The organism is Candidatus Hydrogenedentota bacterium (genome assembly GCA_035450225.1).
Lineage (GTDB): Bacteria > Hydrogenedentota > Hydrogenedentia > Hydrogenedentales > SLHB01 > DSVR01.
Window position 1 is genome coordinate 57,672 of sequence record DAOTMJ010000002.1, and the last position, 230,686, is coordinate 288,357.

Here is a 230,686-nt window from a genome sequence, read left to right on the forward strand (position 1 = left end):
CGGCGGCCTCGTTCCGACAAGGAACACCGCCCGCCGCGATTCAAACGTATTTTGCGCGCCACAGCCGAAGCAGAACCCTATCTTTCTAGCACGGCTCGCTACGCCCCAAAATAACGCTTTATTTTATCCTTTGTCCGTGTCCGAATTCAAACACGCGTTGGGGAAACCCCGGGAAAACGAGTGCCTTTGCCTGCTTGGCGGGCTGTCAGGATTTTCGCAAAACGTCTCCGGGATGGACGGGGAAGCCTTTGATTCCGCGGGAGCCGTCGAACTGATAGATGCGGCGCAACGGGCGGTTCGATTCCGGCAGGGCGAGGAAGTCGCCGTGGTGGAGCGCGCGGCCCGCGTTGGGATGGTCAAGCGCATGGATGGCCATCTGACGCATCCGTTCGACTCGGGCCGGTTCTTCCTTGGATCGCTCGTGGAGTTCATCCGGATCCGCTTGAAGGTTGAAGAGTTGTTGCTTCCCGCCGTTCGCCATGTAGATGTATTTCCAGTCGCCCTGCCGGACCATGATCTTGAACAAGGGCGAACCGGGCGAACCGTACATTCCGATGAAATGTTCGCGGGCGCGCTTTTTCCCCTGGGCGACGGCGAGGATGTCGGCGCCTTCGCGGAGTTCGCGCTTGCCGGCCGCCGACGTCGCGATACCGAACAGATCGGCCAGTCCCGCCAAGGCGGCATTGCGCTCGCCGGCCGGGAGGCATTCAGGCCAACTCAACAAAAACGGGACATGGCATGCCGCCTCGAAGTAGCTTTCCTTTTGCCATGCGCCATGGTCCCCCAGGTGATCGCCGTGATCGGAATAGAAGCAAATCAGCGTGTTTTCCGCGTCGCCGCGCGCCTCGACCGCGTCGAGAATGCGCCCGAGGCACTGGTCAATGTAAGAAATTTCGCCGTAGTAGCGCGCCTTGAGGACGCGCGCATGCGCGTCGTTGATGTCTTCGGCCCAGATGGCGTGGTTCATCCAACGTATTTGCTCGTCCATGAAGTCAACCGTCTTGTCGCCCCGCACCGGATTGGGCATGCGATCCGGGTCGTACATCCGGTTGAAGGGGATCGGCGGCGCAAGGGGCGGGTGCGGCCCGATAAACGACACATAACCGAAATAGGGGCGGTCGTCCTTCATGGCGATTTGTTCGACGGCCCGGTCCGCCGCCCATGCCTCGACGCCGAATTCGGCGGGAATCGGGCTCATCTGCGGCATGTAGTACATTTCGGTGCGTTCGCCCATCAGCCCTTCGATGAAGTCGTAGGCGGGATGTTCGGTTCGGATGAATGCCGCGTAACTGTCTCGCCGGCGCTGATCGGGCGACCCGTACAGTTCCTCGCTGTGGAGATGGACCTCGAAGCCCAGATCCGCGTCCCAGGGATGCGTGTGGAATTTGCCGATGCCGAACGTGCGGTATCCGAGGCGGGCCATCGTTCGGGGCAGATACGCGCCGCAGCGATCCTCCATGTCCGGGGGCTGGCCTTCGACGAGATCCGGGGCCGCATTGCCGTATAGGCCGGTTGTCGCTCCCGTGCAACCGGTATATACGGTCATGCGCGCGGGAACGCAAACCGGACATTCGGAATAGGCGTTTGTGAAGGTTACCCCGCGCGCGACGAGCCGGTCGAAGTTCGGCGTGTAAATATGCGGATTGCCGAGCGCCGCAATCGTGTCGGCCCGTTGTTGATCGGTCATTACAAACAGGACATTGGGCCGTCTTTTTTTTGTCATCGAGACGGTTCCTCCCTTGGGGGATGTTTTCGCTTCCGCTGCGAGGGCGGTTGCCGCCGCCGCGGCCGCGCCGAGAAACGCACGTCTTTGCATGGTTGCCATGGGCGATTCCTCCCTCCGGCTATAACCTGAAATTTTCGCCGAGATACGTCTTGCGGGCGAGGGGATTTTCCGCAATTTCCCCGGGCGTGCCCATGACGCTTATCCGGCCTTCACTGAGAATGAACGCATAATCAATAATTTGGAGGGTTTCGCGGACGTTGTGATCGGTGATGATGACCCCGATGCCTTTGTTTTTCAGTGTGGTGACGGTGGTTTGGAGGTCCGCGACGGCGATGGGGTCAATGCCCGCGAAGGGTTCATCCAGGAGGAAAATTTTGGGTTCTGTGACGAGTGCGCGGCAGATTTCGGTGCGCCGCCGTTCGCCGCCGGAAAGCGTGTAGGCGGGGTTGGCGGCCAGATGGGCGATGCCGAGTTCCTCCAACAAGGCGTCCGCGCGACGGTTGCGTTCCTCGGCCGTCAACGGCTGGTATTCGAGCACGGCCAAAAGATTCTGCCTCACGGTGAGTTGACGGAATATGGATGGTTCCTGGGGAAGATAGGCTATACCTTGCCGCGCGCGTTGGTACATGGGCATAGGGGTGATGTCGCGTCCGCGAAACCAGATCCGGCCCTGGTTTGGACGGAGCATCCCGACAATCATCCGGAACGTGGTGGTTTTGCCGGCGCCGTTGGGCCCCAGAAGACCCACAATGTGTCCTTCGCCGATTTCCAGCGACACATCATGCACGACGGTCCGCCGCTTGAACTGTTTAGTCAAATGCTCGGCCCGCAACAGGGGTTCGCTGGCGTCGTTCAATGTGTCAATTTCCACGGTTTGCCGATTGCATCCAGACCGGCTTAGGGTTGCTTCAATGGGGAAATCATGCCGGAGAAGGCCGCATCGATCAAGAGACGGTTCAACATCATTTGCTCCTGTGCCGGCCTTGATGTTTTTCCAAGCATTTCCACGACGGCCTTCGGGAGTTGAACGCCGGCCCACGCCTCTTCAGCATACATTTTGGGATTGGCCAGTATCCGATTCAACTGGTTTAGGATCGCCTCTTGATCCTCCGCCGAAGGCGTTGCCGCCGCCGAAGCAAGCATTTGTTGCGCCTTCCCGTCCATCAATTCGACGATACGTTTTCCGGGAGACGGTTTTTCCGCCTTTGCTTGTCCCTTCAAGGCGGCCGCCAAACCCGGCCAGTCCTGGATGTCCTCGGGGCGTAATTGGGGCGTGGGCTTGTTTGCCTTTTCCGATCCGCCCATGCCGGACAAGGGGTAATGGGTCATTTTACCGCCGAATACTTCAAAGCGATCTTCCTTGAAGTTCAAAACAATTTTATCGCCGCGCAATCCCTGCATTTGCGGGGAGTCTATGGTGGGGCTGCCGGTGAAGGTGAGAAGACCCTGATCAAAGTCCCATTCCGCTTTTTCGGCGCGGACGGTGGCGTCGGGATGTTCGATGACGACTCGGCCCTGCAATAAAATCCGCGAGGGCTGATTGGAGTTGGACTTGTCGGGCCAGACGAATCGCACTTCGGCGGCGGAAATGGGCACCGGCTTGCGTGCGGGATCGTTGGAGAGCAGGGTGATGCGCACGCCATCCCGCATAACCTCGAACCGGCCCGAAAGGGAACTCGAAACATAGCCGGCATCCACGGACATCGCGGTGTATCCGCTCAGATTGCCCGTGGGCGGCTTGTCCGCCGCCCAGCCGGTTGCCGCGGCAAGGAAAACGGCAAGTCCAATCCATTGTCTCATGGCTGGTTCCCCTCCAATTCAATGGTTCCCGTCACCCGGGTCATGCTAATTTCCTGTTTGTCAGGATACAGCCGGAGCGTCTCCGCATGCAATTGCATGTGCCGGGCCGTGATGCTGACCGGACGATCCGTCCGGAGTTCGCGTTCGTCATTCAACCACAGGACTTCTTCCATTTTGAGCCAGATGTCGCCGATCTGCGCGGTGACGCCATTGCGCAGGCTGGCCATTTTCGACTCCTCGAAACGGCCATGACGCGCCTCGATGCGAATGTCCGGCGCATCGCCGTCGCGCGCATAGATGACGGCCTTGGCGCTTTCCAAGGACCATGCATTGTCGTGCTCAAGCGTGAAGGCGTCTGCATGCACCCAGCAGGTGGGCTTTCGGTCCGCTCCGGCTGTGGGATCGGTGCCATACAGCCAAAGGTCCACGCCTTCCAGGCGGGCGGTGTTGTCCCGAATGGGGGAATTCGTGGCGCCGGGCAGGTCCGAGGCAGCGGCCTTGGGAGGAGGCGGCGTCATCATCGGTCCGCATCCCGGCAGGATCGCCGCCAGAGCGGCTATTGCCCAGCGTTTCACGCGGCGCCCTTTTCGTTCCTGCGGTACACGGCCTTGAGTCCCTTGAGCGTCAGCAGCGAATCCACATGCTGGATTCGCCGCGAAATCGCCGCAATTGTGTGGGCAAGGCCGCCCGTGGCCACGACCACCGGTTCGGCGCCCATTTCCGTTTCAAAACGATCCACCAGCCCGTCAATCATGTCCGCGTATCCGAAGGTAAGACCTGATCGGATGTGATCCTCGGTGTTGCGGCCGATAACGCAGCCCGGTACGGATATTTCAACACGGGGCAATTTGGCGCATTTTTCAGCCAAGGCGTCGGCGGAGGTCTGAACGCCGGGCAGAATGACCCCGCCGCGATATTCCGCCTTTGCGGTTATTGCGTCGAGGGTGGTGGCCGTGCCGAAATCTATGACAATGATGGCGCCCCGGTATTCCTCGATGGCGGCCACGGCGTTCACGATGCGGTCCGCGCCGACTTCCTTCGGGTTTTCGACTTGGATGATCAGCCCGGTCTTGGTTCCGGGACCGACCATGACGGCCTCGACGCCGAAGACCTGCTCGCTGACGCGCATCAGATCGAAATTCAATTGCGGTACGACGCTCGAAATGCAACAACCCTTGATGGATTGAAGGCTTACGCCCTCGTGATCGAGGAGCATTCCGAGCAGAAAGCGGAGTTCGTCCAGCGTGCGGTAATTGTCGGTGCAAACCCGCCAATGCCCCAGCAGATCATCCCCCTTGTAAAGGCCCATGACCGTGTTCGAGTTGCCTACGTCCATTACGAGCAGCATGGCATGTTTTCCTCAACAGAACAGGAGCGACAGATCCGCCGCGGGCGCCGAGTGCGTCAACGCGCCCACGGAAATGATGTGCACGCCGGTTTCCGCGATGGCGCGGATGTTTTCCAGCGACGCGTTGCCGCTGGCTTCGATCACGACATGATGATCCCGGGCGCGGCGGACCGCCTCGCGCATGTCGTTGAGGCTCATGTTGTCAAGCATGATTGCGTCGGCGCCGGCCCGGATCGCCTCGTCAAATTCGTCCAAGTTCGACACTTCCACCTCGATTTTCATGAGATGGTGCGCACCGCCGGAGGCGTTGTAAACGGCCGCCCCGATGCCTCCCGCCGCGCGAATATGGTTTTCCTTGATTAGAATGCCGTTGAACAGGTTGAACCGGTGATTTGATCCGCCGCCATGCACCACGGCCTCCTTTTCAAGCCGGCGCATCAATGGCGTCGTCTTGCGTGTGTCGCAAATGCGCACGTTGAGATCCTCGACCGCCGCGACGTAGCGGGCCGTCAGCGTGGCGATGCCGGAAAGCCGCTGGAGGAAATTGAGCGCTGTGCGCTCAGCCGTCAGCACCGCGCGGGCGTCACCCTTGAAAGAAGCCAATTCATCCCCCCGTGTAAAGCGCGCGCCGTCCGAAACCGCCTGCCAATCCTCGATGCGCGCTTTCATACAGTCGAACGCCAGGCGAAACACACCCATGCCGCTCAATACGCCGTCCTGCTTGGCCACCAGACGCGCCCGGCAGCGGGTATGCGCTGGAACCGTCCGGTTGGTCGTAATGTCCTCGTGGCCTATGTCTTCTTCGAGCGCCTCCATGACAAGGCGCTTCAAGGACTTGTTCATCCCGCGGAGTTCTCCCACGGAGCCTGTTTCTCATCCGCGCTGGACCGATCGGACAATCTGTTCCGTGACCAACGTTAACATGACCGAGGAAACAGACACCAACAAACGGGTGATCTTATCACAGGCGGAAAAGGATTGCGACTTTCACATCATCGGGATGTGGCGTGGCCGCGAAACCGGGCGAGACGCAAAAATTTGTGATGCGGGGAAAAAACGGCCTTGTCCTTGAAGCATCGCAAGATTCCCCTGTTTTGGTCATTTCGGAAGCCCAGGGGAAGAAGAAATAGGCCCAACTTGAATAGTTTATGCCTGAATCCGCCGGAGCCGAAGTGGGTGTATTTCTGCAAACATGGTCTCTTGAAAACCAAGGGGATGGAGTTCCCCAAAATCGCCAAGTGGCTAATGACTCCTTTCGCAAGGCAATTCAGAAAAAATCTTCCTCATCTTGACCTGCCCAAGCACGGCGATGTTCCCGACGCCACCGATCCGAAGCGTTTCCGAACAGGCGCTGACCTGTGGCGGCAGGTTCTGAAGATGCAACTCCTCGCAACGGGAAAGATGGACTCGGAAGCGTGGGTGCGGCTACACTGGAGGTGGTAAAGCCGGGGATCAGGCATGAAGTATGTTTTTTTGGGCAGTTTTATTGTAATGACATTGCTGTCCGTGGCGGCATGGATGTGGCGGCCGGGCGGCCGGGACGACGATCGTGTTGAAATCGTCTGGGTCTGCGACGACAATCCCGTGCGCCGCGAACAGATCGATCTTTTCAATAAACTGAATCCGAAATATTATCTCCGTCTCGATCCGCAGAACATGGGAATGGAAAAGACCATTGTGCAGTGTCTGGCCGGTGTCGGGCCGGATATTTTCGATTGTTACAGCGGTTTTCAGTTGACGGCTTTCGTGCGGTCCGGCATCGCGTACGACTGCACGGAGGCGTTCCGTGATCGCGGGATTGACATCAACAAAGTGTGGCCGTGCCTGCTGCCGCTGGTCCGATATGAAGATCGGGTGTATGGTCATCCCGGTAACGGGGGCGGCCCGGCGCTTTGGTTCAACAAGGCGCTGTTCGACGCGGCGGGCGAGCCGTATCCCCGAAGCGATTGGACATGGCAGGAGTTCCTTCCGATTGCGAAACGGCTTACCCGATTCGATGCAAGAGGGCGGCCTATCCAGTTTGGTCTCATGATGGGTACATGGGACTGGATTGGCGTGTTTCTCGGCCAATGGAATGCGACGATCTATACGCCCGAAGGCACGCGCTGCGTCCTTGATTCGCCCGAGGCGTGCGCGGCGGCGCAGTTTTACCAGGATCTTATCCATGTGCATCGCGTGCTGCCTTCGCCGACCGAGGAACTGGCCATGGCCACGGCGGGGGGCTGGGGTTCCGGCACGATTTCGCTGTTCGGCGCGGGACGCGGCGCGATGGCCGTCGGGGGCCGTTGGTGGCTTTGCATGCTGCGGGGGAAGGATTATGCGCATTTGCGTCTTGGCGCGGTCGAAATGCCCGCAGGGCCGTCACGCCGCCTGTTCGGCTACGGGCGCGCTTCATTGATCAACGCCAAAAGCCCAAACCGCGAAGGAGCGCTCGCGTTCCTCGAATATCTTCACGGTCCCGACTGGAACAATCTCATCAACCGGCAGGCGGACGCACTTGCGCCTGTGATGCAATACAATTATACCGATGAATTTCTGCACAACCCGGAATATCCCGAAGAAGACTACAACGCGGTATGGCGCGCGGCCCTGGAGGATGCCGTGCCTTTCGAAGTGTCGCCGTATGTCAACGGGCAGTTCGTGGACCGCGTTTTCCTCAAGCAGGGCGATTTCCTGCGCGAGCGCATCAAGACGGGCGCGGAGGCGATGCGCGACGCGGCGCGCGCCATCAATGAAGCCATCATTGAACAACTTCGAAGCGATCCTGAATTGAAGGAGCGTTACTTTCAAGCGGTTGCGGGGGGGGCGCGGCCGGCATGGGATCGCCCGGAGGATGCGCCATGATGCGGCGCAACCGTCTTGTGCTTGCGACGGCGCTGTGCTTTCTGCTGCCGAATTTTCTCGGCTTTCTCGTCTTTACGTTTTTCCCCGTGTTGTTTTCGCTCGGCGCGGCGTTCACCAACTGGAATCTGATGAAAACGGTTTCTTTCCAGTGGGTGGGCATGGGCAATTTCATGAAGCTCTTCACGGATCACGAGTTCTGGCTTTATTTCATCAATACGATTTATTTCATGCTCGGCATGCCCGTCGCCATCGCGGCCTCGTTGTTTCTCGCGATTATCCTGAGCCAACGCCTGCGCGGAATGGTCGCCTACCGCACCCTGTTCTATTTGCCCAGTTTCACGTCCGGCGTCGCGCTGCTGATCTTGTGGAAGGCGCTTTACAACCCGAATTTCGGTCCCATCAACGTCATCATCGAATCGGTCCTGCAATGGCTTCATCTGGGCCACATCGAGCCGCCGACATGGCTTTCCTCGACCAAGAACCTGCTGGCGCTCAGCGCGGAACGGGTCGGGATTGTCGCGAGCCAGTTCGGGCTCGGAGCGCGCGACGCCATCATTATCATGGGCATCTGGACGGCTGCGGGCGGCGGCAACATGCTGTTGTATCTGGCAGGGATATCGAACATCCCGCCGGAACTGTACGAGGCGGCGGCGATTGACGGCGCGGGACGCTGGGCGCAGTTTCGCCACGTGACATGGCCGCAACTGGCGCCCACGACATTCTTCATCGTAATCATGAGCGTAATCGGCGGATTACAGGGCGGATTCGAGCAAGCGCGGGTCATGACGCTCGGCGGTCCCGCCGGCACGACAACAACGTTGTCGTACTACATCTATACCAAGGCCTTCGAGGAATTTCAGATCGGTTACGCCTCCGCCGTGGCGTGGGTGCTGTTTACCATTGTGTTCGCCATTACCTTGGTCAACTGGCGATTCGGGAGTCGCTATGTCAACGAGTAATCGCACATTTTCCGAATGGTGGTTCCGGACGGGGCGCTACATCGCGTCGCATGCATTCCTGATCGTGGTGGCGCTTACGATGCTGCTTCCGTTTCTCTGGATGGTTTTCGCGAGTTTCAAGCCGCTGAGCGAGATCCAGCAGTTCAATCTCAATCCATGGCCGGAGACATGGCAGCCGTCGAATTATACGGATGTGCTCAACAACAAGGACATTTCGTTCAAGCGCTACTATTTCAACAGCATTTTCGTCGCGGGGTGGGTGACGCTGCTGACGTGTTTCACAAGTTCGCTCGCGGCGTTCGCGTTTGCGCGGCTGCGTTGGCCCGGCCGCGACCACGTGTTCAAATTGTATCTCGCGACGATGATGATCCCCGGCGTCGTCACGATGATCCCGAACTACACGCTGATGGTGAAGATGCACCTGCTCGATTCGTACATCGGACTGATCGTGCCCGCGGCCTTCAGCGCCTTTGGCACCTTCCTGTTGCGTCAATTCATGTTGACGATTCCGTCGTCGCTCGACGAGGCGGCCACCATTGACGGCGCGTCGGCATGGCAGGTCTATTGGGATGTGATTCTGCCGTTGGCAAGACCCGGACTGATCGTGTTGTCCATTTTCACGTTCATGGGGAATTACGGGAGTTTCTTCTGGCCGCTCGTGCTCATCAAGAGCGAACACCTGCGCACGCTGCCCATCGGCATGCTTTACTTCGACACGGTGTACGGCCGCCAAACCAACCTCATCATGGCCGCGTCCGTCATGAACATCCTGCCGCTTGTCGTCCTGTTCATCCTGATGCAGAAATACCTTGTCCAAGGCATTCAATTGGGCGCGGTGAAGGGGTAGCCTATCTCGCGCGCAAGGCAACCCGCGGCTGATGGCCGTGAGTGATATCCACCATCGCGCCGTCGTTGAGGATGGATAGCCGCGCGGCTTCCATGACGAGTTCGTTGACGCTGGAATTGGCGGGCGTGGCGATGATGCCTTTTTCATCCACTTCGCGAATGATCGCGCGGCGCCGGGCAATCGCATCCGATTCAGGCAAGCCATCGGTTTCGTTCTCGATGCGCCGGATTGTTTCAATGGTTGCCGCCACCGAAAGGAATCCATACCCGACGGGCTTGTATCCGGGCCCTTCCCAGGGAACCAACTGGTAGAAATCGGGACTGACGAAGTTGAATGTCGAGCCGGCGCAGCCGATGCCTTCGAGATAACTGTGCGACACGCCGCGGAACTGATCGTCGTGCTTGAGACAGCCCGTCTTGCCGTCGCCCTCGAAGAACATGCTCAGGCATTGCTCGTTGCTGCCCGCGCCGTCGTCGGGATAGCCGAGGCCGTCCGTGACGGAGAGGATCGCGCCGTTCTCGAAGATGACGCGGCCGTTTGCCCACAGGTAACCCTCGTTGCCGTTCGGAAAGCGGCCCTTGATGCCGTTGACGGAAACCGCGGCGGGTTTCAGGCCCGTAATAAAGCACACCAAATCAACATAATGGCAGCCGACGTATACGAACGGGTCGGTCTGGTCGCACGTAAACCAGTTCTGAAAATTCGAGTGCCGGTAGTAATACGGTTCGATCATCTTGGCTTCGCCCATGATGAACTGGCCGAAATGCCCCTGTTCGTAATGCCGTTTCGCCATCAACGCACGGGTATCGAAGCGCTTGTGGTATTCAACGCCGACGAAGAGGCCCTTTTCCTTGCCGATCCGCTCGATTTCGAGCGCATGTTTGTATTCAAGCACCAGCGGTTTGACGCACAGCACGTGCTGATTGTGCTTGAAGGCTTCCATGATGACCGGATAGTGCAGCGGATCGGGCATGGCGACCACGACGGCTTGGCGCGGTTTCATGCCGGCCAAGACCTGCTTGTAAAGGTCGGGAAACATTGTGCCCGGGTCGGTATCGAAGGCCGGATGCGGCGTGAAGGACTGTCCCGGAAAAGCGCCTTGAAGATCCTTGCTATCCCGCAATGCGCACAGCGGCGGACTGTTCAGCGCACACACGGCGATTTCCGCAACCACACCGGTGCGCTGCAGATGATAGATGGACGGCAGGAGCAAATCATGCGTAATCATTCCGCCGCCGACGATCGTCACGTCAATGGCCTTCATGGATCATCTCCCGGTTGTATATAACGAAGAGCCCGCCGGGGCGGGCTCTTCACGAACACCTATCGAAACTCGATTATACGCCGTCCGGCTTGTCTTGTGCAGTCGGCGCCTCGGGGACCTCGGGCGGAGGGGCGGCGTCCCCCGGCTTGTTTTCGCCATCCGGCGTCTCCGGCGTGGCTTCGGCCGGAGGCGTTTCGGCGGGTGGGGTTTCGCCATCGAGGAAAATTTCGATTTTCATGGTGGGCCGGGCGTCCGCCACAATCTGCTTTACGGCTTCGTAACGCTTTTTGCTGAGCATGTATTTTTGAAGGTCGTCCTTGATTTCTTCGAGGGCCACGGTGCCGGCTTCATGTTTGCCGGTAACCGTCAAAATATGCCATCCATAGGTGGTCTTGAATGGATCGCTGATTTCGCCGATGGGCGTGGACGCCATCTTTTCCTCGAACTCGGGGACCATTTTCCCCTTAGGGGTATTGGGATAGGCGCCTCCGCGATCTTTCGATCCGGGATCGTCCGAGACGTCTTTGGCGACCGCCGCGAAACTTTCCCCGCCCACGATTCGCGCTCGCGCGGCGTCAATTTTTTCTTTGCCGGCGGCCCATGCGGCTTCGTCCTTGCCGTCAACTTTTACCAGGATATGGGCAACATCGGTGGTTGCCTCGGGACGTTCCATCTGGCCGGCGGCCTTGTACTTTTCATATTCGGCCTTCAATTCTTCGTCGGATATCGTTAGATCCGCCGTCTTGGCCTCCATGAATTTCTGATTGTCGAGTTTATTTCGGATGAGGGCCAGCAAATCGTCTTCGGTCATGCCCTGGCTTTCAAGGTATTGCTTGTAAAAGTCTTCGGAGGGCATCTGGGCCTTGGCCTTTTCCAATTCGGCCTTGGCTTCCTCGTCCGACGTGGCGATGCCGGCCTGCTTCGCCAGTATCGAGAGCACTTTCTCGTCTATCACCGCGTTGAGCACTTCCCTGCGTTGATCCGCGCCGGGCTTGCCGGTCATGCCATGGGCGCCCATCATTTGCTCGTGGGCGGCCAACTGCCGGGCGAATTGCTTTCCCATGATGGGTTCGTCGTTCACCTTGGCGACGATTTCGGGCAGTTCCGGTTCCTTTTTGGCTTCTTCGGCCAGAGCGTCGCCGATGACCACGGGCGTGTTTTCGGCCTGTGAGCCGCTGTCTTGGGCTGCGTCGCCTTCGCCGGTCGTAACCGGCGCCGACGCCGTTGCGCCGCCCGCAGGGGATTGGGGCGCAGGCGGAGTGCTCTGGCCGCAACCGGCGGCTGCCATGGCCGCCAACAAAATGGCCGCGACTGTATACTTGGTATTCATCCGATATTCTCCTCGAAAGGTCGTTACACGAAAAACCGCCGTACCGTCATCGGTACGGCGGCAGATGCACAGCATATCCGAAAAGGGCCGGACCGCGCAAATATCCCTTGGCGCCGTTATGGGAAAAGCAATGTTTGGCGACCTGTGGCAAGCCGCAGGTTTGGCGGGGAAGATGCGTCACGAAACAACCGTGCTCTTGCGGCCCATTTCCCAGTAGGCTTGGCAGGCGGCGAGGCGCGCGCACGGCGGAAGATTGTTCGCCTCTTGGAGGATGAAGCGACCCCCGTCGCGTATGCCGGAATTCAGGATGCGTTCCGTTTCGCGAATCAGCGGCGCGAGGTCGTCCTGCAGAAAGAAGGAAATGGGCGCGCCGCCCGACACCAGGACATCCGGGCCAAGGTCTTTGCGCAACGCGCCGAAATCGATCGGGAAACCGGTGTCGAACGCGCTCACGCCGAGTTCGTCGCGGATTGTTTTGAAATGACGCTGTGCATTGCCGCACAGGTGCATGGCGCGGTTTTTGGGCGTCGCGAACTGATCGAACAGCCGACGGTGAAGCGGCAGTACGAACGTTTGGTATTGTTCTTCCGACAGCATTTCGATGGCGTCGTCCGCCGCGCCGAATCCGTCCGTTGGAATGGGGCTTCCAAAGTGTTCGCGCCAGGCCTTCATGCGATTGGCGACGGCGGCATGGATGAATTCGATCAATTCGGCCGCATAATCGGGATCGGTGAGCAGGTCGAGACAGATCGCCGTCGAACCGCGCAGCGACGTGGCTATCGTGAACAGGCCGTCGCATCCGCAGAACGGCGCCCATTTGTCCGCGATAACGGGCCGCCCCATGAACGTCCACCCTTGCGCGCTCTTGCGATGGAAATGATCGAGGAATTGCAGGCATCGTTCGGCCCATTCGCCCGCAAAGGGATCCGGCATGCCGCGATCGAACAGCATGCGCTTATTGTCATCATTTAGGATGGGCGTGGTGTCGGGCACTTGGCCGTCGCGATAATGCACCGGACATCCGAACCATGCCGCGTCGTAATGGTTCTCGAAATCCACCGACACATTCCATTGTTCCGGCAGGCCGCGTTCGGCGTCGCCGGGAAGATAATGCCGCAGCCAGTACCGGAATTCGAGGACGGCTTGTCCCATTACCTCCGGATCGTTCATATACTCCCTGTAGGTGATGCCGCGCACGTTGTACGAGGGATCAAGCATCAAGATGCGCGGATTGCAGGTGAAGCGCACCGGCGTACGCGACGGCCTTCGCGCTTCGAAGGCCGTCCACAAGGCCGCGACTTCCGCATTGTGTTCGGAATAATCTTCCCCGCGGCGATCCGTGAGATTGAACAACCGAATGTCGAAGCCATCGTCCATGATCGTTCCCTCCCAAATGTCCGAAGTTGTGTGTGTTCAGGCCGTCTTGAAGGATAATGTTCGGGATGGTAGGATAACAACATAAACGACGAGGCGCGCAGGAAATGCCCCAGGCAGCCGCAATGCAGGAAGCAGATCAACGGGATTCCGGATCGTTCATGCCGATCAAACTGGCCTCGCTCCGGCTCGACACCGTGACCAATTTCGACATTTATTTTCAGCCGGCGCCGGGTCAGCCGTTTGTTTTGTACAGCGAACGGAACGTTCGTTTTACCGACGCGGTCCGGCAGCGCCTGCTTGACAGCAACCTGGACACAGTCTATATCCGGTCCAGTCATCAGGGCGCCTATGGCCGCTACATTGAGGAAAATCTCGCGGCCATCCTGGAAGACGATGCCATTCCCGTCGAGGAGAAATCCGAGGCGCTTTATGCGGCGTCCAGCGGGTTGATTGAGGACATCCTGGAGGAACCCGAATCGGCGGACAATGTCAAGCGCAGCAAGGACATCATCAAGAGCACGGTGAATTTCATGCTGACCGAACGCGATTCGTTCGCGACGTTGCTCAAGCAGGTTTCACTCGATTACAAGATCTACACGCATAGCGTGAACGTGGTCACCTATTCGGTGTCCCTTGCGCAGCGCAGCGGCCACGCGTCCTCCGCCACCTTGCGCGAACTGGCCATCGGCGCATTGTTGCACGACGTGGGCAAGAGCCGCATCAGCCCGGAGATTCTCGCTTCCAATGCGGCCCTGTCCGAGCGCCAGTGGGAGGAAATGCGGCAACATCCCGTTTACGGACATGAAATTTTGTCTGCGACGGGCGCCGTGGGCGAGATTGCGCTGGACATCGTGCTTCACCACCACGAAAAGCGGCGCGGGGGAGGATACCCCGACAACTTGTCTGGCGACTCGATTTCCCCCTTCGTGCGAATCGTATCCATCGCGGATGTGTTCGACGCGCTTACCACGAACCGGCCGTTTCAGCAGGCGCAAAAAACATTCACTGCCCTGTCCATCATGCGGACAAGGCTTGCCGCCGACCTCGATCCCGAACTCTTCCGCGCGTTCGTGGATATGATGGGCCACCCGACCCGCTGATCGGCGCGATCAACTCGCCGGGGTCAGGGCGTCTTCCTTGGCCTGGAGCAACGGCTTGAAGGCATTCAATACGTTTACGATGAAGGTGATTTTCGTTTCCACGTCAACGGTGCCGGTGGTGCTTGCCATGCACGGTTTCTTTGAAATCATCGCCACGTGTTTCATTCCGCTGTAACCTCCGTTCACACCGCTCCCATGCGGTGAATATTGGCCTTGCCGCGCGAAGGCTCCCATAGCCTTCACTTCGTTTACTATACCATGCGCGCCATTCCATGTCACGCACAACATAATGTACTTGAACCGGCTACCCAATTCAAGTGGGAATGCCCGGAACCGAATTTTCCAGCGTGAAAGCGCCGCTAGTTCCCGCGTATACTTGCGCCGTTGGAGGAGCATTCCCCATGAAATCCAAAAAATGTTTTCGCGTGGCAATTCTCATGGCGGCAATCATGACAACAGTCTTTGCGCAGGCGGCAGACAGGCGCCCCGGGCATGTGGTTGTGGTCGGCATTGACGGAATGCGGGGCGATTCGGTCGAACAGGCGCAAACACCGAACATGCGCGCATTGATGGCCCGTGGCGTCTCCACGATGAAGGCCGCGGCGGTCCTGCCCACCGTGAGCAGCCCGAATTGGGCCTCCGTGCTGATGGGCGCCCTTCCCGACACGCACAAGGTCTTGTCCAACGACTGGCAGCCCGGACAAACGCCGCCGTTTCCGACCCTTTTCGATGTGCTCCGGAACCGATACAAGAAAGCGCACATGGCCGCGATCTACGAATGGGCCGGATTTGGCCGGCTTTTCAATCATGTCTCCGTTGACTTTTGCGCTTCGGCGATTATGGACGCCGTCAAGCCCGATCCAAATATTTCGCCCGCACTACGAATGACAACCAAGGCCGCGGAAGTCATCAAGATCAACAAGCCGCTTTTCACATTCCTGCACCTCGACCTCGTTGACCACGCCGGCCACGCCTCCGGATACGGATCGCCGGAATATCTCGCGGCCGTCTCCGAGGCCGACCGATTGCTGGGCCAAATCCTTCAGGCCGTCGCGGATGCCGGCATCACGGACAAGACGGCCGTATTCGTGCTCTCCGATCACGGAGGCAAAGACAAGAGACACGGCGGTTCGAGTCCCGAAGAAACGACCGTCCCGTGGATGGCCGCCGGCCCCGGACTTGCAGCCGGCAAGACGCTTGCCGAACCCATCTCCATTGCCCAGACTGCGCCCACCATCGCCCGGCTCCTGCGCGTCAAATGCCCGGCCGCATGGACCCAACAGCCGATCGTCGAGGCCTTTGCCAAACACTGATTTCCCTTCGTCTGAACGCATGGAGACCCTAGGGAATCCAATTCCGGGGGAAAACTTGCGCGGACATCGGATGGTCCAATGATCGCAGGAAAGACCGTGCTACCGGCCAAGCGACCGAAACGGAGGAAGACGGCACGATGGGACATCACGTCAACGTTGAACGCGAGTACCGGTTGCTGCGCCAACAAATGGACCGCAACGTCTGCCCCGTTCCGGATTCGCCGGCCATACTCGGCATTCTGCGGATTCTCTATTCGCCGGACGAGGCGGCCTTTGCAGCCAAACTACCCATCAAACCCACGCGCATCGGGAAACTTGTCCCGAAGTTCGCCATGCCGGAAGACGAATTGCGCGGGAAATTGACCGATCTGGCCGAACGCGGACTCGTGTTCGATTTCGAGCGCAAGGGTGAACGGTACTATTCGCTGCCGCCCGTGCTCGGCGGCATCTACGAATACGTCATGATGCGCGCGCGGGACGACCTCCCGATGGAAGAGTTGTCGCGCCTGTTCGACGAGTACATGAACGCCGATCGCAAGCATCTCGAGGCGGTGTATTCCGGGGAAACGCAATTCGCGCGGGCATTCGTCCGCGAAGAGGCGCTGCCGGAAGAGGACCACTCCGAGATCCTCGACTATGAGCGCGTAAGCCGGATGATCGAGTCGGCCTCCTTGCTTACCATCGCCTTGTGCCCTTGCCGGCACACGAAGAGTCATCTTGGCACGGCCTGCGACCGGCCGCAACGGACCTGCATCTCGCTCAACAAGGGCGCGGAGTCGGTCCTGCACAGCGGCATTTCGGAGCGCATTGACAAGCGGGAAGCCCTTCGCATCGTGGACGAATGCAAGACGGCGGGCCTGGTCCAGGTCGGGGACAATGTCCAGCGCAACAGTTCGTTCGTCTGCAATTGCTGTAGTTGCTGCTGCACCCTGTTCAACGGCGCGCGCACGCTCGGCATCGGCCATGCCATCGTGACCTCCAACTGGATGGCCGAACTCGACACCGAGAAATGCACCGGCTGTGGACGATGCGTAGCCTCGTGTCCCATGCACGCCTTGGCGACGCCCGAAAAGGGCGGGAAAACGACGCTGAACGCGGCGGCATGTCTCGGGTGCGGTGTGTGCTATACGATGTGCCGTTCAGACGCGCTCCGCATGAAAGCGCGCGACCGCCGCGTCTTCACGCCGGAAACGACCTTCGACATGATCGGCCACATGGCCATCGAGCGCGGCAAGGTCGCCGAGATGCTCTTCGACGATCCCGAACGCCTGAGCCACCGCGCACTGGGCCGGCTGCTGCGCCTACTCGAAACATCACCCCCGTGGAAGGCCGCCATGGCCGTCCGCCCGCTGCGCTCCACCTTCCTGAACACCATGCTCAAGCTCGCGCGCGAATCCAAAGAATAACGATCATAACGTGGACAGAATTCGCGCCATTCCTCCTGCCTCCTGCACTCTGCCTCGGAGATTGGGAACAGAACCCATGGAAACCCCGCGTTCGCAAAACGTTCCGCAACACGGGGCCAAGCAAACATCAGGCGTAAAGCAGGCGTCCCTTGGGCCGAGGCACTGTGCGGCCGAGCTTCTTCGCCGTTTCAATCCATTCCGCAATCACAATTTCAACATTTTCAAGCGCTTCCCGATACGATGCGCCATCGGCCATGCACCCCGGCAATTCGGGAACTTCCACAATAAACGCTTTATCCTCGTCGCTCCAATAGATGATAAGTTCATATTTTGGCACGGCGTTCACCGCCCAGGCGGTATTTCAGGATTAAATCTCTTACTTGCTTGACCTGATACGGTTTTGCTTTCGCTTGTAAAGTGATGATTTCGCTGATATCGGCGCTACAGTAAATGTGATGATCGCCTCGAAAAGGTTTGACGTTGGCCAGAGACTTCAAGTTTTACCACCCCTTGGTCCACATCTCCTCGTCCTCGTAGACTTTTTCGTCGGCGAGATCCGCCGCTTCGGCGTCGAGTTCGCTGGCGCGCGCCGGATTCGGGTCGTCGAGCACTTCGCGGTAGAACTCGTGCTGAATGAGCAGGCTCATGATTTCGTTCGTGCCCGTCCAGATTTGCGCAAGGCGCGCGTCGCGCACCATGCGCTCGATCGGAAAGATGTTCGTGTAGCCGATGCCGCCCACCACCTGCATCGCCAGATTGCACACGTCCCAACAGGCCTCCGTCGCGAATTTCTTGGCCTCGCTGACCATCCGTCGGGCGCTCGGAACGCGTTGGTCAACGGCCTTTCCCGCCGCGATGGTCAACGCGCGCGCGGCATCGAGTTTCGTGATGGCCTCGGCCACCTTGAAACTGACGCCCTGGAAGGTGCGAATTTTCTTGCCGAACGCATACCGGCGGTCGGTGTAATGCGTCGCGACCGTCAACGCCGCGCGGGCCAGACCCAACGCGCCGCCCGCCGAGGTCAGTCGTTCGGGCACCATCATCGTGTTGAAGATTTCCGCGCCTTGATTCAGTCCACCGATGAGGTTCGCTTCCGGCACCACGACATCCTTGAAGATAATGCGGCCGGTGCCTCCGCCCCGCGTGCCCATCAGACGATACAGGTATTTCGTTTCCACACCGGGGCGGTCTTTCTCGATAAGCAGGAGACTGATCCGCTCGTGCTGCCTGCCGGTCGGATTCGTGTTGCAGTAGACCAAGAAGAAATCCGCGCAAGCCGCGCCCACGACAAATCGTTTCTGCCCGCGCACCGTAAAATGGCCGTCTTTAAGTTCCGCCTTCGTCGTCGCGCCGAAGAAATCCGTACCGCCGCGCGGTTCCGTCAATGCCTCCGCCGAGATAATTTCCCCTTTCAGCAATGGCCGCAGATAGCGTTCCTTCTGTTCTTCGGTCCCAAAGGTATGCAGCGCCTCGCCCACGATGGACGGCATCGAAAACGCGCATCCCAGCGCCATGCCCAACACGCCGATTTCCTCGAGCGCCGCAATTTCCGCCGTCCAACCGAGGCCGCGACCTCCGTATTTCGGCGAAAACCGAAGGCCGAGCAGATTGCGCCTGCCTAAGGCCCGGACATAGTCCGCGGGATACTCGATTTCGTCGCGATCCATCTTTTTAAGCAGGTCCGGCGGCACCTCGTTCTTCACGAACTCCCGCACTTCCTGCTTCAGCGCCCGTTCTTCATTGGTCAAAAGCACATCCTGCAACATGGCGTCATCTCCTGTGCGACTTGCTTACATACAAACCACGGCCCTCCGAAAGCAGTATATAAAAGGCTTCCGCAAAATGCCTCATTTCAGCGAGGCCGGCATCCGGCCGTTTCCAAACGCCGAAAGCCGCAAACTTCACGGAACCGGCTTGGTGTCGTAGAGGATCGGCGCATCCCTCAGGGTTTCCCGCAGGGCGGCGATAACCCCGGGCGGGTCCGCCTTCGGTTCAAGCCCCATGTGTCGTTCGATGACCGACAGCAGCAATTCCGCAATGATGCGGTGTCCCTCGGATTTCGGGTGGCAGTTGTCGTAAAAGATCCGGCCATCGGGAATGCCGTCGGGCATCACATCCTGAAAGGCCGCTTCCGCATCGACCACAAACACATCCGAACGCTTGCCCAAATCCCGAACAAAGTCGTTGAAAGGCCCCGGAGCGCGCACGCTGAACGTGGCCAGATCGCGCGATGCCTTGTATGCCTCGCGCGCGGCGGCGAATTCACCCAACCCATCGTGCGCTTTGCCCTTCAAAAAATGAAGGTAGGATTTTTCCCAGATATCGTTCGTTTTCATGGCCAATTGCGCGTTTATTTCCCCGAGGGCTTTCCGAAATTCCAACGGATCCACGTGCCCCATTCCCCCGCCGCGACGGTTGAGGATCCTGTTCCAGGCGCCGAACCGGCGATCCCCAAAACCGGTGCACTCCACATCCGTATACCTCAGATTCGATCCTTCGACGACAAAGAGGAGAGGGATCCCCGCCTGCTGGCATGCTTCGGCCATTGTACGCATGTTGTTCCGGGATTCATCCAGCAATTTCCGCGCGTCCTCTTCCGTGATTGTAAAATCCGACGCGGCGGCGCCTTGCCAGTTTCCCGCCAAAGGACCGGTATTTGCACGAGTCATCTTGGCCAAATAGACCAGCGTCCGGAAACCCCGGAGCGCCCGCGAACGTTTCCAACGTTCGTACATCATTCCCTCAGCCACCTCGTTATTGCCGGCCTCTACGATCACATAGTCGGGCGCATGGCGCAGGCTCTCCCGGAGCAATGGTAATATGCGGTAACTTCCCCAACCCGGAACGCTGAAATTCATCACCTCGAATCGGCGGGATCGATCCCTTTCCGGAAGGGCTTTCTCAAGAACCTCCGAATAGGATTCCTCGACAAAGGGCGATTCTATGGCTTTTGTTTCATCCTGGCGCTTGCCGATAAGACCGGCCGCCGCCGATCCGCCAAACACGAAAATTCGGACCGTGTCCGCCGGCTTGGGATTCCTCAATTCCATGCTGGATTCCATCACCCATCCCGCGGGATGATGGATAACGACAACGTCCTCTTGCTCCTCGAAGACCGGCGCGCGGGGAAGGTAATCGTCGCTGCCGGATTCCTCGGTAAGCCGCAAGTACCCCTCGAAGGCCAGAAAGGGCGCCATGGCGGCAAACAGGATCAACGGAAAGAATTTTGCGCCTCGCAGTCCGCGGCACAATCCTGTTTTCATGTTTTCCCAACATCCCGCCACACGGGATCGTCGTTTCAAAAAAAGCCCAAGATACATCGAATAGGGCCCGCACCCGGGTTCTGGCTTGGCCAAAATATCAAATGGATCGTTATTTGGCTCCGGATTTGGCCTCTTCCGGCGCGACGGCATCCGAAACGATCCAGGTAATGCCTTTTGCCGCAAGAATTTGCTGGCGCAACTTGGCGGTCACATCCGGATTGGCCTTCAAATATTGCCGGGTGGCTTCGCGGCCTTGGCCCAGATTCTCGCCGTTGTACGAAAACCAGGATCCACTTTTCTGCACCAGTTTCTCCGCCACGGCCAAATCGAGAATATCGCCTTCTTTCGAAATGCCCTCGTCGAAGAGAATATCAAATTCCGAAACCTTGAAGGGCGGGCCCAGTTTGTTCTTCACCACCTTGGCTTTGACGCGGTTGCCGACGTCCTGCTCGTGCTCCTTGATGCTTGAAATGCGGCGCACGTCTATGCGCATGCTGGCGTAGAACTTCAATGCGCGGCCGCCGGTCGTCGTTTCGGGATTACCGAACATCACCCCGATTTTTTCGCGCAACTGGTTGATAAAGATGACGAGTGTCTTCGACCGGCTGATGGCCGCCGTCAATTTCCGCAGCGCCTGCGACATCAGCCGCGCCTGCAAACCGACATGCGCGTCACCCATTTCGCCCTCGACTTCCGCCTTCGGCACAAGGGCCGCCACCGAGTCTATCACGATCACGTCCACCGCATTGCTGCGCACCAGCGTTTCGCAAATTTCAAGCGCCTGTTCCGCCGTGTCCGGCTGCGAAACCAGGAGATTGTCTATGTCCACGCCGATCTTCGTCGCGAATGTCGGATCCAAGGCATGTTCGGCGTCTATGTAGCATGCAATGCCCCCTTCCCGCTGGGCGTTCGCCACCACATGCAGCGCCAGCGTCGTCTTGCCCGACGATTCCGGACCAAACACCTCGACCACCCGGCCCGTCGGCAATCCGCCCAGTCCCGTCGCGATGTCCAGCGAAAGACTGCCGGTCGAAATGGTCTTCCCGGCCTGCACAAAATGATCGTCGCCCAGACGAACCAGCGTTCCCCGCCCGAACTGCTTCTCCAACTGCGCTACCGCCACCGACAACGCCTTGCCGCGCTCATCGCCCTTTCGGGGTTCCATATCCACTCTCCTCTTTTTTGATTACTGAATATTTATTCACTATCCGCCCTATGTTCGCATAACCGGATACGATTGTCAAGCAAAAAAGATAACGGGCCCGACAGGAAACGGTCAGAGCAACCTCCCTTCGGAACATCTAGCATATCATAAGCATTGCCGTGTTTGTGCATGGAATGTTTCCATTGAATGCGATCGTCCCTGGTCGTTTCCGTGGCTTTACGCTTACGGGCCCTCCGCGTGCGGAAGCGATTTTTATCTACGAATCCGCATGTTGCCGCCCTTGATCAACGCTTCGGCCTCCTCTTTCGTGCTGTAGTTGAAATCGCCGGGAATCGAGTGGGCCAGCGCGCTGAAGGCATTGCCGAACCGCAGGCCGTATTCGACCCCTTCCGTCAGTATGCCGTAGAGAAAGCCGGCGCTGAAGGAATCGCCGCCGCCCACGCGATCCACGATTTCGACCTCGAACCGCGGCCCCTCGTAGATGCGACCGTCCGCATAGGCCACCGCGCCCCATGTGTTGCGCCAGACGCTGATGTCCTCGCGCAGCGTAATCGCCACCGCCTTGAACGCGAACCGTTCGGCCAGTTTTTTCGCAACCGCCGCATACGTCTCCGACGAGATCGCGCGAAACGAATCATCGTCCACCGATACGTCCCCCTGAATGCCGAAGACTTTCTTTGTGTCTTCCTCGGTCGAGATCAAGATATCCACGAACTCCATCATCGGTTCCTGCACGGCGCGAGCCTTTTCGGCGCTCCACAATTTGGCGCGATAGTTGAGATCGTAGGAGATTATGCATCCCGCCCGTTTCGCCGTCTGCAAGGCCTCAAGCGTGACGGCGGCGGCCAACTCGCCCAGCGCGGGCGTAATTCCGGAGCAATGGAACAGCCGCGCGCCCGCCAGCGCGGCATCCCAATCCACCATGCCCGGCGCGATCCGGCTGATGGCCGAACCCGCCCGGTCGTACAGAACCGAACTGGGCCGCGGCGACGCGCCGAACTCGACGAAATACAGCCCAACGCGATCGTCGGGCGTCCAAACGACATGTTGCGTGTCCACGCCGTGTTTGCGCGCCTCGTTGGCAATCATGCGGCCCAGCGGATTCCGCGTGAGCCGCGACACCCACCGCGTCTTCAATCCCAGGCGGCTCGCCGCGACGGCCACATTCAATTCGGCGCCGCCGATGCGCACATCGAGACGGTTCGTCTGTTCAAGCCGATGAAAGTCCGGCGGCGACAGCCGCACCATGGCCTCGCCGAATGTCACGATATCCATGAAACCTCTCCTCCCAGGCGATAGTTTCCCTGCTGCCTGTCCATTTTTTCAAGTGAAACCGATTCAAAACGAGCCTTTCGGATGTCACTCGTCTTGGTTCGTTGCTGATTGTGTATCGGTGAAAGGTCCATGCAACGCTTTCTTGCGAAACAACAGGAAACCGCAATCCACGTTGACGTGAAGCAGAAAAATGGACCTCGTCCGATCCCAAGACGCGGTGAATGCCTTGACCAGATCGTAGTCGGTGTCAATCCATGTCCTCGAGAGGTATTCGGTCAGATATTTGTATTCCTGTCCGCGCAAGAGGATGTAGTCCGGACGAAAATGTTCGAGCATGTCGTACAGGGTCTGGCGGCCCGGCGCGTCCCGCAAGTAGCAGGTGACACGGCGGTTGCAGAGTCCGGGCCAATCGTAGACGATCCGCCGCGAGTAATAGCCGACGTAACCGAGCGGTTCGCATCCGACGGTTTCGTCCGGCCGCATGACGCGCCCAAGGTAAAGTCCCGCCTGCTTGCGCACGGCATTTTCGATGTTTTCCTGAATCTGCTTTTCTGTCTTGAACGTCAACGGCAAGATACCCGCGATGCACGCCAGATAGGCCGCGGCCACAAGGCCCAGCACGGCGGTCCGCATGCGGCCTTCCAATGGGTAGGCAAGCCCGTGCAGGCCGCGAAGACTCAACAAGACCGCGACAGCGGAGAACGGCACAAGATACCACCCATGAATGAAGGGAACGAGGAAGGCATAGTACAACGTGTAGACGAAAACGAAGAACGCGGGAAGAAACATCGCCCACTGGCGGCGCCAGAAGGCAAAAAAGGTTCCGGCCAGCGCAAGGCACAGCATCAGACCCGACAGATAACCACGGTCCCAAAAGGGATGCCGGAGGTGCAGGCCGTGGCCGCCGAACGTGAGGCCGAGCGGTGAAAAAATCCAGTCGCGGATGCGTTCGACGATTTCCCGTTTCACGGTGGAACAGGTCATGTTGGATTCCTGCCACCAATGCGGCACGCCCAGCCACTTGGCCACCATCGTATGGGGAATCGGCGATCCGTAGTACCACCATGCGAACGCGAGCCAAGGCGCGTAGACGATCGCCGCCGCACCCACGATGCGCGGCAATTGCCGCCTGTCCCTGAAGAGGGCGTATACCCCCACGATGACGGTCCAGAAGGCCAAATCGGGCCGGGCCAGCATGCACAAACCAAGGCTCGCGCCCAAGGGAAGGGGCCGCCAAGTCACCGCATAGTACAGCGAGGCAAGAAGGATCAGCGTGGTCACCTGCGTCTCCATGCCGGCCATGCCCCAGAGGATCTGGTGGTGCTCGCAGGCCAGGTAGCCCATCCACATCGCCGCGAGCGGCCCCGGCAGGCGGATGCTTCGGTAAAGGGCGATCCCCAACGCATAAAAAACAGCGAGGATGGACGCGATCACGGAAACGGCTTTCAGGAACGGAATGCCCCAGCCCAAATGCAGGACATCCCCCACAAGCGGGATCAGCACGCTCAACGGACTGGTGAATCCGTGCAACGGGGGATCGCCGGGGCGATAATGCGTAAGGCCAAGCCCCTGCACGCAGTTTTCCGAATGAAGCGTCGTAATGAGCGCGTCTTCCCAGACCCGCCCCGTATACGCCCAGAAACACAAGCGCAGGCCGGCGGCAATCAGCGCGAAAAAACACGCCCATCGGAACATCGCCGCGCGATCGCCGCAATCCATCTCGCGAATGCCCGGAAGGGCGTTCAGGAATGCGGCGGGCGATCGCATGGCCGGCGCGCCCGCTACGGGACCGCCAGAAATCGCCGGGGCGGTTCGGGTTTGATGCCATTGGCCGAAATTTCGAACAACCGCCAGTACCCGTCAATGGCGGCAGGCGTCACGGTAAACGGCGTCGCGCCCCACGGCACCGCCTTTTCCCCCTCCTTGTTTTCGCGATGCCAATGGCCGAAAACGAGATGATCGAGCGGGCAATCCACAAACAGAGCCAGTTGCGCACGCATGCCCATCGAAACATCGTACCGGTGCGTCAGTCCGATGGACCAGCGCGCGGGCCGCATCGCACGCCGAAGCAATTCGAGTTCGCCGTTCTGGGCGCCCCATTCGTCCGCGATCACATAATCCTTGGTGTCGTAAGACAAATAGGCGTCCGGGCCGAAATTGAATGTATACACCGTTTCGCCGAACACGCGATCGTAATCGCCCGCCCCGCGGTCGTGATTGCCCGGACACAGGAAGGTCGGCAACGTGCACGTATCGAGGACTTCGATGAACGCGGCATACTGTTCCGGCGTGGCGTCGTGCGTGAGATCGCCCGTCAGCGCCGCGAACGCCGCGTTCGACGCATTGACCGTTTCGACGGCCTTTCGGAAAATATCTGCTCCGTTGCCCCACTCGCGTTGAGCGCCGATATGGATGTCCGTCAATAGCGCAAACCGGTAACTCTCGGGAAACGAGGCGTAAACGAACACGGACCGGACGTTTCGGTCCGTCTTGTCGCCGGCAACCGCCTCCAGTGTGTAACCTCCTTCGGCGACGCCATCGGGCAACCGGCAGCGGCCGTGCCAGATCCCGCGCATTTCGCGCCATTGGACGGCCAGCGGAACCGGGGAACCCCCGACCTCGATGCGGAGATCCGCTTTCTCGCGGAGCATAACGTCGAATTCGGATGTCTTGCCCACCAGCGCCGGCCGGCCGTTGTGCGGCGCGCGGATGAGTCCGAGCGTGCCGTCCGGTTCGCGCGCCCATGTTTCCGCGGCAAGCAGGATCATCACTCCCATCGCCGACAACCCGCACAAAAAACGAACTGCGGCGACGGGCGCCTTCCAATGGATTCGAATTCGCCTTCCCGCGACGATCAATGGCAATCCCTTCATTTCTTCTGTCCCTTTGGCCGCCACACGGGAGCGTAATCGGGTCCTAGGCGATCCGTAACGCGGATCAGGTCTTTACCGGACAGATTGCAAACGTGGATTTCCGGATCGCCGGTGCAGTTGGACACATAGGCAATCCATTTTCCATCGGGCGACCATGAAGGCGACCATGTGTCAAAATCGGGCGAAGCCACCACGGGCGCCACCCGCGCCGTGTCCACAAACACACAGTAAACGCCCCGCCGCCCTCCCCGAAACGATTCAAAGGCCAGCCAGCGGCTGTCGGGAGACCATACAGGATTCCAGTCGGCCGTCCGATGGTTCGACAGGTCCACCGCACGCTCATGCGTATAGCAGAAAAGTTCACGATCGCCACCGTCGTTCGACTCAAAGGCCAGACGGAGACCATTGGGACTGGGCGCGGCGAACCATTCCGCATATTCGCCGGTCGCGGACGGCAGTGTTTCCTGGGGAACGGGAACGACCGAATCCGACGTCATGAAAAACAGGCCCGTGCTCAATCCATGGGGCGTTTTTTCGACACCCGCGGCCACGAGGGCCGGGCCGGAACCGAGCCGATCGATTGCCGCCGTTCCGCTTTTGACATTGGGATCGGCGTTGATCGCATACAATAATTTGTGATTGGGCAGCCACACCGGCCGCATGAAACCTTCCGCACCTCCCCCCCAAACGGTTTCGTTCCCGCCTTCGATGTCGTAAACCACAATACGTTGCGTCAAGCCTTCCCCCGATTCATAGGCCAGCAGACGCCCGTCGGGCGACCATTGCGGAAACGCGTTCCACGCGGCGGTATGGGCAATCGCGCGTGTTTCGGAAGCGTCCGGCCTTGCCAGAACAATCCCCATTCCGTCGGTTCGTTTCGTGGCGAAGGCCAGCCAAGCGCCGTCCGGCGACCATGCCGGCGCGCCGTCGGATTGGCCGGGACCCACGGGTACCGCCGTCCGGCTTTCAAGATCGAGGACGTGCACGCGCAGGCTGCCGGAATCGGCGCCGGACAAATAGGCAATCTGCCCGGCCGGTGAAGCCGCCGCGATGAACGCCAACACCCATGAAGCCATGATCATGCCCGCCCGTCTCCCCGCGCGGCCATCAGGCGCGTCCGCCCGTGCGTCTTCTCAACGCAGCAACGCCTCATTGATGGTGATTTGAATATCGGCCGAGTTGACCCGTCCGTCGCGGTTGACATCCGCATCAACAACGGGGCTGGATTTTTGCAACACGGCGTTGATGACCAACTGGATGTCCACGGCGTTCACGAATCCGTCCAGATTCACATCCGCTTTTACAATGGCCACATCCGCCGGGACATAGGTAAATGCCTCGCGCGCTGTGCCCGAACCGAAGCGCGTCGTTACCCGGATGTCCTCGGCGATTCGCACGCCGCCCACTTCGGGGCTGGGCACATGTTCGGGTGTGACCAATTCAATTCGGTTTTCGTTGATCCCGCGCAACGACCGCGCCTCGATGCCGCCGACCGTTACTGACAGGGGTTGGCCGAGATTCTTGCCCAGCAGGACGATCTCGGTTCCACCCGCACTCGAACCCACCGCCAGCGGAAGGCCCGACAACGGCAGGCTCGAAGGCGACACAACGGCAGGCACGTCCGCGCGCAACGCCACCGTCTGCACCAACGGCAACGGCATCAGCGTCACCACCGGCGACATGCGCGGCATGCCCGGCAGGCCGTAGGCCGTCTTCGGCGTCACGACAAAGAACCAGCGATCTTCCGCCTTGAACGCTGTCGGCGGCACCGTCAACTGATTCGTAAGCCCGCCCGCATACACATTGTTTTTGTACCACATGACAAGGGAACTGCCCTCGCCGAAATTCAACGGGTCCGAAAGGGCCAGCGGATGCGTATAGGTGTACTCGGCGGTCAGCGGATATTCCATGCTGACGACGCGGCTGCGCGACGGATCCTCGACCGGATCGCCCGAATGCAGGCGAAGATCGATCGCATCGGGCAACGGAACATCCACCCCCACCATCAGCGTCACATCCTGATAGGCGCTCGCCGTGCCGAGCGTCGCGGTAACGCGGACCGTGAACATCTTGTTCATGTCTTCATAGGCGGTTTGCCAGCGGAACGCCCCCGTACCGTCATGGTTGTCCGCAAACGGGACGGCGCCGGCGCCATCCCATTCCGCCTGCAAGGCCGGTGTGTCCGTTGTGCCCACAGGCACGACAGTCCGCACGTCGAAATGTATCGATTCGCCCGGCTCGACCGATTGGGTCGCAATCGGCTCGATCGCCAATGCAGTCAAGGAACGCGGCAGTTCGGACAAGTCCGAACGCACATTCACGCTGCGGACATTCGGGAAGATCGTGGATGGGTCAACCGGCACGCCCATCCCGTCCGAAAGGCCGACCACCGCCGTGCGGGCGCCCACGTACAAATAGGACAGCCGCACATGGCCGCTGTGATAGAGTTCCGCCTGCACCGTATTGGGAAGATTGCCGCCCGGAGAGCCCACCGCATCCACGGAAATCATGTTCTCGAACGTGACCACCAGTCGATCGTCCAATTCGCGGACCCAAATCAGCCCGCCCGCCGTGGGCATGAAATGCGTGAACAGGAACGAAATCCGCGGCACGGCAAAATGGGAGGCCAGCGAAGGAACGCTGTTCTCAACGGTTCCCTGTTGCACCGGCGCGAAAGCGATGTAACCATTCGCGGCGATGTAAAGCGTGGAATACTTCTTTCCGAAGAACTGGAACGGGGACGAAAACGTATAGCCGTAAACCATGTCCGCGTTGAAGGGAACGGTCTGTGCCACGCCGTCCGCGTCCTGCCGCGCCACCGGCAATTCATAAAGATTCCGCCGGAGAGTCGCCGCATAGTTCGCATAGTCGGGAAGCGACGGCTCGCCGAGACCGCCCGTCGCCGCGCCCACCGGCCAGAACGTAATCTGGCTGTATGAAAGATCAAAAGGCGAGGGCGTTACCGAGGGACTGGCAGGCTGCGCCTCAAACGCCTGAGACAGGAAATCGGGCGGTTCCGCCCCGGCCGTCGCGCAACTGGTGGCGCGATCCGGAAAACCGTACGCCGTGTCGGAAAACAGACTGTAATAATATTTGGTCCCGCGCACGACTGCGACATCGAGGAATTTCTCCTCTGTGCCCTGGTAAAGTTGCATGCCGTCGGACGGATTCTGCGGGAATCCCGCCGTGCTCCTGACAAGGATTACCCGGCGGAAATTCTCGGAGGACGGATTGGTCCACGTGATCGCGATGACGGGACGGCCATACCTGTCCAATGCCGGAAGCGCGCGAAAACCACGGATCTTTTCTTCACTGGTCGCGGGCGCAATTTCGACCGCCTCCGCCGCGGCGCGCACATTCAACCGCTGGTTGAAATCCAACCCTTGATTGATGGTGGCCTGGCCAAGGAACATGTAAAAATCGCTGAATCCCGCCGCCATCGGCAGGGGCGCAATCTGTGTTTCATAGAACAGCCGCGCGACCGGCTCGATGCCCATGCCGGCCACGGTTTGTCCGTTGAACGTGTCCCCGTCGGTCAAAAGGTAACACAACTTGTTCAGGATGCCGCTGTTGTAATGAACGCCCCCATTGTCGCCGAAGCCGGTATAATACAACGGGCTGTTCAGGCGGTCCGGATCGCCGAACAACGTCGGATCTTTCATGCTTCGAATCGCGCCTATCGGCAAATCCTCGCCCATCAGCCAACGCACGGCCGCCGTGTCTGTGCCCTTGCCATTCGTCAGGTCCACAAACTCGCCCCAGATATCCGAAAACGATTCGTTCATGGCGCCCGACTGGCCCTGATAGATGAGATTCGATTCGGAATCGGTCACGCCATGGGTCAGTTCATGGGCCGTGACGTCGTCCACCGCATATCCTTCTCCGAAGATCATCCGATTCCACGGCTCACCCACCCAAAACGCATTGGGATACGGGCAATAGTAATTGCAGTAACGAACCGTCGCCGCCAAATCCATTCCTTTGTTGTCAATGCTGTCGCGGTTATGGACGCGATAGTAAAAATCGTAGGTGTCGCCCAGGAAATCATAGGCCAGATCCGCGTCGCGAATGCCGCACGGCGGATCGCCCTCGTTGCGTACGACGCGACCCAACGACGCCGTGCTGTCCGCATCGGAAATCACACGCACTTTCGCCTCGTGGGCCAGCGGGTAATGGAAAACCACTTTCCCGGTGAATCCGTCCACGAGGATGACCTCGGCGGCCAAGGGGTTCTCGGTGCTGGCGATGGTCAGTTTCCACGCGACAGTGACGGGCCCCTCCTGATCCACAATGGCCGGATCGAAGATGACGCGTTGCGGCGTTTCGATGGCGTACTCGCTGATCGCGCCCCCGTACTCCTTGATCATCCATTGCGTCGCGGCATCCTGCGCGGCGGTGTCGCCGAACGACGGCGTCAGGGAAAGCGTGCCGGTGTCGAGCGGGGTCAGATCGCGCAAGACATCGCTCATGACGCACGCCACGCCGGACGTCCCATTGGTCTGTACAACCATCTGGCCGGCGAAAACCGGTATGCCCTGATAAACCTGCTGCAATCGCACATAGGTCCGATCCGTAAACCGTGCATTGACCCGGTCGGTTTCAAAGGTCTGCCGGGAACTGCGTGTCGCGAATGCTCCGGTATGCGCCGAAACGAATGCATGAGCCAGCGATTCCGCCGTGGCGGCCTTCGCGCCCTGCGACACGGCAAAGAAAGTCCCGGGAGGCGCGCCCACGAACCGAAGGAAACCGTCGTCCGACTGCCACTTGCGCAACGGTTCCGATGACTGCCCGGCACGCAGCGCCTTGAAAAGACTGTCGAGATCCTCGGGATTCACCCCCGCGGCCTGCGCAAGGAAGGCGGTCATCAGACACACCGCCAACAACGCCGCGATTTTCAATCCCCGGCCCCGGCGATTCTCCGCATCAAAACCGTTAGCACCCATCAATGGCCTCCTGCGCCGCACTCGACACGAACGAATCGCATCCGGCGGTTGCCTGTCCGATAGCGCCGTCAGATACACACTTCCCACTCCCGCCGCGACCCACACACCCGCCACGACGAATCGTAAAACTGCACATATAACTACAACACCCGTTCACTGTGCGCACACGCACAATCCCGTGCAATGAATGCACATCCTTCCGTTTGAGCATTCCTCTCCTTACCCGTTCTACACCAACCACATAGGATATGTCAAGGGAAAATCTTCGACGAACAAGGAAAAATGTGGAAATTGTCCGAATTCGGCGCGGCTGGTCTGGCGGACCCTTGAAGACCAATCCTGCACCCATGCGAAACGTTTCAACCTGGAACCGTCGGCTAATCCCGGCTTTTTCGGACGGGCAGTGGACAAGATGGGCTTTTGGGGTTCAATGGACTTCATCACGATTGCGAGAATGATCACGAGCAGTGGCCGGCATGGGAAAACCCTTTTTCCGTACAACCGGAAGCCCATGGACGATCTCGGCAGTGACCGGTTTGACAATACGCGACGGGAATATGACAATACTTTTTATTGAACATTTTGACACTAACGGCATAACAGGGCGATTATCCGGGTTTTCCCGGTTATTCGGTTTCGTTCATGGCAATAGATATCGCGTATGGCTCGCGGACGCTTCATTTTATTCCGCCGGATGTGGTGACATGGCTTGGCACGCTGGACATCGCCGAAGCCCCTGAATTGAACCATCGCGACGAGGCCATCCGAGAAGCGCTTCGGCGGCCCATCGGATTGAAACACGGCCTTGACGGCATTGTAAAACCGGGCGAAACGGTCGCGGTGATTGTATCGGACGCATTCCGTCAAACCCGCGCCGATCAGGTGCTGCCCATCCTCATCGGCGAACTCGCCGACACGGGCATTCCGGACACGGATATCCAGATTTTGTTCGCGACGGGCATTCATCGCGCGCCCCGGCGGGATGAACAGGCGCGCATCCTTGGCCCCGCGATATTCCGGCGATTCAAGGATCGCGCCTTCCCGCACAATCCCCGCGATGAGTCGAATCTGGTCAGCGTCGGAACGACTTCACGCGGTACGCCGGTCATCGTGAACCGCCGCGCGGTCGAAGCGGACCGGCGCATCGTAATCGGCGCGGTCGTATTCCATTATTTCGGCGGGTTCGGCGGCGGGCGCAAGTCCATCCTGCCGGGACTGGCTTCCGTTGAAAGCATCGCACGCAATCACTCGATGAATCTCGATCCCGTCGAGGACCGCCTGAATCCCGATGTGCGCATTGGCATACTCGACGGCAATCCCGTCGCCGAAGACATGCTGGAAGCCGCGCGCCTCGTTGGCGTGGACTTTACAATCAACACCGTCTTGAACCGGCATGCGCAGATTGCCGCCGTGTTCGCGGGCGAACTTGACGCCGCCCACCGCGCCGCAGCCGATTACGCGCGGCGTCTCTTCGCGGCGCCCATCACCGAACGCGCCGATTTGGTCGTTGCCAATGCGGGACCGAGCCGGAATTTCGTGCAAAGCCACAAAGCCCTGTACAACGCCTATCAGGCCGTAAAACCCGACGGCCGAATCGTGTTTGTCGCGCGTTGTGAAGAGGGACTCGGCGGCGAGGCCTTTTCCAAATGGATTCGCCTGGGCGATCGCCAAGCCATCATCGCCGGCCTGCGCCGTCACTCCGAAATCAACGGCCAGACCGCCCTTTCGACCGTCGAAAAGGCGCCAATCGCCCTCTTCGTCACCGACATGACCGATGAAGATGTCCATACCCTCGGCGGGCGAAAATCGCCCACGCTCGAACAGGCCATCGCCACCGCCCTGTCCGAATTGGCCCCGCGTTCGCCCATTACCGGCTACATCATGCCGTCCGCCGCGTACACCGTCCCTCTTCTCTGCCAAGAATAGAAAATACCCACCCCCACCCTTCAACGTTGCCGGTATCGTTATCGGATCGGAGTGAACGCACAACAACGACAACGATTTTACGTCTTTTCCCGTTTGTCCAGTGCTTGTCGCAGGAACAGTCCAAGGGTTTCCTGCGAAAACGGCTTGCGCATAAACGCGCACGCCGACTCCTCGAACATCTCCCGCGCCGCCGCATCCACATCGTATCCCGTGCAAACGATGATTTTCATGTCCGGGCGCGCCTCGCGCAGAAAAGGGTATGCGTCGAACCCGCTCATGACGGGCATGCCCAAATCAAGGAACGCAACGTGGATGACTCCTTCATGGGTGCGTGCCGCCTGAACGGCCTCGAGTCCATTGCGCGCGACCAGAATACGGTAGCCCAGCCGTTCCAGCGTGCGCCGCATCAACTGGACCACCGCCTCCTCGTCGTCAACGACAAGGACGGTTTCCGTCCCGCGCCGATCTCCGGGCGATTCCACAACGTGTTCCCGCGCCGAAGGGTCGCAGGCCGGCAAATACACCCGAAATTCCGTGCCTTCGCCGGGTTTGCTTTGCACGGCGATGAATCCGTCGTGATTGGACACAATGCCATAAGCCGCCGACAAACCCAGTCCGCGGCCATGGAATTTGGTCGTAAAAAACGGCTCGAAAATTCGGGCAAGGACATCCGGCGGAATCCCGGCGCCCGTATCTTTCACGCCGAGCGTCACATATCGGCCCGGCGGAATCCGCACCGGCGGATCGTCCAACGGTTCCGTGATTTGCACGTTACGTGTCGCCACAATGATGCGGCCGCCCTCCGAAAGGGCTTCGGCGGCGTTGAGGCACAAATTGGCCGCGACTTGGTGCATCTGGGTGGGGTCTGCCTTGATGGGCCACAAACCGGGTTGGAGGCGTTCCTCGATGGACACATGAGAACGAAACGCATGCGCGTGCAGCCGCAACACTTCACGCACCACGTCGTTGAGCGCGACTTCCCGCACCTGGTTCTTGCCGCCCCGCGCATAAGCGAGCATGAGTTGGGCCAGTTCCCCCGCCCGCCGCGCGCTTTCGATGATGTCGGAAAGCATATCCGCGGCCTCCGGATCCCCCTTGAAGTCCATGCGCAGGAGATCCGCGTTGCCCAGCACGCCCACCATCAGATTGTTGAAATCGTGCGCGATGCCTCCCGCCAGCGTTGCCGTCGCCTCCATGCGCGACATGCGGATCAGGGCTTCCTCGGCGTGTTTGCGCGCCGTGATGTTTTGAAAAACCCCGACACCGCCATAAATGTGCCCCCGGTCGTTTCGCAGCGGGGCGCCCCGCAACAGAAACAAATGGTCCTTGTAGGGAATTTCACCGGATGTCGGGCGCCCCGCCAGCACGCTGCGCAGATGGGGTTCAATCCACGCCAACAACTCGCCCATTTCCGGCAAATCGGCAATCCGTTTGCCGGTCAATTCCTCCCGGTTGAAACCGTGCAGTTCCCATTCCGGCCCTTCCGCAAGCATGATTCGGGCCTCCGCGTCGAACATAATGACGGCGCAGCCGGGCAAATTTGCGGCCAGCGTGCGATAACGCGCTTCACTTTGCCGGAGCGCATCCCGGGTCTTCGTGCGCTGGAAAGATCCGCCGATGGCCGCCGCCATCGCGGCCAGCACCGCCTGCTCGCTTGCCATCCACGGCCGATCCGGCCGGCAAGATCCAAAGGCGATAAAGCCCGACAAACCCTCGGCAAAAATGGGTAGCGCCAAGACATTGCGCACCCCCAGCAGCGCCATTATCGGACTTTCGGTTTCGGGCAAGGTGACGTCGGAATCGGTCACCGGATTCCCCGATTCCAACATGTCCTGCCACCGGGCCAAAGCGGACTGGTAGGAAATGTTTTGAAGCGACGGGGTTTCAGGATCGAATACAACACCGGGATCAATCCAACTATATCGCAGACTCGTGAACCATTCGCCCGTTGAAACGTCGTGGTGATTTTCGAATACATAAACCCCATCCACGCCCGCAGCCTCCCCAATCTGCCGGAGGGCGGCGCGCATGGCCATGCACAAATCCGGCGTGGTGGCCAAGATGCGCGTGGCTTGCGCAATCCCTTCGCACAACCGGCCGCAATGTTGAACCGCATCATCCGATTCGGGCCATGAATCCTGACGGATTCCAGGATTCTTCCTGTCGGCGTCTCCTCCCGCTACGTCGCGTTTCATGGCCTTTTCCCCTTTGCTCCAATCCGGCCGAATATGGAACCGTACCTTTCCATCCTAGCAGGATCGCCTTATCCCGTCAATCCGAATTGCTTCCCACGATCCGCGCGCAAGAAGGGCCCCACGCTTGTCAACGCGCCGTAAAGCCCAAAAGGCGCCGCTTGGAGGAAGGCGACCGTCTGCACGTTGGGGCATGTCGCTCTTGATCGAACAAGGCAACGGAAAAGCGGCAAGACGCCGCTTCACCTTGAATGCGGCACCCATGCCGCATTCCTTGCGTGCGGATTTTGGGTCTTCAAGCAATCTCTTTTGCCCTGATTTCGTTCCCACTTGAATGTCAAAACTCTTTAGAAATGTCCCCTGTGTTAACTCAATGAAAATGTCCCCTGCCATTCCGTTCTGGGGCTGATACCATGGATGTGTCGTTCGGGAGGATAGGGCAACGCTGGAGAGCGCCCCGAACGCCTGAACGGCCAGGTAGACGGTAGGGCGGAGCGGCGATGTATTCCGCTCCGCCCGAATTGTCCATGTTGCCTCAAGGGGTCTTAATATATACCGGAACCTGTGCAAGGCGTTAAACTCCGGGGGTGTGGGGGCTGGCCCCCACAGATTTGGGATGAGCCCTATTATTTGGATTTCATGGTCCAAGCCCGGCGCCGCCAAGGATGGTCGCTCGGGGGTTTGTTTGGTTTTTTGGGGCTTTGGGCGGTGGGGGCGGCGCTGGTTTTTTGGGCGGGGGTTCAGGAAGAACGTCGAAGACCAGGAGGCGATCGCGATAGATGAGGTGAATTGAACCGTCGAGCCATGTGCGGACGGTAATTTTGGTTTTGGGCTTGGGCAGGGGAGTATTGAGTTTGAGCACTTGCAGGGTCATGCCGTTGTAGCGAATCGTCCAGTCGTTTCCAAGCACACGGGTTTGTTCATAGCAGAAGATGTCCCGCAGGTCTGTGTGTGGCGGCAGGGCGCGGTGGAAATCGCGTTTTGAGCGGGGCTCATGGGCGAATTTCTGATTTAAGTAGTCGTCGAATCCCTCCTGCAACAGGCGGTTTGTCTCTTCGATGGTGGTGATGTTTTGCAGGCGCAGTTCATGGCATAAGCGGTCCTGGTAAACCCCATGCTTGCGTTCAACCCGGCCCTTGGCTTGGGGGCTATTGGCCGCAATAATCAGGATGCCCAGCTTTTTGCACGCTTTGCCGAAGGCCGTCATGGGCTCTTCGCCCGCCAATTGTTCTTCCAAGGTGGCGGGCCGCTCAGGAAGATACACGTTCTTGCGGTCGGTATAGAGGGCCTTGGGAATGCCATAACGTTCAATCCAGCGATGCAAAATCGTCATGGCCGCTTCAGTGGTCTCTTGTTCAGCCATGTGTGCCATCGAACGGCCCGTGGCGTCATCCACCAAGTCCATCAGACACGTCTGGAGATGTTCTTGGCCATACCAGGCATGATGGCTGCCATCCAGTTGGAGCAATTCGCCAAAATGCTCCTTGGGCGGACGACGTTGCCGGTGCTGGCTGCGCTTGCGCCAGCGCTGCCACTGCCCGTCCGCAATAAGCCACCGCCGAAGCGTCTCATGGTCCACCACCAACCCTTCTTCGGCCAGCTTTTCCGCCGCCAATGTCGGGCCGATCCCTTGATACGCCTGCGCGTAACGGGAAAGCACCTGCGCGCGCATATCCGCCGGTTTCGACCGGCTGCAACGGCGCCCCCGGCCCCGATGGACCAATCCAGCGTCCCCTTCCAAGCGATACCGCCGGTAAATCCGCTTCATCTGGCGCGCGCTTATTCCCAAAAGCACCGCTGCCTCCGTCTGCAATAATTCACCTGAGGCTATCCTCTCTACCACCGATTTCCGCAACCGTTCTTTCTTGCTCATCAACAAATGTCCTTCTTCCACGGGACCTCCTTTCGGAGTGCCAGTGTAAGGGGACATTTCTAAAGAGTTTTACAGGGGACATTTCCATCGAGTTCGGTTCCGGGCGAATGGCAAATCGCGTGTTGCAGCAGGTACAATCTTTTATTCTGTCCATTTTGATTGAAACCAAACGAGAAACGGGAAAAGCGATGAACCAGACGGTTGTTATGAATGCTGTTATTCGCGTGATTGTTTTGGCGTTGGTTTTTTCAGCCATGTTCGGCGTGGTTTACGGGGCGGGCGTGTGGATTGTGCCGCTGATCGGCAATACCGACAAGGCGATTCTGGCCGCGATCAATCCGGATACGTATGCACCGGGATTCGATCAGTTTTTCCGGGCGGTGACGGACTATACGAACCTTCTTATTGCGTTGCCGCTGATTTCTTGGATGGTGGCTTATGCCGTCTACGCGCTGATACCGCGCTACAAATTCTACGTTGCGGGATTTCTGGCGGTTGAAGCGGTCTTTGCGCTCGTCCAAGGCAGGGTCGTACCGGAGAAGATCGGTATCGGTTCGGGACTGCTGATTCTGCTGTCCATTTGTGCCGTCATTGGGCTGGCGGCGCATCTCCTCCATGTGTCTGTGTTTCGGCGCATCATTCCCGGCTACAAGACCTACGTTACCGGACTGCTCGGAATCGAAGCCATTGTTGTGGTCGGTCTGGCGGCGACGGGGCGGCTATGGCCCAACAGCGTCTACATGGGCGCGAACGTCCTGCTCGTCGTGTCGTCCGCGTTCTTCCTGGGCTTGGCGGCGTATCTGTTCCACACGATGGACGACGATGCGATGCGGCGGTTCGCGCGCGTGTTCTGGCTCGTGCTGATCTCCATTTACTTGACGGACGCGTTCGGGACCAACCGCATCAAGGAGGCCATCGCGCGGCCCCGTCCGTTCAACGACGCGAACAAACCTTGGAACGAGAGTGTGCGGCGCATTCCGGATGAATACCTTCAGGGCCGCAACTCGTATCCTTCAGGCCACGTTTCCGGTACATTCGGATTGCTGACGCCGATCTTCTGGCATGTGCGCAACCGAAAAGTCCGCGCCGCCCTAGTAGGATGGGGTTGTTTGCAAGGGATCTCGCGCGTCTATACCGCCGCGCACTTCCCGTTCGACTGCCTGATGGGCGGGCTGCTGGGATTCGGCGTGGGCACGCTCGTCTTCTTCACGCTGTGGGGACGGACGACGTGGCCGCCACAGGAACCAGCAGCAGGGAAACAACCCTATCCCGTCACTTGAGGTTCGCCAAGTCATCGAGATCGCGTAGACGTCCGCTGGCCCGTTTGTTCTCCTTCAGGTCGTTATAGGAGATCAGATTGACCTGTTGTCCATCGAGATTGTCTTTCTGGCGCCTCGGATAACACTCTTCGAATTCAACACCCGATATCCCGGTATGAATTTCGATACGTAATGGGGGTACGCCGATGCGGACAATGCCATGGTCGGCCAGAAACAACTCTGCACTCAATTCCGGGACATCCACGCCAAAGCGTTTGAACACTCTTACGCACCGCGCGGCATTATCCGGGCTCGATTCGATCCAGATATCCATATCGCCGGTTGGACGCGGATAGCCGTGGCATCCCACCGCATAACCGCCGATCAACAGGTAGCGGACGCCTTCATCTTCGAGCAATTTCAAGAACTCTTTGAAGTCTCTCGGTAGTTGGATCATAGCCGTATGCAATCTGGCGCATGAGTTCGACTGCCTGCAGGCGTTCCGCAATGGACTTGCTCAGCCAGTAGTCGCGATCGTCTGTATCGTGCCCCGAGATGACGGAAAGCGCGGTTCGGTCAACGCGCAGCTTGTCAATTTCTCTTTCCATGACTCGATTATAGCATGGCGGCGCCGTAAACCGGAGCATGGAAACTACTTCGTCTTCGCCTTGCGCGCGCGCAGCTCGCGGATCAGCGCGTTGGCGTTCTCGACGGTGATGCCGCACGGTTCGCAGTATTTCTCCGGATGGAACGGTTTCTTGGCGTGGGCCAGGTAATGGTTATCGGTGGAAACGGTGAACTTGACGCCGGCATCGGCGAGGGGTTTCACGTCGGCGATGAGCGCCTCACGCATGGCGGGGATTTCCCAGCAGTCGCCCGATTCGAGCGCCATCTCGATGTAGAGCGGCGCATCCTTCATCAGCCGGACGACTTCTTCCTGTTCGCCGGGCTTGAAGAACCGGAAATCGGCCACCGTAAGCGACGCCGGATCTTTTCCCGCCTTTTTCGCGTCCTTCAGGATACGTTCGATTCGCATCGTGAACGGGTGAAAGAGAATCATCGGTATCGGATGGCGCTGCTGCACCTCCTTGATCTGCTTGATGCGTTTGATGAGCAACGCGCCGTCGGGCGGGCCTTCGTCGTGATTGGGCGAAATGTGCCAGCCGACCACGTCGGCCAGATCGATGGGCGGTTCTTCCAGTCCTTCCTCGAAATCGAATTCGGAGATTTCCCAGCCCTTGAAAATTGTGAGTTCCGGGTGCGCGGCGGCGGCCTTGTCGAAATCGGCCATGAGCGCCCGATGGCCCTCGGCGCCCATCGGATACAGCACTGTGCCGCCATGTTCGCGCGCCCACCGGGCCGCTTCCTTTTTGTTCATGCGGTACAGTTCCAGGTGGTCAAGGAGGAGGAACGCTTTCCGGCCATCCGCGACGGCCAGCGCGATCCATTCGTCCAGCGGCGCTTGGCGCTCCAGTCCCGCGTGCAGGTGCATGTCCATTTCGCGCAGCGCAAACACGGGCGGTTGCGCTTCCGCGCCAAACCCGCACAGAATGGCCAAATAAACGAGAGTTGTCATTTGCGAGACTCCTGTTTTTGGGGAGAAGGCCAATCCGTCCGATCGGACGGAGCCGACGGATTAGTCGGATCGATCCGATCGATCTCCCCCATCCAGCTTGATCACCTGCAACATGGATGGCGGCGGCAGTTCGCCGTCGCGCGGCCGGTCGCGATTTGCATCGAGCGTTTCCCATCGCAACACATAGCGAGCACTTGGTTCATCGCATGCGCCGAGATCGCCGGCAAACCGGACTTTGAGTCCGGGAAAACTACCCGAGGGCTTTCCCAATGCCGGCGGGATTGCCGGGGGTTCTTCCAGGTTGCCGAGCGGTTCCAGCGTTTCCGCGTCCAGTATCCATGCGCCCGATCCCTGTTTTATGTGATGGTAGGTTTGTTTCAACTGTCCTTTTTTGTGGGGATGAACGCCGGAAACATTTACCTCGAAAGGTATCGCGCCGCCGCCGCCGAATGCCCAGCGGTAATTCCAATCGCTGGCTTGCCGGCTCTTCCATGCGCCGTCCTCGAAGCGCGCGTTGAACGCCTGTGTATTTCCGTCGGCGTCGTACTTGATATAACTGACGATGGCCCGTTTTTTCGCGTCGAACCCAAGCCGGACGTTCCCGTTGATGATCCCGCCGCCCGGCGGAATGGGGTCAACGATCTCCGCCTTGTCAATGGTGATGGGCAACGCAAGCGGCTTGCCGTCGCTTGTTTCCCAATGGACGAGGTCCTTGCTGCGCGCATAACACGGGTCGTGATTCGTCGCGCAATCGGGTGTGTCCCGCCATACCCAGCACACATGGAAACGCCCGTCCGGTCCGCGGTGCGGTCCGTCGAAATACGCGTTCATCTTGCCCTTGCCGGACGTCAGGGGCCGGTCCAACAGACGGCGCCACGTCTTTGTCTTGACGTCGTAGGTGTTGAAAATTTGATCGCCGTTGCCGCTGCGTCCGTCTCGGTAGGTGAAGACAAACGAATGTTTCGGCCCCTCGATGAAACGGGGATACGTCACGCGCTGCTCCAATTCGCCCACCATCGGCGCGCGATCGAAGGTATCGGGCGCGAGCGGTTCGCGGGTGCGGAAATAGACCAGCGGCACGCAGTGCATGTTGCCGCTCAAATGGAGATAATCCGCCGGGTCAACTGCCATTGTAATGTAGTTGTGGCTATCCCAAACGACCTTTTCCGGCAGCGTCGTGAAATTCCAGTGCGCGTTGTCCAGTTTACGCCACGCGACGCGCATGTCGCGATCGGCGTCGTAATAGGCCACGAACTGTTTGCCCTTGTGGGTCAGCAGCGCAAAGCCCACCGGATGCCCGGCCCATACCCGGGCAACGTCAATGGTCTCGACCACGGCAGGCCCCTGCGCCAGCGCGCAGACCGCCAAGAAAATACCATGAATAAGCATTGCGATTTTTCCTGTTTTTGTTCGGTGAACCGCTCTGTCGGATCGGGCGGATCGGTCCTATTGTCTTTGCCGCATGGGTTTCCCGTCTTCGCCATAGACTTCCAGCGTGAATTCCCAGCGCTTTCCACCGGCATCCTCGACCTTCACAAGGATCGGATTCAGTCCCTTTTTCAAATCGGCATCGAAGGAAAAGGCCCCGGGCATGCCGTAATCGCCTTCGGCGCTCCAATGCGAAAAGGCGAGTTTTCCGTTTACCCAGACTTTTGGGCAATCGTTCGCGCCCATCTCGAAACGGGCCTTTTGCTCGTGTTTTGAGAACACAAGGCAGAACGCATACGCCACCTGCTTTCCCTTGGGAAACAGGCTCTTGAAATCAACCGTCCCCCGTTCGTTCGACTCCAGCGTCGTTCCTTTGACGGTTCGTGTCTGGCCGTGTGCATCCCGATACGTCACCGTTGTCGCCGGTGTGATGGCGGCTTCCGCTTCACCGCCGACGGCCGCGAGATAATCGGTATCGAATCCCGCGCGCGACGCATGGCCGGGCATGGGGGAGGGGACGTCCGGATTCGGGAACGGGCCGATGGCGGTCCACTTCCTGAGAAATCCCGGGTCGGGTTCGGCGGCATTCAGCCCTATTTCAACCCCTGCATTTTTGGGCGCGTGGTTGCGGATATGGACGCCGCAAGGCATCAGATTCGAGGAGATGACCGCCGACCGCGTGCGCGGTCCAAGCGCAACCGCGTATTGCCCGCGGCGACTGCCGTTGAACTCGCAACCGTTCACGAGCAGGCGCGCTCCATTGGCGTCAATGCACGCCGCGCCGTCGCCGTGTCCGTCCCATGGACCGAAATGGCACGACTCGAAGAAGACCGCGCCGCGCCCTTCGATCTTCGCGTGCGAAACGATGTCTTTCATGCCGTAGAACGCGCACGCGGTGAACTTGACCTGCCCGCGGTTCGTGGGCGCAACCTCGACGCCGGACATGAACATGCCGTTTACGAACGACACGCCGGCGTCGGGAGCGACAGCGTCCACCTTGATGGCGCACGGCGAAACGTCCATGTAGCAGTTCGTGTAGATGCCGCTGCCGGGCTGGTTCCGGACCTCCCCGCCCGGTCCGGCGGTGGGACCGGCGATGAAGTGCATGCCGACGCGGTAGAAGATGCTGAACAGGTTCACGGCCATCTCGCCGTCGGTGCGTCCGATGATGAACGCCGTGCCTTGCTCTTTCGTGAAAACCCACAGCGGACTCTTCGGATCGAGGTCCCAGAACGGCCAGAAATGGATGTTTTGAATGCGCCCCACGTCGTAGCACTGGTTGATGTACAGACCTTTCAACAAGGGATGCGCGTACAGGCCGTCAATAAAGTGCCGTCCCGTCACGTGCGTGCCGAAATCCACCGCCTGATACGGGTTGACGATCGTGACGTTGCGAATCGCGCAGTTGTCCGCGCCGTCCACGGATTGCACCGTCCACGGATACGCATGCGGTGGATTCGCGACGATCTGCTCCGGGTAGAAGATCGTCAAGCCGGACAACGCCGAGTTCGTGGACATCGAGATGAACGGCGTGCCATCCGCATTGCCCTGGCCTTCCGTCGCCAGCAACACCGAACCCGAATCGAACGGCCGCCCATTCACCGGCGCGCGCCAGATTCCTTCCAGCGTCACGTTCTCCGGAATCGTCAGATGGCCCTTGATGAGGTACTTGCCCGCAGGAAGTGAAACGATACCGCCACCGGCCGCGCAGGCTGCGTCTAGTAATTTCTGGAGTTCAACCGTCAGGTCGGCTTGTCCGACGTTGGTCGAAGAAGCTGAAGCGGTTGCCGTCGACAAATCCGCCGAACTTGCCCGCGCGCCAAATATCAAAGTGAGCGTGAGAGCCAATACGAATCCGAACGAATGGAACAGGCAGTGAGTGCGGGACCCGGCAAGAATATCCATTCCAAAATCACCTCCTGGCGTCGTCAGGTTCCGGCAGCTCCCGGGCCACCGCAAATCGGGGCTATTCGGTGATGCGATCTCGAACAAACGCGATCACCGCATTGACTTGCGATACAATCTTCTGGCGAGGTAATGGTTCGCTGAAGTCCGCGTCCTAGTCGTACCGAAACGTTATACCGAAAGCCGTGAGCGTGAGAACGTCATTTGCCTGCTCGGGGACTTCCACACCGCTGTTGGTGAGAAGCGCTACTAGTGCGCGGAGGTCGTGTGTTCTCGGATAATCGACGTCATGGAAAACGAGTAGCGCTTTCAATGCCTTTTCGGTGGCCGGTTGTGCGTGAAAACCGAATGCGCGCTCCGAAAAGTTCGGGTTTGGAAGCATTTGTTCGAGTGTACCGAGATCGTCACAGGCAAGGGCCAGCATGGACTTGGCGGAATCACGCTCGTTCATATAGCGTCCTGCCTTCTCTCAGGGCGATGCGCACGATGTGATTCGTGGTATCGCGCCACTTCTCTACCTCGTCTCGACTGAATACAAGAAGGTCGACGGGAACCGGCACGTCACGCAAGGCGTGCATCAGGCGTCCAATCTCTTTGTATCGGGAATGCTCGCGCCCGAAGGGGCGATCCTCAACGATAAGCAGGTCCACATCGGAATCCCTGCCAATCTTGCCCACCGCACAGGATCCGAAGAGAACGACTTTGTCGGGATCGGCTTGTTCGACAATCCGTGTCGTGATCTCGTGGATGATGTCCTCAGTGATCGTTACCATTACGGTCGCTTCCGTTGCCCGTGGGCGCGAACTCTAGCGATAATATACTTGTGCCGGACTTGTTGTCGCAAACCGATGACGGCCAGCGGATCGCCCTTCCGTTGCCAACTACACCGAACCCGAGTCGAACGGGTTGCCGTTCACCGGCGCGCGCCAGATCCCTTCCAACGTCACGTTCTCCGGAATCGTCAGATGGCCCTTGATAAGATACTTCCCCGCAGGCAGCGAGACGATGCCTCCGCCCGCCGCGGACGTGGTATCGAGCGCTTGCTGTAACGCGGCGGTGTCGTCTTCGATGCCGTTCCCCTTGGCCCCGCATGCCGAAGCGTTCTGTACACAGGGCTTGATTCTGTCCGCACCCGCCACCAGACTGCCCAGAAGGAGAATTGTCGCGGAGACAAATCCGACGACACTGTGAATTCGTTGCGAACCGATCATGCGAAAATCAAGATAACATTGTGAAGCCGGTAACATTCACCCGTCCTATCCATAGCGATTCCTGAAGTTGCCGGTCAGCGCCTTCGCGACACGAACTCCTCCAGGGTAAGTCCAATGTCTTTTGTAATCTCATGAAGCAAGATCGGCGAAATGTCGCGGTTTCCCTGAAATGGAATGGTAGTGCCGCGTTCGTCCGGATGACGGTATTGACAATGCGATCCACGCGGGCGAACCTGAACGAATCCGAGCGACTCGATGAGGCTTTCCACTTCGCGCGGCTTCAAGATGGGAGTCTTTGCCATGATTACGGTACGGTGATCGTCTGTAAACCGGCAAACTTGGTCTCGAGACTCGGTTCGCCATCCTCGACCAGCATTGCCACGACTTCTTCGAGATTGCGCCGTAGTTCGTCCAGCGTTTCGCCCTGGCTGTGTGCCCCCGGAAAACCAGGCACATGTCCCACGTACAGACCCGTGTCGAGGCATCGTTCGACAATCGCCGTGAATGTGTGCATCGCTTCTACCTTTTCCGGGCGGTTCATCGCCTTTGAACGTCCAGAATATAGCACGGCAGATACACAGATGACGAAGCCGCGCACGAAGAAAGTGTCCGCGTTGATGCACATCGTCAAGTTGAATTGGAAGCGGCGAGCCCATTCAGTAGAACGGACATGGCTTCTGTGAATATCTCCCAGTTCTCCTGACTCTCCAATTTCATCAACGGGATGCCGGGATACTTGTCTGTTGGCGTGAATTGAATGCCGTCAATGCGATTCAGCACACCGTACACTCGGTCCACAAGGTTCGGATCTTGAGCGCCATTGCGTATGTCTTCTGTGTAGAGGGAAAGGCGTGCCGATATCCCTCCCCATTGGTCAAGACACATAGGTCTGGTCGTGGAGACAAGTATGTGTAAGGTGGCCTGTTTTGCTCCCCGTCCCCCGCGAAATCTTAAGTTGTGTTTTCTGGCCCATTCCATGATCTTACCTGCGACCTGTGCGTTTCTCGGCTGCGTGTTCTGTAGCTGCATCATGAAGGAATCGGCGTCCCAGGGTTCTCGTTGAACCGATTGCGTCTTTTTACCTTGCGCTTCTGCCGTGAGGCCAAAAACCCTCGGAACCAGCGTCTGGATCTTCTCTCCCGCAAAGTGTTTGATTTCAACGGCCAGGACTTCAGCGGGATCAAGTTGTTCGTTCAGAAATTCGACGATTCTCCGCAATTCGGATGGGATCTCATCCGCTACAAAGATCATACGGATGCAGCCTGCTTGAAGGTTCTTCTTGACATTGCTCCAGTACACGTCTTCGTCGGTTTCCATGCCGAAACAGTCTTGGAGCTTCTGTGACGGGCTGGATCCTTCTTGGTCGCATTGTTCCTCAAACTTGGCCCGAATGGTTTCCATCGGCCAATGCACGACTACGTTTGCTGCATAATCGAGCATCTGTCCGACAACTTCACGCCTGATTCGCGAGTCGGTGCTCCGTTTGACTTCGACCAGTGTAGGAATCCCGTCCTGATCCAAGAAAAGGTGGTCCACCGACCACCGATCGGATTCGTTTTCCGCGGCGGGAATGCCCATTTCACGGGCAATCAACAGCCACTTGCGGGGGTTCTCAGGATCGACTTGTTCACCCGGCAGCAAATCCGGATACGATGCGAGCAGTTCCTGGAAAACATCCTCCGAGGGGAACCGCGCCTCCATCATCTTGACCAATTTGCCTCCATCTTGAATGAGGTAGATTCCGCCGCTCATCATTTCTCCCTTCGTTTCAGGCGGCCACACTCGCGGCGGCTCCTGAGACTGGCATTATTCGGGCAGTCCGCAACGGTCCCGAACAAGGGACATGAAATCTCCAATCTTCTTCACGACGCCGGCGCGATCCAGGTAGTCGTCAAAGGGTTCGTATGATTGGTAACGAAACACGGTGCCGAATGTGGACAATTCGAGCAGTCCTTCAAAATGTTCAGGAAGTTCCTCTCCCGATTCTCGCAACAAACGGGCAAGTGTGCGAAGATCATGAATCTTCGGGTACTGATGCTGAATCGAGATCAGCCAAGTCTTGAGCGCCTTTTCGACCGCTTCTTGTGCGTGGAAACCGAATACCTCATCAGCAAAGCCCGGCTTCTTCACCATGAGCTTCGGCGCGTCGTAATCCTTCTTTGCCATGATGAACATCGCGGCTGCGCGATCAGGATCGTTCATAGAGGATTTTTCCCTCGTGAAGCGCTTCCCGGACGACATGATTCACCGTGTCTTTCCATTTCTCGACTTCGTCGGAACTGAACACGAGGATATCCATGGGAACGGTGGCAACGTCGGTGGCGCGCCGCAAACGGTCCATTTCCCGATAGCGCGAACGCCCGGGGCCGAACGGCTCGTCCTCGATGACGAGGAAGTCGAGGTCCGAGTCGGGCCCTGCCTCTCCGCGCGTGTAGGAGCCGAACAAAATGATGCGTACAGGCGAGACCGCGCGGCGGATCGCATCGGCGATCTTGTCCACGACCTCAGGTGTGACTGTATCCATTGGATATCCAGTCTCCCAACGGGTTCACGACGATTATTCTACTTCACGACGAAACCTGCAAGTTTGCCGGGGACGAAGACTTCCTTGACGATGGTCTTGCCGGCGAGGTGTTGGGCGACTTTGGGGTCGGCCTTCGCGGCGGCAAGGATCGCGTCCTTGTCCGCGTCTTTGGGCACGGTAATGACGGCGCGGAGTTTGCCGTTGACTTGGATGGGCACTTCGATGGTGTCCTCAACGAGCAGTGCCTCGTCGTGGACCGGCCATGGTTCGTAGGCGAGCGTGTTTGCATGGCCGAACCGTTCCCAGAGTTCCTCGGCCATGTGCGGCGCGAAGGGGGAAAGGACAAGCACAAACGTTTCCATAACTGCGCGGTCAATGGACGGCGCCTTCAATGCCGCGTTGACAAATTCCATCATGCGGGCGATGGCGGTATTGAACAGCAGGCTTTCGATGTTCTGCGTGACTTCCTTGATCGTATGGTGCAACACGCGAATCATCGCCGGGTCGCCGCCCTGTTCGACGATGCGCGGATGGAGCGATCCGTCTTCGGTAACGAACAGCGACCAGACGCGCTTGAGGAAGCGGAATACGCCCTGGATGCCTTCGTCGGTCCACGGCTTTTCGCGATCGAGCGGTCCCATGAACATTTCGTACAGGCGCATCGCGTCCGCGCCGTATTCCTGCACGACCGTGTCGGGATTTACGACGTTGTACCGCGACTTGCTCATCTTCTCGACTTGGGCCTTGACGGGCACGCCGGTTTCCTTGACGAAATAGCCGTCGTCGCGTTTCTCGATTTGGTGCGGATAGTAGTACTTGCCGTTGTCGTCCTGATACGAGTAGGCCAGAATCATGCCCTGATTGAAGAGCTTGATGAACGGCTCCCTCGTCGAGACGTACCCGGCGTCGTAGAGCACCTTATGCCAAAACCGCGAGTAGAGGAGATGCAGCACCGCGTGTTCCGCGCCGCCGACGTAAAGGTCAACGGGCATCCAGTATGACTCAGCTTCTTTCGACCATGCCTCATTATCGTTTTGCGGATCGCAGAAACGCAGGAAATACCAGCAGGAACCGGCCCATTGCGGCATCGTGTTCGTCTCGCGGACAGCCGGTTTGCCGGTAACGGGATCGGTTGTGTTGACCCATTCCGTGGCTCGGGCGAGCGGCGGCTGGCCGTCGGGCGTCGGTTTGTAATCCGTAAGTTCCGGCAATACGAGCGGGAGGTCTTTCATCGGAATCGCGCGCACCGTTCCGTCTTCGAGCGTCACAAGCGGAAACGGCTCGCCCCAATAACGTTGCCGCGAGAAGAGCCAGTCGCGAAGCCGGTAGTTGATCGTGCCTTTGCCGAGTCCGCGTTCTTCGAGCCACGCCGTGATCTTCTTTTTCGCATCGGGCACGCGCAGCCCGTTGATGAGCGGCGAATTGACGAGCACGCCATCGCCCGTAAAGGCTTCCTTTTCGATATCGCCGCCCGAAATGACTTCGATGATCGGCAGATTGAATTTCTTCGCGAACTCATAGTCGCGTGTGTCGTGCGCCGGCACGGCCATGATTGCCCCGTAGCCGTATTCGGCGAGGACGTAGTCCGCGATCCAGATGGGGATGCGTGCATCGTTGACCGGGTCGATCGCGTAGCCGCCCGTGAACACGCCCGTCTTCTCGCGTTCGTCCTTCATACGGTCCTGCGCGCTGCGTTTCGACGCCGCCTCGACATACGCCTGCACCGCGGCGCGCTGTTCCGGCGTCGTCACTTCCATGACGAGCGGATGCTCCGGCGCGAACACGCAATATGTTGCGCCGAACAGCGTATCGGGGCGCGTCGTGAAGACGGTAAACGTCTTATCCGACCCGTCAATGCCAAAGACGACATCCGCGCCCTCGCTGCGGCCAATCCATTCGCGCTGCATGGCCTTGATGCCTTCCGGCCAATCGAGGTCTTCGAGGTCTTCGAGCAGGCGCTCCGCGTACGCGGTGATCCGGAGCATCCACTGCTTCATCATCCGCTTTTCGACCGGATCGCCTGTCTCGACGTACTTGCCGTCCTTGACCTCTTCATTGGCGAGCACCGTACCGAGGGCCGGGCACCAATTTACGGCGGCTTCCGTTTGGTAGGCGAGTCCGCGCTCGAAAAGCACCTCGAAAATCCACTGCGTCCACTTGTAGTACGCCGGGTCCGTTGTGTTGATTTCGCGGTCCCAGTCGTAGGAAAGGCCGAGCGCCTGAATCTGACGTTTGAATGTCTCGCAATTCTTGTTCGTGATGATGGCGGGATGCTCGCCGGTGCGCACGGCGTGGCGTTCCGCCGGCAGGCCAAAGGCATCCCAGCCCATCGGATGCAGCACATTGAATCCCCGCATGCGCTTGAATCGCGCGACGATGTCCGTCGCCGTATACCCTTCCGGATGACCGACGTGCAGTCCGTCTCCGCTCGGATACGGAAACATGTCCAGAACGTAGTACTTCGGTTTTGACCGGTCAACTTCCGATTTGAAAGTCTTGTTCTCCAACCAATACCGCTGCCATTTCGTTTCGATGGCGCGATGATCATACGCTCCGCTGGACATTCGATTGGCCTCCCAACTGCAATGCTTCCAAAGATGTAAAAAAGGGAATGGCCGAATATATCACAATCGTACGCCGGCATGCATATCCGGGCACCTTCCGGGCATGGAAGGAATAAAATACTCCTCATTTTGACCTATTTTTTGACGAATATGCGGACCTCTGCTACAATTGGGACATTCCGCAGGTAGCCTGCATCTCACTGGAGCAAGGAATTACCCCAATGACGGAGACGGCGTCTCAGCGTGTACCTGGGTTTGAAGGAACCAAGGTCGAGAATTGTTATCAGTGCGGGAAATGTACGGCAGGATGTCCGGTTGCCGACAAAATGGATGTCGTGCCGAACCAGATCCTGCGGCTTGTCCAGGCGAATCTGCTGGACAAAGCCCGGAACTGCCTCGCCATCTGGACCTGCCTTGCCTGCCAAACCTGCACGGCGAGGTGTCCGCAGGACGTGGATTGCGCAGGCGTGATTGACGCGGTGCGGCACCAGGCGGTGGCCAGGGGGATTGTCCCGGAGAAACAGCAGCGCATCTTCCTGTTCCAACGGGCGTTCCTCGACAATATCCGCAAGAATGGCCGCGTGAGCGAGGTCGAATTGATTGCGCAGTTCAAGCGGCAGGCGTTTTTCAAGGATTTCAACGTGCCGTTGGCGATGAAAGACGCGCTATTGGCGCCGAAACTCATGCAGCGGGGCAAGTTCCATTTGGTGGGCGAGAAGGTGCGCGACAGGGGCGTCGTCCAGCGTATTTTCGATCGGTGCGAAGCGGCCGCGAAGGCACATGCCGCTGGAGGAACGGCTTGATGGCGCAAGTTGGTTACTATCCCGGTTGTGCATTGCACGGCTCGTCGAACGACTACGAGAAATCGATCCGCGCGTGTCTGAACGTGCTGGACGTGCAACTCAAGGAATTGGACGACTGGATCTGTTGCGGGGCAACGGCGGCGCATTCGCTGAACCATACCTTGGCGGTGGCATTGCCCGCGCGAAACCTTGGCATCGCCGAGCGCGACGGGTTCGACGAAGTGTTCGCGCCGTGTCCGATGTGCTCGATGGAGTTGCTGAAGGCGCGGAAATGTCTCGGTGACGACGCGGCGTTGCGGAAAGAAATTTCGGATATCGTTGAAGTCAAGGTGGACGGCCGCGCTGAGGTCATCAATCTCATCCAGTTGTTGATGAGGGCCGGCGTGGAACGCATTGCGGAAGCGGTGAAGAACCCGCTCAAAGACCTGAGCGTGGCCTGTTATTACGGTTGCCTGTTGACGCGTCCGCCGAAGGTCGTGCAATTCGACGACTGCGAGCGTCCACGTTCGATGGAAACGATTGTCGAGGCGCTGGGCGCGAGGACGGTTGAATGGAATTATGCGACAGAATGCTGCGGCGCGGGCATGACGATGGCGGCGGAGGCAACCGTGCTCGATTTGTCGAACAAGATCCTGCGCAACGCCGCCGATCACGGCGCGAACTGCATCGCCGTGGCATGTCCGATGTGCCATGTGAACCTCGACATGAAACAGCCGGACATCGAGCGCGCGTTTGGCGTCGAGCACGGCATGATGATTTATTACCTTTCCGATTTGGTGGGCTTGGCGCTGGGGCTCGACAAGAGCGCGATCGGCATTGACCGCCATTTCGTTGTGTTGGAACCCAAACCGGTTCCGCAGCCAGTTGTGGCGGAAGACTGAACGGAGTGCGAAGTGCAACGTGGATGCGATAGACATGGTGTACGCAGTGGATCGTTCCCACTCGACTCTCGTCGTTCTGCTGTCGCCTTCGCGATTACTGGCTACTGGCTACTGACTGCCGACTACTCTCTTGAGGACATGCACGAATGGCACGAATAGGCGTTTTTGTTTGCTGGTGCGGCGAGAATATCGCGCGGACGGTTGACGTCGAGCGCGCCACGCGGGAGATTTCCGAAATCCCCGGCGTGCGCCGCGCGGTCAACTACAAGTACATGTGTTCGGATCCGGGACAGGGCATGATCCGCGACATGATCCGCGACGAAAAACTCGACGGACTTGTGGTGGCTTCCTGTTCGCCGCATATGCACATGAAGACCTTCCGCGCTGCCGCGAAGGCTGCCGGACTGAACCCGTATCTGGTCGAGATGGCCAACATTCGCGAGCACTGTTCATGGGTGCATCACGACCGGGAAGAAGCGACGGCGAAAGCCGTGGACCTGATCCGCATGTCCGTTGGGAAGGTGCTTCGCAACCGCGCGCTCGAACCGATCAAGGTGCCCTTGACCCGGCGCGTGCTGGTAATCGGCGCGGGCGTGGCCGGTATTCAGGCCTCGCTCGACATCGCGGACGCGGGCTTCGAGGTTGTGCTCGTCGAGCGCGAGCCTTCCGTCGGTGGCAAGATGGCCGGACTGTCCGAAACGTTTCCCACGCTCGATTGCTCGCAGTGCATCCTGACGCCGCGCATGGTCGAAGTCGGCCAGCATCCGAACATCAAACTGTACAGCTATTCCGAAGTCGAGTCGGTTGACGGGTATGTCGGCAACTTCAAGGTCAATATCCGCAAGAAGGCACGCTATGTAGACATGGACAAATGCACCGGTTGCGGCGACTGCTGGAACAGGTGTCCTTCCCGCAAATCGTTGAGCAGTTTCGACTATAACCTCTCGACGCGCAAGGCCATCTACATCCCGTTCCCGCAAGCGGTGCCGGCACGTCCGGTTATTGACCGCGACGCGTGTTTCCATTTCCTGCGCGACGCCTGCGGGACGTGCAAGCGGAAATGCGCCGCCGGAGCGATCAATTTTGAGGATCAGGATCAGATTGTCACGGAGGATGTCGGCGCGATCATTGTGGCAACGGGCTATCAACTCTATACGATTTCAAAAGATCAGCCAAACGAGAAACTCGCCGGCTATGGCGAGTACGGCTACGGTAAGTACAAGGATGTGATCGACGCGCTTCAGTTCGAGCGCCTCATTTCAGCATCCGGGCCGACCGGCGGCGAACTCAAGCGGCCTTCCGACGGCGAAACGCCGAAGAATGTCGTCTTCATTCAGTGTGTCGGTTCGCGCGATTGCGCGAAGGGCCTCTCGTATTGCTCGAAGATCTGCTGCATGTACACCGCGAAGCATACGATGCTCTTCAAGCACAAAGTCCACGAAGGCCAGGCGCACGTCTTTTACATGGACATCCGGGCGGGTGGAAAAAATTATGACGAATTCGTCCGGCGCGCCATCGAGCAGGACGGCGCGAACTATTATCGCGGGCGCGTCTCGAAGATTACGGAAGAAAACGGCAAACTGATCGTGCGCGGGGCGGACACGCTCGCGGGCACGCCGGTGACGATCGAGGCGGATATGGTCGTGCTCGCGGCGGCGATGCGCCCGGCCGACGGCATCCTCGATTTGGCCCAGAAACTCAAGATCGGATACGACGAGTTTGGATTCCTGTCCGAGTCACACCCCAAATTGCGCCCCGTTGAAACGAACACGGCGGGCGTGTATGTCGCGGGGGCGTGTCAGGCGCCGAAAGACATACCCGAATCGGTCGCACAAGCGTCCGCGGCGGCGGCCAAAGTGCTTGTGATGTTCGGCAAGGGCGAATTGACGCGTGAACCCGAAATCGCCCAAGTCAACGAAATTACATGCGCGGCCTGTTATGCCTGTGTCAGAACCTGTCCCTATCAGGCTATCGAGAAGGCCGAGATTCGTGATCGCAAGGGCAACCTGGTGAAGTATACCGCGCGCGTCAATCCCGGCCTTTGCATGGGATGCGGCACGTGTGTGGCGGTGTGTCCGTCCAAGAGCGTGGATTTGGACGGTTTCAGCGAACAGCAAATCTATGAAATGGTGAAGAACCTGATATGAGCGACACAAACGCATTTGAACCGAAAATCGTCGCCTACGTCTGCAACTGGTGCACGTATCTGGGCGCGGATCAGGCGGGCACGAACCGTCTCGAATATCCGAGCAACGTGCGGATCGTGCGCCTGCCATGCACGGGGCGGATTGACTTCAACCTGATCGTCAAGGCGCTCGAAATGGGCGCGGACGCCGTCCTTGTTTCAGGCTGCCATCCGGGCGACTGCCACTACACGGCGGGCAATTATCACGCGCGGCGGCGCTGGATCTTGTTCCGATCGCTGCTTGAAACGATGGGCATTGACCTCGAACGCATCCACTTTGCGTGGATTTCCGCCGCCGAGGCGAAGAAATTCCAGCAGACCATCACGGAGATTACCGAGAAGACGCGCCAGATGGGGCCTTATCAGGGCTACCGCCGCGTTTGCGAGGCCGGCGTATGATTGAACAACTGCGCGAGACGTGCAAACGCCTGCTTGAAGAAGGCACGGTTAACGTCGTCATCGGCTACGGACAGGACGCCCCGAAGGGACCGGTCCATCCGGTATTCGTGACACGTCCGGACCAGGTGAATCGGCTGGTCTGGAACGACCGGTGTTTCAACAATCTGGCCACGTACCTGACGCGGCGGGACATCAAGGCGCTCGGAAAACCCGCCATTGTCGTCAAGGGCTGCGATGAACGCGCCGTCGTCGTGCTCGAACAGGAATCGCAGTTCAAGCGTGAAGACATTTACGTCATCGGCATGGCGTGCGACGGCGTCGGCTCGCCACGCCTGGCGAAATGCGCCGCGTGCAGTGTCCATGTGCCCCGGTTTGCCGACGAGACGATTGGCGTGTCGAACGTTCAGGCCGATGGCGAGGGGCTGTTCGCCGAACTGGACGCTTTCCTTCAGAAACCACTTGCGGAACGGCTTGAATATTGGATGAACGAGCTGTCGCGGTGTGTCAAGTGTTACGCATGCCGCGAAGTCTGCCCCATGTGTTACTGCAATCGGTGCATCGTTGACAAGAACCGCCCGACGGTGCTCGACACGTCCGCGACGTTGAAAGGCAATTTTGCGTGGCAGATTACGCGGGCGTTCCATCAGGCCGGGCGGTGTGTGAGTTGCGGGGAATGCGCGCGGGTGTGCCCGGCGGGCATTGATCTATCGCTGTTGAACCTGTCGCTGGTTCGTGCCGCCGAAGAACATTTCGCCTACCGCGCCGGTATGGACAAGGACACGCCGCCGGTTATCGGTTCGTACGCCCTGGAAGACAAGGAGAACTTTATTCTGTGAGCCAGACGATTACACTCGACGCCCTGAAACGGCTTGTGAACGAATGGATTGCGCAGGGCAAGCGAGCCGTCGGCCCGGTCCGCGTAAAGGACGATCTCGTTCACTATGCGCCGCTGACGGATGTCGAGGCGCTTTTGTTCGGCGGTTTCGTGCATCCCGCTAATTCAATCAAGGAATTTTTCTTTCCGCGCACGGAGCCAATCTTTACCTACCGGTTCAAAGGTCAAGCCATCGAACTGGATGACTGCAAATCCGACCCCGTCGAACAGGTGATTATCGGGGCACGGCCGTGCGATGCCGCATCGGTCGCGATTCTCGACCACGTGTTCAACTGGGACTACAAAGACGAGTTCTACAACGTGCGCCGCGCGACGACGACGATTGTCGCGGTGGGCTGCATGGATTTCGACGACGAGTGTTTTTGCACGTCCGTGGGATTGGGACCCATTGCGGAGAAAGGCGCGGATGCGCTGTTAATTCCGATGGACGGCGGCTTCGAGGTGCGGTGTCTAACACCGAAGGGCGAAGCGATCTTCGCGGGCAAGACGCAGACTTCCGACAAGTTGGCGCCCGTACCGGCGGGTCCGGCGGTCAAATTCGACATTGCCGAAATTCGCGCACGGCTGGAGGGCAACTACGAAGACCCGGCGTGGCGTGAGATTGTGTTGCGCTGCCTCGGCTGCGGCGCCTGCGCGTACGTGTGCCCGACCTGCCATTGTTTCGACATCGTGGACGAAGGCACGGCATTGGGCGGGGTGCGCGTCAAGAACTGGGACAGTTGCCAGTTCGGCATGTTTACGATGCATGCGTCGGGCCACAATCCGCGCGCGACGCAGGGCCAACGCCAGCGCCAGCGCATCCAGCACAAGTTTCGCATCTATCCCGAAAAATTCAATGAAGTCTTATGCACCGGTTGCGGCAACTGCACGCGGAACTGCCCGGTCGGGCTGGGCGTGCTCAACACGATCGAGCAACTGCGCGCGTTCGTGCCGGTGGAAGGGTAGGTCATGGAAAATGTGTACAAACCCGAATTGATGGAAGTGCTCCAAGTCACCCAGCATACCGCCGATGTGAAGTCCGTACGCATCCGGTTCCGCGATCCGGCGGTCGCGGAGAAATTCACGTTTCGTGTGGGGCAGTTCGGCATGTTTTCCGCCTTTGGTACGGGCGAATCAACCTTTAACATCTGTTCGAGTTCGACCTGGAAAGATTTCATCGAGTTCTGCTTTCGCCGGACCGGCAAAGTGACGGATGTGCTGTGGCGCTTGGACGAGGGCGACACGATTGGGTTTCGCGGGCCTTACGGCAACAGTTATCCCGTCGAGCAATGGGAAGGCCGGAACCTGATCTTCATCGGCGGCGGCATTGCCATGCCGCCGATCCGCTGCGCAATCTGGTACGCGCTCGAAAACCGGGCCAAATATGGTAACATCACGATTGTCTACGGCGCGCGGACGGTCGGCGACATGGTGTTCGCAAACGAATTGGACGAGTGGGAGCAGCGCGAACGGACGCGCGTGATCCGGTGCGTGGATCCCGGCGGCGAAACGCCCGAATGGAAGCATGAAGTGGGTTTGATTCCGCACGTCATCGAACGGTCCGCAATTCCCGCCGACAACACCGTCGCGCTAGTCGTCGGTCCGCCGATTATGATCAAGTTCACGCTGCCCGTGCTGGACAAGATGGGCATCGGCCAAGAAGATATTTACACGAGCCTTGAAAACCGCATGAAATGCGGCATCGGCAAGTGCGGACGTTGCAACTGCGGCCCTGTCTATGTGTGCAAGGAAGGTCCGGTATTCTCGCTCGCGCAACTCGGCCGGTTGCCGAACGATTATTGAGGAGACGATCCGCAGATTCGGTTGCCGCGGAGCCGGTAAGTCTGCGCGCTACACGGTTCTTTCGCCTGAGAACATTGAATCCATGACCGAATTAGGAGATCATTCAATTTTTCCTGCCTCGAAAAAGCCGGGGACGCGGGGGGGCATGCGCCTGTTCCGGATTGTGATGCAGGCGCTGGCAATGCTGGCTTTGGCGGCCCTTTTGCTCGCCGGCATCGAGGTGATTCTTCGCCTAGCCGGACAGGGCCGTTCCATACGGGTGTTTACGCGGGAACATCTCGGCGGCACGGATTACCATGTGACGAACGGGGCCTTTTTTCAACAGTTCTTCGCGTTGCCGATCGATACCATGTGGCAGGATGCCGAAACCTACATTCCATGCAAAAAACCGGAAAATTCGATCCGGATAGTCATTTTGGGTGAATCGGCGGCGTTGGGTGTGCCGCCGGACTTTGCGTTCAGTTTCGGCCGTATTTTGGAGGCGATGCTCGAAGCACAATTTCCCAAGGCCCGTTTCGACCTGTACATCCTCGCGCAACCGGGCATCAATTCCTATGCATTGCGCGAAATTGCGCGGGATTGCCGCCGTATCCAACCGGATTTTCTGGCAGTCTACATGGGCAACAACGAAATCAACGGACCGTTTGGCGCGCTGGCCACGCCGCGTGATTCGTTCCTGTCGTCCCTGTATGCGATTCGGGTGCGTTTTTTCCTGCGGGACTTGCGGCTGGTTCAACTGCTGACCGCCCATGGCCGGGTTCCGTGGCATGCGCCCCCGGAGAACCCGGAACAGATCGCCTCGCCCGACGATCCGCGCATGGAGCGATCCAGCCGCCATTTTCGCTCCAATTTGCAAGACATTATCCGGGCGGGACGCGACGCGGGCGCCCATGTGTTGCTCTGCACCGTGGGATGCAACCAGCGCCAATGGCCGCCGCAAACCAGCACAAACCGGACGGACCTGCCCCCCGAACGGTTTCAGCAATGGCAAGATAATTATTCGGCGGGCATCGCCAGCCAATCGCGGGAGCAATGGGACGAGGCGGCAAGGGCGTACCGGGCCGCCGAGGCCATCGATTCAACGCACGCGGAATTGCAGTTCCGGCTTGGCCAGTGCCTCTTGGCGCTCGGACAAACCGGGGAGGCCGCCGTCCATTTTAAGTCCGCATGGAATCTCGACGGATTCCACTCCCGCGTAATGCCGCGCATGAATGAAATTGTGCGCGAGGAAGCGGCGGCTTGGGCATCGGAACGCGTGCATCTTCTCGACATGGCGCGCGTCCTTGCGAATGAAAGCCCCGGCGGAATTCCCGGCAGCGAGTTTTTTTACGATAATGTGCATCTGACCTTTCCCGGAAATTACGTCATTGCACGCGAGTTGTTCGTCCAGATAGCCGCATTGCTGCCGTCCTCCGCGCGGGGTGAAATCCAAGGCGGGCCGATTCCGCCGGCCATGAGCGAATGCGAACAACGTTTGGGGTTGTCGCCCGGCGTGTTGCTCAAGCATCTGCGCGGCGTTGTCATGGGATACCGGATGTGGTGGAAGAGACCCACGCCGGAACTGGATCAACAAATCACCGCCCTTGAAGCGGCATTGGGCCCGGATATCTTGCCGGGGATTACGGAAGGCTACCGGAAGGCCCTGGAATATCGGAAAAACGATCGCCTGCTGCGGACACGTTACGCCGAAACGCTTCTGGAGGGCGGCCGCACCGAGGAGGCGATACAGCAGGCGCGGGTGCTGGCTGAACAATACCCCTACCGCCCGGCCACGCACCGCCTGCTCGGAGCGGCGTTGACCCAGGCCGGCCAGACGGAGGAAGCCTTGCGGGAACTGGAAACCGCGCTGTCCCTGTGCGACGCCGACGCCAAGACCCAGTATGAACGCGGCCGGTTGCTGGAGAAACTGGAACGTTTTTCGGAGGCAAAAGATGCCTATATCGCAGCCATTTTGATCAATCCGCGCAACTTCGAGTCTTACGATCCATTGAATGCCCTTTTCGAAAAAGAGGGCGGCGCGGCCGCACGCGCCAAGGGCTGGGCCGCGTTGGTGAACCAAGTCCCGGATTCGGCAAGGGCGCATTTCCAATTGGGACTGGCCCTGGAAAGCGTGAACGATTTGCCGAACGCCATTGAACACTACCGGACGGCGTGCGGACTTGAGGGATTCGATCCGGCCATGCAGGGCGCACTGGGCCATGCGCTGTTGAAAAGCGGGAAATGGCTGGAGGCCGTTCCGCCGCTGCAACAGGCGCTTCAAATCAACCCTGACATTGCGCATTTCCGCCCGTTGCTTCTCCGCGCCCTGATCAAATGCGGCAAACTCGACGAGGCCCGCGCCGAGGCTGAACGGTGCCGCGATCGCGGCATTGCCCTTCCGCCGGAGGTACAGCAGGAATGGGATGCCGTTTCCGGAATTTCAAAATAAATGGTGAAAAAGATCATCGAGACGGAGCGTCTTTTCAACACATGAGCATGGCCCCGTCCTTTTCAATGATCATGAACAACCGCTCCAACCGGGAGGAATAATCGTGACCGAACTTCGGCTTTTTCATGCGCGGCTCGCATTGATTCAGGCGTTTCTACGCCAGCAGAAGCATGACGGCATCCTGTTGTCGCGCGTGGACAATTTCGCGATGGCTACGGGCGGCAAGCGCAATTATGTTTCCACGGCCACCGACATGGGCGCATGCAGCCTTTTCGTCACGAAAGACGGAAAAGCCTTTTTTATGGGCAACAACATCGAGGCGACGCGCGTGATGGCGGAGGAACTCTCCTGTCTCGAATGCGAGTCGCGCGATTTCTTCTGGTTCGACGGGTCGCCGGCTGCACTGGTGAAAAAGGAATTTTCCGGGTCTTTCGTTTCGGACGACGGATCGCTGGGCGAAAATGTCAACGGCAAATTGGCATATTTGCGCGCGCTGCTGACCTTTGAGGAACTGGAGAAATACCGCCGCCTGGGGAAACTCGCCGCAGATGCGATGACGGCCACGATCAATGCCATCAAGCCGGGACAGACCGAAGCCGACATTGCGGCCCTGCTTGCCGCCGAAGGCGCCAGGCGTCGCTGCCTGACACCGGTCATTCTTGTCGCCGCCGACGAACGTATCATGCGCTATCGCCACCCGCTGCCCGTTGTTTCGTCCCTGCTGCCCGGCGGCCCGGATGAATGCCCGGTCAAGGGCTATGTGATGGTCGTGGGTGGGTTTATGCGCGAGGGACTCGTCGTGTCCATGACGCGGTTCAAGCGAGTGGGTGACCTGCCCAAGGGAATTCAAGGCGCCCATGCGCGCATCTGTGCGGTGGACGCCCTTCTCCACGAGGCGACCGAGCCGGGCCGGACTCTGGGCGATGTGTTTGCGGATTGCCAAAGGGCCTACGTGGACCTCGGCTTCGATCCGGATGAATGGCATCGCCATCACCAGGGCGGCGCGACCGGCTACGCGGGCCGCACCTGCAAAGCCGCGCCCGGCGAACCCTTCCCCATTCTCGATCCCCAATGGCGCGAGGCCGTCAAGGGCATTCTCGACATGGACACCCCGTTCGGTCACGCGTTTGCATGGAACCCCAGCGCCCCTGGCGTGAAATCCGAAGACACTTTTATCATGCTGCCCGACGGCGCCAAGGAAATTGTCACGCGGACGCCCGCCTTGCCCAACGTCGAACTCTCCTCTATTCTAGGCCGACCAACCGCTGTGGCCAAGAGCGGTATTGCCTGACACGGAAGAGGCGTCCGGCTACGCTTCGGCCCCGAGTTCCTCGTCGTTCTTGAATTGTCTGCGGCGGCGCTTCATTTCCTTGAGGGCGTTGGCCTTGTAGAACAATGCCGGTTCGATGATGGGATCGTGGATGCCTTCCGTCTCCACGTCGCCGTAGGTGACCCGCCCGCGGTAAGTGCGGTTGGAGAGGATAATGGCGATGGCCTGCCGCGACCATTTGTTGCCCTTGCGGGTGAACACCTGCCGGGAATGCAGGTAGGCGACGACCTTGCCCGTGCTGCGGTGACGGAGGTATTCGCGGAAAATCATGCGCACCACTTCGGCTTCCCGATCATCCACCACCAGCGGCTTTTCGCCTTCGTGCCCGCGGCGGTAGCCGTAGGGCGCCGGACCGGTCCCATAACGGCCTTGTTGCACGGCGCCGAGCTGTCCGCGTTTCACTTTCGCGCCATGGGTGACACGTCCGGCAAAATCGGGTTCATTTTCCGAATGACTTGTTTCCGCCGTGCCGGTTTGCCGTTCCACCATTGCGCCGTCTTTTATTCTTGTATCCACCACCGCCTTGGTGCCTTCGTCAAGAATTTACCACGTCTAAAGATGCTTGTTTCCGTGCAGCATCGCCCAAGATGCTGGCCCTACACATCGAAGTATATGACAGATGCCGGAAAATGTCAATAGTTATTTTACCCCTTCTTTCTTGTCTTGCCGGACGGATTATGAGAAAAGCGGAATCCGTGCAAGAAGGAAAAAAGCCCATTCCCCCCGGAATGGGCCTAAAGGTCTGGAATGAATGAACAAGCCGGGTTGGTTTTTCAAAAATGCGCAATCGGTCACTAAAAACTGTCGGAACTATACCTTGTGTGGATATTTCGCACCGGTTGCCGCCCGCGCATTGGACTGAAGTTACTTGGCTGCCTTCTTGGGCTTGGCCATGGCGGTCAAAACGGCCGGTGTTTCGCCGTAGGGGGTGGCGTCCATGGCCAGACTGGCTTCGACGACATCGAGGATTTCGCGGCGCACCATGCCGGCGGCCTTGGCTTCCGCGACGACTTCATGAAGGCGCCCAATGATTCGGCGGCGGCAATCTTCGCGGCACTTGAGTTCGATATTCTTGTTGACGAACACGCCCATGCCCCGCCGCGTATACAACAGGCCCATCACTTCGAGATCGCGGTAGGCCTTGGCCACGGTGTTGGGGTTGACTCCCAACCGTTCCGAAAGTTCACGGACGGACGGCAGTTGATCGCCGGCCTTGAGACGGCCGGATGATATCGCGAACTGGACATGGTTTTCGATCTGTACGTACACGGCTACACTGCTGTGGATGTCAATGCTGGATAACATGATTTGGCTCCTTTTCCGTTATGTTCGCGGGCGCACTCCGCCCGGCTCGATCCGCTCAGCCCTTCCACGCAACGCCCTCGACGGGTTTCAGTTTTCGGCAACGCCATGTATAATAGCGGCCATGAAAACAATTCGATCAGATTCCCAGTGCCATCGAGGGAACAAAGACAACGCCCATCAGATTCCTAGAATATATCTTCTATGGGAAAATATCAAGACCCGTTTACTCCCATGACGCATTTATGGGGTGTCCCTAAGGCAGCCAAGCCGCGAGGCCGCGGATGGCGTCTGTCGGCTTGGGCGGCGCTGGCGGTTTTTGCGGCGTGTTTTTTCGCCGATGCGCGGTCTCCGGCCAAGGAGACGCCGCCTTCCCCGCCTTCAAACCCGCCAAGCGCCGCGCCGGTTGCGCCGGGCGCCAAGGGCTGTCTCGAAATCAACATCACGGACGTGCTCGGCAACGACATTCCCGCGCGCGTCGAGTTGCAGAATCCCACGACGCTGCCCAAACCGTTGCGGATCGAAGCGCCCATGGGCCGGCTCACGGCGGATGTGCCCGCCGGCAATTATCGCGCCTACGTGTATATCTGGTGGCAAAAAATCCCCGTCATGGTGGATACCAAGGATCTGTCCGTTCAGGAGGGAAAAACCGCATACCTGCTGACGAATCTGCTCGAGGGCGCCGCGGGGAGTCTTGCCCTCCTCGATTTCGACCAGGATCGCGATTTTGTGATAGACCGTGTCGAAAAGGCATGCGGCACCGATCCCTACAATGCCGCCAGCATTCCCGGACGTCCGACCCTCGTTTTCGACGATCGCGTTTTCGACAAGAAAGAAGCCTGGTATTGCGGCGAATTACATGCCCGATCGACCTTCGGCGGTGGCAAGGAATCGCCCGCGCAACTGGTGCGGCGCGCTGAAAGCGCCGGGTTGGATTTTCTGGCCATCACGGATCGCAACACGATGGATGCCTGTTCGGATCCCGGGTTTCGATCCGATTCCGTGGTGCTGATTCCCGCGCTGGAATGGGGCAGCGATCAACGCGGGGTGGCGCTGTTGTACGGGCCGCGGACCTTTCCCGAATTCGTTGATGATATCCCGCAGGCCCAGGCGCTGGTGGATCTCATTCAGGCGCAGGGCGGTTTCTTCGCGATTGCGCATCCCTGTTTCCCGACCGCGCCGTGGCAATGGGGATTGTCCTTCGTCAACGGCATGGAAGTCTGGAATCGCGGCTGGCGCTCCGTGCCGCCTCTTTCGCTTCACCAATTGGGCGAGGATCTCAAGGAACGCAAGGACGGATTGTTCGTGCATTCGATGGCCCTTGCCGCGGCGACCAACGGGTTGTCTGCCAACGGACAGGCTTCGATTTTCTACGACGCCGAACTGGTGCGCGGCTTGAAGGCCGCGGTGATCGGCGGTAGCGGAACGGGCAGTCCCGGCGTGCCCATGGGATCGCCCGCGACGTTTGTCCAAGCCCCGGAAAAATCCGTGAAAGGCATCCTTGACGGGATGCGCCGGGGCCGCACTTACGTGGCCGCAAGCCCCAAAGGACCACGGCTGCGGTTTGTGGCCGATATCCTCAAGGACGGTTCGTTCGACACGTCCATCGGTGGCATCGTGCCGCTCAACATTCCCATTTCCTTCGAGGCGACGGTGGACGGCGCCAAGACCGGCGAAATCCAAATCTTGTTGAACGGACGTCCCCTCATCTCGAAGAAGATCGAAGGGAACCCGTTCACGGTGCGTTTCGATCACACCCCGCAAAACTACAGTGTGTACCGTGTCCGCGTAATCGCCGCGCCGGGCAAAAAAGACGCGGGATTCGGTCCCTTCGAGATGCTGGCCATGTCGAGTCCCATCTACGCGCAGGATGTCAAGATCAAGGATCCCAAGATCGAGAAGTACTTGAAGGAACATCCGGCCGACCGCTCCACGGATCAGGCGGAGCCGCCCCTGCCGGCCAGTCCCGCAGGGGGTGAGATCGTTCCCAAATGGAAGTTTTAGGTTGGCCCGCAAACCGTGTTAGGTTCGCCAATGAGCATGGCATTTCCGGCATGACCAGTCCCGGTGAATGAACAGAAACGGAAGACCCAGCAGGGCAATCGCAAACAGGGACACCCCGAGCGGCAGCGGTTGAACATCTACGTTGGCTGAACGACAGGCGGGGCATCGCGGGCAGGATTCGTCGTCGCTGCTGATATATTCGTCGAGATCGATTTCGGCTCCGGCGGTTTCGTTCAATATGTGCCGCGCCCTGTCCAGATCCGATCGCGCGACTTTCAACTGATATCCCCCCGACGCCAGGGAGCGATACCGGCTGAAACGGTGCACGCGCGCGCGAATGCCCATGGATGCGAGTTTCGATTGAGCCAAGCAGGCTTCCATCTCGCTTTGGAACGACATTACGGTTTCGGAATCTGAATTCATACAGGCGACAGCATGCGGGAAGAAGAGGAAACAATGCAACCGGCTCCCCTTGGCGCTTGAGCGTACCGCGTTCTTGAGGCAACAGGATGAGAAGTTCCACGAAGATAGCCGTTCTGGGCAATTTCATGTCGGAGCAGGCAACGAGATCTTGTGGGAAAAATGAAAATGGCTGCCTTGCAGCGCCGATTTCCAAATCGGGATTTCGTATTTTATCAAGCCAATTTGGAAATCGGCGTTACATTCCGAAACGTTTACGACTCCGAGAACACGGTACTCTCATGCTTGGCAGTCTTCGGTAAAAAATTGTCCAACGCTTCAAGATGGCCTCTTATTGCAAAGCCTTCCGGTATCCATCCAAGGCGGCTTTGCCCATGTTTTCGAGGGAGTAGCGGCCGGCCCATTTCGGGCCTTCTTCGCGGCAGCGCCGGCGGAAAGCGTCGTCGGTCAGGGCCTTGATCAGTCCCGCCTCGATGGCGTCCACGCTCAATGGATCGCAGGTTTCTGCAATTCCGCCGGAAACTTCCATCATCGTCGGGTCGGTCGAGGTAACGACCGGGACGCCGCAAGCCAGTGCCTCGACGACAGGTATGCCGAATCCTTCATAGAGCGAGACGTAGGCGAAAGCGCTCGAAGCGCACATGAGGCGCGGGAGATCCTCCGTGGCGACATATCCGGTGAAAACGAGCCGGTCGCCCAAGTTCAACGCTTCGATGGACTCGGCGATGGGACCGAAAAACGTCCGTTTACCGGTAAAGACGAGTTTATGCGGCAGGCCGCGATCTTTCAGGCGCGCGAAGGCCTGCGCGAGCCGGACGAGGTTCTTGCGCGGCTGCAACGCGCCGACGTAAAGGATGAATTCGGGCGGCAGATTGTATTTCGCGCGAGCGGCATCCAGTTCTTCGCGGTCGGCGATGGGATGATAGATGAAATCCACGGCAGGCGACACGACGTCAATCTTTTCCGCGGGCGCGCCGTAGAATTCCTGCGCTTCGCGTTTCATGGCCTCGGTCAGGACAAACACGCGGCGGGCGCGCCGGACCGTCCCCGTGCCGAGCCACGCCAAACGGTACCGGTCAATGATTGGCAAGGTTTCCGGAAAGCGTATCCAGACCATGTCGTGCAGCGCGACGATATACGGGCATGGGCTGTACGGCGGCGCGCTGTACTGGACTTGAATGAGGTCGAGTTTTTCCTTTCGGGCAATCCAGGGCAAGGCGAACGGCACGCGCAACCATGAGGAACGCACAGGCAACGGGTACGTCGGAAAACCTTCCCCGGCGTCTGGCTTGCCGTGTTGATCCGCGTGGACCAACGCCAGAATCCCCGTTTCGGGCGCGACCATGTGAAGTCCGCGCAACAGTTGGCGGATGTAGGTCTCGTTTCCGCCGATTTGCGTTCCGATGGCGTGTGCGTCAATTCCGATTCTCATGCGTGGGCGCCCCCGCTCTCTGCCCATGCTTGAAGCAAGCGGACATGACTACATCTCGTGCTCGTGTTCATGCTCGTACTCGTACTCTGCCGCCCAATTTGATGCCAAATGGATAAGACGGCGGAATCCACAAGAGCGTTCACGCAGCAAGACGACGCTCGGTTTTTCGATCTTTCGATTTCGAGCATGAGCACGAGCAAGAACGGCCATGCAACGTATGCGAAATAGCGGTTCATTTGCGTCGTTTCTGGTATTCGTCCCATGCTTCGAGATAGGTATCCTTGACTTTGCGCACCATGTCCTCGAGCGTGAACGACCGTTCGATCCATTGGCGCGCGGCCCGGCCCATGACGCGGCGGCGTTCGGGATCATTGGCGAGTTCCGTCAAGGCGGAAGCCAGCGCGGGCGCGTCCTTCGGCGGCACGAGCAGGCCCGTTTTGCCCACGTCGAGGGTTTCGTGCGTGCCGCCGATGTGCGAGGCCACCACGGGCAACCCAGCGACTTGTGCTTCGAGCACCGAAGTCGGAAATCCCTCTTCGAGAATCGAAGGTTGCGCGAACACGTCCATGGCGCGCAACGCGCCGGGCAGATCCTCGTAGAATCCCGTGAAGATGACCCGATCGGCCACACCGATCTCCTGGGCATACGCTTCGAGCGGCTGGCGCAGGTCGCCCGTGCCGACAATCATCACGCGCAGGTGCGGCGCGTCCTTGCGCGCCAGTTTCAACGCGTCAAGCAAATACTTGTGGCCCTTTTCGGCGAACAGGCGGCTCACGGCGCCGACGACGCAATCCCCGTCGGGGATTCCAAACGCCTTCCGGACTTCCTCCCGCGGCGCGCCCTTGTCGAACTTCGACAGATCGAGGCCGGTGTTGATGACGCGGATCTTTTCTTCCGGCGTGCGGCCCCAGAGAATCTTTGCTTTCATGTCGTTCGAGACGGTGATCACGCGGTCCATGTTCGGCAGGCCGAGGTTGCGCTCCATCCAATGGTTGATATGCGCGCGGATGTGGAACTTCGGTTGCCACCAGCCGTAGGGACTGCCTACGAGCGCGCACGGCCATCGCTTGTATCCGACGCCGGTCAACACAATCGAATTCGTGTCGTGCGCGTGGATCAGGTCTATGTCGTATTTCTTGATCAACTCGTCAATCTTGTTGCGCGCCGCGAACCACGCCGTGCGCGACCGCCATGGAATACGATCCGGGGCGACGGTAAACCCCTCCTTTTCCGCGGCGTTGACGAATTGCTGGTCGGTCCCCGTCCACGTGTCGTACGGCACGACCGTGATGTTGAACAGGTCCTTCGGCAGATGCCGCATCAACAGGAGAATGATCGTATGCGAACCGCCAAAGGCCCATGTGCGGATCAGATAAAGAACGTTCAGTCGTTTCACTTGTCGCTCCCCGGCTTGATCGTGACCGTTGCCGTGTCTCTTTCCTTGATATGCGCCGTGGCGGTGGTTGTCTTGCCATCGGGCATTGTGACGGTGATTTCGTACTCGCCGCCGAATCCCTCCAGCAAAGCCGCGCCCGAAGCGTCCGTCTCGGCGTCCAGTTCCGTCGTCCATGCGGCCATGCGCTGCCGGATGCGTTCGAGGACGGGCTTGGCCTTGTACATGCGGTCATACAGACAGCCCGTCTCGACATCGGGCTTGAGCGCCGAGATACCCCACCATGTCACCGATTGCACGCTCGGATGGGCGAACGCGAACGTATACACCATGTCGGCATAGTCGGCCTGGACCTGCGGACTCCACTTGTCCTTCCAGTAGCCGCATTTCCACGTCGGGCCGTAATACGACGGAAGCGAAAATTCCGTGATGTGGATCGGTTTTCCGAAATCTTTCGCATAGCGTTCGACGGTGTCCAATACCCATGACGGCGTGAAGGCCGGCGTTTCGATGCCGCCGAACAGGGCGCTGAGATGCGAACCGGGATAAATCTGAAGCCCGACGATATCAATGTCCTTTAGGCCGTCCGCTTGTTGCAGTTCCAAGAGGAATTCATGGTAGGTGGTCGAATAATTGTCCCACGGATTGCCGTCCGTGTCGTACATCAGGTATTTCGATCCGAAATTGATGTCGTGGCCGCTGTTGATGAGCGTCGGCTTGCCGGTCCGTTCCTTGGCAAGTCTGGCGGAGGCCTTTGCCAGTTCGACAACGTCCTTGCGCGGCAAATTCACGACATTCGTGTATCCGGGTTCGTTGATGACCTCCCAGATGTCAATCTGTTTGCCGATGGCCCCTTCCATCAGCACTTGCTCGTGATCGAGAATCGCCTTGGGCAGGTCGGAGGTCTTCATTGTCTTGGCGGCATCCGGCATGATGCCGTAGCCTTGCAGGAAAATGACGCCGTGGCCCTTGACGGCGTAGCCGAGTTTCTTGAGCGCGCTGACGCCAAAGGTGCGGTCCACACCGCTCCAGTCGTCGCCGTCCGGTTTCGTCCAGTTCCAGCCGAGCAAGACCGTGGCCAGATCGAATCCCTCTTGCCGCGCCTGCTCATAGGCCTTGGCGTTATAGGGACTGCCTTCAAGCACGCCGAACGAGAAATCGCGGCTTGTCTGCCTGATATGCACCTTGCACTTCGCTGCGGGCGCGCCTTTCGCATCGGCGACTTGGATCTGGAGTTTGCCCTTGCGCACCGACGGGATCGCCGCTTCCGCCGCCGCCAGTTCGAGGTCGTCCCGCAATTTCAACGCGGCGGAAAGCACCCCGTTCGATGCCTGGTTGCGCTGCGGCTCGTCGGTCAGTTTCATGGCGTCCGCCAGTTTTGTCTTTACCTCTTCTATTTTTGTCTTGGCATCCGCCGGATAGGCGTCGGCGCGCTTGACGAGGTCGTCCACGGCCGTGCGCGCCAATTCGACGGCCACCTGGATAATGGCGTGTTCGCCCGGCGCATTGACGGCGAAGCCTTGTCCGCCGTTGTCGGCGCGCAGAAGCAATTTGCCATAGCCGGGGACTTCCCAATAGAGCATCTGAATGATGAAACGCTCTTTCGGTTCGACCATGAAGGCGGGCAGGCCCTTTTCGCGTTTCGCGCCGAATCCGCCCGATTCCTTGTCGTGCACCCACCAGCAGCACGGCGGTTTGAGTTCGCCGCCCATGCCCGTTACGCCGCAGAATTGCCCGGCGAACTTCCCCCTTTTCTCGTAATCCTCGAAACGCATCAATTGGCCGCTTGCATCGTATCCGCGGAGGATCAGGCATCCCGCCGCGGGCAATTTGAAGGTCGCCGCGGACTTGTCGCCCATCTGGTAAATGCGCGGTTGGAGACTGAAGAGTTCGAGGCCCTCGGCGTTCTTGATCGTCGGCGGTTGGCAGATGATCAGGTCGCCCTTGGCCGCGCCGTCCAGTTTGAAGGTCCCGTCCGATCCGGAATTAGTGAAGGTCTTTGGCTGCCACTGCGGCGTCATGAGCATCAGGAAGACGCCGGTGGCCGGTTTGCCCTGCCCGTCCACCACGTTGCCCGACAACCCCGCGCCCTGCGCCGCGCCCGCCGTCGCCAGTACCACCGGTGCCGCCAACAGCGCCAGCATCGCGCAGAATCCCCTGTGCTCTTTCATGCGCCGTACTCCTCGTGGTTTGTCCCGTACCGGGTCATTTACAGAACGATTGTACACCGGCACGGGGCACATGCGCACATCGCGGTTGGACATTCCTTGAATAGGATAACCGGATTTCTTGGATATTGAAGGCCATGAATATTATATGGCGATGTGATGTCATTGGTATTGCGGTCGGCGCTATTCCATCGTATTTGTGGAAACCGCCGCCCATTGCCTTGCTTCGGCGATCGCGCCGGCCACAATGAGATATTGCGCGAGGTAGTAGGTTGCGTAGCCGGAGAGGGCGAGGCCGAGGCGGGCGGTATCGAGCAGCATGTGGTTGACGGCGATGTGGGCGTCGGAAATGACGAAGACGACGGCGCCGGCCGCAATAAGCCGCGTCGGACTTTCGTGAAACACGGCCAGCGCCATCATGACGCCCATAACCGTCACGTACACGCACACGGGCGGAATTTCGGCGAACGCATTTGCGTGCGCCATGCGAATGGACACGGCGGCCGTCAAGGCGGCCATCGCCAGCGTACACACGCCGACGATCCATGCTCGTGCCGGAGTCCATCGCAGATCTTTCGCGAAGGCGATGGAATAGGCGACGTGTCCGGCGAGGAATGCGCCAAGTCCCGCCATAAACCACGAACGTTCGGCGTTCGACAGGCTGTAATCGCCTACAGAACCGAGCGCGACGCCCAGCGCGACCCAGGGTCCGAACCGTGGGCGCGAGTAGGCCCATGCGCATGCGGCAAGGAAGATGGCGGGCAGGGATTTGACGATGCCCGCGCCGATCTCCAAATGGACCAGATTCAAGCCCGTTCCCGCCAATGCCAGGAAAAGATAGACAACCGAAAGGGCGATCGGCATCGCGATCTCTTTTTCGGGAAGAACGGTTCCTTGTCGTATAGTCATGCAGCGTTTTTCTGATGGTTCAACATCGCGCAACCATGCCGCGATTGTACACCGGCCGCCCTGTTCTTCGCACTTCAATCCAAGCGGATGGACTTTTGGGGAAAAATCCTTGGCCGCCCCATCCGCGGCGGCACAGGAGAAGAAAAAACGCAAACCGCTGCAAGCACTAGGCTTGCAGCGGCGTGGGGTTTCGAATATCGGGTAAAAACGTTACAGCCAGCCCATGTAGATCGGGATGTAGACCACCTTGTCGCCGTTTTCTTGGGCAGCCGCATCTATTTCTTCATGGGAACCGGCCGGGCCTAACACCACCGGGAACGATTGCCCATAGGCAATGCTCGACGGCATCGGCGTATGCCATGGGTTCCATGAAAAGAACCGCATCTTTCAACACCTCCTTGTCATCCACGCCAAAACGCTTCGGGCTTCAGGAAACCGCCCGGTATATCATTGATACCGTAGGACGCCTGTTTTCGTTACATTATTCCCGCGTACTCGGAAAAGTTTCAGAAATTTCCGGATCGCCGGGGGCTGGCATGACGATGCCGATGACGAGAACGAGAAAAAAGAGGAGGAGAGAATGGGTTGTTTGGGTCTATTTTTTCTTGACACACCGGCGATTAGTGTGGTAGCGTGACGGCTGGTATCCGAAAATGATGCAGGGCTGCATCCAACGGAATCGGAGATCTTGGGCGGTGTATCTCTGTGCGGAACAGAACGTCCCCAGGAAGACCCCGGAAATCGTTGCTGTTGGCGGGGGAAAAGGCGGTGTGGGCAAGAGTTGTTTTGCCGTCAACACAGCGGTCGAGATTGCGCGAAAAGGTTATCGGGTCGTCTTGGTGGATGCGGATTTGAGTTGCGCGAACATCGAGACTTTTCTCGGCACGCGATCAGACCGCCGTCTCGACGATTTTTTCCATCAGAAAGGCGGGAAAAATCTGGGGGCGGTGGTGTGCGACACGCCGTTCGAAAATTTGCGTCTTGTGCCGGGCACCACAGGCCTGCTCGATGTCGCCAATCCGAAATACCAGCAGAAACTGGCCCTGATTCGGGAACTTCGCCAGATCGAGGCGGATTTGATCATCGTGGATTTGGACGCCGGCGCGCATTTGAACACGCTCGATTTTTTCCTCTTGACGGAAAACAACGGGATTCTCGTAATTACGCCGGAAAAGACGAGCATTGACAACGCGTTCAAGTTTCTTCGGGCGGCGTTGTTTCGCCGGATCGAGCGGTTCTACCAGTCGCCGGAGGTGGCGTTGTTGCTCAAGCGCAACGAGACCTTGACAGACTTCCTGGACGCGATTCAGGTGTCGGACGTCTTCGAACCCGAAGTGCGCGAGCAGGTATGCGGCGAAATGACGGCGCTTGCGCAATCGCTACGCCCGAAGATCGTGGTCAACAAGGCGCACAATGCCTACGAGGCGCAAATCGCGGCCAACATACTGGCCAAATATGCGCGGCAGTATCTGCGCATCGAGCCGTCTAATCTCGGTTTCATCTATTTCGACAAACTCGTTTCAGATAGCGTCAACGCGGGAACGCCGTTCGTCGTGAGCCATCCGGCCCAGAAAGTATCGGCCTGCGTGGCGGATTTGGCGAACCGGCTGGGATATGTCTGACTATGGCAAAAAACATGGCAGGTGACGATATGACGGATGTGGCACGCCGAAAACCCTTGGCGCTGGATGCGGATTTACCCGATGCGGGCGGCAGCGGCGATTCCTATGCGGAACTGGAAAAGGCCGCGAAAAGTGATTCGTTTTTTCACCGAATCAGCACGTCGTTTCAGGAAATGCTCCAGACAAGCCGGGGCGGAGATTCCTCGCAGACCGGCGAACTGGAGTTGTCCGATTCCACCACGGTGTCGGCCGACGATATCGCTATCCGGCGCGCGAAAAACGTGACGCCCAAGCGCATGATCGTGCCCGAAGGCGTGATCATCGGCGGATCGATGACCAGCGGGTCCGAGACCGAAATCTGCGGGCGCGTTGACGGGGATGTCATTGTGGACGGCAAGCTGTTTCTTGGGCAGACCGCGCTCATTTCGGGCAACGTCCGGGCAACCTCGTGCCGGGTCGAGGGGCTTGTGGAAGGCAAACTCGAATGTTCGCAGGAGGTGGACGTGGGCAAAACAGGCCGCCTGAATGCCGACGCGCTGGCGGGCAAACGCATTGCCATAGCCGGACAGATTTTCGGCAATGTCAGTACGGGCGGCCTTTTGCGGCTGGCCGCCACGGGCCGCGTGGAAGGAAATATCCAGGCGCGGCAATTGGTTATTGAAGAAGGTTCAACGTTCAACGGGCGTTGCATCATGCGCACGCCGGCACAGAGGACTGAGACGTAAGATGTATTTTCCGCTGTTCGATCCGACCATGATCCTGCTCATTCCGGCGATGATCCTGGCGGTATGGGCGCAAATCAAAGTCAAAAGCACGTATGCGAAGTTCAGCCAGGTCGCCACGCGATCGGGACTGACCGGCGCGGATGTCGCCAAACTGATTTTGCAGGATGCCAATATCCCGTTGTCGAACGATCCCAGCCGGTTCCCGGGCGGAGTCGCTTGCGGGCTGGCGGCGATTCCCGGCGAACTGACGGATCATTACGATCCGCGGACCCGGATGTTGAACTTGTCGGAAGACATTTATTACGGCCGCAGTATCGCGGCGCTGGGCATCGCGGCCCATGAAGTCGGCCATGCCATTCAGCACGCCCAATTGTACGGTCCGCTCGCGCTGCGAAATATCATCTATCCGGTGTGCGGACTTGGTTCGACGTTGGCGTTCCCGCTGTTTTTTATCGGGTTGATAGCGAATTTCGGCGTGTTGATGCAGGTGGCCATCCTGTTGTTCACGCTGGCGGTGTTCTTCACGGTATTGACGCTGCCGGTCGAGTTCAACGCCAGCCGGCGCGCGCTGCTCGCGCTCGAAAACGGCGGTTATCTTACCGCGGATGAATTATACGGCGCGCGCAAGGTTCTAAGCGCCGCCGCGATGACCTATATCGCCGCCGCCGCCATGGCTATCATGCAACTGATCCGCATGCTGTTGATTGCCAGAAGCCGCGACTGATTGCGAGGCGTCAATCGGGCGTTTGAACGCGGGGAAACGGCGCGGAAGGCGCAATCTCGAGCCGGGGAATGGGCAACGGCATGGAGACGGAATCCCGGTGCGGCAGCGTCGAGGGTGGCAGCCATTTCCTGTTCTTGAGAGTTTGAGGGATTCGATAGCGTCCGCATACCGGACAGGGCGAGTAGCCCTTTTTTACGGCTTCCCCCTTCGTAATCGAAACGCCCGGCTGATTGAGATACACGCATCGCGGTCTGTGGAAATGTCTATTGAAGGCGACCAGATAGACCTGTTCGGCGTCTCCCGGCACCGCATGAATCAAGGCTTTCACGCCCAAGGTGCTTGGTTCATCGGCGGAATCCTCGATTTCGCGGTATTCCGCCGCCCAAAGCCCCTTCGATGCCTTGCGGGCGCCGGCTTCCCGATTCCGGATAAGCACATCGTCCGGCGCGGCGAAGCGGTCCCATCGAACGTATCCGTCCGACAGCAGGATTAGATCGAGGCGGCGCTGATCCGGCAGCGTCACCTGCCCCCATACTTCCCCGTATTTGATGCTTCCCATGACGCGGACGGTCACTTCCTTTTTCAGGCAAAGCCGTTTGGTGGCCGCCAAGGCGCGGGCCGTCAACTCGGGCGGCGCCTGGGGGGCTTTCACGCCGAACAGTTCCACGACCTCCATGATTCCATCGTGCTTTACGCCAATCCGGTTTACGGCGGCTACCCAATCCACTGTCCCGCTAAAGTCCGCCGTCGCAGCGCTTTGAAACGCGAGAAAAAGAACCGTCAACAGGCCAAACAGGCGGCGCTGCGGCATCGTATGAAAAAGAAAACACATCATGTGCGCCATTCTACCGTTCCCCGGGCAAAGCACACAAGGGCACAAAAACACGGCGTTTTCAAGGCATTTCTCACCGACTTGAGAGTAGCGAGTTCTTGCATGTATTCATCTGCTCTGAACGCGTATGGGGAATCCTTCGGGTGAGGAACGTGGGACAGACTGTCCAGTCTGTCTTTTTCGAAGTCACGCCATGTCCGTGGACGGACAGGCTGGACAGCCAGTCCCACACATTCGCCCCAATTTCTGCCATGTCGGGACTCCACGATCAACGCATCAATGCAATTCCATAAGGCCATTTTTCGGGGGATTGCAGACTGAAACAAGGCCCAATAATTCGGTACTCCCTTGTCGCCGCTATTTGCGCTTTTTCCGTATGTCGCGGAGAATGCGGCCGTATTCATCCAGGGGTGGGTCGCCGAACCGTTCCACATAGGCGCCGTCGAGCCAGACGGCAAATGTCGTGATGCGGCGAATGCCGCGGCCCGTATAGTAGGCCGCATCGTCTTCTGTAATTGATCGCTCCCACGGGATGCGGGCCAAGGCGTCGCGCTTCCAGTTCGAGTGGAAGGACACGTCCAGCCAATATTCGAGCACTTGCGCGTTGTCCGCGCCGAATACCGCCAGGTTCGCGTCGAGCGCATCCTGCAGCCGCGCGTATTCGGGCGCATCGCGGTTGCGAATCGGCTGTCGGTAGTTGCGCTGGATCGGCGCGAATTCGAGGAAAATGCCGGGAAGGGGCTTGACCTGCGACGGGGGGTCCAGCGTGCCGTGGTAGACGAGATGGGCCAGCGTGGCCATTGCGTCATTGCGCCGGATGGCCTTCAACATTTCGTTTTCGAGCAACAGCGCCTGATCGCTGTCCGACAGACCGCGGCATTTTGGACACCGGCACATGGGCTGGCCGTCGTCGGTCCAGAAGAAGTGGCGATGCGTTGTGGGAGGGTAGCGCCGCGCATACGAGGCGGCGTTTTCGCACACCCGATTGACCCCGTCCGGGTTGCTCACGCAGAGGTTGGCGTCGGGCACGCGTCGCCCTTCGTCGTTCATGCGGAACATTTCGGGATATTTCGCGAACAGATCGCGGGGCAGCAGGTTGTTTAGGGCATGCGATTCGTACTCGACCTCCAGGCCGAGGCGCTTGCACGAGGCCATGAACGCATGTCCTTTTCCCGATTTCACGAACGCTTCACGCAACACCGGATCGAGGTGCAGGCCGATGGTGGTGAGTCCGGCCCGTTTGGCCCGTTCCGGCCATGGAAAGGTCTCGGTATCCGACGGCAAAATCACGACGCCCCGCGTGGTCACGAAGGATTTTTCGCGTTCGGGCATGGTGCGGATGCCTCCTGTTTCCAAAACCGCGCCGGCTGCAAGACCCATGAAACGCCGTCTATTCATCGAAGGGCGGGTCCGTAGGTTACGCGGGATCGTTTTCAAGGACAATGCATTGTCCGGGAGCCATGGCGAATTCAAGCGTCCGGTCGCTGAAAGGCGACCGTAACCGGCATGTCCCGCCTCGTTCGGCCACAATTTCGACGCGCCGCGTTTTGCCTTCTTTCCGAGCCGCGGAAACGAGAAACGCGCCCTGTGCGCGCAGCGCGTGAAAGGCCGCGTCGCGCCATGTTTCGGGAATCGCGGGGAATACTTCGATGACGCCGGTATGGCTTTGGAGCAGCATTTCCTGAAGCCCCGCGGCTGCCGCGAAATTGCCCTCGAGCGTGAAGGGACGATACGTGAACCGGCTGTATCCCTTGCCGGATTGATCGCCGTTGCAGTGGAAACCGTTGCGCAATACGAAGGCCGTCGCAAAGGTTTCAAGCGCTTGTTCGGCCTTGGCGCCGTCGCCGGCCCGCGCGGCGAGGTTCGCGAGCCATGCAAAACTGTACCCGCACCAGTGCTTTGAGCCGAGCCGTTCGAGTTCATCGAGCGAGGCGCGAATTATGCGCTCGGATTCGGGTCCTTGCGATCGATCAATCAGGCCGAGGGGATGGATGGCCATCAGATGTGAAAAATGCCGATGGGATTCCGGCAGCGGATAGTTCTTTGCGACAAGCAGGCGTCCGTCATCGCCGAGACTCAGCTCGGGCATTTCCCCGCACACCGCGCGCCAATGGGCCGCGTCGTCGTTGTTATCGAGCGTGCTGGCCATTTCGGCGGTGGCTGTGAACAGCCAGCGAATCAGCGCAAGGTCGTAGTTGGTTATCGTGGGAAACCATGCGTTGGGCCGGTTGTCGTTGATTTCGGGCGATGAACTCAGGGGAAGGGTCCGTTTGCCCGTTGCGTCGCGCTCGTTCGTGACCGCCTCGAGGAACGTCGCGCAATCGCGCAGGTAGGGATAGGCGCGTTGTTCGAGAAAGGCGCGGTCCATGCTGAATTTCCAGTGCAGATAGAAATGGTGGGCGAGCCATGCGCCGGTCGTGGCGGAATGCGTGTACTGCCGCCATCCGCCGATCTGATTGTTGTTCAAGTCCGCCGTCATTGGGACATTCATACCCGGCATGCCGAAGAACCGTTGCGTCCATTCCCGGCAATTTCCGCGCGTCTCCCACAGCCAATCGAGATAACTCAGTCCCTCGTCGAGGCGGTTGCCGCTGTAACAGGGCCAATAACTCAACTGCGTGTTCAGATCGTGATGGTAGTCCCCTTTCCAGGGGGGGAGTTTGCCGTCGTCCGCCGTCCATGGCCCCTGCAGCGTGATCGGCGGCGAGCCGCGCCGGCTGGCCGCGCCGAATTTGTAGGTGTCAAGGCGCCACTGGCGTTCGATGGCCTTGTTCGGCGCCGAAATCCATGTCTTTTCCCAATAGGCTTTCCACCAGGCTTCGTGCGACGCCCGCGACGCATCGGCCAGCGCGCGCTCCACATTTGCCTTGGCCTCTTTCAACGGATCGGCGCTCTCGCGGCTCGAAACAACCGACCAGGCGCCGCGCCATGCGCCCGCTTCCGCCTTCCATGCGAGATGCACCGCGAAACGAAATCCGCCCCACCCTTCCTGCTCGTAAGCCGACCATGTTTCGCCGGACGTGCAAACAGGCTTCGGATAGCCGAGTTGCGCCAGTTCCCCCGCGACGATCGCCGGTTTCGCGGGGCCGGCTTCCTTGCCGCCAAAGGCCGGCGCAACCAGTTTCGCCGAAATGGATTCCGCCCCGTCCGCCTCGATGACGCCCACGCATTGCGTCGCATGAATCCACACGCGCGCCTGTGCGCCATTTCTGAAGGCCATCGCCGCCGTGGCATCGTCGAGCGACAAATCCGCGCTCTGGAACGCCGGTGCGCCGCCGATCGTGAGTTCGATGCGCCCCGCGGGTATCTTGGTCGGCGCGGGCCGTTCGTAGGGGCGGTCATAGAGATTCAGCAAATCCTCGAACTTGCCGGCCTTTTCCCATTCACGCATCCGGGCATACATGTAGTCCGCCGAATGGAATTCCGGCACGGGCCGCAAGTCCCAAAGATCCGTCCGGTCCAGCGAAATCTTGACGGGATTGCCGTCGCCCCAGACCAATGCGCCCAGGTTGCCGTTGCCCAGCGGGAAGGCCTCGTCCCAAACCATCGCCGGTTTGTCGTAATGCAGGCCGCCGTCGGCGGGCGCCGCCAGAATCATGAACACAAACGCCGAATACATCATCTCCGAACCCTCTGTCATTGCGAAGCAAACGATTTTTCCCGGCAGGCCGGGAAACAAGCGTCAGGACAATTTGAACAGGCCGTTGTCTATGGCAAAACGGACTAGCTCGGCGCGCGTTTTGAGTTCGAGCTTGCCCATGATGTTGTTGCGGTGCGTTTCGACGGTGCGTTCGGAGATGAACAGGCGTTCGGCGACTTGTGTGTTGGTATAGCCGTAGGCGAGCAACTGGCAGACTTCCTGCTCGCGTTGGGTGAGCAGCGAAACCCGGTCGGATTTCTTGGGGGTGGTCCGGCCGACGTAGGGCGATATCACCAGATGCGCCAGGGTGGGATCGATGTAACTTTCGCCCCGCGCCACGGCGTTGATCGCATGCACCAGTTCCTGATCGCTCGACTTCTTGAGCACATAGCCGCGAACGCCGATCCGTAGAAGTTCCTGCAGATAGTATTCGTCCTCGTGCATGGTCAGGACGACAATGCCCAGCTTCGGAAACTTGCGCAAGGCGGCTTCGGCCACGCGCGGGCCGGGCAGGCCGGGGATGCTAATGTCGAGCAACAGGACGTCTACGGGGTGTTCGTCCAGCGCATTGAGCGCATCCACGCCCGAACCCGTTTCACCGACGATTTGGAAATCTCGCTCCCGTTCCAGCAAGGCCTTGAGGCCGCTGCGGAACACGGCATGATCGTCAAGTATGAAGACCCGAACCGGCATCGTCTGTTTCTCCTGAAGTTTGAAAAGAAAAGGCGGCAAAAACGCGGAAACCGGCGTCCGCAAACAGCGAAGCGAGTCCAGGCTGTGCGTTCCTCATCCGCCATCCCTCTCGTTTTCCAGCGATATCCGCACCCTCAGCGTCGTTCCTTTTCCCGGCGCGGAATCCACGGTGAATTCGCCGCCGATCAACGCGACGCGCTCGCGGATGCCGAGCAGCCCCAAGGGGGGGCGCGATCCTTTTTCGAGCGCGGGCACGTCGAATCCGCATCCGTCGTCCTCGATCACCAGATGCACTTCATGGCCGTGGCGCAACAGAATGAGGCTGGCCTGGGTGGCGCGCGCGTGGCGTATGATGTTGGTGCAGCCTTCCTGCGCAATCCGGTACAGCGTCACCTCGATGGGATTGGGCAACCGCCCGGCCTCGTCCCGCGCGACATATTGATAGTCAATCTTGAAGGGCAGCAATTTCGAGATTTCCTGGGTATACCGCGCCAGCGCCTGATCCAGACCGTAATCGTCCAGGATGGACGGGCGCGCATGCCATGCAATGCGCCGGACTTCGTCAATCATTTCGCGAATGCCGTTTTTCACGTTGTTGAACCGGTCGGCATGGAGGGGCAGTTCCTTGCACGCGGCCTCGATGGACAACAGCGTCGTGGAGAGGGACTGCCCCAGTTGATCGTGCAGTTCGCGCGCGATGCTCTTGCGTTCCTCTTCCTGCACTTCCACAATCCGGGCCAGCAGCGACTGGCGGATGGCCTCTTTCTCGCGCACCTTTTCCCGGTAGGATTCGAGACCCTCCGCCATCTGATTGAAGGCCAGGGACAATTGCCCGATCTCATCCTGGCTGAACACATCCGCGCGGGCCTGAAAATTGCCTTCCCGGATCTGATTGGTCGCTTGAAGCAGATTGTGGACGGGACGAACGATCGCATAGGTCAGAATAAGCGCCAGCGACAATCCCACCGCCACGCACAGCGCCAGGCTCCAGAACAACGAGCGGCTGATGGACGTGATTTCTTTTGCGATAATCCGATCCCCAACGCCCAGCCGGATGATGTCTTGTCGCGTGTCGTTGACCGATGCCCACGCTTCGAGAATCAATCCCTCCCGCCGTTGATAGGCCCGGATGCGTCTCGTCCCCAACTTCAGCTTGCGGGCGGGGACGTCCATCAGGCCGGTCGTGACCTCGAACGACTTGGGATCGGCGTGGCAGCCCATGCAGAGGTTCTTGTTGTTGATTAGCAGATCCGCCGGCGCTTCCTGCGGAAAGGCAAAGCCATGGGAGACGATTTGGCGATCCGGCGCCTGGACGATGATGTAACGCACGTCGGGGAACGCGTTCATCGTGTTGGTCAGTTCGCGATCCACGTCGGCAATTTGTTTTTCGATCAGCAAGGGCGCGATGCGGTCCGCCAGCGCCGTGGCAATCGAGAGCGCCGTTTCGCCGTGGACCTGATAGTGCGTGTGAAACATTCCAACGCTGATTTGGTGGAATGCAACCCCTCCGAACAGCAGCGTCACCAGAAATCCGATCCCCAGAACCTTTAAAAAGATCGGCACCGACAAGGCCAGCCAAACCAGTCGCGCGATGATCTGTCTACATGCGTTGAACACGGACGGCCGTCACCCGTTGATTTCCCTGTAACAAAGAAAAGACTTGTCGAATTATAACACCCGGCCTCAGGAAAAGGAATCGGGTTGCATTTCCGCGCCGGGATGGTCTACCGTAGCCCCATGGTGGACGACATGAAAAACACGGCAACGGACGAAAGCGCCTCGTGTGGTTCCGTTCCATCCGAAACGGACGGCGACGAGGGGCCAAGGGCCTATTTCTCGTTTCTGGGCGTGGCCGGCATCGGCTATGTCGGACTGTTGATATTTATTGTGATCTTTGGGCTTTTTGGCGATGCATTGACGGCGGGTGTGGACGATGCGTGCGCGGAAGCGTCGTTTCAGGGCGGCCAGAAGGCCCTCGACCTCGGCAATTACGATCTCGCGATCCGCCGTTTCCGCCGGGCGTTGGATGGACAGTTCGTGGACAAACAACGCGAGTACGAGTGCGGGCGTTCCCTGTGCGAAACACTTTACCGGCTCGAACGATACGACGAGGCGGTGGATGCGTACCGCGCGTTGCCTCCCGGGGCGCTAACAAAACCGGGGCATCTGACTGCTTATGTGTCGTCTTTGTGGCGCGGGGGCAATCCCGCGGAGGCGGAACGACTGGGCCGGCAATGGCTGGAGATGGCCCGCGAGGCCGGGGATGCCACGCAGGAATCCTGGGCCTGTGGAACCTTGGGCGGGATTTGCCAGGAGGCCAATCGCCTGGAGGAGGCCTTGTCGTACTACCGCAGGGGATCGGCGCTGGCGCCGGACAGCCAATTGACGTTGAGCGCGGCCGCGGTCCTTCATGCGCTTGGACGCGATGAAGAAGCCATTCGCGAACTGGACGCCTTCTTGAGCCGTGTTCCGATGGGCAATTTGCACGAACAGGCGCGAAGACTCCGGGAACAATGCGCCGGCGTGAAGTGATTTCCGGTTTCCGCCGCGCCCCGAACTATTGGGCGGGGAGGGGCGGAAGGGACTTGACGCAGCGAAACCCCACCGTGTCGGACGCGGACTCAAAGGGCATGGAAAACCGCATATACATGGGGGTGTGCTGCTGGTCGCGATAATGGCCGCCGCGTACCACGAGGATCGTGCCAAACGTAAAATGACGGGTGTCTTCACGGCCGTCGCCGGCTTCGTAGGGCAGGGGCATGAAACGTGATCGGGTCCATTCGGCGACGTTTCCAGCCATGTCGGTACAGCCGGCCCATGAAAGGTCGTCGGTAAAGACGCCGACGGGCCGCGCATATTCCATGTCCGGCGAGTCGCTGCCCGAATTGCAACCGCCGTCCTTCCACGATTCGCCCCATGGGTAGTTTTTCGATGCGGCGGGCCCGCCATAGGCCGCGCGCGCCCATTGGGCCTCGGTCGGAAGTTGCTTGCCGGCCCATGACGCGTAGGCCAGCGCGTCATAGAATGTCACCGATATGACGGGATGGTCGGCCGGCGCGGTTTCGAGATCGTAGGGAGGGAACCGCCAGTTTTTCTCGCGGCAAAACAGGAGGTACTCGCCGTTGGTGACCTCGTGTTTGTCAATGAAGAAGCCGTCGAGCGTCACGACGGAAGATGCGTTTTCGTCGTGAATCGTCACATCTCCGGGAAGCACAAACACCATGTCCGACGGCCAGTCGGCCAAGGCGGAGTAACACTGAACCGCTTGCCGGGCCAGTTCAAGGGCCATGGGATCTTTCTTGTGAACCAGTTCCTGCGCCATTTCCCAGCGTTTGCGGGCGTCTTCGAGAACCTTTTTCATGGCCTCGTTTTTTTCGACATCGGGATGGATCTGGCTGGCCTGTTCGATGCGCGACTTCCATTGCCTGAATTCGGCGTCGAAACCGATGGAAGCGTCTTCCGGAGGCGCCAGCCGTTGCGCCACGGCCAGCGTTTCGGCATGCGTTTTCAACGACTCGCGGCGGCCCAGTTCCGCGCGGTAAAGTCCCACTCCCGCCAGCAGCACGATGCCCGCTGTTAGCGCCGCGCCCGTGAGGAACCGCATGGACACCCGCTTGGCAGGGGGCGGTTGTTTCGGGGGGTGCAGGGCTTGCGGGGCCGGGCCGGTGGCGCCTTCGACGAGTTTGCGAATGGGCAGAAGCGCCGCCCGGAGTTCCCTTACGCTTTGATAGCGTTTGGCCGGATCCGGGTCAACGCATTTCGCAACGATCGGATCAAGCGCCGGCGGCACTTCACGGGTCAGATGCGAGGCGGGCCGCGGCACGCCGGTCGGCATGTTGCCCGTCAGGATTTCGTAGAGCACGACGCCGACGCTGTAAATGTCCGCGCGCGCATCCACGCTCGCGCTGTCGCGCAGTTGCTCCGGCGACATGTAGAAGGGGGTGCCCATGACGATGGCCGGCCCGGTGAGATGCCGCGTGTCCATGAGTTTCGAGATGCCGAAATCCATCAGTTTGACCGTGCCATCCTCGCAGATCATGACGTTTTCCGGCTTGATGTCACGGTGGACGGTATGGCTATGGGCGTATTCAAGCGCCGCACACAAGCCATCTATGATTCGCAGGGCGTTGCGCACGGGCAGCCGCTGGCCCGCCGGCAATTTTTCGAGCATGTCGCGCAGCGAACGGCCCTTGATGAGTTCCATCGAAATGTAAATGATGTCGCCGGTGATCCCGATGTCGTGCACGCGGACGATATTCGGATGGGACAACCCCCGGGCGATGCGCGCCTCGTTGAAAAAACGCTCGACGACGGTCTGATCGCGCACAAACTGCGGCAGCAGCGTCTTGAGCGCAACATCCTCCTTCAACACGTTGTCGCGGACACGATAAATGCAACCCATGCCGCCGCGTCCTATGACGTCAATCACCGAGTAGCGCGACGCGACAATCTGCCCCGGGCGGAACACATACTGCGCCTGCTGGACCGGCGGCGCGCTGGGCGGCGCAATTTCGATTTTGATGCGCGGCAGGGGTGTTTTGCACCGGACACACGAATCCTGGCCGTCGGGATTGACAAAATCGCATTTCGGGCATTTGACTTTTGCCATCGCAAAATCCTTTTTGCGCGTTCATCCTAATATGCCGGCGGGGAAACTTTCTACTTTTCGCCGGGCGGATATCCGCCGTTTTCTTTCATCCTGCATGCGTCTTGCACGGCCTTTAGGACTTCGTCCACGGCGATGGCTTCCATGCACCGGGCGTGGGTGCAGGGGGAGAAACGGTGATTGAAGGGGTTCACGCACGGCGAACAGGCCAGTCCGGCGGATAGCGCGCGCGCGTTGGGTCCCAACGGACCGTACCGCAGCGGCGTTTCCGGCCCGAACAGGACCACGCCGGCGATATCCGTCAGTGCCGCGAAGTGCCCCGGCCCGCTGTCGTTGGTCACGATGACGGACGAAAGGACATACAGGACGAGCAATTCGCGCAGCGACGTCTTTCCGGCAAGGCTTACGGCGCGCGGCGACGCGATTCCCTTGCACAAGGCTTCGGCGGCGTCACTTTCACCGGCCGTTCCCGTGACGACGATGACCGCGCGGGGATCGTCCGCGATGATTTTCCGTCCAAGGGCCTCAAACCGGTCCAGCGGCCACTTGCGCAAAGGAATCAGGTCGCCGGCATTCGGATTGAGAATCACGATGTGTTGTCCGTCGGGATGAATGCCGCGTTCCGCCAGAAGCGCCAATACGCGATCAAGCGATGCCCGGTCCGGTTCGAAGCGTGGCGGCGGCCGGCGGGAAGGCGGAAGCACAGTCTTCGGCATCGGCGTGTCCCCGGGATCCATCCATGCGCATTCCGTCAGCAATGAATAGAATTCCGCTGTATGAAGATAGGGGTTGTATTGGACACGATGCGTCATCAAATGGCCGCGATAGGGATTTTCGCTCGTAAACCGGTGCAGTCCCACGCGGATGCGGGCGCCGGACAGCCGCGCCAGCACCGCTGAACCCCGTGAGAAAAACTCCAAGTCAATGGCGGTGTCAATCTTTTGGGCGCGCATAAAACGCATGAAGCGCCAAGTATCCAAAAGAAATGCCCAAAGGCCGTCGTTCCGAAACGAAAACACGTTTTCAGCGGGCAGCGCGTCCATGATGTCGAGGATGGGACGATTTTCAGCGAAAACGCAGAAAAAGATGTTTTCGCGTCCGACGCGGTCCGCGGCCCGTTGAATGGCGTCTGCCGCGAGCACGGTTGCGCCCTGTTCAATCAGTTTGATGAACAGAATGCGGCGCGGGCCGTCCGTTGCCGATCCGCGCCCGCGAAAGAAACCCGAAATGCGGCTTGCAAGGCTCACCAGCGCGCACACCGGCACGCCGGCGCAGGCGTCGAGCCATCGAATCATCCGTGCGTTCACCGTATCTCCCTCACCGGGCATTGTACGGGGAGAACAGGCTCATGTCCAAATGACCGTTCGGGCGGCTCCTTCCGCTCGCCGTGTCGTGGCGGTAGATGTTTGAAACGTGCGACGAACCCGTGACGCACGGCACGCCGACGAACGGCGCCGTTGACGTGAACAGGATGTTGCCGTCGGGCAGGTAGCAGGCGTCGTAGTTGTCCACGTCCGCCTCGGTGATTAGCGGTAATTGCCGCACGGATTTGTCCGATATGTTCAATTCATGGATTTGCCAGCGGCCGTTGTCGCCGGGCATCGAAAAAAGCAGGCGATCCGCGTCGAAATGCAGGTCCACGTCGCCCACGAAAACATCCTTTTCGGGCCGGTACAAGGTGGTTAGCGCGCCGTCGTTCAAGGGAGACAAGATTGCTATTTCGTTGTCGAATCCCGACATCGGCAACGTCGAGTTGCTTTCCCAGTTTTGCGACAGGCCGAGTTGTTTTTCAGAACGTTTGACGACGATCAGCGAATCGAAGTTCAGCAGGGGGTTCGCCAACAGCGCTGCGCGCGCCAATTCGTCCCATCGTTTCCATGTATCGCCGTTTTGCGACGCGGCCGCTTCGTCCGCGGCCTCGCGCAAGGCTGTCTCTCCTGCGTCATCCATGAGATAGTCCGCGCCGAACGTCTGCCGCAGGTCGCGCACGGCCAGAAAAACGGACTCGAAATCCGCATGTTGCGCCGTGCCCGTTGCGCACGAAAGAGACATCAACGCAATCAGGAAAGACCTCGCCGTCCGCCGGATCATGCGCGGCGCCTTATTCGGGATCGCCGAGGGCAAGCGCATCGTTGCGCATGCGCGCGATATCCACCGCATCCAAAACCAATGTCCCCGCAGCGGCGTTTTGTTCGGCCTGGGCGGGCGTGCGCGCGCCGCAGAGCACATGCGTGACGCCCGGCTGGGCGGCCGTCCACGCCAGCGTAAGTTGCGCGAGCGTACAGGCGTATTTGTCCGTCAAGTCTTTCCAGCCCGCAAGCATCGCCAGCACCTTCGGACGGTTCACGAGTTTGAACCATGCATTCCATGCCTCGTTGCTGCGGAATTCGTTCGGATCGAAGACGCGATCCATCCCGACCTTGCCGGTGAGCAGACCTTGTTCGAGCGACATGTAGGTCAACGTGGCCACGTTGTTTTGGGCGCAGTAGGGCAGGATATCGGCCTCCGGCGCGCGGTACAGCATGCTGTACCGGAACTGGTTGCTGGCGATGTCGCCATGGGACCGGTATTCGTCCAATTGTCCGACGCTGACGTTGGAAACGCCGATGGCGCGAATTTTGCCCTGATCTTTCAGTTTCATCAGGAAGGCCATCGTTTCCCCAATGGGTGTAAAATCAGGATCTTTCGATGGCCAATGCGCCTGGTACAAATCAATGTAATCCGTCTCCAACCGGCGAAGGCTGTTTTCGATTTCGATGGCGATGGTTTCCGGTTTCAGACAGATGAACGTGTCTTTTCCGTCGAAGTGAAAATGGAACGAACCGCGATGGTCGTCCCACCACATGCCGAACTTGGTCGCGAGGACCACCTTGTCGCGCCGGTTGCGAATCGCCCGTCCGATGAGCGTCTCGCTGTGGCCCCATCCATACGCCGGCGCGGTATCAATGAGATTGATGCCGCGATCCAGCGCGGCGTCAATGGCCCGGAGCGACTCCGCGTCGTCCGCGCCGTTCCACATCTCGCCCCCGCCCATGACCCACGTTCCCAAGCCCACGATGGATGCGCTTATGCCCGAATGGCCCAATTCCCTGTATTGCATGGTGTCTCTCCCTTCCGGTCAAATGATTGCGAAAAGATCGTAATACATGTTTTGTTTCCGCCGTCAACCTGTCCCGCCCGGCATGTCTTCCACGAGAACACATTCCAACGGTTCGAGGGGTATCGTGCGTCGGGCGTCGTTCACGCGCACGACAGCCTCCGCGCGTGTTTCCGTCAAATTCCATGCTATCGCGCAACGCGCCGAAGGATACCACGCAAACACGGCGGGAATATCGTTTTCGACATGGGGGAGATTCCTGAAACGGGAAACGGCTTCGTGTTTCAGTTCAAACAGGGCGGGCAACTCCTCGGCTGTCTCGCGCACGCCGGATGCGCCCGCGCCAGGCCGCGCAATACGGATGGTGTTTTTCCCGGCTGGAATGGAGGCAAGTCCGCGCGCATCGTCGTTGCCCAGAAAGACATACCCGCCTTCGGGTTTCGCGGTCACCTCGAACGGCATCCCCGTTGCCAGGAAAAGACTGTACGGGTTGGCGTCGCCCACCCTGCGGCCGTGTTCGCCCCAGAAATGCTTGAACGGTCCGCGCGGCGTGTGGCCCGCGACGCGCGCATGCAGTTCGGCCTGGCGTTTCATTGCGGGCGCGAGAGTGTCCCAGTGCGCCTTTGGAAACGGCGTGATGCCGCTCATGAACATCGTGTTTCGCACGTCGGCTATCGTCGAAACGATCAGTTTCGCGGCCATGTTTTGGGCGGACAATTTGTCCGATGGAAACGCGGTGGTCTCGCTGAAGGCCCGGTCGGGTCCGGCGAACCGGCGATGGAACAACGCGCTGAACAGTTCGTTCGTCTTGCCCTTTATGGGCGCGAAAGAGGCGTCGTCGAACATCAATTCGCCGACGCGGAACGGAACCTTGCGGTAGTCGTCGAGCCGGATTCCCGCGGACTCCGATCCCATGAACATGATCATGTTGCCGAGTTCGATAACCGGCGCGGCGGCTTGTTGGGCCCGGAAGCAGGTAGTCAATTCATCGCACGTGAAATCGATCCATTCGCGCAGCGTTTTCGACAAATTGCGGCGCGCAACGTCGCCAAGCAGTTCATCCCATTTGTTTTCGCCGTACCCGCGCGATTTCAGAAACGCCCGCTTGTGTTCCCCGCAATAACAGCCGCCGATCACGCCCGGCGCCTGTGCGAGCCGGAAATCGTCGTCCACGAAGACGCGGCGCACACCGGCTGCGGCCAGCGCGCGCATGGCCGCCGCGTTTTCTTCCGTGGCGGGTGCGTGGAGCGAGGTGCCGGCGTATGGCGTGCCGTCGGGACGAACGCCCATTCGCCAATGGGTAGGCGGCGTCAACGGAAAATGTCCCGATTTCGCGCCGAGCGAGTCGCCCGGGTGGCCGAGGGGGACATTGATGGCATGCGCGCCCATGCCCATGGCCTCGGCGCGGCGGCGCCATTTCGTCAACGCTTCGATCGGATGCGGCCAGTATCCGTAGAAAAAACCGGCAATCCAGGCAGCCGATATGCCGGCGTTCCGGGCGATGTTCAACCATTCCGGGTCGTTTTCGAGCGCCTCGATCGAAATGGACAGATGAAAAGCGCGCCTTTCCGGATGTGAGTGTATGGATCCGAAGGCCGACATGCCCGCCATCCCCGTCCCCGCGGCGGCGAAGGTTTTGAGAAAGGTCCGGCGTGAATGTGACAATTTATGTGTGTGCATGAATTTCATCATACGAAAATCGCGCCCTGCCTGCCAAAAAATGGATCCGCCCCATGCCGTTGAAAAGAAAGGCGCATTCCGGCGGCGCCGCGAAAACGGCGGCGAAACGATGTACACAAAAACCCGCGCCGGGGCGTTTACACTAATGGATGAAGGAATCCGTGGGAGTCAGGACATTGCAGGACGCTTATGCGGAATATGATCGCCTGATCGCGCCGATCGAGGACAAAATGATCAAGGCAATCTGGCGGGTGACGCGCAATGGCGAGGATGCCGAAGAGGCGCTCCGCATTGCCCTTGCGACGATCTGGCGCCGATGGAACCGTATCGCCGGCCACGCCAATCCGGAAGCGCTGGTCATCCGCATTTGTCTCAATGCTTCCCATGACGTGCTCCGGGGCAAAAGCCGGCGGCGGCGGCATGAGGCATCCATCCATGCGAACGATCGCGCCTTCCTTGAATCGCAACCCGCCGCCGGGCCGGCCCCGGACGAGGCGGCCGTCTTGCGCGAACAGGAATCGGCGGTGTTGCATGCCATCAGCCGCCTTTCGCACAACCAGGCCGCCGCCGTGTTGATGCGGCTGGTGCAGGGCCGATCATACGGCGATATAGCCCAGGCGCTGGGCTGCAAGGACGCCACGGTGCGCAAGCACATTGAACGCGGAAGGGAGCGGCTGCGCCGGATGCTGGAGCCGTTTGTCGCTTCCTGCCGCGGGGAGGCTGTTTTATGACCCCGGAAGATCCGTCACGCGATCCATTGGAGAGACTCTTGAAAAAGACCATGCGCGATGATTTGCCGCCCGATGTCGAGGCGCGGCTACGAAGCCGTTTGGCCCTTTTCCGGCAGGATGTGAGCCGTTCGCGCCCGCCGTCGTGGCGGACAGGGTGGACGACGCGCGGGTTGCTGCGCGCCTCGGCGGCGATGGCCTGCGCGGCGCTGCTGATCATTGCGCTGCAATCGCTTTTCGACAACGGTTCGGCACCCACATGGGCCCAAGTGAACGCGGGATTCGCCGCGGCGCCGTTCGTCAACGCGACCATCTACATCAAGAATGGCGTCCTCGACGAACCGCTTCAACTGGAACTCTGGATGAGCAAGGGCGGGCGGCTCCGCATGCGCGCCGGCAACCAGATTCTTTTCGGTAGGAACGGGGAAATCGCCGAGTCGTTTACATTGCCCGGCACGACGCCCCCCCGCGCCGGGGTGGACGAGGCCCGCCGGATGGTGCAGGAGTTTGTCGCCGGACTGGGCGCATCGGGCGCGTTTTCGTTTGAAACGCTCGTCAAGGCTTTGCCGGGCAAGACGCCGCAAACCCCGCCGCTTCCCAATCAGGACGCCAGCGTGGCCCGCGATCTCGCCGTGTTCGACATGGTCGGCGACTCGCAGGGCGACTGGGTCCGGATATGGGCGCTGCGCGAAAGCCGCCTGCCGGTGCGCGTGTTGTTCTGGGATCCCGGCCGGGCCGGGAGCGTTGACGTGCTATTGTCCTATTTCAATGAGCAGCCGGCGGAATTTTTCGATCCGGCGGCGTTCCGGAAAACCATCGAAGGGATGGCCGATCCCGCAAGCCAGGCATACTCCCTGCTCAAGGATCCCGGCGGCCGGCCATGGTCGCCGCAAGACAACAAAAGACCGTCTGCCGCGCCGGGCATCTGACCGGACGGCGGCGCAAACGAAAGGAACCCGATCATGAAACGCAACAGGTGTGGTTTTACGCTCATCGAACTTCTGGTGGTCATCGCAATCATCGGCATTCTGGCCGCGATTCTGCTGCCCGCCCTTGCCCGCGCGCGCGAATCGGCGCGGCGCGCCTCATGCCAGAACAACCTCAAGCAGATGGGGCTCGCGTTCAAGACCTATGCCAACGAAGCCCGCGGATTTTTTCCCCCGAAAGTCCGCCTGTGCGATTTCGGAAGCGATCCGATGGCCCGCAATTATTCGTGGATGCCCGACGCGCTTTCGATTTATCCCGAGTATCTGAACGACGCCCACGTGCTGGCCTGTCCAAGCGATCTGCGCGTCCACATGTTCCTGAAACCGGGCGAGGCGAACGCATGGTTCAAGGCCGACGGAACCGTGGACCTCGATCCGCTTACCGGTTGCGGCAACTTCGCGCTTTACGGCGACGCATCCTATACCTATACGGGCTACACCCTGCCCAAGGACAACCGTTTCCTGCTGGACTGGCCGGGATTCGACCCGCAGGACCAGAGCGGAATCCCGGATGTCATTGCGGCCATTCAGCCCCTCTTTCTCGACCCGGCGAGCGAGCATGTGATCGCCCATCCGACGCTGGGACAATTGCCGCTCATGCGCATGCGCGAGGGCATCGAACGGTTCTTTGTCACCGACATCAACAATCCCGCCTCGACCGCCATCGCGCAGTCCACCCTTGCCGTCATGTGGGACAATCTCAGTTCCGATGCCACGCGATTCAACCACGTTCCCGGCGGATGCAACGTGCTGTACATGGACGGACACGTCGAGTTCGTTCGCTGGCCCGGGGAGGAATTCCCCGTCAATCCCTACATGGCCTACATCCACAACGCGACGCTCTGAGGGATTCGGTTGGTGCGCGTTGTATTCGGACGGCGTTCCGGTTCACAATACGGAAAACGCAGGGAGGAGTCCGGCTATGATTGATTTTCACGTGCATATGGGCAATCTGTACCGGGAAGGGTATCCGGCAAGGCCGCCGCTGAATGTGGATCAACTGATTGACTGGATGAATCGCTCCGGCATCGAGATCGGTGTGCTGCTGCCGCTGGAAAGCCCGGAAGGATCGTGGGGCTATTTCCTGAACGAGGAGGCGGTCGCGGCGCGCAATGCGTATCCGCGGCGTTTGATCGCCTTTCTGTGCGTGGATCCGCGGTATCCGATGGCCGAGGCGCACATTGATTATTTCGTCGAAAAACACGGCTGCAAAGGCTTCGGCGAACACGTCAACGGTCTGGCCTTCGACGATCCGCGCAATCTGCGGATTTACGCCAAGTGCAACGAGCACCGGCTGCCGCTGGTGTTCGAGATAAGTCCTGACTTGTGTTTCGACGATCCCGGTCTTCCCAAATTGGAGAACTGTCTCAAGCAGTTTCCGCATGTCACGTTTGTTGGACACGGCCCGGCATTCTGGAGCGCCATATCGGCGGACGATCCGCGCTCAGGCTATCCGAAAGGCCCCATCAAGCCGGGCGGCGCGGTGGACCGCCTGATGGCCGCCTATCCCAACTTGTACGCGGACCTTTCGGCGGGATCGGGCCACAACGCCATGACGCGCGACCCGGATTTCACGCTTGGATTCATCGAGCGGAACTGGCAACGGCTGCTATGGGGAACCGACATCGTCGGTGTCCATGACAATCCGCCGCAGATCGAATGGATACGGTCGGTTCCCATCCGCGAGGAATGGCGCAGGGCCATTCAGGAGGAAAACGCCCGCCGCGTCTTGAATCTGGCATAACGAGTGCCCGCCGTCTATCGCTCTTCATTCCAGTTTCGCCAGGCGTAGACGATAAAGGCGATACATCCGAGGATCAGCGGAACGACGACGAGGACGGTGGGCCAGTCGAACCCGTCCATGTGGGTAGGCCCCACGCCCATGCTGATGGCGGCCTTGCCGGCCTTCTTCGCGCTGAACAGCCACCCCACGGAACTGCCGAGGAACCCGTGAATGAAACCCAACGCGATCAGATTTCGGTTGCGGTCTTCCATGAAGGCCCACGACAGCACGATGCCCAGCAGCCAGGTAACCGCGACGAGATACCAGCTGTTGATGTGAATGAGGCCGAAGAACGAGCCGTTCAGGACGGCCACCCAAAACCGTTTTTTGGCGATGTCGGACGGATTGGCGGCGGGACCGAATCCCTTGCGAAACCGTGTGCCGAAATAGGAACTGAACAGCAGTTGCTGGAGCGCCCCCCAGAAAACGTAGCCGAACACGTCGAGCGCGAACTTGGTCGGACGGAAATCGGCAAACGCCTTGGCGCCGATTACCACGGCGGCCAATAAATACAACGCCGCGCCGAGAACGGCCGTAATCTTCAGGGCCGTCCAGAAAGCGGTTCCGAAATTGTCGTATCGAATCACGCAGGTCGCAAAGGCGCCGGTCGTTGCGATGCCCATGGCCAGGATGGCCGCCTTGCCCGCGAAACTCTGTTTCCATGCCAGCGCGTTCTCGCGTTTCATGTCGAACAGGAAATCCGCGACCTCGTGCCATTGCCAATAGAAGAAAACGGCCAGCATGCCCCATACCAGCGCCACGGCCGCTCCATAGGCCAGGCGCCGTTTGGCCGGCCCGTGGCTTACAAGCCGCCAGAGAGCCACGGGATTACCCAGTCCCCACGAGGTTAGCGTGTCGCGATGGATGCGCGGACTGACAAAAAGCAGATACAGCGCGCCGATTGTCAGCAGGGCCGTCGTGAGCGTGTTGGCGAAATCAATCTTCATGAGCACGCCAAAGGGATATTGCACGCACCACAGCAGAACGAGGCAATACGCCATTGTCGCAAAAGGTTCAATGACGTTGAAACGCCTCGATTTTGCCTCCCGTTCGAGTTCCCCCGCCGTGTTGCGAATCGAACGAACCCATGCCTTGTCGTCCGCGATTGACTGTGCCATACCGCTGCCTCCTCGTTTCGGGCGGCATGGTATCACAGCCGAAACGGGTCAGGCCACAATCGGTTTTTCGGCCAGCACAATCAAATCGGCCGACGTGGACGAATCGAATGGCGTGCGGTCGAACCCGCCGTATTCCGCCGCGATACAAAGTCCGGCCGATTCGGCGGCTCGGCGCAAATCCCCGGACGTCCAATGCCGCAGCACGGCCGTGTCGGCCAATGAACGGGTCCCGTTTTCGTCCGTTATGTGAAAGACAATGGACAACAGCGTGCGGTTTCCGTCGGGTATCAGGCTCTTTACGGCAACGGTTTCCTCGCCTGCCACGCGATGCCGTTCGACGCGGTGCCGAGGTTCCTGCGCGGACGGCGCATTGTAATTCAGCAGTTGGGCGAGGAAGAGTCCGCCGGGCGCAAGGGCGGCGGCCACACCCCGAAAGAAGGACGCCAGATCGTCTTCCGAAGGCAATAGCGACAGGCTGTTGCCAAGGCAAAGCGCCAAATCCCACGTGTCCACCGGAAGACAGCGCATGTCGGCCACGCCGTAAGTAATGGATGGATGGGTGCGATATGCGCGCGCATGGGCAATCATGCCGGGGCTTGCATCCAGCGCGGTGACGATTCCCCCCGCCTCGGCCATAAAGAGCGCATGCAGGCCCGTGCCACAGGCCAAATCGGCCACCCGGCGTCCCGGCGCCCGCCCGAAACAGTCCATCAGAAGCGGTCCTTCGCGATCGATCCGTTTCCGGCCTCCCGCCAGCATATCGTAATAAACGGCAATGTCGCGAAATGCCTGCGACGGCGCTAGACCGTTATCGTGTTGTTGCCTCAAGGCGTATCCTCTTCGATGGATTACCGGCCGGCCCAGATCATGCCGCGCCGCATGATTTCGCGGCATTCGGGCACGTCGAAATCCCTGGCGGCATGGCCCAGCGACGAATAGAACACGCGGCCGCTGCCCCACCTTCGTTTCCATGCGACCGGCATGACGCATCCCGCGGTCCACGGCGCTTCGGCCCCGTCGAACACGGTGGTTGCGAGTACTTCGTTGGAAGGATCCACGTGGAGATAGTACTGCTCCGAATTCATTTTGAAGTCCGCGATGCCCTCGGTGATCGGATCCGAACGATTGACGATGTTCACGGTATATTCGCGGCAGCCGCCGGGATGGGCCACCCAGTTCCCGCCCGTCATCCATTGATAATCCGTGTTGTTGCGGAACGCGTCGCACATGCCGCCGTGCCATCCCGCCATGCCGGCGCCCCCGCGGACCGCATCGAGCAACCCCTTTTCCTGCTCGCCGGTAATCGTGCCCATTGTCCAGCATTGCACGATCAGATCCAGCGATTGCATGCGATCCCGGTCGAGATAGGCGTCGAGCGTGTCCGAGAGGGCGACCGAAAACCCTTCCGCTTCAAGAAGGGGCGCGAAGACATCCACGCACTGTTTCGGTTCGTGGCCCTCCCAACCACCCCATACCATCAACGCGGACTTCATGCTTTTTCCGTCTCCTTGATGCAGCGGTACGCAAAAGCCGGAAACAGATTGCGCCATATTATCGGCGTTTTTTCGGTATTCGGAAATCGCCCGCGAAGACGGCGTTGAAAGCGATAACCCCGCGGCGTCCACGGGCTGAAGAAATAGGTGAACGTCACAAACACACCCCCGGGACGAAGCGCGTTGTAGGCCGCGTTCAGCAATTCGTCCTGGAGGTCCGCCCCGAATATGGCAAACGGCAAGCCCGACACGATGCAATCGCACGCGTCCAATCCGTGCGCCGCGAGGTGCCGGCCGGCGTTCGCGGCGGAATCGTGAATCACCTCGACGTTTGGACAACGTTCCCGCGTCTGTTTCACGAATTCCTCGCTGATCTCGATAGCCAGAAAAAGGGCGTCCGGACGGAGTTTTCGGGCGATGACTTCCGTGAAAACGCCGGTGCCCGGACCCAATTCGAGCACCGATCCGGCTTCCCGAACCCCCGCCGCCTCGGTGATCAGTTCCGCCAGGCGTTGTGAACTGGGCGCCACGCCGCCGACGAATTTCGGGGACGCCAAATACTCTTTCAAGAAACAAATCAGTTCCATAAGCGTCCTATCTCCGACACCGCGTGTTTTGTTAGAAACCAAACACTTTATTTTATGATAGCGAACTTCAAACAAATCATCAAGATCATTTTTTATGATAAAATCCATCCGATAACCAAAGCGGGAGACCGCCGTGGCAGGCGCGATTATCTGCGAATTGTGCCCGAAAGGGTGCGAGATTCAACCGGGGCAGAGCGGCGAGTGCCGCATTCGCGTGAACGTGGACGGACAGTTGCTCGCGGTCACGTATGGGCATCCGTGTACTGTCCATATAGACCCGATGGAGAAGAAACCGATGTTTCATTTCCTTCCGGGAACGGCTATTCTCTCGCTCGCGACGGTCGGCTGCAATCTTCACTGCAAGAACTGCCAGAACTGGGAGATTTCGCAGGGCGATCCGGAGACGGTTCCGGCCCATAGGCTCCCGCCGCGCGACCTTCCCCGTATCGCGCAGGAGAACGGCTGCCAGTCCGTGGCGTACACTTACACCGACCCGACCGTCTATTACGAATACGCGCTGGACGGTTGCATTTCGGTGCGCGAGGCCGGACTGCGCAATGTGCTGGTCACGGCCGCCTACATCAACCGTCCGCCGTGGGAGAAATTGTGCCGGTATGTGGACGGCGCGAAGATCGATCTGAAATCCATGTCGGATCAGTTCTACCGCGACGTCTGCCAAGCAACGCTGAAACCGGTGCTGGATGCCTGTGTCGTGGCGAAATCGCTCGGCGTGTTCGTGGAGCCGACCAATCTGGTCATTCCGACCCTCAACGATTCGGACGACGATTTTCGTAAACTGGCGAAGTGGATCGCCGAAAATCTCGGTAAGGACACCCCGCTCCATTTCTCGCGCTTCTTTCCGAACTATCAGATGCGAAATCTGCCTCCGACGCCTGCCGAAACGCTTGATCGCGCCCGCGACATCGCGCAAAGCGAAGGGTTGCAATACGTCTATATCGGCAATGTGTCGCGTCCGGATGCCGAAAACACGTTCTGTCCGGGCTGCAAGAAACTGCTCATCGAACGCCGGGGATACACCGTGCTGCAGAACCTGCTGCAGAACGGCCGATGCCCCGGCTGTCAAACGGAGATACCCGGCCTATGGCGCTAAAACGGCGTTCTTTCTTGAGTATTCTGTTGCGGACATTGGTTGGCGCGCCGCTGTTGGCGGCCGCGGCGTATTGGGCGCCCAGGCGCGTCACCGAAGCATTGCGCACATTGAGATATCCGGGGCACACCCGGGCTTTGGGCCGTGATGCGATCAAGGAACCCTGCGACTGGGCCGGTTGATGGAGGTTCGGATATGCGAACGAATCGTCTTGAAAGTTGGGGCGCTTGGAGGCGATTTCTGGGGCCAGGCGCGCCTGTGATTGGGCTGCTTCTACTCCTGATGTTCCTGGTCCCGCTTGGAATAATGCGCGCGCGCGTTTCATCGGTTCGCGCAGCCGCCCAGGCACAGAATCATGCAGGCGCGACCGTTGTATCGCCAAGTACACCGGAAAAGAAGGCCGTTTTCCAATCGCCGCTGGCCGGGCAATGGTACGATGCGGACAAGGATCGGCTCTCGGAGCAATTGGACGGATTTCTTGCGAAAGCGGACGCGGCCCCCGTTGACAACATTCACGCCCTGATTGTGCCGCATGCCGGCTATCGGTATTCGGGGCCGGTGGCGGCGTATGCCTACAAGCAGCTGGCCGGGAAGAAGTTCAGCCGCGTCATTGTGATGGGACCGTCGCACCGCATGGCCATGCGCAATGCGGCCAGCGTGCCGGATGTCACCCATTACGCCACGCCTCTTGGCGAGACGCCGCTCGACGTGGACTTCATCGCGGCGCTGAAAAAATATTCGCCCTTCGGCACGGTTCCCGGCGCGGACGACCAGGAGCACAGCGTGCAAATCCAGTTGCCGTTCCTGCAGAAGGTCCTTGGCGATTTTACCTTCGTGCCGATCGTCGTGGGGCGGATCGATCGCGAAACGGCGCGGACCATGGCCCGTATCCTGTCGGGGTTGATCGATCCGGAAACACTGGTTGTCGCCAGTAGCGATTTCACGCACTACGGTGTCAATTACGACTATGTCCCCTTTACGGACAACGTCTTCGACAACCTCAAGAAATTGAACATGGCCGCATGGGATTGCATTCAGCGCAAGGACATCGCCGGTTTCGAGAAGCACATCGAAAGCACGGGCGACACGATCTGCGGGGAATGCCCCATTCGGATACTGCTGTCCATGCTGCCCTCCGAATCGGAGGCGCGACTGCTCCACTACGACACGTCGGGCCGCATGATGAACGACACGACGAATTCGGTGAGTTATCTGTCCATCGCGTTCACGGGCGCGTGGAAGAAAGGAAAACCCATGGAACCGACCGCATCCGCATCCATCGAAACATCCCCGGCGCAGCCGTCCCTGACGGAAGAAGAAAAGGCAAACCTCCTGGCGCTTGCCCGCGCCTCGCTCGAAGGAAAGATCAAGAATGGACGATCGCCGTCCCCGGAAGAACTCGGCATTCCCGTCACGCCCGGCATGAAGCAGATCATGGGCGCCTTCGTGACGCTTAAGATAAACGGACAGTTGCGCGGCTGCATCGGCGAGATCTTTCCGCGCCGCGAGTTGTACAAGGCCGTTATCGAACGCGCGGTGGATGCCGGCATCAATGATTATCGTTTCGGGGCCGTGACGGCGGCGGAACTGCCGCTGCTGCGCTACGAAATCTCCGCGCTGACACAGCCGCGTCCGATCGGCGGCTACAGCGAAATTGTCCTCGGCAAGCATGGCATCGTGATCGAAAAAAACGGACGCAGCGCGGTGTTTCTGCCACAGGTTGCGCCGGAGCAGGGCTGGGATCTACCGACGACGCTGACGCATTTGTCCATGAAGGCGGGGCTTCCGGGCGACGCATGGAAAGAAGGAACCAAATATACGGTATTCGAGGCGATTGTGTTTCATGAAGGAGAATGATGGGGCGCGGAAGGCCAAAGGCTAAAGGATGAAGGATGAAGGATGAATTGGCGCAGCCGGGCGGTGCTTCTGTTAATTCCCCCCTTCAAGGGGGGAATTTCGTATTGATTGCGTCGCTTGGCCTGTTTGCGATGGCGGCACAGACATTGCTGTTTCGCGACTTCTTCACGGTATTCGAGGGCAACGAACTGGGGGTGGGCGCGTTCTTTGGCGCATGGCTGGTCTGGATTGCGCTGGGGGCCGCGGCGGGACGATGGATTTCCGGATGGGGCCTGCCGCTGGGGTTGCCGGCCGTTGCGTATGCCGTTGCATTTGTTGTGCAGCAGGCGCTGATTCTCCATGCGCGTGAATTGGCCGGCGTCCATGCCTTCGCGCAATTTCCCTTTGCGCGGATGTTCGCCGCCGCATTCGTGGTGAACGCGCCCTTCAGTTTCCTGACGGGCCTGCTTTTCACAATGGCCTCGCGGGAAGCCGCGCGCCGCGCATCTCTGCCCGCCGCGCGCGTCTATATCGTTGAAACCTTTGGCGGATGTCTGGGCGGCGTGTTCACGACCCTTGCGCTGGCCTTCGGCATGCCGGGCGAAAAAGTTATCCTCTTGGCCGCGGTTCCCTTGTTGGGCGCGGCGGCAGGGTCGCTGCGCGGGCGGCCACGGTTGGCTGTGGGTCTTTTCGCCTGCGCCCTCCTTGCGGCGGCTGTGCAGGGCGCGTTGCCGATGCGCTGGGCCGCGGCAAACGCGCGCGCGGAATGGTCTCGTCTCCTGACCGCGGAATCGTACCGGGGCTATTTCACGACCCCGCAGGGTCGCTATTTGTACGGCAACCGAGGCGGACAGTTCATCGTCGTTTCCAACGGCGCCGTGTGCGACACGTGGCCTCCGGGCGAACACGCCGCCGAGGTCGCGGCCATCCATCTTGCCCAGAAACCGGACATGCGCAACGCACTCGTCATCGGACCGGACGCGCTCGGCCTGTGCGACCGGCTGCGGGCCGTTCCAGGCATCGAACGGGTGACGTGGCTTCATACCGATCCCGCCTATCCGGACCGCTTGCGCGCGATCTTGAAGATGGGTGGAATGCCTGATTTCCTGCCGGAGGACGCGCCCCGAACCGATCTGCGCGCCCATGCCAAGGCGACGTCAAGCCGGTACGACGCCGTAATACTGAACCTGCCCGGCCTTTCGACGTTGGCCATGAACCGTTTTGCCAGCGTGGAGGCCTTTCAAGGGCTTCGCCCCTTGCTCAATCCGGAAGCGATGGTGTCGGTTTGCGTGGCGGGCGGCGAAAACTTTTTGGGCGCCGAGCGCGCCTTCCTCGGCGCGTCGCTGCTGGCAACGCTGCAATCGGTCTTCAAGCATGTTGCGATGAAACCCGGCGAGGAAACGTGGTTTTTCGCGTCGGACGCCGATATCCTGTCGGTATTTCCGGCCACATTGCGAAAACGGTTCGAGGACATTCCCGGTGCGGCCGCCATCTATCCCCCCGCCAACATTCCGGCCCTGTTTCCGCCGGATCGCATCGTTTTTCAACAAGAAAAATACGACAAGGCCGCGCGGGAAATCGGCACGGACGCGTTGCGCATCGAAGACCGGCGGCCGCGCGCGTTGCTCTTCACGCTGATGCTCGCGATCAAACAGGCGGGCTGGGCCGTTCCCACGGGCTTCCTGCCGCTCGCAACGCGGGACGGCGCTCCGTTGTTGGCCGCGCCGCTTGTCATCTATCTGCTGTTGCGTTTGTTGTACCGCCGGGGTAGCCGGCACGCGCCGCCCGCGGATGCTTCCCGGTATGGCGCGATGTTCCTGGCCGCATCCACCGGCGCGGCCGGCATGGCGGCCAGCGAGCTGCTCATGTTTCAATACCAGACGCGGCACGGCTCGCTGTATCTTCACATCGGCCTTATTTCGGCCTTGTTTATGGCGGGCGCGTTCGCCGGCGGACGTTTCATCGAATGGCGGTTGGAGCGAAATGCGCCCAAGGGAATGCTCCTTGCCGCGCTCCTCGCGATCCACGCCGCATTCCTCCTGCTGCTCGCGCAGGATACGGTGGGCGCGCAAGCGGGCTTCGCGTTCATGTTTTTCGCGGCCGGCGTCACGACGGGCGGCTACTTCCCGCTGGCGGCGGCGTTGCAACGCATGGGGCGCGAGGCGGCATCCGTGGCGGCCCAACTTCAGGCGGCGGACAATTTGGGCGGGGCGTCGGCCGCTGTTTTATTGCCCACCTTGCTGGCGCCGATGATCGGCGCCGATGCGGCGCTGATCCTGTTGGGATTGATCGCACTCAACCTCCCCGAATTCGTCGGTTTGCGCCGGTTGCCCGGGAATACGGGACGATTTCCGTTGCGCGCGGCAGGGTACGCGATGGCGGGCGTTGCCGTGTATGCGTTGTTCGTTTCGGGATTCGCGGCCTTGCGACAGGGCGCGTCCGAGGAACATCTGTTTTGGGATGCGGTGCGCCGATTGTCGGGAGAAGAGGAACCCATGCGCGAGCAGGCGGAACGGCCCGGCGGCCCGGCTGTTGAATATGCGCGGACGGCCCAGGGTGGCTACATCTTTCCCACGAAACCCTGGGCGGCGGATATCAAGGGCTACGCGGGACCGATTCTTTTGGCCGCCCATGTGGACGCCGATGGACGCTTGATTGACTACGCCGTCGTGAAATCGCGGGAAACGCGGTCCTATTTGTCGCTCGTCGAAGTGCGAAAAGACCGCCTGCAAGGCAGGAACCTTTTCGATCCCCAACCCTTCCGGGACGTGGCGATCATTTCCGGCGCTACGGTCAGCGACAGGGCCATCCAACTGGGACTCGAACGCGCGGGCCATGGATTTGCCAAGGAAATACTGGGCCGGGCGCAAGCGGCCGGGGCCGGCGTGCCAAAAACCGTCCCTTGGCAGCCGGTTCGCGACGCGGGGATCCTGACCGTGATGCTGATGGCCGCCTATGCCCTGCGGTTTTCTTCCCCGTTCCGGCTCCGCTGGGCCGTGCTGGCCGTCTCGGCCCTTGTGCTCGGCTTCGCGCTCAATCTGCAATACAGTGTACAGCATGTTTTGCTGTTGCTGGATGGCGGCGTGCGCGAACTGCCCTGGGGCGGGGTTTTCTGGCTGGTGGTCGTGTTGCCCGCGGCGGCGGCCCTGTTCGGCAATGCCTATTGCGGCCATGTATGCCCCGCGGGAGCCTTGCAGGATCTCGTGGGCGACCTGTGGCCGCGCCGGTGGCGGGTTGCCCCGCATGCCCGCGTCTGGCGGCTCGTTCGCCCATTCAAATATGTCCTCTTGTTCCTGCTGGTCTGCGAATTTGCGCTTGTTCGCGACTATCGCGTGGCGCAGGCGGACCCGCTGGCCGCCCTTTTTGCGGGAAACTGGAGCGCTTCGTTTACCCTCTTCATCGTTTGCATGGCGGCGGCCGGGCTGTTCATGCCGCGGTTCTGGTGCCGTGCGTTGTGTCCGGCGGGCGCCTTTCTGTCGTTGTTCAACGGCGTACGGATGGCGGCGCGATGGATGCCGCCGAGATATCCCCTGCACTGCGATCTCGGCGTGCGTTCCGTTCGCGAACTTGATTGCCTGCACTGCGACCGTTGCGCGGCGAACCGTCGGGTGGGCGGGCGGGCCAAGTCGCTCCTTGCCCGGCGAACCGCCGGGATGGTGTTGTTCGCCGTGGCGGCAGGGGGGGTTTTATTTGTGGCGGCCAACGGTATACAGAGCCTGCGCGGACCGGAAGCCGCGGCCGTGTTTCCGGCATCCACCGGCATCAAGGGGACGCCGCGCACCGTTGACATGAACGCCCTTCGCAGGCTGCTGGATCGGGGCGAGTTGTCGCGGCATCCCGCCGAATTCCATCATCCGGCGAACATGGACGAATAGTTTTTTTCACTGGTGTCCACATTCACCCATCACCCGGAGCCTTCTTTCTTTTCCCCGGCCTCCTCCATTATGGGAAACAGGACGCGAACCGTCGTCCCCTTGCCCGGTTCGCTTTCCACATATATCGCTCCGTTGTGTCCGCGGACTATTCCCTGCACGGCGGACATGCCCAGGCCCCGTCCTGTGAACTTGGTCGAGAAGAATGGCTCGAACAAACGGCGTTTCGTTTCCTCATCCATGCCGCAACCCGTATCGGCCACTTCGAGAAAGACGCAACAGGCGCACGCGGGCGTCGTATCAACACAATTGTCCCGCAGGTTCTGCTCGTTGCAGGTCGTTGTGCCGGTGGTTATGCGTATCGTGCCCGGCGCATCGCCGATGGCTTCCGCCGCGTTGGTGAACAGGCTCACCAGCACGTGGAGGAGTTGCCCCGAATCGGCACGAACGGATGGAAGGTTCGCGGCAAGGTTGAGTGTTACCCGCACGTTTTTCGGAACGGATGCCTGAAGCCGGCCGGCATTTTCCCCGACCAGTTCGCTTAGATCAATCGGGCGCATGATAAACGCGCCCTTGCCCGAATAGGCCAGCATTTGCCGGGTAAGATCCGCCGCGCGCGAAGCGGCCGTCATCGCCTTTTCTATGTCTTGGCGCGCGCGGGAATCGGGAGCGAGTTCCATGAGCGCCAAATCGAGATTGCCCATGATGGCCATCAGCAGATTATTGAAATCGTGCGCGATGCCCCCCGCGAGCACGCCCAAACTTTCGAGTTTCTGGGCCTGCAACAACCGCCGCTCCACTTCCAGGCGTTCGGCTTCCATCCGTTTGCGCTCGGAAATGTCCCGAATGTTGGCGATCACCCCGACGATTTCCCCATCGGCGTTGCGATGGGGCGCGTAAACGCCCACGACCCACCCCGATTTTCCTGTGTCGGGACTCGTAAACGGCACGTCGCCGGAGCGGACCGTTTGCCCGTTTAGGGCCGCTTGCAACAGTTTGTCCACGCCCTGTTCCTGGAGGTGCGGAAACAGGTCCAAGGCATGCTTGTTCAGCACAAACGCCGCCGATAAACCCGTCAGTTTTTCCATGAACGGATTCCAGACGCGGTAGCGCAGTTCGCGGTCGTAGACGATTATCCCTTCGCCGGCACCGGAAATTACTTCCTCGTTGAAACGGGCCAGCGCCCGAAGTTCCTCGTCTTTCCGGCAGCGCTCCGTCACATCCCAGAAGATCCCCTGAATGCCGGCGATGTTGCCTTCCCGATCGCGCAGGAGCGTCTTGACCACCTGAACGTACATCAGGTTGCCGTCGGCGCCAATATGTTTTTCGATCTGGTCCAGCGTTTCGTACAGTTCCATGACGCGCCGGTCGTCCGCGCGGTAGGCCTCGGCCATCTCGCGTGGAAACAAATCGAAATCGGTCTTGCCCAGGATTTCCTCGATGGGCCGCTTTACCGTTTCGCTGAAGCGGCGGTTGCAGAACACAAAACGCCCCTCGCGATCCTTGCGAAAGACGCTCTGCGGCAGGTTTTCGACCAGCGAACGGTACAGTTCCCGCGAATTGCGCAAGGCGTCCTCGGCCCGTTTGCGCTCCGTGATGTCCTCGGCGCATACCAGAACGCGAAAGCCGCCGTCCATCTGAATGCGATCCACGGAGACCAACAGGCATTTTTCGACGGCCGCGCCGTCTTTCTGAAACGTCATCCAGGTTTCGAGGCCTTTGCAACAGGCGCCGGTGGCAAACGTGTCGAGAACGGCTTGGCGGATTCGGCAGTCGGCGCATGACTGCCCAAAACCACAGCCTGCCGGATTGTCAAGCGCATGTAGACATCGGAGCGCTTCGCCGCCCCGACGGCCGGCCATGTCCTCGCCGGTCCGGTCGGCGAATTGCGCGGCGGCGGCATTGGCCTTGATGACGCGCCGGTCGTTGTCGAGGAGCATCATCGCGAGCGGAGCGCTGTCGTGGATGGCTGTCAATTCGGCCAGTGCGGCCTGCAGGGCTTCCTGGGTGTGTTTATGGCTGGTGATATCAGTAAACAGGACGGCTATTCGATCGGGAGCCGGACGATACACCGTCGCACTGTAATGCATGCCGCGTGCAACGCTGAACCGTTCAAAATGCGCCGTTTCCCCTGTGATGGCGACACGTTCAAGACACTCCATCCAGTAGGGATCGATTTCCGGCAACGTTTCGAGCACCGTTCGCCCAACAGTATCCTCCGCCTGCACGCCCGTCAATCTTCCGAAAGCGGGATTTACTTCGAGAAATCGGTAATCGCGCGGCTGGCCGCCGGCGTCACGGAGAATTTCAAGCAGGACAAAACCGGAATCCATCGCTTGGAACGACATCCGGAAACGCTGCTCGATATCCTGCCGCGCCGTCTCGGTTCGTTCGGCGGCCTGCCGCTGGTTTTCGAGACTCTCCCGCAGCCGGACCACTTCTGCTTCCATCCGCGCAAGGCGCGAACGGAGTGAATCTGCCTCGTCATTTGCTGTCATATCACGTATTTTGTCACGGTTTTCCAATGTGTACTCGCGGCCTTGAAACGGCCAAAACCGGCGCCGGAACGAGCCATGTCCGGCTTCGCCACAGCATACGAACTTCAGTGAAAAACTGCAAGAAACGACAAGGCGGAAAATCGGGAATTGACAGGCGTGGCTTCTTGCGGTACATTCTAGCGGAAACGGAGCATTGTCATGGCTGCAAGTTCCGGCGGCGCGCACGATTCGATCGCGCCGGAAACTCAACAAGAAAACGCGGGAATCGATTCGGACGGAAGCGGAACCCCATCGTTGCCGGGCCGTGGCGGCGGTTCCATGCCTGTTCGGCAACGTTTCCCGTGGCTGATTGGCCTGGCGTGGTTCCTGCTGGATACGGTGTGCATCATCGGCGCGCTGTATGTGGCCGTGTTTGCGACATTGCGGGCGGATGCGTCGTTTTGCGACGCTTTGGGGAACCGTTCGAGTTATCTGGCCGCGTTTCTTGCGTCGTGGCTGGTGGCCGCCTTGGATCAGCGGCTGCTTGCTTCCCGGCGCAGCGACGATCTGCTTCCCCAACTCTCTTCGATCGCCAAGGCCTTCCTGACGGCCCTTGTGGGCAGCGTACTGTTGATGGCCGTGTTCGACCGCGAACGGTTGGGGCGGGATTTCCTGTTTGTGTTTGGGATGACGACGCTTGGCCTGATTCTGTTCTACCGCACGGCGTTTCGCCTGAATATCTGGCGTCTGCGTGTCCATGGCCGGGGCATGTCGAATGCCGTCATCGTTGGTGCAAACGACACGGCGGTCTATCTGGTCAAACTGCTTCGTGCGCACGAACAATACGGATTCCACGTGGACGGGTTTGTGGAAAACGACACGAGCCGGCTGGGCATCATGAAACAATTGCAGGTTCCCTATTTGGGCCCGATCGATTCGCTCGAACGGATACTGGTGGATCGTGTCGTGGATGCGGTATTCATCGCGCTGCCGGTTCGGTCGTTTTATGAAACGATTCAACAAATCGCCCATTTGTGCGAAGGCGTCGGCGTGCCGGTGCGTTTCGTGGCGGACCTGTTCCCGTTTCGGGTGGCGCCGAACCGCATGTGGCGCCTGGACAACATGCCGCTTCTGTCGTTGACCGGGGTGCCCCGCATCGAGCCGCGCCACCTGATCCAGCGCCTCGAGGATTTGGCCATTTCCTCCCTGCTCATCGCGATGCTGGCGCTGCCGATGCTTGTCATCGCGGCGCTTGTCAAGATGGAATCGCGTGGTCCGCTCCTCGAACCGCAACACCGGGTTCGCAGGGACGGGCGGCGTTTTCGCATGTACCGTTTCCGCTGTAAGGAGGCGGCGTCCGGCGCGGCGGACCCGGCCGCGGAACGCCGTTTCACCCGGCTGGGCGAATTCCTGTTCCGTTACGATCTCGACGAACTGCCGGTATTGTTCAATGTGTGGCTGGGCCACATGAGCGCGTCCGAACCGAAACCGCCGATTGCCGTTGGATTGGACGACAGCGCGCTCGGTCTTGAGCGTGTCGTCCGAAGCGCATTCAAACCATGACAAGGACCTTTCGACGATGATTTTACAGGCGCTGCATGCGCATCGTTCGAATATCCTGTTTCGCGCGGGACTGGATGCCGCCTATACGTTCGTAGGGTATGTCGCGGCGGTTTACGTGACCTTGCCGGAACAGGCCGGTCTTGTTGGCGGCATGTTGCACCATGCCGGTTTCTATTTCATTTTCCTGCTGGTCTGGAGTTGGGTGGCCATTGATCGCGGGCTGTGGGAACCCGGGCGCAACGAGGATCTGGGATCCTATTTGCTTTCGATGATCCGCGCGGCGGTGGGGGCGATAGCCTTCGGCGTCTTTATCGCCGTGCCCATCGCCAACCAGGAATTGAAGCGAGATTTTCTGGCCGCGTTCAGTATCGGCGGCCTGGTGTCGCTGGTTACATTCCGCATGCTTGCCCATGGGGCGGCCATGGTGGTCCATTCACGCGGACACGACCTGCGCTCGGTGCTCATTGTCGGCGCGAATCCGCGCAGCGCGCGCCTGGCCGAGTTCCTGCTTTCCAATCCGCACCACGGTTACCGGGTGGATGGCTTCATCGAGGACGACGCGAGCCGGTTTCATTTCATGCAATCGTTGTCCGTTCTGCATTGCGGCGATTTTGACGACCTGGAAGACGTGATTGACCGGCACGGGATTCAGGAAGTGCACATCGCGCTGCCGGTGCGATCCTATTATGAACTCGTGTATCGCATGGGGAGAATTTGTGAAAAACGAGGCGTTCCGGTGCATTTCCTCGCGGATCTCTTCCCGCTACGCATTGCGCGAAGCCGTCTTCTCTACATCGAAGATGTGCCGCTGCTGTCGCTTTCGGCTATCCCGGAGGCGCGCGGCGAATTGTTTTTGAAACGCGTGCTCGATTTGTTCGTTTCGACCGTTATGCTGATGGGGCTGGCGCCGTTTTTCGTCATCATGGCGATTATCATCAAGGCCGATTCACCGGGGCCTGTTTTTTTCCTGCAAGAGCGCGTCGGGTTGAACGGGCGCCGTTTCAAGATGATCAAGTTCCGTTCGATGGTGCAGGATGCCGAAGCGCGCCGCAAGGCGCTTGAGGCCCTCAACGAGGCCGACGGGCCCGTGTTCAAGATTCGACGCGACCCACGCATTACCCGCGTGGGCGCCTTTATCCGCAAGTACAGCCTTGACGAATTTCCCCAACTCATCAACGTGTGGCTCGGCCAGATGACGCTTGTCGGCCCCCGGCCGCCCATTCCCGCCGAAGTCGAAAAATATACCTGGGATCAACGGCGGAGATTGAGCGTCAAGCCCGGCATGACCGGATTGTGGCAGGTCAGTGGGCGCAGCGACGTGGGCTTCGAGCAATGGGTCGGGCTCGACCTCGCCTACATTGACCATTGGTCCTTGTGGCTCGATTTCAAGATACTCTTGAAGACATTCCACGCGGTGGTGGCGGGCCGCGGCGCCGCATGATGCGCGGCTAATGCGCCACGGCGAATTCCTGCCTGACTTCGTAATAGGCGCCGGCTTGCAGGCCGATGTTCATGAGAATGCCGGCCATGGCGAGGAAAACGATCTGCGCCGTGCCGCCGTAACTGACGAAGGGCAGCGTCAAGCCTTTTGTGGGCAGCAATCCGATCGTCACGCCCATATTGAATGCAGCCTGCAGGCTGATCAGCATGGTGATGCCGGCGGCGAGGAGCGAACCGAACAGGTCGGGGGCGGCGTTGGCGATCCGCATGCCCAGAAAAAGGAAGGCCACGAACATCGCCACGACCGGGGCCGTGCCCAGCAGTCCCATTTCCTCGCCCCAGACCGCGAAGATGAAGTCGGTATGCGCCGCGGGCAGGTAGAAGAGTTTTTGCTCGCCGGCGCCGGGGCCGACGCCGCCGTAGGATCCCCGCGCAAAGGCGGCGAGGCTTTGTATGAGGTGGAACCCGCCGTCGTTGCGGTGCGCGAACGGGTCCAGGAAGGAGATTAGCCGTTGCCAGCGATAGGGGCTTGTTTTGATCATGGCGACAATAAACGCGCTGCCCGCGATTGCGCTGCCGAACACGTAAAACCAGCGCGCGCCGCCCATGAAAATCATGAGAAAAGCCACGCTGCCCATCACGGCGGGGATGCCGAGGTCGCGTTCCATGAGCACCAGCAGGACAAATGCCCCGGTAATGGCGGCCATGGGCAGAAACCCGCCCCGCAGGGTCGCAATGCGATCGCGGTTTTCGGCCAGTTTGCGGGCCAGCAGGAGAATCAGCGCGAACTTGGCAATCTCGGACGGCTGGAATTGATGAATGATCGGCAGCCGGATCCAGCGCGTGGCGCCGTTTACCTCTACGCCGATGCCCGGAATGAGCACCGCGACAAGCAACAACAGGGCAAGTCCGACGATGCCGCGGAAAAACAGCGGTTCGCCGAACCGGTGGTAGTCGAAGAAGGTGGCGAGATAGAGCATGAGGCCAAGGCCAACCGCGACGCATGCCGCCTGGCGCCAGAACAGGCTCATGCCGTTGGTTTTGACCGCGGCCACGCTGTAAATGGTGATCAGCCCGATGCTCAGCAACGCCAATACGATGAGCAAAATCGCCGTGGTCTCACGTCTCATGGCAATATCTCCCGCGCGTGTCGCGCAAAGTCCGCAACCGCCTGTTTGAACACGCGGCCCCGGTGTTCGAAACTGGTGTACATGTCGAAACTGGCGCACGCGGGCGAAAGCAGAACCGCGTCGCCGGGCATAGCGGCAGCGGCCGCCCGCCGGACGGCGTCGTCCATGGCGGCGGCTTGTTCGACGGGGACGAGATCGCCAAAGGCCGCTTCGATTTTCGGGGCGTCTTCCCCGATGAGGACCATGTGGCGGACCTTCGCGCGCACCAGATCCCGCAAGACTCGATAATCGGTGTTTTTCCCTTCCCCGCCGGCAATCAACACGACCGGAACCGAAAAACTTTCCAGCGCCACTTTGAGGCTGTCCACGTTGGTGGCCTTCGAGTCGTTGTAAAAATCCACGCCGGACACGCGCGTCACGAATTCAATGCGGTGTTCGACGCCGCCGAACGTGCGCAAGGCGGCCAGCGTCCGATCCCAATCGAATCCGCCCGCGCGCATGAACGACAGCGCACAAAGGACATTCTGCAGGTTATGGCGGCCCGGCAGTATCGTGTCAGACACATCCGCCACCTGTTCGCGGCCGAATCGGATTGCGCGGCCGTCAAGCCAAAGACCGTTGTCGAGACGTTTTTCGAGGCTGAACGGATAAACGTGCGCGCGGGTCCATGCGGCCATGACCCGGACGATCGGGTCGTCCTCATTGACGACGGCAATGTCGCCGACGTCTTGCCGGGCGTGGATGCGCGCCTTGACATCCGCGTACGTTTCGATTGTGCCATGGCGGGCGAGATGATCGGGCGTCACGTTGATCACGGCGGCGGCCCATGGATGGAATGCGTTTGCAAGTTCCAGTTGATAACTGCTGACTTCGAGCACGAGGAATTCAGGCGCCGGGGACTCCAATACGGCCGCGCTGAGGGGCGTGTCGTTGTTGCCGGCGAGCGTGACGGAATGCCCGCACCCGGCCACGAGCGTCTTCAAGAGTTCCGTCGTCGTGGTTTTTCCGTTCGTGCCCGTGACGGCGATGATGCGCGAACGGCAATAAGGGAAGGCGAATTCCATTTCGCTCATCATCTCCGCGCGGCATGACGGCGGGATGGGTATCTTCGCCGGCGCAACGCCGGGGCTTGGAATAACGAGGTCGGCGTTCGCGAACGCGGCGGCGGTGTGGCCGCCCAATTCGTATGGCACGCCGAGCGCATCGAGTTCGGCGCAGGCGGACTCGAATGTCGCGCCGGATTTCGCCTCGGTCACGAAAGGCCTCGCCCCTTCGCGCAGCAGCAGCCGAACCACGGCAAGCGCCGTCCGGCCCATGCCCACCACGGTTGCCTTTTTTCCGCTAACGTTGTAAATGACGGCCTTTCTACCGCAACTTGAGCGCGCCGAGACTCATCAGGGCGAACAAGATTGCGATGATCCAAAAACGGATCGTGACTTTGGTTTCCGACCAGCCTTGCAGTTCGAAATGGTGATGCAGCGGCGCCATCCGGAATACGCGCTTGCCGGTGGTTTTGAACGAGGCGATCTGGATGGTGACGCTGAGGATTTCGAGGACGAACAATCCGGCCACGACGGGCAGGAGCAGTTCCTGTTTGGTCAGAATGGCCATCGTTCCGATGGCGCCGCCGAGGGCGAGCGATCCGGTGTCGCCCATGAAAACTTCGGCGGGATGTGCGTTGAACCAGAGGAATCCGAGGCCCGTGCCCATCAGCGCGGCGCCGAACACGGCCAGTTCGCTGGCTTCGGGCACGTAGACGACATAGAGATAGTCGGACCAGTCCACGCGGCTTACGACATACGCGATGCCGGTGTAGGCAAGCAGCGAAATGACCGATACGCCCGCCGCGAGGCCGTCGAGACCGTCGGTGACGTTTACCGCGTTCGACATGGCCACGATGATGAACATGACGAACAGGATGTAAAGGGGGCCCAGGGGTATCGCCACGCCTTTGAATCCCGGAATTTCGACGCGGGTGTGGAGATCCCGCCCGCCGTGGGCGATATACCCCGCGAAAATGTGTTCGATCGCGAGGCGGTTGAGTTGCGTGAGTTCGCGTCCGGACAGGCGCGCGATGTCTTTTTGCACAAGGGATGCCGCTTCCGGCCGTTTGCGGATTTCGCGCCGGATCGTCTCGTCGCACAGATCGCGTTCTTCGAGAATGGCGTTCAATTCCTCGATGAGAAGCCCGCGTGAACGCTTGTCCACGGCCCCGTCCACGGGCAAATCCAGCAGGCGGCGCTGAAGAGCGGGGGAGAGGCGATCCCAAACACGCCCGATGGGTCCGGCGGACGGATCGTCGGCGTGCGCCTTGAACTCGTTGGCCAAGCCCGGCCAGTCAAGTATGTGATCGGCGTTGATATAGGAGGAACCGATCGTGATGGGAAAGAAATAGAGGATGAGTCCGAGCGCGAGACCCGTGACGATTTGCCCGGCCATTTTCGCGCGCGCGGTGAGGCCATCGTTACGCTTGCGCCTGAGTTTGATGAAGTCGTCAATGAATCCCACGATACCGAGCAAGACCAGGACGCCGGTGGCGATCAACAGAAGGCGGTTGATTAGGGTGCTCCACAGAAGCAGGGAAAACAGGGTCGAGGCGATAATCATGACGCCGCCCATCGTCGGCGTGCCGGACTTGCCCTTGTGCAATTCGTGGAGATCGGCGACATAGTCTTTCTTGATGTGCTGGCCGATTTTCAGCATGCGCAGACGTTCGATGACATAGGGGCCGATAATCAGGCAAAAGAGAAACCCGGTCAGCGCCGCCGCGCCCGCGCGAACCGTGTGATAGGTGAAGACGTTGAACGCGCTCATGTGGGGCGTGAGAAACTGGGCCAAATAGTAGAGCATGCCGATTCCTTATGCGTATCGTTCGCGGAGCGCCTCGATAACCCGTTCCATGCGCATGCCGCGTGAACCTTTTACCAGACACACGTCGCCGGGCCGCGCAAGCATACGGATGGCGTCTGCGATATCGTTGGGATCGTCGAACACTTCGGCGTGTGCCATGCCTGCCGCCCGGGCCGCATGGATCATATCATGCGCGTGCGGGCCCAGCGCAAAGAGATGATCCGTGCGCAACGCGGCCGCGCGTTCGCCGATTTCCGCATGCAGGGCCGTGGCCGTTTCGCCCAGTTCGAGCATTTCGCCCAGCACGGCAAAGCGCGCGCCCGGCGTGGGCCATTCCGCCAAAGCCTGCAAAGCGGCGGACATGCTGGCCGGGTTGGCGTTGTAACTGTCGTCCATGATCGTAAGGGGACCCAGCGGCAGCAAACGAAAACGCGACGTGGCCGCGGCCGCCTCGCGCAGCGGCCCCTCGAATTCCGTTACGCCGTGCCGCAATGCCACGGCGACGGCCAGCAGAACATTGACGGCATGCGCCCGGCAGGCAAGCGGAAGCCGCAATGCGCCGACGGGATGAATGCACAGCCGCATTTCGCCGGGGCCTGTTATTTCGCAGGATTCAAGCACGACATCGCCGGATTGCCCGAAACGGATTTTTTCGCCGGAAAACGATTCCGCGATGCGCACGCAACGGGGATCGTCCACATTGACGTAGAAAACGCCGCCGGGGGAAAGTCCCCCGACTATTTCGGCTTTGGCCTTCGCGACATTTTCGATGCTGCCGAACCCTTCGAGATGCGCGGGGGCAATCATGGTGATGGCCGATTCAGTGGGCCGCGCGAGTTCGCACAGGCGGGCAATTTCGCCGGGGTGGTTCGCGCCCATTTCAATGACGGCCATGTCGGTTTCCGCGTCCATTTGCAGGAGCGATTGTGGACAACCGATTTCGTTGTTGAGATTACCCTGTGTCTTGACCACGCGATACCGGGTGGCGAGCAGGCGGGCCGTCATGTCCTTGGCCGTCGTTTTGCCGCAGGATCCCGTCAATGCAAACAGCGGAATATCAAAATGGCGGCGATGAAACGACGCAAACCGCTGCAATGCCTCCAGGGGGTCGCGCACGACGAGGCAAGGGCCGTATTCGCTGGTTTCGGTGGTGACGGCGCCTGCCGCGCCCTTCATGAACGCGTCGCGCACGAAACGGTTTCCGTCGAAGTGTTCGCCGCGCAGGGCGAAAAACACGTCGCCCGGCATGAGGGTCCGCGTGTCGGTGGATGCGCGCCGGAACGTCACATCACCGCGATTTGTATCCGATCCGATGGCCTCGGCAAGTTGGCGTAGGGTATAGGACCATGCCATGACTACGGGTGTTCCTCCAGGATGGCGCGTGCCACTTCGCGATCGTCGAAGTGAATCTTGTCCGTGCCGATGATTTGATAGTCTTCATGCCCCTTGCCGGCGATCAGGACGAGATCGCCGGGCCGGGCCAGTCCGATGGCGCGGCGGATGGCCTCGGCGCGATCGGGAATGATCTCGTAGTCCGGGCCGCGCCGTTTGCCGCTTGCAATCAGGCCGGGTTCGATATCCGCGATAATCCGCAACGGGTCTTCGGTGCGGGGATTGTCGGACGTGACGATGGAAAAATCGGCTTGCCGCGCGGCCACGGCGGCCATGAGGGGGCGCTTGGTTTTGTCCCGATCGCCGCCGCATCCAAACACGCAGATTACGCGGCCATCGCAAACGGATCGCGCCGCCGCCAGAACGTTGTGCAAGCCGTCCTCGGTGTGGGCATAGTCCACGATGACAAGAAAGTCCTGTCCAGCGTCCACGCGTTCGAAACGGCCCGGGACATGCGCCAGCGACGCGATCCCTTCCGCGATTCCGGCCAGCGGCAATCCAAGTCCGCCTCCAATGGCGATGACGCCGAGCATGTTGGCCACGTTGTGCAATCCCAGCAAAGGCGACCGCATGTTCTGCCGTCCCCACGGCGTTTCGACCGTAAACGACGTGCCGGCGAGTCCCATGCGGATATCGCGCGGCCGCACGTCGGCGTCCGTTCCGAAGGTGATGCACGGCGCCTTCGATGCCGCGATGAAATGCGGCGCGCTGGGATCGTCGCGGTTGACGACGGTAAAGCGGCCCGGTCCTTGGATGCGTTCAAAGAGCAGCATTTTGGCGCGCCGATAAGCGGTCATATCGGGATGGTAATCGAGATGATCCTGGGTGAGATTGGTGAACGCCGCCACGTCGAAATCAATGCCCGCGACACGATCCTGATCGAGTGCGTGCGAACTGGCCTCCATGACGACATGCGTCAAGCCGGCGTCGCGTGCGCGGCGGAACATGCCGACCAGTTCCTCGCCGAAGGGCGTCGTGTGGGCGGCGGGATGAATCGTGCCCGCGATGTCGTAGCCGAGCGTGCCGAATGCGGCGGTGCGGTGGCCGCACTGTTCGAGCATACGTTGCGCGAGCAGAACCGAACTGGATTTCCCGTTCGTTCCCGTAATGCCGATCACGGTCAGTGATCGCGACGGATCGCCCGCGATCGCGTGTGCGATGATGCCCAGCGCGCGCCGGGGGTGTTCCGCAAAAAGATAGGGCACGCCATGAAGGGATGCAATACCGATCCGTGATCCGATGATCGCGATGGCGCCCGCGTTGACCGCCTGTTGCGCGAAGGCATGGCCGTCGGTCCGAACACCCGGAGCCGCCACGAACACGGTCCCCGGAACGACGCGGCGCGAGTCCTCGGTTATGGCCGCGATTGGACTATCCGGCAGCCCGGCGCAGTCAGAGCCGAGCCACTTTGGGAGTTCGTTTAGCCTCATTCGATTCCATCTTGTCTTGTGTTTCGTTCGAGAAAATCAAACTGCACAGGGAGACGTCGCGCAACGCAACGCCCGCCGGCGGATCCTGCATGACGACCCGTCCTGCCCCGCGCGGATCCCACCGGATTCCCAATTGGTCAATCAACGCCTTGGCCTGTATCTTGGTCATCCCGATGAAATTGGGCAGAGCCGGTTCGCCGTCGCTGGTTATCGTGTGCGCGGCCATCAAGGACAAATCATCCAAGGGTTGCGAGGCAAGAAGGGGCGGCTCGTCTGTTTCCCGGGCGACGATGGTGTCTTCATCGCCGGTTTCGGGGAAGGCGTTGGGCGTGGCGGGCATATCCTGAATGGGATCGGGCGGCACATTCAAGCGGATGAGGGCATCGCGCATGACTTCCTTGAACACGGGGCCACAAACGCTGCCGCCATAATGCAGCTTGATATTTGGTTCCTGCACGACAATAACCACGCACAGACGCGGATCGGCGACCGGGGCGAATCCGGCGAAAATCGCCGTATATTTGTCGGGAAGAAAGCCGCGGCCGGATGGATTGGCGATTTGCGCGGTGCCGGTTTTCCCGCCGGCCCGGTATTCGGGAATGTTGGCCGGCTTGCCCGTTCCATGCAGTACGACCAGATGGCAAAGATCCTTCATGGTTTGTGCCGTAGATTCGGACAGAATTCGGACAGGCTCCTCATGGGGGTGTTCGTAGACCACGGAACCGTCACGCGCCACCACACGATCCACAAAATACAGATTGCGCAGATATCCCCCGCTGGCAATGACGGAAAACGCGCGGGCCAGTTGCGGCATCGTCACGGCGATTTCCTGGCCCATGGGCAGGGACCCCATCGTGAGTTTCGACCATTGGGAACGGGGGCGGAAAATGCCTTTGCTTTCAATCGGGAGATCCGGGCATGCGCGTGTTCCGAATCCAAAACGCCGAATCCACTGCTCCAACCGATCCGCGCCAAGCATTGCGCCCACTTTGATGATGGCGATGTTGCTCGACTCGGCAAAGCATGTCGTAAAGGGCTCCACGCCGAGTTTGTGAAAATCGCGAATGCGGTGCCCATAGGGATTGAATGCGCCGTTTTCACAGAAAATGCGGGTTTCCGTGGTGATGAGTCCTTCTTCGATCGCGGCGGCGGCGGTGACTATTTTGAACGAAGAACCGGGCTCGAAGACGAATTCGGCCGCGCGATTCCGGAAATTTTCGGCGGACACGTCTCCGCGTTCATTGGGATCGTAGGCAGGCCGGGTGGCCATGGCAAGAATCGCGCCGGTTTTGACGTCCACGATGATGCCCATCGCCCGCGGCGCGTTGGCCTCAACCATTCGCTTGTCCAACGCGCGTTCAAGCATCCGTTGAATATTTTTGTCAATCGTGAGATGAACGGTGTCTCCGCCCTCGGGGCCCATGTATTCCAGGGTCAGCGATCGCAAAATGTGCCGGTTGGCGTCAACGCGCGATCGCTGTTTGCCCGTTGTGCAGCGCAGATGCTTGTCAAACGACATCTCGACGCCGTCGCATCCGTTGCCTTCGCGGTTGACGAAACCGATCAGGTGCGCGGCCAGTTCCCCTTCCGGATAATAGCGCACCCATTCATTCTTGAGCGAAAGCCCGTATTGCAGCATGGGATCGAGATTTTCATAAATTTTTAGATCCTGTTCGGAAAGCCAGCGCTTGATCCATACGAATTTGCGGGGGCGGCCGTTTGCGTCGCGCCGGGTCAGACGCGATACCAGTTCGGTTTCGTTCAATCCGAATCGCGCGGCAAGAGTCAGCGCGCCCATCTCCGGATCCGCCATGGCCCGCGGGTCGGCCCATAGTGAATACACGCGGCGATCCTTGGCGAGCAGTCCCCCGTCGCGATCACGGATTTCGCCTCGGGGCACACGGAGTTCGACCTCGCCGATGTGTGCGCTTTCCTCCGCGGTGAGTTCCGAACTGGGATCCGTGTGGACAATGGCCAGGCGTACCGCCACCACCAAAAAGGCCGCTAGAAATCCCCGAGTGACGATGCGCACGCGGAATAAATGGCCTTGCGCAGGAGGTCCCCCATGGGGGTCGCACTCATGCGCTTCGTGAAAGATTCGGTATCCTCCCATTTGACTCCCTCGCTTCCTGGCAGCCTGAACGGCAACGATGCGATGCGATGAACGGATTCCGGCCGATTGAGCGACGCGGACGATCCGGAATGATCTTGCCGCACGGCCAAGGAAAACGGTTCCTCGAGCGCGCGTAATTCCTCGTCGGTGCAATGGATGACTTGGATTTGATCCGGTTGTGGATTGATCAATCCGAGATCGGGCGCCTCGATTTCGATGCGATCGAAGGTCTGCAGGCGGGCCTCTTCCACCCGCAGTTCATCCAGGGTGTCCGAGAGTGTCTTGATTCGCGCATTGATCAACGCGATCTCATAGTCATTCCGGAGCATTTCGGTGTTGAGCCACGTGTCGAATGCCAAGGCCAGCATGGGCGCCATAAGAATAAGGGTCCATCTCATCCAGCCCAGAATCGCATCCCACCGGCGAACTGGAAGCGCGCGTCGAATCATGCCCGCCTCCTGTATCGCGTAAAGGCAAGAATGTGTGCCTTTCTCTTTGGCGTTGTTTTACGTGAATCCATTTTCTTCATCCGTCGCTTTTGCCTGTCCTACGGCGCCAATTTTTCCGCCATGCGCAACCGTGCGCTGTGCGCCCGTGGATTGCGCCGAATTTCTTCCTCGTCGGGTTGGATCGGCTTGGGCGTCAATATCCGCATGCGAGGCGGAATGCAATCGCGGACCCGTCCGTCGGGCCAGCGAATTTCTCTTTTGCGCGAAAATTCCTGAAAAACCCTTTTGACTATGCGGTCCTCCCCCGAATGGAACGAAATGACCACGATCCGTCCGCCGGGCGCCAAGACCTCGACGCCTTGCCGAAGACCCGCTTCGAGCCAACGATATTCCTCGTTTACGGCAATCCGAATGGCTTGGAAAACCGTCCGGGTTTCTTCCGGCATCCCGTGGACAAAATCAAGGGCCTCCGATACCGCCCCGGCCAAATCGCCCGATGTTTTCATGGCGTCGCGCCTTGCGCGTTTCAGGATGGCTCGGGCGATGCGACGAGCCGGGCCGACATCCCCGTAGGCGCGCAGAATTTGCGCCAGTTCGTCCTCGCGGATGCGGGCGAGCCATTGTGCCGCCGTCACGCCTTTCGACGTGTCCAATCGCATGTCCAACGGTCCTTCCTGCTGAAACGTGAATCCCCGGCGCGGGTCGTCCAGTTGCACGCTCGACACACCCGCGTCAATCAGGATGCCGTCCACGCGCCCAATGTCCAACTCGGCGAGGACTTGGGCCAATTCACCATAATTGCGATGCAGGAGGGTCACCCACGGAAACGGGGCCAGCCGCGTGTGCGCGCACGCCACGCTTTCCGGATCGCAATCCATCGCGATCAACCGTCCCCCTCGCAATCGTTCGGCGATCAACGCGGCGTGTCCGCCCGCGCCGACCGTTCCATCCACATAAATGCCGTCTTTCCGGATGCACAACCCATCCACGACGGCCTGGGCCAAAACCGGCACATGCCCATGCATGGCTTTCAGGCTCCTTTCGGGCTGTCGGACGCGTGCCCGGACCCCAGCCCATGGCCCTCGGCCCGCTACGCGGCTTCCCGGAATTGCTGAATGGCCTGGCTTTCGGTTTCGTGAATGTCGAACAACGCCGATACGCCCGCCATGCGAAAAACGCGATCCGCGTACATGTTCACGCCGACCAGCTTGAGGTCGCCGCCGCCCAGCCGAAGATGGCGCAACCGCTCGACCAATACGCCGAGTCCCATGAAACTGATATGTCGCACGCCGGAAAGATTCGCCACTACCTTGCAGCGTTTTTCTTTCAGACAGCCCAAAAAACTCAGCCGAAGGGCTTTGACGCCGTCGTCGTCAATATCGCCTTCAATCCGCAGGACCACCACAGGTCCCATGTCGCATCGCTCGATGTGTATCATCCCGTCGTCTCTCCCTGGCTGCGGACATCCGCTTGGGTTGATGCGGCGCCTCGCGGTCCGCCCGCCGCGCCGCGCAACAGCAGTTCCGCCGCCATCTCTTCAAACTCCGCTCCCTTGGCCTCTTGGTACGCGTCCCATGCGTCCTTCCGCCACAACTCCAAGTGGTTCCGCATGCCGACCAGGACGACGTCCCGGTCCAGACCCGCGAACCCGCGCAACGGCGCGGGCACCGGCATGCGGCCTTGGCGGTCCACCTTGACATCCATCGCGCAACCGTAAACCAAGCGAAGGAAGTCGTGCGCCTTGGGATCGAGCGGGTCCAGCGCCTCGACGCGCGAAACCAACTTTTCCCATTCCGGCAGGTTGTAGAGGTACAGACAGCCCTTGTACCCCCGTGTCATGTACCACGTAATGTGATCCGACCGTTCCATTAGTTCATGAAGACGTTTCGGCACCGTTATGCGGCCCTTTTCGTCTAAAACAGTTGGATGCGATCCGTAATACATGCCAAAAACCCGGTTTTCCACCACTTTCCACCACTTCACACCACAACATAACACTTTTAAACCACTTTGTCAAGATATTTTTTGGGGATTTTGGGCGTGGTTACCCTATCACCTGCACGGCAAGGATGCTCTTTCGGCGGGTGGGTTGTAATGAAGCCGGCTTTCGCGGTCGGCTTTTGGCAATACGATTCGACGATGACGATTTTGAAATCGGCGATGCAGCCGAAGCGGGTGAAAAATCAGGAGGCGGGCTTTTCGTGCGTCTTGGGGGTCCGTTTCAGGGCACGGTTGAGTTCCCGTTTTACTTCACGTTCGCGTATCGAGTCGCGTTTGTCCACGGAATGTTTTCCTTGGCAAAGGCCGATTTCGACTTTGGCGAGGCCGTTTTTGAAATAGACCCGCAGGGGGATAAGTGTCAGGCCTTTTTCCTCGACACGGACCGCCAGCCGCAGGATCTCGCGTTTGTGCAACAACAGCCGGCGCCGCCGTTCCGGATCGTGGTTGTGAATATTGCCTTGTTCATAGGGATTGATATGCACGCCGACCAAGTAAATCTGGCCGTTTTCCACGTCGCCGTAACCGTCCTTGAGCGTAATATGCCCGTTGCGCAGCGACTTGACTTCCGTGCCCCGCAATTCGATGCCGGCCTCGATGCGATCAAGGATATGATAATCGTGATGCGCCCGCCGGTTTACGGTTACGACTTTCTCGCCCATTCAGGCACGCGCTCCTTTCGCGATCCCTAGCGGCGGGGACCCCAGCAGGGTCCTTCGCAGGACATCCCCTTGACGTTGATGCGGTGCAGATCGCAGGGCGGCAGGACATTGACGGCCCAAAGTCCGGGCTGGCCGGACCGCGTCGAGCAAAACATGATATGGCGCGAATCGGGCGACCATGACGGCGATTCGTTCATGCCGCCGGATGTGCTCAACTGGCGCGCACCGCTCCCGTCCGCATTCATCACATAGATGACGCATCCCAGACCCGACTGTTCCGACACGAACGCAATCAGTTTTCCGTCGGGCGACCAAATCGGGTCGTAGGCCCTGCCGCCCACCATCGAAACGCGGCGGGGATTGCCCCCGTTGGAATCCATCACGTAGATCTGCGGATGGCCGCCGCGATCGCTTACAAAGGCAATCTGATTGCCCGAAGGATCGAAGGCCGGTGATGTGTCGGACGCCGGATCGCGCGTCAGCCGCCGTTCGCCGGTCCCGTCGGAATTCTTGACGTAGATTTCGCTGTTGCCGTCCTTGCTCAATACCATCGCGATCGAACGCCCGTCCGGCGACCACGATGGCGCCGCGTTCAGGCCGACGCTCTTCGACAGCACCGTGCTCCTGCCCGTTGCGCGGTCGAACACGTACAAATACGGGTAGCGATCCTTATACGACACATACGCGACCTTGGAACCGTCCGGGGAGGCCTTCGGCAATATCGAAATGGACCCGTGCTTGGTCAGTTGCTTCGGATTGGCCCCGTCGTAATCCGCCACATAGATTTCCTTCGCGCCCGGTTTTCCGGCGCTGAAAAAAACTTCCGTCGATCCGATTCCCGGAACGCCGTCCACCTTGCGCACCACTTCCTCGGTAAACCGGTGTGCAATGAGCCGCGGCAGATCCCGGCTGGCCGTGAGGCGCTGGCCGACGACCTGTGTTCCGCTGGGCACATCAAACATGCGCATTTCAGCCACAATCGTGTTGCCCTGAAGCGACACGCTGCCCCAAATCAGATAGGCCGTTTTCACGCTGCGCCATGCCGTGAAGTCAATTTGCGTCGGATCCGCCGTGTACCCTTGGAAGGCCGGCGGATAACTGGCCGGCGCTACAATCGCAAAAAGGCCCGTAAAGTCGAGATCGTACGCGGCCACCTGCGCCATTTCCCTTGCGGCCTGCTCCATGCCCGGCGCAGCTGCGAAATCGGGAATGGCTACCGCCAGGCGCCGATCCGCCGATCCCACGCTCCCGATTTCAACGGCTTGTCCCCATGCCCAGCCGCAGAAACCGGCCGTAGCCATGCAAAACACGATCACTGAACGAACGCTCATTTCCTGAATCCTTGTGTTTCTTTGCTATTGTGCCAGCGTAAAGTTGTAAATGACTTGCTGCTCCATGCCGGTAAAGTCTTCCGGCAACGGCGGGAGCGGAGCCGCCTCCAAAATTGCGCGCAGACCCGATTCGCCCAACTGCTCGTCGGATGCATGCTGGATGATTTCCGGCTTGCCAATCAAGTTCCCTTCACGATCCACCCAGAATGATACCAGCGCCTTGTCGTCCGCGCTACTCAGGATAATGCCGGCCGGCGGCATCCAAATCTTCTCGACCTTCATCTGCACCAGTTTCGCCCAACCGTCAAGGACAGTCGGCGTGCCTTCCGGCATGTTGATTCCCGCCTTCATCGGCGCGTTCATGTGCGCAAAGGCGTCGTTGCCGTTTGCATCCCCCGCCACGGAACCCGGCGATCCTTGAACGGTTGATTTCGGCGAGGGGCGATAAGTTCCCGGATCATCCTGTTTCTTGGGTGCTTTGCCGTCTTGCGAAGCCTTTGCAACCGGTTTTTTCGGTTCCGGTTTTTTCGGCTCCGGCTTCTTGGCCTCTGGTTTTTTCGGTTCCGGTTTCGGTTCCGGTTTCTTCACGTCCGGTTTGGGAACGGTTTTCGGTTCCTCGGCGGGCTTGGGTTCGGGTTTGGGTTCAGGCTTGGGTTCAGGTTTGGGTTCGGGTTTGGGTTCAGGTTTGGGTTCAGGCTTGGGTTCAGGTTTGGCAGCCGGTTTGGCGCCTTCACCCAACCCGCGTTCAAGATTCTCCGGGATTTCCTGTTTTTGCGCCTCGCCTTTCGGATACGGAATGAACTGAACCCGAAACGTCTGCGGTAACGACGCCTGATAGATAAAGACGACATAAAAAATGACAAGCGCGGCCATGACATGCAGCGCTATCGAAATCGCCACGGCGCTTCCGAAGCGAATTGGCACGCTCGTCGGCATCCAATAATGTTCATAACGGCTGGACATGGGCATTGTCCGTCACTTTACATGCCGGCGCTTGGGACCACCCCTGCCGACATCACCACATCATACTCTGCCTATTGTGTCGAATCAATCAAGCACCACAATGAATAGTATGACTTTTCGCTTTTTCTCATACAAAATACTATCCGCTGTATTGTGCGAAAGTTCCACCCCCATGACCCATTTCCCGATGGCTGTCGTCATGGTCCACGATTCCCGAGTCGTGGGAGGTTTTCTTTTTCCCGGCGATGCGATTTTTTGCCCTGTCATGCGTTATGATTGCAAACATAACGGGAGGTGTTTCGAAATGCGAAAAAGATACGCGGTTGCTGTTTTGCTTGTTTTCATGACTGCGCCGGCCTTCGGATGGCCGGGTGTCGTACTATTAAAAAACGGCGCATTGTATTGGGGTCAATACAAAAATGTGTCCGGAGTCATGGCAATCGATGCGCGGACGCCGGATCTGACCACGGCGATTCGGGACTATCCCCTTGCGGGGGTGACTAGTGTTGTTGTGCATGTCCAGCGACCGGGCCGGCCTTTTTTTACGTCGGACGGCGCATTGCCCGATGAGGCGTCGTGCCGGCGTCTCGCCCAAGACTTGGACACGATCAACACGCTCGAAATGCTGCCCATTGTCGTGTTGTTCGATCCCGATCCGTCCTGCCAGTTGAAAAATGCCAAAGCCTATGCGGCCGCCGCTTCTGCGTTCCAGCAAACCTTCGGCAAAAGCCGTTACTTCCTCGTGTGCATAACGGATCGCTGTGACGATCCGGCATGGAAAAAGGGCGTGGAGATGGTCCGGGAAGTGGCCGTCGCCTTGCGGAGCGTAGCGCCCGCGCAAGTGCTTGCCGCGGGCGCCTCCAAGGCGGCCGTCAATGAAAACCTGTTGAAAGGCGATGCCGCGGTACATCTGATTATGGCGCGTGGCGTGTCTGTCCGCGTCGCGCAGGCGCCGGTGATCGAAATAATCGAACCCTCTGCGTTAACCGTGGAGGTCTTGGAAACCGTTGTGACGAAAACGATCAAGGATCGAACCTACGGGTTTGTGATTGATTTTGCGGATGGTCCCGCTTCTTCGGAAGTACTGGGTCGCATGTTCGCGGTGGTGGATGCGCTCCAGAAGGCCGCCTATCCCGGGTCCGCGCCCGATCCCGCCGACACGGCGTCTTTGATGCCCGGCGAAAAAGAAGAAGGATTTCTTTCGCTTTTCAACGGAAGGGATTTGACCGGCTGGCTCCAGATTACCGCCCCCAACGACTTCATCGTCGAAAACGGCGCCATCAAACTGGTGGGAAAGGCCGGCGGCTGGTTGCGTTCATGGCATTCGTACGGTGATTACATGCTTCGGCTTGAATTCAAAATCGTGGACAAGGGCAACAACGGCATTTACAATCGCTGCGGCCCGCTTGGGCGGCAGTCGCGCATGGGGTTCGAACTTCAAATTTTCGGCGACCCGGCTGAAATGACGCCGACCAAGGAATCCTGCGGCGCGATCTACGATGTCCGCCCGCCCGACGGCCATTTTTTCAAGCCCGGCGAGTGGAACGCGTATGAAGTTATCTGCAAGGGGGACGCCGTCAAAATATCGCTCAATGGCCACGTCATTCATGATGTCCGGTATGACGATATCGAAGCCATGCGGCCGCGTTCGCGCAAGGGATTCATCGGATTGCAGGACCATCACAACACGGTCGAATACCGGAACATCCGCATCAGGCCCATGGACGGCGCGCCCTCCGAGGAGTTGCGATGAAAGCCTGTGTATTGCGCGCCGTGGGCGATTTGCGCTGCGAAGACGCGCCCGATCCGAAACCGGGACCGGGCGAGGCGCTGATTGCGATCAAGGCATGCGGCGTCTGTGGTTCAGATATCCCGCGCGTGTTCGAAAAAGGGACGTATCGGTTTCCGACGATTCCCGGACACGAAATGGCGGGCGAAGTCGTTTCGGTGGGCGCGGGATGCGATTCGGTGCTTCTTGGAAAGACCGTTGCGGTGTTTCCGCTGATTCCGTGCCGCCGATGCGAGGCGTGTGAAATCGGCGCGTATGCGCAATGCGCGGACTACAACTACCTGGGATCGCGATGCGACGGCGGTTTTGCAGAATATGTTGTCGCGCCGGCGTGGAACCTGCAAGTCGTGCCCGATGGCGTGTCATACGAGGCGGCGGCGATGTGCGAGCCGGCCGCCGTGGCCGCGCATGCGTTGCGCCGGGCCGATCTCGGCCTTGGCGACAGCGTTGCCATTTTCGGCGCGGGGCCTATCGGCATCATGTTGGCCCAATGGGCGCGTAGGGGGGGTGCGAGCCGCGTCTTGCTGGCCGATATTGACGACGCGAAGATCGAATTTGCCCGGCGGTTATGGGACAGGCTGTCCAGCCTGTCGGAGGATGAAGATCGCTTGGGCAATCAGGACAGCCTGGACAGGCTGTCCCACGACAGGTCTGTCTTTTTGAACCTGTTCAATCCGAATCGCGGGGATACACCCGGCTGGGTTAGAGACATTACGGGCCGAGGCGCGGATATCGTGATAGAAGCGTCGGGCAGTTCCGCGGCATTCGAACAGAGCGTGCTTTCTGCGCGGACGTTCGGTCGCGTGGTGCTGATGGGCAATCCGGCGGGCGCGATGCGGCTTTCGCAGAAGGCCTACTGGGCGATTTTGCGCAATGAACTGGCCGTGCTGGGCACGTGGAATTCCGCGTACGGCGGCCTGCCGCGCAACGAATGGCGGTTGGCGCTCGATGCCATGGCTTCGGGCGCGTTGAACGTCGAAGCGCTTGTCACGCATCGCGTAAGCCTCGAAGAATTGCCGGCGGCCATGGCCGCGATGCGCGACAGGAAGATAGCGGTGAGCAAGTTGATGGTGGTGAATTGATCGGGCGGATCCGGCAGATCCGGCCGATCGGTCCGATGAGTCATGGAGATGTGTGCGAATGAAAGCGGCCGTGCTCGAAGGCTTGGACAACCTTGTGGTCCGTGAAGTGCCGACCCCGGAGGTCGAGGACGATGGCGTACTGGTGCGTGTGCATGCTTGCGCGGTGTGCGGCTCGGACATCCGCATGTTCCATCACGGCAACCCGCGCCTCAAGCCGCCGGCCATCATGGGACACGAGTCGGCTGGCGAAGTGGTCGAAGTGGGCAAGCGCGTCACGAAGTTCAGCGTGGGGGACCGTGTGGCGATCGGCGCGGATGTGCCCTGCGGCGAATGCGCGTTTTGTGAGGCGGGCATCGGCAACAACTGTCCGATCAATTACGCGATGGGCTACCAGTTTCCCGGCAGTTTCGCCGAATATGTCTATCTCAACCGCACGGTCGTCAATTACGGTCCGGTCCATAAGATCCCCGATCATGTTTCCTATGACGAGGCGGCGCTCGCGGAACCGCTGGGCTGCGTGTTGAACGCGATCGAGCTGTCGAGTGTCCGGCTCGGCGACACGCTCGTGATCATCGGCGCGGGACCGATCGGCTGCATGATCATCGAGGCGGCGCGGCTCGTGGGCGCAGCGAAGGTCATTGTTGTGCAGCGATCGCGTCCACGGCTCGAAATGGCGCGACGGTTCAATGCCGATGTGTACATTTGCAGTTCGGAAGAGGATTCCGTCGCGCGTGTTCTTGAAGAAACCGGCGGCCATGGCGCGGATGTAATCCTGACCGCATGCCCGTCGCCTCAGGCGCAAATAGACGCGATTGCAATGGCCCGAAACCGTGCGCGTGTGAATTTCTTCGGCGGCTTGCCGAAAGGCCAGTCGAACGTGACGCTCGACACGAACGTCATCCACTACAAGGAACTGTTCGTCATGGGCGCGCACGGGTGCGTTCCGCGTCATCATCAGCAGGCTGTCGGGTTGATTGCGTCCGGCACGTTCAAGATGGGACCATATATTTCGCACACCTTTCCACTGGAGCGGATCGCCGAGGCATTCGCCGCCGCCGAATCGCACGCGGGCATGCGGGTCGTGGTGCGCAGCGCATGAGCGAAGAGGGGAGAGTCGCACATGATTATCGTCAATGAAGAGTCGCCGCGATGGCTGCGTGAACTTGCGCGGTTCGTGACCATCAAGAACCTGCTGTTCGTGTACGGCAACGTCCACGATCTCGTCTCGTTTCCGATTCGGCTCGACGGGCCTGATCCGGTGCGGTGGACCGAAAGCGATCTCAGGGGATTTTTCCAGCGATTCCTTTCCGGTCTCAAGTATGAAGTAATCGGTTGGGCCGATGCCGTTGACGATCTGTCCTTTCCGTCGCCGGAGATGGAGGATTTGTTTCATCGCGTCGAGGCCGGACGTGAACTGCCGGGTGAAGAGAAACCGGACGATCGTAAAAAGGCCGATCCGGCGCAGCAACGGCCATCATTGCCACGCGAACCGCGCGAGCCGCGCCCCTCGGAACCGGCCGATTGGAACCGGACGATCAGCCGCATCGCGCGCGGTTTGCAGAATTCGCGCGTGCCCTGTGCGTTTGTGATAGACCTTGCCTCGCGCTTGACTTCAAGCCCCGATCGTTTGTCGAAAGATGAACGTATCCTGTTCACGCGCGTGTTGAAAGCGGCCGCGGCCAGCCGCGAGGTGGTCCGTCCGGAAGGTCGTTGGAACAATCTCCTGATTCTGGTTTGCGACAAAATGAACGACTTGCCGGCTTTTTTATACCTGAACAACCCGCGCGCGCGATCCATTAACATCGAGTTGCCCGATCGCGAGGAACGCGCGCGTTTCGTCAATCGCTACTATCGGCACTTTTTCGGCGCGTTGCCCAATGCCGCGCCTCCTCCGGCCGTCGTGCGCGATTTTGTGGATCTTAGCGAGGGGCTAACGAACTACGAGATGCGCAGCCTCGTCAACCTTTCCCTGAAAGAGCGCATTCCCATCTGCGATCCCGAAACCGGTGTGCCAAACGTCAAGCGCATCAGCGAGATGTACAAGTATGGCGTCACAACGAGCGAGTGGGACAAAATCGAAGCCGAGAAACTGGCTTCGGCCGAATCGTTTATCCGATCGCGGATCAAGGGCCAAGAAAATGCCGTCGTGCGCGTGCTCGACATCGTCAAGCGCGCGAAAATCGGCCTCGCCGCCGGCGATTCGAGCCGCTCGAACCGTCCGCGCGGCGTTCTGTTCTTCGCGGGGCCGACGGGCGTCGGCAAGACGGAAATGGCCAAGGCGCTTGCCGCGTTGTTGTTCGGACAGGAGGAACGCCTGATCCGCTTCGACATGAGCGAATACGCCGCGCCGCAATCGGATCAGCGCCTGCTCGGCGCGCCGCCGGGCTATGTCGGCTACGAGGAAGGCGGCCAACTCACCAACGCGGTCAAGAAGAATCCGTTCGCGATCCTCCTGTTCGACGAAATCGAAAAAGCACACGGCAGCATTTTCGACAAGTTCCTGCAAATCCTCGATGACGGCCGCCTGACCGACGGCAAGGGCGAGACGATCTACTTCTCCGAGTGCATTATCATCTTCACGAGCAATCTCGGCGCGGTTGCGCGCGGCGAGGCGGCCGGCGGCGCGGGCGCGAAATGGCTCGTTACCCCCGACATGCCCTATGCCCGCATGCGCGACATCATCCTCGACGCCATCCACGATCACTTCAATTTCGTTCTGGGCCGTCCCGAAATCCTCAACCGGTTCGGGGACAATTTCGTGGTCTTCGACTTCATCAAGGCGCCGCTCGACGAGCAGATTGTGGACCTGCTGATCGGCAAACTGGTCAAGGCCGCGCGCGAGGGCAAGAAGATGGAACTGATCGTTGAACCAAAGGTCCGCAATGCGCTCGTGGCGCTTGCGCGGCAGCACTTGCAGCACGGCGGACGCGGTATCCGTAATGCTTTAGATTCCGCGCTCGTCAATCCTCTCAGCCGCGTCCTGTTCGACCGCAACGTGCAACCGCACGCGCTCGTCCGCGTGCAGGATCTCATTGATCGCGGCGAGGAAGCCGCCACGCGGTTCGATTTGACGGTCGAGGTTCAATCCGGCGCGACATCCCTCCCGGGTGGCAACCATTGACAGTGAAGCAACCGGACGGCATGTCCATGCCAGCACCCTAAAGTTTTGGGCAATTTGCGCAACCCATGAAGTTAAACGATCCGGCGAGTGCGAAAATCGCGGGATTTTGAGTGTGATTACGTTAACAACGATGATGAGCACGAAGAGCAACTGGGTCGTGGGCGCTACCCACGTCAGACCCGTAACGCCTGATCCACGTCGGCGATAATGTCTTCGATATCCTCGATGCCGGCGGAAACGCGGACAAAGTCCGGCGTTACGCCCGCGGCACGCTGTTCCTCGGCGCTCAATTGCTGGTGCGTGGTCGAGGCCGGGTGAATGACGAGGGTCTTGGCGTCGAGGATGTTCGCGAGATGCGAGGCCAGCTTGACGTTGTTGATGAACTTGACCGCCGCATCGTAGCCGCCTTTCGTGCCGAATCCGAGGATGGCGCCCTGTCCGTTCGGCAGGTACTTCTTCGCGCGCGCATGATCGGGATGGCTTGGCAATCCGGGGTAGTTGACCCACGCGACGGCGGGATGCTTTTCGAGGAATTGCGCGAGTTTGAGCGCATTTTCGCTGTGGCGCGGCACGCGCAGGTGCAGCGTTTCAATCCCCTGCAGCAGCAAGAATGCGTTGAAAGGCGACAACGCCGGGCCCATGTCGCGCAGGAGCGTCACGCGCGCCTTGATAATGTAGGCGATATTGCCCATCGGCTTTAGCGCCTCGTGGAGGTTGAGGCCGTGATAGCTTTCGTTGGGCCCCGCGATTTCAGGAAACTTGCCATTGTCCCAATCGAACCGGCCCCCGTCCACAATCACCCCGCCGATCGAGTTGCCGTGTCCGCCCAGCACCTTTGTCGCGGAATGCACAACAATATCCGCGCCGTGGTCGAACGGGCGAAACAACAGCGGCGACGTGACGGTATTGTCCACCATCAACGGCAGTCCGTGATCGTGGGCCACCGCGGCGATGGCGTCGAAATCCACGACATCGTTGGCGGGATTGCCAATTGATTCAATAAACAGGAACCGGGTCTTGTCATCAATCTTTTTGGCGAATTCCTCCGGACGGCTTGCGTCAACGAATCGCGCTTCGATGCCGAGGTCCTTGAGCGTGTGCGCGAACAGGTTGTAGGTGCCGCCGTAGAGCGTGGAGGACGACACGAAGTTTTGGCCCGCTTTCGTGATGTTGAGCACGGCCAAGGTTATCGCGGCCGATCCCGACGCGACGCCGAGCGCACCCACGCCGCCCTCGAGCGCGGCCACGCGTTTCTCGAACACGTCCGTGGTTGGATTCATGATGCGCGTGTAAATGTTGCCGAATTCCTGCAGGCCAAACAGGCGCGCGGCGTGATCCGTGTCGTGAAAAACGTATGAAGTCGTCTGATAAATCGGCACCGCGCGCGCGCCGGTCGTGGGATCGGGATCCTGGCCCGCATGAACGGCAAGCGTGGACGGTTTGTAGGTCTGGGTCATGATCGTTTCTCCTTGTCGCGTTGTCTTTGTTGTGCGTTTAGTTTTCAAAGAGGGGCGTTGAAAGATATCGTTCGCCCGAATCGGGAAGAACGACCACGATGGTCTTGTCCGCGTAGGCGTCCTGTGCCGCCAGGCGCAACGCCGCCGCCGCCGCCGCGCCCGAACTAATCCCGCTGATGAGTCCTTCCTCGCGCGCCAGCCGGCGGGCGACCTCGAAAGCCTCCTCGTTCGTAACCTGTTCGATGCGGTCTACAAGACTGAGGTCGAGCACATCAGGCTTGAATCCCGCGCCGATGCCCTGAATCTTGTGTGGACCCGGCTTGCCACCCGAAAGCACCGGCGAGGCCGCCGGCTCGACCGCCACGGATTCGATCGGTTTGAACTGTTTGATGTACCGTGAAATGCCCGTGATTGTGCCGCCCGTGCCCACGCCCGATACCAGCACGTCTATCGTGCCGTCCGTGTCGGCCCATATTTCCGGCCCTGTTGTCTTGAAGTGAATCTCCGGATTCGCCGGATTCTTGAATTGTTGCGGAAGAAAGTAATCGGGATTTTCCGATGCAATGCGTTCGGCCTCGCGGATCGCGCCCGGCATGCCTTCCGTGCCCGGCGTCAGGATGAGATTCGCTCCAAAGGCCTTGAGCATGTTCCGGCGTTCGATGCTCATCGTTTCCGGCATGGTCAATGTCAATTTATACCCGCGTGCGGCAGCCACGAAGGCAAGCGCAATGCCGGTATTGCCCGAAGTCGGCTCGACGATCGAACCGCCCGGCTTCAATACACCGCGCCGTTCTGCGTCCCAAATCATGGCCGCGCCTATGCGGCATTTAACCGAATAAGCCGGATTTCGCCCTTCAATCTTGGCGATGACGGCGCCTTTCAATCCGGCGCCCAACTTGTTCAACCGAACCAGCGGCGTGTTGCCGATACTGTACGAAGCATCCTCATGGATTTTCATGGTTTTTCTCCTTGCTCGAAGAGCGCTTCCGACCACCCAAATCATATATTACATAATCATCTTGGTCAATTTTATAAAACAACAAAACGCCGTGTCAAATTCCCGATGGCGGATGATTATCAATCTCACATGCGGCGGCTATGGATCCTCCGGGGCGGACGAGCACCAGCCGGGCGTTTGTAAAAGGGGCGTTGATCGTTTCCCTGATTTTGGGAAGTGACAACACGAGATCACAGGTCATCAACGGTCCGATTTCCACCGGAGTCGTTTCGTGTAATTCCTTTCCTTGGACGCTCCATGCGCCGGGCACGGGAGGCATCAACCGGTATTCGCTTTCTGGTTTTTCCCGGATATAGAGAACCAGCGCGTAATTCACGGATGACTCTTGAGCCTGCATGTCGGGCGTGCCGGGGACGAACAGGGTGACAGGGCGCATGTGCTTGTTGCGGCATGCAACATGAACGATGCCGTTCCGTGGCGGCGAGGCGTCCATCCGGATTTCCCGGAACGGCCGCAAAATGCCGAGGTAATAGGCCGAGGCGGTCCATGCCACGGCCAGGCATATCAACCAGACAGCAAATCCGCGGCGGGTCGGCAGGATTTCGATTCCCGCGAGGGTAAAGCGTCGGCGTTGCGCGGGTCGTGCTTTTGCCGGCCAGATGCCGAGGCGCTCGCCGAGCCGTTGAATGCGCGGCGGATACGCTTCGATCGGGAGAGCCATGCATTGGCCCAATTGTTCGGCGCGTTGTGCGCGCAGAATTTCGTTGAAGACCGCTATGTCGTGTCGGATCCGCGAGATGTCCGAATCGGGGGCGGGAAGCCCGATGGCCGTGCGCAATTCCGCGGCGCGTGTTTCGAGTTCCGCCATCAGCGCCGCGCGCACCTGCGCCAGGAGGGTTTCCGATTCGTGCCGGATTTGCTCCAGGCGCGCACCGCCTTGGCCTTGTAACTCGGCCATGGCCCTTTCGCGATAGGCCATGGCCAACTGGAGCAATTCTCGTGCGGTGTTGTTATCCACGTTTTTGACGGTTGGCCAAGGCCGCCTTCACGAAGTCGCGGAAAAGCGGCTGCGGATTGAGCGGCGTGCTTTTGAATTCGGGGTGAAACTGCGAGGCGCAAAACCAAGGATGGTCCCTGAGTTCGATAATTTCGACCAGTTCGTGATCGGTCTTTGGATGGACCCCGCTGACAATCAGTCCGGCGGCCTTTTCAAGTGGTTCGCGGTAGTTGTTGTTGAACTCGTACCGGTGCCGGTGCCGCTCCGAAATCACGTCTTGTCCATAGGCCGCCCGAACTTTGGTCCCGGGCTTGAGTTCGCACCGGTAGGCGCCCAGCCGCATGGTGCCCCCCATCGCCTGAATGCCCAGTTGCTCGGTCAGCAGTGAAACGACGGGATCGGGCGTTTCCGTGTTGAATTCGGTCGAATTCGCTTCGGGGCGCCCGAGACAGGTCCGTGTCATTTCAATCACGGCAATCTGCATGCCGAGGCAGATGCCGAAGAAGGGTTTTTTGTGTTCGCGCACGTAGCGCACGGCCCGAATCTTGCCTTCGATTCCGCGGGATCCAAACCCGGGGCCGATCAACACGCCGTCGTATTCCGCCAGCACGGTTTCAGGATCTTCCCCCTGCTCGAAGCGTTCCGAATCCACCCATTCGAGTTGGACCTTGCAATTGTTCGCGATGCCCGCATGCACGAAAGCTTCGTTGATGCTCTTGTAGGCGTCATGGTGGCTCACATATTTGCCCACCGCCGCGATTCGCACGATGTCCGTTGCCGAAATCAACCGGTCCACAATCGCCCGCCACTCCGAAAGATCCCCTTCCGGCGCATCCATATCGAGCAGTTCGAGCACCGTGTCGTCCAGCCCCTGTTTCTTCAGATTCAGCGGAATCGCATAAAAGGGGGAAATATCCTCCGCGCTGATGATGGCGTTGTCCGTCACATCGCAAAACATGGCGACTTTTCTGCGTTGATCCGGCCCGAGCTTGTGCGAGCCGGTGCGGCAAACGATGACATTGGGCTGTATGCCGATGTCGCGCAGCGCGCGCACGCTGTGCTGGGTCGGCTTCGTTTTGAGTTCGCCCGCCGCCTCGATATAGGGCACAAGCGTTACATGCACATAACAGCACTCTTTCGTCCCGACTTCGAGTTTGAATTGGCGGATTGCCTCCAGGAAAGGCTGGCTTTCGATATCACCCACCGTACCGCCGATTTCGATGATGGCCACGTCCACGTCGCTGTTTTCTTCCGTGGTCAGCATTCGAATACGCGATTTGATCTCGTCCGTGATGTGCGGGATGACCTGTACCGTCTTGCCGAGGTATTCGCCCCGGCGTTCCTTCTGAATTACGGCATTGTAAATGCCGCCGGTCGTGACGTTGCTTTTTTGCGACAGATTCGAGTGGGTGAAGCGCTGGTAGTGGCCGAGATCCAGATCCGTCTCGGCTCCGTCGTCGGTGACGAAAACCTCGCCGTGTTCGTAGGGATTCATGGTTCCTGGATCCACGTTGATATAGGGATCGAATTTCATCATGGCGACCTTGAGGCCGCGATACTCCAGCAGCAGTCCAAGACTTGCCGCCAGAACACCCTTGCCCACTGACGATACGACTCCGCCCGTTACAAACACATACTTTGGCATTTAGGCCCCTCTTCCTGTCGTTTGCCTCGTTTCAATCAAAACCCGCGCTCGCTCCAAATCCTCCGGCGTGTCCACGCCGATGCTTTCATAGTCCGTATCAACGACGGCGATGTCGTATCCATTTTCCAGCGCACGCAATTGCTCAAGTTTTTCCAGGCGTTCAAGCGGCGTCTGCGGCAGATTGGCGTATTGCAGCAAAAAGTCTCGACGGTAGGCATACAGTCCGATATGCTGCCAATGGCACGCGACGCCGCGATCCGCCGCATCGCGCACATAGGGAATGGCATGCCGGCTGAAATAAATCGCCCGTCCGCGCGTGTCGCATACCACCTTGACCACATTCGGATCGTTTACCTGTGCCGCATCCCGGATCAATCGCCGCGCGGTGCTCATGGGAAGCGCCGGATCGTCGAACAGGGGCTGAATCGCCGCATCAATCGTGAGGGGATCGATCAACGGCTCATCGCCCTGCACATTTACCACGATGGCCGCATCCGAATGTTTTGCGACTTCCGCGATTCGATCCGTTCCGCTCGGATGATCCGCGCGGGTCATCGCCACCGGCACGCCGTAAGGCGCAATCGCATTCGCCACGCGCACGTCATCCGTCGCGACGATGACTTCGTCAATTGCGCGGGCCTGTCTTGTTTGTTCGAACGTATGCACCACCAGCGGCTTTCCGGCCAACGGTGCAATGATTTTGCCGGGAAAACGCGTGGAGGCCATTCGGGCCGGAATGACGGCAAGGACCTTTCCCTGTGAATTATAACTCATTGAAAAACAATGCCTTGTACATTCATTGCGTTTTTGGTTCGTTTAGTCGAAGGCCTGAAACATTCTGGCGAGGCCCGTCTCTCCAACGGGACCTTACCTTACCATACCCAATGGCTGTTTTCAACCTTGTTGAAAATAGGGTTGCCCGGAATCAAGTTCCATGCGCGGCAGGCGACAAACGGTGGTTGAACCCCGGAGAAAGCCGGGGGGAAGATGATTCAGGCGGGCGGGTTGCTATATCCTTTGTTGGCAACAGGGAATAGTCGTTGACGTTTTATGGTTTTGTCATGGTAAACGGCAGGTGGTGGGTTTTGCCGAGGATGAAACATGAAAAAGCAGGTATATCTTGATCACAATGCGACAACGCCGTTGCATCCGGCCGTGGTTGAAACGCTGAAGGATGCTTTGAAGGAATTTGGCAATCCGTCGAGCATGCATTCGTATGGCCGTGCCGCGCGGCAGCGCATTGAAACGGCGCGGGAACAGGTGGCGTCATTCATGGGGGCCGCGGCGGAGGAAGTGGTTTTTGTTGGTAGCGGTTCCGAGGGCAACAATACGGTTTTATCCATTTTGGGTTGTCCAAGCCGGGGCTGCACGTGTGAACGCAAGCACGGGGTGGACATTGTGACGACGAGCATCGAGCATCCGTGCGTGCTCGAAACGTCCCGATGCCTCAAGGATCGCGGGAGCCGGATCACGTTCGTGCGGGTGGACTCCGACGGCAAGGTTGACATGGATGAACTGAAGGCCGCCATTACCGATCGCACCGGCGTGGTCAGCGTGATGACCGCGAACAACGAAATCGGAACCATTCAGGATATCAAAGCCATCGCGGCGCTTGTGCATGAATGCGGCGCGTTGTTTCATACGGATGCCGTGCAGGCGTTCGGAAAAATTCCGATAGACGTGCGCGACTGGGGTGTGGACTTTCTCACGATCAGCGGTCACAAGATTTACGGTCCGAAGGGCATTGGCGCGTTGTACGTCCGACGCGGCATCCCGTTTTGTCCGCTGATTCGCGGCGGTCACCAGGAACAGGGGCGCCGCGCGGGCACCGAGAATACGCTGGGGATCATCGGCCTCGGCAGGGCCGTCGAATTGCGGGCCGCCGAAATGGAGGCGGAGGGCGTGCGCCTGCGTCACTTGCGCGAGACGCTCAAGCAGGGCATTCGGGACCGTATTCCGGACGTCCATTTCAACGGACACCAGACCGATTGCCTGCCCGGCACGCTGAATGTGTCCTTCGACGGCGCGGAAGGCGAGAGCATCCTGCTTTATCTTGATCTGGAGGGCATTGCCGTTTCGACGGGATCGGCGTGCGCGTCGGGGTCGCTCGATCCCTCCCATGTCTTGATGGCCATTGGCACGCCCGTCGAACGCGCGCACGGATCGATCCGCATGAGCCTCGGACGGGACAACACAATGGAAGACATCGAGTACGTGCTGGACAAACTGCCGCCGATTATTGCGAAAATCCGCGACATGTCCACGGTGTACAAGAGGAGGAAGTAGGATGGGCGCACATGCATCTTGGGCTTATACCGAAAAGGTAAAAGACCATTTTGTCAATCCGCGCAACGTATTGAAAGACGATAATTACGCAGCCGACGGATACGGGAAGGTGGGCAATGTCCAGTGTGGCGACGAGATGGAAGTCTTCATTCAAGTGGATTCGGAGAGCGGGAAAATCACTGATTGCAAATGGCGCACCTATGGCTGCGCAAGCGCCATCGCCAGCACCTCGGTCCTGTCGGAACTGGTCAAGGGCATGACCCTCGACGAAGCCTTCAATGTGTCGCCTAAGCAAATTGCCGCCGAATTGGGCCAATTGCCGGAACACAAGGTGCATTGCTCGGTGCTGGGGGACAAGGCGTTGCGGGCGGCCATCAACGACTATTATGAACGCCGGGGCATGACCGGAAAGATCCGGCGCGAACAGGCGCGCGTGGTTTGCCAGTGCATGAACGTGACCGATCACGAAATCGAGGACGCGGTGCTCGAGGGCGCGAGAACCTTCATCGAATTGCAGGAACGCACCAAGATGAGCACTGTTTGCGGCAAATGCAAGGATGAAGCCCAGCAACTGCTTCACGACTACATCCAAAAACACTTTGCGCCCCAATAATGGGATCGCGAGGTTGAACGCCTGATTTACTTATTAACGGACATTCAGAAGGAGTTTACCATGAAAGACTCATTTTCTTTACCGAAGACTGCGATTGTTGGACGCCGAACATTTCTGGCGTGGACTGGCGGCGCGATTGCGGCGGCGGGAATCACCGGCGTTTCAGGAAACGCTTACGCTGTTCCTGCCATGACGCTTCCCCCTTTGCCTTATCCCGATGACGCATTGGAACCCGTCATTTCCGCCCAAACCCTTGCGTTCCATTACGGCAAGCATCATAAAGGGTACCTTGACAATCTGAACAAACTCATCGCGGGAACGCCGCGGGCTGATCTTTCCCTGGAACAAATTATCGCCGAAACTGCGGGCAAGCCGGATGAGACTTCCATCTTTAACAACGCCGCCCAGATATGGAATCACACGCTATTCTGGAAAAGTTTGTCCCCGAAAGGGGGGGGTGAACCGCCTTCGGCGCTGAAACAACGGATTGATGCGTCTTTTGGAAGCGTGGACGCATGCAAGAAGGCATGGGCCGAAGCCGCCATGACCCAATTTGGCAGCGGTTGGGCATGGTTGGTGCGGCAACAGGATGGCCGAATGGCCGTAATGAAAACCTCCAATGCCGACACGCCTTTGACGCAGGGAGTGAAACCGCTGCTCGTCATTGACGTGTGGGAGCATGCTTACTATCTTGACTATCAGAATCGCCGCGCCGATTTTGTTGCCGCCGTTCTGGACAAATTGATCAATTGGGAATTTGCCGCCGCCCAGATCGAAACGACCTGATTTTTTTGGAAAAAAACAAGGCCCCGAAGGAGTCTTGCCTGTCTTGCCGGTTTTTTCAGGGATGGTTTTCGGTTCTTCGGGTGTCTAATCTGCTGGAAACGGAAGCAACCTTTCGGGTCGCAATGATTTTGATCCCCCGGTGATTGGGTGGCGCTTCAAAATAATTGCTGGTCGAGGGAGCGATACTGAATGGCCTCGGCGACGTTGGATTCGGAAATGGTTTCATTATGGTCGAGGTCGGCGAGGGTCCGTGCGACGCGCAGGATTTTGTCGTAGGCGCGCGCGCTGAGTCCCATGCGGTTGATTGCGTTTTCGAGCAGCGAACGCGAACTGTCGCCCAGGTTGCAGGTGGCCTGAATGGTTTTGGAGTCCAAGTGGGCGTTGCATGTGAACCGCCCGCGATAGCGGCGGCGCTGACGATCCCGCGCGTCCTGTACGGTTGAGCGGACTTCGGCGCTGGAAGGGCCGGTCGCCCGTCCCGACGCCAGTTCGTCGAAGGAGAGGGGCGGGACGTCAATGTGGATGTCTATTCGGTCGAGCAGGGGTCCGGACAGGCGGGACATGTACCGCTGCACGTCGCCCAGGGAACAGCGGCATTGCCGGCGGGGATCGTTCCGGCAACCGCACGGACAGGGATTCATCGCGACGACGAGCATGAACCGGCTCGGATAGGTCACGGAATACATTGCGCGGCGGATGTGGACAACGCCTTCTTCGAGCGGCTGGCGCAGGACTTCGAGCGCGGATCGGTTGAATTCGGGCAGTTCGTCGAGAAACAGCACCCCATTGTGGGCGAGGCTGACCTCGCCGGGCCGCGGTTGCGCGCCTGTTCCGCCGCCGCAAATCGAGACGGTGCTGGCCGTGTGGTGGGGAGCGCGGAAGGGCCGTTGGACGACCAGCGCGTTCTTGGCGTTCGTAAGCTGCGCGACGCTGAAGATGCGCGTAGTTTCGAGGGCTTCGTCGAAGGTCATATCGGGCAAAATGCCGGGGAGGCGCGATGCGAGCATGGTTTTTCCGGTGCCGGGCGGCCCGACCATGAGCAGGTTGTGTCCGCCGGCGGCCGCGACCGTCAAGGCGCGCTTGACATGGGCCTGCCCCTTGACATCGGTAAGATCGGGCGCGTGCCGGCGTGCATCCTCGAAGATGGCATTGACGTCGGTTATGTGCGGCGTAATTGGGCGTGATCCCGCCATGAAATCCGCTGCCTCGTTGAGACTGGACACGGGGATGACCTCGATTCCCTCGACTACGCCCGCTTCCCGCGCATTGGCGTCGGGCAACACAATGCCGCGCAGGCGTTGGTTGCGCGCGCCGATGGCGAGTGAAAGTGCCCCGGGGACGGCGCGAATGGAACCGTCGAGCGCGAGTTCGCCCGCCATGGCGTATTCGGGAAGGCGGTTGCCGGGCATTTGTTCGCTGGCGACGAGCATGCCGACGGCGATGGGCAAGTCGAGCGCGGTGCCTTCCTTGCGCACGTCGGCGGGGGAGAGGTTGATGATTACTTTGCCGCGCGGGTAGTGACGACCGGAATTCCGCAAGGCCGAACCAACACGGTCGCGGCTTTCCTTCACGGCTTGGTCGGGTAGACCCACCATGCTGAAATAGTTCTCGCCGGGATGGCAATCCACCTCGACGCCCATCGGAATGGGGTCTATGCCGAGGACGCCCGCCGTCAATACCCGTGCCAGCATGATGCGCCCATTCCCGTCAGGTTGCCTGTTCCGCGTTCGACAGCACTTCGATGCGCTCCGCCGTCAGTCCGAGCGCCCACGCAAGCGCCGCCGCGTCAATGCGCAAATACAGCGCTTCGGCGATCAGCCCCAGCCCATACCAGAAAGGCGCATAGGACAGCGTGATGTAGCCGCACAGGTTCAGCGGAAGATGGCTGTAATCCCAAATATGGATGCCGCAGAGGTCAAAAATCCAGCCGCTGACAAACTCGACAACGAAAATCATGACCATGTAAAGGATTGCGCGGGCGGGCAGCGGAACGCCCATGCGGGCCATGGGCCGTCCCACGGGCATGAGGATAACCGCGAACAGGCAATAGTCGAGCATCATCCATGGCGACGTGTGGCCGACCAGGTTCCATTTGCTGTGCTTCAGCCCGCCCAGCGACGTGAAAAAAACCTCAAGGAGGAGTCCCAGCAATCCAAACAGCAACAATCTCCACAGCACCCGTTTCGCATTGACTGACATGCTTTTTCCCTTCATTTTGTCGGCGGCGTTGGACAATGCCGCGGCGCTAACGCTTCATGGCGTCCCAGCGCGGTTCGAGGCGGAAAAAGCCGGTTTCGGCTCCTACCCGGCAGAATGCGCTGACTTCTTTTGGCTTTTCCTCGACCAATTTAGTCACGGCCTTTTTGAAATCGTCGAGCGTGGCGATGGGATTGCGGCCCAATTCCATGATAACGACGCCGGGGCGCATTCCCGCGAGATTGGCGATGCTGCCCGATTTCACGCGACGGATGATGACCCCTTTTACGTCCTCGCCGAGGTTCAACAGGATGCGGACGTCGGTGGTCAATTCGCGCACCGTCAAGCCGAACACTTCGTCCTTGTATTCGCCGGCGTCGCGTGCGGATTTGGGACGTGCCGCCAGGGTGATTTCCAAGTCCAGCGGCTTTCCTTCGCGCAACACGCGCAACGGGACGGTCTGGCCGACGCCGATTTCGCGCACGAGTTTCGTGAATCCGACGACCTCGCGATCGAGCCTTGGATGCACCCCGACCGAATTGATGCTGACAATCACGTCGCCAGCCTTCAATCCGGCCTTTTCGGCGGGAGAACCGGCCATGACGCTGCTGACGACAATGCCGCCTTCCTTGGGAATGTTCCAATATTCGGCGAAATCGTCATAGAGCGGTTGCGTGAAGATTCCGAGCCACGCATCCTCGCCGCCCGGTCCGCCTTCGGCCGTCTTGTCGGGCGGCGTTTCGATGTATTTTCGGAACAGGTCCGCCTGATACACGAGCGGATGGCCGCTGCGCACATACAAATCGCCGCCTTCCGCCGGCGTTAGATCGAATCCCACAACGCCGACGAGCCGGCCCTGTGCGTTGATGACCGGGCCGCCGACGAATCCGAACCGGAGCGTCGAATCAATGCAATAGGTCGTGCGCGGTTTTTCGAGAATGCCCCCGATTCGGCAGGTGTAAATTCCGCGGGCATAGTCGAGATTCTCCGAGTAAAGCCCTATCAGGAGCACAGGTTCGCCGATGGAAAGGCGCATGTTACGGGCAAACGTGGCGCAAGGTAGATTGAGAGGGGTGTCGGATTGAATTCGCAAAAAGCAGATGTTGATGTCGTCGGGTTTTTTGAGCACCTCGGCCTCGAATTTTCGTTCGCTGCCGCCATGGCCCACGGTGATGGCGACATTGAACGGTTCAGCGTTTTCGAGTTGCATGTGGCCCGGCGCCATGACGAGTCCGCCAGGGGTTACAACGAGGCCCAAGGCGCTTGAATCGCGCTTGGTCGTTTCCCCGGAACCGGGATCCGTAATTTCGGACGAATATTGCACCAGCGCGACGGCAGGCGCCCATTCGGCGTAAGCCTTTGCGATGGTGGCCTGGGTGAAGCCGTCGGCGGGCATGAATTGCGCAACGACCGTCATCAATGCCAGCACACTACTCGACATGGTCGGTTCCTCCCACCGCATCCGCCGGCGCGGGTTCCATGGGCGGCGGCGCGCCGCCCTCTTCGCCGTCCTGCTTGATCAATACGAAGCGGCTCAGTGCGCCGCGTTTCACTTCGAGCATGATGAGCCTTTTTCGGGTTGCCAGCAGTGTGCGGTAGATCTTTTCAAAAGCCGCCAGATTTTCGATTTCCTCGCCGTCCACCTTCAGCACGATATCGCCGTTTTGTAGTCGTGCGTTGGCGGCGATTCCGCCGACCTGCGAACCGGTAATCAGGATGCCTTTCTTCGAGGGCAACTGCGCCTTTCGTACGACGTTTTCCGTCAGGTCCACCGCCGTAAACGCCCATTCCGTGAATTCGTGCTGGTCGCCCCGGAGCTGGCTGCGCTCGGCCGTTTTGACTTTCACGTCGAGTTCTTCTTCGCCGCGCAACACGCGAATGGTGACCTCGGCGCCGATGGGCAGGTCCGCGATGGCCTTGCGCACGGGCGGCAGATCTTCCTCGAACCGGGCATTGACGGGATGGCCGTCAATGGAGAGCATGACGTCCCCGGGCCGCAGCCCCGCATCGTACCCCGGCGACAGTGGATCCACGTCCGCGATGACCACGCCTTTACTCGCGGGGTCGTCCGTTTTGACACGCATGGGCTGCAAGACTTCGCCGATCCAACTCCGCTCGACGCGGCCATGCGCGCGGATCTGCGCGACGACCTCTTTCGCGGCATCAATGGGAATGGCGAATCCCACATTCTCCGCGCCGGCCAGCATCCGCGAATTGATGCCGATGACCTCGCCCCGGAGATTGACCAGCGGCCCGCCGCTGTTGCCCGGATTGATCGCCGCGTCCGTTTGAATCCATGTGTTGAACGGCGATCGCATTTCATCGTCGCGATCTTCAAGATAACGGTCCGTGACGCTGACAATTCCCATGGAGACGCTGCGCGACAGCCCGTGCGGACTGCCCAGCGCGAGCACGGACTCGCCCGCCTTCAAGCGGGCGCTCGATCCGAGTTTTACCGCCGGAATGCCCTTGGGAAGCGATTTCAATTTGAGTACGGCGATGTCAGTATAAGGATCCGTCCCCACAACCTCCGCGTCCACTTCCTCCTTGTTGAACAGCACGCAACGCACGAATTTGCTGTCGCCCGCGACATGCTCGTTCGTAACCACGTATCCGTCCGTTGAAATGACGAAGCCGCTTCCGACGACCGGAACCTCTTCTCTTTTTCCCCGTGCATAGATTTCCTTGACCGGCCGGATATGAACCAGCGCCGGAGCGACTTTGTCCTTCGCGCGCGTGACGGCCGATTGCACCGAACCGCTTAGTGTGGCGCAGCCGCCTGCCAGCATGACGGCCCAGAGAACCAAGAATACTTTTTTCAACGGGAAACCTCCTTTACGAAACCCATCCACGCCGATTATAGCCTACCGCGTCGAAACATGGAAACGCGTGATTCCGGTGCGAGGCGCGGTGTTACAGCGACGAATCGTCGCACTGGATTCCCACGCGGGGGGCGCGTCCTTTCATTGCGCATACAATTGCATCCTGGATGTTGCCCAGACCGAAAACAGGCGAAACCAATTCCGCGTAAGGGTATTTTCCGGCGGTTGACGCGAGGAAATCGATCGCTTGACCGAGATGGACCGGATGATAATTGTGGATGCCCCGGATCGTCAGGCATTTTCGAATCAATACATGGCCGTCAACGGGAAATCTACTGCCGGGAGCGACCAATCCCGCGACGAGCAGGCGGCCGCCGATGCGCAGCGCGTCGAGTGAAGCCGTTGCCGCACGCGGATCCCCGCACGCTTCAAAGGCCACATCCACGCCTTCACCGCCGCACGTCGTACGCGCCCATGCCGCGACATCCGCCGGCTCGGCGCTTTGGGTGAAAGTTGCGTCCGCGCCAAAACGGCACACGGCTTCGGCACGCACCGGGTTCGTGTCGGCGATCATGATGGGATTCGCTCCCGCTTCCCTTGCCAGGACAGCCAGATAGACGCCCATGAGACCGGCGCCCGATATCAATACGCTTTCGCCGGATGCCACGCCACCAATTACCTCCAATGCGGCAACGGCCGTGGCCAGAGCGCAATTGGCCGGAGCGACGACCGCGTCGGCCAGTGCCGCGGGCACACGAAATATCCCTGTTCCGGGGAAAAGATAGATGTATTCCGCATACCCTCCTGTCAGGCCGGGCCAGACATCGGTCGAAGTATGGCCGTATTTCAGCAAGTGGACGCATTTTTGCGGCAATCGTTTTCCGCAAAAGAAACAATCGCCGCAGGACGCCATGATGGTCCATGAAACGCGATCGCCGTGCTGAAGCGGTTCGCCATCCCAGTAATGGGCGCCGGGTCCATAAGCGACGATCTCGCCAACGGATTCGTGGCCGAGAATGGCCGGAACCGGTTCCGATCGCCTGCCCGCAATCGTGTGCAGATCGGAGCCGCAGATGGTGCTTAGTCGAACCCGGCACAACGCCGCGCCGGGCGGCAGATCTTGCGGCACGTCAAATTCCCTAATCCGCATCGGTGTGCCGGGATTTTCGAACACGGCCGCCTTGCAGGTTTTGGGCGTGATGAATGATTTCGCCGCATGGCTTGTCGTTGGCATTTTTTTCGTGTGTTCAGAATCGTCAAAATGGATATTTGTAGACAAGATTTTTCAAGCCGTTGCGAATTTGCCGATGATGCTTTTCCAACCAACGATACAGCCGCCGGGACTCACGGCGCAACATCACCACCGCCGGGACTCGATGGGCAACAGTCCTTTTCTTCGGGGAAATCTTTTTTCTTGGTGCTTCGACTTGCTTGACGCACTTCCGTTGAAGTGGCGAGGGATCTTGAAGAAAATTGGGGAATTTGCACGTTTGAAGGATGAGAGGGGGAGAAGGTCTGTGTTCTTCGTTTTTTCTCATTCTCTTTTACGGCATTTATATTGGCTTCCTGAGCCGCACGAAGCGCTTCGACTCTCTTCTGAACCGTGTCGGCCGCTATGCGCTGCGGACGCTTGAATTTCTCTCCCTGATAGTCCGATCCTTGCAGGTGTGCGAGAAAGTTCGAAAGCATCCCGCTCACGCGACGCGCCAGATTGAGCAGGCGGATATAATCCGTGTCTTCAATGTATTGCCGATTGTGCGCAATGGCCGATTGTGCGCGGACTTCTCCACAGGAGCCTTTGGCTATAAAGAAGAACCGGATGAATTCGGTCTTTGCGCCTCGTCCGAATCCTTCGGCGATGTTGGACATGATGGAAACGGACACCCGCCGGCTCTGAGCGACAAGGCCGCTGTCGCGTAAGAAGTCTTCCCGTCGCGTCAAAGTATAAATGGCATTCGTCAATGTCCGGGCATGCTGATAGACGTGCCGTTCTTCAAAGGACTGGGCAACATTTCCTCGTCGAGGGTTTTTCGCCCTTTCTATTCTCCGATAACGATCAAATTGAAACATTGCTGTCCAAAAGAATTGTAAAAAACCACAAAACCTCAAGGATCCACGTTTTACCTTTTTATTCCGTTCATCGGTTCGATAGCTGCGACTATTTGCGTCATCTGCGGACAATCACATGATCCACAGATGACGCAGATATGCGCAGATGGAAAACAGGGCACGGATATTCGGGCCAGGCGATTCCGAACTCAAACCCGCATGTCAGAGCGGCCCTAAATACGATTGATCGGGAACACTTCTTCTTCATCGCGAAGAAAAGGTGTCCCAAGAACGCTTTCCCGGAAAAAACGTTGTCTATTTACTCAAAATGGCTTTCTGCAAGCCGCCATTTGGACAGAGATGAAATTGAAACTACATTCCGACCACGGAAAAATGGAATAGAATTTACTCTTTGCACCCTTCGCACCTTCTCACCCTTCGCGCTTTCTTGATGCGGACGCGTCAATATGACATAGTGGCGAATAAGTAGGCGCGAAAAAAGCGCCAGGGCTGGAGCCAACGTTGCGAGGAAAAAGACATGCGAATCGAAAGAAGGACATTCTTGAAGGGAACGGTGACGGGATTGGCGGCGGGATGGATGGGCGCGGGCGCGTTCGCGGCCGAAGACGGGAAATGGACGCCGCTGTTCAACGGCAAGGATCTGACCGGCTGGAAGCCTGAAGGCAAGGCGGTATGGACCGTTGAGGACGGCTGTCTCATCGGAGCGCAAGGTCCGGGCGCCGCGCCGGGGGATTTGTTTACCGAGCAGGAATTCGGCGATTTTGAAGTCCGCGTGGTGTACAAGGTCGTGTGGCCGGCCAACAGCGGCATCTGGTTCCGGTACCAGGCGCCGGACAAGTCGTACCAGGCGGATATCCTCGAATACAGGAAGCCGGAAGCCTACTCAGGGACAATCTACTGTCCGGGCAAGATGTTTCTGGCAATCAACGGGGACAAGGCGCTCGAAAAGAAAGACGACTGGAACACGATGCTGATCAAGGCGCAGGGCGATCATCTCGTCGTGTCGCTCAACGGGCGGGTAACGGGCGACGTGCACGAGGGTTCGTATGCCAAAGGACGAATTGGCTTTCAGGTGCATCCCGGCGATGAATTCAAGAGCATGAAGATCATCGTTCGTGAAGTCTCGCTCCGGACGCTGTAAGCGCATTGTGGTTGGGCGGTATTTTGTGTGGCCGTTTTTTACCGCGACGTTGGAAACGCCGCACGATTCCTGAGGAGTGACGAGCCGTGGTGAAGCATGCCGTGTGCATTGGGGTGTTGGTGATGGGAACGTGGTGCGTGGCGCAGACGGAGGGAACCATGCCTGTCGTGCCGGAAAACCTGTATACGGGCGAGTTGGTGTCGTATCCGGGACCGTGGAGTTTCCTGCTTCATCGCGCCCATATCATCCTCGTCAGCGATGAAGAACTGGAACAGTTGAGCGATCCGGACAAGGTGTTGAATCTCTCGTTGACGTACGACAAGGTCGAGAAGAGCCTGCGACAGGTTTGCGAGGAGGCGCGCAATGCCAACGCCCGGACCCTCATTATCGCGTTCGATCACTTCTTCGTGCAGTACCGCCCCGGCCAGGATCAACCGCGGCGCCTGACACCGGACATGGACGAGTATGTCCAGCGGATTGCGGCCATCGGCAAATTTGCTCAGGAATACGGCCTCGGACTCGAGTTGAGCTTGCTCAGTCCATTGGAAATCGGCCCGGCCTACCAGAAGGCAACGGGCGAATCGGGCTTGTGGATGCACTACCGCAAAGGGCTTCGCGATCCGAAAACCGGCCGGTTCGACGTCCAACTTTGGCGCCAACACCGCTGGACGAACAACAAGGGGCCTATCGATATCGAAGACGCCGGCGTCCGCGTGTTCGCATTCAAAGAACAGGGCGCTCATGGGGCCTCATGCCGATTTGTCGATCCGAAGGGGATTGTCGAAATCAGCGATGTGGCCCAAACCGAGGTCTGGGAAAGCCTCGATACCAAGATCGCGCGGCGTGTCCGCGTGCATGGCGAAGGCCGGACGGATATCGGCCCGCTCGACCGCGTGCTGGTCGTGCAGCAGTACCGCGTGCCGGAAATGGATTACTTCAGCGAGCAGGCCATGCCATTTCTCAAGGGTCTGATTGACAAATACGTCGCGGCGGGCGTCAAACTGAACGGACTTTATGCCGACGAAATGCACATCCAGCAGGATTGGGGCTATTTCAACCATCACGACAACGGCGAATTCGCCCTGCGCTATGTCAGCCCGGGATTTGCCAAGCGGTTCGCGGCGTTGTACGGCGCGCAGTACGCGGATTTCGCGAAATACATGATCTATTTCTGTTATGGCCAGGAAGACGCCGCGTACGATGTGTCCGCAAAGGACGGGGTCATGCACGTGTTCGGCGCGACTCCGGAACGCATTCGCGAAACGGCGCTGTTTCGATCGCGTTATTACAAACTGCTGCAGGACGGCGTCGTGGACCTGTTTGCCGGCGCCAAGCGGTACGCGGAACAGGGCATGGGCCACCGGCTTGAATCGCGCGCCCATGCGACGTGGGCGGAAAGCCCCACGATAGACCGGTGGAACGTGGGCCAGGATCGCCACGCGCCGAACCAGTATGAGTACACGTCGAACTTTGTGTGGTCATGCACGGTGCATCAGGCTGCATCGGCCTGTCACGACTACTTCAAGTGGGGCGATTTCTTGACGGGCAATGGCAATGATCATGCCGAGGGCGGCTGGCTCGACCGCGACTACTTCGCACTTGCGCTCGGTTGCTCAACCGGCATCCTGAACGAGGTGCCGTATTCTTATGCGGCGCACTGGGGCATGCCGCATGAATTGAGCCAGCGGCGGATGTCGCTGGTCAACGCCTACGGCGCGGCGGGAACGCCGCTGTACGGGATCGTCGAGGACATGCAGCACCGCGACGTCGAAGTGCTCATGCTGTATCCGCTCGATCTCGTGGCCGCCGAGGAACGGTTCGGCAGTTGGATGACGCAGTACGGCTACGCGAATTACGTTACCCAGGCAAAACTTATGGAATGCGCCCAAGTCGTGCCCGGCGGACTCGAAATGGCGGGCCGGAAATTCACGACGCTCTGCACGCTCTTCGAACCATTTCCGTCGAAAGCCTTTCTTGAGTTTGTCAAGGCATTCGTGGAAAGCGGCGGACGCCTCGTATGGTCGGGACCGCCGCCCGTGTTGACCGCGGAAGGAGACTCCGCCTTGCCTGCTTGGCAGGACTTGACCGGCGTGGATTACACGCCCAACCTTGAAGAGGGCCGCCGTGCGCCCGGACGCTTGATCGCATTCGAGGGTGTTCTGGCCCATGTTGCACCGCAGGTGATCCTGACGGATTTCCTTGTGGATCGCATTTATCCGGTTGTTCCGCGCGAGGGAACCGAAACGGTTGCGCGCACTCAGGGCCTTGTCGTCGGAACACACCGGCGCGCCGCCCGTGGCGGTTCGACGACGGTGCTTGGCTATCGTCCGCGGGACGATCAGGCGCAGAGTCTCGGTTACGAGACGCGGAATTGGTTCGAAGTTCTCGACGCTCTCGGTGCGTATCCGCCGACGGGCCGCATCGGGGGCGTGAACGACAATACCGAATACGTGTCGCGCACGACACCGTATCTCGCGTGCCGTTTTCCGAACGGCGCCACCGCGATTGCGCCGCATTTCCGCGACATCGTCGAAGATTGGCCCGGCGGTTTTGCGCGCAAGCAGGATGAGGACAAGGCCTATCTCGACAAGAATCCGCCGCCATCCGAGGCGTTGAAACTCGACGATCTGGCCGTGAACGGCCACCGCGTAACCTATGACGGCAAACAGGCTGTCGCATTCCGTGTTGATGATGCCGGTCGGCTTGTCGCGTTTGCCGGCAGCCATTCCACGCGGATTGCCATTGACGGGCGCGAAACCGTCTTCGCGGATGCGCCCTTTGGCGTGGTGGCGTGGGCGCCGGTTCCCGAAAGCCGCAAGGTCGCCGATGGCGCCATCCTGCAACTGATGGCGCATGGCCAAGGCGTGTTGCGCATTCCGGCGGAGACGCTGCCCGAATCGGTAACGCTGTTCGCCGAAGGCCCGAAGCCGGGATCGCGTGGAGCGGTCATTCCGTTCCAGCGTGAAAACGGCGCGCTGGTGTTTACGGTCACGCCGGAGCTGTCGGGACGTTGGATCTACGCCGTACCGTAACCGCACGGGTCAAGTGCAAATCGGACGGATCCGTCCGATCTTATCGTATTCGCTGCGCGGCTATGCCGTTGGCCACGACCTGATCGCCCTGCACCTGCGCGTTAATGGTCTGGCCCATCGCCGTGACCGTCAACGAATTGCCCCGCTGTTTCCATGTGCCCTGAATGGGGAACGGAATCTGTCCGCCTGTCGCTTGGGCTTGGCCACCCGGATACAATTCGATCGTGATGGCGCCGTATTGGGGGTGATTGATGGTCCATGCCGTGTTGGCAAGGCTCATGGGCGGCGGCGGGCCTTGCGGCTCCTGTGGAGGGGGAGACGGTTGTGCAAGGGGTTGCTGGAACGGTTGCGGCGGCGGCGCCAACGGTGTTTCCATGGGTGGCGGCGGCGCGGCTACGGGAGCGACCGCGGGTTGTTTCTTGGCCAACTGCCCGACAAGCGGCAAGCCCAGCAGCACAATCACAACGATGCCCAGAATAAACTTTGTCGAACTTTCCATACGCGCGTTCCTCAAATCCGAAAGATATCCTACGCCACTGGGAGTGAACAGTTCACATCGCCGATTTGAGCGGGGAACGGTTATTTGGTATCATGGCGTTTCTTGGCGCACTTCACGGGATGTCCCGTTTTTTTGCGGGTGTGGAGCGCCTATTTCCATTTATGGGAAGGAGGTGAATGTGTTGAAAACATACGAAGCGCTTTACATTGCCCGGCCGGACGTGCCGGACGATGAAATCCAGACGATAGCCAAAGAGGTGGAAAGTCTTGTTACGGCCAATGGCGGTGCTATCGTGCGCTCCGAGATTTGGGGAAAACGCAGGCTGGCCTATGAAGTGCAGAAATGCACGGAAGGCAATTATGTGCTGCTCCGTTTCGAGTCCGCCCCGGGCCTTGTGGCGCGGCTTGAAAACCATTTCCGGTTGACCGATGCGATTATCCGTTATCTGGTGGTGCATTTCGACGAGAAAACGCTGCGCTTGGAAGCCTTGCAAAAGGAGCGGAAGGAAGCCGAAATCCGCAACAGCGCAAGCGCGGCCGCGCGGTCCGACGACGAGGATGATGACGAAAATGATCGTCCCCGCCGGGCTCGCCGCTATCGTGACGACGACGATGACATGGAAGACGAATAACCAAAGAGGAGGGGAGTACGGATGTCGGATTTACGGATGCCCGATCTCAATCGTGTGATCCTTGCGGGCCGGCTTACTCGTGACCCGGAACTCAAGTATACGCCTTCAGGAACGGCCGTGTGTAAAATGGGATTGGCCGTTACGCGGACGTTCAAGGGCAAAGACGGAGAAAAACGCGAGGAAACGCTATTTGTGGACCTGACCGCATGGGAAAAATCGGCCGAATATTACGGCCAGCACCTGCGGAAAGGCCGCCCCGTAATTGTGGAAGGCCGGTTGCGCTCCGACACATGGGACGATAAAACCACTGGCCAGAAGCGATCAAAGATCGAAATTACGGTCATGCGGCTGCAACAACTTGATTGGGAGGATCGCGGGGGTGGCGGCGGCGCTGCGGCGTCCAGCCGTCCCGAACCGCGTGAAATCGAAGAGCCCATTCCCGAAGACGATATTCCGTTCTGACACTTCCCCGGCGGTGCGTGGAGCGCCGCGAGAGAGACAGGAAACGCACGGCTTGGCCGAGGCGCCGGTCGGCGCCATGCCAAGAATGCAATGAATAAGGAGCAGCAAGCAAGATGGCAAAAATGATAGCCAGATCAAAAGCCGGCGCGAAGCGTAAAAAGAAACGCGCCGTTGCGCGCAACAAGGTTTGCCGGCTGACGGTCGATCGGGTTGAATATATTGACTACAAGGACGTGGCGATGCTGAAACATTATATTACCGAGCGCGGGAAAATCATTCCGCGGCGGATTACGGGCGCCACGGCCAAGCATCAGCGCATGTTGACGCGCGCGATCAATCTCGCGCGCCAAATTGCGCTGTTGCCGTACACGGCGGACTGATCCCGGCGCTTGCGCCCGGGACCGGGCTATGCGAAGGTATTTGTTGACAGCCGTTGCTCTCTTTGTGGGGGGCGTCGGCGTGGCCACGGCAAACGCCAGTCTCGTGGGAGCGTTGCTGTTTCCCATTCCGGTGGCCCTGTATGCGGCGCTGGGATGGCCGTTGCTCGCCACGGGGCTTGTGTTGGCCGCGGGATTGGGCGGCTGGTCCGCCACCGGGATTGTGGGCGCGGGCGTCCACTGCGGATTGATCACGGCGGTGGGCTTTCCCCTCGGCGTCGGTATTGGCCGCCGCTGGACCTATGGCTGGACGGTGGCGGCCGTGGCCGGCTTTGCGTATCTGGTCGCCTTGGGTTCTGTTGTGAACGCATGGGACGCATGGATGGCGCAGGCGCAAAACGTTTACGATGCCTTGCTGGCCCATGTGCGCAGCCAGCCCGACAGTCCGGAAAGCGCGGAACTGCTCGCGCAGAATATTGGATGGCTCAAGGATCACTGGGCGCAGATTGGCGCCGGTCTGATCCTGTGGCCGATTCTTGTCGAAGCCTGCGTTGGCGTTTCGATCCTGGGCGGCTGGCTTCGACGCCGGTTTGGCATCGAGGGCGTGCGCGGTTCATTTCGGACCATGCGCGTGTCGGAATGGCTGGTATGGCTGGTGATAGTTGTGGCGCTGGTGTGTTTTTTGGCCTATCGCCGGTCCGATCCGGTGTGGCACCTGATTGGATGGAACACGGCGATTGCCCTTGCGGGTGTGTACTGGTTCAACGGCGCGTCGGTGTTGGTTTATGCGCTGGATGTGTTGCGCCCGCAGGGTTTGATGTATCTCGCGGTAGTCGCGGGTTTGGTCCTAGCGGTCATGGAAGGGTTGCATCCCGTCCTGTGTTTTGTCGGTCTGTTCGACACATGGGCGGATTTCCGGAAATTGGCCGACAGGCTGGCTGCGGTGAAAAAGCGCCGCGAGGAAGAACGAAGAGAGAGTGAAGACGACAACGAATGAAGGTTACAACAGTCCAAACGGACGAAGAGCAACGATAAAACAGACGTGCAAGGAGGCGTATCGGATGAAGGTCATATTGAGTCAAGACGTGCCCAACGTGGGCAAAATGGGCGCCACGGTGAATGTGGCGGATGGTTTTGCGCGCAATTATCTCCTGCCGCGCAAACTGGCCGTTGGCGCCAATTCGGCCAGTGCGAAGCAGATCGAACATGAACTGCGCATCATCCGGAAGCGCGAGGAAAAACGGCGCGCGATCCTGATGGAAATGGCGAAAAAACTGGAAGGCGTGACAGTAGAAATCAAGGCAAGGGCCGGCGAGGAAGAAAAGATTTTCGGATCCGTCACGGCGGCGCACATCGCGGAAAAACTCGGCGAAATGGGATTCGACGTGGATCGCAAGATTATCGCGCTCGAAGAACCCATCAAGTCCTTGGGTATTTTTGGCGTGCCGGTCAAACTCGCCAGCGGAATCGAAGCGACCGTAAAGGTTTGGGTCTCCGCGATCGAAGAGGAAACCGCCGCCGAATAGCGCAGGACGAGGGGACGTCGGTGATGCCTGATACCCCACGCAAGAAGCCGTCGAGGAAAGCCGGGCACAATGCCCAGCCGGTGTTCGAACGCGTTCCGCCGCAGAATGTGGACGCCGAACGCGCGGTGCTGGGCGCCATGCTGCTCGATGCCGATGCCGCCGGAGCAATCAATGAAATCCTGCGGGATGACGGTAGCGTCTTTTATGTCGAGGCGCACCAGCACATCTACAATGCCGCCGTTAGCCTGATGAATAAAAACGCGCCCGTTGATCCGGTCACCGTCTATCAGCAACTGTCCGACGACGGCCACCTCGACGCCGTGGGCGGCGGCGCCTATCTCGGCGAACTGACCAGTGTCACGCCCACGTCGGCCAATGCCGACTATTATGCAAACGTTATCCTCGAGCTGGCCCTGCAACGGCGGCTGATCCTCGAATGCAACACAATAGCGGGCCAAGCCTACGAATTTTCCGGCAAGGTTTCGGAACTCCTCGACGATGCGGAAGCCGCCATCTTCAGCATCGCCCAAAAGCGACAGACCAATCCCATTCAAAAAATCGGCGCCCTTATCAACGACAGCGTCGAGGAAATTGAACGCATCGTCAAGCAACAGACCGGCATCCGCGGGTTGCCGACCGGCGTGAAAAAACTCGACGAATGCCTGTCCGGACTCCAACCCTCGGACATGATTGTGCTGGCCGCGCGCCCCTCGGTCGGGAAAACGGCCTTCGCGTTGAATATTGCGGCGCATGTCGCGGTGCGCGAACGCAAAGGCGTGCTCATATTCAGCCTCGAAATGGCCAAGGAACAACTGACCCAGCGCCTGCTGTGCATGCAGGGACACATCAACTCCGCCCGCCTGCGCACCGGCTACCTTGCCAAAGACGAGCTGCCCAAATTGATCCGCGCCGCGGGTGAACTCAACGACGCGCCCATCTATATTGACGAAACGCCCAATATACGGATGCTGGAAATTCGATCCAAGGCGCGGCGCCACATGAGCCAAAACCCCTGCCACCTCGTCATCATTGACTACATGCAACTGATGAGCGGCGACCGGCGCGCCGAAAACCGCCAAGTCGAAATCAGTGAAATTTCCCGCGGGATCAAGGGACTCGCCCGCGAACTCAAAGTGCCGATCCTCGCGCTGTCGCAATTGAGCCGCGAAGCCGAGCGCGACGATACCGGCACGCCGAAACTGTCCCACCTGCGCGAATCCGGTTCCATCGAACAGGACGCCGACGTGGTCATGTTCCTCTACCGTCCGCCTGAAGGAAAGACCCCCCAAGCCGAAAACCTGATCAAACTCCAGGTGGCCAAGCACCGCAACGGCCCCACTGATAAATTCGACTTGCTGTTCCTCAAGGATTACCAGCGTTTCGAAAACATCGCCAAGGACGTGGACGAACCTTCCGCCGCCGCGGCCGAAGACGATTCGTTTGAAGATGAAACCCCCTTCTGATCGCGGCGGACGCGGCGGATCGGATTCGTAACTTTTTGCTTTCTCCCCTTTTTTTCAGGTAAACTTTTTTGTGCGCCGGGGTGGCGAAATTGGCAGACGCACCGGACTCAAAATCCGGCGAGGTTTACCCCTCGTGAGGGTTCGACTCCCTCTCCCGGCACCACCTTTCCCATGCCCCATCGTCATTTCACGTTTTCCAGTCGCGGGGCGTATAATTCGATCGCCAATCCCGAATATCCATGCCGATGGGCGCAGGTTGGGGGATTGGGGACAAATGGAATCGGACAAGTCCGAATTCCATTGTGGAAAAAACAGAAATGGATGGTTCGTTCTCCGGGGCGGAGAAGATAACGAGGAGTACGGCGCATGGGAAAAAAGGCGCGTTTGGGATTTGTCGGGTTGGGCACAATGGGTTGCGATTTGCTTCGCGAAGCGTGCCGCAATCCGGAGATCGAAGTGGCCGCGTTGTGCGATATCGATCCGCGGGCGCTGGAAAAAGCCACCGAAATATGCGCCGGTTCTCCCGCGTCCTACGACGATTACCACGACCTGATCGCGCATGAAAAACCGGACGGGATGGTCGTGGCGGTTCCGCAGCATTTGCACGCGGCCATTTCCATCGAATCGCTCGAGGCGGGCGTGCATGTTTTTTGCGAGAAACCGATGGGCTTGAACGTGGGGGAATGCCGGGCCATGATTGCGGCCGCCGGGCGAAGCGGGAAAGCGCTCATGATCGGCCAAGTCCTGCGATATATCGGCGTGTATCGCCACGTTCTTGAAACAATTCGATCCGGCGCGTTGGGCGCGCCCTTCGGCGTTCGCATCATTCGAACGATGGGCCGCTGGGGCGGCTGGGGCCGGCCGTGGCGTCTGAAACGGGAAACATCGGGCGGACTCCTGATGGAAATCAACGCGCACGAAATTGACTTCATGCGTTGCATTCTCGGCGAGGCCGTTTGCGTCAGCGCCATGGGCGACCGGTTCTGCAACGGGGAAAACGACTATGAAGACCTGATCTTCGCCCATATCGCCTTTGCCGGCGGCGGCATGGGCAGTCTGGCGACGGCGGCCTGCGACCATCTCGGACGGTACACCGGCGAGGTGTTCTGCGAAAAGGGAACCCTCTATTACGACAGCGTCGCAAAGACGATCCATGTCCAGCGCGAAGGCGCCGATCGGGAAGTCGTCGCCTACGACGACGTGCATCCCGAATGGGAAAACGGCGTCTATCGCGAGATGCGCGAGTTTGCCGAGACCTGTCTGGGCCGGCATCCGGCCACGATTTCCGGCGAGGACGGCCTGCGCAATGTTGAAATTGCCGAGGCCTGCTACCGGAGCATCCGCGAGGGGCGTCCGGTTTCGCTGCCTTTGGAGTGATTGCTAAACGCGATCTTGTCCGCCGAGGGCGCCAAACGACAACCGGTACAGTGCGTAATCCAGGGCGTTGCCGGTGTAATTGCACGCGCAGATCAATTGCAGGGCCAGTTCAATGGCCCCGGCTTTCTCCGCGCCATACGTCTCCTGCAATTTTCGTCGCATTTCCGGAGCGGGGTTGCGTCCCGTTTCGGCCCAGTGATGCGCATAAATAATCGCGGGCAATTCCTCGTCGGGACAACCCTCGAATTCTCCGGCCAGTAACTTCCGGACTTCATCGTTCGACACACCCGCGTCCAACGCCGCTTTCGTATGGAAATGAGCGCAATAGCGGCATTGGTTCACCTGCGTCACCGCGAGCATAAGGCGTTCCCGGAAGGGCGCGGAAAGGGTTTTTCCCCGCAATACCGCCATCAGACGCCGCGGTTTTCCCAGCAGGGAAGCCCAGTCGGACAAAAAGGCGATTGGACCGCTATGCATGCGTTTCTTGAACGGTTTCATCCCATCCTCCCTCTTTGGTCGCGAACGCGACTTCATGTTTGAATTCCACTATAGGTCATTTTAGGGGCGCATCCAAATTTTTCCCTGAAATCGCGGGTCCTTGCGTCCTTGCGTCGTCGCGTTTACAATCGTTTTGGACAGCGATGCCCATCGCCGTCGAACCGCCGGCGCACGAGATGGCCGGCACGGGCGTCCGAAATGAGCGAACAAGATCGAACGTCAGCGCCAACGGACAACGGCGACCCTTTCGAGCACGCGCCGATGGATCGCCTGCGTGCCTATATGATGCTGTGTTTTGTGGGGTATACCGTTTTTCTGTTTGCGATGGGCGTTCGTTTCGATGTGTCGCCGCTGGAAACCTTTGCCCATTACGCCGATCCGGAACTGCTGCGCACGCGCCTGTTCGAAACCTGCCTCCATCTGCACATACAGCCGCCGCTGTACAACTTAGCCATCGGCATTGTCCTGAAATTGTTTTCCGGCTTCCATGCGCCGGTATTCTACGCGATATTCATCGCGACGGGTCTGGCGCTGTCGTTGATGCTTTTTGCGCTGATGGTCCGGCTGGGTGTGTCGAAGAAACTCTCGTTCGTGCTTACGTTCCTGTTCGTATGCAGTCCGTCCTTCGTGTTGTACGAACACCTGCTCCTGTATACGCTGCACTGCGCGGCGCTGCTCGTGGCGGCGGCGCTGCTGCTGCATGTCTTCCTGTCGGAAAAACGCGCATGGGCGGGCTGGGGTTTCTTTGCCGCGCTGTTCCTGCTCGGCGGCATTCAGCCGATGTACCATCTTGTCTACTATCTTGCGATAGCCGCGGGCCTGTTGATCCATCTGCGGCCCTTTCGCCGCCGGCATCTGGCCATGGCGTTGCTGCCGGGCCTTCTCCTGTTTTCCTTCTACCTGAAAAATTACGTCCTGTTCGGACAGTTCACGACCATGTCGTCTTTCGGCAAGGGTCCGTGGATCAAAACCGTTGGAAACCTGCCGTGGAAGGAACGTGTCCGGCTAGCCGAAGAAGGCAAAATCTCGGCCGTGTCGTTGGTGGATCGGTCCTGGGCGATAGATTTTTATCCGCCCGAAATCCGCGAAGTAAAAGGTTATGAAAATATCCCCGCGCTCCGCGAAAAAAACAAGTCAACGGGGGAAGTCAACCACAACCATCTTTCCCAAATCCGCATTTCCAAATGCTACCTGCAAGACGCCATGTATGCGATCCGTCATTACCCGCGGACCTTTCTATGCAGCACCGCATGGGCAGCGCTTGCCTTTTATTCGCCGAACCATGTCGGCGTGCCGTCCCTGGATTGGCTGAATGCGTTGTACGACCGCGTCGTTTATGGAAAAATCAATGTTCCCCTCTCCCAATACCTCCCGTGGCTCGGCGCCTCGAAGCATGTGCCGTACGTGTTCCTGTTGATCGGATGGCCGGCCCTCTTTGTTTACGGCGCATGGCGCGCAAGACGCGGCGGCGGCGCGGAACGCGGCGTGCTCCTCTTCATGCTGTTCACGATCTTCCATGTCACCGCGTCGGGCATCTTGTTTGGGCTTACGGAGGCCAACCGCGACCGCTTCGAAATAGATTCGTTCCATATCGTGTTGCTCGCAGTTTTTTTGCAGTCGGTGGTCCTGCCGTGGTGGCAACGCGTGATGCAGCCCGTTGACATCCCCGAATCGCCGGATGTTGTGCAATAGCGGGTAGTTCTCACTTTTACCGGGGGGTGTTTTCGGAACGGCTCAGGCGATCGTTGGCTTCTTTCAGCAAATCCAGCAGATACGCGCGCTTGTTCGTGGGGGTGATGTTGATGGATTGCTCCTGAGCCGGCAGGTCGTAGTTCCATATCGCCGCCAGCGGCACGCCGGTCGCCTCTATTGCGGCGATCATCGCTTCGACCTCCTTGCGCGGCATGTCGGGATCGGGATGCTTCGGATCGTCCTCGGCGCCGAATTCCCCCACAAACAAACCCTTGCCCGCCGATGACGCCGCCCGCATGCATTCGCGCAGGATGTCCGCATACGACGCATTTTCGTGTCCAAACCGTTTTTCCTTGTCGAAGGGATAGATATGGACCGAGATTAGATTGATGGGATCCGGGTTTATATCAATCAGGTTCTTTCGGAATTGCTCCGCGGAATCCGGTTCCCATGATCGGCGGTTTCGCAAATGCTCCGCGGCTGGACGCGGCAGGCTATGCCCGCTTGTAACCGGCCGGAAACCATCGCTCTTCCGTACGGCGGCGGCGAATTCACGGCATGCCGTCGCGACCATGTCGTGCGTCAGATCGTCCGCCGCGCTTCGCTCCGGCGGCGTGCCCAATTCCACATGGACCCACGGGCGGTGGTCCGCCGCATTGGGCAGGTCGGCGTCGAGGCTGTATTCGTTGCCCAGTTCCCATGCCCAAATGGCCGGGGAACGCACATAGCGGGAAATCACCTGCCCGACATACGCGCGCATGAACGCAATCGTTTTGCTCTCCGGATTGCCCCATGCGCTGCGCGGTTCGCCCACGATGTCCGGTATACAAGGACTATACCAACACAAACTCGGTATCAGGCCGATTCCCGCCTGTTCCGCATCTTGGACAAACAGGTCCAGCCGCCGGAAATATTCGTTGGGATTTTCCCGATACAGACGCCAGTCCTTCGGCCAGAATCCACCGCACATGAAGCGAATAAACGGAATCTTCCGCCGGGCCAGTTCCGCGAAACCCTCCCGATAACTGCGATCGGTCTCGTCGAGCATGAACCGGCTGAACGCGCTGAAAAAATTGATTCCGATCCCGCGATACGGTTTGCCGTCCCGGAGAACAACCCCGCCTTCGCCGATTGTCAGCGCCGGTTTCGGCGGTTCCGCGCCGCCGGCCACGGACAGCCCGGTCAATAGGATTACGGTTCCCTGCAACCAAATCATGGGACGATCCTCTCGCTGCGATTATAAAAGGTTCATTCCGCGGATCAAAAAACAACAACTTTCCCATACGGCCAAGTCTTCTCATCGCTTCGAGTGCCGAAAACGCCGGAGAATTGTCAGATTGCCAATGGGGGCGATGTCCGGCAACGACGGTGATACGGGACGCCGGGTTTTCTAAAGGTGCGCAACCCGTTGATAAACAGAGCGTTATCGTCACTTGGAGGCCTGTTTTTATTTTTGGCGCATCAGTTGCTCTGTCTGTCCGGAACAGTTGAGCGGTAACAACGAACACTGAGGAGACGGCCTATGAATACGACAATCCAACGGATGAGCGGAATGGCCTTCATTATAATGGCGTGTGCGGCCCCGGTCGCGGGCGCCATCAGCGGCACGGTTGCGGACAACAACGGCACGCCGGTTCCATACGCCTACGTCGGGTTGTTGGATGCCAACTATCAATATCTTGGTGCGGCGGTTTCGAATGCGCAAGGCGCCTTCGCCATCAACGCCAACACTTCAAACGGCCTGCTCTTCGTCCAGCCGAATGCACCGGTGAATGCGCAAGGGATCGGCGTTTACGCGAACGCTCCGCGTACATACCTCGTTCGCGGCGAGCAGAACGCGAATGTCCGTATTCCCGCCTCGGGCTGCCTTGTGTTGAAGGGATACGACGCCAACGGCAACCTCATGCGGTGGGTAAACTACGTCGCCAACGGCACGATCGGCGGGCAATTCGTGTACGCGACCAACACCGATGACGAATTGCGCGAGGCCGCATGCTGGCCGGTGTACGACGATGCCGCGCGTGCCCAGGGTTCGCCGCGCGACCTTGGTCTGCCTGCCTTGGTCGTCGAACCGGGCAAGACGTTCGCCGTCAACGTGCTGTTTTGGCAAGTGCCCGGCTACGGCAAGTTGTTACTCAAGGCCGACAACGCGGGTGCGGGCTATCAGTTGAGCGCTCCGGGAGAATCCATGGTGCTTGACCTGAATGTCGAATTGGCCTCGACCGCCGTCGCGGATTTGGTCCGCCGCCAGCCGAGTTTCGCTTCGAGTGCTTCGACGAGCATCGCGAACCTGGTTTCGGCATTGGCCGCCGCCAAGGCCAATACAAATCCGGTGGCGCGCGCCGCCGCCGCCGATAGCGTGTTGTCGCAGGCGCTGGCCTTGCGCGACGACCTCGAATTCGCCGCCGCCAAGGCGAACATTCCCGCCGTCCGCAAAGGCAACCTGACCGTTGTCGTGAAGAAGTCGGGCAAGGCCCAGTCGAAGGCCAAGGTGGTCATTACGCAGCGCGCGCATTCGTTCAAGTTTGGTTCGTACATCGGCGGCCAGTTCAACGCCTCGATGTACCAGGCCGCGCGCGATGCCGGTTTTGAAATGGCCACGATGCTGTTCGGCTGGTCGTGGATGGAATCGAGCCCGAATGTCCTGCTGGATCCGGCCATCATTGATTCGTATTACGGCATCACCGCCGCGAAAAACATGGGATTCGACGTCAAGGCGCATGGAATCGTGTGGATGCAGGGCTACGGCATCCTGCCGTCGCGCACATACACGATGCCGGCGGCGGACGTCCAGGCGCAGGCGTTGCTGTACCAGCAAAACCTCGTCAATGCCTTCAAGACAAAAATCACGCTCTGGGAAGCCATGAACGAAGTTCCCGCGACGAACGCCCTGAATTTTTCGCGCGAGCAAATGAACGACCTGCTTGCGTCCGCCGCGGGCAACCTCAAGGCTGTCAGCGGTCTGGTGTCGCTGGTCAACAGCCCGCATGAAAACAGTTTCGGCGCTAAATACGCCTTCTACACGCTTGACAACCGGCCCTACGACAATTTCCCGTTGACCTACACCGAGTGTCTCAAACAATTCGCCGCCGCCAAGGGCTTGAACGGCCTCGACACGGTTGGCATCCAGTTTTACCCCGGCCACAAACTCAACGCGGACTTCAACTATCAGGAAGGCCCCGCGATGACGCCGTCCTGGTTCGTGGACATGACCGCCCGCTACGGGCAGTTTGGCAAACCCATCCACATCACCGAGTTCTCGGTCCCATCGTACAAGGCCCCCGATTGGAACAACGGTTATTGGCGGGAATCGTGGACCGAGGCGACGCAGGCGGACTATGCCGAGCGCATCTTTACGCAGGCCTTCGCCACCGCGAACATGCAGTCCATTACCTGGTGGGACATGAGCGATGCGAACAGTTCGGTGCTGGCCGGTGGGCTGATTGATGCCGGCGGACGCAAGAAGGCCGCCTACACCCGCATCCAGAGCCTCATCAAAGGCTGGACGACCACGGCCAGCGGAACGACCAATACGAGCGGCACAACCACATTGAGCGGTTTCGGCGGCACGTACGATGTGACGATCACACTTTCGACCGGCGCAAAGTACACCCGCACCGCCACCATCAGCGAGCGCGCCTCCACAACCCTCAATGTTTCGCTCTAACAGGCAAAAAAACCTGTTACACCGTTCGCGGCCCGGAAAACCCGGGCCGCGCGGCGTTTGGGCGCCGTCTTGTTTTCCCGCCTTGTTACTCCTTGTTGCGGCGAATGATGATTTGCCCGCCTTCGATCGCATAACCGAAATCCGGCAGCGGCCATTGGCGGATAAGCAAATCCAGCGCGGTCCGAATCCGCACATTGACCAAAGCGCACGGGTTTATGGGAAAATCCTCCATGCCCGGCGCGGCAATCACCGTCCGATTGAGTTGCTCTGAAAGCGAATCGAGGACACGCCCCAGCGTGGCCGCGCCCGATGGGATCGCATACTGTTTGGTGTCGGCCGGCCGCTCCGGCAAATACAGTTCGATGACGGTGTCCAAATACGCCCGATCCTCCTCCGTCAAGGTCTCTTCGCCAATCAGCGTGCCGCGGGGGGGCGCAGGAGGTCCCGCGTAGAGGAAGAGGTATTCCGGGGTGCTTTCCACCTGGAATGCGTCCGGCGATATGCGCGCCGATTTGAGCAGGGCTTCCAGCGCCTCGCCGAGGGGAAGTTCCGCAAGCGTCACGGCGCCGGTGCGCGCTTCGGAAAGCACATTGTCGGCCAGTATCGCCGTGCCCATCGAGGCGCTGAGCAGGGTAAGCGCTTTATATAAGGGCGTATCGGCTCCAAACGTCATGGCCGCGGTTTTGGCCGCCACGGCGGGATCGAGGCGTCCCGACAGCGACAGGCCCAGAAGGCTCTCGTAACCCTGCGGATACAGAAAAAGATAATGGGGATATTCCGCCACATTGCACTGGGTGGCGGCGGCGATTTCCGTAACCGCTTTCTTGTAATCCGTTTTTTGGTAATTCATCGGCGGGACAGGCCGGTTTTCAATGCCTTTCATGACTACGAAACCGCCCCCGACCGTTTCGCCAAAATGCACCACCGTGTCGCCGAGCGTTCCGATGTCCTGCATGATGGTCACAAGCGGCCTTGGATCTTTCATTACGACCGGCTCCTTGATGGTCTCGGCAAGCGGCCTGTTGTCGGATTCGGCCGTTTTGGGCGGCTTTCCACCGCCGTCCCGGGTGGTGGCGCATGCGGCTGTCAATACACACAACGCAAATGCGGAAATTTTTTTCATCGGACGGTTCTCCCTGCTTTACGAGTTTCAATGAGTCATGATCGGCCAGATACGGAACACTTGTCAAGCAGCCCTTTTCCTACTTATACTGGGGCCATGGTTTATGGTTCCATGATTGTCCTGCTTGCGTTTGCCGCAAACCATGCGGCTACCGACCGTCCCACGACGATTGTATCGTTTCCGGACGGGACGACCGCGGCCGTTTTTTGGGAGGACCGGCAAACGCAGGAAGGGCGGGACTGGTGCCGCGTCGAATTCGATGAGCCTTGGCTCTCGCAGCCGCGTTACTGGCAGGGGCGCGAATCCGATGTGGTTGTCGAGCGTCGGGAACGTTCCGCGGATCGCGAAAACCGCATTCGGGCGGGTTGGGAACAGGTGGGATTTGTTGAAATTGCCGGACAACGCATCCCCAAGTCCGAAGTCGAATGGGCCGAGCGCGCCCGTGCCATGGCCGGATTTGATCAGGAACCAGCTCCTGTGGCCGAACCCGTTCCGGCTGTCGCCGTCGTGAAAGATGCTCCAGCGGAATCGCTTCCGCCCTCGCCCGGTTTCATCAAACTCTGGGGCGCCCATATCGCCGTGCTGGGCTGCGCGGCGTTATTGCTCGCCGTGTCGTTGCGCGCCTTTTTTCTCACGCCCGGCAAATAACGGGGCGGGATTTCCCCGGACACGCGATCAACTTTGTTCCAGCGCCATGAGTTCCGCGTTGGTCTGGCGCAATCGCATCGAGATGGCGTGCGAAAGACGCTCAAAGAATTTTCGTGTCGTTACGGGATGGTGCAGCGAAACTTCGTCGAAAACCTGCCGGGACAGAACGTACAGCGAAACGCGATTTACCGCGATTGCGTTGGCGGAACGTTCGCAACGATCAAGGAACGACATGTCGCCGAAGAAATCACCCGCGCCGAACGTGGCGAGATGATGGGTCATGCCGTCCGGAAGCGGAAGAAGTATTTTCACGGTCCCTTGGCGGATGAAGAGAATCTCGTCGCCCCGGTCGCCGCGACTGAATATGTGATCGCCCGGTTCGTGGGTCCGCTCGGTCACACACGCGCGGAGATCCGCCATGGCCTCGGCGGAAAGTCCCGCAAAAAATTCGATGCCGGACATATCGAGGATTTCGCCCATTCCAAACAGCGTGCCGGCGCGGGCATTTGACAGAACCGCGTCTTCCATCCATTCGAGCGCGTCGTCGAGTTCGGGAAAGAACATCACGTCTTCCAGCGACTCGGCCAGTCCCAAATAGCCCAGGTAATCCTTGACGTTCTGGCCGGTCGGAAGCGTCTGCGGAACGGAAGAAAAGAGCAGGCGTCCGCCGCCGGCCCGGATGCGCGCATGAATCTGCCGGAGCATGTTCGCGGCGGTGAAATCCACCGAGCGCACCCGGCGCATATCGAGCAGGATGTATTTGGACTTCGACAGGTGCGGCTCCATTTCCGAGAACAGTTGATCTGCGGTGCCGAAGAACAACTGCCCCTGCAATTCGAACACGACGGACTTCATCCCCTCCGATTCCAGGACGCGCAAATCCGTCGGGCGCCGTTTTTTCTTGGAAAAGATCTGATTGCCAAACGCTTTCCGGCGCACGACCGGAAACCGGACCTGTTCACGGAGGAAAAGTAATATGGCCATGGCGATTCCAACACCCGCCGCCGCGATAAGACTCATGCTTACCGCCGAAACAACCACCGACAGAATGACAAAAAAATCGAAGACGGTCGAATGGTGTTTCAACAGCCGAAAACTGCTCCAGTCGAGCATGCGATAAGCGACCACGATTAGGATTCCCGCCAGCGCGGCCAGTGGAATCCACGCGATGAGCTGTCCTATCAACAGCAACACCGCCAGCGCGGACAGACCCGCGAACAAGCCCGACAGGCTCGTCTGGGCGCCGCTGTTCACATTGACCAGCGTCGGCCCCAGCGTTCCCGCGCCCGGAATGCCGCACGCCAGCGCCGAGGCCATGTTGCCAAGTCCCTGCCCGACCAGTTCGCGGTTCGAATTGTGGCGGGAATAGGTCATCGCATCCAGGATCACGCACGTCTTCAAAGTGTCGATCGAAAGAAGAATCGCCAGCGTAAACACCGGCACCACCACGAGGCCGAGCCCGTCGAATCCAATTTGTCCTATTTGTGCCCACTGGTGCGCCGCGGCGTTCACGAATCCGGCGCCGGTCATTGCGATGGGGCCAATCACGAAGGTGTTGCCTTGCAGCGAGGCGAGCGCCGGTATGGATCGGGCAAGCAGCGCGTAACAGGCAATGCCGGCGACAAGCGCAAGAATGGCCGCAGGAATCGCCTTGGTTATCCGGGGCGCAAGCAGCATCGCGAAAACGGTCGCGGTTCCCACGGCGATACACGGCCATTGCCAGTATTCGGGCGCTACGAGGCCGGAAAACAACGATACGTCTTTCGGCAATCCGAAGAATTTCGGAAGTTGCCCGGCAAGGATCAAAATGCCGAGGCCGTTGAGATAGCCCGCCACCACCGGATACGGAATATACTTGATGAATTTGCCGCCGCCAAGACTTCCCGCGACGAATTGAAGCAGTCCGGCCAGAAGCGCCACCAGCGCTACATACAGCGGAATGGTTTCCGGTTGAATCGAACGGTTTCGCACGAGTTCCCCCACGAACACCGCCAACACCGCCGCCCCCGGCGCGCATGGCGCCGAAATCAGCCGCGACGTTCCGCCAAACGCGGGCGCCACCAGACCCAGCGCTATCGTTCCGGCCACGCCGGCCACGGCCGCCTTGCCCGCATGCTCGCTTCCCAGAGGGGCATAGACAATCAGTCCAAACGCAATCGCCGAAGGCAATGCCACCAGCATCGCAGCCAATCCGCCCAGGCAATCACCCAGCCCGGAACGGAGGGACGGCATACGGGAGACCACCGAGGCAATAACGGAACCCTTTTTCGTCTCGATACCCCTTGGGGCCTTGCCGGGGACTGTCTTTTCTTCATCCATATCCGTCCATCGTTCCCTGGCCATTGCGCCGCTTCGCGCATGTACGGCAACCGCGATTCTACACCGCCTTGTGTCGTTTCTGCACGCTTGCCCGGACAATGGCCGATCCGCAGCCGACAAGGGACCATAAGGAACAAGAGGACACAGCGGCATGTCCACGGTTTTCTGCCGACGGTTCTCTTGTCTTGTAAGCGGCAGGCGAGTAGTCTAAAGGCAGAAACGTCCCATCAAAGAGGAGTCTGAAACGATGCGGGGATATCTGGCGATTATGATGGCATTGGCGGGCGGCGCGGCGATGGCGCAGGACTTGGACGCGCTGGACATCGGCGGACGGCTCGAACCGTTCGTGGACCATTATCTCATCGAAACCATGCAAGGGGTGTCGCTGCAAATGGCGCAACCGGTTGCCCGCGAGATCGTGTTGAAATTCGACAGGCCATGGGAAGGGCGTCATTGCGGCTATATCACAATCATTTGGGACGATCCGGCGTACCGCTTGTATTACCGCGGGCTGGGCGCCGACGGGGGAGACGGCACGGACGCCGAATTCACATGCTACGCGGAAAGCGTGGACGGGATTCATTTCACCAAACCGTCGCTGGGACTCTTCGAGTTTGGCGGATCGAAGGACAACAACATCGTGCTGGCCAAGGCCGCGCCGTTTTCGCACAATTTCGCGCCGTTTCTGGACACGCGGCCCGGCGTGCCCGCCGATGAACGGTACAAGGCGCTGGCCGGCATCGAGAAGAGCGGACTCTGCCTGTTCGTGTCGCCGGACGGTTTTCACTGGCGCAAGTTTCGCGAGGAACCGGTGATTACAAAGGGCGCGTTCGATTCGCAGAATGTCGCGTTCTGGTCGGAGCCGGAAAACGGCTACGTCTGCTATTTCCGGACATGGGTCGAGGGCGGTTATTCGGGCTATCGCACGATCAGCCGCACGACGTCGCCGGATCTTCTGAATTGGACGCCGCCGGAACCGATGACCTTCGGCGATGCGCCGATGGAACACCTGTACGTAAACCAGACAAGCCCCTATTTCCGCGCGCCGCATGTCTACATCTCGCTGGCGGCGCGGTTCATGCCGGGGCGGAGGGTCGTGCCGGCGGAGAAGGCGGCGTCCATAGGGGCGACGCCGGACAGCACGGCGGATTGTTCCGATACCGTGCTGATGACGAGCCGGGGCGGTCTGCGGTACGACCGGACGTTCATGGAAAGTTTCGTGCGGCCGGGCATCGGGTTGAATCATTGGGTGACGCGCACGAACTATGCCGCGAACGGCGTCGTGCCGACGGGTCCTGCGGAGATGTCTTTCTATATCGAGCGCGATTACGGTTTGCCGACGGCCTGCCTGCAGCGGATGACGATCCGGACGGACGGGTTCGCCTCGATTCACGCGCCCTTCGCGGGCGGCGAATGCCGAACAAAGCCGCTTCGATTCGCGGGGAAACGGCTCTTCGTCAATTACGGCACGTCATCCGCGGGCGGAATCGTGGTCGAGATACAGAACCCGGACGGCACGCCGATTCCGGGATATGCCCGCACCGACGCCATCGAATTGGTCGGCGACGAGATTGCGCGCCCCGTGGCATGGAAAGAGAAGGCGGATGTGGCCGAACTGGCCGGAAAATCCGTCCGGCTGGCGTTCGTCATGAAGGACGCCGACCTGTATGCCTTGCGGTTTGGTGAATAATCCGGAACTCAAACTTGACGAAACAGCCGCTTTCAGATTACAGTATAAACGGTAAAACATAGCCAAAGAGAACCGGAAGGTTTATCTCGTCGAGAGGTTTGGCGATAAAGGGTGTGTTTTTTTCCATGGATTTTGGCCCCTAAAGGCCGGAAGGAGTGATAACATGTTTATTTACAATGGCTTATCAATGAAAAGTCCGTGCCGCCGCCGCTGTCTGGGTATCGCGGCCGGCTTCGTGGGATTGCTGGCGCTGGTCCCGGGAGCATGGGCCGAAACGGTTTTTCTGCCGGTATCGGACGGCGCGATATGCGTGGACACGGACAATCCGGGTCCGTACGCCGCCTCGGCGATGCCGCCTTGCGATACGGCGGGCGCGAAGGCTGCGGGGGTTACGTTCAACGTCTATTACACGGATGTCGAACAGCACACGGGGATAGGATTCGACGATGTCAATCTCGGCGCGCAGCGCCGGGCCTGCGTGGTCGAAGTGCTCGCGTACATCAGCGGCATCCTGCGGCTTCCGGATCGAAGCTGCGACGTCCGATTCAACCGATCCTTTGTGGACGGCACCGCGTCGTACTACGAGGGCGGGGCATATTTTTCGCAGGTGTCGGGCTTTGCCAACGGCTATGCGTTCGAGCATATCTGGAACAACCACGACATGAGCACGCAACTGGACGATATATTCATCACGATGGACTTCGGCTGGCCGTGGCACACCGGCGCCGGTTCCCCTTCCGCCGGCCAACTCGATTTTCGGGCCGCGCTGCTTCAGGTGCTGACGCAGGGGCTGGGCCTTGTGACGCTGTCGAAATCGGACGGCAGCAGCAAACTGGGGACGGTCATGGGGTACAGCGTGTGGGACAGTCTGCTGGAAACGGGCCAGGGAAACCGCCTGTGGCTGGGTTCGCCGCCGCAATTTCAGGGCGTGGCCGCCAATCTGACCGGTAGCGCCGGCGGCGTGTTTTTTGCCGGCGCCAAGACCATCGAGTTCAACGAGGGCAAGCCGGACGTGTATACCCCGGCGGTTTTCAATTCCAAGAAAAGCCTGGGATTCTGGAACAAGACCCTCGGCGTTGCCATGAAACCCGCGCTCGTTCCCGGCGAATCCGTCCGCGAATACGGCCTGATTGACCGGGCCGCTCTATACGATATCGGCTATACGAGCATTGACATGCCCCTGACCTTTGTGTTGGCGCCGCGCGGCGGATGGTTTTCCGTCGGTGACAGCCTAACGCTGAGCGTGCGGGTCGTCGGCGCCGTCGGCGCCGTTTCCTACCAGTGGCAAAAAGACGGCAGCGACTATCCCGGCGCCACGTCGGCCGCCTTCACCATCGAGCACCTGACTCCGGGACACGAAGGTGTCTACACCTGCATTGCGACCGATGCAAGCAAAGCCTCCTATACGTCTCCGCCGGCGATTGTGAAAGTCGTTCCCCAAGGCCAGCTGCCTGCCATGGGCATCATCGGTCTCTGCTTGGTGGCTGCGGCCTGCATACTGGCTGGCGCGTTGATTATCCTTCGCCGCGAATAAACGCGGGCCGACCGGCGGGCGCTTGCGTCTTCCGCTACAACACTTGCCGTCTGGGCCGGAATAGGATCCACGCTCCAGGGACTAGTCCGGGGACTCGGTGCTTTCAAGAAGGTGCTTGCGTGTCACGTTTGATGTCCCCGCAGTTGCAATTCCTTCAATAGATTGTCAAGGGTCGAAGCGGCATTGCCCAACAGAAGGGCCACGTTGTCCCGCGCGTAGAGGGGATTTTCTATACCCGAATATCCGGGTTGGGTGTCGGCGTTGCAGACGATGACCCGCCGGGCCTCATGCACGTGCAGGATGGGCATTCCGTAAATGGGCGTCCCCTTTGCCGTTATCGCCGCGGGATTGACCACGTCGCACGCTCCGACGACGATCGCCACGTCGGTTTGCGCAAATTCGGGATTGATGGCATCCAGCTGGATCATCTTGTCGTAAGGGATATCCACGTCGGCCAGCAACACGGTCATGTGGCCCGGCATGCGTCCCGCCACGGGATGAATGGCGAATTTTACGTCCACGCCCCGGCGTTCGAGGAATTCATACAAATCCCGCACGAGGGCCTCCGCTTCGCCGAGCGCCATGCCGTATCCCGGGACAATGACGACGCGCCGCGCCTCCAGCAGGCATTCCACCGGATCGAAGGCGGCCGAAGCGCCGCATGCGCCCGGAGCCGGGGTGGCTGCGGGCGGAGCGGATTCATCGGTCGCGATGCCGGCAACGGGTTCGGTGGCCGGCGTCGCGGAAGCCCCCACGAGAACCTGGAAAAGCGATCGGTTCATCGCGGCGCACATGACCCGCGTAAGGATCAATCCCGTTGCGCCGACAATGGCGCCCGCCGCCACCAGCAGGGCGTCATCCACCACCAATCCGCAGACGCTCGCCGCGATGCCCGACATGGCGTTGAGAAGCGATATCGTAATGGGCATGTCCGCGCCGCCCACGGGCAAGGCAAAAAAGACGCCAAACGCCACGGCGCAAACGGCAACCGCCATAAGCCCCGGCATCGTTCCGAATCCGGCGGGAAAAATCGCCATTCCCACTGACAGGCCCAATAAAACGAGAAGAACAGGCGCGATGAGGCGATTGGCCCGCGCGCATACGGGCTGTTGCGGCAACAGGCGGTGCAGTTTGGCCGCGGCGACGAGGCTTCCGCCCAATGTCACACCGCCCACGGCGACGGCCATGCTGCCGGCCGCGGGACCGACCAGGCTGCCAGTGCCTTTTCCGCCGGCTACGGCCAGTAAAGCCGTCAGCAGGGAAGCGGCGCCGCCCAATCCGTTCAGCAGCGCCACCATTTGCGGAATTTGAAGCATGGTGATACGAAGGGCCAAAATCAGCCCGATGGCGCTTCCGACCGCGAGGGAAACGAGAATGATCGGCATGTTCAACGTGCCGGAACGTCCCAACACCAGAACGATCGCTGTCAACAGACTCGCGGCCGCCAGCCGGTTGCCGAGGCGCGCCGTTTCCGTTTTCCCCATCAGCCGTATGCCCCAAAGAAGGGCGATGGCCAATACTATTTGCGCCAAGACATACATGGTCCCCGTTTTCCCTCAGTGCTTTGAACGGAACATGCCCAGCATGCGATCCGTAACGACAAAACCGCCCACGACGTTGATCATGGCCAGCACGATGGCCGCGGCGCCAAGCAGGCGGCTTCCCGTTGAAAGCGCCGCCGCTGTCGCGGCCAGCGATCCCAGGACCGTCACGCCCGAAATGGCGTTCATGCCGGACATGAGCGGGGTATGCAGCAGGGGCGGCACCCGGCGGATAATGCGGTAGCCGGCCGCCGTTGACACGGCAAACACCACGAGCAGAAGCAACAAGCGCACGGGAAGGTCCTTTCTATCCGGCGCATTGCGCCATGGCTTCGAGTGCTCCGGCATGCACCACTTCGCCGTCCAGCGTCACTAGGGTAGGCCCGATGATTTCATCGTTGCGATCGGTCCGCACCACGCCGTCCCGAATCAGGTAAGACAGGAAATGGTACAGGTTGTGTGAAAAGAGCCACGAGGCGCTCTGCGGGACATATCCGGGAATGTTCTTGGCGCCGATGATGGTCACGCCGTGCTTGACGACGGTGCGGCCGGATTCCGTAAGCGCGCAATTGCCGCCTTGGTCAATGGCGATATCCACTATCACCGACCCGTTTTTCATGCCCCGGACCATCTCTTCCGTCACAAGGACCGGCGCGATGCGTCCGGGCACCAAGGCCGACAAGATGACGATATCCGACCGGATCACGGTTTGCCGGATGGCTTCCTGCTCCCGCAAGAGCCACTCGTGAGGCAGGGCCTTGGCGTATCCCCCCGCGCCGATGGAAATATCCGGGGGAACGCCTGTTTCGACAATCTGCGCGCGAAGGCTTTTCGCCTGTTCCACGGCTTCCGGGCGGATGTCCGCCGCGAAATTGACGGCGCCCAGCCGCTTCGCCGTGGCCAGGGCCTGCAAGCCGGCGACACCGGCTCCCACGACAAACACCTGTGCGGGCGGCAGCATGCCCACGGCGGTGTTGGTCAACGGCATGAGACAACCCAGCTGATCCGCCGCCATGACGACCCCTTTGTAACCGGCCACCGTGCTCATGGAAGTCAGCGCATCCATGGCCTGCGCGTGGCTGATCCGGGGCACGCCGTCCAGCGTGAAACTCACGACGCCCCTTTCGGCTAGATCGCGGACCATGCGATGGTTGGCCGGCGATGCCGGATGAAGAAACGCGACCAAGATTTGCCCCCTTCGCATCAGCGCCGTCTCATGGCGGTTCCTGGAAACATCGAACTGGGGTTCCTTGACCTTTAGAATCACATCGGCCCGTTCGAACACGCTGTCGCTGTCGGGCACGATCTCCGCGCCGGCCTCCCGGTACGTGTCGTCGTAGTGGTGGGCGGCCTCGCCGGCCCGGCTTTCGACCAGCACGCGCGCGCCCTGCTCGATGAACTTCGCCACGGTTTCGGGTATCGCCGAAACCCGGTATTCATGCTCCATGATTTCAACGGGGATCCCCAGCGTCAAGCCCTTGAACGACATACCTGCACCTCCACATGCAAAATGCCCCGCCCCGCGCGCCAGAACAGGGCGAACTGCCTATTTGTGCCTTCAACGCGCGCGATTGAACCCGTGCATTTTTCCGTGATCGAACCGCCAATCCATCAATGTGATGCAATCCAAACTCAAATGATTCAATAGGGAACCGATGCTCATTGTAGAAGGGATTGTGGACATTTTCAATGCGGGCCAAGGTTTCAAAATCCGCACACCCTTGATTGGGGCATTGCGGCTCGTGCTCGTAATCGCAATTGCAGTTGATCGGAAAGACTTGTCCGCGCCGGTTGAATACGTTGGGAGCAACAATAAAGTGTGAGGATAGTACTGGCCCATCACAGCAGCGCTCCATCAAGAGTTTTCGATGATTCGATTACGATTACGAGCACGATCAAGAGCACAAATCTACTGGCCCCTTTACGGGACCTCCCTCAAGCCACCTGTTCTACTGGTGGCGACTGACTCAAGGCATTTTTAAAATCGCGTATTGTGTTGTTGGGACGATTTCGATTGCGATGATGACAACGGGCAGGAACGGGATGGCGGCGATGCCAAGAATTCAATCGAGCGGCGTGGCGTCCTGGGTCCAGACCGTCAGGTTCCGCAGGTTGCGTTCGCGCCGCGGCAAAACACGCGACAGGAAGAATCCCACGGTGAACATGACGGCGTTTCCGACGACTCCGGTGTAGTAGGAATCGAAATGGGCGTTGAGCGCATCCGTCATGCCCTGAGGCAGCCAGCCGAGTCCCGCCAGCGATATGAACGCGGAGAAGATCACGGCGAAGAGAATTCCAACGCCCGTGGCGCGTCCGTCGCCGTGCGTTGTGAAAAAGCCCAGCATATAAAGGCCCAGCAGGCCGCCTCCAACGATGGCCTGCAATTCCACCGAGAGGTCCTGCAACGTTTTGCTCTCGGATCGGAAGAGCCAGTAGGCCCCGCCGATCATGACAAGCGAACTGGCGAAAGTGACGGATTTGGCGGCGATTACAAAATGGCGTTCCGTGCGTTCGCGTGCGAACCAGCGCTTGTACACGTCCGTGATGGCAACGGCGGAAATCGAGTTCATGGCCGACGACATGCTCGACATGGCGGCCGCGAGCACAGCGGCGACGACGATGCCTGAAAGCCCGGCGGGCAATTGGGTCGTGATGAAATAAGGGAGGATTTCCTCGGCCTTGCGCGCGCCGTGGAGCATGTCGGCGGCGGCGGGGTCGGGAAAGACGCGGTAGAAAACGAAGAGTCCCGTTCCGACGAGCATGAAATAGCCCCACGTCGGCACGCTGAACAGGCAGCAGAGCCACATGGCTTGGCGCGCATCCTTGGCGGTTTTGGATGCGCAGTATTTCTGGATGACTTCCTGGTTCGTGCTGTATTCCGCCAGCCATTGGAAAAGTCCCACGATAAGCAGCATGACGACGGTCTTGTGAGACAGCGATAAGCCCCACGGGATCGGCGTCAGGCTTCCCTCCGCGCCGAGTTCGCTGAACGAAAACTTGCCTTCCGCCCATGCCGTGGAAAACATCTGGCCCATGCCGCCCGGAAGTTTCCAGACGATCGTCCCAAGAATGAGCAGACCTCCCATCGTGAGAATCGCCGATTGAAGGAAGTCGGTCCAGATGACGGCCTCGATGCCGCCCACCACGGTGTAATACGCGGTGACGACGCCCCCCGCGAGAATGCACGTCGGCACGCTCCAGCCCGTGATGCGGTGCATGAGCAACGCGACGAGGTACTGGATGAGGCTGATGCGAATGCACTGCGCGAGAATGAAAACCGACGCGCCGTAGGTTCGCGTGCGCGGCCCGAAACGTCCTTCAAGGTATTCGAACACGGAGGTCACGTGGCCGCGCCGGAAAAAGGGAACGAAGAGCCGCGACGCGATGAGCACGCCCACGGGCAGCATGATGCAAAGCAGGTAGCGCAGGTAGGCCGTCTTGAAGGCGTCGGCGGGATAGGCCACGAACGTGATCGAACTGATGGTCGCGCCGAACAACGATACGCCGAGAATCCAGCCGGGATAGGATCGCCCCGCGACGAAGTATTGCTCGGTGCTTTTCGCGCGGCGTCCAAAATACCAGCCCATCGCCGACATCGCGGCGAAATAGGCCACGATGATGACGCTGTCAATTGCCCGCCAATGAACGCCCATGTCAGGCGCGCGTCCCGCGCAATGCCTCAATCATGCGCTTGCGGCTGATGGGGCGGACGTCGCGCACGATCGCCTCGCGCATCATTTTGCCCGCGTCCGTGCCTTGCGGATAGGAGAGGAAACCGAGTTCCACGCCGAGCCGCCGCGCGATGTCCGACGCCAGCAACGGCCATACCGCGCCGAGGTCGCCGATGATCGGAATGCTGCCCTCATGCCGCGCAAAGCCGGACATCTCCATCCGGAACGGCACCTTGAACAGTTTCGTTTTCGGCAGACCCTGCGCGATGGCCGCCTGCACCGCGCCGCCTTCGCGCTCGACCTGACAGACGCGCTCCAGCGCCGAATCCAGGTCTATGCGGACGAGCGTCTTTCCCGCGAGGCTGTACGTGTAATGGCCCTGCCACGTGGACCAAAGGCCGTGGCCGGTGTAGGTTTCGAAGGGCCCGTCGTGTATTTCCTGCGTGAGCGCGAGGCCGGACTCGATAATCACGTCCGCCCCGTCGAGCATGCGCGCAAGGCGCGTCGCGCGTTCCATAAGGCTGATGCTGTCGCCGATGCACAGGCCGACCGCCCCGCCGCCAATCAGTTGCGGAATCGTGACCAGCACAGGAATCCCTTTTCGCGCGCCGATGCCGATCATCGTGCGTTCGTCCGCGCCAAGCCCGGCGATTTCCTCGAAGGTTTTGCCATGGCCGCGCGCGAGCGAGAGTATCTCCCGGGCCAAATATTCGAGCCAAAGCCCCATCGGATAGCCGAGGTTGCCCGCCGCCTTGATGATCGTCTTGCCTTCCGCCTGTTCGAGTTTCGCGATGAGGGCGTCGTCGAGCGGCAAATGCGACCGGATTTCGGCCATCGCCTGCTCGTCGAGGAGCGTCAACTCGAATTCGCCGCCTTTCGGGAGGATGGCCGGGGGCAATCCGAGCGGTATGCCCGGACATCGCTTGACCTTGTCGAGCGTCCCGCCCATCTCGTGCGAAACCACCGCCGAACTCGTCGTGACACCGTCAACAACACCCACCCGCATCAACTCCGCGAGGAGTGTTGTGACGCCTTCATGCACATTCGGGCCGCTCCCCGTGACGACGACAACTCTCCCGCCGCGCTGCTTGACGTCCGCAATGGTCTTCGCAACCGAACGGACACGTTCCAGCATGACGGGATCGAGTTCCGCGGCTATCGCATTCAACAAATCCTCATGTACGGTCATGCACACTCCTTCCCCGGCAAGTTTTTGCTTGCTTTGCAATCGAGAACGCCCTTGTGCCGGTTGCCCATCGTCAGTCCAGCCCGCGTTCGCGCAGCATGGCCTCGGCTCGCAGCAAGTCTTCTTCCGTATCCACGCTGAAGCCGGTAAACGTGTGATCCGTGCATTTTGTCTCGACCACGCGGATGCGGTATCCGTTTTCGAGGACGCGCAGTTGTTCGAGCGACTCGATTTGTTCAAGCGGCGTGGGCGGCAGTTTCGCGAGACGCAGCAGGAAATCCCGTCGGTAGACATACAGGCCGACGTGCTCATATACGGCATGCGCCACGGCCTTCTGCGGATAAGGAATCAACGACCGCGAGAAATACAGCGCATTCCCCGTCAAGTCCACGACCGTCTTTACTACGCTGGGGTTGTGAAGGTCTTCTTCGTTGGCGATTGCATGTACCACGGTCGCCATGGGCAGCTTCGGATCGTTCAAAAGCGGCAGCACCGCTTCTTCGATCATGCGCGGATCGGCGAAGGGCTGATCGCCCTGGATATTCACGACGATGTCGCCTTCGAGTCGCTGGACCGCCTCGGCAAGACGATCCGTGCCGCTGGGATGATCGGGCGATGTCATGATGGCTTCGCCGCCGATGGCGCGGACGGCCTCCGCGATCCGTTCGTCGTCGGTGGCCACGTAAACCGCGTCCAGCACGCACGCGCCCCGGCAGCATTCGAGCACGCGCTGGATCATCGGCTTTCCGGCGATAAGCCGCAACGCCTTGCCGGGCAAGCGCGTCGAACCATATCGCGCCGGGATGATGCCTATCACTTTGGCTCTCGCCATGCCAGTAACCCTCCTGGTCCCGTAAGCCGAATGTGTAAAGTGACGGTATAACGCAAATCGCCCGCCACGTCAAATCCGGTTTCGCGACAGAAGGACCTCCCGTGCGCCGAGGAGTTGCACACGCAACGGGACGCACGATGCGTAGATGCGCTTGTGGAGCAAATAGCCATACTGGAATCGGTAATAAAAATGCAGGCATTCGTCGAGCCACCGCCATTCGGGCATGCGGCGCACCCATTTTTCCAGGCCGGGACGCGCGACGATCGTCATGAACCACTTGTGCCACACGAAAATGCGGTGTTTGAACGCCGGGTCGAGATTCAGATAGGAACGCGAATAGATGTTGTCGAAGCCGCCGTTTTCCGAGGCAAGCAGGCCATGTTCGCGGCAGTAGGCGTGCGCCTGCGTGCCGGGATAGGGCTGGAACACCGACACGTCGGCGAAATCCGCGCCAATCCGGCGGTTCAGGCGAATTGTGTCGAGAATGTCCTCATCGGTCTCGCCGGGAATTCCGACCATGTTGAACGTGAACAGGCGCAGACCGGCTTCCCTGAAGCGGCGCGCGGCCTCGACAATTTCCTCATTCGACACGGCGCGGTTGAGCACCTCGTTTCGGATACGTTCATTGCCGCATTCAACCGCCATGCAGATCGCGTGGCAACCGGCCTGTTTCAACCGCCGGACGGCGTCGTCCGTCGCCATGCGCGGGTGCATGTAGCATGAGAACGGCAGCCCAACCTCCTTTGGAAAGCGGTCCGCGAATTTCGCCAGCCAGTCCTGCTCATAACCGAAAACATCGTCGTGAAAGCGCACGAAGGTCAGCGGATACCGCTCGCGCACGCTCCGGATTTCCCTTATTAGATATCCGACGCTTTTGGTGCGCATGATGCGGCCCTTGCCGACATACAGGCGGTTGTAGGCGCTGTTGAAACAATGCGCGCATCCGAACGGGCACCCGCGGCCCGCCATGAACGCCTTGATCGGACTGCGCGCCATGAACGGGCTTTTATCAAACACCAGTTCGCGGGCCGGAAACGGGAACGCGTCGAGATCCGGCGCCAAGTCCGCGAGCGGATTCTCGCGAATCGCGCCGTCCGGCATGCGGAACGCGAAATTCGGCACGTCATACATCGCATCCGCGCCGAAGCGGTCGAGGAAAAGAGGAAAGGCAAGGTCCGCTTCGCCCCGGCAGATCGCGTCAACGCCCTCTTCTTCGACAAGCGAAGGGATATAGGTCGGATGGGCGCCGCCAAACAACGTAAAGAACCGCAGCCGCCGCTTCAATTCGCGGTTGATGGCCAAATAGCGGTCTATTTCATTCGAGCAGACCGAATAGGCGACGATGTCCGGCGCGAATGCCTCCAATTCACGAATCGCCTGATCCGGCCGCCGTCCATACTCGACCAGCATTGCGTCGTGCCCGCGTTCGAACACCCAGCCCGCCACCTGCGGAATGGACAGCACGTCCACCACGCCCAAGCGGTCTATTACAAAAGCCACGCGAAGTTTGTGCATACTGTCTGCGCCTTGACACCGATTCTACTTGAACCGGTCTAATTTTTGCTCTCTGCGGTACGCGAATATACCATTGAATACGGCGGATGCGGATGCAGGAAACCATTTGTGTGCGCATTTTCTCAAAAAAACAAAATACACAACCTAGGAAAACCGGACAAATGAAACATGTGCTTGCGGCAATACTGGCATTCTCGGCGGTCCTTTCGACGCGCACTGCCATGGCGGACGACGTGCTGGTCCTGCGCGAAGGTTGGGCGCTCCAATCCTCGGCTTTGGTAACGGCTTCGGGCGAAGCGATTTCGGGCGAGGCTTTTTCCGTGGAAGGATGGCATGCGACGTCCGTACCGGCGACGCTACTGGCCGCGCTCGTGGCGGACGGCACGTATCCCGATCCGTATATCGGCGACAACATCACGAAGATTCCTGGTTACAAACCGGGATTGTGGCTCGTGATGGACGAAGACAGCCCATTCTATCCGTCGTGGTGGTACCGGACGTCGTTCGAGGTTCCGGCGTCGTGGACCGGCAAGCGGCTCACGCTGCATGTGGACGGGATCAATTATCGTGCGAACGTCTGGCTCAACGGCAAACGCATCGCGGACGACCAATCCACTGTCGGCATGTTCCGCCGGTTCGCGTTCGACGTGACGGACGGCTTGCGCGCCGGCGCGAAGAACGTCCTGGCGCTCGAAGTCACGGGGCCGGGGCATGTTCCCAAGAAGGCGTATCGCACGAAGCAAATCGAAGCGACGACCGGTTGGGACGATCACAATCCGCAGCCGCCGGACTTGAACACTGGTATTTGGCAAGATGTGTATATTACGGCAACAGGCCCGGTCGCGCTACGCGACCCATATACGGCAAGCAAACTGGAAGTCCCGTCGCTTGCGAAAGCGGATCTGACCCTGTCGGTTCGTGCGGTAAACCTGGCCCAAGCGCCGGTAAAGGCGGTTGTCCGGGCCGCCGTTGAATCCATCGCGATCGAACAGACGGTCGAGTTGACCGCGGGTGAATCGCGTGAAATCGTGTTCGCGCCGGAACAGTTTGCGGCGCTTCGTCTCGAAAAACCGCGCGTGTGGTGGCCGAACGACCTCGGCCCGCAGGAATTGTACACGGCGCATTGGTCCGTTTCGGTTGGTGGCCGGGAATCCGATGCCGTCGAAACGCGTTTCGGCATCCGCGAGGCGACGACCTATATCAACGAGGAGGGTTGGCGCGGCTATCGCGTGAACGGACGCAACGTGCTGATTCGCGGCGGAGCATGGATGACGGCCGACATGCTCCTGCGTCTCCCGCGCGGACGTTATGAAGCGCTGGTGCGGTATGCCCGCGAGGGTCATCTCAACATGCTGCGATCCGAGGGGTTCTCGATTCGCGAAACGAAGGATTTTTACGATCTTTGCGACGAGTACGGGATTATGGTCACGCAACAATTGTTCGGGCGCAGTATTCCCGACGAACCGCTGGCCGTTGCTTGCATTGAAGACACGCTCCTGCGGATCCGCAACCATCCGAGCCTCGTCCATTTTCTCGGCCACGACGAGACCTTTCCCACGAAAACGCTCGACGAGGCCTATCGCGGCCTGATTCAACGGCTCACGCCGGACCGGACCTATCAGCCGCATTCCGGTGCGTTCGACGTGGACGAGCGATTCGAGACCGGCGGCACGCGGACCGGCAGCCTGCTGCTCTGGACCTACGCCTCGCCCGCCCAATATTACCTGAGCAAGGAAACCGGCGCGTGGGGGTTCGCACAGTCCGGCGGCGTCGGGGGCATTGTCGCACCGATGGAAAGCATCCGCCGCATGTTGCCCGGCGACGCTTTGTGGCCGTTGTGGACGAAAGCCGCCTCGCTGCACACCGTCACGCAGGGCGGCACCTATTTCGGGCCCGTGGTCAAGGCCGTGAATGACCGCTATGGCGAGCCGGACGGCATCGAGGCATTCGTCCGCAAGGCCGAAGCGCTCAATTACGAGTGCGCACGGGCCATGTTCGAAGCATACGCGCGCAACAAGTATTCCGCGACCGGCATTACGACATGGAAGTACGATGCCGCATGGCCCGCCATGATGACGTGGCACTATGTGGACTGGTATCTGCTCGCCACGGCGGGATACTACGGGGCAAAGAAGGCCTGCGAACCGCTGCATATCCAGTATTCCTACGACGACGCATCCGTCTGGGTCGTGAACACGCGCGGCGAGGCCGTGAAGGATCTTGCCGCGGCGGCCGTCGTTTATGACTTGGACGGCAGGGAACTCGGACGTCAATCTGCGGAGGTCGAGGTCGGCCCCGACGGCAAGACGCAGGCGTTTGTCCTCGATGTGCCCGCAAACGTTCCGCCGGCCTATTTTGTGCGTCTCGCGTTGAACGCGTCCGACGGCGCGCCGGTCTCGGACAATTTCTATTGGCTTTCGACGACGCGCGACGTGCCTGGGCCGCTCGACACGCCCTTCCTGCGCGCGAAAAGCGTGGCCGATTACAAGGCGCTCAACGGACTTAGGCCGGTGATGGTAAGAACAACGTTGCGATGCGCCGGAACTCATCCCGAAGAAACCGCCGAAGTGACGATCGAAAACACGGGCGATGCGCCGGCTTTCCTGATGCGCCTTGCCATCCGGGCCGATGGGAACGCTCCAGAAATAGCGCCGGCTTACTGGGAAGACAACTACATCACGTTGCTGCCCCGCGCCTCGCGCACGCTGAAGGTCCGTTTTGCTCCTCCGGAAGGATTCGATCCGGCCAAGGCCACCGTTACGGCTTCGGGCTGGAACACCCGATAAGACGGCCGCGGGCCTCGTCCGCCATACCGGCGAGAAATTGCAAGGTTCTTCCATTCCGACGGGCGGTTTTGTGCTCGTGCGTGTAATCGTAATCGAAACAAGGACTGACGGTAAAGAGTTATTGGAAACTCCCGTTTGATTTTGTTTCGTTCGATTCGGTGGAATTACGATCGAAATCATGCGCGCGATAATGCGCACGATAAGGCGCACGATGACGAGTACGATCACGAAGAGAAACTGGGTTTTGGCGCTAAGCACGTTGGATGCATTCGCCCTGAACAAGGGTGGTGGCGAAGTGTGTTTTCGGGGTAGAATCGTCGCATGACTTACGGATCGTCAATCGGGCTGCTGCTGGGCAATATCATCCATGCGGCAGATGTTTTTTGGGCGCGCCGGCTGCACAGACGTCCTCATTTTCTTCCGGTACTACTTTTGTTTGTCACATGGCAGTGCAACAGGCGCTGTTCGATGTGCGGGGTGAGCCGGATTCCATCTCCTTTGAGCGAACCGGAACTGTCTCTGGAGGAATATGTTGCGGTTTTTCGATCGGCCCGCCGCCTTGGAACCCGCCTGATGCTGGTTTCGGGCGGTGAGGCACTGACGCGGGGCGCCATGCTTTTCGATCTGATAGCCTCGGCCCGAGAACATGGCATCGCCACCCATCTCTGCACGAATGGCGGCCTCGTGACGGACGAAACCGCCGAACGGCTTCAGGAATGCGGCACGCAGAGCATCTCCGTTTCGCTGGAAAGTCCGGAGCCGGCTGTCAATGATCGTATCCGGGGCGCGGGATCGTATATCCAGGCCATCGAGGCGCTGAGCCGCTTTCGCCGCTTGGCGCCCCGGATACATCTGGGCGTCAACTGCACGATTACGGCGCTTAATTTCCGAGGAGTGGCATCCATGATCCCCTTTGCCGAATCACTGGGTGTCCACCAGATCAAGTTCGCTCCCGTCCATGTGAACCTGTTGCATCAGCACAAAGAAAAGGGGGATTTTGGCGAACTGTTGTTTCAGGAGTCGCAATTGCCCGAACTTCGGGCGGAGATGCGCGCGTTGTCCGCAGCCGTCCGAAAGACGCGATTACTGGCGACATCCCCGTATTTCATCAATCAGATTCCCGACTCACTGTGGAATCGTCGTCTGACGATGTGTTTTGCCGGTTACTCTGCCTGCGCGATGGACCCCTACGGCTATATCAGCCCTTGCCCGGATATCGCCACGTCATTGTCCGTGCGGAAGCGTCCGCTTGACGCATGGTGGCGAAGCGAGGAATTCGACGTGTTGCGCCACCGGGTGGATGCCTGCGATTGCCGGTGTTGGGATGCCTTGTTCGCCGAGATGAGCCTGCGGTTGGGCGATCATTCCCTGTGGGATGGTTTATGGCGCACGTTGCGATCATTCACGTTCTACTACGGAAAGCCACGGTCATGATCCCGCGACGTTGGGTCAATCTCGATTCTTGCTTGCTTCGCGACATCCGCGATTGGATGCAAACGCCGTTGACGTCCGACAAATCGGAGGTTCGGGAATGGGAGCGGCGTTTCGCGGAATATGTGGGCATGCCGGATGCCGCCGCCCTCCATTCGGGCCGCCGCGCCCTTATGCTGATAGTCGAGCATATGGGCTTGCGGCGCGGAGACGAAATGATCGTGCCTGCCTACACATTTGGCGAGATTCTGCATCCGATCCAGGCGCTGGGTATCCGGTTGATCCCCGCAGACATCGATCCGGTGACGCTGAACGCCACACCGGAATCCATCTCGGTGCGCATCACTTCCCGAACGCGCGCTATCTTGGCGCTCCATGTGTTTGGTGTGCCCTGCCGCATTGCCGAAATTACGGACATGGCCGCGTCGCGGGGCATCGGAGTCGTGGAGGATTGCGCCCACGCGCTGGGATCGTCCGTTGCCGGCAGGCCTGTGGGTACGTTCGGGGAGGCCGCCCTGTTCAGTTTCGAGATGACGAAACCGGTGAATACTTTCGGCGGCGGCATGCTGGTTGGTCGTGATCCGATGCTTCTGGATCGTGCGCGGGCTGCGAACGACGTCGAACCCTTGTCGCATGCGGCGCTGTTCCGAAAAATACGCGCCACGCAATTCGAACAGTTCCTGTTTCGCAGCCGGCTTGCGTTCCCGTTGTTGTATCTGTTGTCAACTCCGTCGTGGCGGGACGCCATGAACCGACTGTACCGGCGTTCCCAAGAAGCGCACCGGAGCCATGAGAGATATTCGTCCGTTCGGGCTCGTCTGGGTTTGCGCGAGTTGGAAACCTTGGAAGAACGGCTCCAATGGCGGAGGCGGCGGGCCGCGCAATACCGGCAGATGTTGCGGGACGATATTCGCTGCCAACAGGTTTCCGACGGACTCGAAACCACTCACTACTTTTTCGTGGCCATCCTGCCGCGTGATGCGGCCGCCGTGCGCCGCCGTCTACTGTTCAAAGGGATAGACGCCGGAGTGGAAGAGGAAATCATGGACAATTGCGCCGCCATGCTCGGATACCCCGATTGTCCGAACGTGGATTATGTCTTTCGGCGGGCGATTGCGTTGCCGATGTACGACGGGATTACGGAAGACGCCGTGTCCCGTGTAGCGGAGGCCGTGAACGCAAGCATCTGAGCAGCCACTATTCACCCGGATTTCGTTCAGTAACACGCTCGACCAGAAAGAGCGGACGCCGCCGCACTTCGTCATAGATTAGACTGATGTACTCACCCAAGACGCCTATGCCCAGCAGATTGATTCCACCGAAAGCGGCTATGAGAAAAGCGACAAGCGCCCATGTAACCGGGAGCGTTCCCAGCGCATACAGCACAACGCTCAGAAGAACCACCACGCATGCCATGGCCATGGCCGCCATGCCCGCCAGTCGAAAAACAAACAGGGGCGCAAAGGAAAACGAGAAAAACGCCATGAGGGCCAGATCCCATAAACCCCGCAATCCCATTCGACTCTTGCCGTGTCCCCTTGGACGCCGCTCGACGGGTATGCCGATCTGATTGAATCCAACCCAGCACCGCAGACCGGGAATATACCGGTTGCGTTCGGGCAGGGCGTTGATGGCGCTGACCACGCGCTGGTCCAAAAGGGCGAAAATTCCGCTGTCCAACGGCAGGGAAAGTTGCGACATGTAACGCAGGGATCGGTAAAAACACCATGTCAGAAGGCGAAAGATCGTGGAATCCTTCCGGGAGGAACGGACGGCGTACACGACGTCATATCCTTCGCGCCACCGTTCCAGAAAGGCGGAAAAGACCCCGGGATCGTCCTGCATGTCGGCATCCATCAAAATGACGACATTGCCTTTGGCGTATTGCAAGGCCGCGGACGCCGCCGCGCAGAATCCAAAATTGCGCGACAGGTGAATCACGCGTAACTCACCGGGATATTGGGTGGCCAACGCGTCCAGTTTATCTCCGGTTCCGTCGAAGGATCCGTCATTTACCAGCACGATCTCGGTATTCGCCGATAATCTGAGCGCCGCCAGATGACGGCGCACTTCCTCGACGAAGACGTCTATGCCTGCAGCCTCATTGAATACCGGCACGGCTACTGACAAGCACTGATTGGGCTGGAGTTCTCGCATGCGGTTCTCATTCCTTGTCGGCCATTATCGTGTCGCGACGAAACCAAGTCAAATTGTCGTGTTGCCTGTTTTGTTCATATTCCTGCGGCTATGGTATTCTGACGCCTATTGCAACGATCCACCATGCGGAACAGCGTTGGAACTCCGTGGGCGCGTTTGTGATCCAATATCCAAGCGCCTTGTAACGAATAACGAGGTACGATGCGGCGGATTATCAGCGGTAGTTTGAAAATCATCGTAACGGGCGGATTGTTTCTGCTGTTGTTTCGCCCGCAGACCTTTGGGCTGAGGCCCGACCAGTTCGGCGGCGTGACTCCCATGGCCTTGTTGGAGGAGATACGCGCGGCGGATGCCTCGAACCTTGCGGTCTGGCTCCTGCTGGCGGTCGTCATCAAACTTTCCGGGATGTTGGCCGGCATTGCGCGATGGCAATTGCTGTTGAAGGGGCAGGGGCTGTACATGCCGTTCTGGTATATGACGCAGAGCTGGTTCGTCGGGCGCATGTTCGGCATTTTCATGCCGGGCACGATCGGACTGGACGGCTACCGGCTCTATGATTCGTCGCTTTACACCAAGGAACCTCTCAAATGCACCACGCTGATCGCCGTTGAGAAACTCATCGGTTTCATTTCACTGACGTTTCTCGTGTTTCTGACGTTTCCGCTTGGATTTCGCCTGCTCAAGATCAACGTGGCTATTTTGGGGGTCATTCTCTTCGTGCTGGGCGTGTTCGTTCTGGCCACATTCCTGCTGCTCCTCAACCCGCGCGTGATCCAAGTGATCGTGTCGGTTGTCCCCGCGCCGGGCGCCGTCCGCCGCATGGTGGACAAACTGGGCGCGTCCATTACGGCCTACAGCGGCCAGCGCCTGTTGTTGCTGGCGGCGGTCGTGTGCGGCCTGTGGGTGCATTTCGCGACGTGCCTGATGTATTTCTGCACCATGACCGCCCTGCGAGCCCCGAACACGGGCCTGCTCGACGTTCTGTTCGCCAGCCCGATCATGATTTATGGGACTGTTATCGGGCCGTCCGTCGGCGGTGAAGGCATTCGCGAAATCGTGTTCGCCACCCTGCTGGGCGGCAAGAGCGGCGTCAGCGCGGCCGTCCTTTTCAGCCATCTGGGCTGGTGGGTCGGCGATGTCGTGCCGTTTCTGATTGGGTTGCCGATTTTTCTGATACGGTCGCGCCCCGGACGCGCCCAATTGCAGGCGGAACTGGCCGAGGCCCGGAAGCAGGCCCCGGAAGACACGCATGTACGGCTAACTCCGTGGGCCATTGTCGAATACCGCCGCAATCTCATCAACTGCCTGATTGCCGGAATTGCGGCGGGGCTTGTTACGGGGGGACTGGGCGGCATAGGCGAGGCGGCGTGGTTTTTTTCTCGCCTGTCCGGTCTTGCCGAAGGGTCTGCCTTCTGGTGGGGACCGGCCGTATACGGCCTTGTGTTTGCGGCAGTGGGCGCGGGCGTAGCCGGCGCGCTTGCCTTCCTTTATTTGTTGATAGACAAATTTCCGCCCCTCTACGCGACTTTCGGACTTGCGATGGCCGGAACGTCCGGGCTTGCGGGAGTGGTCGCGATCTGGCGTTATATGCGCGATGTGTTGATTGGTCATGTCCCCAACCTTTCAACGCTTGCGCCCCTGCTGGCCGCCATCGCCTCGGCGGCGCTGTTCGCGGGACTGGCGGGCGCTCTGTTTCACGGCGTCGTGTTGCGCGGACGCTGGCGTCTATTGATCGCATCGGTAATGGCGTGGGGCCTGATTGTCGGCGGCGGTTCGCTCTATGCCGTTTTGGGGATGAGGCATCCTGCCCTGCCCGCGTTCAGTCCCCCCGCGCATTCGTCCGGTCCGAACATTGTATTGATCGTTGTGGACGCGCTGCGGGCGGACGGCTTGTCCGTGTACAATCCTCAAGCGAAGGCCCATACGCCGCAACTGAACGCATTCGCCAAAGATTGCGTGGTGTTCAATCATTGGTTCACGCAGGCGCCATGGACGAAGCCCGCGTTTGCCTCGATATTCACCGGGCGCTACCCGGAATCGCACACGGCCACCACCAAGATTTCAATGTTGCCCCAAGGCATAGGCGCCTTTCCGGAGAATCTGCGGAACGCCGGATATTACACGAAAGGCTTCGCAAACAATCCCCACATCATGTCGCCGTTTCATTTCGACCAAGGTTTCTGCGACTATGTTGACTTGAAGCCGCGTCTGTATTTTTATGCGGGACCGTCCGCCGCGAAACTGGCCGTATACGAAGTGCTTCGGCACGCGTGGCACGCGTTGGCCTCGAAAGTCTACAAGCGCATGAATGTGCGGGATTTCTATCAGCCCGCCGAGGACGTCACGGACGAGGCGTTGGCATGGATTGAAAGTCCCGAATGTCCAAAAAACGCGCCGTTCTTCCTCTTCCTGCATTACATGGACCCGCACGATCCCTTCATGGACCATGCCAAACCGGGTGTTGGTTATGCGCGCGTGCGCATGGAACACCCCGATCCGGACACGTTTTTGGAACCGATGAAGGAGGCATACGACAGCGAAATCGCTTATATGGACATTCATCTGGGCCGGCTGTTCGACGGTCTCAGACGGTATGGCCTGTACGACAACACAATCGTTCTGTTTACCTCGGATCATGGCGAGGAATTTTTTGAACATCGCGGATGGTGGCATGGGCAGACCCTGTTCGATGAATTGCTTCATGTGCCGTGCCTGATCAAATTGCCGCGATCGGCCCATGCCGGCGAGCGAAACACGGGGCTGGGCCGCCATGTGGACATTGCGCCGACGCTCCTGCAACTGGCGGGCGCCCCGCCTTTGGCCACGGCGGCCGGGCAGGCTGTCATGGGGCCGGACGGCGCTTTTGCCAATGCCGGCATTGCGTTTGTTTATGCGGAGAACGACTTCGAAAACAATGTTCTGCAAGGTATTCGGACCTTGGACAAGAAGGTCATTCATTCCAATCCGGACAATCCCCGCCGGCAACCGCCGGTCTCCTGTTACGATCTCCGGGCGGATCCCGGCGAGCAGCACAACTTGGCCGCTTCGGGCGCTCCGTGCGATCCGGGGCTCGAAAAGGCGCTGACCGACCTGCGCGCCTTTTCCCGCGGGCAGGGAACCCAGCCGGCCTTGGCGGGCCCACTGACCGAAGAACAAAGAAGCCAATTGGAGGGCTTGGGTTACCTGGGCGGGAAGTGAGGTCCTTTGTCCCCAAATTGATGTGAAACCCGGCCGGGATGGGTGTTGTGTTGATGGGCTTTGTCGTATAGATTTCCGACCCAACGTGGGCGATTGGCGCGGCTCGGCGGCGCAGGGTATAATGCCGCTTCGTTTTTCATTGGAACAGGTTGCGGCAGAAGGGAGATTGTTCGATGGCACAGATGGTTCCGGGCGCATATGCCTATTTCAACGGCGGGTATGTTCCCATCGAGGAGGCCAAAATCAGCATCATGACCCATGCCCTCAATTACGGCACGGGCTTGTTCGAGGGCATTCGCGGGTACTATGTAAAGGAAGAGGACAACATTCTTGTTTTCCGACTCAAGGAACACGTGGACCGCATGGTGCGCAATTTCAATGTCCTCTGCATGGAAGTGCCCGAAGACGCGGAACAAATAGGGGAAATCTGCCTTGAGGTGGTGCGGCGAAGCGGTTTCCGTGAAGGGGTCTACATCCGCCCGATCTGTTACAAGAGCGAACTTTCGCTCGGGCCGAAACTTCGCGGAGTCGAAAGCAGTTTCTGTTGTTACACGATTAAACTGGGCGATTACTGCGACATCGAGTCGGGATTGAATGTGGCCGTTTCGTCATGGCGGCGCCTTTCCGACAACGCGATTCCCTCGCGTGTGAAGGCGACGGGCAGTTACCTAAATTCGTCGCTCGCGGCCACGGAAGCGAAACAGTCGGGATTCGACGAGGCCATTTTCCTGCGCGAGGACGGCACGGTGGCGGAGGGAAGCGCGATGAACCTGTTCATGGTGTTGAACGGTCAGATCGTCACGACGCCTCCCACCGCCGACATCCTTGTCGGCATTACGCGCAATACGATCATTGAACTGGCGCGCGAGGAACTCGGGCTCGAGGTGATCGAGCGCCCCATCGCGCGGACGGAACTCTATGTCTGCGACGAGCTCTTTTTCTCGGGCACGGGCGCCCAGGTGGCCCCGGTCCGCTCCGTGGATCGCCGTATCCTCGGTTCGGGCACGCCGGGAGCAATTACGAAACAACTGCAAACATTGTATTTCGACGTCGTTCAGGGCCGGGTGCCCAAGTATCGCAAGTGGTGCACGCCGGTTTATTGACGGGCCGGACTTTTTGTTTCTAGCCGTGGAGCGTGTATGCTATGCCCGTTTCGTGGCATTTGGGAAATGGTGGAATATGGGAACCGGGAGAGTGTGGACATGAACCAGTATCAGATTCTGCTTGATCCGGCGAAGCTGCCGGATGCGTGGTACAACATCAACCCCGACTTGCCGGCGCCGTTGCCGCCGCCGCTTCATCCGGGCACGTTGCAGCCGTTGAAGCCGGAGGATTTGGCGGCGTTGTTCCCGCCGGGACTCATCGAACAGGAGGCGTCCATGGCGCCGATGATCTCGATACCCGGCGAGGTCATGGATGCCTACCGCATGTGGCGGCCGACTCCTTTGCGCCGCGCCTACCGGCTGGAAAAGGCCTTGGACACGCCGGCGAAGATTTTCTACAAAAATGAAAGCACCAGCCCGGCCGGGAGCCACAAACTGAACACTTCGATCGCGCAGGCGTATTACAACAAGGTTGCCGGCATTACCGAACTGACCACCGAGACCGGCGCCGGCCAATGGGGCACCGCCCTTTCGATCGCCTGCGCGGCGTTTGGCATGAAATGCACCGTGTTCATGGTGCGCGTCAGTTTCACGCAGAAACCCTACCGCCGCACGCTCATGCAGACCTTCGGCGCCAAAGTCGTGTCGAGTCCCAGCGACGAGACCGAATACGGGCGCAAGGTGCTCGCGGAAATGCCGGACACGACCGGCAGTCTGGGCATCGCCATCTCGGAAGCCATCGAAGTCGCGGCCAAGAGCGGCGGGAGCATCAAGTACAGCCTCGGCAGCGTGCTGAACCACGTGCTCCTGCATCAAACCATCATCGGCGAAGAAGCAAAACTCCAAATGGATAGCGTGGGCGAGTATCCGGACGTGGTCATTGGATGCTGCGGCGGCGGATCGAACTTTGCCGGCCTTGCGTTCCCGTTCGCGCCGGACAAGATTCGCAAGGGAAAGAATATTGATTTCATCGCGGTCGAGCCGAAAGCCTGCCCGACCCTGACGCGCGGCATCTACGCTTACGACTTCGGCGACACCGGCCAGATGACGCCGCTGCTCAAGCAGTACACCCTGGGCCACGATTTCGTGCCGTCCGGGATCCACGCCGGCGGACTGCGCTATCACGGCGTGGCGTCGCAACTGGCGCTGCTGTGCAAGGAAGGCGTCATGCGCGCCGTGGCGTGCCACCAGAACGAATGCTTCGAGGCCGCCTCGCTCTTCGCGCGATGCGAGAGCATCGTGCCGGCCCCGGAATCGTCGCACGCCATTCGCGTTGCGATTGACGAGGCGATCAAGTGCCGGGAATCCGGCGAAAAGAAGACAATCCTCTTCAATCTCAGCGGCCACGGCCATTTCGACATGACCGCGTACGACGCCTATTTCAACGGCAAACTCGAGGATTTCGAATTGGATCAAAGCGCCATTGACGCCGCCGAGGCGCGCATTCCAAAAGTGTGAACAAACCCATCGAAACCAAAGGCAGGAGACGCCCGGCCGGGCGTCTCCTCTTCATTCCGGAGGAGAAGCGTTGGCTATCGTGGACACGCCCTGGGTGGACGGACTGACAATCGGCGAGGCGCTGTATCGAACCGTTCGCGATCATGGTTCGCGGGATGCCGTGGTCTTTCCGCGCCTGAACTTGCGCTGGTCCTACGACGAGTTTTTTGATCGCGTGAAACAAACGGCGCGCGCGTTCATGGCCTTAGACATCGAGGCCGGCGATCACATCGGCATCTGGAGCACCAACTGGCCGGAATGGATTCTCGCGCAATTCGCCAGCGCGCACATCGGGGCCGTGCTGGTCAACGTGAATCCGGCGTATCGCGTGCATGAAATGGAATTCATCCTCGGCGCCGCGGATATCAAATTGCTTCTGTTGACGGATGCCTTCAAGCACAGCAACTACGAGGACATGATCGCCTCGCTGATTCCCGAACTTGAAACCGCACCGTTCGGCAAGCCGCTGGCGTTGGAACGTTTCCCTTCCTTGCGGCAGGTTGTCGGCATCAAGGCCGCGCCGTCCAAGCCGGGGATCTGGCCATGGGAAGAATTCACGGCCCAAGCGCGCCGGATTCCCGAGTCGGATATGGCCCGGCGCGCCGCCGCGTGCAATTTTCAGATGCCGGCCAATATCCAGTATACCTCCGGCACCACCGGCCAGCCCAAAGGCGCCGTGTTGACCCACCGCAACCTCCTGATGAACGCGTTTCATGTCGGGGGCCGGCAACGGATGGGCAGCGCGGACCGCCTGTGCATTCCGGTGCCGTTTTACCACTGCTTCGGCTGCGTGATGGGCACGCTCATGTGCGCCGTCCATGGCGCGGCCATGATTGTTCCGGCGGAGTCCTTCGAGCCGGAATCGGTGCTCGACGCGGTCGAGAAAGAACGCTGTACGGCGCTGTACGGCGTGCCTACGATGTTCAACGCCGAACTGAACCACCCCGACTTCGACCAGTACGACCTCTCGACTTTGCGCACGGGAATCATGGCCGGCAGCCCGTGTCCCATTGAATTGATGAAACAGGTCACGCAGTTCATGCACCTCTCCGAGTTGACCATCGCCTACGGCCTGACGGAATCGTCGCCGGTAATCACCCAGTCGGAAACGTCGGAGCCCATCGAGGTCCGGGTGAGCACCGTGGGCACGGTCCTGCCGGGGGTCGAAGTCCGCATCGTGGACCCGAAAACGCTAAACGACATGCCCGACGGCGAACCGGGCGAACTCTGGTCGCGCGGACACGGCACGATGCTCGGCTACTACAAGGATCCCGATGCGACCGCCAAGGTCGTCACGCCCGACGGATGGCTGCGCACGGGCGATCTTGCCGTGCGGACCCCTTCGGGCCATTACCGCATCACCGGGCGCATCAAGGACATGATCATCCGGGGCGGCGAAAACATCTATCCGCGTGAAATCGAGGAATTCCTGCTCACGCATCCGAAGATTTACGACGCGCAAATCGTCGGCGTGCCGGACGTGCATTACGGCGAGCAGGTGTCCGCATGGATCATTCCGAAGGATCCGTCGCTGACGGAGGAAGAAATCCGCGCCTTTTGCAAGGGCAACATCGCCCACTATAAAATCCCGCACTATATCGAATTCGTGCGGGAATTTCCGTTGACGGTTTCCGGCAAGATCCAGAAGTTCAAACTGCGCGAAGCCGGCATCGAGCGTTTCCATTTGCAACAGGCCGCCGGAACCGAAACGGCATAGCAAAACGGGGAGGAGGCCGTTATGGCGCGTGTTCGCTGGCAGGTTCTATTGGCCCTGTCGGGCCTGTTGTTTCTTTCGCCGCTTGTCGCGATCCGACCGGTTCGCGCGGAAAGCGTCATGCTGCCGATGCGCGACGGCGTCCGGTTGGCCACGGATTATTTCCTGCCCGAAGACGCGCAACCCCCGTTTCCCGCGATCGTCACGCGCACATACTATGGCCGTGCGACAAAGTACACCGATGCGATCGTCCAGCGATTCGCGAAACGCGGCTATGCCTATGTCATCCAGGACGTCCGCGGGCGCGGCGGCAGCGAGGGCAGGGACATGGCCTTCGATGACGACGGCTGGGGCGAACGGCAGGACGGCGCGGATACGATTGCGTGGGTGGCCCAACAGCCGTGGTGCAACGGCCGAATCGGCACATGGGGCGGTTCGGCGCTGGGCATCGTCCAGGTGTTCATGGCGCCCGTGACGGACCGCGTAGCCGGCCAGGCGATTTCCGTGGCCTGCTCGGATTTCTACCAGCAAATCGCTTACCAGGGCGGCGTGTTCCGCAAGGCGCTGTGCGAGGATTGGCTCAAGATGCAGAAGAGCGAGCACGTACTCGAAGTCTGGCACGCCCATCCCACATACGACGCTTTCTGGGAACGCCACAACGTCGAGCCGGTCGCGGACCGCGTCACGGCGCCCGCCGTGCACATCGGCGGCTGGTGGGACATCTTTTGCCAGGGAACCATCAACAACTTCGTCACGCGCCAGCACAACGGCGGTCCCGGCGCGAAGGGCCGCCAAAAACTCATCATGGGCGCGTGGCTGCACGGTCCCAAGGCGGATCCCGGCGACCTCGTGCTGAAACCCAATTTCGGTTTCGATGTGGGAAAGTACGAGGACCGGTTTCTCGATCATTACGTCAAGGGGGAAGCCAACGGGATTGACGCCGAGCCGCCCGTCAACTATTACACGCTCGGCGACGTGATCGAACCGAACGCGCCCGGCAACGAGTGGCGCACCGCGCAGGATTGGCCGCCTTTCCCGACCGTCGAAACCGCGTACTACCTCCATGCGGACAAGTCGTTGTCCACCGAACCCGCCGCCGGCGGCGAATCCCTTGCATTCACCTACGATCCCGCGAATCCGTGCCCCACGCACGGCGGCGCGGAATTGACCCTGCCGCCCGGTCCCTACGATCAACGCGAACTGGCCGCGCGCCCCGACGTGCTGGTGTTCCAAACGGCGCCGCTCGATGCGCCCATCGAGATCACCGGCAATGTGAAGGCGCGCCTGTACGTCTCGACCGACGCGCCCGACACCGATTTCACGGCCAAATTCATTGATATCTATCCCGATGGACGGCAGATCCTCATGCTCGACAATATTCGCCGCCTCAAATTCTGGAAAGGCTATGCAAAGGCCGAACCCGTCACGCCCGGCACGGTCGTCCCGCTTGAAATAGACCTGTGGACCATCAGCCTGATTGTGAATAAAGGCCATCGCATCGGCCTGCACGTCTCCAGCAGCAACTACCGCCGATTCGAAAAAAACCCCAATACCGGCGAGGACTTTCCCGGTGCGGAACTGCGTATCGCGCGCAACAGCGTCCACATGGGCGAAGCGCACCCCAGCGCGCTGCTGCTGCCCATCCGGTAATTCCGAATAGCGGGATTATTTCCGGAATTTCAGAAGGCGTTTGAGCACTTTGCCCGTCGCGCCGATGGGAAGCGAATCCATGAATTCGACCTGTCGGGGATAGGCAAAGGCGGCCACCCGGTCGCGGGCCCATGCGACGAGTTCGTCCGCGGTGCATTGCGCGCCTTCCTTGAGGACCACGCATGCCTTGACTTCCTCGCCGTATCGTTCGTCGGGAACGCCGATCACAGCGCAGTTGGCGACGGCCGGATGGGTCATCAGTACGTTTTCGATCTGCGCGGAATAGACCTTGTAGCCTCCGCGATTGATCATGTCCTTGCTGCGTCCCACGAGGCACAGTCCTCCGCCGGCATCCTGGCGGGCCAGGTCGCCCGTGTGAAACCAGCCACCCGCCAGCGCCTGCCGTGTCGCCTCGTCGTCGTTGTAATACCGTTTCATGCAGGTGGGACTGCGGACAATAATTTCGCCCACTTCCCCGGGCGGCACATCGTTCATCTTGTCGTCCACCAGGCGAATCTGTACCCCGCCGACGGGGCGTCCGATGGCGCCGGGTGTATCGTTGGCCGTATACCGATCCACCGTGGCAAGGATGATTTCCGTGGCGCCGTAGCCTATGCGAATGTCCACGCCGAGTCTTTCCTCGAAAAACCGGTGTACGGCGGGCGAAAGCGCGGCGCCGCCCGAGATGCACAGCCGCCACTGTCCCGCAATCGCATCCAAGGCGATGCCCGATGATTCTACCGTCTCATAAAGGCGATGCAGCATGGGCCCCACGCCGTGAAAGACGGTCACGCGTTCGCGGGCCATGGCGCGCCAGACGTCCTCGGGGCTGAACCGGGGCATGATGACAATCGTCGATCCGGTCAGAAACGTCGTGAGCAGTATCGAGCAGCGGAAGGCGCCGAAGAGGGGAACCGCGGAAAGGCCCACATCGTCATGCCGGATGCCGTGTTCGTGTCGCACAAGGACGGCGCTCAGGTATTCGCCGGCATGGGAATGCTCGGCGCCCTTGGGGACTCCCGTGGTGCCCGATGTAAACGTAATCGAACAACTCGCGTCGTTCGGCAGATCCACCGACTCGAAAACATCCGGTTGGCCGTGATGCAGGTCGCGCCACGATCGGCATTCGGACAGTACGGAAAGACCCTGCGGATCGTCGGGTATCGCCCGAAACTCCCTGCATCCGGGCGTGGCTTGGAATGCGTCGAACCCATGGCGGCCAAGGGGGGAATCGGGCGTGCCCTCATGGCATAAATAAACCACGGCCTCGGAATCGCGGAGTTGCTGCGCGATTTCATCCCGCTTGAGCAGGGGGTTGAGCGGCACGGCCACCGCGCCCGTTTTGAGTATGGCAAAATAAGAAATCGCAAATTCGCCACGCGATGGACACGTGAGCGCGACTTTGTCGCCGGGCTTCACGCCAAGGCCAACAAGCCCATGGGCCAGCCGGCTCGCCATCCGATCCAGTTCCGCATAGGAAAGACGGGCCGGGCCGCATATCAGGGCCGTGCGGTCCGGGAAAAGGCGCGCCGAACTTTCAATCAGTGTCGCAACATTCATCGGACAGTTCCTTTCCATAGTGTTGGGGGCCGGGAATCGCGCCGGCCCCACAGGGCAGGGCAACAAAACCCGTATAGCAGCCTGTGGCGCCGAATTCCGATTCGGCACGGTCTTTGGCCAATTGGCCGAATCGGAATTCGGCGTTACGATTTCGAAGGCTCGAATACCTTCACATCTCCAAAGACATGTTACAAAAAGCATGCGGCCGTCCACACTATGCCGCCTGGCGGGGCATGTACGCGAATCGTTTTTGCCGGCGTTGGAACGGTATGCTAACGACATGGTGCGATAGGCGCACGGGATCCGACATATAAAACTGTAAAGGTTTCGGGAGGTGACTCATGCGAATCGAAGGCAATGCGTTTTTGGTTACGGGAGGCAGTTCGGGACTGGGCGAGGCAGTGGTGCGCATGCTGGTTGAGTCGGGCGGCAGGGCCGTTATCGCCGATATTGACGCGGAGAAAGGCAAGGCCGTCGTTGAAAGCATCGGGGCGGCCGTCCGCTATGTCCATTGCGACGTGGCCGACGAGGCCGATGCCAACGCCGCGGTCAATGCGGCCCTGGACGGTTTCGGCAATCTGCGCGGTCTGATTGGGTGCGCGGGCGTGCCGTTGGTGCAGCGGGTTGTCGGACGCAAGGGTCCGCATTCGCTGGAAGATTTTACGCGATTGATACAGATCAACCTCATCGGGACCTTCAACGTGCTGCGTTTGGCGGCGGCCGCGATGATTCGGCAGGAACCCATGGAAACAGGCGAGCGGGGCGTTATTGTCAATACGTCGTCCACGGGCGCGTTCGAGGGCCAGATCGGACAAGCCGCCGATGCGGCGGCCAAGGGCGGCATCAACAGCATGACCCTGCCGATTGCGCGCGAGTTGGGCAGTTGGGGCATTCGGGTCGTGACGATTGCGCCGGGCATGTTCGACACGCCGATGATGAACCTGCTGCCCAATGGACTGCGCGCCGCGTTGGGGGCCCAGGTCCCGTTTCCTTCCCGGTTCGGAATGCCCGCCGAATTTGCCGCGCTGGCGCGACACGTCATCGAAAACGAGATGATCAACGGTGAAATTATTCGCTTGGACGGCGCCCAGCGCATGGGACCGAGAATTTGAAGCACGTTGGGCCGCGCCTTGGGCGGGCAAGGGCCGTTTGAAAGATCCCGCGTTTCTTTGATAGAGTGCCAGCCCTTGGCCGCAACCGATGTGGAAAATGGTGTGAATACGATCGCGATTGATAGTGAACGATGTAAGGGGTGTTACCTTTGCATGGAGGTGTGCCCGCGGAATTGCATCGAGCAAAGCGGCGCTCCGAATGCCGCCGGTTATTATCCGGCGCGGTTTATCGAGGATTCGGAATGCCTTGCGTGTGCGCTGTGCGGGCTGGTATGTCCGGACGTGGCCATTACCGTGCTGCGCGATGTGGATGAACCGGCCCCGGCCGCAGCGTCTGCCGAAGTGAAAGGATAGGCGCTCGTGGCCGATCGTCCAGGTAAACGCGTTCTTCAGAAGGGCAATGTGGCCATGGCCGAAGGGGCCGTGCAGGCGGGATGCCGGTGCTATTTCGGATATCCCATCACGCCGCAGAACGAAGTGCCGGAATATTTGTCCAAGCGCCTGCCGGAAGTCGGCGGCACGTTTCTGCAGGCCGAAAGCGAGGTCGCCAGCATCAACATGGTCTACGGTGCGGTGGCCGCCGGCGTGCGCGCCATGACGAGTTCCTCCAGTCCGGGTATCTCGCTCATGCAGGAAGGCATTTCGTTCCTCGCGGGCAGCCAGTTGCCGGCCGTCATCGTGAATGTTCAGCGTTCCGGCCCCGGCCTCGGCGGCATCAAGACGACGCAGGGCGACTACCTGCAATCAACGCGCGGCGGCGGACACGGCGATTACCGCACGATAGTGCTTGCGCCGTGGACGGTGCAGGAAATGTACGACATGCCCTTCCTCGCGTTTGAACTCGCCGAAAAATACCGCAACCCCGTCATGATTCTTCCCGACGCCGTGCTGGGCCAGATGATGGAAGGCGTGGTGATGACGCCACCCGGCCCGGTTATCACCTATGAAAAAAATTACATTGTGGACGGCGCCAAGGGGCGCCCCGCGCGTAATATCCGCAGCATGTATCTCGAAGGCGACGATCAGGAACTGCTGAACTACGTGTTGCGCGAGAAATACCGCAAGATGGAGGCGGAGGAGCCGCGTTTCGAGACGCATTGGACGGACGACGCCGACACGGTCATCGTGGCGTTCGGCACAGCGGCGCGGATTTCGCTTTCGGCGGCCCAACGGGCGCGGGAGTCCGGGCTTCGCGTGGGACTCTTCCGCCCGATTACCTTGTGGCCGTTCCCGGCGGACGGTTTGCGCGCGATTGCGCAACGCGTGAAGCGCATCCTTGTGGTCGAAATGAATCTCGGCCAGATGGTGGACGACGTCCGCGCGGCGCTCGATCCGAGCGTGCAGGTGGAGTTCTATGGACGTCCCGCCGGCGGCATTCCCAGTCCCCGCGCCATCCTCGCCCATCTTCAGGGAAAAGGAACGGACAAGGGGGAAGAATGGGCGGACAAGGTCGGCGCCGCGGCCAGGCACTATATCTGGTGGCGCGAAGGCGAGTTGAAACCGCGCGAAACAAGCCCCGTGGGCATTGGAGAAGCCGGCGATGAGTAAGGTCGTTTTCAAGCGTCCCCGGTATCTGCGCGATGCGGCGACTCATTACTGCGCGGGATGCACGCACGGAACGGCGCACCGCTTGGTGGCCGAGGCCATCGAGCATTTCAACGTCGGCGAAAAAGCCGTCGCCGTCGCCCCGGCCGGATGCAGCGTGATGCTCTACAAGTATTTCGACGTGGACTCGATCGAGGCGGCGCACGGCCGCGCGCTGGCCGTCGGCACGGGGATCAAGCGCGCGCGCCCCGACTTGTTCGTGTTCACCTATCAGGGCGACGGCGACCTCGCCAGCATCGGCCTGTGCGAAACCATGCACGCGGCCAATCGCGGCGAAGGCATCACCGTCATCTACGTCAACAACGCCGTCTACGGCATGACAGGCGGCCAGATGGCCCCGACCACGCTACTCGGCCAGCGCACCACGACGACTCCGGCGGGCCGCAGCGTGGACAACGAGGGCCACCCCTTGCGCATGGCCGAGATGATGGCCACCCTCGACGGCGTCCTGTACGCCGAACGCGTCGCGCTCTTCGACCCCAAGCAGATCCGCCGCGCGCGGAAGGCCATCTTCCACGCCTTCGAGATTCAGATCAAATACAACGGCTTTGGGTTCGTCGAAGTCCTCTCCGCCTGCCCTACCAATCTCCGCGTGACCCCGCAGCAGTCCCAGAAATGGGTCGAAACCGAAATGTGCAAGGTTTTCCCGCTTGGACTGTTCAAGGATGTGACCGTGGACACGCCGCAGAAGCCCATGCCGGAACCGGAACCGGGCGGAAACGGCGCCGGCCAGGAGACCTGCCATGCTATTTGAGTTCACGACGGCGGGATTCGGCGGACAAGGCATCCTCTACATGGGCAATCTGCTTGCCGACGCCGCGCTGCGCGAAGGCCGAAACGCCACGTTTCTGCCCACCTACGGTGCGGCCATGCGCGGCGGCACCGCCAACTGTGTCGTCATCGTCTCGGACGACGAAATCGGCTCGATGGCGCTCGACCAACCCGACGCGGCTGTCATGATGAACCAGCCATCCCTCGAAAAATTCCAGCCCGTCGTCAAACCCGGTGGGCTCATCGTCGCCAACGCCAGCATCATTGATCCGGCCGTGCTTGCGCGCGACGATGTCCGCGTGGTCTGGATTCCCGCCACGCAAATCTCCAAGGACACGGTGGGAACCGAACGCTCCGCCAACATCGTCGCCCTCGGCGCCTTCCTCAAAGCCGAACCCGTCGTGAAAGTCTCCACCATCGAGGCCATCTTCCGCGAAGGCGCCGCCGGACGTCGCGCCGCCATGGTCGAAAAAAACCTCGCCGCCCTCCGCGCCGGTCTCGATTATTAATCCCGGAATTACCTACGCCCAAACCTGCGAAGATGCAGGTGCAACGAATCCCATGTGCGACTACCATGAAATCACCCTCACCGCCGCGCCCGCGGAAGATTACGCCTTCGACTACTGGTGGGGCGACATAACGCCCAGCGCGGGAGACGTGGAGTCGCTGGGGCTGGATGAAGAACATGCGGAAATGGTGCATTGAAATTATAATGAGAGGAAGTTCATTTGGACTGCCGGGGGATGGAACACAAGCCCTGTGTCGGTTATAGTTTCGGCAGTTTATGACCGTTTCGTACAGTCGCGGATGGGAGGATTGCGGGCATGGATAGGCGTTTGGCGTTGGCGCTGGCCGTGTGCACGGCGACGTTGGGCGCCTGTTCCCTTGGCGGGCTGGCGGCTCGCCCGTTGCCGCGTCACGACGGGACGTTGATTGTGCCCGGTCTTGTCGCGCCGGTCACTATTCTCCGCGACACGTGGGGCGTGCCGCACATTTATGCGGAAAATGCCCATGACTTGTTTTTCGCGCAAGGCTACACGCAGGCGCAGGACCGCTGGTGGCAGATGCAGTTTTTCCGGCACGTGGGTCGCGGTTCCCTGTCCGAACTGATCGGCGAAGCGGGACTGGCCGACGATGTCTACTTTCGCACGCTGCGTCTCCACGATACCGCGGCGCGGGAAATCGCGCTTCTCGAACCCGGCGCGCGCGAGATGCTGGAGTCTTTCGTCGAAGGCGTGAACGCGTATCTCGAAGGCAAGGAACCGGACGAACTGGCGATGGAATATGCCGTGTTGCAACTGGCCGGCACGGAGATTTCCGTCGAGCCATGGTCGCCCGCCGACTCGCTCGTGTTCGGCAAAATTGTCCAGATGCAGCAAGGCATGCCCATGGCGGGCGAAAGCGCTTTTCAGGAAGTGATTGATCGCGTCGGTTTCGCGCGCGCCCTGTACTGGTCGCCGCCTTGGCCCCACGGCGTCAAACCGGCCATTCTGGGTCCCGGCGGCAAGCGGCTCGAAACCGGCGGTTTGTTCGACGCGTTGCTGCGTCCGCCCATCGGGAGCAACAGCTGGGTTGTCGGCGGGGCCTTGTCGAAGACAGGCCGTCCCATTCTCGAAAACGATCCGCACCTCGGCGTCATGACGCCGTCTTTTTACTACGAAATCGCGCTGCATAGCGCGGGCGGCGCGGACGAAGCCCCGATCGATCTCGCCGGCGTCGCCTTTGCGCCGCAGCCGGGGGTGGTCATCGGGCACAACGCGCATATCGCGTGGGGCATCACCCTCGGCAAAGGTGTTGACGCATGGGATACGTACCGCATCGCGCCGCATCCGGGGAAACCGCTCGAGGCGTATCAATGGAACGGCGGCTGGGCCGCGTTTTCCGTGCGGGAAGAGACTTTTCATGTCGCCGGGCAGGATCCCGCCACCTTCCAAATTCGCGAAACGATCCACGGGCCGGTCGTCAACGACGAGTTTGCGTCGGACGAGGCCGGATTTTCCCTGCGACCGAACGCGAAACCGCTTGCCTTGCGCTGGGCGGGGCTTGAGCCGGGCGGACTCGGCAACGCCCTGTACCGTTTGGCGCGCGCGTCGAATTGGGACGAGTTTCGCGCCGCGCTGGCGTTCTGGGACGCGCCGCCGTGCCATTTCAGTTACGCGGACGTGGCCGGTCATATCGGCTATCAACTCGCGGGCAAGGCGCCGGTCCGTCCGGCGGATCAAAGCGGAATGGTTCCGGCGCCGGGCTGGACCGAGGAAGCCCTGTGGAAGGGCTATGTGCCGTATGAAGACCTGCCGCACGCGATCGATCCGCAAGACGGGATCATCGTTCACGCGAATCAGGCCGTTGCGCATCCCGATTATTTCGCGCGGCTGAAGGCGAAACTGGCGCCCGTGTTCGGCCCGGATATCAATGTCTGCTTTCAGCCGACGGCCTATTACGGGTACCGGGCCGAACGCATCCGGCAACTGCTCGAAGGCCGCGCGCCGTACGATCTCGACGCGTTCAGCCGCATGCAGGCCGACGTGAAATGGATCAGCGCCGATGAAGTGATGCCCTGCCTCGTTTCGTTGCGGTTGGACGACGCCGCGCTTCGATGCGACCGCGATTGGCTCGCGCGCTGGGATCGCCGTTTCACGGCGGACAGTCCGCAGGCCACGCTGTACGCGCTTTTCTGGAAACATCTGACGGACGGCATTTACGCGGACGAGGCGCCGCCGCCGCAACCCAACGACGCCGTCATGTACGCCGTCCGGCTGCTGCTGGCCGACCCGGCCAATGCCTGGTGGGACGATCAAACGACACCGGACGTGGCCGAGACGCGCGACGACATCCTGGCCCGTTCCTTGCGGGATGCCCGCGACGAGGCCGTGCGGCGTTTCGGACCCCTTCGCGCCAATTGGCGGTGGGGGAAACATCACACCGTCCGATTCGTCAACTTTCCCCTCGGCATCGGCGGCATCGGCGCGATCGCGTGGCTCGTCAATCGCGGCCCGGTCGGACTGCCCGGCACGATGGAAACCATCAACGCGGCCGAATGGGTGGAGGAAAACGACACGTTCGCCGTGAAATGGGCCCCCGCCATGCGCATGATTCTCGACGTGGGCGATTGGGACAACGGCCGGATTTCGCTGGCCCCCGGCCAAAGCGGCCATCCCGCCAGCAAGAACTACGGCGACCAGATCGAGTTATGGGCGGCCGTCAAGCACCGCCCCATGCTTTGGTCCTTCGACCGCGTCAAAGCCGAAACCATGCACACCCTGACGCTGGCCCCGCCCCGGTAACAAAACATCGCCCCAGAATTACTTTATTGAACGGCCGCCAATCGCATGATAAAGTGGTTTTTGCCCCGTTGAGGCCGCCGGGCGCGATGTGAAGCCGGTTTCCGGCCATGATGAAAGAACAACAGGCATGGACTTTCGTCTCTCGGAAGATCAACTGGAAATTCAGGAGATGGTGCGCAAGTTCGCGCGGAACGAAATCGCGCCGCTGGCCGCCGAAATTGACCGAGAATCGCGCTTTCCCGTCGAGACGTTTCGGAAGATGGGGGAGTTGGGTCTCCTGGGTCTGCTGATACCGGAGGAGTACGGCGGCGTGGGCCAGGGCGTGCTGACTTTTTGCGTCGCGATGGAGGAAATTGCCTGGGCGTGCGCCTCGACCTCGTTGTCGTATCTCGCGCATTCGGTTTTGTGCGCCCACAATCTTTCGTGCAACGGATCCGATGCACAAAAGCAGAAGTATCTGCCGGATCTGGCGACGGGGGCCAAACTGGGCGCGATTGCGATGACGGAGCCGAATGCCGGTTCGGATGTCCTGTCCATCACGACTTTCGCGGAGCGATCCGGCGGCGAGTACGTGATAAACGGCAGCAAGACCTTTATCACCAATGCGCCGGTGGCGGACACGTTCCTTGTATACGTGCGGACTGACAAGCAGGCGGGGCCGGGCGGGATCAGCCAGTTTATCGTCGAACGCGGTTTTCCGGGCTTCTCGATAGGACAACCTTTGCGGAAAATGGGCATGCACGGATCGCCCACGGCGGAGATTTTTTTCGACCATTGCCGCGTGCCCGCCGAAAACCTCGTGCGGGGCGAAAACCGGGCCTTGGGGATTCTTCTGGGGGGACTCGACGTGGAGCGGACGGTGGGCGCCGCGATGGCGGTGGGCGGGGCCCGCGCGGCGTTCGAGCGCGCGCTTGCGTACGCGATGGAACGGCGGCAATTCGGCCAGCCGCTCGCCATGTTCGAGATGATTACCGAAAAACTGGCGAATATGAGCATGGAAATCGAGGCCGCGCGCCTGTTGGCCCACAAGGCGGCCTCGTTATGCGATCAGGGCGTGCGATGTTCCCTTGAGGCGTCGCATGCGAAACTGTTCGGTTCGGAAATGGCGGTGCGCGTTGCCTCCGATGCCGTGCAGATTCTCGGCGGCTATGGCTATATGCAGGAATACGAGGTCGAGCGGATCCTGCGGGATGTCCGAATGGGCACGATCGGCGGCGGAACCTCGGAAATTCAGCGGCTGATCATCGCGAAGGAAATTCTGGGCCGCAACTGAAGGCTCGCGAAAACGAAAACGGAGAAAGGTTCGACGACATGGACGCGCAGGACGCCATCTACTTTGAAGACCTTGAAGTGGGACAGGAGACCCGTTCGCCCGCGCGCACGGTGACCGAGGCGGACATTGTCAACTTCGCCGGTATTTCCGGGGATTTCCACGGACTGCACATGGACGCCGAATTCGCCCGGACAACGCCGTTCGGCCAGCGCATCGCCCACGGGCTCTTGGGCCTTTCCATCGCTTCCGGTCTCGTGACCCGCCTTCCGGACGTGCCAATGCACAAATTCGTCGCGTTTCTCGGATTGACCTGGGATTTCCGCCTTCCCCTGTTTATCGGCGATACCATTCACGCAGTGCAGACCGTTTCGGAAAAGCGCGCCACCAAGAAACCCGGCCTGGGTGTCGTCGTGTACGACGTCAAGGTCGTCAACCAGAACGGCGACGTCTGCCAGGAAGGCCAATGGAAGACCATGTACCTGATGCGGCATGCGGCGCCGCCGGATTCGGAGTAGCCGCGTGGAAAGCGCTTCGGTCATGACGCCGCTCAAGGGCGCGCTCCACGTACATACCACGTGTTCCGACGGGGCGCTTTCTCCGGAGGAGGCGTTGCGGGTCTACCGGGATCTGCGTTTCGATTTCGTCGCCCTTACCGACCACGATTTTCTGTTGCGTCCCGGCGCGTATGACCGCATACCGGATGAATTCGAGGGCATGCTGGTCTTTCGCGGGGTCGAACAGACGATCTTCGCGCGCGGATATCTCCACGTCAACCGAATCGAGGGCGATTCCGAAACGCTGCATGTGTTCAATCATCCCGCGGAATATGCCCTCGCCATCAATCAGGTTCTGGAGCGCATCCACGAGGTCGAACGGACGATCCGGATAGACGCGGTCGAGGTTACGCTTCAGGGCTTCTACACGGCCGAATACGATGTGGAGGCCCTGCCGTATCCCAAAGTCGCGTCGGACGACTCCCATACGCGGGAAGGGTGCGGCCGTGCGTGGATCGAGGTGGCGTGCGCCAAAAACAAGGATGCCGTCATTCGGGCCATCAGGAATGGCCGGGCGCGGGTCTGCTATAATGGAACGGCGCATCGGGCGGCATGGTCCAACCGGGGAGGTGTTGCCAGTGGCTAGTCGTGTGGCGATTTGCGCGGTGGCGCAGACGAAGTTCGAAGCCAACAAATGGAACCTGCGAATGCAGGGCCTGCTGTGGGAAGTTGTCAAGGGTGTTCGCGAGCAGACGGGACTCGGTTTCGGCAAGGGCGGCATTGACGGCGCCGTGACCGTTTCGGACGATGTGTTCGACGCGCGGACCATTTCCAACGGGGGCATCACCGATGTGGTGGGCGCGCATTACGGCGCGGAGGAAAAGGTCGCGGCGGACGGCGCGCAGGGCGTGTATTACGCGGCCGCGCAGATTCTCTCCGGGCATCACGAGATCGTGCTGCTGGCCGGGCACTGCAAGGAATCCCAGGCGGCCAGCCGGAACATGGTTACGCACTTGGCCTTCGACCCCTTTTACACGCGCCCGGTCGGGCTCGACTATCTCGCCGCGGCGGCGTTGCAAGCCCAGGCCTACATGGCGCGGTCCGGCGTGACGGAAATCCAGTTGGCGGATGTGGTGGCGCGATCGCGGCGCTGGGCCTCCCTGAATCCCGTGGCCCAACTAACGGCGCCGGCGAAGCGCGAGGACATTCTGGCGTCCCCGATGGTCGCCGATCCCATCCGCCGCGATTTCATGTATCCCGTGTCCGACGGAGCCATCGCGATGATCCTGGCCAACGAACAACGTGCCCGGCAGATAACCAACACGCCGGTGTGGATTGCGGGCCTTGGCAACTGTTACGACAGTTTTTTCCTGGGCGAACGGGACTTGGGCGGGAATTTCGCCCTCGAATGCGCCGCGAAACGCGCCTATGCGATGGCGGGCGTGGCCAATCCGGAAAAGGCGTTCGACGTGGCCGAGATTGCCGATCAATACGCCCATCAATTGCCGCAATATGCCGAAGGGCTCGGTTTGTGCAAATCGGGCCGCGAATGGCTTGAAAGCGAGGGGCCGGACCGGCAAAACGTCAACCGTTCCGGTGGCATGCTCGCCGGAAATCCCTTGATGCTGGGCGGGCTGGCCCGCGTGGCCGAGGCCGTCATTCAACTGCGCGGCGAGGCTGGCGAACGGCAGGTGGCCGAAGCCAGGCGCGCCGTCGCCCAAGGCGCCACCGGTCCGGCAGGACAACTTCAGACGGTCGTGGTATTGGAAAGTTAGGGAGTCGCCCGCACAATGACCAAAAATAGAAACGTCGCCATCATCGGCAGCGGCATGTCGCGGTTTTCGAGCCACCGCGAGGAAGTCAACCAGCCCGAAATGATTCATGAGGCGGTCGTCGAGGCGCTACAAGACGCGGGCGTCATGCTGGACGACATAGACTGCGTTCTGCACGGCAACATGGAATTGTTCGAGATGGTCCATCAGCCGGACATGTGGCACGTGATCGGCGACGGGGTCTGGGGTAAATCGGGGATTCGCCTCACCACGGGCGGAACCACCGGCGCCACCCTCGCCTGCGCGGCGGACAATCTGGTCGCGTCGGGACTGCACGACGCCGTGCTGGCCATCGGCTTCGAGAAACTCCAGGAAGGCCATACCACCGGCGGCATCACCAACATGGCGGACCCGCTCTGGGGCCGGAGCCTTCAGACCGGCGCGCTTACCGGAACGGGCGCGCAAAAGATTATTGATGAATTCGGCGTGGAGCGGGCGCGATGGGCCGCGATGAAATACCGGACGATCATGGATGAACACGCCATGCGGAACCCAAAGGCCCATCGCCGGCTGCGGCTCGAACGCCGGTACATCAAGGAAACGGCCGAGAATTCGCCGCCGCTGGCGGGTGAACTCCGGATGATCCACATGTGCTCGCAGAGCGACGGCGCGTGCGCCGTCGTCTTCGCCTCGGAGGAAAAGGTGCGGCAATGGAAGGCGAATCCGGCATGGATTGTGGATCACGAAACGGTGCATCGCGAGGAAACGATGATCTTCGGATCGCAGAAAAACACGCAGCGGGTCGCCGCGGAGCGGCTATTCAAACGGACCGGCATATCGAATCCCCGGCAGGAAATTGACGTGCTCGAAATGTACGATCCCTCGGCGTGGTGGGGACTCGACTGGCTCCGCGATTTTCTGCTCCTGTCGGGAGACGAAGCCATCAAAATGGTCGAGAATGACGAGATCGCGATTGACGGGGCGTTTCCGGTCAATCCGTCCGGCGGCGTGATTGCCAGCAATCCGATCGGCGCGACGGCGCTGGTCCGCGTCGCCGAGGCCGCCATGCAAATCCGGGGAACGGCCGGCGATCACCAAGTGGCGAAACCGGTCCGCCGCGCGCTGGCCTCCGGTTTTGGCGGTTCATTGTGGACGGTGTTGATGCTGTTGTCGAAAGAGAAGCCCGAACAGGGAGCCGAAACTCATGGGTAAAGAAAAAGAAGGCCGGGAACTGATTGTGTCGCGGCAAATCCTGTCCATTCCCCAGCATTTTTCGACGGGACCGGTCATGGGCCGTTTTCTGGCGGAATTGCGCGACAACAAGCGCATCATGGCCAACAAATGTCCCAAGTGCGGGCGTCATCAGTTGCCGCCGCGCGAGGTCTGCGCCATTTGCCACGTCGAGGCCACCGGATGGGACGAACTCCCGCCCGTAGGCACGATTCGCGATTTCGATGTCATCTATTACGCCAGTCCGGACCCGTTGACCGGCGAGACGCGCCAAGTCCCCTACGTCTTGTGCTGGGTGGATCTCGACGGGACACAGGGCGATGCCCCGTTCTGGCACCTGCTCGACGTGGACGACTTGACCAAGGTGCGCCGAGGTGTCCGCGTCCGTGTCGTGTTTGCCGACGATCGCCGCGGCGCCACGGAAGACATCAGGCACTTTGAGATTATTCCGGACGAACCGATTGAAGGAGGGGATGCGCGATGAAGGAAGAAAAAGAGTGCGCATTTGTCATCGAGGGCAAGATGGCCCTGCCTTATCAGTATTATGCGGGGGCAATCGGCAGCCAATTTATCGTTGCCCTTCGAGACGATAAACGGATTCTCGGTGTCCGTTGCGAAAAATGTCGGAAGACATTCGTGCCGCCGCGACAATCCTGCGAGCGGTGTTTTTCGTCCCTGACGGATCATTGGGTCGAGGTTGGTTCGTCCGGCGTGTTGACCGGTTTCACCGTAATCCGCTATGCGGAACCCTATCAGCCCAAGGAGCCGCCTTACGTCCTGGCCTTGATCAAACTCGATGGCGCCGATACGCCGATCGCGCACATCCTCGAATGCGGGGACGCGCGGAACGCCCGGATCGGCATGCGTGTCCGGGCCGTCTTTTCCGAAAAACCCAGGGACACGATTCTCGCTATTTCACATTTTGAAGAGGAATAGTCATGGCGGGCGAACGACACACAGCGCTTATCACCGGTGCGTCGAGCGGCATCGGCGCGGCCTTTGCCCGGGAATTGGCCGCCCGCGGATACGATCTGATTCTGGTTGCGCGGCGCGAGGACCGTCTGGCCGCATTGGCCGACGAATGCCGGGGCATGGGATCCGTCGCGGCGGATATTCTGCCCGCCGATCTTGCCAAGCCGGAGGACGTCGGGCGGATCGTAAAACGCATTGAAGACACCCCATCCCTTGATCTGCTGATCAACAATGCCGGATTCGGCACCACGGGCTTTTTTTCCGATGTTGAATGGCGGAAGCATCAGGACATGATCCAGGTTCATGTGACGGCCGGCCTGCTGCTCGCCCACGCGGCGCTTCCCGGGATGATTGCCCGCCGGCAAGGCGGCATCATCAATGTTTCGTCGCTTTCGGCGTATCTGGCCATGCCCAACGCCGTGACCTATTGCGCGACCAAGATGTGCCTCATCACCTTTTCGGAGGCGCTCGCGAAGGAACTGGCCGGTACGGGCGTTCGCGTCCAGGCGTTATGCCCGGGATTCACCTACACCGAGTTCCACGACACCCCGGAATTCGCGCAGTTCAAGCGGACGGATGTATCCGCCGGCATGTGGATGTCCGCCGCGGACGTGGCCCGGGAGTCGCTGGATGGGTTGAAAACCGGCCGGGTCGTGTTTGTTCCCGGATGGAAATACCGGTTGCTGATGAAATTTCAAAGAAGCCCGCTGGGAAGGCTTCTGGTCTGGGCGCTTGCCCGCAAACGCTGGCAGTCGAAGAAATAACCGTGCCCGTGTCCGCCGGTTTGCACGGATTCCCTTCCGAGTGTACGATGTGCGCATGTGGGAACAGATTCGATCGAACCGGCGAAAGTCCGCCGTATTGGTGGGTCTGATGGCCGTGTTGCTGCTGGCGCTGGGGTTCGCGATAGGCGAGGCGGTGACGCCCGGCGCGGGCGTGTTGGGCCTTGTGTTTGCGGCGGGCGTGTGGGTGGTCATGTCGTTGGTGGCCTATTTTCAGGGCGACAACGTCCTGCTTGCCGTAAGCGGCGCGCGTGAAATCCAGAAAAGCGATCACCCTCAACTCTTCAACATCGTCGAGGAAATGCAGATTGCTTCGGGTATGGCCAAGACCCCGCGGGTCTTTATCATGAACGACATGGCGCTGAACGCGTTCGCAGCGGGCCGCGATCCGGACCGCGCGGCGGTCGCCGTGACGGCGGGCCTGCTCGGCAAACTCAACCGCGACGAACTCCAGGGCGTGATTGCGCACGAAATGTCGCACATTCTCAATCGCGACGTCCTGTTCATGACGATGACGGGCGTCATGCTGGGCTCGATCGTGATGATTTCGGACCTGTTTTTACGCGGCCTGATGCGGGCCGGCACGCGCAGCCGCCGCTACGGCCGATCAAACCGGAACGGGGGAGGCGGGGCGGCCATCATGATCGTCGTCGCCGTCGTGCTGGCTGTTCTTGCGCCGTTGATCGCGCAGTTGATCTATTTTGCCGTGTCGCGCAAGCGCGAATATCTGGCTGACGCCAATGCGGCGGTTCTCACGCGCTATCCGGAAGGCCTCGCCTCGGCCTTGCAGGCCATCGCGGTGGATAGCGTGCCGCTGGCCGCGGCAAACAAAGCCACCGCGCCGATGTTCATCGCGAACCCATTCGACAAGGCCTCGCGTTCGTTTTTCGGCCTTGCCAGCACCCATCCGCCCATCGAAGACCGTATCCGGGTGTTGCGGGCGATGGGCGGCAATGTCTCGTTCCAAGCGTACGACGCCGCTTGGCGCGCGGCCCATGGCGGACGGCGCGGCGTGATGCCCGTTTCGGTGCTTCGGGACGATAAGACCGTTCCCACGCGCGAGAACGGCGGCGATGCGCGCGACGCGCGCACACGCATGCGCGAGGCGGGCGATCTGCTTCGCAAGGTCAACCAGTTCGTCTTTTTGCCCTGTGTTTGCGGCTTGAAGGTCAAACTGCCGCCTGAATTCCGGCAGGACAGCGTCGCATGTCCCCGCTGCGGCCGTACCCTGGCCGTTCCGAACGCTGAAACAGCCGTTGCCGCACAGGCCGGCGACATGCTTTCCGAACTGGGCGGCTCTGGACAGGCGCCTGACGTTCGCGCGGGCGCTCCCCTGCGTGTGGCGCGTCCCGCCGCCCGGTCGTGGGCGACCATCAAATGCGCCTGCGGCCAGCCCGTCCAGATTTCGCCCAATCTGGAAGCGCCGGCCATGGCCTGTCCGTCCTGCGGCCGGACGATCCAGATCACCGGCCCCTGATTGAAACATTACGGCCAGGCCGCCTTGGGCTCTTGCCGTCGAATCCAGAAAAGAAAAACGAGGAGGAGTTGCAATGGATGCGTTGTCACGGCGGGGATTTTTGGGCGCCACGGCGGGCGCGGTGGGCATGGCCACCGCCAACGAGGCGGCCGGCATGGCCTTTGCCGCGGTGGAAGGCGAAGCGCGTGCCGCGAAACCGCAGGGTATTCGGGTCGGAATGCTTACGGCGCCGTTTGGCGGCGAACCCCTCGAAGTCGTGTTGGATTTCGCGAGGCAGGCGGGCATTCACTGCCTCGAAGTCGTTGCCGAACCGGGAAGTCCCCATCTGGACCCGATGAATTTCGATCCGGCGCGCGCGGACGCTATCAAGAAGATGCTCGACGATCGCGGCGGGCTTGAAATCACCGCGTTGGCGAATTACATGGACGCGACGGAAGCCGGAAAAACGGAGGAAGTGCAGACAATCGCAAGAAAGATAATTGACGCGGCGGCCCTGTTGGGCGTGCCGGTTGTCTGCATGCAGACGGGGTCCGCCGCGCCCCGGATGACCAAAATCAACACCATCCGAAAGGTGCTTCCCAAAATTCACGGTCCCATCATCGCCTATGCCGCGGAGAAAAACATCAAAATCGCCGTTGAAAACTATTTCGAGACCTGCCTGCAGGGCATTGACACCTTCGAATGCCTCTTCGAGACGTTCAAGGAACCGAATTTCGGGCTGAATTACGATCCGTCGCATCTCGTGCACCAGCAATGCAACCACCTCAAGCCGGTCACGATGTTCGCGGACCGCATTTTCCACTCGCATGGCAAGGACACGCTGGTGGACGCCGAGGCGCGCGCGCACATGGGCGTGTATGCGCGGGGCTGGTGGCGGTATGCCGTTCCCGGATTCGGCAACATCAATTGGGGAGAGTATATCGGCCATCTGCGCATGAACCATTACGAGGGCGTCATCAGCATCGAGCACGAGGACAGCACCTTCAGTCGCGAGCAGGGCTTTATCCGGGGCGCGCGATTCCTGGAAATGTTTTGTTGATGCCGTGCGGGCGCATGGCATTTGGGGAAGGCGGTTTGGTATAATGCCGACGCTGTAACGGGGTGTTGGATCCACGTGCGAGTAACATCGTTGGAACCGGATTAAGGAATCAAAACGTGTTTAGAAATCTATTGCCTCGCGAGATCTGTTTCTTCGACTACTTCGAAAAGCATGCGCGCCTGACCATCGAGGCCTGCGAAGCGTTTCGCGCGCTTGCGGAAAGCCAAGTGGATCAGACGACACAGGCCGCGCGCATCAAGGACATCGAGCACCAGGCCGACGACGTGACGCACGAATGCGTGGATGCGCTGAATCGCACTTTCATCACGCCGATCGATCGGGTGGACATCCATCAACTCATCAAGCGCCTCGACGACGTGGTGGATTCCGTGGATGCGACCACCTCGCGCATGGCCCTATATGAACTGGCCGAAGTGCGAACCGAGGCCCGGCAACTGGCCGGGGTGCTGGTCAAGGCGGCGCGCGCGATCGAAGTCGCGCTGATGGGACTACGGAGCCTCAAGGAAACCGAGTCCATCAAGTCGCGGCTGATCGAAATCCATCAGCTTGAAAACGAGGGGGACGCCATCCTGCGCGCGGCGTTGACGCGCCTTTTCAAGGAAGAAAGCAACGCCGTGCTGATCATCAAATGGAAGGAGATTTTCGAGCGCCTTGAAAAAGCCACCGACCGGTGCGAGGAAGTGGCCAACATCATCGAAAAGATCGTGATAGAGGCATCCTGATCCCATGCTGATCTCCATTGTCATCCTGACGGTCGTCGTGGCCCTGCTTTTCGACATTATCAACGGCTTTCACGATGCCGCCAATTCGATCGCAACGGTCGTTTCGACGCGGGTGCTTAGTCCGCGCACGGCGGTGCTCTGGGCGGCATTTTTCAATTTCGTGGCGATGTTCGTGTTTGCCCCGCGCGTCGCGGACACGGTATCCAAAATCGTCGTGATTGACTCGATGGATTCGGCCTATGTCTATGTGGTGCTGGCGGGGCTGGTGGGGGCGATAGTCTGGGATCTATTGACGTGGTGGTGGGGCTTGCCGACCAGTTCCTCCCATGCGCTCATCGGTGGATTTGTCGGGGCGGGCATCGCGCATCAGGGCATTGATGTCATCCGCTGGGAAAAGGTTTTTCTGACCGTTCAATACATCCCGCTGGCGCCGCTGATGGGGTTTGTTCTGGCGTTTGCCGTCATGGTTGCCGTTGCATGGATCTTTCGCCGCTGGCGTCCCAGCACCATTGACACGTTCTTCCGGAAGGGACAATTGTTCTCCGCTGCCCTGTATTCGTTGGGACACGGCGGCAACGATGCGCAGAAAACGATGGGGCTGATCGTCGCGCTCCTGGTCGCGGCGGGATATTTCAGCCCGGACGTGCAACTCTCGATGACCGACTGGAAGACCATGTGGATTATCCTGTCCTGCCATGCGGCCATGGCCTTCGGCACGGCCTTGGGCGGGTGGCGCATCGTAAAGACCATGGGCATGAAAATCACCAAGCTCAAGCCCGTCGGCGGATTCTGCGCCGAGACCTCCGGGGCGGCCACGCTGTTCATCGCGACCCATTTGGGCATTCCGGTGTCCACCACGCACACGATCGCCGGCGCCATTATCGGGGTTGGATCGACCAACCGGTTTTCGGCCATCAAATGGGGCATCGCCGCCCGTATCGTGTGGGCGTGGGTATTGACAATCCCCTGTTCGGCTATCGTGGCGGCCCTGTGTTTCCATATCTTCTGGGCCTTGCACGGATAAGAGGGGCGGTACACGCCGTCAGAGCGTTCGGAAGACGTCTCGCGCGGCGGACAGCGTGCGGTCCAGCGTGTCGGATGTGTGAGCGGTGCTGGTGAAGCACGCTTCGAATTGCGAGGGGGCAAGGTACACGCCGCGTTCGAGCATGCCCCGGAAAAATCTCGCATAACGGGCCGTATCGGACTGCGCGGCGTCGGCGTAGTTGCGAATCGGACCCTCGTGAAAGAAGAGACATCCCATCGAACCTGCCTGCGTCTGGAAAATTGGAACGCTGGTTTCGTGTGCAATTTCCGCCAGTCCCTTGCCGAGCCGCGTCAACGCGTTTTCGGTTGATTCGTAGGCGCCAGGCTCCGCCAAGACCTCAAGAGTCGCAAGGCCGGCGGCCGTCGCCAACGGGTTGCCGGCCAAGGTTCCCGCCTGATACACCGGCCCGACCGGCGCGAGATGATCCATAATGGCCGCTGGTCCGCCATAGGCCCCGACGGGCAAGCCGCCGCCGATAACCTTGCCGAGTGTGGTCAGATCGGGCGTGATGCCGTAGCGCGCCTGCGCGCCGCCAAGCGCCGCGCGGAAACCGCTCATGACCTCGTCGAAAATCAACAGCGCGCCGTGGCGTTTCGTCAGATCGCGCAAGCCTTGCAGGTAACCCGGCTCGGGCAGAATCACACCCGCGTTGCCGACGACCGGTTCGAGGATGATGCAGGCAATGTTCGCGCCGTGCGTGTCGAAAACGGCCCGCATGGCGTCGAGATCGTTGTAGGGCGCCGTGAGCGTGCATTGGGCATAGGCCGCCGGAATGCCGGGACTCGCCGGAATGCCGAGCGTGGCAAGGCCGCTGCCCGCCTTGACGAGCAGGCCGTCGGCGTGGCCGTGGTAGCAGCCTTCGAGTTTCACGATCAGATCGCGTCCCGTGAATCCCCGCGCGAGACGGATCGCGCTCATCGTCGCCTCGGTGCCGCTGTTTACGAGACGCACCTTCTCGATTGAAGGCATTATTTGGCGAATCCGTTCCGCAAGCCGGATTTCCGCCTCGGTCGGAATGCCGAAACTCGAACCCTTTTCAAGCGCCTTCCGCACCGCCTCAACAACTACCGGATGGGCGTGGCCGAGAACGAGCGGCCCCCAGGAAAGCACGTAGTCAATGTATTCGTTGCCGTCAGCGTCCGTTACGACAGCGCCCTTGCCCGATACGGCGAAAAAGGGATTGCCGCCGACGGCCTTGAAGGCCCGGACGGGGCTGTTCACTCCGCCGACAAGAACCTGGTTCGCTTCACGCCACAATTTCGCGGATACGTCGGATTTCATGCGGGTTCCTTTTTGCCTTTTTCGTCTGTTGGGTCCTTGATAAATAAGACAGAACGGCCCCAAAGGACACGGTTTCAGGTTTTATTTAGCCAATGGGCCGCGTCTTTTGCCCAGTAAGTAAGAATAAGTTGCGCGCCCGCGCGCCGGATAGACGTCAGAATTTCAAGTGCGGCCCGTTTCTCGTCAATCCAGCCATTGGCGGCGGCGGCTTTGACCATCGAGAACTCGCCCGAGACGTGGTACGCCGCAATGGGCACGTCGAACCGTTCGGATACCCGCGCGATGATGTACAGATAGGCCAGCGCTGGTTTGACCATTACGATGTCCGCGCCTTCCTCGATGTCGAGCGCGATTTCCCGCATCGCCTCCCGCGCGTTAGTCGGGTTCATCTGATACGACGACCGGTCGCCGAATTGCGGGGGAGACTCGGCGGCGTCGCGAAACGGCCCGTAGAATGCGGACGCGTATTTCGCGCTGTACGCCATGATGGGCATTTCACTGAAACCGGCTTCGTCCAGCGCGTTGCGAATCGCGCCGACACGCCCGTCCATCATATCCGACGGCGCGACCATGTCGGCCCCGGCGCGGGCATGGGCCACGGCTTCCTTCGCCAGCAGTTCGAGCGTCGAGTCGTTGTCCACGTCCGGCACGCCGTCGCGATTGGTTTTGATGGCTCCGCAATGGCCGTGGTCGGTGTATTCGCACATGCACACGTCCGTGACGACACACAAGTCGAGCCGGGCCTTCTTGATGCCCTCGATGGCGCGTGCGACGATGGAATCCGCCGCGTACGCTTCCGATCCGTTTGCGTCTTTGTGCGATGGGATGCCGAAAAGGATAATCGCCGGCACGCCGGCTTGCTCGACGGCTCTTGCTTCTTCGACCAGTGTGTCCACGGACCGTTGCGCATTGCCCGGCATGGATTTGATGGGTTTATTCACGCCGGTTCCCGGCACGACGAACAACGGCATGATCAGATTGTCCGGCGTCAGAACCGTTTCGGCGACCATCCGCCGGAAAATCGCATTGCGTCTCAGGCGGCGAAGCCGCGTTTTCGGAAAACTCATAAATTGAATCTCCTTGATGCCCTGCAAGCAAATCTCATCGGACCGATCCGGCCGATCCGACGGATCAATACGCTACATGCTTTCCTCGATGCCGAACAACCTTTTGACCAGGTGCACGACCGTTCCGGGATCGTGATGGCCGACCTCGTGCTTGATTTCGGTCATGGGCCGTTTGAGGATATTGTTGACGATGCGTTTCGTCAAGTATTCGATTTCGTACCGTTGTTTTTCGGTGAGGTCCGGCAGCGCGGCCAGCGTCTTTTGTGTTTCGCGTTCCCGGATGATTTCCAGTTCCTTGGCCATGGATGTAATGGTCGGCGCCACAATCAAGGATCCCATCCAGTTCATGAATTGATCCACGCCGCGTTCGGTAATGGCCAGGCACTGCTCGATTTCGCGGCGGCGCACCTCGATGTTTTCGTTGACGACCTGTTCGAGATCGTCAATGTTGTAAAGATAAACGTTGTCGAGATCGCCCACGTCCGCGTCCACGTCGCGCGGCACCGCGATGTCAATGACCAGCAGCGGCGCCTGCTGCCGCAATTTCAGGGCCTGATAAACATGATCCGCGTGCAGGATGGTGCGCGGGGCGGCGGTGGTGCTGATGATGATGTCGGCCTTGTGCAAGTGATCGCCGAGCGTCTCGAACGGCAACGCTTCCCCATTATATTGTTCGGCAAGCGCTTGGGCGCGTTCCGGATGCCGGTTGACGACAAACACCGATTGGACGCCATGGGCGAGAAGACTTTTCAGGGTGAGTTCGCCCATTTCGCCGGAACCGATGACCATCACCGCTTTGCCCGTCAGGTTGCCGAAAATGGACGCCGCCAGATCCACCGCCACGGAACTGACGGAGACCCTGCCTTCGCCCACGGCTGTCTGCGATCGGACTTGCTTGGCGACCGTGAACGCGCTTTGAAACAGGTTATGGATGACCTTGTCGGCGGTCTGTTCAGTCTGCGCCGCGATGTAGGCATCGTGGACTTGCCCGAGGATTTGTGTTTCGCCGATAACGAGGCTGTCCAACCCGGATGCCACGCGAAACAAGTGCCCCACGGCATCGCGGCCTTCGTGTTCGTACAACGCATCCTTGAATTCCTCTTCGGGCAGTTTGTGCCACTCCCCCAGAAACGCGCGAATCTCGTCCCGCGCCACTGCGGCCTCGCCCGCGTAATGCACATAGATCTCGACACGATTGCAGGTGCTGAGAATGACCGTGCCGGCCTTGTCGAGTCGTTTGGACAGATGGAGCAAGGCGCCGGGCAGTGTGTGCGCGGGAAAACCAAGCCGTTCCCGGATTTCCACGGGACTGGTGTGGTGGCTCAAGCCGACGGCGACGAGACTCATGCCTGCCCGCTCCAAAAATGATAGCCGCGCAGGCCGAACAGGGAAAGTCCGACATACAGAACCAACAAAACGGCGAATCCGAACAGGACAAGATACGACAGTTTCGGTCCGCGCAGCATGCCCGCAAAACGGAGGTGAACCGCGCACGCGTAAAACAGGACCATCACAAAGGACAGGAGCACCTTGGGGGCAAGCCACCATTGCGGTCCAAGCGGCGAGGGATCGAGCCATGCCCAGACCAGTCCCTGCGCGAGCGTGAGGACAAAGAGTGGATAGGCGTATAGCAGCAGGCGGCTGAGCATCATGTCCAGTTCCTGCAGCGACGGCATGCGACGGGTCAGCCACGTCGTGCGGTGATGTTTGATATGGCTCATGTGGCAGAGGTAGGCGGCGCTGGTCATGCCCGCGGCGAAAAAGAGCGAATAAGCCAGAAAGGCCAGGCCGACGTGGACGACCAACGGCGCGCGTTGCAAGAGCATGGGTGCTTCAGTGAGGTAACGATGCGCGATGGCGGCATTGACAAGGCCGACCACCGCCAGCGGCGCCAGGTAGAACGAAAGCAGGGTGGACACGTTGTGCCGGCGCGTGATGAATACCATCAGCGCGCCCGACAGGATCAGGAACAAACTCAGCGAATCGGACAGGGTGGTCAGGGGTACGCGGCCGTACAGGGCCCAGCGGATCGCGAACATCGCGATCAGGCACGCGATTCCGCCCCAAATAAGCCGGACGCCGTGTTGCAGGACACGTGAATCGCCCTTCCACAAGTACGTCAAGGACAAGGCGCCCGCGCAGACATACAGCAACGAGCCCAGATAGAAGGCCATGTGCAATGCTACGACCATCTTCTCAAGCCTCCCATGACTTGCGCTTTTGGATTAGGATTAGCCCGCGTTATTTACGGGCGCCTGTTCAGCCATCCGCTTTCGCCAACCTTTCGGCTCGAACGAGCAGGACGGTTCGGGCGCCATGTAATCGCCGGTCAACCCGTACGCGCGCGCGCGGCATCCGCCGCACCAGCGCCTATATTCGCACACGCCGCACTTCCCTTTGTAGTTGGCGAAGTCGCGCAGTTTCAGGAACAGGGGAGATTCATCCCAGATCCGGGTAAAATCGAAGTCCACATCGCGGAGGTTTCCCGCCGGCTCGTCGAGAAATCCGCAAATCTGCACGACACCGCGATGTCCGATAAACGCGAAACTCAGCCCGCCCATGCAGCCCTTGCTCATGGCGTCGAGTCCGTGCGTCTCGCGCGTAACGGTGCGTCCGGCTTCCGCCTCGCGCTGCCGCAGGACCCGGTAGTAGTGCGCCGCACAGGTCGGCTTGAAGGGAATCGCGCTGGCCAACTTGAGGTCATAAATCCGGTTGAGCACGCGCTCGTATTCCTCGGCGCTCAAGACCTCGTCCTGGATTCCCTTGCCGCGGCCCGTCGGCACGAGCAGGAACGGATGAAAGGCGACCGCGCCCTGCGCAATGGCCAAATCGAGCACCGCCTCGAGTTGGCCGACGTTCGATCGCGTGACGGTCGTGTTGATCTGGAATTCGAGTCCGGCCCGGCGGGCCGATTCAAGCCCGGCCATGGCCGACTTGAATGCGCCGGGAATGCCGCGAAACGCGTCATGGCTGGCCTCGTCCGGTCCGTCGAGACTGACGCTGATCCGTTCGACGCCGGCCTCCTTGATGGCCGCCGCTTTCTCTTCGGTCAGCAGGGATCCGCACGTGGCCATCACGGGCCGCATGCCGGCCTTGGTGACATGGCGGATAATGTCAATCAGGTCCGGCCGCAACATCGGCTCGCCGCCCGTCAAAATCATGATCGGCTTGAATCGGGACGCGATACGGTCCACGACCTTGCGGATTTCGGGAAGCGTCAGTTCGCCTTCATAGGGGCCGTGATGGGCGGCGGCCCGGCAGTGCTTGCAACTCAACGGACAACTGCGCGTCAGTTCCCACGCGATAAGGCGCGGGGCGAATTCGTCCGGATTGCCGTGTCCATGGGGATGTCCATTCATGAGGGAACCGCCTGTTCTTCGTTAAAATATCGCGGAACGCTTTTTTTGAATTCGCGGACGCTGAACAGCACATCATAGTCGCGCAATCCGGTCAATTCGGCTATCCTCGCGGCCACGGCCCGCACTTCGTCCTCGCTCGTTCCGTGAATCATGCCGTAGAGATTGTATTCCCATCCGGCAGGAGTTTCGCGAAGATAGCAATGACTCACTTCGGGCTGCTTTGCCATGATTTGGCCGGCCGCTTCGGCTTCATCTTCCGCGACACGCCACACGCTCATGCCGTTGGCTGTGTACCCGAGTTTGTGGTGCGCCACCCGCGCGCCGAAGCGGCGAATCGCGCCGGACGCCTTCCATGCGTGAAGACGGTCGAGCACGTCCGCTTCTTCGATACCGGCGCGCTCCGCAACGGCGGCGAACGGGCGCGATACCAGCGGAAGCGGTTCGCCCAGTATACCGATCAAGCGCATTTCCCAGTCCCGCAAGGGAATGACCCCGCCGGCGTCTTTCGGCAAAACCTTTGCTGTATGCACGGCCTTTTTCTCCGCGCCGGCCTGAAAATGGACGTCAATCTTGAACATGCGGCGTGAAGGCAGCGAGATCACGCGCTTGACGCCGGGCAACGCCCCGATCTCGTCCAAGATTCGACGGATGTCTTCGGGGGTCTGCGCGATCAGCGTGAACCATATGTTGAAAACGTGTTCGCGCAAGTAATTGTGCGTGACTTCGGAATAGGTATTGATGGCTTTGGCCACTTCCTCGACCCGATCCGGTTCGGTTTCCGCCGAACACAGCGTGCTCGAATAACCCAGCCGTTTCAGATCGAACACCGGGCTTATCTCGCGAATGGTCCCCTCGCGCTGAAATCGCCGGACGCGCTCCAGCGCTTCGTCTTCCGAAATCGAGAAACGTTCGCCGAACGACTTGAACGGACAGGCCTCGACGGGAAACTCGTTCTGGATGGCGTCGAGCAACCGTCGATCGAGTTCATCCAGCGGCATGAATCCCAATCTCCTCGTCGGTCAGGTAGCATGCGGGATCGGGCGCCCATACATCGCCCGTGACCGCTTCGGCCCGAACCCGGAAATTGCCCGCGCAGATATCAAGCCATTTGCAGCGCGCGCAACGGCCCGTCACATATTTCTTTTTATCCTTGAGTTTCATGAGGAATTCGTTGCCCGCGTCGGTCCAGATCTCGCCGAAACTACGCTCGCGGACGTTGCCAAGGGCCAGGTGCCGCCAGAACTGATCCGGATGGACCGTGCCGTCCCAGGACACGCACGCGATGCCGCGGCCCGACGAGTTGCCCTCGTTGAATTGCAATAATTCGAATACCTGCTTCGCCCGTTCGGGATCCTCGCGCAGCATGCGCAGATAGAGATATACGCCGTCGGCGTGATTGTCCACCGTCAGGACTTCCTTGGGCATGCCGCGACGGTGCAGATCGGCGGTCCGATCGATGATCAGGTCCACCACCTTGCGCGTTTGTTCGTGGTCGAGATCTTCCTTGATGAGTTCGCTGCCGCGCCCGGCATACACCAAATGATAGAAACAGATGCGCGGGATGCCTTCTTTTTCGACGAGGTCGAAGATGGCCGGGATTTCCGATGCATTGCGCCCGTTGATTGTGAAACGCAGGCCGACTTTCAGTCCTGCTTCCATGCAATTGCGAATGCCCGCCACGGCGCGCGCGAACGCGCCCTCGATGCCGCGGAAGCGATCGTTCACTTCTTCCGTTCCATCCAGGCTGACGCCGACGTAGGACAGATCGAAATCCTGGAGGCGTTTCGCGACTTCGGGCTTGATCAACGTGCCGTTCGTGCTGATTACCGCGCGGAGTTTCTTCGAGGTGGCATATTGAATCAACTCGAAGAGATCCTTGCGGACCAGCGGTTCGCCGCCGCTGAACAGGATGACCGGCGCGCCGAAATCGGCCAGTTGATCGATCAGGCGCTTGCCCTCTTCGGTGCTCATCTCCTCGGCGTATTCGATGTCCTGCGAATGCGAATAACAGTGAACGCACCGCAGATTGCAGCGGCGCGTGCAGTTCCACACGACGATCGGTTTCTTGTCCTCGGAAAATTGGAGCAGGTGGCTGGGCAGATCCTTGGCCTTTCGACCGTAACGCAGCGCGTCGGACGGTTCCACACCCCCGCAATACAACTTGCTGATGCCTATCATGTTTCGGACCTCGTTTTCTGAAACGCCTCGCGAATGGCGTCCACCAGACTGGGAATGGTGGACTCGGAAGCGGTTACGGCGATGGTGATGCCCATCTCGCGAAGCGTGTCGGACGTGACGGGGCCGATGCTGGCGGCGCGGATGAGGGGAAGCAATTCCGCCCGTCGCTCCACGGGCAACGCGTCTACGAAATTCCGCACGGTCGAAGAACTGCTGAACGTGACCAGATCGATCCGTCCGTCCGCGAGACGTTCCACCAGATTCGCCGGTAAATGGTTTTCCGCGTCCGTGCGGTATGCGTCAACCTCGATGACCGTTGCGCCGTGTTCACGCAAGCCTTCGGCGAGCATCGGGCGCGCCAGATCGGCGCGGGGCAGCAGGAACGTCAGCCCTGACACATCCTTGGCCTCCGCCAGCAGCGCGTCGAGCAACGCCTCGGCGACATATTGGGACGGCATAAGATCCGCGCGCAGTCCGCGGGCGCGAAGGCGGTCCGCCGTTGCGGGCCCAATCGCGGCCAGGCGAACCTTTGCCAAGGCGCGCGCGTCCATGTTCTCGTTGTTCAAAGCATCCAGGAACGCGTCCACGCCGTTGACGCTGGTAAACACGATCCAATCCGCCCGGCTCGATTCGCGCGCGGCCTTGCGCATGGGTTCGGAATCCGCGAGGCTCTCCGTGCGGATGACGGGCGCCGAAATGACTTCGGCCCCGAGGCTTTCCAGCGTCGCGGCCAGTTCCGATGCCTGCGCACGGGCGCGCGTCACCACGATGGTCCGTCCGAAAAGCGGCTTGTTTTCAAACCAGTTCAGTTCATCGCGCAACGCGGCGACTTCGCCGACCACCAAAATCGCGGGAGGCTTCAGTCCGGCTCTGGCGACGGCCTGGGCGATGGTTTCCAGCGTCGCCGCGACCGTCCGTTGCGTCGGCAGCGTTCCGTCGGCAATGACGGCGGCGGGGGTATCGGGCGCACGCCCGTTTTCGATAAGGTGTCCCGCGATGTGCGGCAGGTTCTTCACCCCCATCAGAAATACCAGCGTGGCCTGGCTCGATGCGATTTCGGCCCAATCCAGGCCACTTGACGATTTCGTCGGATCCTCATGGCCCGTGATGATGCGCAACGACGTGGTCATCTCTCGGTGCGTGACCGGTATGCCGGCATACGCGGGCACCGCAATCGCCGAGGTCACGCCGGGCACGATCTCGAAAGCCACCCCGTGCTTGCGCAGATGCGCGGCTTCCTCGCCGCCCCGGCCGAATACGAACGGGTCGCCGCCCTTCAGGCGGCATACACGCTTGCCTTCCTGCGCCTTGATTCGAAGCACTTCGTTGATTTCATCCTGCGGCATGGCATGGCATCCCGCGCGTTTTCCGACATAAACGCGTTCCGCATCGGGCCGCGCGTGATCGAGCAGCACGGGATTGCACAGGCTGTCGTATACGAGACAATCGGCCTCGGCGATGCAGCGAAGACCCTTGACCGTTATCAATCCCGGATCGCCGGGGCCGCCGCCCACCAGCCACACAAGCCCCGCGGGCGTTGTTCTGCCGTCAGTTTTGTTCATGGTTGGTTTCCTGTGCCGCACTCAGTTTCGCCATGATGCCTTGGCCGCCACGGGCTAGTAGCATGTCTCCCAATGCGGCGCCCAAGGTTTCGGCCTTTTCGACCGGGCCTTCGACCGTTTCCCTCACTAAAAGGGATCCGTCCAAATCCGCGATCAATCCGGACAGCGTCATGCGGCCATCCCGCACTTCCGCATAGGCGCCGACCGGCACGTGGCATCCGCCGCCCAGCCGTGCCAGCACAGCCCGTTCGGCGATGGCGGCCGCTCGCGTTTTTTTATCCTCGATGGCGTCCACGACCTGCAACACATCAATATCCCCGTCCCGCACCGTTATCGCCAACGTGCCCTGCGCCGCCGCCGGTAACCATTGGGGCAGGTCGAGAATCTCCGTTACATGTTCTTCCAGACTTAAACGCTGAACGCCCGCCATGGCAAGAATTATTCCGCCCAGCGAGTCTGATTCGGCCAATTTGCGCAGGCGCGTGTCTATGTTGCCCCGCAGGGCGGTGAAGGCCAAATCGGGCCGAAGCGCCAGCGCCTGGGCGCGCCGCCTCAGACTGCCCGTGCCGACCACGGCGCCGGGCGGCAAATCGCACAGCCGGGCCGCCTGTTTCCCGATAAACGCATCGCGCGGGTCCACGCGGCGCGGAACGGCGCCGATGGCAACCCCTTCCGGAGTGTCGGTCGGGCGATCCTTCATGCTGTGCACGGCGAGGTCTATCTCATTTGCCAGCAAGGCGTTGTCGAGTTCCTTCGTGAACACGCCCAACACCGGAATCTGGTCCAGCGGACGATCCTGCACCTGATCGCCGACGGTTTTGACGATTTCGATGTCGAACCGGATATTCGGCCAGCGCTCGCGCAATTGGGCGGCAACCCAATTCGTCTGCCACAAGGCGAGTTTGCTGCCGCGTGTGCCTATGCGCAAGACCTTGTTCAATTCATCGTCCTTCCGGTTCGATCCAGCGGGCCAGGCATTCCTGCATGACCCGTTCGGCCTCTTCCTCCTTCCCTTCAGCCAGCAAAGAAAGAGCCGGACTGTCGAGAAATTCCTTTTCCGCGGCCACCCGACGCTCGGCTTCGGGCACGCGGGCCTGCAAGGCCGTGCGCAACCGGCCGCACAGTTCCGCATAGGGTTCATATTCCGGCCCGACCGCCTTTTCCAGTTCGATGCGCAGTCGCTTGGCCAGCGCCGGACATTGGCCCGACGTGCCGATGGCTATCTCGATCGGCCCGCGTCGAATGGAGGCCGGGACATAGAAATCGCAAAGCGCGGGCACATCCACCACGTTGACCCAGACGCCCGCAGCCCGTCCCGCTTCGAGAACGGCCCGGTTGACCGATTCCTTGTCGGTCGCCGCGATGGCCAGGATCGCGCCGTCGAGATCGCCCGCCTCGAAACCCCGGCGGATCGCCTCGATTTCGCCGCGCGCGGCGCAATCTTCCAATTCCGGACACAATTCCGGACTGACCACCGAGACCCGAGCTCCGTAGTCCAAGAGCGACGCCACCTTGCGCCGGGCGACCGTCCCGCCGCCGACAACCACGCAACGCCGCCCGTCAATCTTGAGATAAAGTGGGTATAACCGCATGATGAAATCCGGAAATTTTTCGCGACTCGTCGGATTTACAGCCCAATTTGTCAAAAGTTTACCATGTAAATCGCGTGAAATTCCAAGACGCGGACGAAATAATAAACGTCCGGCTTCACGTGCCACCCCGGAACCGGCGGACGGTGGTTTTACTTGAGGATTTTCCGGCCTTCGGAGGATTTGATTCCGGAGATAATGCGTTCGAAGGCCTCGTCGTTGCTGCATGCGGACATGGCCTCTTCCTTGGTAACCAGTCCGGCTTGGAATAGTTCAACCGAGTGCTGATCGAAAGTTTTCATGTCGCCGTCCACTTCGATGATGCTGTGCAGCTTGTCAATCTCGGCGTCGAGGATGGCGTCGCGCACGATGGGTTTGCCGCCCAGCAGGATTTCGACGCACGGGATGCGTCCGCCGCCTTTTTTCTTCAGCAGCCGCTGGCATACGACGCCGCGCAGCGAGTAGGCCAGTTCCTGCCGGATGAGGTCGCGCTCGGCCTGCGGGAAGTAGCTGATTACGCGGTTGACGGTGTCCACCGCCGTCATGGTGTGCAGCGTGCTGAAGACGAGGTGGCCGGTTTCGGCGGCGCTGATGGCCGCGCGGATGGTGTCCATGTCGCGCATTTCGCCGACGAGGATCACGTCCGGATCCTCGCGCAGGGCGCCGCGCAGCGCGTTGGCGAACGAGTGCGTGTCGCGCCCGACCTGCCGCTGGCTGACGATGCTTTTCTTGTCCTTGTAGACGTATTCGATGGGATCCTCGATGGTGATGATATGTGCGTGGCGCTTGTTGTTGATGTACTCGACCATCGAGGCGAGCGTGGTGGATTTGCCGCTGCCGGTGATCCCGCAGACGAGCAGGAGGCCGCGGTGGCTGTCGGCCACGTTGCGCACGACCATCGGGATGTTGAGTTGTTCAAAGGGGACCGGTTCTTCGGGGATGATGCGCAAGGCCAGCCCGACGGCGTTCATTTTGTAGTATCCGCTCACGCGGAGGTATCCGACGCCGGCCAGATGGAACTGCCAGCTTGTTTCGCGATCGCCGACCAGGCGATCCATCTCGGACTGGCTGCCGAGTTGTAGGGCGAACTCTTCCATGTCCGCGGCCGTCAACGTCGGCATGTCGAGTGGGACGAGGTCGTTGTCCACGCGAATATACGGTGGCGATCCGGCGCGCAGATGAAGGTCGGACGCCTTGCGCGCCTGCATTTCCTCAATCATCCGATTGACGTTGAAATCCTGCTGGACATAGGAGACGACGTTGACATGCCATGACTGTGATCGCAAGGACCTTTCAGCAAAAGTTTCGACGAGACGGTCAATAGGCGCCAGTTTCGGCAGGTGATGCCATTCAAAGGCCGGCAGCGTGATGGTGCAGACGCCCTCGGAGATCTGCGTCAGGATCGTGAAAGGCAGTTTCTTGCTGGCGTCGGTGACGGCGCCGGTTTCCGTGCCGGGCTTGAGCGGAAAAATAATGCGCGTGACATCCACGCGCTTGGTCAAATTGGCCCCTTTCGCGAAAATTTCGCATCCGCGCGCCTTGAAATGGACCTCTTCGGGAAGACCGCTTTGCCGCGCAAACTCGGTCAACCCAACCTTGAACACATCCATGATCGTATCGGTGGACTTGCTGCCCAGAAACATGAAAAAACCTCTCACGTGGCCATGTGTCCGGTAAGTCCAAAAGGCGCGAAACGGCGATATTCTTATAATGAATGCGATCCGCGAACCGATTCCAGCCTTGTCCGCGTCTTGAAGGATGTTTCCCACACACGGCGTCGAAGCCAAGAATTTCTGCTTTACGCAACCCCAAGTGTAGCACGTCCGAAAAAAGGAGATCAAAAAAAGGACGCTTTTTTCGTTGGCCTATCGCCTCAAATAAAAATCTACTCGAAACGTTGGGTTGACTTTTTCAGACGGCCCGGTTACAATGCCAATCATAGAGGCGGTATAGCCAAATGGTAAGGCAAAGGTCTGCAAAACCTTGTATTCCCGGTTCGATTCCGGGTGCCGCCTCCAACTTTTTTTTGACGCATTCCGCCGAAAGACCACCCCAGTAGCGACCGGTTTTTTCTCGGGCGAGTGGTGGAATGGCATACACGGCGGACTTAAAATCCGCTGCCCGTGAGGGATTGAGGGTTCAACTCCCTCCTCGCCCACCAATCGTCCCGCCGATATCCTGCATGTCGCCCTGCCGGCCTGGACGTCGGGCTGTCCATCGAATCGAAAAAGCCCCGCAGCGAGGAGTCGTTTTGTTTCCTGAAATCGGTCGTGGGGACCGAAGGTTTCCGGTTTATCCCTTGGACGAAGCGAACATGGTGGACGACGATGCCCCGCACGGCATTTCGCCATCCAGTTGTTCCATAACACGATCTGGGCGAAAACGATGAACTTTCCAGTTGAAATCAAAGCACAGGCATTTGAAACGAACGGTCCAGGAAAAGGCGGATCCCGACGCATTGCAACGAACGGTATGCGTGCGCTACGATGCGCTGAAAACGGGAGGATATTGGTTGTGGACGAGAGGCGGAAAACGGTGCGTCGGCATGCCGATCGCGAATTGCTCAAGCGGGTGGCCGAGTTGCAGTCCATGCTCGATCGGCGCGGGGAATCGGGTGCTGAATCGAAACGAGAAAGCGCGGGCCATGCGCGGCGGCAGATTATTCGTCATAATTGCAAGGTCGCCATTGCGGTGAAGGTGGGCGTTTCGTCGGGTTACGGCGACACGTGGGACGTGGCGTCCGTGCGCGTAAAGGGTCGAATCCTCGATTTGAGCACCGGCGGCGCGTCCTTGTTCACCGAGCAGCGCTTCGAGACGGGGCAGGAACTCGCGCTGGTCATCCGACTTCGCGACGGCGAGGATATTCACGCCAACAGCGCGGTCCGCTGGGTCAAAATGGTGCCGCAAAAAGGGGGGTACGCGTCCGGCGTTCAGTTCACTCACATGTCCGACAAGGATCGGCGGTTATTGGGTAAATTCCTGACCGAACTCGAACAGACCGCGGGACTCTGAATCCGTGATCGAATCGGTTTTAGTAACAATGTAATCCGCATAATAAAAAAAGGCGCGTGCCTTGGATTGCGAAAGCCGTTGCAAACATGCGGAGGACGCATGGAATTTGGAAGAGTCATGACGCTGGCGGTTGTTGGTTTGGTTTGCTGCCTGAATCGCGCGGCAGTGGCCGACGCCGAAGTGTGTTTGCGTGTCATAACCTACAATATCCATCATGGCGTGGGCCGGGACGGTGCACTTGACCTCGATCGCATCGCGCGGATCGTCCGCGAAACCAATCCCGACATTGTCTGTCTCCAGGAGATCGACCGGAACCTCACGCGGACGAATCGCCTCGATTTCCCGGCTGAAATCGCGAAACGGCTGGGAATGGCCGCCGTGTTCGAATGCAACTACGCTTTCGATGGCGGGGAATACGGCAATGCGACGTTTACGCGCCTCGAAATCCTGTCGCATGAAAACATCGCGCTGCCCAATCCCGATCCGGCGGCCATCGAGCCGCGCGGGTGTCTGAAGACGGTCGTACGGACCCAAGCCGGACCTGTGGAAGTGTTCAATACTCATTTCGGATTGAAACCAAACGAGCGCAGACTCCAGGCCGAAGCCGTCATGAAACACGTTGGGAATTCCCGTGTCATTTTGGCCGGCGATTTGAACGAGGGCGCCATGAGGCCCGGCGTTTCGCTCCTGCTGACGCGACTCAAGGACGCGCTGACGCAGGGAGGCGTTCCATCTATGCAAGATGGGCGCGCCCGTATTGATCACATCCTGGTTTCCGGCGATTTTGATGTTCGATCGTCGCGCATCGTTTCGACGGCGGAAACGGCGGTCGCCTCGGATCATCCGCCCTATGTGGCGGAATTGCGCATAACCGAGACCGGCGACGGGGTGGAAAACGAGGGCATTTACGATACCGGCGACGATCGGGTGACGGATGCGCTGCGGGAGACGATCAATCCATGAGCCGGCATTGCGCCGCGCGCATGATTGCGGGAACGGGCACGAACAAAAACCGAGTTTTGAGGATCAAGAGATGGCCAAGAAGAAATTGCGGGTGGGAATCATCGGTTGCGGCGGCATAGCGAACGCCTGTCATTTGAACAATTGGAAGGAACTGGAAGGCGAGGGCCGCGTCGAGTTGATCGGGGTGTGCGACATTGTCAAGGAACGCGCGGAACAGGCCATGGCCAAGTTCGGCGCGCGCAAGATGTATCTTGATTACCACAAAATGCTCGGCGACGATCAGTATGATGTGATTGACGTCTGCACGCAAAACCGTGTCCATTGTCCGGCCGCCGTCGCCGCGCTCAAGGCCGGCGCTAACGTCCTTGTCGAAAAACCGATGGCGATGAATGCGAGGGAATGCGAGGCCATGATCGCCGCGGCCAAGTCCGCCCGGCGCACGCTCATGGTCGCGCAGCACATGCGGTTCGAGGCCTATTCCGAAAAACTCAAGGCCGTGGTCGAAAGCGGCGAACTCGGTCGCATCTACACGGCCAACGCGCGTTGTTTGCGCCGCCGGGGCATTCCCGGCTGGGGAAAGTTTCACATCAGGAAGGAGTCCTTGGGCGGTCCGCTTATTGATATCGGGGTTCATGTGATGGACCTCTGTGTGTGGCTCATGGGGTGCCCGAAACCCATCGCCGCGTCCGGAAAGGTCTACCGCATGTTCGGCGACCGGCCGGATCTCTGCAATGCTGCGTGGGGCAAGGGGTATCCCGACAAGGAATTCGATGTTGAAGATTACGCCGTCGGCCTCGTGCGCTTTGAAAAGGGCATCACGATGGTCGTCGAGGTGTCATGGGCCGCGAACATTCCAGCCGAGACCGAATGCGTCAGCCTGCTCGGCGACAAGGGCGGCATCACAACGCATCCGCCCGGCGTCTACGGATACGAACACAACGCGCTCACGAGCAGGAAGTTCGACTGGCTGCCGGCGCAGGAGGGCCACCGCATGGAGATTCGCCACTTCACGGAATGCCTTGAAAAGAATCTTCCCGTGCGTGTCCAGCCCGCCGAATCGTTGCGCATACAAAAAATCATAGACGCCATCTACGAATCTTCCGCAAGGAACAGGGAAATCGCGATAAAATAGAGCCATCGGGAACCGGTTATTCCAGTTTTCCGGTTTGTTTTTTGATTTTCGCGCGCCCCGCGTGGATGTCGCATAAAACAGGATTCTGTCGCCGGCAATGATCTTGCAGCGGGAACTTCCAGGATAAACAGGAATGGAGCGAAAGGCTTTTGGGGGATTCGTTCATGCGGCGGCGGTGTGGGGAATGGCCGTGTTGGGCTGTCTCTTGTTTCAAGCGCCCCTGTGGCAGGGGATGATCCTGGCCATGGCGCTGGCGGCGGCTTCGGTTTCGGTCGTATTGAGCGCCGTTGGGTGGTGGGGGGTGTGCGCGGCGGCAACCCTGGCAACCGGATTGCACGTTCCATTTTGGGACCTCTTTCTGGCCGGCGTCCTACTTATGACGTTTTACTTTTTCTATCGGGGGACGTTTCCGCATCCGGTTCTCGTGTGGGATTGCCTGTCGGGCGGGGCGGCATGGGTGCGTCCTTCTTTTTGTGTGATTGGAACTGTCTTCCTTGCCGCATTGGCTGTTCGGGGCGTGCCTCTGTTTTCCACTGCGCTGCTTGCTTTGCTTTGCTTCATGGCCGCTTTCACGCTACCGGCTTTCGCAAACCGCGTGGCGTGCCGTTTCGCGGAAGCATTTGGACTGGCCGCGGGGACGGTGATGGTTTCCCTGCTGTTGGCGGAGTGCGGCGCCCGCATCTTGCTTGAACCGCGCCCTGCCCGCCAAATCCATGAACGCCATCCCGAATATCTTTTTACGCTGCGTCCGCGTGCCGTTGCGCAGCAACGCATCCGGCTGGGTCCCGACACAAACAAGTATGTCGGGATACGCATATCCGCGCAGGGATTTCGGGATCGTGAATATGGCCCGAAATCGCCGGACGAATTCCGCATCCTGCTCTTGGGCGATTCGTTTGCCATGGGATTCGCCGTCGAGGAAGAAGACGGCATGGCGCGCCATCTGGAGCGGCTGTTGGCCCGCGACCATCCGTTAAAACGCATTTCCGTGATCAACGGCGGCATGACGGGCGCCGGGCCGTGGCAGGAATGGGGGATTCTGCGCGACCGCGGCTTGGCCTTGCTGCCGGATGTGGTCATTTTGCAACTGTGCACCGTCAACGATATTGACAACAGCCTCGAGTATGTCGGCAAGCGGCAGCGGGCCTATTACCGGAACTGGCACGTGCTTCTGGAAACGCTGCGCCACATGGACCATCCCGCCATGTGGGCCGAGTATGCGGCGCAGCGCCATTCGCGCCTATACCGCGAGATTTGGTTCCAGACCGGCCTCCATCCGTGGGTCCTGCATGGCATAAACACGTTGCGATGGGCGACGCCTTTTTCGCGTCCGGATGTGCCGCCCGGCGAAAACAGGCCGAACGAAATTGAAAGCGATTTGAACGAATGGTATCCCGAACTTCATCAGGGCTTGGCCTTGTTGGAGTGGTTCGTGACTCAAATACGCGACATGTGCGCCGAGAACCGTATCCGGTTTGCGGCGTTTTCGATACCGCCGCATCCCGTGTTGGACGACGCGGCATGGCGCATCCTCACAAGGTCCTTCAATCCGCGCATGTACGATCGCGGAAAGGGATTGCGCGTGTTCGACGAAATGTTGCGACGGAACGGAATTCCATCCTTTTCCATTGTTGAAGCCCTGAAAAGCCATCCGCGCATTGACGAGGTCTACCATGTCTGGGACGGCCACCTGACCGGGCGGGGCAACAAACTTGTCGCGCAGGCCATTCGGGACTATCTGGCCGCATCCGGGATCTTTCCCCGGCAATAGGCGGAAGATGAGTTGATTCATGAACGCCTTCTCAGAAGTCCCCGTTACTGAAGGTATCCGAGGGCTTTGAGTTGGTCAACAGCCTCCTGCGACAGCGGCTTCGCGCCGCGATTGGGCGCATAGGCCGGATGTTGCCCGCAGGTCTTTCGGTGCGCATCGAGCAGCGCGCCGAGGCGTTCGAGGATAGCGGGATTGTCGCCCGCCCGGTTGCGCTGTTCGCCGGGGTCGTCCGAGAGATCGAACAATTCCGTCTTGTTGACCGAATCGTCCACGACCAGTTTCCATTTTCCGTGCATGACAGCGTCGCAGTGCGAGGCGAAGCGGGGCATGTCGCCGCGCGCGGTGGCATGTATCACGCGGTCCTCGGCATATCCTCCCGAATTCAAAACCGGCAGCAGGTTGCGTCCCTGCCAAGCCGGGTCCGCGGGCACGCCGAGGATCGCCATGATCGTGGGAAGGAGATCTATGCTTTCGACCGGCCATTCGATGCGTTCGGGCGCGCGCCCCGGTAATCGCATCAACAGGGGCACATGGATGGATTCCTGATACACGGTTCGCCCGTGTCCGACAAATCCGTGTTCCCAGATTTCCTCGCCGTGATCCGCCGTCACAATGACCACGCTGTCGCGATTCAATTTGCCCATGGCGCGCAACGTCATCAGAAGCCGGTCCAGGTGCGCGTCGGTGTAGGCGCATTCCACGTCGTAGGCATGGGCCAGATAGGCCCGGCCCGTGGCCTTGAGGGGTTGGCGCAAACGCTCCTTGAGCGTGCCGGCCATCCATTGTCGCGCTTCCCGGTGATACGGAATATAATCTTCGATGAGGGCCTTTTCCCACGGTTCGACGGCTGGCAAAGGGCCGAAAATCGTGTCGAAGGGGGGATGGACAAAATACGGATCGTGCGGGTCGAAATAATGGACATAGAGAAAAAGCGGCTGCGGCGCGCGGCTGGCGGCCGCCAGCGTTTCGCGCGTAATCCGGTCCGCGAAGGCCCCGTAGGCGAACGTGTATGTGTCGAAACCCCGCGCAAAACCGGACACATCCTGCAAATGCGGATTGGTTTGAATGCCGACGGTGTGGTAGCCGAGTTCCTTCAGATACATTGCCAGCGTCTTGAAATCCGCGGGGAGTCCTCGCAGCGCCGGATCGGCGGCCTTGCCGGGACATTCGAGCGGCTGGTACCGGACGCCGTGTGTTTCGGGATACAGCGACGTGAACATCGTACTGACGGAAGGAAGCGTCCACGATTCCTGGCTGTACGCATGTTGAAACCAGAGGCTGCCCGCCGCGTATTGCCGCAATTTCGGCATCACCGGCACGCCGTTCCGTTCGGCCGTGAGGCGGTCCGCCCGCAAGGCGTCCACCACGATGAGGATGATATTCGGACGCGCGGGATTTGCCGCAGGCGCTTCCGAGGCCCATGCACACGGGACGTGCGCTCCGAACACCGCCATGCACGCCATGGCCATTTGAAAAAAAGCCATGTGCGCGATGGGGCCTGTCCGCAGTCGAAATAGATTCATGGCAATGGTTTTATCCGGCTTGGCGTGCGTATCCGCGCGCGCCGCTGACACGGCAACGCTGTTCGGTTTTGTCCGGATCCTCGCCCAGTTCCCCGACAAGTGCCTTATGCAACGCCTTCACGCGATCAGCGTATTCGGGCTTTCCGGCGAGATTGGTGAATTCGCCGGGATCGGCTTTCATGTCATATAGTTCGTGCTGCGCGGGATGTTTTTCGTCCGGCGGCGTGTGGTAGACATATTTGAAATGGCCGGAGCGAATCATCGCATAACCGGACGCGATGTTGTGCGCGTAATACTCGCTGACGGCGCGATCTTTCCATGATGCCTTCGGATTGTCGAGCCAGTCCAGCATCGAATCGCCATCCCAGTCCTTGGGCGTTTGGGCCCCGCCGAGTCCGGCGATGGTCTGGACAACATCCACGAGCGAGCACGCGCCGGTGCGCCGCTGGCCGCCGGTCCATCGCGCGGGCCATGAGACAATCAACGGGACGCGCGCCGCCGAATCGTACAGGCAATTTTTCCACCACAGGCCGTGTTCGCCCATGTTTTCGCCGTGATCCGCCGTGTAGATGACCACGGTGTTTTCCGCGAGTTCGCTGTCTTGCAGACAGGAAAGCACCTTGCCGATTTCCTCGTCCATCCATTGCACGAGGCCGTAATAGAGTTCGCGCCCTTTACGAACGATATCGTCGGGAATGTCCTCGACATTGAAACCAATCCGAAGATGGCGGTAGTTGAGCGGTAGCGTGTCGAGGAATCCGTCGGGCATGGCCGGCATGGACACTTTACCCTTGTAACGTTCCCAGTATTCCCGCGGGACAATCAACGGGAAATGAGGTGTAAGATAACCGGCCAGCAGCATAAATGGGGGATCGTTTTCTTTGCGATTCCGTAGAAAGTCCAGCGTTCCCTTTGTGACATTTCGGTCGTGGTTCATGGGCGACGAAGTGTCGCCCGGACCGAAATTCTTTTCATTGAATCGGTCCGACAGGCCCGGTTTCGGGGTCAGATCGTCCGGGTCGCGGCGTTCGATCCTGCCGTTCATGCGGCTGCGGTTCATGTTGCCGCCGATCTCGGTAAATCCATAACGGCAGGTCGCGTCATAGTGCATTTTGCCGCACAGGAACGCCTCGTAGCCCTTGGCGGCAAGCAGCCGGGGCAACGAGGGGTAATCCGGCGAGGGGAGCCGGCAGTCATTGTTCCATGCGCCCACGCGGGAGGCGTATTTTCCCGATGTGAACGACAAGCGCGAGGGCACGCAGAGCGGCGAATTACAATAGCAATTTTCGAACATGACGCCGCGGCCGGCCAAGGCGTCGAGGTTGGGAGTATGCGCGACGGGGTTGCCCGCGCAGCCCATCACGGTTGCGTTATGTTCGTCGGACATGATAACGAGAATGTTCGGCGGGCGTCTGGACGACGACGATGCCCTGGTTTGCGGAAGAGCGGCTACGGCCAGTCCCATGCCCAACCGCCCGATGAAACGCCGCCGTGTAAGCCCTTGCATGCTCATATCTCAACCCTCCCTGACATTGGATGAATCCGTCTTCGGCGGGGTGGCCCACTGCGCCGTCGCGGATCACCGGCTACATGATAACAGAAATTTCGCCCGTAAACCCCGAACGGTTCACGGGCGAAACCCCGTATCCTTCCCCGGGCAGCGCGTTACTTGATGGTGTCGGGAACGAGCCGTTTATTGTTGACGAGCGTTCCAGCGATGGTAACGTCCTTGCCGGCATAATCACCGAGTTTGAGCCC

General features: G+C 59.8%; 194 protein-coding genes, 3 tRNA genes, 1 pseudogene and 1 riboswitch (1 of these 199 running past the window's edge). Of the genes and pseudogenes, 87 read left to right on the forward strand and 111 right to left on the reverse strand.

Annotated features, from left to right (window positions below; all coding sequences use genetic code 11):
• Positions 1 to 205: 205 nt before the first annotated feature.
• From P5540_01835 to nadC, 6 genes are read right to left on the reverse strand one after another with little or no spacing between them, the layout of a single operon-like run.
• The gene (locus P5540_01835) at positions 206 to 1,825 is read right to left on the reverse strand and encodes a sulfatase-like hydrolase/transferase (GenBank protein ID HRT63541.1); all 1,620 of its coding nucleotides are present in this window, start codon (positions 1,823 to 1,825) and stop codon (positions 206 to 208) included.
• 19 nt (positions 1,826 to 1,844) lie between these two features.
• Entirely contained in the window at positions 1,845 to 2,597 is a 753-nt protein-coding gene (gene lptB / locus P5540_01840) for an LPS export ABC transporter ATP-binding protein (protein HRT63542.1), read from the reverse strand.
• 26 nt (positions 2,598 to 2,623) lie between these two features.
• Entirely contained in the window at positions 2,624 to 3,526 is a 903-nt protein-coding gene (locus P5540_01845; protein HRT63543.1) for a hypothetical protein, read from the reverse strand.
• On the reverse strand, positions 3,523 to 4,101 hold the full coding sequence (locus P5540_01850; protein ID HRT63544.1) for a hypothetical protein: 579 nt from the start codon (positions 4,099 to 4,101) through the stop codon (positions 3,523 to 3,525). The genes P5540_01845 and P5540_01850 overlap by 4 nt, the downstream gene beginning before the upstream one ends.
• Positions 4,098 to 4,874, reverse strand: a complete 777-nt coding sequence (locus P5540_01855) for a type III pantothenate kinase (protein ID HRT63545.1) — start codon at positions 4,872 to 4,874, stop codon at positions 4,098 to 4,100. Before P5540_01855 ends, P5540_01850 begins: the two co-directional genes overlap by 4 nt.
• A 12-nt stretch (positions 4,875 to 4,886) precedes the next feature.
• On the reverse strand, positions 4,887 to 5,717 hold the full coding sequence (nadC, locus tag P5540_01860; GenBank protein HRT63546.1) for a carboxylating nicotinate-nucleotide diphosphorylase: 831 nt from the start codon (positions 5,715 to 5,717) through the stop codon (positions 4,887 to 4,889).
• A gap of 359 nt (positions 5,718 to 6,076) precedes the next feature.
• Positions 6,077 to 6,136: riboswitch (Fluoride riboswitch) on the forward strand.
• 196 nt (positions 6,137 to 6,332) lie between these two features.
• Between nadC and P5540_01865 the strand changes: the two genes are divergently transcribed.
• Genes P5540_01865 through P5540_01875 form a run of 3 tightly spaced genes read left to right on the forward strand, consistent with a single transcriptional unit; the run spans position 6,333 to position 9,524 of the window.
• Entirely contained in the window at positions 6,333 to 7,718 is a 1,386-nt protein-coding gene (locus P5540_01865; protein ID HRT63547.1) for an extracellular solute-binding protein, read from the forward strand.
• Complete coding sequence (locus P5540_01870) at positions 7,715 to 8,677, forward strand: sugar ABC transporter permease (protein ID HRT63548.1); 963 nt, start codon at positions 7,715 to 7,717, stop codon at positions 8,675 to 8,677. Before P5540_01865 ends, P5540_01870 begins: the two co-directional genes overlap by 4 nt.
• Entirely contained in the window at positions 8,664 to 9,524 is an 861-nt protein-coding gene (locus tag P5540_01875) for a carbohydrate ABC transporter permease (protein HRT63549.1), read from the forward strand. The genes P5540_01870 and P5540_01875 overlap by 14 nt, the downstream gene beginning before the upstream one ends.
• 1 nt (position 9,525) lies before the next feature.
• On the opposite strand, the gene P5540_01880 is transcribed toward P5540_01875, so the two are convergent.
• From P5540_01880 to P5540_01890, 3 genes are all read right to left on the reverse strand, one after another.
• Positions 9,526 to 10,788 (reverse strand): Gfo/Idh/MocA family oxidoreductase, encoded by a 1,263-nt coding sequence (locus tag P5540_01880; protein ID HRT63550.1) that lies wholly within the window; start codon positions 10,786 to 10,788, stop codon positions 9,526 to 9,528.
• Positions 10,789 to 10,861: 73 nt separating this feature from the next.
• Entirely contained in the window at positions 10,862 to 12,118 is a 1,257-nt protein-coding gene (locus P5540_01885; protein HRT63551.1) for a peptidylprolyl isomerase, read from the reverse strand.
• Between the two features lie 177 nt (positions 12,119 to 12,295).
• Complete coding sequence (locus P5540_01890; GenBank protein ID HRT63552.1) at positions 12,296 to 13,495, reverse strand: uroporphyrinogen decarboxylase family protein; 1,200 nt, start codon at positions 13,493 to 13,495, stop codon at positions 12,296 to 12,298.
• A gap of 122 nt (positions 13,496 to 13,617) precedes the next feature.
• Here P5540_01890 and P5540_01895 point away from each other — a divergent pair, with 122 nt between their 5' ends.
• On the forward strand, positions 13,618 to 14,595 hold the full coding sequence (locus P5540_01895; GenBank protein HRT63553.1) for an HD domain-containing protein: 978 nt from the start codon (positions 13,618 to 13,620) through the stop codon (positions 14,593 to 14,595).
• A gap of 9 nt (positions 14,596 to 14,604) precedes the next feature.
• Here the strand turns inward: P5540_01895 and P5540_01900 are convergent, their stop codons facing one another.
• Positions 14,605 to 14,760: a hypothetical protein gene (locus P5540_01900; protein ID HRT63554.1), complete on the reverse strand. Its 156-nt coding sequence runs from the start codon at positions 14,758 to 14,760 to the stop codon at positions 14,605 to 14,607.
• Between the two features lie 236 nt (positions 14,761 to 14,996).
• Here P5540_01900 and P5540_01905 point away from each other — a divergent pair, with 236 nt between their 5' ends.
• Together P5540_01905 and P5540_01910 are read left to right on the forward strand one after the other, a co-directional pair.
• Complete coding sequence (locus tag P5540_01905; protein HRT63555.1) at positions 14,997 to 15,908, forward strand: ectonucleotide pyrophosphatase/phosphodiesterase; 912 nt, start codon at positions 14,997 to 14,999, stop codon at positions 15,906 to 15,908.
• 137 nt (positions 15,909 to 16,045) lie between these two features.
• Entirely contained in the window at positions 16,046 to 17,314 is a 1,269-nt protein-coding gene (locus tag P5540_01910; GenBank protein ID HRT63556.1) for a 4Fe-4S binding protein, read from the forward strand.
• A 127-nt stretch (positions 17,315 to 17,441) separates the two neighbouring features.
• Here P5540_01910 and P5540_01915 read toward each other — a convergent pair whose 3' ends face one another.
• From P5540_01915 to P5540_01960, 10 genes are all read right to left on the reverse strand, one after another.
• Positions 17,442 to 17,651 (reverse strand): type II toxin-antitoxin system HicB family antitoxin, encoded by a 210-nt coding sequence (locus P5540_01915; protein ID HRT63557.1) that lies wholly within the window; start codon positions 17,649 to 17,651, stop codon positions 17,442 to 17,444.
• Entirely contained in the window at positions 17,638 to 17,811 is a 174-nt protein-coding gene (locus P5540_01920; protein ID HRT63558.1) for a hypothetical protein, read from the reverse strand. Before P5540_01920 ends, P5540_01915 begins: the two co-directional genes overlap by 14 nt.
• A 3-nt stretch (positions 17,812 to 17,814) precedes the next feature.
• Positions 17,815 to 19,077, reverse strand: a complete 1,263-nt coding sequence (locus P5540_01925) for an acyl-CoA dehydrogenase family protein (protein HRT63559.1) — start codon at positions 19,075 to 19,077, stop codon at positions 17,815 to 17,817.
• Positions 19,078 to 19,215: 138 nt separating this feature from the next.
• The gene (locus tag P5540_01930) at positions 19,216 to 20,577 is read right to left on the reverse strand and encodes an SGNH/GDSL hydrolase family protein (protein HRT63560.1); all 1,362 of its coding nucleotides are present in this window, start codon (positions 20,575 to 20,577) and stop codon (positions 19,216 to 19,218) included.
• A gap of 109 nt (positions 20,578 to 20,686) precedes the next feature.
• Positions 20,687 to 21,742 carry a recombinase RecA gene (recA, locus tag P5540_01935; GenBank protein ID HRT63561.1) on the reverse strand — a complete coding sequence of 352 codons (1,056 nt, stop codon included), beginning with the start codon at positions 21,740 to 21,742 and terminating at the stop codon, positions 20,687 to 20,689.
• Positions 21,743 to 21,994: 252 nt separating this feature from the next.
• A complete protein-coding gene (locus P5540_01940) occupies positions 21,995 to 23,017 on the reverse strand; it encodes a sugar kinase (protein ID HRT63562.1) in 1,023 nt (340 codons plus the stop codon).
• 84 nt (positions 23,018 to 23,101) lie between these two features.
• Entirely contained in the window at positions 23,102 to 24,784 is a 1,683-nt protein-coding gene (locus P5540_01945) for a hypothetical protein (GenBank protein HRT63563.1), read from the reverse strand.
• A gap of 14 nt (positions 24,785 to 24,798) precedes the next feature.
• Positions 24,799 to 25,890 carry a metallophosphoesterase gene (locus tag P5540_01950; GenBank protein ID HRT63564.1) on the reverse strand — a complete coding sequence of 364 codons (1,092 nt, stop codon included), beginning with the start codon at positions 25,888 to 25,890 and terminating at the stop codon, positions 24,799 to 24,801.
• Entirely contained in the window at positions 25,887 to 26,972 is a 1,086-nt protein-coding gene (locus tag P5540_01955) for a hypothetical protein (protein HRT63565.1), read from the reverse strand. Before P5540_01955 ends, P5540_01950 begins: the two co-directional genes overlap by 4 nt.
• Before the next feature lie 51 nt (positions 26,973 to 27,023).
• Positions 27,024 to 30,833: a M4 family metallopeptidase gene (locus tag P5540_01960; GenBank protein ID HRT63566.1), complete on the reverse strand. Its 3,810-nt coding sequence runs from the start codon at positions 30,831 to 30,833 to the stop codon at positions 27,024 to 27,026.
• 642 nt (positions 30,834 to 31,475) lie between these two features.
• On the opposite strand from P5540_01960, the gene larA reads away from it, so the two are divergent.
• Positions 31,476 to 32,759, forward strand: a complete 1,284-nt coding sequence (gene larA, locus P5540_01965) for a nickel-dependent lactate racemase (protein ID HRT63567.1) — start codon at positions 31,476 to 31,478, stop codon at positions 32,757 to 32,759.
• 77 nt (positions 32,760 to 32,836) lie between these two features.
• On the opposite strand, the gene P5540_01970 is transcribed toward larA, so the two are convergent.
• Positions 32,837 to 34,954, reverse strand: a complete 2,118-nt coding sequence (locus P5540_01970) for a response regulator (GenBank protein HRT63568.1) — start codon at positions 34,952 to 34,954, stop codon at positions 32,837 to 32,839.
• Positions 34,955 to 35,588: 634 nt separating this feature from the next.
• Complete coding sequence (locus P5540_01975; protein HRT63569.1) at positions 35,589 to 36,824, reverse strand: ISNCY family transposase; 1,236 nt, start codon at positions 36,822 to 36,824, stop codon at positions 35,589 to 35,591.
• A gap of 188 nt (positions 36,825 to 37,012) precedes the next feature.
• On the opposite strand from P5540_01975, the gene P5540_01980 reads away from it, so the two are divergent.
• Positions 37,013 to 38,104 carry a phosphatase PAP2 family protein gene (locus tag P5540_01980; protein ID HRT63570.1) on the forward strand — a complete coding sequence of 364 codons (1,092 nt, stop codon included), beginning with the start codon at positions 37,013 to 37,015 and terminating at the stop codon, positions 38,102 to 38,104.
• On the opposite strand, the gene P5540_01985 is transcribed toward P5540_01980, so the two are convergent.
• From P5540_01985 to leuS, 13 genes are all read right to left on the reverse strand, one after another.
• Positions 38,097 to 38,501: a hypothetical protein gene (locus P5540_01985; protein ID HRT63571.1), complete on the reverse strand. Its 405-nt coding sequence runs from the start codon at positions 38,499 to 38,501 to the stop codon at positions 38,097 to 38,099. The two genes, P5540_01980 and P5540_01985, sit on opposite strands and share 8 nt — an antisense overlap.
• 234 nt (positions 38,502 to 38,735) lie before the next feature.
• Positions 38,736 to 39,659, reverse strand: coding sequence for a hypothetical protein (locus P5540_01990; protein ID HRT63572.1), 924 nt, complete (start codon positions 39,657 to 39,659; stop codon positions 38,736 to 38,738).
• Between the two features lie 60 nt (positions 39,660 to 39,719).
• The gene (locus P5540_01995; protein ID HRT63573.1) at positions 39,720 to 41,048 is read right to left on the reverse strand and encodes a BNR repeat-containing protein; all 1,329 of its coding nucleotides are present in this window, start codon (positions 41,046 to 41,048) and stop codon (positions 39,720 to 39,722) included.
• 57 nt (positions 41,049 to 41,105) lie between these two features.
• Positions 41,106 to 42,992 (reverse strand): hypothetical protein, encoded by a 1,887-nt coding sequence (locus P5540_02000; GenBank protein ID HRT63574.1) that lies wholly within the window; start codon positions 42,990 to 42,992, stop codon positions 41,106 to 41,108.
• Between the two features lie 154 nt (positions 42,993 to 43,146).
• Complete coding sequence (locus tag P5540_02005) at positions 43,147 to 43,443, reverse strand: HEPN domain-containing protein (protein ID HRT63575.1); 297 nt, start codon at positions 43,441 to 43,443, stop codon at positions 43,147 to 43,149.
• Positions 43,430 to 43,765, reverse strand: a complete 336-nt coding sequence (locus P5540_02010) for a nucleotidyltransferase domain-containing protein (GenBank protein ID HRT63576.1) — start codon at positions 43,763 to 43,765, stop codon at positions 43,430 to 43,432. The genes P5540_02005 and P5540_02010 overlap by 14 nt, the downstream gene beginning before the upstream one ends.
• 108 nt (positions 43,766 to 43,873) lie before the next feature.
• Positions 43,874 to 44,239, reverse strand: coding sequence for a glycosyl hydrolase family 28-related protein (locus P5540_02015; GenBank protein HRT63577.1), 366 nt, complete (start codon positions 44,237 to 44,239; stop codon positions 43,874 to 43,876).
• 38 nt (positions 44,240 to 44,277) lie between these two features.
• Entirely contained in the window at positions 44,278 to 44,505 is a 228-nt protein-coding gene (locus P5540_02020) for a type II toxin-antitoxin system HicA family toxin (GenBank protein HRT63578.1), read from the reverse strand.
• A 2-nt stretch (positions 44,506 to 44,507) separates the two neighbouring features.
• A complete protein-coding gene (locus P5540_02025; GenBank protein ID HRT63579.1) occupies positions 44,508 to 44,717 on the reverse strand; it encodes a type II toxin-antitoxin system HicB family antitoxin in 210 nt (69 codons plus the stop codon).
• Between the two features lie 113 nt (positions 44,718 to 44,830).
• Positions 44,831 to 45,985 carry a hypothetical protein gene (locus P5540_02030; GenBank protein ID HRT63580.1) on the reverse strand — a complete coding sequence of 385 codons (1,155 nt, stop codon included), beginning with the start codon at positions 45,983 to 45,985 and terminating at the stop codon, positions 44,831 to 44,833.
• Positions 45,986 to 46,009: 24 nt separating this feature from the next.
• Positions 46,010 to 46,405, reverse strand: coding sequence for a HEPN domain-containing protein (locus P5540_02035; protein ID HRT63581.1), 396 nt, complete (start codon positions 46,403 to 46,405; stop codon positions 46,010 to 46,012).
• A complete protein-coding gene (locus tag P5540_02040) occupies positions 46,392 to 46,727 on the reverse strand; it encodes a nucleotidyltransferase domain-containing protein (protein ID HRT63582.1) in 336 nt (111 codons plus the stop codon). The genes P5540_02035 and P5540_02040 overlap by 14 nt, the downstream gene beginning before the upstream one ends.
• A 38-nt stretch (positions 46,728 to 46,765) precedes the next feature.
• Positions 46,766 to 49,291, reverse strand: a complete 2,526-nt coding sequence (gene leuS / locus P5540_02045; protein HRT63583.1) for a leucine--tRNA ligase — start codon at positions 49,289 to 49,291, stop codon at positions 46,766 to 46,768.
• A 221-nt stretch (positions 49,292 to 49,512) separates the two neighbouring features.
• Here leuS and P5540_02050 point away from each other — a divergent pair, with 221 nt between their 5' ends.
• The 9 genes from P5540_02050 (at position 49,513) to P5540_02090 (ending at position 59,955) form a co-directional block, all read left to right on the forward strand.
• Complete coding sequence (locus P5540_02050) at positions 49,513 to 50,094, forward strand: 4Fe-4S dicluster domain-containing protein (GenBank protein ID HRT63584.1); 582 nt, start codon at positions 49,513 to 49,515, stop codon at positions 50,092 to 50,094.
• Complete coding sequence (locus P5540_02055) at positions 50,094 to 50,975, forward strand: CoB--CoM heterodisulfide reductase iron-sulfur subunit B family protein (GenBank protein HRT63585.1); 882 nt, start codon at positions 50,094 to 50,096, stop codon at positions 50,973 to 50,975. The genes P5540_02050 and P5540_02055 overlap by 1 nt, the downstream gene beginning before the upstream one ends.
• 146 nt (positions 50,976 to 51,121) lie before the next feature.
• Positions 51,122 to 53,122, forward strand: a complete 2,001-nt coding sequence (locus P5540_02060; GenBank protein HRT63586.1) for a CoB--CoM heterodisulfide reductase iron-sulfur subunit A family protein — start codon at positions 51,122 to 51,124, stop codon at positions 53,120 to 53,122.
• Positions 53,119 to 53,559: a hydrogenase iron-sulfur subunit gene (locus tag P5540_02065; protein HRT63587.1), complete on the forward strand. Its 441-nt coding sequence runs from the start codon at positions 53,119 to 53,121 to the stop codon at positions 53,557 to 53,559. Before P5540_02060 ends, P5540_02065 begins: the two co-directional genes overlap by 4 nt.
• On the forward strand, positions 53,556 to 54,395 hold the full coding sequence (locus P5540_02070; protein HRT63588.1) for a 4Fe-4S dicluster domain-containing protein: 840 nt from the start codon (positions 53,556 to 53,558) through the stop codon (positions 54,393 to 54,395). The genes P5540_02065 and P5540_02070 overlap by 4 nt, the downstream gene beginning before the upstream one ends.
• Entirely contained in the window at positions 54,392 to 55,399 is a 1,008-nt protein-coding gene (locus tag P5540_02075; protein ID HRT63589.1) for a 4Fe-4S dicluster domain-containing protein, read from the forward strand. Before P5540_02070 ends, P5540_02075 begins: the two co-directional genes overlap by 4 nt.
• Before the next feature lie 3 nt (positions 55,400 to 55,402).
• The gene (locus P5540_02080) at positions 55,403 to 56,236 is read left to right on the forward strand and encodes an FAD/NAD(P)-binding protein (GenBank protein ID HRT63590.1); all 834 of its coding nucleotides are present in this window, start codon (positions 55,403 to 55,405) and stop codon (positions 56,234 to 56,236) included.
• 145 nt (positions 56,237 to 56,381) lie between these two features.
• Entirely contained in the window at positions 56,382 to 58,664 is a 2,283-nt protein-coding gene (locus tag P5540_02085; GenBank protein HRT63591.1) for a tetratricopeptide repeat protein, read from the forward strand.
• Between the two features lie 103 nt (positions 58,665 to 58,767).
• Entirely contained in the window at positions 58,768 to 59,955 is a 1,188-nt protein-coding gene (locus tag P5540_02090; protein HRT63592.1) for a M24 family metallopeptidase, read from the forward strand.
• An 18-nt stretch (positions 59,956 to 59,973) separates the two neighbouring features.
• Here the strand turns inward: P5540_02090 and P5540_02095 are convergent, their stop codons facing one another.
• Together P5540_02095 and P5540_02100 are read right to left on the reverse strand one after the other, a co-directional pair.
• The gene (locus P5540_02095) at positions 59,974 to 60,513 is read right to left on the reverse strand and encodes a recombinase family protein (protein ID HRT63593.1); all 540 of its coding nucleotides are present in this window, start codon (positions 60,511 to 60,513) and stop codon (positions 59,974 to 59,976) included.
• Between the two features lie 345 nt (positions 60,514 to 60,858).
• The gene (locus tag P5540_02100) at positions 60,859 to 61,299 is read right to left on the reverse strand and encodes a GntR family transcriptional regulator (GenBank protein HRT63594.1); all 441 of its coding nucleotides are present in this window, start codon (positions 61,297 to 61,299) and stop codon (positions 60,859 to 60,861) included.
• 201 nt (positions 61,300 to 61,500) lie between these two features.
• Between P5540_02100 and P5540_02105 the strand changes: the two genes are divergently transcribed.
• Positions 61,501 to 63,300: a CehA/McbA family metallohydrolase gene (locus P5540_02105; protein ID HRT63595.1), complete on the forward strand. Its 1,800-nt coding sequence runs from the start codon at positions 61,501 to 61,503 to the stop codon at positions 63,298 to 63,300.
• A gap of 18 nt (positions 63,301 to 63,318) precedes the next feature.
• Here P5540_02105 and P5540_02110 read toward each other — a convergent pair whose 3' ends face one another.
• From P5540_02110 to P5540_02135, 6 genes are all read right to left on the reverse strand, one after another.
• Complete coding sequence (locus P5540_02110; protein HRT63596.1) at positions 63,319 to 63,669, reverse strand: hypothetical protein; 351 nt, start codon at positions 63,667 to 63,669, stop codon at positions 63,319 to 63,321.
• A gap of 382 nt (positions 63,670 to 64,051) precedes the next feature.
• The gene (locus tag P5540_02115) at positions 64,052 to 65,152 is read right to left on the reverse strand and encodes a glycosyltransferase family 1 protein (GenBank protein ID HRT63597.1); all 1,101 of its coding nucleotides are present in this window, start codon (positions 65,150 to 65,152) and stop codon (positions 64,052 to 64,054) included.
• A 232-nt stretch (positions 65,153 to 65,384) separates the two neighbouring features.
• Complete coding sequence (locus P5540_02120; GenBank protein ID HRT63598.1) at positions 65,385 to 66,548, reverse strand: glycosyltransferase family 4 protein; 1,164 nt, start codon at positions 66,546 to 66,548, stop codon at positions 65,385 to 65,387.
• Positions 66,545 to 68,716: a hypothetical protein gene (locus tag P5540_02125; GenBank protein ID HRT63599.1), complete on the reverse strand. Its 2,172-nt coding sequence runs from the start codon at positions 68,714 to 68,716 to the stop codon at positions 66,545 to 66,547. Before P5540_02125 ends, P5540_02120 begins: the two co-directional genes overlap by 4 nt.
• Before the next feature lie 180 nt (positions 68,717 to 68,896).
• The gene (locus P5540_02130) at positions 68,897 to 69,622 is read right to left on the reverse strand and encodes a lysoplasmalogenase (protein HRT63600.1); all 726 of its coding nucleotides are present in this window, start codon (positions 69,620 to 69,622) and stop codon (positions 68,897 to 68,899) included.
• A gap of 210 nt (positions 69,623 to 69,832) precedes the next feature.
• Positions 69,833 to 70,006 carry a hypothetical protein gene (locus P5540_02135; protein HRT63601.1) on the reverse strand — a complete coding sequence of 58 codons (174 nt, stop codon included), beginning with the start codon at positions 70,004 to 70,006 and terminating at the stop codon, positions 69,833 to 69,835.
• A gap of 272 nt (positions 70,007 to 70,278) precedes the next feature.
• On the opposite strand from P5540_02135, the gene P5540_02140 reads away from it, so the two are divergent.
• Genes P5540_02140 through P5540_02150 form a run of 3 tightly spaced genes read left to right on the forward strand, consistent with a single transcriptional unit; the run spans position 70,279 to position 72,693 of the window.
• A complete protein-coding gene (locus P5540_02140; protein HRT63602.1) occupies positions 70,279 to 71,244 on the forward strand; it encodes a P-loop NTPase in 966 nt (321 codons plus the stop codon).
• A 29-nt stretch (positions 71,245 to 71,273) separates the two neighbouring features.
• Positions 71,274 to 71,969 carry a polymer-forming cytoskeletal protein gene (locus tag P5540_02145; protein ID HRT63603.1) on the forward strand — a complete coding sequence of 232 codons (696 nt, stop codon included), beginning with the start codon at positions 71,274 to 71,276 and terminating at the stop codon, positions 71,967 to 71,969.
• A gap of 1 nt (position 71,970) precedes the next feature.
• Positions 71,971 to 72,693, forward strand: coding sequence for a zinc metallopeptidase (locus tag P5540_02150; GenBank protein HRT63604.1), 723 nt, complete (start codon positions 71,971 to 71,973; stop codon positions 72,691 to 72,693).
• A gap of 10 nt (positions 72,694 to 72,703) precedes the next feature.
• On the opposite strand, the gene P5540_02155 is transcribed toward P5540_02150, so the two are convergent.
• The 5 genes from P5540_02155 to P5540_02175 all read right to left on the reverse strand — a co-directional run bounded on the left by P5540_02155 (position 72,704) and on the right by P5540_02175 (position 79,475).
• Positions 72,704 to 73,537 carry a thermonuclease family protein gene (locus tag P5540_02155; GenBank protein HRT63605.1) on the reverse strand — a complete coding sequence of 278 codons (834 nt, stop codon included), beginning with the start codon at positions 73,535 to 73,537 and terminating at the stop codon, positions 72,704 to 72,706.
• Between the two features lie 345 nt (positions 73,538 to 73,882).
• Entirely contained in the window at positions 73,883 to 74,923 is a 1,041-nt protein-coding gene (locus tag P5540_02160) for a DUF4838 domain-containing protein (protein HRT63606.1), read from the reverse strand.
• Between the two features lie 19 nt (positions 74,924 to 74,942).
• The gene (locus P5540_02165; protein HRT63607.1) at positions 74,943 to 77,147 is read right to left on the reverse strand and encodes a glycoside hydrolase N-terminal domain-containing protein; all 2,205 of its coding nucleotides are present in this window, start codon (positions 77,145 to 77,147) and stop codon (positions 74,943 to 74,945) included.
• A gap of 60 nt (positions 77,148 to 77,207) precedes the next feature.
• The gene (locus P5540_02170; protein ID HRT63608.1) at positions 77,208 to 77,858 is read right to left on the reverse strand and encodes a response regulator transcription factor; all 651 of its coding nucleotides are present in this window, start codon (positions 77,856 to 77,858) and stop codon (positions 77,208 to 77,210) included.
• A gap of 93 nt (positions 77,859 to 77,951) precedes the next feature.
• Complete coding sequence (locus P5540_02175; protein HRT63609.1) at positions 77,952 to 79,475, reverse strand: sensor histidine kinase; 1,524 nt, start codon at positions 79,473 to 79,475, stop codon at positions 77,952 to 77,954.
• 132 nt (positions 79,476 to 79,607) lie between these two features.
• Between P5540_02175 and P5540_02180 the strand changes: the two genes are divergently transcribed.
• Entirely contained in the window at positions 79,608 to 80,390 is a 783-nt protein-coding gene (locus P5540_02180) for a tetratricopeptide repeat protein (GenBank protein HRT63610.1), read from the forward strand.
• Positions 80,391 to 80,415: 25 nt separating this feature from the next.
• Here P5540_02180 and P5540_02185 read toward each other — a convergent pair whose 3' ends face one another.
• From P5540_02185 to P5540_02205, 5 genes are all read right to left on the reverse strand, one after another.
• Entirely contained in the window at positions 80,416 to 82,467 is a 2,052-nt protein-coding gene (locus tag P5540_02185; protein ID HRT63611.1) for an SUMF1/EgtB/PvdO family nonheme iron enzyme, read from the reverse strand.
• Positions 82,468 to 82,517: 50 nt separating this feature from the next.
• Positions 82,518 to 83,771: a glycosyltransferase family 9 protein gene (locus P5540_02190; protein ID HRT63612.1), complete on the reverse strand. Its 1,254-nt coding sequence runs from the start codon at positions 83,769 to 83,771 to the stop codon at positions 82,518 to 82,520.
• Between the two features lie 10 nt (positions 83,772 to 83,781).
• The gene (locus tag P5540_02195; GenBank protein ID HRT63613.1) at positions 83,782 to 84,555 is read right to left on the reverse strand and encodes a hypothetical protein; all 774 of its coding nucleotides are present in this window, start codon (positions 84,553 to 84,555) and stop codon (positions 83,782 to 83,784) included.
• Positions 84,556 to 84,565: 10 nt separating this feature from the next.
• Positions 84,566 to 85,564, reverse strand: coding sequence for an aldo/keto reductase (locus P5540_02200; GenBank protein HRT63614.1), 999 nt, complete (start codon positions 85,562 to 85,564; stop codon positions 84,566 to 84,568).
• A 63-nt stretch (positions 85,565 to 85,627) separates the two neighbouring features.
• A complete protein-coding gene (locus P5540_02205; GenBank protein ID HRT63615.1) occupies positions 85,628 to 87,163 on the reverse strand; it encodes a hypothetical protein in 1,536 nt (511 codons plus the stop codon).
• Between the two features lie 239 nt (positions 87,164 to 87,402).
• Between P5540_02205 and P5540_02210 the strand changes: the two genes are divergently transcribed.
• From P5540_02210 to P5540_02225, 4 genes are all read left to right on the forward strand, one after another.
• Positions 87,403 to 87,972 carry a sigma-70 family RNA polymerase sigma factor gene (locus P5540_02210; protein ID HRT63616.1) on the forward strand — a complete coding sequence of 190 codons (570 nt, stop codon included), beginning with the start codon at positions 87,403 to 87,405 and terminating at the stop codon, positions 87,970 to 87,972.
• 38 nt (positions 87,973 to 88,010) lie between these two features.
• Positions 88,011 to 88,898, forward strand: a complete 888-nt coding sequence (locus P5540_02215) for a hypothetical protein (protein HRT63617.1) — start codon at positions 88,011 to 88,013, stop codon at positions 88,896 to 88,898.
• A 33-nt stretch (positions 88,899 to 88,931) separates the two neighbouring features.
• The gene (locus P5540_02220; GenBank protein HRT63618.1) at positions 88,932 to 89,801 is read left to right on the forward strand and encodes a DUF1559 domain-containing protein; all 870 of its coding nucleotides are present in this window, start codon (positions 88,932 to 88,934) and stop codon (positions 89,799 to 89,801) included.
• A 76-nt stretch (positions 89,802 to 89,877) separates the two neighbouring features.
• Positions 89,878 to 90,699: an amidohydrolase family protein gene (locus tag P5540_02225; GenBank protein ID HRT63619.1), complete on the forward strand. Its 822-nt coding sequence runs from the start codon at positions 89,878 to 89,880 to the stop codon at positions 90,697 to 90,699.
• A 14-nt stretch (positions 90,700 to 90,713) separates the two neighbouring features.
• Here the strand turns inward: P5540_02225 and P5540_02230 are convergent, their stop codons facing one another.
• The 4 genes from P5540_02230 to P5540_02245 are packed head-to-tail and all read right to left on the reverse strand — an operon-like array spanning position 90,714 to position 93,936.
• Positions 90,714 to 91,856 (reverse strand): hypothetical protein, encoded by a 1,143-nt coding sequence (locus P5540_02230; GenBank protein ID HRT63620.1) that lies wholly within the window; start codon positions 91,854 to 91,856, stop codon positions 90,714 to 90,716.
• Positions 91,857 to 91,904: 48 nt separating this feature from the next.
• Positions 91,905 to 92,684, reverse strand: a complete 780-nt coding sequence (locus P5540_02235; GenBank protein HRT63621.1) for a class I SAM-dependent methyltransferase — start codon at positions 92,682 to 92,684, stop codon at positions 91,905 to 91,907.
• 20 nt (positions 92,685 to 92,704) lie between these two features.
• Positions 92,705 to 93,349 carry a ThuA domain-containing protein gene (locus P5540_02240; GenBank protein HRT63622.1) on the reverse strand — a complete coding sequence of 215 codons (645 nt, stop codon included), beginning with the start codon at positions 93,347 to 93,349 and terminating at the stop codon, positions 92,705 to 92,707.
• Positions 93,346 to 93,936, reverse strand: coding sequence for a methyltransferase domain-containing protein (locus P5540_02245; GenBank protein HRT63623.1), 591 nt, complete (start codon positions 93,934 to 93,936; stop codon positions 93,346 to 93,348). The genes P5540_02240 and P5540_02245 overlap by 4 nt, the downstream gene beginning before the upstream one ends.
• 133 nt (positions 93,937 to 94,069) lie before the next feature.
• Between P5540_02245 and amrS the strand changes: the two genes are divergently transcribed.
• Genes amrS through P5540_02265 form a run of 4 tightly spaced genes read left to right on the forward strand, consistent with a single transcriptional unit; the run spans position 94,070 to position 100,755 of the window.
• Complete coding sequence (gene amrS, locus P5540_02250) at positions 94,070 to 95,047, forward strand: AmmeMemoRadiSam system radical SAM enzyme (GenBank protein ID HRT63624.1); 978 nt, start codon at positions 94,070 to 94,072, stop codon at positions 95,045 to 95,047.
• Positions 95,048 to 95,061: 14 nt separating this feature from the next.
• Complete coding sequence (locus P5540_02255; GenBank protein ID HRT63625.1) at positions 95,062 to 95,226, forward strand: hypothetical protein; 165 nt, start codon at positions 95,062 to 95,064, stop codon at positions 95,224 to 95,226.
• A gap of 13 nt (positions 95,227 to 95,239) precedes the next feature.
• A complete protein-coding gene (gene amrB / locus P5540_02260; protein ID HRT63626.1) occupies positions 95,240 to 96,901 on the forward strand; it encodes an AmmeMemoRadiSam system protein B in 1,662 nt (553 codons plus the stop codon).
• Between the two features lie 35 nt (positions 96,902 to 96,936).
• Complete coding sequence (locus P5540_02265; protein HRT63627.1) at positions 96,937 to 100,755, forward strand: 4Fe-4S binding protein; 3,819 nt, start codon at positions 96,937 to 96,939, stop codon at positions 100,753 to 100,755.
• A gap of 29 nt (positions 100,756 to 100,784) precedes the next feature.
• Here the strand turns inward: P5540_02265 and P5540_02270 are convergent, their stop codons facing one another.
• Positions 100,785 to 103,190 (reverse strand): PAS domain-containing protein, encoded by a 2,406-nt coding sequence (locus P5540_02270; protein HRT63628.1) that lies wholly within the window; start codon positions 103,188 to 103,190, stop codon positions 100,785 to 100,787.
• A gap of 258 nt (positions 103,191 to 103,448) precedes the next feature.
• On the opposite strand from P5540_02270, the gene P5540_02275 reads away from it, so the two are divergent.
• Both P5540_02275 and P5540_02280 read left to right on the forward strand, forming a co-directional pair.
• Positions 103,449 to 104,792 carry a sugar transferase gene (locus P5540_02275; GenBank protein HRT63629.1) on the forward strand — a complete coding sequence of 448 codons (1,344 nt, stop codon included), beginning with the start codon at positions 103,449 to 103,451 and terminating at the stop codon, positions 104,790 to 104,792.
• 16 nt (positions 104,793 to 104,808) lie between these two features.
• A complete protein-coding gene (locus P5540_02280; GenBank protein HRT63630.1) occupies positions 104,809 to 106,233 on the forward strand; it encodes a sugar transferase in 1,425 nt (474 codons plus the stop codon).
• Between the two features lie 7 nt (positions 106,234 to 106,240).
• Here the strand turns inward: P5540_02280 and P5540_02285 are convergent, their stop codons facing one another.
• The 14 genes and pseudogenes from P5540_02285 to P5540_02350 form a co-directional block, all read right to left on the reverse strand.
• Positions 106,241 to 107,362 carry a putative peptidoglycan glycosyltransferase FtsW gene (locus tag P5540_02285; GenBank protein ID HRT63631.1) on the reverse strand — a complete coding sequence of 374 codons (1,122 nt, stop codon included), beginning with the start codon at positions 107,360 to 107,362 and terminating at the stop codon, positions 106,241 to 106,243.
• Positions 107,359 to 108,687 carry a UDP-N-acetylmuramoyl-L-alanine--D-glutamate ligase gene (gene murD / locus P5540_02290; GenBank protein ID HRT63632.1) on the reverse strand — a complete coding sequence of 443 codons (1,329 nt, stop codon included), beginning with the start codon at positions 108,685 to 108,687 and terminating at the stop codon, positions 107,359 to 107,361. The genes P5540_02285 and murD overlap by 4 nt, the downstream gene beginning before the upstream one ends.
• Before the next feature lie 40 nt (positions 108,688 to 108,727).
• Positions 108,728 to 109,801: a phospho-N-acetylmuramoyl-pentapeptide-transferase gene (mraY, locus tag P5540_02295; protein HRT63633.1), complete on the reverse strand. Its 1,074-nt coding sequence runs from the start codon at positions 109,799 to 109,801 to the stop codon at positions 108,728 to 108,730.
• A gap of 159 nt (positions 109,802 to 109,960) precedes the next feature.
• A pseudogene (locus P5540_02300) lies at positions 109,961 to 110,065 on the reverse strand (hypothetical protein).
• Positions 110,066 to 110,221: 156 nt separating this feature from the next.
• Positions 110,222 to 111,565 (reverse strand): UDP-N-acetylmuramoyl-tripeptide--D-alanyl-D-alanine ligase, encoded by a 1,344-nt coding sequence (gene murF, locus P5540_02305; protein HRT63634.1) that lies wholly within the window; start codon positions 111,563 to 111,565, stop codon positions 110,222 to 110,224.
• Between the two features lie 2 nt (positions 111,566 to 111,567).
• Positions 111,568 to 113,034, reverse strand: a complete 1,467-nt coding sequence (locus P5540_02310) for a UDP-N-acetylmuramoyl-L-alanyl-D-glutamate--2,6-diaminopimelate ligase (GenBank protein HRT63635.1) — start codon at positions 113,032 to 113,034, stop codon at positions 111,568 to 111,570.
• Positions 112,997 to 115,066 carry a penicillin-binding transpeptidase domain-containing protein gene (locus tag P5540_02315; protein HRT63636.1) on the reverse strand — a complete coding sequence of 690 codons (2,070 nt, stop codon included), beginning with the start codon at positions 115,064 to 115,066 and terminating at the stop codon, positions 112,997 to 112,999. The genes P5540_02310 and P5540_02315 overlap by 38 nt, the downstream gene beginning before the upstream one ends.
• A complete protein-coding gene (locus tag P5540_02320; GenBank protein ID HRT63637.1) occupies positions 115,039 to 115,596 on the reverse strand; it encodes a hypothetical protein in 558 nt (185 codons plus the stop codon). Before P5540_02320 ends, P5540_02315 begins: the two co-directional genes overlap by 28 nt.
• A 98-nt stretch (positions 115,597 to 115,694) precedes the next feature.
• Positions 115,695 to 116,621, reverse strand: coding sequence for a 16S rRNA (cytosine(1402)-N(4))-methyltransferase RsmH (gene rsmH / locus P5540_02325; protein ID HRT63638.1), 927 nt, complete (start codon positions 116,619 to 116,621; stop codon positions 115,695 to 115,697).
• A gap of 65 nt (positions 116,622 to 116,686) precedes the next feature.
• Positions 116,687 to 117,034 (reverse strand): STAS domain-containing protein, encoded by a 348-nt coding sequence (locus P5540_02330; GenBank protein ID HRT63639.1) that lies wholly within the window; start codon positions 117,032 to 117,034, stop codon positions 116,687 to 116,689.
• A complete protein-coding gene (gene mraZ, locus P5540_02335) occupies positions 117,031 to 117,579 on the reverse strand; it encodes a division/cell wall cluster transcriptional repressor MraZ (protein HRT63640.1) in 549 nt (182 codons plus the stop codon). The genes P5540_02330 and mraZ overlap by 4 nt, the downstream gene beginning before the upstream one ends.
• 200 nt (positions 117,580 to 117,779) lie before the next feature.
• Positions 117,780 to 118,256 (reverse strand): SsrA-binding protein SmpB, encoded by a 477-nt coding sequence (gene smpB / locus P5540_02340; GenBank protein HRT63641.1) that lies wholly within the window; start codon positions 118,254 to 118,256, stop codon positions 117,780 to 117,782.
• A 26-nt stretch (positions 118,257 to 118,282) separates the two neighbouring features.
• Positions 118,283 to 119,587, reverse strand: coding sequence for a Tol-Pal system beta propeller repeat protein TolB (gene tolB / locus P5540_02345; GenBank protein HRT63642.1), 1,305 nt, complete (start codon positions 119,585 to 119,587; stop codon positions 118,283 to 118,285).
• 24 nt (positions 119,588 to 119,611) lie between these two features.
• Positions 119,612 to 120,550 carry a TonB C-terminal domain-containing protein gene (locus P5540_02350; GenBank protein HRT63643.1) on the reverse strand — a complete coding sequence of 313 codons (939 nt, stop codon included), beginning with the start codon at positions 120,548 to 120,550 and terminating at the stop codon, positions 119,612 to 119,614.
• Between the two features lie 433 nt (positions 120,551 to 120,983).
• Between P5540_02350 and P5540_02355 the strand changes: the two genes are divergently transcribed.
• From P5540_02355 to P5540_02370, 4 genes are read left to right on the forward strand one after another with little or no spacing between them, the layout of a single operon-like run.
• Positions 120,984 to 122,303 carry a DUF1080 domain-containing protein gene (locus P5540_02355; GenBank protein HRT63644.1) on the forward strand — a complete coding sequence of 440 codons (1,320 nt, stop codon included), beginning with the start codon at positions 120,984 to 120,986 and terminating at the stop codon, positions 122,301 to 122,303.
• Positions 122,300 to 123,421 carry a galactitol-1-phosphate 5-dehydrogenase gene (locus P5540_02360; protein HRT63645.1) on the forward strand — a complete coding sequence of 374 codons (1,122 nt, stop codon included), beginning with the start codon at positions 122,300 to 122,302 and terminating at the stop codon, positions 123,419 to 123,421. Before P5540_02355 ends, P5540_02360 begins: the two co-directional genes overlap by 4 nt.
• Positions 123,422 to 123,479: 58 nt before the next feature.
• The gene (locus P5540_02365; protein HRT63646.1) at positions 123,480 to 124,520 is read left to right on the forward strand and encodes a zinc-dependent dehydrogenase; all 1,041 of its coding nucleotides are present in this window, start codon (positions 123,480 to 123,482) and stop codon (positions 124,518 to 124,520) included.
• A gap of 21 nt (positions 124,521 to 124,541) precedes the next feature.
• On the forward strand, positions 124,542 to 126,542 hold the full coding sequence (locus P5540_02370; protein HRT63647.1) for an AAA family ATPase: 2,001 nt from the start codon (positions 124,542 to 124,544) through the stop codon (positions 126,540 to 126,542).
• A gap of 173 nt (positions 126,543 to 126,715) precedes the next feature.
• Here P5540_02370 and P5540_02375 read toward each other — a convergent pair whose 3' ends face one another.
• From P5540_02375 to kdsB (P5540_02395), 5 genes are all read right to left on the reverse strand, one after another.
• Entirely contained in the window at positions 126,716 to 127,999 is a 1,284-nt protein-coding gene (locus P5540_02375) for an O-acetylhomoserine aminocarboxypropyltransferase/cysteine synthase (GenBank protein HRT63648.1), read from the reverse strand.
• 37 nt (positions 128,000 to 128,036) lie between these two features.
• Entirely contained in the window at positions 128,037 to 128,957 is a 921-nt protein-coding gene (gene cysK / locus P5540_02380; protein ID HRT63649.1) for a cysteine synthase A, read from the reverse strand.
• Between the two features lie 94 nt (positions 128,958 to 129,051).
• Positions 129,052 to 129,915, reverse strand: coding sequence for a hypothetical protein (locus tag P5540_02385; protein HRT63650.1), 864 nt, complete (start codon positions 129,913 to 129,915; stop codon positions 129,052 to 129,054).
• A gap of 52 nt (positions 129,916 to 129,967) precedes the next feature.
• Entirely contained in the window at positions 129,968 to 131,599 is a 1,632-nt protein-coding gene (locus P5540_02390) for a CTP synthase (protein HRT63651.1), read from the reverse strand.
• Entirely contained in the window at positions 131,600 to 132,373 is a 774-nt protein-coding gene (gene kdsB, locus P5540_02395; protein HRT63652.1) for a 3-deoxy-manno-octulosonate cytidylyltransferase, read from the reverse strand.
• A gap of 327 nt (positions 132,374 to 132,700) precedes the next feature.
• On the opposite strand from kdsB (P5540_02395), the gene P5540_02400 reads away from it, so the two are divergent.
• From P5540_02400 to P5540_02410, 3 genes are all read left to right on the forward strand, one after another.
• A complete protein-coding gene (locus P5540_02400) occupies positions 132,701 to 133,885 on the forward strand; it encodes an IscS subfamily cysteine desulfurase (protein ID HRT63653.1) in 1,185 nt (394 codons plus the stop codon).
• A gap of 1 nt (position 133,886) precedes the next feature.
• Complete coding sequence (locus tag P5540_02405) at positions 133,887 to 134,498, forward strand: iron-sulfur cluster assembly scaffold protein (protein HRT63654.1); 612 nt, start codon at positions 133,887 to 133,889, stop codon at positions 134,496 to 134,498.
• A 189-nt stretch (positions 134,499 to 134,687) separates the two neighbouring features.
• Positions 134,688 to 135,284 (forward strand): superoxide dismutase, encoded by a 597-nt coding sequence (locus P5540_02410; protein HRT63655.1) that lies wholly within the window; start codon positions 134,688 to 134,690, stop codon positions 135,282 to 135,284.
• 155 nt (positions 135,285 to 135,439) lie between these two features.
• On the opposite strand, the gene P5540_02415 is transcribed toward P5540_02410, so the two are convergent.
• From P5540_02415 to P5540_02440, 6 genes are all read right to left on the reverse strand, one after another.
• A complete protein-coding gene (locus P5540_02415) occupies positions 135,440 to 136,975 on the reverse strand; it encodes a YifB family Mg chelatase-like AAA ATPase (GenBank protein ID HRT63656.1) in 1,536 nt (511 codons plus the stop codon).
• 16 nt (positions 136,976 to 136,991) lie between these two features.
• Positions 136,992 to 137,483, reverse strand: a complete 492-nt coding sequence (locus tag P5540_02420; protein ID HRT63657.1) for a hypothetical protein — start codon at positions 137,481 to 137,483, stop codon at positions 136,992 to 136,994.
• A 46-nt stretch (positions 137,484 to 137,529) separates the two neighbouring features.
• Positions 137,530 to 138,921 carry a PDZ domain-containing protein gene (locus P5540_02425; GenBank protein HRT63658.1) on the reverse strand — a complete coding sequence of 464 codons (1,392 nt, stop codon included), beginning with the start codon at positions 138,919 to 138,921 and terminating at the stop codon, positions 137,530 to 137,532.
• Positions 138,911 to 140,302 (reverse strand): trypsin-like peptidase domain-containing protein, encoded by a 1,392-nt coding sequence (locus tag P5540_02430; protein HRT63659.1) that lies wholly within the window; start codon positions 140,300 to 140,302, stop codon positions 138,911 to 138,913. Before P5540_02430 ends, P5540_02425 begins: the two co-directional genes overlap by 11 nt.
• A gap of 91 nt (positions 140,303 to 140,393) precedes the next feature.
• Entirely contained in the window at positions 140,394 to 141,536 is a 1,143-nt protein-coding gene (locus tag P5540_02435; GenBank protein ID HRT63660.1) for a zinc-binding dehydrogenase, read from the reverse strand.
• A gap of 110 nt (positions 141,537 to 141,646) precedes the next feature.
• Positions 141,647 to 142,483 (reverse strand): four helix bundle protein, encoded by an 837-nt coding sequence (locus P5540_02440; protein HRT63661.1) that lies wholly within the window; start codon positions 142,481 to 142,483, stop codon positions 141,647 to 141,649.
• Positions 142,484 to 142,889: 406 nt separating this feature from the next.
• On the opposite strand from P5540_02440, the gene P5540_02445 reads away from it, so the two are divergent.
• Positions 142,890 to 143,513: a DUF1080 domain-containing protein gene (locus P5540_02445; GenBank protein HRT63662.1), complete on the forward strand. Its 624-nt coding sequence runs from the start codon at positions 142,890 to 142,892 to the stop codon at positions 143,511 to 143,513.
• A gap of 86 nt (positions 143,514 to 143,599) precedes the next feature.
• Positions 143,600 to 146,545: a hypothetical protein gene (locus tag P5540_02450; GenBank protein HRT63663.1), complete on the forward strand. Its 2,946-nt coding sequence runs from the start codon at positions 143,600 to 143,602 to the stop codon at positions 146,543 to 146,545.
• 40 nt (positions 146,546 to 146,585) lie between these two features.
• On the opposite strand, the gene P5540_02455 is transcribed toward P5540_02450, so the two are convergent.
• Positions 146,586 to 147,044 (reverse strand): hypothetical protein, encoded by a 459-nt coding sequence (locus P5540_02455; protein ID HRT63664.1) that lies wholly within the window; start codon positions 147,042 to 147,044, stop codon positions 146,586 to 146,588.
• 181 nt (positions 147,045 to 147,225) lie between these two features.
• Between P5540_02455 and rpsF the strand changes: the two genes are divergently transcribed.
• From rpsF to P5540_02495, 8 genes are all read left to right on the forward strand, one after another.
• A complete protein-coding gene (gene rpsF, locus P5540_02460) occupies positions 147,226 to 147,675 on the forward strand; it encodes a 30S ribosomal protein S6 (protein ID HRT63665.1) in 450 nt (149 codons plus the stop codon).
• A 21-nt stretch (positions 147,676 to 147,696) separates the two neighbouring features.
• Positions 147,697 to 148,137, forward strand: coding sequence for a single-stranded DNA-binding protein (ssb, locus tag P5540_02465; GenBank protein ID HRT63666.1), 441 nt, complete (start codon positions 147,697 to 147,699; stop codon positions 148,135 to 148,137).
• A 122-nt stretch (positions 148,138 to 148,259) separates the two neighbouring features.
• Positions 148,260 to 148,517 (forward strand): 30S ribosomal protein S18, encoded by a 258-nt coding sequence (gene rpsR, locus P5540_02470; GenBank protein ID HRT63667.1) that lies wholly within the window; start codon positions 148,260 to 148,262, stop codon positions 148,515 to 148,517.
• A 28-nt stretch (positions 148,518 to 148,545) separates the two neighbouring features.
• Entirely contained in the window at positions 148,546 to 149,511 is a 966-nt protein-coding gene (locus P5540_02475) for a DUF2232 domain-containing protein (protein HRT63668.1), read from the forward strand.
• Between the two features lie 64 nt (positions 149,512 to 149,575).
• Positions 149,576 to 150,040 (forward strand): 50S ribosomal protein L9, encoded by a 465-nt coding sequence (gene rplI / locus P5540_02480; GenBank protein HRT63669.1) that lies wholly within the window; start codon positions 149,576 to 149,578, stop codon positions 150,038 to 150,040.
• A 23-nt stretch (positions 150,041 to 150,063) separates the two neighbouring features.
• Positions 150,064 to 151,503, forward strand: a complete 1,440-nt coding sequence (dnaB, locus tag P5540_02485) for a replicative DNA helicase (GenBank protein HRT63670.1) — start codon at positions 150,064 to 150,066, stop codon at positions 151,501 to 151,503.
• Between the two features lie 74 nt (positions 151,504 to 151,577).
• Positions 151,578 to 151,666: transfer RNA gene (locus P5540_02490), tRNA-Leu, on the forward strand.
• Between the two features lie 203 nt (positions 151,667 to 151,869).
• Positions 151,870 to 152,880 carry a Gfo/Idh/MocA family oxidoreductase gene (locus P5540_02495; protein ID HRT63671.1) on the forward strand — a complete coding sequence of 337 codons (1,011 nt, stop codon included), beginning with the start codon at positions 151,870 to 151,872 and terminating at the stop codon, positions 152,878 to 152,880.
• A gap of 3 nt (positions 152,881 to 152,883) precedes the next feature.
• Here P5540_02495 and P5540_02500 read toward each other — a convergent pair whose 3' ends face one another.
• Complete coding sequence (locus tag P5540_02500) at positions 152,884 to 153,378, reverse strand: carboxymuconolactone decarboxylase family protein (protein HRT63672.1); 495 nt, start codon at positions 153,376 to 153,378, stop codon at positions 152,884 to 152,886.
• 198 nt (positions 153,379 to 153,576) lie between these two features.
• Between P5540_02500 and P5540_02505 the strand changes: the two genes are divergently transcribed.
• Positions 153,577 to 155,070, forward strand: coding sequence for a hypothetical protein (locus tag P5540_02505; protein ID HRT63673.1), 1,494 nt, complete (start codon positions 153,577 to 153,579; stop codon positions 155,068 to 155,070).
• 16 nt (positions 155,071 to 155,086) lie between these two features.
• Here the strand turns inward: P5540_02505 and P5540_02510 are convergent, their stop codons facing one another.
• Entirely contained in the window at positions 155,087 to 156,286 is a 1,200-nt protein-coding gene (locus tag P5540_02510) for a cellulase family glycosylhydrolase (protein HRT63674.1), read from the reverse strand.
• 306 nt (positions 156,287 to 156,592) lie between these two features.
• Here P5540_02510 and P5540_02515 point away from each other — a divergent pair, with 306 nt between their 5' ends.
• Positions 156,593 to 158,737 (forward strand): endo-1,4-beta-xylanase, encoded by a 2,145-nt coding sequence (locus tag P5540_02515; GenBank protein HRT63675.1) that lies wholly within the window; start codon positions 156,593 to 156,595, stop codon positions 158,735 to 158,737.
• A gap of 85 nt (positions 158,738 to 158,822) precedes the next feature.
• On the opposite strand, the gene P5540_02520 is transcribed toward P5540_02515, so the two are convergent.
• Complete coding sequence (locus P5540_02520; GenBank protein HRT63676.1) at positions 158,823 to 159,860, reverse strand: hypothetical protein; 1,038 nt, start codon at positions 159,858 to 159,860, stop codon at positions 158,823 to 158,825.
• Between the two features lie 111 nt (positions 159,861 to 159,971).
• On the opposite strand from P5540_02520, the gene P5540_02525 reads away from it, so the two are divergent.
• Positions 159,972 to 160,508, forward strand: a complete 537-nt coding sequence (locus P5540_02525; protein ID HRT63677.1) for a hypothetical protein — start codon at positions 159,972 to 159,974, stop codon at positions 160,506 to 160,508.
• 27 nt (positions 160,509 to 160,535) lie between these two features.
• Here P5540_02525 and P5540_02530 read toward each other — a convergent pair whose 3' ends face one another.
• The gene (locus tag P5540_02530; protein ID HRT63678.1) at positions 160,536 to 162,827 is read right to left on the reverse strand and encodes a SulP family inorganic anion transporter; all 2,292 of its coding nucleotides are present in this window, start codon (positions 162,825 to 162,827) and stop codon (positions 160,536 to 160,538) included.
• Positions 162,828 to 163,074: 247 nt separating this feature from the next.
• Between P5540_02530 and P5540_02535 the strand changes: the two genes are divergently transcribed.
• Both P5540_02535 and P5540_02540 read left to right on the forward strand, forming a co-directional pair.
• Positions 163,075 to 164,517: a hypothetical protein gene (locus P5540_02535; protein ID HRT63679.1), complete on the forward strand. Its 1,443-nt coding sequence runs from the start codon at positions 163,075 to 163,077 to the stop codon at positions 164,515 to 164,517.
• A gap of 163 nt (positions 164,518 to 164,680) precedes the next feature.
• On the forward strand, positions 164,681 to 166,051 hold the full coding sequence (locus tag P5540_02540; GenBank protein ID HRT63680.1) for a hypothetical protein: 1,371 nt from the start codon (positions 164,681 to 164,683) through the stop codon (positions 166,049 to 166,051).
• Positions 166,052 to 166,173: 122 nt separating this feature from the next.
• On the opposite strand, the gene P5540_02545 is transcribed toward P5540_02540, so the two are convergent.
• The 7 genes from P5540_02545 to P5540_02575 all read right to left on the reverse strand — a co-directional run bounded on the left by P5540_02545 (position 166,174) and on the right by P5540_02575 (position 174,796).
• Positions 166,174 to 167,592 (reverse strand): NAD(P)(+) transhydrogenase (Re/Si-specific) subunit beta, encoded by a 1,419-nt coding sequence (locus tag P5540_02545; protein ID HRT63681.1) that lies wholly within the window; start codon positions 167,590 to 167,592, stop codon positions 166,174 to 166,176.
• Between the two features lie 15 nt (positions 167,593 to 167,607).
• A complete protein-coding gene (locus P5540_02550; GenBank protein ID HRT63682.1) occupies positions 167,608 to 167,886 on the reverse strand; it encodes an NAD(P) transhydrogenase subunit alpha in 279 nt (92 codons plus the stop codon).
• A gap of 13 nt (positions 167,887 to 167,899) precedes the next feature.
• Positions 167,900 to 169,081, reverse strand: a complete 1,182-nt coding sequence (locus P5540_02555; GenBank protein HRT63683.1) for an NAD(P) transhydrogenase subunit alpha — start codon at positions 169,079 to 169,081, stop codon at positions 167,900 to 167,902.
• Between the two features lie 574 nt (positions 169,082 to 169,655).
• Positions 169,656 to 171,245 (reverse strand): sodium/solute symporter, encoded by a 1,590-nt coding sequence (locus tag P5540_02560; GenBank protein ID HRT63684.1) that lies wholly within the window; start codon positions 171,243 to 171,245, stop codon positions 169,656 to 169,658.
• A 1-nt stretch (position 171,246) separates the two neighbouring features.
• On the reverse strand, positions 171,247 to 172,452 hold the full coding sequence (locus P5540_02565) for a hypothetical protein (protein HRT63685.1): 1,206 nt from the start codon (positions 172,450 to 172,452) through the stop codon (positions 171,247 to 171,249).
• Between the two features lie 70 nt (positions 172,453 to 172,522).
• Complete coding sequence (gene kdsB / locus P5540_02570) at positions 172,523 to 173,281, reverse strand: 3-deoxy-manno-octulosonate cytidylyltransferase (GenBank protein HRT63686.1); 759 nt, start codon at positions 173,279 to 173,281, stop codon at positions 172,523 to 172,525.
• Positions 173,282 to 173,350: 69 nt separating this feature from the next.
• Positions 173,351 to 174,796: a radical SAM protein gene (locus P5540_02575; protein HRT63687.1), complete on the reverse strand. Its 1,446-nt coding sequence runs from the start codon at positions 174,794 to 174,796 to the stop codon at positions 173,351 to 173,353.
• A gap of 161 nt (positions 174,797 to 174,957) precedes the next feature.
• On the opposite strand from P5540_02575, the gene P5540_02580 reads away from it, so the two are divergent.
• The 3 genes from P5540_02580 to P5540_02590 all read left to right on the forward strand — a co-directional run bounded on the left by P5540_02580 (position 174,958) and on the right by P5540_02590 (position 180,203).
• Positions 174,958 to 177,582, forward strand: a complete 2,625-nt coding sequence (locus tag P5540_02580; protein ID HRT63688.1) for a beta galactosidase jelly roll domain-containing protein — start codon at positions 174,958 to 174,960, stop codon at positions 177,580 to 177,582.
• 321 nt (positions 177,583 to 177,903) lie between these two features.
• On the forward strand, positions 177,904 to 179,016 hold the full coding sequence (locus tag P5540_02585; GenBank protein HRT63689.1) for a radical SAM protein: 1,113 nt from the start codon (positions 177,904 to 177,906) through the stop codon (positions 179,014 to 179,016).
• Positions 179,013 to 180,203 (forward strand): DegT/DnrJ/EryC1/StrS family aminotransferase, encoded by a 1,191-nt coding sequence (locus P5540_02590; protein ID HRT63690.1) that lies wholly within the window; start codon positions 179,013 to 179,015, stop codon positions 180,201 to 180,203. The genes P5540_02585 and P5540_02590 overlap by 4 nt, the downstream gene beginning before the upstream one ends.
• Before the next feature lie 7 nt (positions 180,204 to 180,210).
• Here the strand turns inward: P5540_02590 and P5540_02595 are convergent, their stop codons facing one another.
• Complete coding sequence (locus P5540_02595) at positions 180,211 to 181,170, reverse strand: glycosyltransferase family 2 protein (GenBank protein ID HRT63691.1); 960 nt, start codon at positions 181,168 to 181,170, stop codon at positions 180,211 to 180,213.
• 201 nt (positions 181,171 to 181,371) lie between these two features.
• On the opposite strand from P5540_02595, the gene P5540_02600 reads away from it, so the two are divergent.
• From P5540_02600 to P5540_02620, 5 genes are all read left to right on the forward strand, one after another.
• Positions 181,372 to 184,368, forward strand: a complete 2,997-nt coding sequence (locus P5540_02600) for a sulfatase-like hydrolase/transferase (GenBank protein HRT63692.1) — start codon at positions 181,372 to 181,374, stop codon at positions 184,366 to 184,368.
• Between the two features lie 173 nt (positions 184,369 to 184,541).
• Complete coding sequence (locus P5540_02605) at positions 184,542 to 185,471, forward strand: branched-chain amino acid transaminase (GenBank protein ID HRT63693.1); 930 nt, start codon at positions 184,542 to 184,544, stop codon at positions 185,469 to 185,471.
• Positions 185,472 to 185,570: 99 nt separating this feature from the next.
• A complete protein-coding gene (locus tag P5540_02610) occupies positions 185,571 to 186,929 on the forward strand; it encodes a TrpB-like pyridoxal phosphate-dependent enzyme (GenBank protein ID HRT63694.1) in 1,359 nt (452 codons plus the stop codon).
• Positions 186,930 to 187,008: 79 nt separating this feature from the next.
• A complete protein-coding gene (locus P5540_02615) occupies positions 187,009 to 188,685 on the forward strand; it encodes an AMP-binding protein (protein HRT63695.1) in 1,677 nt (558 codons plus the stop codon).
• 21 nt (positions 188,686 to 188,706) lie between these two features.
• Positions 188,707 to 190,332, forward strand: a complete 1,626-nt coding sequence (locus tag P5540_02620) for a CocE/NonD family hydrolase (GenBank protein ID HRT63696.1) — start codon at positions 188,707 to 188,709, stop codon at positions 190,330 to 190,332.
• 15 nt (positions 190,333 to 190,347) lie between these two features.
• On the opposite strand, the gene P5540_02625 is transcribed toward P5540_02620, so the two are convergent.
• Entirely contained in the window at positions 190,348 to 191,892 is a 1,545-nt protein-coding gene (locus P5540_02625; GenBank protein HRT63697.1) for an AMP-binding protein, read from the reverse strand.
• A 341-nt stretch (positions 191,893 to 192,233) separates the two neighbouring features.
• Between P5540_02625 and P5540_02630 the strand changes: the two genes are divergently transcribed.
• The 19 genes from P5540_02630 (at position 192,234) to P5540_02720 (ending at position 209,470) form a co-directional block, all read left to right on the forward strand.
• Positions 192,234 to 193,004, forward strand: coding sequence for an SDR family NAD(P)-dependent oxidoreductase (locus P5540_02630; GenBank protein ID HRT63698.1), 771 nt, complete (start codon positions 192,234 to 192,236; stop codon positions 193,002 to 193,004).
• A 102-nt stretch (positions 193,005 to 193,106) separates the two neighbouring features.
• Positions 193,107 to 193,358, forward strand: coding sequence for a ferredoxin family protein (locus P5540_02635; protein HRT63699.1), 252 nt, complete (start codon positions 193,107 to 193,109; stop codon positions 193,356 to 193,358).
• Positions 193,359 to 193,364: 6 nt separating this feature from the next.
• Positions 193,365 to 194,552, forward strand: a complete 1,188-nt coding sequence (locus P5540_02640; GenBank protein ID HRT63700.1) for a 3-methyl-2-oxobutanoate dehydrogenase subunit VorB — start codon at positions 193,365 to 193,367, stop codon at positions 194,550 to 194,552.
• A complete protein-coding gene (locus P5540_02645; protein ID HRT63701.1) occupies positions 194,545 to 195,363 on the forward strand; it encodes a thiamine pyrophosphate-dependent enzyme in 819 nt (272 codons plus the stop codon). Before P5540_02640 ends, P5540_02645 begins: the two co-directional genes overlap by 8 nt.
• Positions 195,353 to 195,889 carry a 2-oxoacid:acceptor oxidoreductase family protein gene (locus tag P5540_02650; GenBank protein HRT63702.1) on the forward strand — a complete coding sequence of 179 codons (537 nt, stop codon included), beginning with the start codon at positions 195,353 to 195,355 and terminating at the stop codon, positions 195,887 to 195,889. Before P5540_02645 ends, P5540_02650 begins: the two co-directional genes overlap by 11 nt.
• A gap of 52 nt (positions 195,890 to 195,941) precedes the next feature.
• Positions 195,942 to 196,085, forward strand: a complete 144-nt coding sequence (locus tag P5540_02655) for a hypothetical protein (GenBank protein ID HRT63703.1) — start codon at positions 195,942 to 195,944, stop codon at positions 196,083 to 196,085.
• A gap of 119 nt (positions 196,086 to 196,204) precedes the next feature.
• Complete coding sequence (locus P5540_02660) at positions 196,205 to 198,664, forward strand: penicillin acylase family protein (protein HRT63704.1); 2,460 nt, start codon at positions 196,205 to 196,207, stop codon at positions 198,662 to 198,664.
• Positions 198,665 to 198,791: 127 nt separating this feature from the next.
• The gene (locus tag P5540_02665; GenBank protein HRT63705.1) at positions 198,792 to 199,937 is read left to right on the forward strand and encodes an acyl-CoA dehydrogenase family protein; all 1,146 of its coding nucleotides are present in this window, start codon (positions 198,792 to 198,794) and stop codon (positions 199,935 to 199,937) included.
• A gap of 38 nt (positions 199,938 to 199,975) precedes the next feature.
• Positions 199,976 to 200,452: a MaoC/PaaZ C-terminal domain-containing protein gene (locus P5540_02670; GenBank protein ID HRT63706.1), complete on the forward strand. Its 477-nt coding sequence runs from the start codon at positions 199,976 to 199,978 to the stop codon at positions 200,450 to 200,452.
• A gap of 4 nt (positions 200,453 to 200,456) precedes the next feature.
• Positions 200,457 to 201,077, forward strand: a complete 621-nt coding sequence (locus tag P5540_02675) for a PHP-associated domain-containing protein (protein ID HRT63707.1) — start codon at positions 200,457 to 200,459, stop codon at positions 201,075 to 201,077.
• Positions 201,070 to 202,206 carry a thiolase family protein gene (locus P5540_02680; GenBank protein HRT63708.1) on the forward strand — a complete coding sequence of 379 codons (1,137 nt, stop codon included), beginning with the start codon at positions 201,070 to 201,072 and terminating at the stop codon, positions 202,204 to 202,206. The genes P5540_02675 and P5540_02680 overlap by 8 nt, the downstream gene beginning before the upstream one ends.
• Positions 202,207 to 202,221: 15 nt before the next feature.
• Positions 202,222 to 203,415: a thiolase family protein gene (locus P5540_02685; protein ID HRT63709.1), complete on the forward strand. Its 1,194-nt coding sequence runs from the start codon at positions 202,222 to 202,224 to the stop codon at positions 203,413 to 203,415.
• Entirely contained in the window at positions 203,408 to 203,917 is a 510-nt protein-coding gene (locus P5540_02690) for an OB-fold domain-containing protein (GenBank protein HRT63710.1), read from the forward strand. Before P5540_02685 ends, P5540_02690 begins: the two co-directional genes overlap by 8 nt.
• A complete protein-coding gene (locus tag P5540_02695) occupies positions 203,914 to 204,369 on the forward strand; it encodes a Zn-ribbon domain-containing OB-fold protein (GenBank protein ID HRT63711.1) in 456 nt (151 codons plus the stop codon). The genes P5540_02690 and P5540_02695 overlap by 4 nt, the downstream gene beginning before the upstream one ends.
• A gap of 2 nt (positions 204,370 to 204,371) precedes the next feature.
• Positions 204,372 to 205,169 carry an SDR family oxidoreductase gene (locus P5540_02700; GenBank protein HRT63712.1) on the forward strand — a complete coding sequence of 266 codons (798 nt, stop codon included), beginning with the start codon at positions 204,372 to 204,374 and terminating at the stop codon, positions 205,167 to 205,169.
• A 40-nt stretch (positions 205,170 to 205,209) separates the two neighbouring features.
• Complete coding sequence (locus P5540_02705) at positions 205,210 to 206,664, forward strand: M48 family metallopeptidase (protein HRT63713.1); 1,455 nt, start codon at positions 205,210 to 205,212, stop codon at positions 206,662 to 206,664.
• A 73-nt stretch (positions 206,665 to 206,737) separates the two neighbouring features.
• A complete protein-coding gene (locus P5540_02710; protein ID HRT63714.1) occupies positions 206,738 to 207,703 on the forward strand; it encodes a sugar phosphate isomerase/epimerase in 966 nt (321 codons plus the stop codon).
• A 116-nt stretch (positions 207,704 to 207,819) separates the two neighbouring features.
• Complete coding sequence (locus P5540_02715) at positions 207,820 to 208,446, forward strand: DUF47 family protein (protein ID HRT63715.1); 627 nt, start codon at positions 207,820 to 207,822, stop codon at positions 208,444 to 208,446.
• A gap of 4 nt (positions 208,447 to 208,450) precedes the next feature.
• Positions 208,451 to 209,470, forward strand: a complete 1,020-nt coding sequence (locus P5540_02720) for an inorganic phosphate transporter (protein ID HRT63716.1) — start codon at positions 208,451 to 208,453, stop codon at positions 209,468 to 209,470.
• Between the two features lie 18 nt (positions 209,471 to 209,488).
• Here P5540_02720 and hemL read toward each other — a convergent pair whose 3' ends face one another.
• The 11 genes from hemL to P5540_02775 form a co-directional block, all read right to left on the reverse strand.
• Positions 209,489 to 210,772 (reverse strand): glutamate-1-semialdehyde 2,1-aminomutase, encoded by a 1,284-nt coding sequence (gene hemL / locus P5540_02725; GenBank protein ID HRT63717.1) that lies wholly within the window; start codon positions 210,770 to 210,772, stop codon positions 209,489 to 209,491.
• Positions 210,773 to 210,846: 74 nt separating this feature from the next.
• A complete protein-coding gene (hemB, locus tag P5540_02730) occupies positions 210,847 to 211,839 on the reverse strand; it encodes a porphobilinogen synthase (protein HRT63718.1) in 993 nt (330 codons plus the stop codon).
• Between the two features lie 72 nt (positions 211,840 to 211,911).
• Entirely contained in the window at positions 211,912 to 213,186 is a 1,275-nt protein-coding gene (gene hemA, locus P5540_02735; GenBank protein HRT63719.1) for a glutamyl-tRNA reductase, read from the reverse strand.
• Entirely contained in the window at positions 213,183 to 214,031 is an 849-nt protein-coding gene (gene ccsA / locus P5540_02740; protein HRT63720.1) for a cytochrome c biogenesis protein CcsA, read from the reverse strand. The genes hemA and ccsA overlap by 4 nt, the downstream gene beginning before the upstream one ends.
• Before the next feature lie 39 nt (positions 214,032 to 214,070).
• Positions 214,071 to 215,198 (reverse strand): radical SAM protein, encoded by a 1,128-nt coding sequence (locus P5540_02745; protein HRT63721.1) that lies wholly within the window; start codon positions 215,196 to 215,198, stop codon positions 214,071 to 214,073.
• Positions 215,195 to 216,196 (reverse strand): Lrp/AsnC family transcriptional regulator, encoded by a 1,002-nt coding sequence (locus P5540_02750; protein HRT63722.1) that lies wholly within the window; start codon positions 216,194 to 216,196, stop codon positions 215,195 to 215,197. The genes P5540_02745 and P5540_02750 overlap by 4 nt, the downstream gene beginning before the upstream one ends.
• On the reverse strand, positions 216,183 to 217,376 hold the full coding sequence (gene ahbC / locus P5540_02755) for a 12,18-didecarboxysiroheme deacetylase (protein HRT63723.1): 1,194 nt from the start codon (positions 217,374 to 217,376) through the stop codon (positions 216,183 to 216,185). Before ahbC ends, P5540_02750 begins: the two co-directional genes overlap by 14 nt.
• Positions 217,373 to 218,938: a uroporphyrinogen-III C-methyltransferase gene (cobA, locus tag P5540_02760; protein ID HRT63724.1), complete on the reverse strand. Its 1,566-nt coding sequence runs from the start codon at positions 218,936 to 218,938 to the stop codon at positions 217,373 to 217,375. Before cobA ends, ahbC begins: the two co-directional genes overlap by 4 nt.
• Positions 218,925 to 219,878: a hydroxymethylbilane synthase gene (hemC, locus tag P5540_02765; protein ID HRT63725.1), complete on the reverse strand. Its 954-nt coding sequence runs from the start codon at positions 219,876 to 219,878 to the stop codon at positions 218,925 to 218,927. The genes cobA and hemC overlap by 14 nt, the downstream gene beginning before the upstream one ends.
• A 1-nt stretch (position 219,879) precedes the next feature.
• On the reverse strand, positions 219,880 to 220,530 hold the full coding sequence (locus P5540_02770; protein ID HRT63726.1) for a bifunctional precorrin-2 dehydrogenase/sirohydrochlorin ferrochelatase: 651 nt from the start codon (positions 220,528 to 220,530) through the stop codon (positions 219,880 to 219,882).
• Positions 220,531 to 220,679: 149 nt separating this feature from the next.
• Positions 220,680 to 222,185: a PilT/PilU family type 4a pilus ATPase gene (locus P5540_02775; GenBank protein HRT63727.1), complete on the reverse strand. Its 1,506-nt coding sequence runs from the start codon at positions 222,183 to 222,185 to the stop codon at positions 220,680 to 220,682.
• A 285-nt stretch (positions 222,186 to 222,470) separates the two neighbouring features.
• Between P5540_02775 and P5540_02780 the strand changes: the two genes are divergently transcribed.
• The 6 genes from P5540_02780 to P5540_02805 all read left to right on the forward strand — a co-directional run bounded on the left by P5540_02780 (position 222,471) and on the right by P5540_02805 (position 227,405).
• Positions 222,471 to 222,545, forward strand: a tRNA-Cys gene (locus P5540_02780).
• Positions 222,546 to 222,602: 57 nt separating this feature from the next.
• Positions 222,603 to 222,688, forward strand: a tRNA-Leu gene (locus P5540_02785).
• A gap of 374 nt (positions 222,689 to 223,062) precedes the next feature.
• A complete protein-coding gene (locus tag P5540_02790; GenBank protein ID HRT63728.1) occupies positions 223,063 to 223,539 on the forward strand; it encodes a PilZ domain-containing protein in 477 nt (158 codons plus the stop codon).
• Between the two features lie 99 nt (positions 223,540 to 223,638).
• Positions 223,639 to 224,502 (forward strand): endonuclease/exonuclease/phosphatase family protein, encoded by an 864-nt coding sequence (locus P5540_02795; protein ID HRT63729.1) that lies wholly within the window; start codon positions 223,639 to 223,641, stop codon positions 224,500 to 224,502.
• A 70-nt stretch (positions 224,503 to 224,572) separates the two neighbouring features.
• On the forward strand, positions 224,573 to 225,634 hold the full coding sequence (locus P5540_02800; GenBank protein ID HRT63730.1) for a Gfo/Idh/MocA family oxidoreductase: 1,062 nt from the start codon (positions 224,573 to 224,575) through the stop codon (positions 225,632 to 225,634).
• A 133-nt stretch (positions 225,635 to 225,767) separates the two neighbouring features.
• Positions 225,768 to 227,405, forward strand: coding sequence for an SGNH/GDSL hydrolase family protein (locus tag P5540_02805; GenBank protein HRT63731.1), 1,638 nt, complete (start codon positions 225,768 to 225,770; stop codon positions 227,403 to 227,405).
• A gap of 44 nt (positions 227,406 to 227,449) precedes the next feature.
• Here the strand turns inward: P5540_02805 and P5540_02810 are convergent, their stop codons facing one another.
• The 3 genes from P5540_02810 to P5540_02820 form a co-directional block, all read right to left on the reverse strand.
• The gene (locus P5540_02810; GenBank protein HRT63732.1) at positions 227,450 to 228,928 is read right to left on the reverse strand and encodes a sulfatase; all 1,479 of its coding nucleotides are present in this window, start codon (positions 228,926 to 228,928) and stop codon (positions 227,450 to 227,452) included.
• Positions 228,929 to 228,938: 10 nt separating this feature from the next.
• The gene (locus P5540_02815) at positions 228,939 to 230,441 is read right to left on the reverse strand and encodes a sulfatase-like hydrolase/transferase (protein HRT63733.1); all 1,503 of its coding nucleotides are present in this window, start codon (positions 230,439 to 230,441) and stop codon (positions 228,939 to 228,941) included.
• Positions 230,442 to 230,593: 152 nt separating this feature from the next.
• Positions 230,594 to 230,686 carry the end of a hypothetical protein gene (locus P5540_02820; protein ID HRT63734.1) on the reverse strand. 345 nt of this gene lie beyond the right edge of the window, so the window shows 93 of its 438 coding nt (coding positions 346-438); its start codon lies beyond the right edge, outside the window — the gene reads right to left on this strand; the stop codon is at positions 230,594 to 230,596.

Excerpts from the sequence above, each read along its gene's own strand:
- P5540_01835 (HRT63541.1), bottom strand. The coding sequence starts at position 1,825 with ATGGCAACCATGCAAAGACGTGCGTTTCTCGGCGCGGCCGCGGCGGCG.
- P5540_01845 (HRT63543.1), bottom strand. The coding sequence starts at position 3,526 with ATGAGACAATGGATTGGACTTGCCGTTTTCCTTGCCGCGGCAACCGGC.
- P5540_01855 (HRT63545.1), bottom strand. The coding sequence starts at position 4,874 with ATGCTGCTCGTAATGGACGTAGGCAACTCGAACACGGTCATGGGCCTT.
- nadC (HRT63546.1), bottom strand. The coding sequence starts at position 5,717 with ATGAACAAGTCCTTGAAGCGCCTTGTCATGGAGGCGCTCGAAGAAGAC.
- P5540_01865 (HRT63547.1), top strand. The coding sequence starts at position 6,333 with ATGAAGTATGTTTTTTTGGGCAGTTTTATTGTAATGACATTGCTGTCC.
- P5540_01870 (HRT63548.1), top strand. The coding sequence starts at position 7,715 with ATGATGCGGCGCAACCGTCTTGTGCTTGCGACGGCGCTGTGCTTTCTG.
- P5540_01875 (HRT63549.1), top strand. The coding sequence starts at position 8,664 with ATGTCAACGAGTAATCGCACATTTTCCGAATGGTGGTTCCGGACGGGG.
- P5540_01880 (HRT63550.1), bottom strand. The coding sequence starts at position 10,788 with ATGAAGGCCATTGACGTGACGATCGTCGGCGGCGGAATGATTACGCAT.
- P5540_01885 (HRT63551.1), bottom strand. The coding sequence starts at position 12,118 with ATGAATACCAAGTATACAGTCGCGGCCATTTTGTTGGCGGCCATGGCA.
- P5540_01890 (HRT63552.1), bottom strand. The coding sequence starts at position 13,495 with ATGGACGATGGCTTCGACATTCGGTTGTTCAATCTCACGGATCGCCGC.
- P5540_01895 (HRT63553.1), top strand. The coding sequence starts at position 13,618 with ATGCAGGAAGCAGATCAACGGGATTCCGGATCGTTCATGCCGATCAAA.
- P5540_01900 (HRT63554.1), bottom strand. The coding sequence starts at position 14,760 with ATGAAACACGTGGCGATGATTTCAAAGAAACCGTGCATGGCAAGCACC.
- P5540_01905 (HRT63555.1), top strand. The coding sequence starts at position 14,997 with ATGAAATCCAAAAAATGTTTTCGCGTGGCAATTCTCATGGCGGCAATC.
- P5540_01910 (HRT63556.1), top strand. The coding sequence starts at position 16,046 with ATGGGACATCACGTCAACGTTGAACGCGAGTACCGGTTGCTGCGCCAA.
- P5540_01930 (HRT63560.1), bottom strand. The coding sequence starts at position 20,577 with ATGAAAACAGGATTGTGCCGCGGACTGCGAGGCGCAAAATTCTTTCCG.
- recA (HRT63561.1), bottom strand. The coding sequence starts at position 21,742 with ATGGAACCCCGAAAGGGCGATGAGCGCGGCAAGGCGTTGTCGGTGGCG.
- P5540_01940 (HRT63562.1), bottom strand. The coding sequence starts at position 23,017 with ATGGATATCGTGACATTCGGCGAGGCCATGGTGCGGCTGTCGCCGCCG.
- P5540_01945 (HRT63563.1), bottom strand. The coding sequence starts at position 24,784 with ATGCGATCGCCCGCCGCATTCCTGAACGCCCTTCCGGGCATTCGCGAG.
- P5540_01950 (HRT63564.1), bottom strand. The coding sequence starts at position 25,890 with ATGAAGGGATTGCCATTGATCGTCGCGGGAAGGCGAATTCGAATCCAT.
- P5540_01955 (HRT63565.1), bottom strand. The coding sequence starts at position 26,972 with ATGATCATGGCTTCATGGGTGTTGGCGTTCATCGCGGCGGCTTCACCG.
- P5540_01960 (HRT63566.1), bottom strand. The coding sequence starts at position 30,833 with ATGGGTGCTAACGGTTTTGATGCGGAGAATCGCCGGGGCCGGGGATTG.
- larA (HRT63567.1), top strand. The coding sequence starts at position 31,476 with ATGGCAATAGATATCGCGTATGGCTCGCGGACGCTTCATTTTATTCCG.
- P5540_01970 (HRT63568.1), bottom strand. The coding sequence starts at position 34,954 with ATGAAACGCGACGTAGCGGGAGGAGACGCCGACAGGAAGAATCCTGGA.
- P5540_01975 (HRT63569.1), bottom strand. The coding sequence starts at position 36,824 with ATGAGCAAGAAAGAACGGTTGCGGAAATCGGTGGTAGAGAGGATAGCC.
- P5540_01980 (HRT63570.1), top strand. The coding sequence starts at position 37,013 with ATGAACCAGACGGTTGTTATGAATGCTGTTATTCGCGTGATTGTTTTG.
- P5540_01990 (HRT63572.1), bottom strand. The coding sequence starts at position 39,659 with ATGACAACTCTCGTTTATTTGGCCATTCTGTGCGGGTTTGGCGCGGAA.
- P5540_01995 (HRT63573.1), bottom strand. The coding sequence starts at position 41,048 with ATGCTTATTCATGGTATTTTCTTGGCGGTCTGCGCGCTGGCGCAGGGG.
- P5540_02000 (HRT63574.1), bottom strand. The coding sequence starts at position 42,992 with ATGGATATTCTTGCCGGGTCCCGCACTCACTGCCTGTTCCATTCGTTC.
- P5540_02005 (HRT63575.1), bottom strand. The coding sequence starts at position 43,443 with ATGAACGAGCGTGATTCCGCCAAGTCCATGCTGGCCCTTGCCTGTGAC.
- P5540_02010 (HRT63576.1), bottom strand. The coding sequence starts at position 43,765 with ATGGTAACGATCACTGAGGACATCATCCACGAGATCACGACACGGATT.
- P5540_02015 (HRT63577.1), bottom strand. The coding sequence starts at position 44,239 with ATGTTACCGGCTTCACAATGTTATCTTGATTTTCGCATGATCGGTTCG.
- P5540_02020 (HRT63578.1), bottom strand. The coding sequence starts at position 44,505 with ATGGCAAAGACTCCCATCTTGAAGCCGCGCGAAGTGGAAAGCCTCATC.
- P5540_02025 (HRT63579.1), bottom strand. The coding sequence starts at position 44,717 with ATGCACACATTCACGGCGATTGTCGAACGATGCCTCGACACGGGTCTG.
- P5540_02035 (HRT63581.1), bottom strand. The coding sequence starts at position 46,405 with ATGAACGATCCTGATCGCGCAGCCGCGATGTTCATCATGGCAAAGAAG.
- P5540_02040 (HRT63582.1), bottom strand. The coding sequence starts at position 46,727 with ATGGATACAGTCACACCTGAGGTCGTGGACAAGATCGCCGATGCGATC.
- leuS (HRT63583.1), bottom strand. The coding sequence starts at position 49,291 with ATGTCCAGCGGAGCGTATGATCATCGCGCCATCGAAACGAAATGGCAG.
- P5540_02050 (HRT63584.1), top strand. The coding sequence starts at position 49,513 with ATGACGGAGACGGCGTCTCAGCGTGTACCTGGGTTTGAAGGAACCAAG.
- P5540_02055 (HRT63585.1), top strand. The coding sequence starts at position 50,094 with ATGGCGCAAGTTGGTTACTATCCCGGTTGTGCATTGCACGGCTCGTCG.
- P5540_02060 (HRT63586.1), top strand. The coding sequence starts at position 51,122 with ATGGCACGAATAGGCGTTTTTGTTTGCTGGTGCGGCGAGAATATCGCG.
- P5540_02065 (HRT63587.1), top strand. The coding sequence starts at position 53,119 with ATGAGCGACACAAACGCATTTGAACCGAAAATCGTCGCCTACGTCTGC.
- P5540_02070 (HRT63588.1), top strand. The coding sequence starts at position 53,556 with ATGATTGAACAACTGCGCGAGACGTGCAAACGCCTGCTTGAAGAAGGC.
- P5540_02080 (HRT63590.1), top strand. The coding sequence starts at position 55,403 with ATGGAAAATGTGTACAAACCCGAATTGATGGAAGTGCTCCAAGTCACC.
- P5540_02085 (HRT63591.1), top strand. The coding sequence starts at position 56,382 with ATGCGCCTGTTCCGGATTGTGATGCAGGCGCTGGCAATGCTGGCTTTG.
- P5540_02100 (HRT63594.1), bottom strand. The coding sequence starts at position 61,299 with ATGTTATCCAGCATTGACATCCACAGCAGTGTAGCCGTGTACGTACAG.
- P5540_02105 (HRT63595.1), top strand. The coding sequence starts at position 61,501 with ATGGGAAAATATCAAGACCCGTTTACTCCCATGACGCATTTATGGGGT.
- P5540_02115 (HRT63597.1), bottom strand. The coding sequence starts at position 65,152 with ATGAGAATCGGAATTGACGCACACGCCATCGGAACGCAAATCGGCGGA.
- P5540_02125 (HRT63599.1), bottom strand. The coding sequence starts at position 68,716 with ATGAAAGAGCACAGGGGATTCTGCGCGATGCTGGCGCTGTTGGCGGCA.
- P5540_02130 (HRT63600.1), bottom strand. The coding sequence starts at position 69,622 with ATGACTATACGACAAGGAACCGTTCTTCCCGAAAAAGAGATCGCGATG.
- P5540_02135 (HRT63601.1), bottom strand. The coding sequence starts at position 70,006 with ATGCGGTTCTTTTCATGGAACCCATGGCATACGCCGATGCCGTCGAGC.
- P5540_02140 (HRT63602.1), top strand. The coding sequence starts at position 70,279 with ATGCAGGGCTGCATCCAACGGAATCGGAGATCTTGGGCGGTGTATCTC.
- P5540_02145 (HRT63603.1), top strand. The coding sequence starts at position 71,274 with ATGACGGATGTGGCACGCCGAAAACCCTTGGCGCTGGATGCGGATTTA.
- P5540_02150 (HRT63604.1), top strand. The coding sequence starts at position 71,971 with ATGTATTTTCCGCTGTTCGATCCGACCATGATCCTGCTCATTCCGGCG.
- P5540_02155 (HRT63605.1), bottom strand. The coding sequence starts at position 73,537 with ATGGCGCACATGATGTGTTTTCTTTTTCATACGATGCCGCAGCGCCGC.
- P5540_02160 (HRT63606.1), bottom strand. The coding sequence starts at position 74,923 with ATGAATAGACGGCGTTTCATGGGTCTTGCAGCCGGCGCGGTTTTGGAA.
- P5540_02165 (HRT63607.1), bottom strand. The coding sequence starts at position 77,147 with ATGATGTATTCGGCGTTTGTGTTCATGATTCTGGCGGCGCCCGCCGAC.
- P5540_02170 (HRT63608.1), bottom strand. The coding sequence starts at position 77,858 with ATGCCGGTTCGGGTCTTCATACTTGACGATCATGCCGTGTTCCGCAGC.
- P5540_02180 (HRT63610.1), top strand. The coding sequence starts at position 79,608 with ATGAAAAACACGGCAACGGACGAAAGCGCCTCGTGTGGTTCCGTTCCA.
- P5540_02185 (HRT63611.1), bottom strand. The coding sequence starts at position 82,467 with ATGGCAAAAGTCAAATGCCCGAAATGCGATTTTGTCAATCCCGACGGC.
- P5540_02195 (HRT63613.1), bottom strand. The coding sequence starts at position 84,555 with ATGATCCGGCGGACGGCGAGGTCTTTCCTGATTGCGTTGATGTCTCTT.
- P5540_02200 (HRT63614.1), bottom strand. The coding sequence starts at position 85,564 with ATGCAATACAGGGAATTGGGCCATTCGGGCATAAGCGCATCCATCGTG.
- P5540_02205 (HRT63615.1), bottom strand. The coding sequence starts at position 87,163 with ATGTCGGCCTTCGGATCCATACACTCACATCCGGAAAGGCGCGCTTTT.
- P5540_02220 (HRT63618.1), top strand. The coding sequence starts at position 88,932 with ATGAAACGCAACAGGTGTGGTTTTACGCTCATCGAACTTCTGGTGGTC.
- P5540_02225 (HRT63619.1), top strand. The coding sequence starts at position 89,878 with ATGATTGATTTTCACGTGCATATGGGCAATCTGTACCGGGAAGGGTAT.
- P5540_02230 (HRT63620.1), bottom strand. The coding sequence starts at position 91,856 with ATGGCACAGTCAATCGCGGACGACAAGGCATGGGTTCGTTCGATTCGC.
- P5540_02240 (HRT63622.1), bottom strand. The coding sequence starts at position 93,349 with ATGAAGTCCGCGTTGATGGTATGGGGTGGTTGGGAGGGCCACGAACCG.
- P5540_02245 (HRT63623.1), bottom strand. The coding sequence starts at position 93,936 with ATGGAACTGATTTGTTTCTTGAAAGAGTATTTGGCGTCCCCGAAATTC.
- amrB (HRT63626.1), top strand. The coding sequence starts at position 95,240 with ATGCGAACGAATCGTCTTGAAAGTTGGGGCGCTTGGAGGCGATTTCTG.
- P5540_02265 (HRT63627.1), top strand. The coding sequence starts at position 96,937 with ATGAAGGATGAATTGGCGCAGCCGGGCGGTGCTTCTGTTAATTCCCCC.
- P5540_02275 (HRT63629.1), top strand. The coding sequence starts at position 103,449 with ATGGCTGCAAGTTCCGGCGGCGCGCACGATTCGATCGCGCCGGAAACT.
- P5540_02280 (HRT63630.1), top strand. The coding sequence starts at position 104,809 with ATGATTTTACAGGCGCTGCATGCGCATCGTTCGAATATCCTGTTTCGC.
- P5540_02285 (HRT63631.1), bottom strand. The coding sequence starts at position 107,362 with ATGAGACGTGAGACCACGGCGATTTTGCTCATCGTATTGGCGTTGCTG.
- mraY (HRT63633.1), bottom strand. The coding sequence starts at position 109,801 with ATGGCCGGGCAAATCGTCACGGGTCTCGCGCTCGGACTCATCCTCTAT.
- murF (HRT63634.1), bottom strand. The coding sequence starts at position 111,565 with ATGGCATGGTCCTATACCCTACGCCAACTTGCCGAGGCCATCGGATCG.
- P5540_02310 (HRT63635.1), bottom strand. The coding sequence starts at position 113,034 with ATGAGGCTAAACGAACTCCCAAAGTGGCTCGGCTCTGACTGCGCCGGG.
- P5540_02320 (HRT63637.1), bottom strand. The coding sequence starts at position 115,596 with ATGATTCGACGCGCGCTTCCAGTTCGCCGGTGGGATGCGATTCTGGGC.
- rsmH (HRT63638.1), bottom strand. The coding sequence starts at position 116,621 with ATGCATGGGCATGTGCCGGTTTTGGCCCAGGCCGTCGTGGATGGGTTG.
- P5540_02330 (HRT63639.1), bottom strand. The coding sequence starts at position 117,034 with ATGATACACATCGAGCGATGCGACATGGGACCTGTGGTGGTCCTGCGG.
- smpB (HRT63641.1), bottom strand. The coding sequence starts at position 118,256 with ATGGGCGAGAAAGTCGTAACCGTAAACCGGCGGGCGCATCACGATTAT.
- tolB (HRT63642.1), bottom strand. The coding sequence starts at position 119,587 with ATGAGCGTTCGTTCAGTGATCGTGTTTTGCATGGCTACGGCCGGTTTC.
- P5540_02350 (HRT63643.1), bottom strand. The coding sequence starts at position 120,550 with ATGTCCAGCCGTTATGAACATTATTGGATGCCGACGAGCGTGCCAATT.
- P5540_02355 (HRT63644.1), top strand. The coding sequence starts at position 120,984 with ATGGCAATCGATGCGCGGACGCCGGATCTGACCACGGCGATTCGGGAC.
- P5540_02360 (HRT63645.1), top strand. The coding sequence starts at position 122,300 with ATGAAAGCCTGTGTATTGCGCGCCGTGGGCGATTTGCGCTGCGAAGAC.
- P5540_02365 (HRT63646.1), top strand. The coding sequence starts at position 123,480 with ATGAAAGCGGCCGTGCTCGAAGGCTTGGACAACCTTGTGGTCCGTGAA.
- P5540_02370 (HRT63647.1), top strand. The coding sequence starts at position 124,542 with ATGATTATCGTCAATGAAGAGTCGCCGCGATGGCTGCGTGAACTTGCG.
- P5540_02375 (HRT63648.1), bottom strand. The coding sequence starts at position 127,999 with ATGACCCAGACCTACAAACCGTCCACGCTTGCCGTTCATGCGGGCCAG.
- cysK (HRT63649.1), bottom strand. The coding sequence starts at position 128,957 with ATGAAAATCCATGAGGATGCTTCGTACAGTATCGGCAACACGCCGCTG.
- P5540_02385 (HRT63650.1), bottom strand. The coding sequence starts at position 129,915 with ATGGCCGAGTTACAAGGCCAAGGCGGTGCGCGCCTGGAGCAAATCCGG.
- P5540_02390 (HRT63651.1), bottom strand. The coding sequence starts at position 131,599 with ATGCCAAAGTATGTGTTTGTAACGGGCGGAGTCGTATCGTCAGTGGGC.
- kdsB (HRT63652.1), bottom strand. The coding sequence starts at position 132,373 with ATGAGTTATAATTCACAGGGAAAGGTCCTTGCCGTCATTCCGGCCCGA.
- P5540_02400 (HRT63653.1), top strand. The coding sequence starts at position 132,701 with ATGAAAAAGCAGGTATATCTTGATCACAATGCGACAACGCCGTTGCAT.
- P5540_02405 (HRT63654.1), top strand. The coding sequence starts at position 133,887 with ATGGGCGCACATGCATCTTGGGCTTATACCGAAAAGGTAAAAGACCAT.
- P5540_02410 (HRT63655.1), top strand. The coding sequence starts at position 134,688 with ATGACGCTTCCCCCTTTGCCTTATCCCGATGACGCATTGGAACCCGTC.
- P5540_02415 (HRT63656.1), bottom strand. The coding sequence starts at position 136,975 with ATGCTGGCACGGGTATTGACGGCGGGCGTCCTCGGCATAGACCCCATT.
- P5540_02420 (HRT63657.1), bottom strand. The coding sequence starts at position 137,483 with ATGTCAGTCAATGCGAAACGGGTGCTGTGGAGATTGTTGCTGTTTGGA.
- P5540_02425 (HRT63658.1), bottom strand. The coding sequence starts at position 138,921 with ATGTCGAGTAGTGTGCTGGCATTGATGACGGTCGTTGCGCAATTCATG.
- P5540_02435 (HRT63660.1), bottom strand. The coding sequence starts at position 141,536 with ATGCCAACGACAAGCCATGCGGCGAAATCATTCATCACGCCCAAAACC.
- P5540_02445 (HRT63662.1), top strand. The coding sequence starts at position 142,890 with ATGCGAATCGAAAGAAGGACATTCTTGAAGGGAACGGTGACGGGATTG.
- P5540_02455 (HRT63664.1), bottom strand. The coding sequence starts at position 147,044 with ATGGAAAGTTCGACAAAGTTTATTCTGGGCATCGTTGTGATTGTGCTG.
- ssb (HRT63666.1), top strand. The coding sequence starts at position 147,697 with ATGTCGGATTTACGGATGCCCGATCTCAATCGTGTGATCCTTGCGGGC.
- rpsR (HRT63667.1), top strand. The coding sequence starts at position 148,260 with ATGATAGCCAGATCAAAAGCCGGCGCGAAGCGTAAAAAGAAACGCGCC.
- P5540_02475 (HRT63668.1), top strand. The coding sequence starts at position 148,546 with ATGCGAAGGTATTTGTTGACAGCCGTTGCTCTCTTTGTGGGGGGCGTC.
- rplI (HRT63669.1), top strand. The coding sequence starts at position 149,576 with ATGAAGGTCATATTGAGTCAAGACGTGCCCAACGTGGGCAAAATGGGC.
- dnaB (HRT63670.1), top strand. The coding sequence starts at position 150,064 with ATGCCTGATACCCCACGCAAGAAGCCGTCGAGGAAAGCCGGGCACAAT.
- P5540_02495 (HRT63671.1), top strand. The coding sequence starts at position 151,870 with ATGGGAAAAAAGGCGCGTTTGGGATTTGTCGGGTTGGGCACAATGGGT.
- P5540_02500 (HRT63672.1), bottom strand. The coding sequence starts at position 153,378 with ATGAAACCGTTCAAGAAACGCATGCATAGCGGTCCAATCGCCTTTTTG.
- P5540_02505 (HRT63673.1), top strand. The coding sequence starts at position 153,577 with ATGAGCGAACAAGATCGAACGTCAGCGCCAACGGACAACGGCGACCCT.
- P5540_02510 (HRT63674.1), bottom strand. The coding sequence starts at position 156,286 with ATGATTTGGTTGCAGGGAACCGTAATCCTATTGACCGGGCTGTCCGTG.
- P5540_02515 (HRT63675.1), top strand. The coding sequence starts at position 156,593 with ATGAATACGACAATCCAACGGATGAGCGGAATGGCCTTCATTATAATG.
- P5540_02520 (HRT63676.1), bottom strand. The coding sequence starts at position 159,860 with ATGAAAAAAATTTCCGCATTTGCGTTGTGTGTATTGACAGCCGCATGC.
- P5540_02525 (HRT63677.1), top strand. The coding sequence starts at position 159,972 with ATGATTGTCCTGCTTGCGTTTGCCGCAAACCATGCGGCTACCGACCGT.
- P5540_02530 (HRT63678.1), bottom strand. The coding sequence starts at position 162,827 with ATGGATGAAGAAAAGACAGTCCCCGGCAAGGCCCCAAGGGGTATCGAG.
- P5540_02535 (HRT63679.1), top strand. The coding sequence starts at position 163,075 with ATGCGGGGATATCTGGCGATTATGATGGCATTGGCGGGCGGCGCGGCG.
- P5540_02540 (HRT63680.1), top strand. The coding sequence starts at position 164,681 with ATGTTTATTTACAATGGCTTATCAATGAAAAGTCCGTGCCGCCGCCGC.
- P5540_02545 (HRT63681.1), bottom strand. The coding sequence starts at position 167,592 with ATGTATGTCTTGGCGCAAATAGTATTGGCCATCGCCCTTCTTTGGGGC.
- P5540_02555 (HRT63683.1), bottom strand. The coding sequence starts at position 169,081 with ATGTCGTTCAAGGGCTTGACGCTGGGGATCCCCGTTGAAATCATGGAG.
- P5540_02560 (HRT63684.1), bottom strand. The coding sequence starts at position 171,245 with ATGGGCGTTCATTGGCGGGCAATTGACAGCGTCATCATCGTGGCCTAT.
- P5540_02565 (HRT63685.1), bottom strand. The coding sequence starts at position 172,452 with ATGACCGTACATGAGGATTTGTTGAATGCGATAGCCGCGGAACTCGAT.
- kdsB (HRT63686.1), bottom strand. The coding sequence starts at position 173,281 with ATGGCGAGAGCCAAAGTGATAGGCATCATCCCGGCGCGATATGGTTCG.
- P5540_02575 (HRT63687.1), bottom strand. The coding sequence starts at position 174,796 with ATGCACAAACTTCGCGTGGCTTTTGTAATAGACCGCTTGGGCGTGGTG.
- P5540_02580 (HRT63688.1), top strand. The coding sequence starts at position 174,958 with ATGAAACATGTGCTTGCGGCAATACTGGCATTCTCGGCGGTCCTTTCG.
- P5540_02585 (HRT63689.1), top strand. The coding sequence starts at position 177,904 with ATGACTTACGGATCGTCAATCGGGCTGCTGCTGGGCAATATCATCCAT.
- P5540_02590 (HRT63690.1), top strand. The coding sequence starts at position 179,013 with ATGATCCCGCGACGTTGGGTCAATCTCGATTCTTGCTTGCTTCGCGAC.
- P5540_02595 (HRT63691.1), bottom strand. The coding sequence starts at position 181,170 with ATGCGAGAACTCCAGCCCAATCAGTGCTTGTCAGTAGCCGTGCCGGTA.
- P5540_02600 (HRT63692.1), top strand. The coding sequence starts at position 181,372 with ATGCGGCGGATTATCAGCGGTAGTTTGAAAATCATCGTAACGGGCGGA.
- P5540_02605 (HRT63693.1), top strand. The coding sequence starts at position 184,542 with ATGGCACAGATGGTTCCGGGCGCATATGCCTATTTCAACGGCGGGTAT.
- P5540_02610 (HRT63694.1), top strand. The coding sequence starts at position 185,571 with ATGAACCAGTATCAGATTCTGCTTGATCCGGCGAAGCTGCCGGATGCG.
- P5540_02620 (HRT63696.1), top strand. The coding sequence starts at position 188,707 with ATGGCGCGTGTTCGCTGGCAGGTTCTATTGGCCCTGTCGGGCCTGTTG.
- P5540_02625 (HRT63697.1), bottom strand. The coding sequence starts at position 191,892 with ATGAATGTTGCGACACTGATTGAAAGTTCGGCGCGCCTTTTCCCGGAC.
- P5540_02630 (HRT63698.1), top strand. The coding sequence starts at position 192,234 with ATGCGAATCGAAGGCAATGCGTTTTTGGTTACGGGAGGCAGTTCGGGA.
- P5540_02645 (HRT63701.1), top strand. The coding sequence starts at position 194,545 with ATGAGTAAGGTCGTTTTCAAGCGTCCCCGGTATCTGCGCGATGCGGCG.
- P5540_02650 (HRT63702.1), top strand. The coding sequence starts at position 195,353 with ATGCTATTTGAGTTCACGACGGCGGGATTCGGCGGACAAGGCATCCTC.
- P5540_02655 (HRT63703.1), top strand. The coding sequence starts at position 195,942 with ATGTGCGACTACCATGAAATCACCCTCACCGCCGCGCCCGCGGAAGAT.
- P5540_02660 (HRT63704.1), top strand. The coding sequence starts at position 196,205 with ATGGATAGGCGTTTGGCGTTGGCGCTGGCCGTGTGCACGGCGACGTTG.
- P5540_02665 (HRT63705.1), top strand. The coding sequence starts at position 198,792 with ATGGACTTTCGTCTCTCGGAAGATCAACTGGAAATTCAGGAGATGGTG.
- P5540_02670 (HRT63706.1), top strand. The coding sequence starts at position 199,976 with ATGGACGCGCAGGACGCCATCTACTTTGAAGACCTTGAAGTGGGACAG.
- P5540_02685 (HRT63709.1), top strand. The coding sequence starts at position 202,222 with ATGACCAAAAATAGAAACGTCGCCATCATCGGCAGCGGCATGTCGCGG.
- P5540_02690 (HRT63710.1), top strand. The coding sequence starts at position 203,408 with ATGGGTAAAGAAAAAGAAGGCCGGGAACTGATTGTGTCGCGGCAAATC.
- P5540_02695 (HRT63711.1), top strand. The coding sequence starts at position 203,914 with ATGAAGGAAGAAAAAGAGTGCGCATTTGTCATCGAGGGCAAGATGGCC.
- P5540_02700 (HRT63712.1), top strand. The coding sequence starts at position 204,372 with ATGGCGGGCGAACGACACACAGCGCTTATCACCGGTGCGTCGAGCGGC.
- P5540_02710 (HRT63714.1), top strand. The coding sequence starts at position 206,738 with ATGGATGCGTTGTCACGGCGGGGATTTTTGGGCGCCACGGCGGGCGCG.
- P5540_02720 (HRT63716.1), top strand. The coding sequence starts at position 208,451 with ATGCTGATCTCCATTGTCATCCTGACGGTCGTCGTGGCCCTGCTTTTC.
- hemL (HRT63717.1), bottom strand. The coding sequence starts at position 210,772 with ATGAAATCCGACGTATCCGCGAAATTGTGGCGTGAAGCGAACCAGGTT.
- hemB (HRT63718.1), bottom strand. The coding sequence starts at position 211,839 with ATGAGTTTTCCGAAAACGCGGCTTCGCCGCCTGAGACGCAATGCGATT.
- hemA (HRT63719.1), bottom strand. The coding sequence starts at position 213,186 with ATGAGTCTCGTCGCCGTCGGCTTGAGCCACCACACCAGTCCCGTGGAA.
- ccsA (HRT63720.1), bottom strand. The coding sequence starts at position 214,031 with ATGGTCGTAGCATTGCACATGGCCTTCTATCTGGGCTCGTTGCTGTAT.
- P5540_02745 (HRT63721.1), bottom strand. The coding sequence starts at position 215,198 with ATGAATGGACATCCCCATGGACACGGCAATCCGGACGAATTCGCCCCG.
- P5540_02750 (HRT63722.1), bottom strand. The coding sequence starts at position 216,196 with ATGCCGCTGGATGAACTCGATCGACGGTTGCTCGACGCCATCCAGAAC.
- ahbC (HRT63723.1), bottom strand. The coding sequence starts at position 217,376 with ATGATAGGCATCAGCAAGTTGTATTGCGGGGGTGTGGAACCGTCCGAC.
- cobA (HRT63724.1), bottom strand. The coding sequence starts at position 218,938 with ATGAACAAAACTGACGGCAGAACAACGCCCGCGGGGCTTGTGTGGCTG.
- P5540_02770 (HRT63726.1), bottom strand. The coding sequence starts at position 220,530 with ATGCGGTTATACCCACTTTATCTCAAGATTGACGGGCGGCGTTGCGTG.
- P5540_02795 (HRT63729.1), top strand. The coding sequence starts at position 223,639 with ATGGAATTTGGAAGAGTCATGACGCTGGCGGTTGTTGGTTTGGTTTGC.
- P5540_02800 (HRT63730.1), top strand. The coding sequence starts at position 224,573 with ATGGCCAAGAAGAAATTGCGGGTGGGAATCATCGGTTGCGGCGGCATA.
- P5540_02805 (HRT63731.1), top strand. The coding sequence starts at position 225,768 with ATGGAGCGAAAGGCTTTTGGGGGATTCGTTCATGCGGCGGCGGTGTGG.
- P5540_02810 (HRT63732.1), bottom strand. The coding sequence starts at position 228,928 with ATGAATCTATTTCGACTGCGGACAGGCCCCATCGCGCACATGGCTTTT.
- P5540_02815 (HRT63733.1), bottom strand. The coding sequence starts at position 230,441 with ATGAGCATGCAAGGGCTTACACGGCGGCGTTTCATCGGGCGGTTGGGC.